This is a genomic window from Bacillus sp. BS1807G30, assembly GCF_040047675.1.
GTDB classification, from domain to species: domain Bacteria; phylum Bacillota; class Bacilli; order Bacillales; family Bacillaceae; genus Bacillus; species Bacillus altitudinis.
The window spans coordinates 2187723-2418408 of record NZ_CP157353.1; the positions used below are offsets into that span (position 1 = coordinate 2187723).

The 230686-nt window shown below is 41.1% G+C and carries 253 protein-coding genes, 1 tRNA gene, 1 other RNA gene, 1 pseudogene, 1 riboswitch and 2 other annotated features (2 of these 259 only partly in view); of the genes and pseudogenes, 53 read left to right on the forward strand and 203 right to left on the reverse strand.

The features are described from left to right. The 16 genes from ABG082_RS11205 to ABG082_RS11280 all read right to left on the reverse strand — a co-directional run. Window positions 1-211, reverse strand: partial view of an Asp23/Gls24 family envelope stress response protein gene (locus ABG082_RS11205; protein WP_017357965.1) — the 5' portion only. It extends 197 nt beyond the left edge of the window; 211 of the gene's 408 nt are visible here — the first part of the coding sequence; it begins with the start codon at window positions 209-211; its stop codon lies off the left edge, out of view. A gap of 25 nt (window positions 212-236) precedes the next feature. Next, on the reverse strand, window positions 237-1586 hold the full coding sequence (gene accC, locus ABG082_RS11210) for an acetyl-CoA carboxylase biotin carboxylase subunit (RefSeq protein ID WP_008342217.1): 1350 nt from the start codon (window positions 1584-1586) through the stop codon (window positions 237-239). An 11-nt stretch (window positions 1587-1597) separates the two neighbouring features. Then, window positions 1598-2080 (reverse strand): acetyl-CoA carboxylase biotin carboxyl carrier protein, encoded by a 483-nt coding sequence (gene accB / locus ABG082_RS11215; RefSeq protein WP_024718862.1) that lies wholly within the window; start codon window positions 2078-2080, stop codon window positions 1598-1600. A 194-nt stretch (window positions 2081-2274) separates the two neighbouring features. Beyond that, the gene (locus ABG082_RS11220) at window positions 2275-2907 is read right to left on the reverse strand and encodes a SpoIIIAH-like family protein (protein ID WP_024718861.1); all 633 of its coding nucleotides are present in this window, start codon (window positions 2905-2907) and stop codon (window positions 2275-2277) included. Continuing rightward, window positions 2907-3578, reverse strand: a complete 672-nt coding sequence (spoIIIAG, locus tag ABG082_RS11225; protein ID WP_025207609.1) for a stage III sporulation protein AG — start codon at window positions 3576-3578, stop codon at window positions 2907-2909. Before spoIIIAG ends, ABG082_RS11220 begins: the two co-directional genes overlap by 1 nt. Then, a complete protein-coding gene (spoIIIAF, locus tag ABG082_RS11230; protein WP_202734347.1) occupies window positions 3571-4203 on the reverse strand; it encodes a stage III sporulation protein AF in 633 nt (210 codons plus the stop codon). Before spoIIIAF ends, spoIIIAG begins: the two co-directional genes overlap by 8 nt. A gap of 14 nt (window positions 4204-4217) precedes the next feature. Beyond that, entirely contained in the window at window positions 4218-5366 is a 1149-nt protein-coding gene (gene spoIIIAE, locus ABG082_RS11235) for a stage III sporulation protein AE (RefSeq protein ID WP_230677075.1), read from the reverse strand. Between the two features lie 64 nt (window positions 5367-5430). Then, on the reverse strand, window positions 5431-5844 hold the full coding sequence (gene spoIIIAD / locus ABG082_RS11240) for a stage III sporulation protein AD (protein WP_087978339.1): 414 nt from the start codon (window positions 5842-5844) through the stop codon (window positions 5431-5433). Further along, on the reverse strand, window positions 5841-6047 hold the full coding sequence (gene spoIIIAC / locus ABG082_RS11245) for a stage III sporulation protein AC (RefSeq protein WP_003153142.1): 207 nt from the start codon (window positions 6045-6047) through the stop codon (window positions 5841-5843). Before spoIIIAC ends, spoIIIAD begins: the two co-directional genes overlap by 4 nt. Window positions 6048-6066: 19 nt before the next feature. Then, a complete protein-coding gene (spoIIIAB, locus tag ABG082_RS11250) occupies window positions 6067-6582 on the reverse strand; it encodes a stage III sporulation protein SpoIIIAB (protein ID WP_348936101.1) in 516 nt (171 codons plus the stop codon). Next, entirely contained in the window at window positions 6576-7499 is a 924-nt protein-coding gene (gene spoIIIAA / locus ABG082_RS11255) for a stage III sporulation protein AA (protein ID WP_041091756.1), read from the reverse strand. The genes spoIIIAB and spoIIIAA overlap by 7 nt, the downstream gene beginning before the upstream one ends. Before the next feature lie 66 nt (window positions 7500-7565). Beyond that, on the reverse strand, window positions 7566-7847 hold the full coding sequence (locus ABG082_RS11260; protein WP_017367580.1) for a YqhV family protein: 282 nt from the start codon (window positions 7845-7847) through the stop codon (window positions 7566-7568). A gap of 375 nt (window positions 7848-8222) precedes the next feature. Then, the gene (gene efp, locus ABG082_RS11265; protein ID WP_007501192.1) at window positions 8223-8780 is read right to left on the reverse strand and encodes an elongation factor P; all 558 of its coding nucleotides are present in this window, start codon (window positions 8778-8780) and stop codon (window positions 8223-8225) included. Between the two features lie 25 nt (window positions 8781-8805). After that, window positions 8806-9867, reverse strand: a complete 1062-nt coding sequence (locus ABG082_RS11270; protein ID WP_025207612.1) for a Xaa-Pro peptidase family protein — start codon at window positions 9865-9867, stop codon at window positions 8806-8808. Then, window positions 9864-10307, reverse strand: coding sequence for a type II 3-dehydroquinate dehydratase (aroQ, locus tag ABG082_RS11275; RefSeq protein WP_007501195.1), 444 nt, complete (start codon window positions 10305-10307; stop codon window positions 9864-9866). Before aroQ ends, ABG082_RS11270 begins: the two co-directional genes overlap by 4 nt. Window positions 10308-10416: 109 nt before the next feature. Further along, window positions 10417-10944: a YqhR family membrane protein gene (locus ABG082_RS11280; RefSeq protein WP_017367582.1), complete on the reverse strand. Its 528-nt coding sequence runs from the start codon at window positions 10942-10944 to the stop codon at window positions 10417-10419. 221 nt (window positions 10945-11165) lie between these two features. Here ABG082_RS11280 and ABG082_RS11285 point away from each other — a divergent pair, with 221 nt between their 5' ends. Further along, window positions 11166-12122 (forward strand): DUF1385 domain-containing protein, encoded by a 957-nt coding sequence (locus tag ABG082_RS11285; RefSeq protein WP_007501199.1) that lies wholly within the window; start codon window positions 11166-11168, stop codon window positions 12120-12122. A gap of 38 nt (window positions 12123-12160) precedes the next feature. Continuing rightward, window positions 12161-12556 (forward strand): SA1362 family protein, encoded by a 396-nt coding sequence (locus ABG082_RS11290; RefSeq protein WP_008342206.1) that lies wholly within the window; start codon window positions 12161-12163, stop codon window positions 12554-12556. On the opposite strand, the gene ABG082_RS11295 is transcribed toward ABG082_RS11290, so the two are convergent. The 3 genes from ABG082_RS11295 to ABG082_RS11305 all read right to left on the reverse strand — a co-directional run bounded on the left by ABG082_RS11295 (window position 12553) and on the right by ABG082_RS11305 (window position 14887). Beyond that, window positions 12553-13428: a patatin-like phospholipase family protein gene (locus tag ABG082_RS11295; protein ID WP_041091753.1), complete on the reverse strand. Its 876-nt coding sequence runs from the start codon at window positions 13426-13428 to the stop codon at window positions 12553-12555. The genes ABG082_RS11290 and ABG082_RS11295 overlap by 4 nt on opposite strands. Window positions 13429-13530: 102 nt before the next feature. Beyond that, window positions 13531-13965, reverse strand: a complete 435-nt coding sequence (gene mntR, locus ABG082_RS11300) for a transcriptional regulator MntR (RefSeq protein ID WP_003215946.1) — start codon at window positions 13963-13965, stop codon at window positions 13531-13533. 85 nt (window positions 13966-14050) lie between these two features. Next, window positions 14051-14887, reverse strand: a complete 837-nt coding sequence (locus ABG082_RS11305) for a biotin/lipoate A/B protein ligase family protein (protein ID WP_017357972.1) — start codon at window positions 14885-14887, stop codon at window positions 14051-14053. Window positions 14888-15106: 219 nt separating this feature from the next. Between ABG082_RS11305 and ABG082_RS11310 the strand changes: the two genes are divergently transcribed. Continuing rightward, window positions 15107-15487 (forward strand): rhodanese-like domain-containing protein, encoded by a 381-nt coding sequence (locus tag ABG082_RS11310; protein ID WP_024718853.1) that lies wholly within the window; start codon window positions 15107-15109, stop codon window positions 15485-15487. Window positions 15488-15526: 39 nt separating this feature from the next. On the opposite strand, the gene gcvPB is transcribed toward ABG082_RS11310, so the two are convergent. From gcvPB to gcvT, 3 genes are read right to left on the reverse strand one after another with little or no spacing between them, the layout of a single operon-like run. Continuing rightward, window positions 15527-16987, reverse strand: a complete 1461-nt coding sequence (gene gcvPB, locus ABG082_RS11315; protein ID WP_348936102.1) for an aminomethyl-transferring glycine dehydrogenase subunit GcvPB — start codon at window positions 16985-16987, stop codon at window positions 15527-15529. After that, the gene (gene gcvPA / locus ABG082_RS11320; RefSeq protein WP_341003464.1) at window positions 16980-18326 is read right to left on the reverse strand and encodes an aminomethyl-transferring glycine dehydrogenase subunit GcvPA; all 1347 of its coding nucleotides are present in this window, start codon (window positions 18324-18326) and stop codon (window positions 16980-16982) included. Before gcvPA ends, gcvPB begins: the two co-directional genes overlap by 8 nt. A 16-nt stretch (window positions 18327-18342) precedes the next feature. Next, window positions 18343-19440: a glycine cleavage system aminomethyltransferase GcvT gene (gene gcvT / locus ABG082_RS11325; protein WP_019743009.1), complete on the reverse strand. Its 1098-nt coding sequence runs from the start codon at window positions 19438-19440 to the stop codon at window positions 18343-18345. Between the two features lie 203 nt (window positions 19441-19643). After that, window positions 19644-19751, reverse strand: a riboswitch (glycine riboswitch). Between the two features lie 250 nt (window positions 19752-20001). On the opposite strand from gcvT, the gene ABG082_RS11330 reads away from it, so the two are divergent. The 4 genes from ABG082_RS11330 (at window position 20002) to ABG082_RS11345 (ending at window position 23202) form a co-directional block, all read left to right on the forward strand. Continuing rightward, on the forward strand, window positions 20002-21672 hold the full coding sequence (locus ABG082_RS11330; protein WP_348936103.1) for an SNF2-related protein: 1671 nt from the start codon (window positions 20002-20004) through the stop codon (window positions 21670-21672). Between the two features lie 14 nt (window positions 21673-21686). Further along, on the forward strand, window positions 21687-22484 hold the full coding sequence (locus ABG082_RS11335) for a YqhG family protein (protein WP_035390802.1): 798 nt from the start codon (window positions 21687-21689) through the stop codon (window positions 22482-22484). 184 nt (window positions 22485-22668) lie between these two features. Further along, the gene (locus tag ABG082_RS11340; RefSeq protein ID WP_008342197.1) at window positions 22669-22833 is read left to right on the forward strand and encodes an anti-repressor SinI family protein; all 165 of its coding nucleotides are present in this window, start codon (window positions 22669-22671) and stop codon (window positions 22831-22833) included. Window positions 22834-22866: 33 nt separating this feature from the next. Then, complete coding sequence (locus ABG082_RS11345; protein WP_017357978.1) at window positions 22867-23202, forward strand: helix-turn-helix domain-containing protein; 336 nt, start codon at window positions 22867-22869, stop codon at window positions 23200-23202. A 67-nt stretch (window positions 23203-23269) separates the two neighbouring features. On the opposite strand, the gene ABG082_RS11350 is transcribed toward ABG082_RS11345, so the two are convergent. Genes ABG082_RS11350 through tapA form a run of 3 tightly spaced genes read right to left on the reverse strand, consistent with a single transcriptional unit; the run spans window position 23270 to window position 25278 of the window. Next, on the reverse strand, window positions 23270-24070 hold the full coding sequence (locus ABG082_RS11350) for a TasA family protein (RefSeq protein WP_035390805.1): 801 nt from the start codon (window positions 24068-24070) through the stop codon (window positions 23270-23272). Between the two features lie 58 nt (window positions 24071-24128). Further along, window positions 24129-24701 carry a signal peptidase I gene (locus ABG082_RS11355; protein WP_041091749.1) on the reverse strand — a complete coding sequence of 191 codons (573 nt, stop codon included), beginning with the start codon at window positions 24699-24701 and terminating at the stop codon, window positions 24129-24131. Between the two features lie 49 nt (window positions 24702-24750). Continuing rightward, a complete protein-coding gene (gene tapA / locus ABG082_RS11360; protein WP_348936104.1) occupies window positions 24751-25278 on the reverse strand; it encodes an amyloid fiber anchoring/assembly protein TapA in 528 nt (175 codons plus the stop codon). 252 nt (window positions 25279-25530) lie between these two features. On the opposite strand from tapA, the gene ABG082_RS11365 reads away from it, so the two are divergent. Next, complete coding sequence (locus tag ABG082_RS11365) at window positions 25531-25857, forward strand: DUF3889 domain-containing protein (RefSeq protein ID WP_348936105.1); 327 nt, start codon at window positions 25531-25533, stop codon at window positions 25855-25857. 34 nt (window positions 25858-25891) lie between these two features. Here ABG082_RS11365 and ABG082_RS11370 read toward each other — a convergent pair whose 3' ends face one another. The 9 genes from ABG082_RS11370 to ABG082_RS11410 all read right to left on the reverse strand — a co-directional run bounded on the left by ABG082_RS11370 (window position 25892) and on the right by ABG082_RS11410 (window position 31432). Continuing rightward, window positions 25892-26086 carry a YqzE family protein gene (locus ABG082_RS11370; protein WP_008342191.1) on the reverse strand — a complete coding sequence of 65 codons (195 nt, stop codon included), beginning with the start codon at window positions 26084-26086 and terminating at the stop codon, window positions 25892-25894. A gap of 60 nt (window positions 26087-26146) precedes the next feature. After that, complete coding sequence (gene comGG, locus ABG082_RS11375; protein ID WP_272511702.1) at window positions 26147-26530, reverse strand: competence type IV pilus minor pilin ComGG; 384 nt, start codon at window positions 26528-26530, stop codon at window positions 26147-26149. Beyond that, window positions 26527-27024: a competence type IV pilus minor pilin ComGF gene (gene comGF, locus ABG082_RS11380; RefSeq protein ID WP_065460694.1), complete on the reverse strand. Its 498-nt coding sequence runs from the start codon at window positions 27022-27024 to the stop codon at window positions 26527-26529. The genes comGG and comGF overlap by 4 nt, the downstream gene beginning before the upstream one ends. Then, window positions 26966-27280 (reverse strand): competence type IV pilus minor pilin ComGE, encoded by a 315-nt coding sequence (gene comGE / locus ABG082_RS11385; RefSeq protein WP_065460696.1) that lies wholly within the window; start codon window positions 27278-27280, stop codon window positions 26966-26968. The genes comGF and comGE overlap by 59 nt, the downstream gene beginning before the upstream one ends. Beyond that, complete coding sequence (comGD, locus tag ABG082_RS11390; protein ID WP_073413947.1) at window positions 27264-27710, reverse strand: competence type IV pilus minor pilin ComGD; 447 nt, start codon at window positions 27708-27710, stop codon at window positions 27264-27266. The genes comGE and comGD overlap by 17 nt, the downstream gene beginning before the upstream one ends. Then, window positions 27703-27996: a competence type IV pilus major pilin ComGC gene (comGC, locus tag ABG082_RS11395; RefSeq protein WP_008342186.1), complete on the reverse strand. Its 294-nt coding sequence runs from the start codon at window positions 27994-27996 to the stop codon at window positions 27703-27705. Before comGC ends, comGD begins: the two co-directional genes overlap by 8 nt. Before the next feature lie 16 nt (window positions 27997-28012). Then, a complete protein-coding gene (gene comGB / locus ABG082_RS11400; RefSeq protein ID WP_272511703.1) occupies window positions 28013-29053 on the reverse strand; it encodes a competence type IV pilus assembly protein ComGB in 1041 nt (346 codons plus the stop codon). After that, window positions 29034-30104, reverse strand: a complete 1071-nt coding sequence (comGA, locus tag ABG082_RS11405; RefSeq protein WP_017357987.1) for a competence type IV pilus ATPase ComGA — start codon at window positions 30102-30104, stop codon at window positions 29034-29036. Before comGA ends, comGB begins: the two co-directional genes overlap by 20 nt. Window positions 30105-30559: 455 nt before the next feature. Continuing rightward, on the reverse strand, window positions 30560-31432 hold the full coding sequence (locus tag ABG082_RS11410) for an STAS domain-containing protein (protein WP_348936106.1): 873 nt from the start codon (window positions 31430-31432) through the stop codon (window positions 30560-30562). Between the two features lie 99 nt (window positions 31433-31531). On the opposite strand from ABG082_RS11410, the gene ABG082_RS11415 reads away from it, so the two are divergent. After that, window positions 31532-31602, forward strand: a tRNA-Gln gene (locus ABG082_RS11415). Window positions 31603-31657: 55 nt separating this feature from the next. Here the strand turns inward: ABG082_RS11415 and ABG082_RS11420 are convergent. Next, window positions 31658-32038, reverse strand: coding sequence for a Spx/MgsR family RNA polymerase-binding regulatory protein (locus ABG082_RS11420; protein WP_007501232.1), 381 nt, complete (start codon window positions 32036-32038; stop codon window positions 31658-31660). Window positions 32039-32250: 212 nt separating this feature from the next. On the opposite strand from ABG082_RS11420, the gene ABG082_RS11425 reads away from it, so the two are divergent. Then, on the forward strand, window positions 32251-32493 hold the full coding sequence (locus ABG082_RS11425; RefSeq protein WP_003217440.1) for a DUF2626 domain-containing protein: 243 nt from the start codon (window positions 32251-32253) through the stop codon (window positions 32491-32493). Window positions 32494-32541: 48 nt separating this feature from the next. Here the strand turns inward: ABG082_RS11425 and ABG082_RS11430 are convergent, their stop codons facing one another. Next, the gene (locus ABG082_RS11430) at window positions 32542-33180 is read right to left on the reverse strand and encodes an MBL fold metallo-hydrolase (protein ID WP_017357989.1); all 639 of its coding nucleotides are present in this window, start codon (window positions 33178-33180) and stop codon (window positions 32542-32544) included. A gap of 160 nt (window positions 33181-33340) precedes the next feature. Here ABG082_RS11430 and ABG082_RS11435 point away from each other — a divergent pair, with 160 nt between their 5' ends. Next, window positions 33341-33514: a DUF2759 domain-containing protein gene (locus ABG082_RS11435; protein ID WP_003217333.1), complete on the forward strand. Its 174-nt coding sequence runs from the start codon at window positions 33341-33343 to the stop codon at window positions 33512-33514. A gap of 24 nt (window positions 33515-33538) precedes the next feature. On the opposite strand, the gene ABG082_RS11440 is transcribed toward ABG082_RS11435, so the two are convergent. The 11 genes from ABG082_RS11440 to rpmG form a co-directional block, all read right to left on the reverse strand. Further along, the gene (locus tag ABG082_RS11440) at window positions 33539-33853 is read right to left on the reverse strand and encodes an MTH1187 family thiamine-binding protein (protein ID WP_017367597.1); all 315 of its coding nucleotides are present in this window, start codon (window positions 33851-33853) and stop codon (window positions 33539-33541) included. Between the two features lie 77 nt (window positions 33854-33930). Further along, window positions 33931-35184 (reverse strand): MFS transporter, encoded by a 1254-nt coding sequence (locus ABG082_RS11445; RefSeq protein ID WP_268414584.1) that lies wholly within the window; start codon window positions 35182-35184, stop codon window positions 33931-33933. A gap of 350 nt (window positions 35185-35534) precedes the next feature. After that, on the reverse strand, window positions 35535-36659 hold the full coding sequence (locus ABG082_RS11450) for a M14 family metallocarboxypeptidase (RefSeq protein ID WP_317327618.1): 1125 nt from the start codon (window positions 36657-36659) through the stop codon (window positions 35535-35537). Window positions 36660-36743: 84 nt separating this feature from the next. Next, window positions 36744-38663, reverse strand: a complete 1920-nt coding sequence (locus tag ABG082_RS11455) for an LTA synthase family protein (RefSeq protein ID WP_007501242.1) — start codon at window positions 38661-38663, stop codon at window positions 36744-36746. Window positions 38664-38875: 212 nt separating this feature from the next. Further along, entirely contained in the window at window positions 38876-39829 is a 954-nt protein-coding gene (locus ABG082_RS11460) for an ROK family glucokinase (RefSeq protein WP_007501244.1), read from the reverse strand. A 13-nt stretch (window positions 39830-39842) separates the two neighbouring features. Further along, window positions 39843-40046 (reverse strand): YqgQ family protein, encoded by a 204-nt coding sequence (locus tag ABG082_RS11465; RefSeq protein ID WP_008342322.1) that lies wholly within the window; start codon window positions 40044-40046, stop codon window positions 39843-39845. 70 nt (window positions 40047-40116) lie between these two features. Beyond that, on the reverse strand, window positions 40117-41655 hold the full coding sequence (locus ABG082_RS11470; protein ID WP_348936107.1) for a rhomboid family intramembrane serine protease: 1539 nt from the start codon (window positions 41653-41655) through the stop codon (window positions 40117-40119). 86 nt (window positions 41656-41741) lie between these two features. Continuing rightward, window positions 41742-41915 carry a hypothetical protein gene (locus ABG082_RS11475; protein ID WP_017367602.1) on the reverse strand — a complete coding sequence of 58 codons (174 nt, stop codon included), beginning with the start codon at window positions 41913-41915 and terminating at the stop codon, window positions 41742-41744. Window positions 41916-42015: 100 nt separating this feature from the next. Beyond that, window positions 42016-42480 (reverse strand): hypothetical protein, encoded by a 465-nt coding sequence (locus tag ABG082_RS11480; protein ID WP_282833856.1) that lies wholly within the window; start codon window positions 42478-42480, stop codon window positions 42016-42018. A gap of 85 nt (window positions 42481-42565) precedes the next feature. Then, the gene (locus ABG082_RS11485) at window positions 42566-43126 is read right to left on the reverse strand and encodes a 5-formyltetrahydrofolate cyclo-ligase (RefSeq protein WP_348936108.1); all 561 of its coding nucleotides are present in this window, start codon (window positions 43124-43126) and stop codon (window positions 42566-42568) included. Window positions 43127-43175: 49 nt separating this feature from the next. After that, window positions 43176-43325 carry a 50S ribosomal protein L33 gene (rpmG, locus tag ABG082_RS11490; protein WP_008360061.1) on the reverse strand — a complete coding sequence of 50 codons (150 nt, stop codon included), beginning with the start codon at window positions 43323-43325 and terminating at the stop codon, window positions 43176-43178. A gap of 451 nt (window positions 43326-43776) precedes the next feature. Here rpmG and ABG082_RS11495 point away from each other — a divergent pair, with 451 nt between their 5' ends. Beyond that, window positions 43777-44124: a hypothetical protein gene (locus ABG082_RS11495; protein ID WP_003217285.1), complete on the forward strand. Its 348-nt coding sequence runs from the start codon at window positions 43777-43779 to the stop codon at window positions 44122-44124. Continuing rightward, a complete protein-coding gene (locus tag ABG082_RS11500; protein ID WP_008342335.1) occupies window positions 44121-44621 on the forward strand; it encodes an endolytic transglycosylase MltG in 501 nt (166 codons plus the stop codon). Before ABG082_RS11495 ends, ABG082_RS11500 begins: the two co-directional genes overlap by 4 nt. A 44-nt stretch (window positions 44622-44665) precedes the next feature. Here the strand turns inward: ABG082_RS11500 and pstB (ABG082_RS11505) are convergent, their stop codons facing one another. From pstB (ABG082_RS11505) to ABG082_RS11545, 9 genes are all read right to left on the reverse strand, one after another. Then, window positions 44666-45448, reverse strand: coding sequence for a phosphate ABC transporter ATP-binding protein PstB (pstB, locus tag ABG082_RS11505; RefSeq protein WP_017367606.1), 783 nt, complete (start codon window positions 45446-45448; stop codon window positions 44666-44668). 15 nt (window positions 45449-45463) lie between these two features. Further along, window positions 45464-46267, reverse strand: a complete 804-nt coding sequence (pstB, locus tag ABG082_RS11510; protein ID WP_197077750.1) for a phosphate ABC transporter ATP-binding protein PstB — start codon at window positions 46265-46267, stop codon at window positions 45464-45466. A 32-nt stretch (window positions 46268-46299) separates the two neighbouring features. Continuing rightward, on the reverse strand, window positions 46300-47184 hold the full coding sequence (gene pstA / locus ABG082_RS11515) for a phosphate ABC transporter permease PstA (RefSeq protein ID WP_007501259.1): 885 nt from the start codon (window positions 47182-47184) through the stop codon (window positions 46300-46302). Further along, window positions 47184-48110, reverse strand: coding sequence for a phosphate ABC transporter permease subunit PstC (gene pstC / locus ABG082_RS11520; protein WP_017357999.1), 927 nt, complete (start codon window positions 48108-48110; stop codon window positions 47184-47186). The genes pstA and pstC overlap by 1 nt, the downstream gene beginning before the upstream one ends. A 79-nt stretch (window positions 48111-48189) precedes the next feature. After that, window positions 48190-49107: a phosphate ABC transporter substrate-binding protein gene (locus ABG082_RS11525; protein WP_017367609.1), complete on the reverse strand. Its 918-nt coding sequence runs from the start codon at window positions 49105-49107 to the stop codon at window positions 48190-48192. Window positions 49108-49321: 214 nt separating this feature from the next. Beyond that, the gene (locus tag ABG082_RS11530; protein WP_017358000.1) at window positions 49322-51457 is read right to left on the reverse strand and encodes a penicillin-binding protein 2; all 2136 of its coding nucleotides are present in this window, start codon (window positions 51455-51457) and stop codon (window positions 49322-49324) included. Window positions 51458-51579: 122 nt separating this feature from the next. Further along, window positions 51580-52866 carry an MFS transporter gene (locus ABG082_RS11535; RefSeq protein WP_348936109.1) on the reverse strand — a complete coding sequence of 429 codons (1287 nt, stop codon included), beginning with the start codon at window positions 52864-52866 and terminating at the stop codon, window positions 51580-51582. A 123-nt stretch (window positions 52867-52989) separates the two neighbouring features. Beyond that, complete coding sequence (gene sodA / locus ABG082_RS11540; RefSeq protein ID WP_007501264.1) at window positions 52990-53598, reverse strand: superoxide dismutase SodA; 609 nt, start codon at window positions 53596-53598, stop codon at window positions 52990-52992. Window positions 53599-53781: 183 nt separating this feature from the next. Beyond that, window positions 53782-54267: a DUF456 domain-containing protein gene (locus ABG082_RS11545; RefSeq protein WP_348936110.1), complete on the reverse strand. Its 486-nt coding sequence runs from the start codon at window positions 54265-54267 to the stop codon at window positions 53782-53784. Window positions 54268-54410: 143 nt separating this feature from the next. On the opposite strand from ABG082_RS11545, the gene ABG082_RS11550 reads away from it, so the two are divergent. Then, window positions 54411-55163: a DUF1189 domain-containing protein gene (locus tag ABG082_RS11550; RefSeq protein ID WP_217815940.1), complete on the forward strand. Its 753-nt coding sequence runs from the start codon at window positions 54411-54413 to the stop codon at window positions 55161-55163. Between the two features lie 236 nt (window positions 55164-55399). Here ABG082_RS11550 and ABG082_RS11555 read toward each other — a convergent pair whose 3' ends face one another. Then, on the reverse strand, window positions 55400-55945 hold the full coding sequence (locus tag ABG082_RS11555) for a GNAT family protein (RefSeq protein ID WP_050827411.1): 546 nt from the start codon (window positions 55943-55945) through the stop codon (window positions 55400-55402). Window positions 55946-56129: 184 nt separating this feature from the next. Between ABG082_RS11555 and ABG082_RS11560 the strand changes: the two genes are divergently transcribed. Then, a complete protein-coding gene (locus tag ABG082_RS11560) occupies window positions 56130-56432 on the forward strand; it encodes a hypothetical protein (protein WP_348936111.1) in 303 nt (100 codons plus the stop codon). 106 nt (window positions 56433-56538) lie between these two features. After that, window positions 56539-57654, forward strand: coding sequence for a flavodoxin-dependent (E)-4-hydroxy-3-methylbut-2-enyl-diphosphate synthase (gene ispG / locus ABG082_RS11565; protein ID WP_008342357.1), 1116 nt, complete (start codon window positions 56539-56541; stop codon window positions 57652-57654). Window positions 57655-57702: 48 nt separating this feature from the next. On the opposite strand, the gene ABG082_RS11570 is transcribed toward ispG, so the two are convergent. After that, window positions 57703-58065 (reverse strand): DUF308 domain-containing protein, encoded by a 363-nt coding sequence (locus ABG082_RS11570; RefSeq protein ID WP_008342359.1) that lies wholly within the window; start codon window positions 58063-58065, stop codon window positions 57703-57705. A 139-nt stretch (window positions 58066-58204) separates the two neighbouring features. Here ABG082_RS11570 and ABG082_RS11575 point away from each other — a divergent pair, with 139 nt between their 5' ends. After that, window positions 58205-58783 (forward strand): hypothetical protein, encoded by a 579-nt coding sequence (locus tag ABG082_RS11575; protein ID WP_348936112.1) that lies wholly within the window; start codon window positions 58205-58207, stop codon window positions 58781-58783. Window positions 58784-59016: 233 nt separating this feature from the next. On the opposite strand, the gene ABG082_RS11580 is transcribed toward ABG082_RS11575, so the two are convergent. The 5 genes from ABG082_RS11580 to ABG082_RS11600 all read right to left on the reverse strand — a co-directional run bounded on the left by ABG082_RS11580 (window position 59017) and on the right by ABG082_RS11600 (window position 63136). Beyond that, a complete protein-coding gene (locus ABG082_RS11580; RefSeq protein ID WP_348936113.1) occupies window positions 59017-59934 on the reverse strand; it encodes an ROK family protein in 918 nt (305 codons plus the stop codon). A 141-nt stretch (window positions 59935-60075) separates the two neighbouring features. Further along, window positions 60076-60504, reverse strand: a complete 429-nt coding sequence (locus ABG082_RS11585) for a Fur family transcriptional regulator (RefSeq protein ID WP_003217433.1) — start codon at window positions 60502-60504, stop codon at window positions 60076-60078. Further along, window positions 60482-61342, reverse strand: coding sequence for a metal ABC transporter permease (locus ABG082_RS11590; protein ID WP_348936114.1), 861 nt, complete (start codon window positions 61340-61342; stop codon window positions 60482-60484). Before ABG082_RS11590 ends, ABG082_RS11585 begins: the two co-directional genes overlap by 23 nt. After that, window positions 61342-62118, reverse strand: coding sequence for an ABC transporter ATP-binding protein (locus tag ABG082_RS11595; protein ID WP_008342368.1), 777 nt, complete (start codon window positions 62116-62118; stop codon window positions 61342-61344). Before ABG082_RS11595 ends, ABG082_RS11590 begins: the two co-directional genes overlap by 1 nt. A 136-nt stretch (window positions 62119-62254) precedes the next feature. Further along, window positions 62255-63136, reverse strand: a complete 882-nt coding sequence (locus ABG082_RS11600) for a YitT family protein (RefSeq protein ID WP_007501276.1) — start codon at window positions 63134-63136, stop codon at window positions 62255-62257. A 140-nt stretch (window positions 63137-63276) separates the two neighbouring features. Between ABG082_RS11600 and ABG082_RS11605 the strand changes: the two genes are divergently transcribed. Continuing rightward, entirely contained in the window at window positions 63277-63531 is a 255-nt protein-coding gene (locus ABG082_RS11605) for a DUF2624 domain-containing protein (protein WP_008342377.1), read from the forward strand. A 49-nt stretch (window positions 63532-63580) separates the two neighbouring features. On the opposite strand, the gene ABG082_RS11610 is transcribed toward ABG082_RS11605, so the two are convergent. Further along, the gene (locus tag ABG082_RS11610; protein ID WP_017358005.1) at window positions 63581-64474 is read right to left on the reverse strand and encodes a deoxyribonuclease IV; all 894 of its coding nucleotides are present in this window, start codon (window positions 64472-64474) and stop codon (window positions 63581-63583) included. A gap of 9 nt (window positions 64475-64483) precedes the next feature. Continuing rightward, on the reverse strand, window positions 64484-65803 hold the full coding sequence (locus ABG082_RS11615; protein WP_024718822.1) for a DEAD/DEAH box helicase: 1320 nt from the start codon (window positions 65801-65803) through the stop codon (window positions 64484-64486). Window positions 65804-65958: 155 nt separating this feature from the next. Here ABG082_RS11615 and vrrA point away from each other — a divergent pair, with 155 nt between their 5' ends. Both vrrA and ABG082_RS11625 read left to right on the forward strand, forming a co-directional pair. Continuing rightward, entirely contained in the window at window positions 65959-66672 is a 714-nt protein-coding gene (vrrA, locus tag ABG082_RS11620; RefSeq protein ID WP_348936115.1) for a VrrA/YqfQ family protein, read from the forward strand. Between the two features lie 156 nt (window positions 66673-66828). After that, window positions 66829-67773, forward strand: a complete 945-nt coding sequence (locus tag ABG082_RS11625) for a 4-hydroxy-3-methylbut-2-enyl diphosphate reductase (RefSeq protein WP_348936116.1) — start codon at window positions 66829-66831, stop codon at window positions 67771-67773. Between the two features lie 37 nt (window positions 67774-67810). Here ABG082_RS11625 and ABG082_RS11630 read toward each other — a convergent pair whose 3' ends face one another. The 25 genes from ABG082_RS11630 to rpsU all read right to left on the reverse strand — a co-directional run bounded on the left by ABG082_RS11630 (window position 67811) and on the right by rpsU (window position 91142). Continuing rightward, window positions 67811-68932: a Nif3-like dinuclear metal center hexameric protein gene (locus tag ABG082_RS11630; protein ID WP_125590945.1), complete on the reverse strand. Its 1122-nt coding sequence runs from the start codon at window positions 68930-68932 to the stop codon at window positions 67811-67813. Continuing rightward, window positions 68925-69641 carry a tRNA (adenine(22)-N(1))-methyltransferase TrmK gene (locus tag ABG082_RS11635; protein ID WP_348936117.1) on the reverse strand — a complete coding sequence of 239 codons (717 nt, stop codon included), beginning with the start codon at window positions 69639-69641 and terminating at the stop codon, window positions 68925-68927. The genes ABG082_RS11630 and ABG082_RS11635 overlap by 8 nt, the downstream gene beginning before the upstream one ends. 120 nt (window positions 69642-69761) lie before the next feature. Next, a complete protein-coding gene (cccA, locus tag ABG082_RS11640; protein WP_249668925.1) occupies window positions 69762-70121 on the reverse strand; it encodes a cytochrome c550 in 360 nt (119 codons plus the stop codon). A gap of 301 nt (window positions 70122-70422) precedes the next feature. Then, window positions 70423-71544 (reverse strand): RNA polymerase sigma factor RpoD, encoded by a 1122-nt coding sequence (gene rpoD / locus ABG082_RS11645; protein ID WP_008342392.1) that lies wholly within the window; start codon window positions 71542-71544, stop codon window positions 70423-70425. A gap of 203 nt (window positions 71545-71747) precedes the next feature. Next, window positions 71748-73577 carry a DNA primase gene (gene dnaG, locus ABG082_RS11650; protein ID WP_008342393.1) on the reverse strand — a complete coding sequence of 610 codons (1830 nt, stop codon included), beginning with the start codon at window positions 73575-73577 and terminating at the stop codon, window positions 71748-71750. Window positions 73578-73610: 33 nt separating this feature from the next. Then, window positions 73611-74111, reverse strand: coding sequence for a YaiI/YqxD family protein (locus tag ABG082_RS11655; protein ID WP_008342395.1), 501 nt, complete (start codon window positions 74109-74111; stop codon window positions 73611-73613). Window positions 74112-74372: 261 nt separating this feature from the next. Beyond that, entirely contained in the window at window positions 74373-75194 is an 822-nt protein-coding gene (locus tag ABG082_RS11660; protein WP_008342399.1) for a pyruvate, water dikinase regulatory protein, read from the reverse strand. Window positions 75195-75219: 25 nt separating this feature from the next. Then, a complete protein-coding gene (locus ABG082_RS11665; protein WP_024423017.1) occupies window positions 75220-75858 on the reverse strand; it encodes a helix-turn-helix transcriptional regulator in 639 nt (212 codons plus the stop codon). A 166-nt stretch (window positions 75859-76024) separates the two neighbouring features. Further along, the gene (gene glyS / locus ABG082_RS11670) at window positions 76025-78070 is read right to left on the reverse strand and encodes a glycine--tRNA ligase subunit beta (protein ID WP_046527146.1); all 2046 of its coding nucleotides are present in this window, start codon (window positions 78068-78070) and stop codon (window positions 76025-76027) included. Beyond that, window positions 78063-78950 carry a glycine--tRNA ligase subunit alpha gene (gene glyQ / locus ABG082_RS11675; RefSeq protein ID WP_003217487.1) on the reverse strand — a complete coding sequence of 296 codons (888 nt, stop codon included), beginning with the start codon at window positions 78948-78950 and terminating at the stop codon, window positions 78063-78065. Before glyQ ends, glyS begins: the two co-directional genes overlap by 8 nt. A 329-nt stretch (window positions 78951-79279) precedes the next feature. Next, a complete protein-coding gene (recO, locus tag ABG082_RS11680) occupies window positions 79280-80050 on the reverse strand; it encodes a DNA repair protein RecO (protein WP_255233981.1) in 771 nt (256 codons plus the stop codon). Window positions 80051-80085: 35 nt separating this feature from the next. Continuing rightward, window positions 80086-80229: a YqzL family protein gene (locus ABG082_RS11685; RefSeq protein WP_008342408.1), complete on the reverse strand. Its 144-nt coding sequence runs from the start codon at window positions 80227-80229 to the stop codon at window positions 80086-80088. Between the two features lie 147 nt (window positions 80230-80376). Beyond that, entirely contained in the window at window positions 80377-81282 is a 906-nt protein-coding gene (gene era, locus ABG082_RS11690; protein ID WP_007501305.1) for a GTPase Era, read from the reverse strand. Continuing rightward, on the reverse strand, window positions 81275-81673 hold the full coding sequence (locus ABG082_RS11695; RefSeq protein ID WP_008342410.1) for a cytidine deaminase: 399 nt from the start codon (window positions 81671-81673) through the stop codon (window positions 81275-81277). The genes era and ABG082_RS11695 overlap by 8 nt, the downstream gene beginning before the upstream one ends. 112 nt (window positions 81674-81785) lie before the next feature. Further along, window positions 81786-82172: a diacylglycerol kinase family protein gene (locus tag ABG082_RS11700; RefSeq protein ID WP_024718818.1), complete on the reverse strand. Its 387-nt coding sequence runs from the start codon at window positions 82170-82172 to the stop codon at window positions 81786-81788. Continuing rightward, window positions 82150-82629 (reverse strand): rRNA maturation RNase YbeY, encoded by a 480-nt coding sequence (ybeY, locus tag ABG082_RS11705; RefSeq protein WP_017358013.1) that lies wholly within the window; start codon window positions 82627-82629, stop codon window positions 82150-82152. The genes ABG082_RS11700 and ybeY overlap by 23 nt, the downstream gene beginning before the upstream one ends. Beyond that, entirely contained in the window at window positions 82630-84720 is a 2091-nt protein-coding gene (locus tag ABG082_RS11710; RefSeq protein ID WP_173408463.1) for an HD family phosphohydrolase, read from the reverse strand. A 138-nt stretch (window positions 84721-84858) separates the two neighbouring features. Further along, the gene (locus ABG082_RS11715; RefSeq protein WP_008342419.1) at window positions 84859-85818 is read right to left on the reverse strand and encodes a PhoH family protein; all 960 of its coding nucleotides are present in this window, start codon (window positions 85816-85818) and stop codon (window positions 84859-84861) included. Window positions 85819-85821: 3 nt separating this feature from the next. Continuing rightward, on the reverse strand, window positions 85822-87012 hold the full coding sequence (gene yqfD, locus ABG082_RS11720) for a sporulation protein YqfD (RefSeq protein ID WP_041090989.1): 1191 nt from the start codon (window positions 87010-87012) through the stop codon (window positions 85822-85824). A gap of 18 nt (window positions 87013-87030) precedes the next feature. Further along, window positions 87031-87312: a sporulation protein YqfC gene (gene yqfC, locus ABG082_RS11725; RefSeq protein ID WP_012010618.1), complete on the reverse strand. Its 282-nt coding sequence runs from the start codon at window positions 87310-87312 to the stop codon at window positions 87031-87033. 206 nt (window positions 87313-87518) lie between these two features. Next, window positions 87519-87998 carry a hypothetical protein gene (locus ABG082_RS11730; protein ID WP_017358016.1) on the reverse strand — a complete coding sequence of 160 codons (480 nt, stop codon included), beginning with the start codon at window positions 87996-87998 and terminating at the stop codon, window positions 87519-87521. 31 nt (window positions 87999-88029) lie between these two features. Then, window positions 88030-89022 (reverse strand): flotillin-like protein FloA, encoded by a 993-nt coding sequence (gene floA, locus ABG082_RS11735; protein ID WP_007501317.1) that lies wholly within the window; start codon window positions 89020-89022, stop codon window positions 88030-88032. Window positions 89023-89049: 27 nt separating this feature from the next. After that, entirely contained in the window at window positions 89050-90363 is a 1314-nt protein-coding gene (locus ABG082_RS11740) for a nodulation protein NfeD (RefSeq protein ID WP_007501318.1), read from the reverse strand. Window positions 90364-90504: 141 nt separating this feature from the next. Then, window positions 90505-90954: a GatB/YqeY domain-containing protein gene (locus ABG082_RS11745; protein WP_007501319.1), complete on the reverse strand. Its 450-nt coding sequence runs from the start codon at window positions 90952-90954 to the stop codon at window positions 90505-90507. A gap of 14 nt (window positions 90955-90968) precedes the next feature. Then, window positions 90969-91142 carry a 30S ribosomal protein S21 gene (gene rpsU / locus ABG082_RS11750; protein ID WP_003152957.1) on the reverse strand — a complete coding sequence of 58 codons (174 nt, stop codon included), beginning with the start codon at window positions 91140-91142 and terminating at the stop codon, window positions 90969-90971. 182 nt (window positions 91143-91324) lie between these two features. Between rpsU and ABG082_RS11755 the strand changes: the two genes are divergently transcribed. Further along, window positions 91325-92254 carry a Na/Pi symporter gene (locus tag ABG082_RS11755; RefSeq protein WP_041091325.1) on the forward strand — a complete coding sequence of 310 codons (930 nt, stop codon included), beginning with the start codon at window positions 91325-91327 and terminating at the stop codon, window positions 92252-92254. 40 nt (window positions 92255-92294) lie between these two features. Here the strand turns inward: ABG082_RS11755 and mtaB are convergent, their stop codons facing one another. The 12 genes from mtaB to gpr all read right to left on the reverse strand — a co-directional run bounded on the left by mtaB (window position 92295) and on the right by gpr (window position 106295). Further along, window positions 92295-93653: a tRNA (N(6)-L-threonylcarbamoyladenosine(37)-C(2))-methylthiotransferase MtaB gene (gene mtaB / locus ABG082_RS11760; RefSeq protein ID WP_348936823.1), complete on the reverse strand. Its 1359-nt coding sequence runs from the start codon at window positions 93651-93653 to the stop codon at window positions 92295-92297. Beyond that, window positions 93653-94423, reverse strand: a complete 771-nt coding sequence (locus tag ABG082_RS11765; protein ID WP_348936118.1) for a 16S rRNA (uracil(1498)-N(3))-methyltransferase — start codon at window positions 94421-94423, stop codon at window positions 93653-93655. The genes mtaB and ABG082_RS11765 overlap by 1 nt, the downstream gene beginning before the upstream one ends. 23 nt (window positions 94424-94446) lie before the next feature. After that, a complete protein-coding gene (prmA, locus tag ABG082_RS11770) occupies window positions 94447-95382 on the reverse strand; it encodes a 50S ribosomal protein L11 methyltransferase (protein ID WP_348936119.1) in 936 nt (311 codons plus the stop codon). A gap of 22 nt (window positions 95383-95404) precedes the next feature. Beyond that, window positions 95405-96538: a molecular chaperone DnaJ gene (dnaJ, locus tag ABG082_RS11775; protein ID WP_008342467.1), complete on the reverse strand. Its 1134-nt coding sequence runs from the start codon at window positions 96536-96538 to the stop codon at window positions 95405-95407. A gap of 165 nt (window positions 96539-96703) precedes the next feature. After that, window positions 96704-98542 carry a molecular chaperone DnaK gene (gene dnaK / locus ABG082_RS11780; protein WP_076822238.1) on the reverse strand — a complete coding sequence of 613 codons (1839 nt, stop codon included), beginning with the start codon at window positions 98540-98542 and terminating at the stop codon, window positions 96704-96706. A gap of 24 nt (window positions 98543-98566) precedes the next feature. Then, on the reverse strand, window positions 98567-99124 hold the full coding sequence (gene grpE / locus ABG082_RS11785; protein WP_008342471.1) for a nucleotide exchange factor GrpE: 558 nt from the start codon (window positions 99122-99124) through the stop codon (window positions 98567-98569). A gap of 63 nt (window positions 99125-99187) precedes the next feature. Continuing rightward, window positions 99188-100219, reverse strand: a complete 1032-nt coding sequence (gene hrcA / locus ABG082_RS11790; protein WP_008342473.1) for a heat-inducible transcriptional repressor HrcA — start codon at window positions 100217-100219, stop codon at window positions 99188-99190. A gap of 81 nt (window positions 100220-100300) precedes the next feature. Next, complete coding sequence (gene hemW / locus ABG082_RS11795; protein ID WP_035390855.1) at window positions 100301-101440, reverse strand: radical SAM family heme chaperone HemW; 1140 nt, start codon at window positions 101438-101440, stop codon at window positions 100301-100303. Between the two features lie 114 nt (window positions 101441-101554). Beyond that, the gene (gene lepA / locus ABG082_RS11800) at window positions 101555-103393 is read right to left on the reverse strand and encodes a translation elongation factor 4 (protein ID WP_008342476.1); all 1839 of its coding nucleotides are present in this window, start codon (window positions 103391-103393) and stop codon (window positions 101555-101557) included. 165 nt (window positions 103394-103558) lie between these two features. After that, entirely contained in the window at window positions 103559-103891 is a 333-nt protein-coding gene (locus ABG082_RS11805; RefSeq protein WP_017358024.1) for a YqxA family protein, read from the reverse strand. A gap of 13 nt (window positions 103892-103904) precedes the next feature. Further along, the gene (locus tag ABG082_RS11810) at window positions 103905-105113 is read right to left on the reverse strand and encodes a stage II sporulation protein P (RefSeq protein ID WP_007501337.1); all 1209 of its coding nucleotides are present in this window, start codon (window positions 105111-105113) and stop codon (window positions 103905-103907) included. Window positions 105114-105179: 66 nt separating this feature from the next. Next, window positions 105180-106295, reverse strand: a complete 1116-nt coding sequence (gpr, locus tag ABG082_RS11815; RefSeq protein WP_008342483.1) for a GPR endopeptidase — start codon at window positions 106293-106295, stop codon at window positions 105180-105182. A gap of 198 nt (window positions 106296-106493) precedes the next feature. On the opposite strand from gpr, the gene rpsT reads away from it, so the two are divergent. Continuing rightward, window positions 106494-106760, forward strand: a complete 267-nt coding sequence (rpsT, locus tag ABG082_RS11820) for a 30S ribosomal protein S20 (protein ID WP_008342485.1) — start codon at window positions 106494-106496, stop codon at window positions 106758-106760. A gap of 134 nt (window positions 106761-106894) precedes the next feature. Here rpsT and holA read toward each other — a convergent pair whose 3' ends face one another. Continuing rightward, entirely contained in the window at window positions 106895-107914 is a 1020-nt protein-coding gene (holA, locus tag ABG082_RS11825) for a DNA polymerase III subunit delta (protein WP_017358025.1), read from the reverse strand. A 238-nt stretch (window positions 107915-108152) separates the two neighbouring features. Here holA and ABG082_RS11830 point away from each other — a divergent pair, with 238 nt between their 5' ends. Beyond that, window positions 108153-108287, forward strand: coding sequence for a YqzM family protein (locus ABG082_RS11830; RefSeq protein WP_008342491.1), 135 nt, complete (start codon window positions 108153-108155; stop codon window positions 108285-108287). Window positions 108288-108326: 39 nt separating this feature from the next. Here ABG082_RS11830 and ABG082_RS11835 read toward each other — a convergent pair whose 3' ends face one another. The 3 genes from ABG082_RS11835 to ABG082_RS11845 form a co-directional block, all read right to left on the reverse strand. After that, window positions 108327-110654, reverse strand: a complete 2328-nt coding sequence (locus ABG082_RS11835) for a DNA internalization-related competence protein ComEC/Rec2 (protein WP_348936824.1) — start codon at window positions 110652-110654, stop codon at window positions 108327-108329. Then, a complete protein-coding gene (locus tag ABG082_RS11840; RefSeq protein ID WP_008342495.1) occupies window positions 110647-111216 on the reverse strand; it encodes a ComE operon protein 2 in 570 nt (189 codons plus the stop codon). The genes ABG082_RS11835 and ABG082_RS11840 overlap by 8 nt, the downstream gene beginning before the upstream one ends. A gap of 65 nt (window positions 111217-111281) precedes the next feature. After that, window positions 111282-111911: a helix-hairpin-helix domain-containing protein gene (locus tag ABG082_RS11845; RefSeq protein ID WP_348936120.1), complete on the reverse strand. Its 630-nt coding sequence runs from the start codon at window positions 111909-111911 to the stop codon at window positions 111282-111284. A gap of 90 nt (window positions 111912-112001) precedes the next feature. Here ABG082_RS11845 and comER point away from each other — a divergent pair, with 90 nt between their 5' ends. After that, on the forward strand, window positions 112002-112850 hold the full coding sequence (comER, locus tag ABG082_RS11850; RefSeq protein ID WP_017367635.1) for a late competence protein ComER: 849 nt from the start codon (window positions 112002-112004) through the stop codon (window positions 112848-112850). A 47-nt stretch (window positions 112851-112897) separates the two neighbouring features. Here the strand turns inward: comER and ABG082_RS11855 are convergent, their stop codons facing one another. From ABG082_RS11855 to ABG082_RS11890, 8 genes are read right to left on the reverse strand one after another with little or no spacing between them, the layout of a single operon-like run. Beyond that, window positions 112898-113641, reverse strand: a complete 744-nt coding sequence (locus ABG082_RS11855; protein ID WP_017367636.1) for a class I SAM-dependent methyltransferase — start codon at window positions 113639-113641, stop codon at window positions 112898-112900. Beyond that, on the reverse strand, window positions 113638-113994 hold the full coding sequence (rsfS, locus tag ABG082_RS11860; RefSeq protein ID WP_008342502.1) for a ribosome silencing factor: 357 nt from the start codon (window positions 113992-113994) through the stop codon (window positions 113638-113640). The genes ABG082_RS11855 and rsfS overlap by 4 nt, the downstream gene beginning before the upstream one ends. Before the next feature lie 12 nt (window positions 113995-114006). Beyond that, on the reverse strand, window positions 114007-114570 hold the full coding sequence (gene yqeK, locus ABG082_RS11865; RefSeq protein WP_348936121.1) for a bis(5'-nucleosyl)-tetraphosphatase (symmetrical) YqeK: 564 nt from the start codon (window positions 114568-114570) through the stop codon (window positions 114007-114009). Next, window positions 114560-115129, reverse strand: coding sequence for a nicotinate-nucleotide adenylyltransferase (locus ABG082_RS11870; RefSeq protein ID WP_045034392.1), 570 nt, complete (start codon window positions 115127-115129; stop codon window positions 114560-114562). The genes yqeK and ABG082_RS11870 overlap by 11 nt, the downstream gene beginning before the upstream one ends. Before the next feature lie 13 nt (window positions 115130-115142). Next, complete coding sequence (gene yhbY, locus ABG082_RS11875) at window positions 115143-115433, reverse strand: ribosome assembly RNA-binding protein YhbY (RefSeq protein ID WP_008342507.1); 291 nt, start codon at window positions 115431-115433, stop codon at window positions 115143-115145. Continuing rightward, window positions 115427-116269 carry a shikimate dehydrogenase gene (gene aroE / locus ABG082_RS11880; protein ID WP_025207652.1) on the reverse strand — a complete coding sequence of 281 codons (843 nt, stop codon included), beginning with the start codon at window positions 116267-116269 and terminating at the stop codon, window positions 115427-115429. Before aroE ends, yhbY begins: the two co-directional genes overlap by 7 nt. A gap of 21 nt (window positions 116270-116290) precedes the next feature. Then, window positions 116291-117391, reverse strand: a complete 1101-nt coding sequence (gene yqeH, locus ABG082_RS11885; RefSeq protein WP_348936122.1) for a ribosome biogenesis GTPase YqeH — start codon at window positions 117389-117391, stop codon at window positions 116291-116293. A 2-nt stretch (window positions 117392-117393) separates the two neighbouring features. Next, entirely contained in the window at window positions 117394-117915 is a 522-nt protein-coding gene (locus tag ABG082_RS11890) for a YqeG family HAD IIIA-type phosphatase (RefSeq protein ID WP_008356191.1), read from the reverse strand. Window positions 117916-118277: 362 nt separating this feature from the next. Here ABG082_RS11890 and ABG082_RS11895 point away from each other — a divergent pair, with 362 nt between their 5' ends. Continuing rightward, complete coding sequence (locus tag ABG082_RS11895; RefSeq protein ID WP_003217327.1) at window positions 118278-118418, forward strand: sporulation histidine kinase inhibitor Sda; 141 nt, start codon at window positions 118278-118280, stop codon at window positions 118416-118418. Between the two features lie 136 nt (window positions 118419-118554). Here ABG082_RS11895 and ABG082_RS11900 read toward each other — a convergent pair whose 3' ends face one another. From ABG082_RS11900 to ABG082_RS11915, 4 genes are all read right to left on the reverse strand, one after another. Then, the gene (locus tag ABG082_RS11900; RefSeq protein ID WP_003217499.1) at window positions 118555-118704 is read right to left on the reverse strand and encodes a hypothetical protein; all 150 of its coding nucleotides are present in this window, start codon (window positions 118702-118704) and stop codon (window positions 118555-118557) included. Window positions 118705-118782: 78 nt separating this feature from the next. After that, window positions 118783-119511 carry a GDSL-type esterase/lipase family protein gene (locus ABG082_RS11905; RefSeq protein ID WP_272511720.1) on the reverse strand — a complete coding sequence of 243 codons (729 nt, stop codon included), beginning with the start codon at window positions 119509-119511 and terminating at the stop codon, window positions 118783-118785. Window positions 119512-119582: 71 nt separating this feature from the next. After that, window positions 119583-120323, reverse strand: coding sequence for a polysaccharide deacetylase family protein (locus tag ABG082_RS11910; RefSeq protein ID WP_272511721.1), 741 nt, complete (start codon window positions 120321-120323; stop codon window positions 119583-119585). Between the two features lie 166 nt (window positions 120324-120489). After that, on the reverse strand, window positions 120490-121611 hold the full coding sequence (locus ABG082_RS11915; protein WP_060781208.1) for a tetratricopeptide repeat protein: 1122 nt from the start codon (window positions 121609-121611) through the stop codon (window positions 120490-120492). Between the two features lie 231 nt (window positions 121612-121842). Between ABG082_RS11915 and sigK the strand changes: the two genes are divergently transcribed. From sigK to ABG082_RS11930, 3 genes are all read left to right on the forward strand, one after another. After that, entirely contained in the window at window positions 121843-122571 is a 729-nt protein-coding gene (gene sigK / locus ABG082_RS11920; protein ID WP_058014952.1) for an RNA polymerase sporulation sigma factor SigK, read from the forward strand. Window positions 122572-122892: 321 nt separating this feature from the next. Beyond that, a complete protein-coding gene (locus ABG082_RS11925; protein ID WP_272511722.1) occupies window positions 122893-123378 on the forward strand; it encodes a hypothetical protein in 486 nt (161 codons plus the stop codon). A gap of 232 nt (window positions 123379-123610) precedes the next feature. Next, a complete protein-coding gene (locus ABG082_RS11930) occupies window positions 123611-124291 on the forward strand; it encodes a hypothetical protein (RefSeq protein WP_058214206.1) in 681 nt (226 codons plus the stop codon). Between the two features lie 288 nt (window positions 124292-124579). Here the strand turns inward: ABG082_RS11930 and ABG082_RS11935 are convergent, their stop codons facing one another. From ABG082_RS11935 to ABG082_RS11965, 7 genes are all read right to left on the reverse strand, one after another. Continuing rightward, a complete protein-coding gene (locus tag ABG082_RS11935; protein WP_058214205.1) occupies window positions 124580-124861 on the reverse strand; it encodes a DUF3986 family protein in 282 nt (93 codons plus the stop codon). A 30-nt stretch (window positions 124862-124891) separates the two neighbouring features. Then, complete coding sequence (locus ABG082_RS11940) at window positions 124892-125302, reverse strand: Imm1 family immunity protein (protein WP_272511723.1); 411 nt, start codon at window positions 125300-125302, stop codon at window positions 124892-124894. Between the two features lie 20 nt (window positions 125303-125322). Further along, entirely contained in the window at window positions 125323-125751 is a 429-nt protein-coding gene (locus ABG082_RS11945; RefSeq protein ID WP_272511724.1) for an NUDIX hydrolase, read from the reverse strand. Between the two features lie 225 nt (window positions 125752-125976). Further along, entirely contained in the window at window positions 125977-126204 is a 228-nt protein-coding gene (locus ABG082_RS11950; RefSeq protein ID WP_272511725.1) for a hypothetical protein, read from the reverse strand. Between the two features lie 102 nt (window positions 126205-126306). After that, window positions 126307-127719, reverse strand: coding sequence for a polysaccharide deacetylase family protein (locus ABG082_RS11955; protein WP_272511726.1), 1413 nt, complete (start codon window positions 127717-127719; stop codon window positions 126307-126309). A 154-nt stretch (window positions 127720-127873) separates the two neighbouring features. Then, the gene (locus ABG082_RS11960) at window positions 127874-128428 is read right to left on the reverse strand and encodes a hypothetical protein (RefSeq protein ID WP_017358048.1); all 555 of its coding nucleotides are present in this window, start codon (window positions 128426-128428) and stop codon (window positions 127874-127876) included. Continuing rightward, window positions 128382-128900 (reverse strand): GNAT family N-acetyltransferase, encoded by a 519-nt coding sequence (locus tag ABG082_RS11965; RefSeq protein ID WP_348936123.1) that lies wholly within the window; start codon window positions 128898-128900, stop codon window positions 128382-128384. Before ABG082_RS11965 ends, ABG082_RS11960 begins: the two co-directional genes overlap by 47 nt. 372 nt (window positions 128901-129272) lie before the next feature. Here ABG082_RS11965 and ABG082_RS11970 point away from each other — a divergent pair, with 372 nt between their 5' ends. The 5 genes from ABG082_RS11970 to ABG082_RS11990 all read left to right on the forward strand — a co-directional run bounded on the left by ABG082_RS11970 (window position 129273) and on the right by ABG082_RS11990 (window position 133167). Then, complete coding sequence (locus ABG082_RS11970) at window positions 129273-129599, forward strand: uberolysin/carnocyclin family circular bacteriocin (RefSeq protein WP_017358050.1); 327 nt, start codon at window positions 129273-129275, stop codon at window positions 129597-129599. Window positions 129600-129898: 299 nt separating this feature from the next. After that, on the forward strand, window positions 129899-131437 hold the full coding sequence (locus ABG082_RS11975; RefSeq protein WP_348936124.1) for a hypothetical protein: 1539 nt from the start codon (window positions 129899-129901) through the stop codon (window positions 131435-131437). Window position 131438: 1 nt separating this feature from the next. Further along, on the forward strand, window positions 131439-131939 hold the full coding sequence (locus ABG082_RS11980) for a stage II sporulation protein M (RefSeq protein ID WP_019743196.1): 501 nt from the start codon (window positions 131439-131441) through the stop codon (window positions 131937-131939). A 21-nt stretch (window positions 131940-131960) separates the two neighbouring features. After that, complete coding sequence (locus ABG082_RS11985) at window positions 131961-132506, forward strand: hypothetical protein (RefSeq protein ID WP_035390894.1); 546 nt, start codon at window positions 131961-131963, stop codon at window positions 132504-132506. Next, window positions 132499-133167, forward strand: a complete 669-nt coding sequence (locus ABG082_RS11990) for an ABC transporter ATP-binding protein (protein WP_348936125.1) — start codon at window positions 132499-132501, stop codon at window positions 133165-133167. Before ABG082_RS11985 ends, ABG082_RS11990 begins: the two co-directional genes overlap by 8 nt. A 52-nt stretch (window positions 133168-133219) precedes the next feature. Here the strand turns inward: ABG082_RS11990 and ABG082_RS11995 are convergent, their stop codons facing one another. Continuing rightward, window positions 133220-133513 carry a CotD family spore coat protein gene (locus ABG082_RS11995; protein WP_008342559.1) on the reverse strand — a complete coding sequence of 98 codons (294 nt, stop codon included), beginning with the start codon at window positions 133511-133513 and terminating at the stop codon, window positions 133220-133222. 183 nt (window positions 133514-133696) lie between these two features. Between ABG082_RS11995 and ABG082_RS12000 the strand changes: the two genes are divergently transcribed. Both ABG082_RS12000 and ABG082_RS12005 read left to right on the forward strand, forming a co-directional pair. After that, window positions 133697-134014: a hypothetical protein gene (locus ABG082_RS12000; RefSeq protein WP_035391001.1), complete on the forward strand. Its 318-nt coding sequence runs from the start codon at window positions 133697-133699 to the stop codon at window positions 134012-134014. Window positions 134015-134041: 27 nt separating this feature from the next. Continuing rightward, window positions 134042-134263 (forward strand): hypothetical protein, encoded by a 222-nt coding sequence (locus tag ABG082_RS12005; protein ID WP_224558471.1) that lies wholly within the window; start codon window positions 134042-134044, stop codon window positions 134261-134263. A 241-nt stretch (window positions 134264-134504) separates the two neighbouring features. On the opposite strand, the gene ABG082_RS12010 is transcribed toward ABG082_RS12005, so the two are convergent. From ABG082_RS12010 to ABG082_RS12025, 4 genes are all read right to left on the reverse strand, one after another. Continuing rightward, on the reverse strand, window positions 134505-135845 hold the full coding sequence (locus ABG082_RS12010) for a sugar porter family MFS transporter (protein WP_007501378.1): 1341 nt from the start codon (window positions 135843-135845) through the stop codon (window positions 134505-134507). 84 nt (window positions 135846-135929) lie between these two features. Continuing rightward, complete coding sequence (gene araA, locus ABG082_RS12015) at window positions 135930-137351, reverse strand: L-arabinose isomerase (protein ID WP_019743625.1); 1422 nt, start codon at window positions 137349-137351, stop codon at window positions 135930-135932. A gap of 17 nt (window positions 137352-137368) precedes the next feature. Further along, entirely contained in the window at window positions 137369-138073 is a 705-nt protein-coding gene (locus ABG082_RS12020; RefSeq protein WP_007501382.1) for an L-ribulose-5-phosphate 4-epimerase, read from the reverse strand. Further along, window positions 138067-139692: an FGGY-family carbohydrate kinase gene (locus ABG082_RS12025; RefSeq protein ID WP_348936126.1), complete on the reverse strand. Its 1626-nt coding sequence runs from the start codon at window positions 139690-139692 to the stop codon at window positions 138067-138069. The genes ABG082_RS12020 and ABG082_RS12025 overlap by 7 nt, the downstream gene beginning before the upstream one ends. Window positions 139693-139964: 272 nt before the next feature. Between ABG082_RS12025 and ABG082_RS12030 the strand changes: the two genes are divergently transcribed. Then, complete coding sequence (locus tag ABG082_RS12030) at window positions 139965-141077, forward strand: GntR family transcriptional regulator (protein ID WP_348936127.1); 1113 nt, start codon at window positions 139965-139967, stop codon at window positions 141075-141077. Window positions 141078-141082: 5 nt separating this feature from the next. On the opposite strand, the gene ABG082_RS12035 is transcribed toward ABG082_RS12030, so the two are convergent. From ABG082_RS12035 to ABG082_RS12090, 12 genes are all read right to left on the reverse strand, one after another. Continuing rightward, a complete protein-coding gene (locus tag ABG082_RS12035) occupies window positions 141083-142099 on the reverse strand; it encodes a serine hydrolase (RefSeq protein WP_348936825.1) in 1017 nt (338 codons plus the stop codon). Window positions 142100-142109: 10 nt separating this feature from the next. Next, the gene (locus ABG082_RS12040; protein ID WP_202394234.1) at window positions 142110-142565 is read right to left on the reverse strand and encodes a MarR family transcriptional regulator; all 456 of its coding nucleotides are present in this window, start codon (window positions 142563-142565) and stop codon (window positions 142110-142112) included. A 94-nt stretch (window positions 142566-142659) separates the two neighbouring features. Then, entirely contained in the window at window positions 142660-143385 is a 726-nt protein-coding gene (locus ABG082_RS12045) for a DsbA family oxidoreductase (RefSeq protein WP_348936128.1), read from the reverse strand. A gap of 148 nt (window positions 143386-143533) precedes the next feature. Beyond that, window positions 143534-144091 carry a 6-phospho-3-hexuloisomerase gene (hxlB, locus tag ABG082_RS12050; protein ID WP_348936129.1) on the reverse strand — a complete coding sequence of 186 codons (558 nt, stop codon included), beginning with the start codon at window positions 144089-144091 and terminating at the stop codon, window positions 143534-143536. Then, window positions 144088-144720: a 3-hexulose-6-phosphate synthase gene (gene hxlA, locus ABG082_RS12055; protein WP_003216301.1), complete on the reverse strand. Its 633-nt coding sequence runs from the start codon at window positions 144718-144720 to the stop codon at window positions 144088-144090. Before hxlA ends, hxlB begins: the two co-directional genes overlap by 4 nt. Window positions 144721-145058: 338 nt before the next feature. Next, complete coding sequence (locus ABG082_RS12060; protein ID WP_029708013.1) at window positions 145059-145415, reverse strand: winged helix-turn-helix transcriptional regulator; 357 nt, start codon at window positions 145413-145415, stop codon at window positions 145059-145061. A 71-nt stretch (window positions 145416-145486) separates the two neighbouring features. After that, window positions 145487-146356 carry an alpha/beta hydrolase gene (locus tag ABG082_RS12065; RefSeq protein ID WP_348936130.1) on the reverse strand — a complete coding sequence of 290 codons (870 nt, stop codon included), beginning with the start codon at window positions 146354-146356 and terminating at the stop codon, window positions 145487-145489. A 53-nt stretch (window positions 146357-146409) separates the two neighbouring features. Beyond that, entirely contained in the window at window positions 146410-146673 is a 264-nt protein-coding gene (locus tag ABG082_RS12070; protein ID WP_348936131.1) for a hypothetical protein, read from the reverse strand. A gap of 258 nt (window positions 146674-146931) precedes the next feature. Further along, entirely contained in the window at window positions 146932-147390 is a 459-nt protein-coding gene (locus tag ABG082_RS12075; RefSeq protein WP_272511731.1) for a hypothetical protein, read from the reverse strand. A 5-nt stretch (window positions 147391-147395) separates the two neighbouring features. Beyond that, window positions 147396-154388, reverse strand: a complete 6993-nt coding sequence (locus ABG082_RS12080) for a DNRLRE domain-containing protein (protein ID WP_272511732.1) — start codon at window positions 154386-154388, stop codon at window positions 147396-147398. Window positions 154389-154557: 169 nt separating this feature from the next. After that, on the reverse strand, window positions 154558-155364 hold the full coding sequence (blaBPU, locus tag ABG082_RS12085; RefSeq protein ID WP_348936826.1) for a BPU family class D beta-lactamase: 807 nt from the start codon (window positions 155362-155364) through the stop codon (window positions 154558-154560). A gap of 98 nt (window positions 155365-155462) precedes the next feature. Next, window positions 155463-156632, reverse strand: coding sequence for an acyl-CoA dehydrogenase family protein (locus ABG082_RS12090; protein ID WP_348936132.1), 1170 nt, complete (start codon window positions 156630-156632; stop codon window positions 155463-155465). A 120-nt stretch (window positions 156633-156752) separates the two neighbouring features. Here ABG082_RS12090 and ABG082_RS12095 point away from each other — a divergent pair, with 120 nt between their 5' ends. The 4 genes from ABG082_RS12095 to ABG082_RS12110 are packed head-to-tail and all read left to right on the forward strand — an operon-like array spanning window position 156753 to window position 159819. Beyond that, window positions 156753-157541 (forward strand): amino acid ABC transporter ATP-binding protein, encoded by a 789-nt coding sequence (locus ABG082_RS12095; protein ID WP_007501396.1) that lies wholly within the window; start codon window positions 156753-156755, stop codon window positions 157539-157541. Continuing rightward, the gene (locus ABG082_RS12100; protein ID WP_348936133.1) at window positions 157538-158398 is read left to right on the forward strand and encodes an amino acid ABC transporter substrate-binding protein; all 861 of its coding nucleotides are present in this window, start codon (window positions 157538-157540) and stop codon (window positions 158396-158398) included. The genes ABG082_RS12095 and ABG082_RS12100 overlap by 4 nt, the downstream gene beginning before the upstream one ends. Continuing rightward, a complete protein-coding gene (locus ABG082_RS12105; protein WP_008342617.1) occupies window positions 158395-159093 on the forward strand; it encodes an amino acid ABC transporter permease in 699 nt (232 codons plus the stop codon). The genes ABG082_RS12100 and ABG082_RS12105 overlap by 4 nt, the downstream gene beginning before the upstream one ends. A gap of 12 nt (window positions 159094-159105) precedes the next feature. Further along, a complete protein-coding gene (locus ABG082_RS12110; RefSeq protein WP_008342619.1) occupies window positions 159106-159819 on the forward strand; it encodes an amino acid ABC transporter permease in 714 nt (237 codons plus the stop codon). 40 nt (window positions 159820-159859) lie between these two features. Here ABG082_RS12110 and ABG082_RS12115 read toward each other — a convergent pair whose 3' ends face one another. From ABG082_RS12115 to ABG082_RS12135, 5 genes are all read right to left on the reverse strand, one after another. After that, window positions 159860-160900 carry a 2,3-butanediol dehydrogenase gene (locus ABG082_RS12115; protein WP_008342621.1) on the reverse strand — a complete coding sequence of 347 codons (1041 nt, stop codon included), beginning with the start codon at window positions 160898-160900 and terminating at the stop codon, window positions 159860-159862. Window positions 160901-160970: 70 nt separating this feature from the next. Continuing rightward, window positions 160971-162191: an MFS transporter gene (locus ABG082_RS12120; RefSeq protein WP_348936134.1), complete on the reverse strand. Its 1221-nt coding sequence runs from the start codon at window positions 162189-162191 to the stop codon at window positions 160971-160973. A 375-nt stretch (window positions 162192-162566) separates the two neighbouring features. Further along, window positions 162567-163316: a glucose 1-dehydrogenase gene (locus ABG082_RS12125; RefSeq protein ID WP_017367675.1), complete on the reverse strand. Its 750-nt coding sequence runs from the start codon at window positions 163314-163316 to the stop codon at window positions 162567-162569. A 236-nt stretch (window positions 163317-163552) separates the two neighbouring features. After that, on the reverse strand, window positions 163553-164710 hold the full coding sequence (locus ABG082_RS12130; RefSeq protein WP_348936135.1) for an iron-containing alcohol dehydrogenase: 1158 nt from the start codon (window positions 164708-164710) through the stop codon (window positions 163553-163555). Next, window positions 164707-166149 (reverse strand): alanine/glycine:cation symporter family protein, encoded by a 1443-nt coding sequence (locus ABG082_RS12135; RefSeq protein WP_348936136.1) that lies wholly within the window; start codon window positions 166147-166149, stop codon window positions 164707-164709. The genes ABG082_RS12130 and ABG082_RS12135 overlap by 4 nt, the downstream gene beginning before the upstream one ends. A gap of 130 nt (window positions 166150-166279) precedes the next feature. On the opposite strand from ABG082_RS12135, the gene ABG082_RS12140 reads away from it, so the two are divergent. Continuing rightward, window positions 166280-167173: a LysR family transcriptional regulator gene (locus ABG082_RS12140; protein WP_251185204.1), complete on the forward strand. Its 894-nt coding sequence runs from the start codon at window positions 166280-166282 to the stop codon at window positions 167171-167173. A gap of 96 nt (window positions 167174-167269) precedes the next feature. On the opposite strand, the gene fdhA is transcribed toward ABG082_RS12140, so the two are convergent. After that, window positions 167270-168484 carry a formaldehyde dehydrogenase, glutathione-independent gene (gene fdhA, locus ABG082_RS12145; RefSeq protein WP_017358089.1) on the reverse strand — a complete coding sequence of 405 codons (1215 nt, stop codon included), beginning with the start codon at window positions 168482-168484 and terminating at the stop codon, window positions 167270-167272. A 427-nt stretch (window positions 168485-168911) separates the two neighbouring features. Further along, window positions 168912-169514, reverse strand: coding sequence for a class I SAM-dependent methyltransferase (locus tag ABG082_RS12150; RefSeq protein ID WP_336619533.1), 603 nt, complete (start codon window positions 169512-169514; stop codon window positions 168912-168914). A gap of 318 nt (window positions 169515-169832) precedes the next feature. Between ABG082_RS12150 and ABG082_RS12155 the strand changes: the two are divergent. Beyond that, a pseudogene (locus ABG082_RS12155) lies at window positions 169833-169907 on the forward strand (YjcZ family sporulation protein); the annotation flags it as partial. Window positions 169908-169950: 43 nt separating this feature from the next. On the opposite strand, the gene ABG082_RS12160 reads toward ABG082_RS12155, so the two are convergent. The 7 genes from ABG082_RS12160 to ABG082_RS12190 all read right to left on the reverse strand — a co-directional run bounded on the left by ABG082_RS12160 (window position 169951) and on the right by ABG082_RS12190 (window position 174627). Further along, entirely contained in the window at window positions 169951-170106 is a 156-nt protein-coding gene (locus tag ABG082_RS12160; protein ID WP_223255651.1) for a hypothetical protein, read from the reverse strand. 165 nt (window positions 170107-170271) lie between these two features. Then, window positions 170272-170406, reverse strand: a complete 135-nt coding sequence (locus ABG082_RS12165; RefSeq protein ID WP_008342648.1) for a YrzI family small protein — start codon at window positions 170404-170406, stop codon at window positions 170272-170274. Window positions 170407-170851: 445 nt separating this feature from the next. Continuing rightward, window positions 170852-171082: a YrhC family protein gene (locus ABG082_RS12170; protein WP_035391005.1), complete on the reverse strand. Its 231-nt coding sequence runs from the start codon at window positions 171080-171082 to the stop codon at window positions 170852-170854. Between the two features lie 72 nt (window positions 171083-171154). Further along, on the reverse strand, window positions 171155-172303 hold the full coding sequence (locus ABG082_RS12175) for a bifunctional cystathionine gamma-lyase/homocysteine desulfhydrase (protein ID WP_008342652.1): 1149 nt from the start codon (window positions 172301-172303) through the stop codon (window positions 171155-171157). A 1-nt stretch (window position 172304) separates the two neighbouring features. After that, window positions 172305-173228, reverse strand: a complete 924-nt coding sequence (locus ABG082_RS12180; protein ID WP_348936137.1) for a cysteine synthase family protein — start codon at window positions 173226-173228, stop codon at window positions 172305-172307. A gap of 46 nt (window positions 173229-173274) precedes the next feature. After that, a complete protein-coding gene (gene mtnN / locus ABG082_RS12185) occupies window positions 173275-173970 on the reverse strand; it encodes a 5'-methylthioadenosine/S-adenosylhomocysteine nucleosidase (protein WP_113767034.1) in 696 nt (231 codons plus the stop codon). Window positions 173971-173985: 15 nt separating this feature from the next. Further along, window positions 173986-174627 carry a class I SAM-dependent methyltransferase gene (locus tag ABG082_RS12190; RefSeq protein ID WP_113767035.1) on the reverse strand — a complete coding sequence of 214 codons (642 nt, stop codon included), beginning with the start codon at window positions 174625-174627 and terminating at the stop codon, window positions 173986-173988. Between the two features lie 187 nt (window positions 174628-174814). Between ABG082_RS12190 and ABG082_RS12195 the strand changes: the two genes are divergently transcribed. Continuing rightward, window positions 174815-175018 (forward strand): YrzA family protein, encoded by a 204-nt coding sequence (locus ABG082_RS12195; RefSeq protein ID WP_052320851.1) that lies wholly within the window; start codon window positions 174815-174817, stop codon window positions 175016-175018. 150 nt (window positions 175019-175168) lie between these two features. Here ABG082_RS12195 and ABG082_RS12200 read toward each other — a convergent pair whose 3' ends face one another. The 16 genes from ABG082_RS12200 to ABG082_RS12275 form a co-directional block, all read right to left on the reverse strand. Then, window positions 175169-175831, reverse strand: a complete 663-nt coding sequence (locus ABG082_RS12200) for a YrrS family protein (protein WP_048001797.1) — start codon at window positions 175829-175831, stop codon at window positions 175169-175171. A 67-nt stretch (window positions 175832-175898) separates the two neighbouring features. After that, window positions 175899-177641: a penicillin-binding protein 2 gene (locus tag ABG082_RS12205; RefSeq protein ID WP_348936138.1), complete on the reverse strand. Its 1743-nt coding sequence runs from the start codon at window positions 177639-177641 to the stop codon at window positions 175899-175901. A 50-nt stretch (window positions 177642-177691) separates the two neighbouring features. Next, window positions 177692-178165, reverse strand: a complete 474-nt coding sequence (gene greA / locus ABG082_RS12210) for a transcription elongation factor GreA (protein ID WP_007501433.1) — start codon at window positions 178163-178165, stop codon at window positions 177692-177694. Between the two features lie 648 nt (window positions 178166-178813). Further along, a complete protein-coding gene (gene udk / locus ABG082_RS12215; RefSeq protein WP_007501435.1) occupies window positions 178814-179446 on the reverse strand; it encodes a uridine kinase in 633 nt (210 codons plus the stop codon). A gap of 7 nt (window positions 179447-179453) precedes the next feature. Then, a complete protein-coding gene (locus tag ABG082_RS12220; protein ID WP_159144954.1) occupies window positions 179454-180722 on the reverse strand; it encodes a U32 family peptidase in 1269 nt (422 codons plus the stop codon). Between the two features lie 20 nt (window positions 180723-180742). After that, window positions 180743-181672 carry a peptidase U32 family protein gene (locus ABG082_RS12225; protein ID WP_017367690.1) on the reverse strand — a complete coding sequence of 310 codons (930 nt, stop codon included), beginning with the start codon at window positions 181670-181672 and terminating at the stop codon, window positions 180743-180745. Beyond that, window positions 181669-182334, reverse strand: coding sequence for an O-methyltransferase (locus ABG082_RS12230; protein WP_008342672.1), 666 nt, complete (start codon window positions 182332-182334; stop codon window positions 181669-181671). Before ABG082_RS12230 ends, ABG082_RS12225 begins: the two co-directional genes overlap by 4 nt. Window positions 182335-182546: 212 nt before the next feature. Continuing rightward, the gene (gene mltG, locus ABG082_RS12235; protein WP_035701691.1) at window positions 182547-183629 is read right to left on the reverse strand and encodes an endolytic transglycosylase MltG; all 1083 of its coding nucleotides are present in this window, start codon (window positions 183627-183629) and stop codon (window positions 182547-182549) included. 73 nt (window positions 183630-183702) lie between these two features. Further along, a complete protein-coding gene (locus ABG082_RS12240) occupies window positions 183703-184791 on the reverse strand; it encodes an acetyl-CoA C-acyltransferase (RefSeq protein WP_019743021.1) in 1089 nt (362 codons plus the stop codon). Next, window positions 184779-186236: an acyl-CoA synthetase gene (locus tag ABG082_RS12245; RefSeq protein WP_348936139.1), complete on the reverse strand. Its 1458-nt coding sequence runs from the start codon at window positions 186234-186236 to the stop codon at window positions 184779-184781. Before ABG082_RS12245 ends, ABG082_RS12240 begins: the two co-directional genes overlap by 13 nt. Then, window positions 186236-186802 carry a biotin transporter BioY gene (locus tag ABG082_RS12250; protein ID WP_250026169.1) on the reverse strand — a complete coding sequence of 189 codons (567 nt, stop codon included), beginning with the start codon at window positions 186800-186802 and terminating at the stop codon, window positions 186236-186238. The genes ABG082_RS12245 and ABG082_RS12250 overlap by 1 nt, the downstream gene beginning before the upstream one ends. A gap of 156 nt (window positions 186803-186958) precedes the next feature. Then, window positions 186959-187243, reverse strand: a complete 285-nt coding sequence (locus tag ABG082_RS12255) for a DUF1292 domain-containing protein (RefSeq protein ID WP_017358102.1) — start codon at window positions 187241-187243, stop codon at window positions 186959-186961. 15 nt (window positions 187244-187258) lie between these two features. Further along, window positions 187259-187675, reverse strand: coding sequence for a Holliday junction resolvase RuvX (ruvX, locus tag ABG082_RS12260; RefSeq protein WP_017367695.1), 417 nt, complete (start codon window positions 187673-187675; stop codon window positions 187259-187261). Window positions 187676-187678: 3 nt separating this feature from the next. Continuing rightward, window positions 187679-187945: an IreB family regulatory phosphoprotein gene (locus tag ABG082_RS12265; protein WP_024718370.1), complete on the reverse strand. Its 267-nt coding sequence runs from the start codon at window positions 187943-187945 to the stop codon at window positions 187679-187681. Window positions 187946-188034: 89 nt separating this feature from the next. Continuing rightward, entirely contained in the window at window positions 188035-190671 is a 2637-nt protein-coding gene (gene alaS / locus ABG082_RS12270) for an alanine--tRNA ligase (protein WP_017358103.1), read from the reverse strand. A 79-nt stretch (window positions 190672-190750) separates the two neighbouring features. Then, window positions 190751-190958: a binding site (T-box leader), on the reverse strand. 43 nt (window positions 190959-191001) lie between these two features. Beyond that, window positions 191002-192066, reverse strand: a complete 1065-nt coding sequence (locus ABG082_RS12275) for an AI-2E family transporter (protein WP_017358104.1) — start codon at window positions 192064-192066, stop codon at window positions 191002-191004. A 225-nt stretch (window positions 192067-192291) separates the two neighbouring features. On the opposite strand from ABG082_RS12275, the gene ABG082_RS12280 reads away from it, so the two are divergent. The 4 genes from ABG082_RS12280 (at window position 192292) to ABG082_RS12295 (ending at window position 195244) form a co-directional block, all read left to right on the forward strand. Further along, window positions 192292-193020: an amino acid ABC transporter ATP-binding protein gene (locus tag ABG082_RS12280; RefSeq protein WP_007501456.1), complete on the forward strand. Its 729-nt coding sequence runs from the start codon at window positions 192292-192294 to the stop codon at window positions 193018-193020. 14 nt (window positions 193021-193034) lie between these two features. Further along, window positions 193035-193844 (forward strand): transporter substrate-binding domain-containing protein, encoded by an 810-nt coding sequence (locus tag ABG082_RS12285; RefSeq protein ID WP_348936140.1) that lies wholly within the window; start codon window positions 193035-193037, stop codon window positions 193842-193844. Between the two features lie 80 nt (window positions 193845-193924). Further along, window positions 193925-194578 (forward strand): amino acid ABC transporter permease, encoded by a 654-nt coding sequence (locus ABG082_RS12290; RefSeq protein WP_007501460.1) that lies wholly within the window; start codon window positions 193925-193927, stop codon window positions 194576-194578. Window positions 194579-194593: 15 nt separating this feature from the next. Beyond that, the gene (locus ABG082_RS12295; protein WP_017367699.1) at window positions 194594-195244 is read left to right on the forward strand and encodes an amino acid ABC transporter permease; all 651 of its coding nucleotides are present in this window, start codon (window positions 194594-194596) and stop codon (window positions 195242-195244) included. A 38-nt stretch (window positions 195245-195282) separates the two neighbouring features. On the opposite strand, the gene ABG082_RS12300 is transcribed toward ABG082_RS12295, so the two are convergent. The 8 genes from ABG082_RS12300 to ABG082_RS12335 form a co-directional block, all read right to left on the reverse strand. Continuing rightward, on the reverse strand, window positions 195283-195414 hold the full coding sequence (locus ABG082_RS12300) for a YrzQ family protein (RefSeq protein WP_008362324.1): 132 nt from the start codon (window positions 195412-195414) through the stop codon (window positions 195283-195285). Between the two features lie 20 nt (window positions 195415-195434). Next, window positions 195435-195626, reverse strand: a complete 192-nt coding sequence (locus ABG082_RS12305) for a hypothetical protein (protein WP_003216308.1) — start codon at window positions 195624-195626, stop codon at window positions 195435-195437. Window positions 195627-195639: 13 nt separating this feature from the next. After that, window positions 195640-196098 carry a PRC-barrel domain-containing protein gene (locus tag ABG082_RS12310; RefSeq protein WP_224558497.1) on the reverse strand — a complete coding sequence of 153 codons (459 nt, stop codon included), beginning with the start codon at window positions 196096-196098 and terminating at the stop codon, window positions 195640-195642. Window positions 196099-196384: 286 nt separating this feature from the next. Beyond that, window positions 196385-198769, reverse strand: a complete 2385-nt coding sequence (locus ABG082_RS12315; protein WP_317327691.1) for an ATP-dependent RecD-like DNA helicase — start codon at window positions 198767-198769, stop codon at window positions 196385-196387. 19 nt (window positions 198770-198788) lie between these two features. Beyond that, window positions 198789-199442, reverse strand: coding sequence for a tetratricopeptide repeat protein (locus ABG082_RS12320; RefSeq protein WP_017367702.1), 654 nt, complete (start codon window positions 199440-199442; stop codon window positions 198789-198791). Between the two features lie 61 nt (window positions 199443-199503). After that, window positions 199504-200622, reverse strand: a complete 1119-nt coding sequence (gene mnmA, locus ABG082_RS12325) for a tRNA 2-thiouridine(34) synthase MnmA (protein ID WP_008342709.1) — start codon at window positions 200620-200622, stop codon at window positions 199504-199506. A 94-nt stretch (window positions 200623-200716) separates the two neighbouring features. After that, window positions 200717-201859: a cysteine desulfurase family protein gene (locus ABG082_RS12330; protein WP_348936141.1), complete on the reverse strand. Its 1143-nt coding sequence runs from the start codon at window positions 201857-201859 to the stop codon at window positions 200717-200719. Between the two features lie 18 nt (window positions 201860-201877). After that, window positions 201878-202297, reverse strand: a complete 420-nt coding sequence (locus tag ABG082_RS12335; RefSeq protein ID WP_008342713.1) for an Rrf2 family transcriptional regulator — start codon at window positions 202295-202297, stop codon at window positions 201878-201880. 206 nt (window positions 202298-202503) lie between these two features. Here ABG082_RS12335 and ABG082_RS12340 point away from each other — a divergent pair, with 206 nt between their 5' ends. Further along, window positions 202504-203769: a replication-associated recombination protein A gene (locus ABG082_RS12340; RefSeq protein ID WP_008342715.1), complete on the forward strand. Its 1266-nt coding sequence runs from the start codon at window positions 202504-202506 to the stop codon at window positions 203767-203769. Window positions 203770-203801: 32 nt separating this feature from the next. Here the strand turns inward: ABG082_RS12340 and ABG082_RS12345 are convergent, their stop codons facing one another. From ABG082_RS12345 to ABG082_RS12365, 5 genes are all read right to left on the reverse strand, one after another. Beyond that, window positions 203802-204566 carry a tRNA threonylcarbamoyladenosine dehydratase gene (locus ABG082_RS12345; RefSeq protein WP_348936142.1) on the reverse strand — a complete coding sequence of 255 codons (765 nt, stop codon included), beginning with the start codon at window positions 204564-204566 and terminating at the stop codon, window positions 203802-203804. A 92-nt stretch (window positions 204567-204658) separates the two neighbouring features. After that, window positions 204659-204839, reverse strand: a non-coding RNA gene (gene ssrS, locus ABG082_RS12350) — 6S RNA. A gap of 77 nt (window positions 204840-204916) precedes the next feature. Continuing rightward, window positions 204917-206695, reverse strand: coding sequence for an aspartate--tRNA ligase (gene aspS, locus ABG082_RS12355; RefSeq protein WP_026050119.1), 1779 nt, complete (start codon window positions 206693-206695; stop codon window positions 204917-204919). 18 nt (window positions 206696-206713) lie between these two features. Further along, window positions 206714-207988 carry a histidine--tRNA ligase gene (hisS, locus tag ABG082_RS12360; RefSeq protein WP_348936143.1) on the reverse strand — a complete coding sequence of 425 codons (1275 nt, stop codon included), beginning with the start codon at window positions 207986-207988 and terminating at the stop codon, window positions 206714-206716. Window positions 207989-208061: 73 nt separating this feature from the next. Then, window positions 208062-208301: a binding site (T-box leader), on the reverse strand. Between the two features lie 58 nt (window positions 208302-208359). Then, a complete protein-coding gene (locus tag ABG082_RS12365; RefSeq protein ID WP_003216250.1) occupies window positions 208360-208530 on the reverse strand; it encodes a YrzK family protein in 171 nt (56 codons plus the stop codon). Between the two features lie 137 nt (window positions 208531-208667). On the opposite strand from ABG082_RS12365, the gene ABG082_RS12370 reads away from it, so the two are divergent. Continuing rightward, window positions 208668-210248 carry an SH3 domain-containing protein gene (locus tag ABG082_RS12370; protein ID WP_348936144.1) on the forward strand — a complete coding sequence of 527 codons (1581 nt, stop codon included), beginning with the start codon at window positions 208668-208670 and terminating at the stop codon, window positions 210246-210248. A gap of 93 nt (window positions 210249-210341) precedes the next feature. Here ABG082_RS12370 and dtd read toward each other — a convergent pair whose 3' ends face one another. The 8 genes from dtd to ABG082_RS12410 form a co-directional block, all read right to left on the reverse strand. Continuing rightward, entirely contained in the window at window positions 210342-210785 is a 444-nt protein-coding gene (gene dtd, locus ABG082_RS12375; RefSeq protein WP_008342725.1) for a D-aminoacyl-tRNA deacylase, read from the reverse strand. 18 nt (window positions 210786-210803) lie between these two features. Then, the gene (locus ABG082_RS12380) at window positions 210804-213014 is read right to left on the reverse strand and encodes a bifunctional (p)ppGpp synthetase/guanosine-3',5'-bis(diphosphate) 3'-pyrophosphohydrolase (protein WP_007501480.1); all 2211 of its coding nucleotides are present in this window, start codon (window positions 213012-213014) and stop codon (window positions 210804-210806) included. A gap of 142 nt (window positions 213015-213156) precedes the next feature. After that, entirely contained in the window at window positions 213157-213669 is a 513-nt protein-coding gene (locus ABG082_RS12385) for an adenine phosphoribosyltransferase (protein WP_008342729.1), read from the reverse strand. Window positions 213670-213692: 23 nt separating this feature from the next. Next, window positions 213693-216026, reverse strand: a complete 2334-nt coding sequence (recJ, locus tag ABG082_RS12390; protein ID WP_099496644.1) for a single-stranded-DNA-specific exonuclease RecJ — start codon at window positions 216024-216026, stop codon at window positions 213693-213695. 81 nt (window positions 216027-216107) lie between these two features. After that, a complete protein-coding gene (locus ABG082_RS12395; RefSeq protein ID WP_348936145.1) occupies window positions 216108-216464 on the reverse strand; it encodes a lipopolysaccharide assembly LapA domain-containing protein in 357 nt (118 codons plus the stop codon). 99 nt (window positions 216465-216563) lie between these two features. Continuing rightward, on the reverse strand, window positions 216564-217052 hold the full coding sequence (locus tag ABG082_RS12400; protein ID WP_008342734.1) for a cation:proton antiporter regulatory subunit: 489 nt from the start codon (window positions 217050-217052) through the stop codon (window positions 216564-216566). Window positions 217053-217252: 200 nt separating this feature from the next. Next, window positions 217253-219481 (reverse strand): protein translocase subunit SecDF, encoded by a 2229-nt coding sequence (secDF, locus tag ABG082_RS12405; RefSeq protein ID WP_342461853.1) that lies wholly within the window; start codon window positions 219479-219481, stop codon window positions 217253-217255. A 41-nt stretch (window positions 219482-219522) separates the two neighbouring features. Next, the gene (locus tag ABG082_RS12410; protein WP_003216788.1) at window positions 219523-219819 is read right to left on the reverse strand and encodes a post-transcriptional regulator; all 297 of its coding nucleotides are present in this window, start codon (window positions 219817-219819) and stop codon (window positions 219523-219525) included. A 116-nt stretch (window positions 219820-219935) separates the two neighbouring features. Here ABG082_RS12410 and spoVB point away from each other — a divergent pair, with 116 nt between their 5' ends. Further along, complete coding sequence (gene spoVB / locus ABG082_RS12415; RefSeq protein WP_019743030.1) at window positions 219936-221486, forward strand: stage V sporulation protein B; 1551 nt, start codon at window positions 219936-219938, stop codon at window positions 221484-221486. A gap of 1 nt (window position 221487) precedes the next feature. Here spoVB and ABG082_RS12420 read toward each other — a convergent pair whose 3' ends face one another. After that, window positions 221488-222150, reverse strand: coding sequence for a DUF421 domain-containing protein (locus ABG082_RS12420; RefSeq protein ID WP_019743031.1), 663 nt, complete (start codon window positions 222148-222150; stop codon window positions 221488-221490). Window positions 222151-222314: 164 nt separating this feature from the next. On the opposite strand from ABG082_RS12420, the gene ABG082_RS12425 reads away from it, so the two are divergent. Next, window positions 222315-222692, forward strand: a complete 378-nt coding sequence (locus ABG082_RS12425; RefSeq protein ID WP_007501492.1) for a TIGR04086 family membrane protein — start codon at window positions 222315-222317, stop codon at window positions 222690-222692. A 49-nt stretch (window positions 222693-222741) separates the two neighbouring features. Here ABG082_RS12425 and yajC read toward each other — a convergent pair whose 3' ends face one another. From yajC to ABG082_RS12460, 7 genes are all read right to left on the reverse strand, one after another. Continuing rightward, a complete protein-coding gene (gene yajC, locus ABG082_RS12430; protein ID WP_003216659.1) occupies window positions 222742-223008 on the reverse strand; it encodes a preprotein translocase subunit YajC in 267 nt (88 codons plus the stop codon). Window positions 223009-223055: 47 nt separating this feature from the next. Then, on the reverse strand, window positions 223056-224201 hold the full coding sequence (tgt, locus tag ABG082_RS12435) for a tRNA guanosine(34) transglycosylase Tgt (RefSeq protein WP_348936146.1): 1146 nt from the start codon (window positions 224199-224201) through the stop codon (window positions 223056-223058). Window positions 224202-224232: 31 nt separating this feature from the next. Beyond that, window positions 224233-225261: a tRNA preQ1(34) S-adenosylmethionine ribosyltransferase-isomerase QueA gene (gene queA / locus ABG082_RS12440; RefSeq protein WP_007501498.1), complete on the reverse strand. Its 1029-nt coding sequence runs from the start codon at window positions 225259-225261 to the stop codon at window positions 224233-224235. 34 nt (window positions 225262-225295) lie between these two features. Further along, window positions 225296-225496 (reverse strand): DUF2905 domain-containing protein, encoded by a 201-nt coding sequence (locus tag ABG082_RS12445; RefSeq protein WP_008342752.1) that lies wholly within the window; start codon window positions 225494-225496, stop codon window positions 225296-225298. Beyond that, window positions 225489-226493: a Holliday junction branch migration DNA helicase RuvB gene (ruvB, locus tag ABG082_RS12450; RefSeq protein WP_007501501.1), complete on the reverse strand. Its 1005-nt coding sequence runs from the start codon at window positions 226491-226493 to the stop codon at window positions 225489-225491. The genes ABG082_RS12445 and ruvB overlap by 8 nt, the downstream gene beginning before the upstream one ends. A gap of 11 nt (window positions 226494-226504) precedes the next feature. Next, the gene (gene ruvA, locus ABG082_RS12455; protein WP_017358123.1) at window positions 226505-227110 is read right to left on the reverse strand and encodes a Holliday junction branch migration protein RuvA; all 606 of its coding nucleotides are present in this window, start codon (window positions 227108-227110) and stop codon (window positions 226505-226507) included. Between the two features lie 147 nt (window positions 227111-227257). Then, window positions 227258-227770 carry an intercompartmental signaling factor BofC gene (locus ABG082_RS12460; RefSeq protein WP_348936147.1) on the reverse strand — a complete coding sequence of 171 codons (513 nt, stop codon included), beginning with the start codon at window positions 227768-227770 and terminating at the stop codon, window positions 227258-227260. Window positions 227771-227996: 226 nt separating this feature from the next. On the opposite strand from ABG082_RS12460, the gene ABG082_RS12465 reads away from it, so the two are divergent. Then, entirely contained in the window at window positions 227997-228641 is a 645-nt protein-coding gene (locus tag ABG082_RS12465) for a serine/threonine protein kinase (RefSeq protein ID WP_017367714.1), read from the forward strand. 232 nt (window positions 228642-228873) lie between these two features. On the opposite strand, the gene ABG082_RS12470 is transcribed toward ABG082_RS12465, so the two are convergent. Further along, window positions 228874-229056 (reverse strand): hypothetical protein, encoded by a 183-nt coding sequence (locus ABG082_RS12470; protein WP_008342761.1) that lies wholly within the window; start codon window positions 229054-229056, stop codon window positions 228874-228876. Window positions 229057-229248: 192 nt separating this feature from the next. Between ABG082_RS12470 and ABG082_RS12475 the strand changes: the two genes are divergently transcribed. Continuing rightward, a complete protein-coding gene (locus ABG082_RS12475) occupies window positions 229249-229398 on the forward strand; it encodes a hypothetical protein (RefSeq protein ID WP_008342763.1) in 150 nt (49 codons plus the stop codon). A gap of 32 nt (window positions 229399-229430) precedes the next feature. Here ABG082_RS12475 and thiC read toward each other — a convergent pair whose 3' ends face one another. Further along, a protein-coding gene (gene thiC, locus ABG082_RS12480; RefSeq protein WP_348936148.1) for a phosphomethylpyrimidine synthase ThiC crosses the window boundary here: on the reverse strand, window positions 229431-230686 show its 3' portion. The gene runs 505 nt beyond the window's last position; only the last 1256 of its 1761 coding nucleotides appear in the window; the start codon falls outside the window, past its right edge; its stop codon occupies window positions 229431-229433.

Sequence of the window (230686 nt, forward strand, 5' to 3'; positions counted from 1 at the left end):
CATCAGAGACATCTACTTTCACACCTTTACGGTGATTTTTCTTCCCAAAGCGTTCTGCCACATCAGCAGCGAAGTTGCCGCGCATTTCCGCAATTCCTTCGACCTCTGATGCAGCGATCCCAGCAATGACTTCAATCACTTCTGGCGCAATTTGCACTTTTCCCAATTGATCTTCATCAAGGTTCATTTCAAGCAAATTGTTTTCTGACACGATCATTCACCTCCGAAAGCTGTTATTATTTCATAATTTGATACGTTTCTAAAAACTTCGTATTAAAATTACCGCTCACAAATGTTTCGTGCTCTAGTAATCTGAGGTGGAATGGAATCGTTGTGTAGACTCCTTCAATGACGAATTCTTGCAGCGCACGTTTCATTCTTGCAATTGCTTCTTCTCTCGTTTTACCATATGTGATCACTTTCGCAATCATACTATCGTAATATGGCGGAATCACATAACCAGGGTAAGCGGCAGAATCAATACGTACTCCTAAACCGCCTGGCGGAAGGTACATTTTAATTTCACCAGCAGAAGGCATGAAATTTTTCTCAGGGTTCTCTGCGTTAATACGACATTCGATCGCCCAGCCTTCGTATACGACATCCTCTTGCGTAAGGGAAAGCTTTTCACCTGAAGCTACTTTGATCTGTTCTTTGATCAAATCAACACCAGTAACCATTTCCGTTACAGGATGCTCTACTTGGATACGTGTATTCATTTCCATGAAGTAAAACTTCTCTTCATTATAATCGTAAATGAATTCAACCGTTCCGGCACCTGTGTATTCAACAGCTTCGGCTGCTTTTACGGCTGCTTCACCCATTTGCTCACGAATATCTGCATTTAGTGCAGGTGATGGCGTTTCTTCCAGAAGCTTTTGCATTCTTCTTTGGATAGAACAATCACGTTCACCTAAGTGAATGGTATTCCCATGCTGATCAGCAAGGACTTGAATTTCAACGTGTCTAAAGTCTTCAATGAATTTCTCCAAATAGACACCTGGGTTCCCGAAGTTTTGTGCTGCTTCCTGCTGCGTAATGGTGACACCGTTAATGAGCTCTTCTTCTGTGCGAGCCACACGGATACCTTTACCACCGCCGCCTGCAGTTGCTTTAATAATGACAGGATACCCAATACCAGCTGCTGTTGAAACAGCATCATCAAGATCTTTTACAATTCCTTGAGAACCAGGGACAATTGGAACTCCAGCTTGCTTCATTGTTTCTCTTGCCACATCTTTCGTTCCCATTTTGGAAATTGCTGACGCAGTTGGTCCAACAAAGATGACATTACATTCCTCGCAAAGCTCTGCAAAGTCTGCATTTTCAGCAAGGAAACCATATCCTGGATGGATGGCATCTGTACCTGTTAGTTTTGCGACACTGACAATATTTGTCACATTTAAATAACTATCTTTTGAAGCAGTCGGTCCGATGCAATATGCTTCATCAGCCATTTGAACATGCAGCGCATCACGATCCGCTTCAGAAAATACCGCAACTGTTTCAATTCCAAGCTCTTTACAAGCACGGATGATTCTAACTGCGATTTCTCCTCTGTTTGCAATTAATAGCTTTTTAATCATGATCGTACTCCTTACTCTGCTTTCACTAGAAAGAGGGGTTGTCCGAATTCTACAAGCTGACCGTTTTCAGCTAATACTTCGACGATTTCGCCTTTTACTTCTGCTTCGATTTCATTAAACAGTTTCATCGCTTCAACGATACATACAACTGAGTTTTCCTTCACTTTAGAACCTGTTGTCACATACGGATCTGCTTCTGGTGAAGAAGAAGCGTAAAATGTGCCAACCATTGGGGATGTGATTTTATGCAGGTTTTCAGACGCGGCTCCCTCTTGTGCAGGGGCTTCGGTCTGAGCTGGAGCTTGTGCTTTAGGAGCTTGTTGAGCTGGAGCTGCTTGGACAGGAGCCACTGGTGCTTGTGCCGCAACTTGCTGAACGACTTCTTTATTTTTCTTTAACTTGATTTTTGCGCCTTCATTTTCGTACGTAAATTCATCAATTGTTGATTCGTCAATTAATTTAATTAGTTCATGAATCTCTTCAATTTTTAACATGGATTTGCACCCCTATGTATGGATTTATCTTTTTTTATAGGCTAGTACTAAAAGTACATACTATAACCATCTTACAGGAGGATTTCGTTGAATTCAACTATTAATGTGATGAGACACCTCGCGCAAGCACCTGAAAAAGGGCGTCAACCCGCATGAAAAAACGCCCTTTTCAGAAAAGGGCGCTTGTGCATTTTTTATTGATTCGATGGCTCAAAAGTGACGGCTACGTTATCAAGCCCTCTCATTTCTTTTGTGACCAAATCAATAATATCTGCTGCTTGGGACTTTGATTTTTTATCAGAACGAACCGTGATGTTCACTTTATCTCCTTCTGCACTGACGAGCGCATCTTTATATCCTTTTGTTTTGATTAATGTCTCCAGCTGACGCTCTGTTCCTTCTGCCTCACTAAGCGCTGTCATTTGATCATAAGCTTCACTTTTTTCTTGCGCTGTTGCATCATCGCTAGACACGATTTCGTTATACTCTTCACGCTGCTTGCTGCGCTTATCTTCCAGTTCAAGTCTGTAGGTTGTGAAAAGTTCATCGTCGGTCTGCTCTGAAACAGCCTTTCCTTCTTCTCCACTTGTTTCAACATCTTCTTGTTTCGCATTGGTTTCTTTGTCAGTTGATTTCTCTTCTGCATTCTTTTCGGTTCCTTTATCAGTCCCTTTTTCTGGCTCAGCCTTTTTCTCTTCCATTCCTTTTGATTTTGTATCTTCTACTGTCACAGCATTCTCACCTTGTGGGGACATGATATAGTACACACTTAATACGACAACTAAACTTAGCATCGTTAATAGCCAAACCGTTTGTTTTTTTAACATCATTCCGAATCCTCCTTGATTTTTTTAGGGGCAACAGCCACTCTATGGCTTGGTACATCAAGCACTCGTGTAACCGCTTCAATGATGGTTTTCTTTATTTGAACGTTGTCTACTCCTTGAGCAACAACGAGGACACCTCGAATGGCTGGCTTTTTCGTTTGGACAACAACAGGTGTTTCTTCATTTCCATTTTTAATAATGACAATCTCTTCTTCTTTTGTTTGATCCGTGACACTTCGCACGCCGCCTTCTTTGTCTGTTTCCTCGGTCGTAGTGCTTTTATTGGATTTGTTTTTTTCAAACACTTTTAAAGAAGTTGCGTCTACATTTACCACAATGGAAACATCCTCAACACCAATGATCGTTTCTAAAATCTCTTTCAGCTGATTTTCGTATTCTTGTTCAACATCCTCTATCGAGTTGTTTGACTTACCTGAAGAGGATGGTTTGAACACCGCCTGCTCTTCTGAGGATGTTTTTTTAGACGCAGGAACAGCAGCCTCTTGTTTGCTTGATGGCGGTGACAGAATCTGACTGACTAACATGAATGACACGCCGATGATGAAGACAAGCAGTAAGTAATGGTGCTTCGTTAATTTTGGTTTCCCTTCACCTTTTTCAGGTGCTTGGAACATTGATTTCAGTTTTTGTCTCCAGTCTTTGTTATTCATGATCTGCTGCGTCACCTCCCTCAATGTTCAGCGCAATGTGTTCAGGCCGTGTATTCCATACATCTGCAAGCGTCTCTTTCACCCTCGCCATCTCTTTTGCTGACGCCCCGGCGCTTTCCTCCTTTTGCCTGGAGAGATCAATGTCGACCTTTGCCACCGTTTCTACAGCATCACCTGTGAGCGGGACAAGGACTGCTTTGATGCGAAATTGATCTGCCTCCATATTCTGATCAAGGTGCTCCTCATCTGCCAACACTTCTACGTGTTTCATTTCATAGCTCTCCTTCTCCAGTGGCTCCTTTGCGCTTTTTTCTAGTTGGACAGCCATTTGCTTTAAAATATATGCACGCTGTGAAGCTTGTATTTCTTTTTTTTCTAAATTCATCTGATTTTTTATTTCTTCTGATTGCGCTTGGTCCTTCCCTTTCATGATTTCTGAGAAAATTTGGTCAGGATTTGCCCGGAATAACGCAAAGATCGGATTGAGCATCACCACAATTAACAGTAAGCTGACGACCATTTTTGCATACTTCTGCATGCTTGAATTGGGAAGCAAAAGATCAATCACAATCGCAAATAAAATAAATAGAATAATACTTGTGATCCATTCTGTGAGAAAACTCAAATGGTGTCCCCTCCTTACTTCATCATCATGGTGAGGTTGCCAGCTGTGATGATAACGGTAATGCTTAAAAAGAACATAAGCGATACAACAGCTAATGCAGCAAATATATAAAGAACACTTTTTGAAATGACATCAAGGCAGCTAATAATCGGCCCGCCCCCTAATGGCTGAAGAATCGCAGCGGCCAGTTTATAAATCAGAGCGAGCGACAGCACTTTAATCGCTGGGAAAGCCGCAATTGAAATCAAAATGGCGACGCCTACAAGGCCAACCGTATTTTTCAACAGCACAGAGGCGCTGATAACGGTATCTGTCGCATCAGTAAACATTCTGCCGAGGACAGGGATGAAATTTCCGGTAATAAATTTAGCTGTGCGAAGAGCGATGCCATCAGTGATAGCAGCAGATGCCCCCTGTACAGAAATGACGCCGAGGAATACGGTTAAAAAAACAGCGAGCCCGCCAATGGCGACATTTCTTAACAGCTGGGCAAGCTGGGTAACCTTGTATTGTTCAGTCAGCGTACTGACAATGCTCAATATCGCTGATAAAAAAATAAGCGGAAGAACGACATATTGAATAAAAACACCGCTCGTGTTCATTAAAAACAAAATCACAGGATGAAAGAATCCGGCTGAGACAAGCCCGCCTGATGAGGCAATAAGTGCTAATAAAAGAGGAATAAGAGCAAGAATAAAACTAGTCATCGTTTGAATGGCTTCTGTTGCATAAGAGATCGCAACATGAAAACTGTTTAATGCAATAATGATAAGCACCATATAAACAAGAGCGTATGCAACTTTACTAACAGTGCTTTGCTCAAACGCATTTTGCAAAAGCTGCAAAAGCGAACAAAAGATGGTGAGTAATATAAGTGTGCCTAAGAGCTTTCCATTGGCAATCAGCTCATGAAACAGATAATGAACAAAAGCCTTCAGCCACGTTTGGGGAGATAGCTCTTTATCGCCATCGATCATTTCCTTCACTGTACCTTTTTGGCTTTCAGGCAGAAAGCCGCCATACTCGTCCAATATCGTTTCCCAAAAGTCACTGATAGAATGAAGCTCTAAGGCATCAGCCTGTCCACCCGCAACTTCTTCTGCGACCGGTTCTTCACTTGATAAAGGCACACTTTCTTCTGCACCTGCATACGGAACGATCATCCAAAAGAACATCATAAACCCCAGCACAGCTGTCGCCCGTTTCATCATCATCACCTCTTTTCCATCAAGTCATGGACGGGATCATACCTAGGATCGTCTCAATGATGACCGTTAAAATCGGTACCGCCATGACCAAAATAAGAATCTTGCCGCCAAGCTCTATTTTTGAAGCGATGGCTCCTTGTCCAGCATCCTTTGTGAGCTGGGCACCAAATTCTGCAATATAGGCAATACCAATGATTTTCAAAATGGTTTCCACGTATTTCATATTGACGCCTGCGCTTGCTGCAATTTTTTCAATCATGGAGATAATGGCATAGATTTGATCGATTAGATAAAGGAAAATGACACACCCAGTAAACACAACAAGCATAAAGGCGAAGGTTGGCTTTTGTTCTTTGACGATTAATGCTAGAAAAGTAGCGATTAAACCAAGTCCAACAATTTGAATGATTTCGATTTGTAAGCCCTCCCCTATCCTTGAAATAGAAATACGGCTTTAATCTTCTTAAACAAATCATCCACAATGGTAGCAACCATAAATAAAATGTAGATAAATCCAAGCAGTGTCACCCACTGTGCGTACTCTTTTTTCCCCATTTGATCTAAAATCGTATGGAGAAAAGCCACGACGATACCCACTCCCGCAATTTGGAATATGACGTTTACATCAACGCCCATGCTCTCGACTCCCTTCCTCTCACATCAATAACAGAATCAGTAGTAACCCACTTAGAAAACCAAGACTTCTCACCATTTTTTCATTTTTTGCTTGGGCGACTTCAGCTTCTTTCTCCTCTGATTCCAAATGGCCTAAAGCTAGCTTGATATATTTTTGTTGAGCCGTCACATCATGCTGACCAAGGGTTTCTCCAAAGTGCTTCAGCGCCTCATATTCGCCTTTTTTTAATACGGTTTTTTTCCATACATCCTCTAGACTTTCATTCCATGCATGCCTCGCAGAAAAAGTTCCGACGTTGAGTTTTTCTGCAAATTGGTCAAATAGCCGATTCACAGGCGGTCCTACTTGGGACGCAATTTGGTCAGCGGCTCTAGCTAAAGGAGTTTGACCATACATAATTTCAGCTTCAAGAGATTGGAGTGCAAATCGGAGCTGGCGGATTTGCTTTGGCCGATCACTGTACCGCTTCGCAAACTCGAATCCTCCCCATGTCGTAGCCGCAACAATGAAAATAGCACCAATAAGCTTTAACATACGTCCACTCCCCGCCTCCGCTTCAGCTCTTGTCCATCTTGGTCAAATATCCGTCCGATCGTGCCAGGCCCTTTTTCTCTATTTAATTCCACATATCGCTCAAACACACGAAGCTGCCATAACGGTTCAAATGATGGCCGTTTAGATAAGTCTTCAAGTGAATACCCATGAGCTGAGACGATAATGGTGACTCCAGCATGGATTGCTTCTAACAGTGCCTGTACATCTTCACTTTTTCCGATTTCATCGACAATGATGACTTCTGGGCTCATGGACCTGATCATCATCATTAACCCTTCAGCCTTTGGGCACGCATCAAGTACATCAATCCGGTGCCCAAAAGAATGCTGCGGCACTCCTCTTATACAACCTGCGATTTCAGATCGTTCATCTACAATCCCTGTTTTTCTAGGAGAAATGGCTGTTGTTCCTGTACTGACAAGACGTGCTAGATCACGCAGCAATGTCGTTTTCCCGGTTTGCGGCGGACCTATAATCAGTGTGTTACACCAATGTTTTTCATATAAATAAGGGAGAAACGGCAGAGCAATTCCGATCTTCTCTTTTGCGATGCGAATATTAAATGAAGAAATATCTCTTAAGCCTTTGACGAATCCATTTTCGACGATGACCTTTCCAGCAAGCCCAACCCGATGTCCGCCAGATATGGTGATATAGCCCTGTTTTAACTCTTCCTCAAGTGTGTACATGCTGTAATTACTGAGCCTGCCTAATAGCTGAGCCGCATCTTCACCTGTTGTATGATAGGAAAGAAAGCGTGGTTTTCCACCTTGCATCAGCTCAATTGGGCGATCGGTGCGAATGCGGATTTCTTCTATTTGCGCCCACTCTGCTTCTTTTAACATGCTGAGTTCTTGTCCAATTGAGTGCGGGAGAATATCCAACAAACTCCGCAACGAATTCCCCTCCTTTTTTTCTTCTCTAAAATGTATGATGTATGCCGTTAATTATGCCAAGCCATTTCACTTATAAATTCCAACAAGAATAAATACGACACCAATGAAAATAAACACAAGCTTCGCATAGGATAACTGCCCTGCAATTTGGTAGATTCCAATCGTCATCGTGATAATAAAAATGAGCGGCCCGATGATCGCTAATATACTATTGATGACAACCGCTTTACGCACATCATTTGTCACTAAAATGAGGATGGCTGCCGTCAGTTCAATCGCGGCAGATAAAAACCTCATCCCAGCCATGGCAGCGACTGATGGGTGTATGCCCGGGAGAAATTGTTTCATATAGAACCTCCAGCTTTTTTTACACTATATGCTTCACTAGCTAGAAGTAGTCTTGTTTTTCAAAAGGAAGAGAGATGGATGAGAGAATAGAGTAAGGGGTGTCATAACGAGGCGTCCTATTTTTCAAATAAAAAAAGACTGTAAACACGAGGTTTACAGTCTCAGATAGTTGACAAAGGGCTAAAATGAACTTGATTTTAGCCCTTTGTCTTCTTTTCAGCGTGATAGAAAACCTTTGCAGTCTAGGAAGAACGAGCACTGGAGCGGAGCGAATTTCACATTCGTGAGCACCAGCGCGCAGGACTGACAACGAATGCGAGGGTTTGCCTACACGCTGAGACTGTAAACACGAGGTTTACAGTCTCTCTCCGTTCATTACGCTCTTGAAACGTATGAACCGTCAGATGTATTGATCACTAGTTTATCACCTTGGTTCACAAAGAAAGGAACGTTCACGATTAAACCAGTTTCTGTTTTTGCAGGTTTTGATCCACCTGATGTCGTATCACCTTTAATACCAGGCTCTGTTTCTACTACTTCTAGTTCTACAGTGTTTGGAAGTTCCACTCCAAGTGTTTCATCACCGTACATGACGATTTGAACCGACATATTTTCAAGCAAATATTTCAACTCATCTTTGATTTGCGCTTCGCTTAGTTCAAGCTGTTCGTATGAACTTGTATCCATGAATACATGCTGATCGCCATTTGCATATAAATATTGCATTGTTTTTGTTTCAATTTGAGCTTTCGCTACTTTTTCACCTGCACGGAATGTTTTTTCTTGAATCGCACCTGTACGCAGGTTACGCAGTTTCGAACGGACAAACGCTGCGCCTTTTCCTGGTTTTACGTGTTGGAAATCCACTACACGCCAAATACCGCCGTCCACTTCAATTGTCAGGCCTGTACGAAAATCGTTTACTGAAATCATTTTGTCATCCTCCTACATTTCACCATCATAATATGATAAGTTCTTTCGGTGAGTGGGTCAATCGTTTATTGCCGTCAGCTGTCAGGACAATATCATCCTCAATTCTCACGCCGCCGACATCCGGCAAGTAAATGCCTGGTTCAACTGTCACAACCATTCCCTCTTCTAACACGACATCTGAGCGTGAGGAAAGGCCAGGTGCTTCATGTACTTCCATACCAAGCCCATGTCCAGTCGAGTGCCCGAAGTATTGACCGTAGCCATACTTTTCAATGATGTCTCGTGTGATGCGATCAGCTTCTTTTCCTGTTAAGCCTGGCTTGATTTTATCCACACCAGCGTTTTCTGCTTCTAATACGATATGATAAATTTCCTTTAATTTGTCGCTTGGTGTTCCTACAGCAATGGTTCTTGTCATGTCTGAACAATAGCCTTTATAATAGGCACCGAAATCCAGTGTCACCAAGTCACCAGATTCAATCACCTTTTCGCTCGCTCTCCCGTGTGGCAGGCTTGAACGAACGCCAGAGGCAACAATCATATCGAATGAAGATCCTTCTGCCCCTTCTTTTCTCATGAAAAATTCAAGCTCGTTCATGACCGCAATTTCTGTCAGGCCCGGCTTGATGTACGTGAGAATATGATCAAAGGCATGATCTGCAATCTTCGCAGCTTCCTCTAATATCTTAATCTCTTCATTAGACTTAATCAAGCGCAACTTTTCAACTGATTCCGAGACTGGAACAAGCTCGATACCGCTTGCTTTCCCCGAGTACTGCTGGTATGTCGCAAATGTCATATGGTTTTGTTCAAAACCAAGACGTTTCACCCCAAATTCCTTTGCCGTTTGGACAGCAGTTTCCACAATGTTTCCTTTATGTTCAATGATGTCATAGCCCTTTACTTGATCCTTGGCTTGCTCTGTGTAACGAAAATCCGTAATAAAGGCGGCTCGATCCTTTGAAACGATGGCAAGACCCGCTGATCCAGTAAAACTCGTCATATAATGTAAATTAAAGCTGCTCGTAATCACTAAACCATCTATGTCTAATTCGGCTAAAAGTTTTCTTAGTTTTTCAAGTTTCATGATACTGCTCCCCCTTCACTGACTAAATAACGAATCGCCAATTTATATCCTTCTAAACCAAGTCCAACGATTTGACCTTGGCATACTGGAGCAAGAACCGAATGATGGCGGAATTCCTCTCTCTTATGAACATTTGTGATATGTACTTCGATGACAGGTAACGTAATACTTGCAATGGCATCTCTCAGTGCATAGCTATAGTGGGTAAAAGCACCCGGGTTAAACACGACGCCATCGTACTGATCTTCTGCTTCATGGAGCGCATCGACCAAATCTCCCTCGTGATTCGATTGAAAGAACGTCAATTGAATATTTGCTCTTTCTGCAAACTGAAACAAATCTGTTTCTAAATCTGTTAATGTTTTACTTCCATAAACTCCTGGCTCTCTCTTGCCGAGCCTATTTAAGTTGGGCCCATTCAGCACTAGAAAATGAGGCATATGACCACTCCTTCACCCTAATTCACTCTATATCGATGTCTGTTTCTTTTTCCTTAGAAACCTTTCGTTTCCAAAAATAATTTTATCATATGAAAGGTGGATTTACACTTTATTCTGTCTTTTTCCCGAGTGCCCTTGCAAGCTTCTGACTCGTTAATTCATTGTATTCAAATGAAATACTGTATCCGACAAACATGCCATATAAAATATATAGGCAAAATGTCGTCACAATGGTGCTTTGCTGCAAATCTTGCACTTGCTTCACATCGGGGAATATAGGATTAAATACATAAAAAACAAGCAGCCACAAAATCCCTCCATAAATCAGTCCCATCCAAAAACCTTTGATCCGTTTGAGCAGTCCATAATAAATAAAGGCTGCCCCAATAGATAAAATCCCTAAAAGAACAATACTCATAAATGTACCAAGTCCGCCTTTTTTCCATTCACCAAGCACAAATGGCTGCAACAGCATATTTGGACTCACCTCTGAAAAATGAAACATATGGGTCAGAAATCCGATAAAGCCCCAAAAAACTCCGCCGACAAAACCTGTGGCTGCTGCCCTTGCCACCATTGAAGACGTTTGTACTGATTGATTTTTTTCTTCTTGGTTTTTCTTTTCATCACGTTTCATATGAACACCTCCAGCAAGTAGTATGTCCAAAATGTCATGAAAAAAAAGGATTTCCGTGCGAGAGTGTAAAATTTTTATAACAGGGTATACTGGCTAAAAAGAGGTAGATAGAATTCTAGTAGATAATCGACCTGTGAGCTAGTGATTTCCCCTCTTTTCCTGTACAATAAAGGTATAAGGAAATGCATGTAAATTACAGGAAACAGGCAGGTTGATGAAATATGTCCAATCAAACAAAACCTCCAGCATATGGAGGGCAGGCAGTTGTGGAAGGTGTCATGTTCGGAGGTAAAAAGAACTATGTGACAGCGATCCGGCGTAAGGATCAGTCCATTGAGTTTTTAAAGCTTCCCCGGACCTCCAATAAACGAACCGCCTTTCTTAAGAAAATCCCTTTTGTCAGGGGTGTTGCTGCACTTGTTGAAGCAAGCGCAAACGGCAGTAAGCACTTAAACTTCTCCAGCGAGCGCTATGACTTAGATCCTTCTGAAGATCATTCTCTTGAAAAAGAACAAAAAAGCTCGAAATTATCAATGATCTTCGGCATTGCTGTGATCGGAGTTCTCTCTCTTCTTTTTAGTAAATTTGTCTTTACTTTAGTGCCTGTCTTTTTAGCCGAACTTGTGCGTCCGGTGTTTTCTGGAAACTTCGCACAAATTGCAGTGGAAACATTCTTTAAATTGATCCTGTTATTAGGCTATATTTACTTTATTTCCATGACCCCTTTAATTAAAAGGGTATTTCAATATCATGGGGCAGAACATAAAGTCATAAACTGCTATGAACAGAATCTTGACATCACAGTGGAAAATGTCCAAAGCCAATCTCGCCTGCATTATCGATGCGGAAGCAGCTTTATTTTATTCACTGTCATTGTCGGCATGTTCGTCTATTTACTCGTACCGACAGATCCTTTATGGGTGAGAGTTCTGAATCGTCTGGCGCTTATTCCGGTTGTTTTGGGCATTTCATTTGAAGTGCTTCAGCTCACAAACAAACTCCGTGACGTGCCAGTGCTTAAAGTGCTTGGCTATCCTGGCCTTTGGCTGCAATTGCTCACAACAAAAGAACCCTCTGATGATCAAGTCGAGGTAGCCATTGCAAGTTTTAATGAACTTCTTCGTTTAGAGGAAGCATCTGCGAAACAAGCATCAGATTCTGCTCATCAAGTGATCTAGTTTATAAATCCGGTAAATTCTTTCGGAGGTGGACAGTTATGAATCGCCGAGTACATCCTGCTTTTACCATTATTTTCGCTTTAGGTGTTTTGGGATTTGTGTATTTACTCACAACGAATCCAAGCAGACTCTTTACAATGCTGCTATCAGTTGTGATCATTGGAGCGGTTATGTTCTTCCTATTTAGATGGCTGATGAATCGAAGAACTGGAACAGAAGGAAATCTTTATCGTAAAGCAGTCAAACAATCAAAACGTCGCTACCAGCAGCCTAAACCAAAAACGAAAAGCCAGATGAAAAACCGGGTCACTCATTTGCGAAGCGTGCCGACTGACCACAAGTCGAAGCCCGTCCTTCTCAAAAAGAAAAGCCAAACACATTTGACAGTGATTGAAGGCAAGAAAAACAAAAAGAAAAATCGCGCCTTATTTTAAAATGTCCAGCTCTTTAAAAATTGCTCGGCCTTCTGTCTGCCTAGATCGACGAGCGCCTTTTTCTTTTCTGTCATGAGATGAAAATCAGTGGCAATGACGTGTTCTACAGGAATAAAAATAATATGACGTTCGTGTTTTGTGGCAATATGTCTTTCGTCATGAGCACCACGCATCGTTTCAAATAGAGCGCCAAACAGTTCAAACGCATTGCGGATGGAATGTTGAGGGCGTTCTTTTTCGTTTGGGGTTAATGTGACACCGACAAACGGTCTTTTTTTCTCTTCAGCAAATAGCCAAATCGGAAAGTTGCTGAGCACTCCGCCATCCACTATGGTACAAATTCCCTTTGAAGACCTCAGTTTGACAGGTTCGAAAAAATACGGCAGACTGCAGCTCATCCGAATGGCTCTGGCAACAGAAAACCGTTCTGGATTTAACCCATAGGAAGGAAGGTCATCTGGAAGGACGAGGATTTTGCCATTTGTTAAATCAGAAGCGACGATTTTGAGCGTATCTTTTTTCAGATCCCCAAATACGGTGACGCCTTTTCGTTTTAACACGTCTGTCAGCCATTTTTCTAGACGGTCACCTTTGTAAAGACCAAGACGCCAATAAATAGACACCCACCTGAGCATTTTAAACGGGATGAATTGACACCTTCGGTCAAGCAATTGATGCTCATCCATTTCGTCTAACAGCTCCCGAATCTCCTGACTCGTAAAACCCGCTGCGATGAGTGAAGCAATGATCGCTCCCGCACTTGTTCCAGCGAGACGGACAAATTGAAATCCTCTTGCTTCAAGCGCTTCATAGGCGCCTGCAAGTGCTGCACCCTTAATGCCTCCACCTGAGAACACACCATCTATCTTCATCAAGGAGCCCCCTTTTCTGTCACACTATTAATAGTGTAGGAGCAATTGCCTTTCATTAGAACTATATTCAAAAAGGACACCCTTCGACAGGTGTCCTTTTTCTTAAGATTCTTGATTTGTTTGTTCATTTTTCTTTTGAATCGCTTTCAGCTGAACGGATCGCTCATCGTTTTCTTCAAAGAATTGGACGAGGTCGCCGATGCGGTCAATGCTGTTCCAGCTGAGATGATGCTCAATACCTTCTACATCATCATAAATTTTCTCTTCATCTACACCAATGATTCTTAAAAATTGCTCTAGCAGTTCATGTCTGTATACGAGACGTTTTCCAATTTTTTTGCCTTTCGGGGTTAAAATTAGACCACGATATTTCTCATAAATGAGGTATTCATCTTTATCTAGCTTCTGAACCATTTTTGTTACAGAGGAGGGATGGACAGCGAGGGCTTCTGCAATATCAGATACTCTTGCATATCCTTTTTCTTCTATCAGCATATAAATTTGTTCAATATAATCTTCCATACTAGGTGTAGTCATAAAACCCCTCCAAAATGCACCTTTACTTAATAATCATAACAATTCTACACCATCGCCCATTAAAAAACAAGAAGAGTCCTTCGTCTTAACGCTTGTAATTCCAATCATCTGTGGCGTATTTCGTTTTGGCGAGGTGATGAACAAATGCCAACTCTTCATCTGTCAGCTCATAAGGCACAAGCTCGATATTTAATCCTTTTTCAAATCCTCGTTTAAATGCAACACGCGCATCGTCTATCGTACATGTTCGATCTGAAATTTCATTGATCGCCACCGCTTTGTTTTTAAAACTGCGCTGCATCCGCTCTCTCACCCGATCGTTTGGATAAAGAAATAAATCAAACAATTTATCCTCATCAAGATCAATTAAAATCGAGCCATGCTGGAGGATCACACCTTTTTGTCTTGTTTGCGCACTGCCTGCTACTTTTCTGCCTTCTACAACAAGCTCGTACCATGAAGGCGCATCAAAACAGACAGACGATCTTGGATTTTTTAAGCTTTCTTTTTCTTTTTCTGTACGAGGAATGGCAAAATACGCATCGAGTCCCAGTTCTTTAAAGCCCTCTAAAATCCCTTCTGAAATGACGCGGTATGCCTCTGTCACCGTCGCCGGCATCTCTGGGTGCTCTTCTGACACGATGACACTGTAGGTCAATTCCTGATCATGAAGAACGCCGCGGCCTCCTGTAGGCCTGCGAACAAATCCAAGACCATAGCGCTCAACCGCTTCCATGTTGATTTCTTTTTCAACATGTTGAAAATATCCAACAGATAATGTCGCTGGATTCCAACCATAAAAACGGATCACAGGCGGGATCAGCTTCTCGCTATGCCAATAAAGCAAGGCTTCGTCCATTGCCATGTTAAAGGCAGGGTCTTGGTTTCCTGTATCAATGAAACACCATTTCTCTTTTTGCATATAAAATCCCTTCTCTTTTACGTAGTCAATGTTAGATAATGGTGGTGACCACCGATTTTCTCTCTTCATCAGTCTATCAAATAGGGAAGGAATTGAAAATAATTCTTACCATTTATGATGACAAGTTTCTTTTGCTTTACTATAATAGTATTTGTCTAAAACGTACCATCAGACAGGTGACTGTGCTGATGCTCAAGAAGGAGTCGAGTCGTATTGCCAATATTCAACTATATCGTCCTCTCACTTTGTGGACTTTTCGTTCTTTATTCCATCGGCAGTTACATTTATCAGCAGCGCATTATGAAAACGCTGACGGAAGCAGAATTTATCAAAGGTTACCGCAAAGCCCAACTCATTGATGTGAGAGAACCAAATGAGTTTGAAGGTGGACATATTTTAGGCGCAAGAAACATTCCCCTTTCACAATTAAAGCAGCGCAAAAATGAAATACGCCCTGACAAGCCTGTTTATCTCTATTGCCAAAATAATTTGAGAAGCGGAAAGGCTGCTCAAACGTTACGTAAAAATGGCTGTCGTGAGATTTATAATTTAAAAGGTGGCTTTAAAAAATGGGGCGGCCGCATTAAAACAAAGAACTAACAAAAAAGACTCTGGGAGCTATTGCCCCCATGAGTCTTTTTATTTTCTTTCAAAAACTAGCACTGGATTCCGTGCTGCCTTTGTTTCATCCATTCGTTTCACAACGGTTGTATGTGGTGCTTCCTGTACGACTTCTGGGTTCTCTTCTGCTTCTTTTGCGATTTGAATCATCGCTTCAATAAATGCATCAAGGGTTTCTTTTGATTCTGTTTCAGTTGGTTCAATCATGATACATTCCTCTACATTTAGCGGGAAGTAAATTGTTGGCGGATGATAGCCAAAATCAAGTAATCGTTTGGCAATATCAAGTGTCCGCACACCTAGTTTCTTTTGACGTTTACCTGAAAGGACAAATTCATGCTTACAGTGGCGATCAAATGGCAAATCATAATGAGCACATAAGCGGCGCATCATATAGTTTGCATTCAACACCGCATGATCAGTTACAGCCTTTAAGCCGTCTGGTCCCATAGAGCGGATATACGCATACGCTCTGACATTGATACCAAAGTTCCCATAGAACGGTTTCACACGGCCGATGGATTCTGGACGATCGTAATCAAAGAAATAACGATCATCTTTCTTCACAAGCACTGGCTTTGGCAAATATGGAATCAAATCCTTTTTCACGCCAACTGGACCTGAACCAGGGCCTCCTCCTCCGTGTGGACCTGTAAAGGTTTTATGAAGATTTAAGTGAACCACATCAAATCCCATATCCCCCGGTCTTGCTCTGCTTAATACGGCATTTAAGTTCGCTCCATCATAATAAAGCTTCCCGCCTGCTCCGTGGACGATTTCAGCCATTTCTAAAATATTTTCTTCAAAAAGGCCGAGTGTATTGGGATTTGTGAGCATGAGAGCCGCCGTTTCTTCATTGACAACACGGCGCAGGTCGTCTAAATCGACAAGCCCATGTTCATTAGATGCCACCGTAATCGTTTCAAATCCAGCTACGGTTGCAGATGCGGGATTTGTCCCATGAGCAGAATCAGGCACGATGACTTTTGTTCGTTTATGATCTCCTCTTGCTTCATGGTATGCACGAATCATCATGAGCCCCGTCCATTCGCCATGTGCTCCTGCCGCAGGCTGTAATGTCACAGCGTCCATTCCTGTAATTTCTTCTAAATGGTCACCTAAATCATAAAGTAACTCTAATGCACCTTGCACAGTGTCTGCCTCTTGAAGTGGATGCACATGCGAGAAGCCTGCAAGACGTGCCACCTTTTCGTTAATCTTTGGATTATATTTCATCGTACAAGAGCCTAGAGGATAAAAGCCAGAATCGACCCCGTGATTACGTCTAGATAATGCTGTGTAGTGACGCATAATATCCAGTTCAGAAACCTCTGGCAGCTCCGCATCTTCATGGCGGATATACGTTTCATCAAATAAATCTGGGAGCTTCTCCTCAGGTACGTCTAAATCAGGCAGGCTGTAACCAATTCTTCCTTCTTTGGATAATTCAAAAATAAGCGGCTGATCTTGTTTATTCATGACGATCCCCCAATTCCTTGATGAACGTATCAATTTCTTCTTTTGTTCTTAGTTCTGTCACAGCGACAAGCATATGCTGCTGAAGCTCTGGATAATCCCGTCCCAAGTCATATCCGCCGATGATTCCTTTTTCAAGTAATCGTTTATTGGCTTCTTTCACAGGTTCATTCAGTTTCAACACAAATTCATTAAAATGAGCGCCCTCTATTTCAGCCTGTAACCCGTGTTTTTCTGCCTGCGTCTTGGCATAATGGGCTTTTTGTACGTTTTGATAGGCAATGTCTTTGATACCTGTTTTCCCAAGCGCCGTCATTGCAACAGAAGCGGCTAACGCATTTAATGCTTGGTTTGAACAAATATTTGAAGTCGCTTTGTCTCTTCGGATATGCTGCTCGCGCGCTTGAAGGGTCAGCACAAATCCTCGCACACCGTTCTCGTCTTCTGTTTGTCCGACTAAACGCCCCGGCACTTTCCGCATTAATTTTTTCGTCACAGCGAAATATCCACAATGAGGTCCGCCAAATGCAGCTGGAATGCCAAATGGCTGCGCATCACCAACGACAATATCTGCTCCAAGCTTTCCTGGAGGTGTCAGTAAACCAAGTGCAAGCGGGTTACTTGAGACGATGAACAGACTTTTCCCTTTATGTGCAATCGGTTCAATGTCTTTTAACGGTTCGACAACACCGAAGAAGTTTGGGTATTGTACAAGGACCGCTGCTGTTTCCTCGCAGACAGCTTCTTCTAATGCAGCTAGATCGGTCTGACCTTTTCGCGCAGGTACCTCGACGACTTCAATATGTTGTCCTTTCGCATATGTTTTCAGCACCGCTCTTGATTCAGGATGAACCGTTTCAGAGACCACAACCTTTTTCTTCTTTGTATGTCCTGCAGCCAGCATCGCCGCTTCAGCTAATGCCGTTCCGCCATCATACATCGAGGAGTTGGCAAGATCCATACCGGTCAGCTCAGCAATCATTGTTTGAAATTCAAAGATTGCTTGCAATTCACCTTGAGAAATTTCAGGCTGATAAGGTGTGTACGCTGTATAAAATTCAGAACGTGAAATCACATGGTCGACAATCACAGGCTGGTAATGATCATACACACCAGCACCTAAAAACGAGGCATAGGCCACTGTATCTTTATTTTTTGCAGCAAGACGAGACAATTCCCGCACTAGCTCTGTTTCAGATGCGGCTTCTTTGATGTTGTATGCACCTTTGAATCTGACTTTCTCTGGGATATCTGAGAAAAGCTCATCAATCGACTGAACACCGATGACATCCAGCATTTCTTTTTGATCTTGCTCTGTTTGCGGCAAATACCTGTGCTTCATCCTCTATTCCTCCTCGTTATTTGGCTCTTTTATAAAATGGTGTGGCGACGATTTTGGCTTTTAGACGTTTTTTACGAACTTGCACTTCCACTTCTGTCCCAAGCTGCGCCTCTGATGTTTCAATCAAGGCAAGCCCAATATTTTTCTTTAATGTTGGAGATTGTGTACCGGTTGTGACTACACCAATCTGCTTATCTCCTGAGAAGACTGGATAGTCTGTCCGCGGAATCCCCTTATCTATCATTTCAATCCCGACAAGCTTTCGCTTCGGACCTTCTTCTTTTTGTTTTTTAAGTGCATCTTTTCCGATGAAATCTGCTTCTTTATCCGTTTTAACAGCAAAACCAATGCCGCCTTCTAAAGGAGAAATATCCTTTGTGAGCTCTTGGCCATAAAGCGGGAGTCTTGCTTCAAATCTTAAGGTGTCACGTGCACCGAGTCCACATGGGATCAGTCCTTTCGGCTGTCCGGCTTCTAATAAAGCGGTCCAAAGGTGAACAGCATCTTCTGACTGGCAGTAGATTTCAAAGCCATCTTCTCCTGTGTAGCCGGTTCTTGATACAAGCACCTCTTTTTGCGCAATGATTGCTTTTGATAAAAACGTAAATGGCTTCAATGACGTTACCTCTTCATCCGCAACATCTTTGATGATGTCAGCAGCAAGAGGTCCTTGAAGGGCTAACAAGGCGGTTTGATCAGAGACATTTTTAATCGAAACGTCTTCCTCACCTTGATGTTTAAGCAGCCAATCCACATCTTTTTCAATATTTGAAGCATTGATCACAAGTAAATAGTTGTTCTTTTCTTTTTGGTAGACGAGCAGATCATCCACCGTTCCGCCATCTTCATAACACATGGCTGTATATAGTGCCTTACCGTCTGTCAGCTTTGACAGATCATTGGTTAATAACCTTTGTAAAAAAGGAAGGGCTCCCTGACCTGTGACTTCCACCTCACCCATGTGAGACACGTCAAACAGTCCTGCTTTTGTTCGAACAGCTTCATGTTCTTCTTTAATGGAAGAAAATTGGACAGGTAATTCCCAGCCCCCGAAGTCAATGGTTTTTGCGCCAAACGTTTCATACGCATGAAAAAGCGGTGTTCGTTTCAACATCAATCGTTTCCCCCTTTTTTCTTACAGTGCACATCACAAGCTGAATTTTCAGAAAAAAATCACAGCAAAAAAGGACAGAGCGCTCCCTTTTATCAAAAAGAAGTCTCTGTCCTTGCACCTGAAAGTTTACAGCACAACATCATTGTGCGTTTTCCCCTTTGGTGGTTTGCTAAAAATCGCTGCGCAAACACTCTCCAGAGTTGCGTCCGGTAAGAGTACTTTTGCCTGAGAGATTCACTGAACCAATTCAGCTTGCTCCTTCGGCGCCTGTCAGTGCAAAATAACCGCTAGGTCTCTCCCCATACCATCATCCGCTCATATTCTTCACCTTTATTGGACATACTATCAAAATGGGTGACTTATTCTCTAGATCACTTACCAACATCCTACCATTAGAAATGGATGAAGAGCAACAGAAAAATCATTAACATTTTTAAAATAATCATTCATTATCGTTCGCTTTTATTGATATATAACATCTTTTAAATCGCTATCAAAAAATGAAGCGTTTAAAAACAGAACGATTTTATCATCACTCTACCAGAAAGGCAGGCGGTCACATTGAATATTCAAACGATATTTGATCAAAAATGGGCAAGTGAATTTCAAAAGCGGCTTACAGCAGACGGTCCCTGGGCGAATTGGGATATGTACCGTTTAGCAGCACAGGTACAAAAAGTGACAGCCATTGATTCATTTGAAGGACTGCAAGCACCTGCGCACCTGCCTGCATTTACTCCTTTAAAACACCAGCTCGAAGTCGCTAGAAGAGTCGTAGAAGAGATGAATGGGAAAGCCATTTTAGCAGATGAAGTGGGTCTTGGAAAAACCGTTGAAGCAGGACTGATTATCAAAGAATACATGATTCGCGGACTTGCCAAAAAGATTCTCATTCTCGTACCCGCCTCCCTTGTGTCCCAATGGGTACAAGAACTGCGGACGAAATTTTACATAGATGCTGTCGAGCAAAAGAAGAGCTATGTGTGGGAGCAGTGCGATGTTGTGGTTTCCTCAATTGATACAGCCAAAAGACAGCCGCATCGAGACACGATCTTATCCATCTCCTACGATATGGTCATTATTGATGAAGCACACAAACTGAAAAACAATAAAACGAAAAACTATGAGTTTGTGAGAAATTTGAATAAAAAGTTCTGCCTACTGCTCACAGCCACACCTATCCAAAATCGGATAGGAGAAATTTTTAATCTCGTCTCTCTGTTGAAGCCAGGCCATTTAGGTAATGAAACACAATTTAAAGACCTCTTTGCCAAAAAAGATCTTCAACTTGAAGACCATGACCGGCTAAAACAGTTAGTCAATAAAGTCATGATTCGGAACCGGAGACAAGACACTGGCATCGAGTGGTCAAAGCGTCATGTGAAGACAATTTCTATTGATTTCTCCCCAACAGAACAAGCATTATATGATGAAATTTGTAAGTTAAAAGAAAACCCTTCCTATACGAAGCACATGTTTTCAATTATGACCTTAGAACGAGAATGCTGTTCGAGCCGTGAGGCCGTCTATATGACCATCAAAAAAATGCAAGAAGAGGAAAAACACATTCTAGGCGCTTCTGCGATGATGCAAATCATGGAGAAAATCAACCAGGTAGAACAAAATTCTAAAGCACTTGAAGTCGTTAAACTCATTCAGCAATTAAATGAAAAAGTCATTATTTTCACTGAATACCGTGCGACACAAATTTATTTACAATGGTTTCTCCAGCAAAACGGCATCAGTTCGGTCCCTTTTCGAGGCGGGTTTAAACGGAGTAAAAAAGACTGGATGAAAGATTTATTTAGAGAGCGGGCGCAAGTGCTCATCGCGACAGAAGCAGGCGGCGAGGGGATCAACCTTCAGTTTTGCAACCAAATCATCAACTACGACCTTCCGTGGAACCCAATGCGCTTGGAACAAAGAATTGGACGTATTCACCGGCTCGGTCAAGAGCGGGATGTCCACATTTACAATATGGCAACTAGCGGGACAGTCGAAGAACATATTTTAAAACTTTTATATGAAAAAATTCAGCTGTTTGAAAACGTCATTGGCGATCTAGATGATATTTTAACCCGAATTGATATCCAAGATGCTGAAACAGAATTGCATCAAATTCTCTTCCAGCACGAGTCTGACGTAGACATGAAAAAGAAATTAACCCAATTTGCTTCCTATTTAACAGAAGCACAAACACTGCTTTTAGAAGAAAGACAGCAAGGTTCATAAAGGAGAGTTGACCAATGGAGCAGCGCGAGATTCACACATTTCTTCTCCGTTTCTTTCAGGCAAATCAATGCGACATACTTGAAGAAAGTGCAGGGCACCTGACCGTACAACTGACAATCGAAATGGATAAATTGATCATGAACCGCCCTTTTTATTGGCATTGGCTCGAAAAAACGGGAGGCGTACCTGAGCCGCGGCAATTGACTTTGATCACCGATCAAAAAAAAGCTGATGACTCGGTCGAAGGAGAATTTGTCCACTTCGGCTCCCCTCGTTTATTCCAAATATTCGAGGCTGTGAAACAACAAGGCCGTTTTATTCGGCTGTATGAAAAAGTCAGACCGCTCACAAACAGCCAGATCGCACTGGAGCCGTGGCTTGGTCTCAATGTCAAAATATCCTATCTGGCAGACCGTAAAAAAGATAAACTGCTGTCTCTTGGACTTCATCTAATACGCGGAGAAGTCATCGAACAATTTCAAGAGAAGCTGGAAGCGCGTGAGCTATCGTCTCAAATTCCTGATTATTGCTTCACAATGAGTACGATGATTAAGCCAGAGAGCGGCGTCAAACGGCTTTACAGCCTGATGGAACGTTATGCCAATGAAGAGCCGGATGATTGGGCGGTAAGAGCTGTTCAAAAGTGGAAAGAAGACTCGAAACTTTTAAACCAATTTTATGAAGGGACTTCAGACACATCTGTAGAATATGAAATAGAAAGACAAGCACTTAAAACTTTATACGAACCAAAAATCAGTCTTACGATTGAAAATGGCGGACTTTTTTACTTACAGCAAAAAAGAGGAGGCTGACTTAGCGAGTCTCCCTCCCTTTCATGTGATATCAAATTTTCGATCAATCAAAAGCAACGTTTGTCTGTTTGTATTGGGCGGAAACATGACGCAAGCAATCTATGAGGTCTTATCACCTGTGTTTTTCCATTTCATGCGTTAAGTGCCTGAAATACACGATTCAGTATTTTAGGAGGGTATTTGTATGGAAAAGAAAACGAAGTTATTAGACAGTGAATGGGTTCAATTATTACGCGAAGCGCGCAAAGCAGGACTAACAGTTGAAGAAGTCCGTCATTTTCTCAAATCACGCGAAAAGTCCTCTGAGTCTCCCCCTATGGCAAGAAGTCATTCTATCAAACCTTTCTGAATGTGCTATAATATCGAAAGGAAGGTGATGACATTGATTGGCCAGCGTATTAAACAATACCGCAATGAAAAAGGCTACTCACTATCAGAACTGGCCGAAAAGGCTGGGGTAGCGAAGTCTTATTTAAGTTCAATAGAAAGAAACTTGCAAACAAACCCCTCCATTCAATTTCTTGAAAAAGTCTCCGCTGTTCTGGACGTCTCGGTTCATACACTGTTAAACGAAAATGATGAAACCGAATACGATGGTCAATTAGATAGTGAATGGGAAAAACTAGTTCGAGATGCAATGACATCAGGGGTTTCGAAAAAGCAATTTCGTGAATTTTTAGATTATCAAATCTGGAAAAAAAAGCAAGAAGAGGAGTAATGCGCATGTTTTAGCGCATACTCCTCCAATTGCTATGCAGATCTTGTTATCAGTCTAAAGACTGACTTTATTTTTTATCTTCGCTGTGTGCTTTTTCGTTTTCTTTCACGTAGCCTTTTTCATCCGTATGCTTTTTTGGATTGATCGTTAAACCATTCCACTGAGTCGCTTCGAAGGAAAGATCAATTTGAATCGCATCGCCTTGGTATTTATTTTGGATATAGTGACCCGCTTTATCCTTCGTCTGGTCATTGACAAATTCAATGATCATTTCCATTTTATCGTAATCAAACGGATTCTTTGGAATGCCGTCATACTCTGGAGCTGTTGACCCATCAACGGTGGCAACATTAATTTTACCACTTTCATGTAAAAACTTCTCATCGACGGCATGACGAAGCTTTTCAAATGCGGTCTGATCCTGCTTTGACGTTAATAGATGCAGGTCAAGCAGGTTTGCATGGTCTAAAATAATATTTTTCGGGTATCCATTCCCACCTTCGGCTCCAACCGTTAGAACACTCACCTGAAATTGGCTGAGGAATTCTTCAGCTGTATTCTTCCCGCCATTTTTCGCTGATGTTCCATCTTGAAATTGGCTGTAATCAAGACTCATCAGGACTTGATTAATTGCAAGAGACCCTTTATTTTCAAAATTAAATTCCTTCTTTATACGGTCACCGGGTTTTATGTTCGCAAGGTTGATGGCGCCGGAATTCTCTTTTGCAGATAGATTCAGCTCTCCTGTAGAGTAGACCGCGTTTGCCGTCTCAACATCATTAAATGCAGCCCACGTTCCCCCTCCAATTAAAGCAAGACCTAATGCTCCCGATAAAACACCTAAACGAATTGATTTTTTCATTGCCATGATTGAACCCCCTAATAAATTGTTTTATTGAAACCTGATTTAGGTTACAAACGAAAATTTATGCTTGTTCCTCTGACATATGTAACTCAGCCGTATGTCTTCGATGTTTGGCAGCACCAACAAAATGAATGGTTGAATAAACAAGCAGCATCACCCCTGGAATGATGAGCAAAAGAGCGGTCCCAGCAGAAGTTCCTGCATACGAAAGAAGCTTTCCTGCATAAGGAATGTTCACTCCCGTATACTGCGCAGTCACTTGATTCGCTTTGACGAGCGTGCCGTCTTGATACATATTGTGGTCTCCTTTTGTCTCAAAGGCTTTATTTACTCCTTTTCCTTTCACCCCAACAATGCGGTGAGTCACAAAGGATTGGTCTTGCTTCGTTTGAAACGTAATAATATCCCCTTTTTTGAGTGCTTCAGGTGAGGTGACATGTTTCACGACAATCAATGAACCAGTCGAAAATTCCGGTTCCATTGATCCAGATAATACTTGCTTGAACTCATAACCAAAAATCTGAGGATCTCCTCCTGTTGTTCTTGATGACAACACGACAATAATACACACAATCATCATCGTGAAGACCAGCGCGTAAAGAATACTCCCAGACATTTTCATCCACTTTTTCATACCTTTCTCCCCTTTACATATCATGTTTCATTCAGCAGGCAAACCCTATTTAGGACGCCTTTTCTTGACAGTTCGAAAGCTGCATATGTTGAGACGTAAAGAATGGCTTTTCAGAACCACCAAACCCTTTAGGATAATAGATTTTAAACAAATAGATTCCATTTGTTTTTGCTTTAACTGCCGTGACAGTCGTCGTTTCTTCTGATGAGAGGGACTGTATAGCACCTTTTTCAATAACATGGCCATCTTGTAATGGCATCTGAGCACTCTCTACTTTATACAGTTCCCACTTCCATTCAGAGTGCGCGATGGGTTGTCCAATATTTTTTAGTGACATGCTCAACTTTTGAGGCGCACAGACTGTCCCCTCAATGATCGTTTGATCGATCAGTTTCAAATGGCTTTTATCCCATTTCTTCGGCTGGCAATGCTGATCTGTCTCTTCGAAATTTTCACATGTTTTCATGACAAAATTCGAATGCTCAACATCGTTAAAAGAAGCATTAGTAGACGTAATAAAAAAAGAAGTGAAAATCAAACAAATAGCACAAAATAGTACAAAGAGCGGCTGTTTCATTGAATCTTTCAACTCCTTGAACAATTGTTCTTTAAAAAGAACGATTACACTCAGTATAAGGAATTACCTATAAAATCCAAAACGTCAAATTAGTCCATTTTGTTCTTAAACAAGAACATTACCGAGAAAATTCTTCCATTTTCTCATTCTTTCGCCATATTCAATATTTTTTTCTGTGACATTTGTACTTCTTAAAAATTTACATAAAAGTGCAGGATTTGGTCAGGATAATAATTGGTGAGGTGATGTTAGTTGAATTATGGAAGAATCATGATCATGCTCAGTTTACTGTTAAGCCCTTTGATCCAAAGCGCTCATCTAGCGGAGGCAAAAGGAATCACTGTTGCCGCAGATCAATGGGAAACAAGGGCAGTCAAAGAAGCAAAAAAACGGTATCCGTTAGCACATGTTTTATTCAAACAAAAAGTGTGGGATCGGCACCGGGAGAAAGAATCCGTGAAGCAATATCATATTACGTTGAAAGATCAGGCCAAAGAATTTGGGGTATATGTCACCATTTCCTATAACCCTTACTCGAACAAGGTCAATAAAGTCATTGTTGTGGAAGAATACAGCTAAAATGGCATTAAAAAAACCGCCTGCTGGCGGCTTTTTACTTTTGTCGATGACGTTGACGTTTTTTTAGCATCATTGAGAAGCCAAAAGGCAGAACACCGAATAAACGCTGAGAAAATGGTGGTTTTGTCTCCATTTTTTCCTGTTTATGTTCTTTCCGCTCATCACGTGGTGTATTCATATATTTAATGATTTCCTGCGTCATATATTTTACATAATCATTTGTCTTCATCGAACACTCACCTCTTCTTCCTTAAAGTGTTACCAAGAAGAGTATCGTTTTATACACTCGCTAATAAGTGCTGATCCATTGATTGATTTCTCCTGTCTCCTTATTCATCTCTAGTTCCCGCTCATCAGTTACACCACCATTTGTTTCGATGTTAACCAAGAGGCGGACTATCTTTTTTCTGTGATCGCACCCAATTCGCTTCAATGTCACTCGGCCTTCTTCTGTGACAATTGGGCTCAATGGCTGATCACAAATCCGATTTAATTTATTTGCGGCTTCATTTAGACCCATTCGAAATAACTGCTGTTTTTGATAAAAAGAAATCGTGAGCTCTGCACTTTTCAACTCTTTTTGAAACCCAATGGTCATCGAGCCTAGAATCAATAAAAATAAAAGATTGACAGCAAGTACGTGTGGATAAATAAACCCATCTTCTCTTTTCACGTTTTAGGAATCACTCCTTTGTAAGTGAAAAAAACAGCTTCATGTACTTGACCAAATACATCTGTGACTTGGAGAGTGGTGGTTTGCTGTTTTGTTCTTACATGGAATTGTTTCACCTTTTGTAATAAAGGGAGATGACCTGCCTGATCCGTTCGTTTACGAAGCATCTCTTGATATGGCTCAATCGTCACCACCCGCCCTTGATTTGACATGTACTCCAGTGCTGTTCCTTCTTTCACCGCTCTTACAGCGACAGCACAATTTAGATCCTCCTCTAATTGCAGGACAGTTTGTTTCCACTCCAATTGTGAAAACTTATTGATTTCTGCAAACGGATGAGCTTTTTCAGTAATTGATAAAAGCAGCATGCAGCCAAAAGAAAGCAGCAAAAATAGCTGCAATTGCCATATTGCTTGTGCGAGTGTAAAGCCTTGTTCATCGCTCCAAATGCCAAAAGCAAATCGTCTGCTTTTTTTGTACTTTGTATGAAACACATCCCTTCTCCTGACCCCAAATGAATTCATATGTGATCTCGCCTCGTTTCTTTGTACTTGTTTTCTTTTGACCTTCTATAAAAGCTTTATTCATATACTCATGTAAAATTTGATAAGCTTCCAGTTTGGCTCTTAATTCTTCTTTCCCTATTGTCAGTTTTTCAAAGGATGGCACGAGCACAAGAGCAGCAAATAGAAAGAGATGGCAAGAAAAGAGCATCTCAAACGTACTAAATCCTTTATTGTTTCTGAACATGAATTCGCCCGCTCCCTAAGTAAATCGTGAGTTTATATATTTGACTGCCAAATTGAACAATGAGAGAACCGCCGCTATTGGGATGTCCGTTTTTATTAAAGTGAAGGCCTTGTTGGAATGTAGAGTGCTTAATGGTACCTTTTTTGTGTGCATGAGAAGCAATGATCTGCTTACTATTCTGCTCGATGACTTGATAAGATACATTGGTCGGGTGAAACTCAACAGTTACTCGTGTTTTTTTAATAAATGCAGTATAAGATGCCAATTGAAGATCTTGTTTTAGCAAGTTCACTTGCTTTTTTGCTTCAGCACTTTCTAATATATTGGGAACTTTTCCACCTATTATCGATAATAAGATAGAGAAAATCATGACGATCAAGAGCTGCTCAATGAGTGTAAATCCTTTCTCCTGGAAAAGCGATTTATTCATTTTTCACATCCCCATTTTGAATGAAAATTGCCTTTCCATTCGGACAAGTTAATCCCTTTTTGACATAGCCTTCTTTTTCTAATTCAGCTAAAGATGGCGTCTTGCCATCATGCTCTAATTCATATGCCATTACCTGTGTACTCACCATTGATTTCAGCCCTTCACAGCCCTTTGCTTGAATGCTTTGATGATGCCGAGTGATATTTGGAATGGTAATCAATAAAAGAATGGAGATCACAAGCATGACAATTAACATTTCTAACAGTGTAAATCCTTTATCATTCATGCCTTAGTCCTCCTTTTCACACTTGTTCCATTAGTTGATACATTGGTAAGAGAATAGATAAATACACAATGAGTATAAGAAATGCTGTTAAGCCATAGATGACAGGCTGCAGCCATGAAACCCATTTTTCAATTTTCAATTCTGCATTCTCTAAAAGAAATTGACTATATGTGTACATTTCTCTTGCTAGCATCCCGCTTGCTTCCCCATGATTGATGACAGCTGCAAAATGCCTTTCGAAAAAAGGGGACCGGCTTATTTGATCTTCCATACTCTCACCCTTTCTTAACTCTCCTATCATTTGTTCAGACATTTCTTGAAGGAAGGGTAAATAGGTCTGCTGTTTAAAAGCTTGCAAACTTTCGTAAATTGATAACCCAGCATGGAGAAGTCCACTTAGCTGAAGAGAAAAAAGATACGTATGCATCAGCTGTACCCCTTTAAATAACACTGGCAGCCTGCTGATGACTTTCAATTTCTCAAGGGTCGATTTTTTCTTAAAAAAGAGCTCATAATATCCAAAAAGACAGATACATATACAACCGATCATGAGCAGCAAAGCGTGTAGGAATTGGAAGAGGCCAAACATCCCTTGAATGAGCCATGACATGTTTGTATTCATAGATGAATATAATAAAGAAAATTGAGGGACGATCATTTGCTGAACAATGATGAGCACAACAAAAACCGTAAACATAAGAAAAATTGGATATCGTAACATACGCTTGAATGTGTCTACCTGCATGATTTTTTTCTCTAGAAAACGGGCGCTTTGTTCAAGAGCTCGCGCTAGGCTGCCATGTTTCTCTGAAAAACAAAGAATAGCGACGGCTTCCCGCTGAAAATGAAGTCGCTCAAGTACAACGTAAAAAGGCTCCCCTTCAAGCAGCCACTGAATGCCTGGCGTTAATCGCTGCTGCTGTTTTTTTGATAACTGAATATTCACCATCGTTAGTGCATCAACCAATGTATATCCGGCTTGAATCAATTGAGCCATTTTCGATAAGAATTCAGCTTGTTCTTTTTTAGACCAGGCTTTAGAGGCTCGCTTCTTCATAAACCCATCGATGATATGTGCTTTTTGATAAATAGCCGAGTGCCACTCCTTTCCGAATTAATCTTTGGAGTGTTTCGTATGACGAATGAGCGTATTCTCCTTTTGCCTCTTTGATACACTCACCAAGCTCCTTTCCGTAAAGCAATTCAAATACATTTGTTCGTCTGACTGGTCGATTTAGTTTGCAATAAAGCTCACACGTTTCGCCGCAAAATGGACATGCGAGTTCGATTAACCGCTGAGCAGCAATGGCAACCATTGTTTGTTCGAGTTCATTCATCGTCACTCCAAATTCCAGCATTCGATAAAGAGCTCCTTTTGCATTTTTTGCATGCAGTGTGCTCATGACTAAATGACCTGTCAAAGCTGCTCTAATAGCTGTTCTTGCTGTTTCCGCATCTCTTATTTCTCCAAGCACAATCATATCTGGATCATGTCTTAAAATAGCGCGTAAACCTGCCGCATACGTGATACCAGCTTTTTCATTTACTTGAACCTGCAGCACTTCTTCATTTCTTGTTTCCACAGGATCTTCAAGGGTAATAATATTTCGATTAAAATGTTTTTTGGCAAACTGAATCAATGAATAAAGTGTTGTCGTTTTCCCTGAATTTGTTGGTCCAGTAAATAAAATGAGCCCATGCGAATGATTCAGAAACGATAATAATCTCGCTGAAGCCTTCGGGAACAGTGACAAATACTTTGTTTTCGGCACATGATCCTGCGGTAAAATCCGAATCACTAGACTTTCATCATTTACAGTCGGTAGTGTAGAGAGCCGAACAAACACTTGACCGCGTCTTAGCATCACAGCCAATGACCCATTTTGTGGTCTCCTTCTTTCACCAATATCCATAGAAGATAAAAATTTGAAATGAGCAATGAGCCGCTCTCCGCTCTTTTTGTCAATGATCCGCTGCTGAATGAGGTCAGCGTCTACACGAAAAGAGACTGAAGCTTCCTTTTCTCTCGGAACAATATGCACATCAGATGCTCTCATGCGGCATGCCTCTTCTAGCAGCTCTTGTCCCAAATATTCAATACCATACAAGTGGTTCACTCCTTTCAGTGACCCCATTGTATGATGGCAGAACGTACCTGACAAAAGCGTATTTTATGATTTTCATGACTGAAAAGATGTGAAAATGTTCAATTTGAGGTGTATTTCATCTATAAATAACAGAAGCGCACATCAAAAAACTTGACTTTCACAACAACGGGTTCCGTTCAGAGGAGAAAATAAAAAAGAAGTGCTATTGGCACCTCTTTTTGATGATTATTTCATTTGGTTCTTTCATTATGGATGATCTGTTACAAGGAGGTGTCTCCAAATTTAATCCTCCTTAATAGGTTACTGATTTGAAGATAAAGAATATCCTTTCGTGTCTGATTTATGGATAAAAAAAAGAGACCAAATCTGTATGCGAATTGGTCATCTCATTCATATGCTCATTATATTGTTTCTCCTCGTCAACGGACCCGTTACTTTTATTAACATTTTTTGGTTCACGTTGCTCCTTGCTGCTGCTCTTCAAAGATACGAAATCCTCTTTTTTCTAAAGCTTTTGCAAGGCTGTGTTCAGTATTTACTTTTGAGAAATCAATGCCCAGTTTCACTACAGTTTGAGCGATTTCTGGGCGAATGCCTGATATAATCGTCTCAATTCCTAGCAACTTCGCACTATCGACCACTTTAAACAACTGATAAGCAACCATCGTATCAACAACGGGAACGCCAGATATATCAATAAATAAATGGGTTAGACGCAGTCTAGATGCCTGTTCTAGTACTGATTCCAAAATGATTTTCGCCCTGTACGTATCAATTTCACCAATCAGCGGCAAAATACCGATCTCTTTTGAAACTGGAATAACAGGCGCACTAAGCTCTTGAATCATTTCTCTTTGTGCATTAAGCTGATTGATTGTCACGCGGTCATACTCTTCTGATAAACGTGCAATCATGTCATCAAATGTGGCGTGAAAATGCTGATTCCAATCGCACACATCTTTGAGTGTCACTTCAAGCTCCGTATGTTGTGTAAAGGTCTCAATTCTGGAACAAAAAATGTGGCGGAACACCTTAAATTGTCCGATGATTTCATATAAAGGTACTTCATGAACAGCTCGATCGCGGGCAATATCAACTGACCACTTTTTTAGATGGTCTTCTACTTTATCTGATAGCGTGACTAACGTTGCTGCAATCGTTTGGATAAATGCTGTGTTTTGTTCTTTCAGCTTCTTTTCTGTCTCCTCTGAAGCATGTTTGGAATATAATGAGCCTTCTTCTGTTCTTGTTTTCAGCCATTCTTCGGTCATGACAGGGGCTTCTTTAAGAATAAATTCATATAATTGCTCAGATTTTTTATTTTTCATTTCTGTCGTTCGCTCCTTTTTCACTTACAACTAGTGACAACCAACTTTTTATGTATAAATGACCGCAGATGGTGAACAATAGCATTACACGTTTCATATTGGGCTATAGCCAAGTGGTAAGGCAATGGACTTTGACTCCGTGATCGTTGGTTCGAACCCAGCTAGCCCAGTTCAGCACAAAAACGAAGACGGCTGAAACACCATTCAGCTGATCTTCGTTTTTGATTAGGAAACCGATTGATGAATCGCTTTCTTTTTTGAAATTTTCATGAGTTCCCCTGGATTATAGCCGACCACTAATTTATTTCCATCAATGATGATGGGTCTCCGGAGCAGCTTTGGTTTTTCAATGAGAAGCTGAAGTACCTCATTCACTTTTAGATCATTAATATTTAAATTTAAGCTTTTAAAAGCTTGGCTTCGAGTAGCTAAAATTTCATCCATTCCTTCTGTTGTTAAGGAAAGGATTTTTTTCAATTCGTCTAGAGTTGGCGTTTCTCTGAAAAGGTGACGCTCTTTAAAATCAATTTGATTGGCCTTTAACCAATGTTTTGTTTTGCGGCAAGACGTGCAGCTTGGGTATGAATAAAAAGTAATGTCACTCATTAGTCTTCCTCCTTAGGTCGTTAACCTTTTCTCTTATGGACTAAGTACCCTCATAAATTTAGGCATAAACACTTTTTCATCACTTTTTCAAAAAAATTTTTTCTAACGAAAGAATGAATGTTCACACGTTGTCAAAAATGTAAATGTTTACATAACAAGTGATCATCAGCTATAATATGAATCAAAGGGGTTTTTTAAGGGGAGGGAAAGAAATGAATCGCATGTTCCGCGTTCTTGGCTTTTGGACGGGTATTTTTGCTGTCATGTTCTATTTAGGACATATGAAAGATGCATCCTTGCTGTTCTTCGGTCAAACCGTTCTTTTTGTATTTTTATCCTACTTGAATTTATCCGAAAGAATGTATATTTACATTTTCGGAGCGTACTTGACGATTTTCTTTGCCGGATTTACATATTATTCGATTTTCATCATGGTTCCCGGTACCGGACATTAATAGAAAAAAGCATCTCTTTTGAAAGAGATGCTTTTTTCGTGCGTGCTATTATAAAGAAAACCCATTGATAAACGGATTTTGCTCCTGTTCTGTAAGCACAGTTGTTTCCTCGCCATGTCCACTTAACACAAGAGTTGATTCTGGCAATGACAACAATTTGTCATGTATCGATTGAAGTAGCACGTCTTGATTACCGCCCGTTAAATCAGTTCTCCCGATACCGCCTTGGAATAAAGTATCACCAGAAATCACAAATCCCTCTTCCGCTGAATAGTAAGACACACTGCCAGGTGAATGACCTGGTGTGTGGAACATTTCTAATGTAAACGATCCAATTTGAAGAGGTCCTTCTGACGTAATCAATTGTTCCGCTTCTTTGACCGTAATTCCGTTACCAATTAGTCGAGCTGAACCGTTTAGCTGAGCATTTGTCAGCCATTCTTTTTCCTTTTCATGGACATAAAGCGGAATTCCCCATTCTTGACGCACCTCATCTGCTGCACCAATATGATCAAAATGGGCATGTGTCAGTAAGACTGCAAGTGGTTTCAGCTGTTTTTCTTTCACATAAGAAATTAGCTTTTGCGCTTCGCCGCCTGGATCAAAAATTAAACATTCTCCCTGTTCATTTTTCCAAATATATGCGTTCGCTTGCACATAGCCTAGCGGCATTCTTCTCCAATTCATTTTCATCACCTACTACTTTTTTCATTCTTTTTTATTATGAAGGCTATTCAATAAAAATTCAAACAATCGTCAACTTGAATGTACTCGACAAGCTTTATGAAAACGGTTAAAATGAAAAGAAAGGAAATCAAGGGGATTGATGACAAAGGGGGACTTTCATATGATGCTCGTCATTATTTTTGGTCTAGTCACGATTTTAGCCGCTCTCGGCATCTATCGCTCACTCAAAAAAGTGAACGTACTGGCCATTGCTTTCGCTGGCGCCACATTTTTGGTTTTTGGATGGTTTACCGTCATGACCATCATCTATAGCGGTTATCCAACTGCACATTAAAAGCCTGCAATAAGCAGGCTTTTTCTATTGATTCAAATGTTTATTCACGCTTTCTAATTTGCTTGAAAGGGTGGTCGTTTGATCTCTTCTGTCATCTATGCGGATATTGGTTGCTACTCGGTGTAAACCCTTTTCAAATGGAGCCTCATGAATACGCTGAATGACCTCAAATAAAACGGATAGCTCCCCTTCAATTAATGTATTCATTGGTGTGAGCTGATATTTGATTTTCCCTTCTTGTTGAAAGCCCTCTAACAGTCTTTGTACGTCTGCTACATATGCACTCACGCTTGGTGTCTCAGTGCCTATTGGAATGATGGTGACATCTGCTATCGCCATGGTTCTTGCTCCTTTCAATGACATCCTATTTCTTTCTCGTTCTCATTGTAACCCATCGTGATTCAAAAATGCCATGATCATGTGGCGTTTAAGCTTCGTTTGTCCCGTTCTATCGTCAAATCTGCTCTCTCTACCTTCCCAATCTTTGTAAAAAGGAGCAGGCATATACCTGAAATGGCTTCGATCAGTCCACCAGCTGCAATGACATATCCTGAACCGAATAACGTCGCCATATAGCCACCAATGAGAGCGCCTAACGGTATCATTAAATACGAGATCATGTTAATAATCGCATACACTTGCGGCTGATCCTCCGCTTTTACTGACAATTGAATCATCGTATGTTCAGGTACATTGACTGCACTGATGGCTGCACCTAAGGCAAATGCAGATATAAACACAAGTGGTAATAAGGCATTCATCCCTGTAATGAAAAATGCAATTCCATCAACGATCCCTGCCCCGATAAACAACAGACCGTATCGATTCACTTTCACCTTTGTTAAAACGAATCCCATCAAAAATGCACCTAATGCCGTGGTCACTTTGATGAATGAATATACTACTGGTCCACTATGTAAATCTTCTGTTAAATAAATAACCGACAATGCCTCCCACGGTGCCGCAGCAAAATTGGAGCAGACACAAAAAATGGCTAATGGAAACAAAATATGATGACTTTTCACAAGTGAAAATCCCCTTATTAATCGTTTTCCGTATGATAATCCTTTTTTTCCTTTATCCATGATCGCTTCCGTTTTATATGTAATCAGCAAAACCAGCAAAGCGGACATGAGGTAAAGAGGAATAATCACAAGCATTGTATATCCTACCCCTACAAATGCAATCATGACACCACAAATCGTCACAGTCACAAGCCTGACCACATGACTGGCTGATTGAATGGTTGCATTCGCCTTTTGTATCACATCTTCATGCACAAGCTTTGGAATAATAGACACCGAAGCTGGTTCATAGGAACCACCAGTCGCTGAATGCAGCAACATACCGCCAATGATGAGTGCTAAAGGAGAAAAATCATAAAAATAACTCACCACAATCACAAGTATAATCGCCGCCCGTGTTAAATCAGCAAAGCACATCCAAAATTTCAATTGATGCGGCTTCATCATTGGGGTAATAAACGGCCCAATAATGGCTTGAGGGACAAAACTAACGGCAATAAAAAATGCTGTTCCAATTGCTCCTTTTCCCCCTAGCACTAAAAGCCACAAAATGGTGTTAAAAGATAAACTATCAGCAGTAATTTTACACATTTTAGAAACAAATAGATAAGTAAAATTCCGTTTCCACAGGCTTTGAGCATTCAATCATCGACATCTCCCTAATTCATATCCTTTTTTTTACATCCACTCTTTCACAATAGCTTACAGGGATGCTCTCGTCAATCACATCAGCACGGTTTTTATTGACCATAAGAAATTGATTGGTTTGAACGAATTAAAAGCACCGATTAGATGCTTTCAGATTGTTGACAAAGGGCTAAAATGAACTTTATTTTAGCCCTTTGTCTTCTTTTCAGCGTGATAGAAAACCTTTGTAGCCCTAGGAAGGACGAGTACTGGTGCGGAGCGAATTTCACATTCGTGAGCACCGGCACGCAGGACTGACAAAGAATGCGAGGGTTTGTCTACACGCTGAAAGCACCAATTAGGTGCTTTTAATACTTACATGCTTCCCACAATAACCGCTTTGTTTTTTCATAGATCGAATCAAATTGACTCATAGAAAGCGGGTTCTTACCTCGCCCAAGTTCCACCGTATAGCCCTCACTTTTACATTGATAAATAAACCAATCTCGATAACCTGCATAGCTATCAAGATATTGAATCGCTTTGTAACCGCTCACCCGTTCTAACCGTTCGACCGTCTCTTTTGAAATGGCCGGTTCGTGGCCAAGAAACCCCCAGTATATCTCTTCTCCTTGTGTATGAAGGGCAATCAGTCGATCAAAGCGTTTTCTTAAAGCGAGATGTGCCATTGCTTTCGCTTCTGGTTCTGTTAACGGCTGATGCCCTGGGAAATCCCTATAAGACGGTGCCTTCGGCTTATTACGATAATATTCGATTTCCCAATAAGCAGGAAATTGATTGTTTAAATCAATTCCTCGAATATTTGCCTTCCATTCTCGATAATCGGAAAATCCTCCATTTAGCGGCGCGAACTCCTCACGGCACAGCCCTAAAGATTCTGGACCATTGCGAACCAAATCAACACCGTCTGGATTTACCATGGGTACAATAGATAAAGCAGTGGTCTGCAATATACGAACCGCTTCATGATGTCTTGCTTGCACTGGGTCAGAGGCCGCTAAACAAAGTGATTTAAGCCATTTTAATAAAACGGAGGTCGTGATCCATTCATTTGCATGAAAAGAGGCATTAAAATGTATGGAATGTAAATGTTGTACAGGCTCCGTACGGATTTCATAAATGGGCGTATCAAGCACTGATTGACCAATCACACTCATCTGAAGAAAAGGAAAAACAGCTTTCAAATATTGAAGCTCTCCTTCTAAGTGAGTGCTATCATATTCAAATGTTCCGCTGATCCAATCATCTGATTGCTGGAGCCGGTAAGGCGCAATGAAGCTTTGCACATCACCTACCGATTGAAATGAATGGGTCCCTTCTGGAAGTCTATACCCCGGTAAAAGGAGGTGCTCAGTATTTGACTGATTGGACAAATAGAAAGCTTCTTTCCCTATACCAAGCTGCTTTGCCACATCCTCCTTCCTTGCTTCACCCAGATGCCATTCAATTGTGCCAAACGACGTTATGTTCATTTACATCCCTCCTCTCACACTATATGAACCAGTAAGTAAAAAAAGAAAACCTCTGCATGTAAATAGCAGAGGTTTTCTTTTAAATTAAGACGCCTTTTTTAGCTCAGTGTCATCTTCTTTTTTAGATGGTGAATGGTCCGAGTTGTTTCGGTCATAAAATCTAAGGAGATCTCCATAGATAATTTGATCAGAGAATTGAAGCTCTTGTTTTGCCTTTTCTTCATAAGACTGACAACCAGACTCATCTTCTCTCGGCTCACCCGTTTCTTTGTTGTAGCAAACACCGGCTGTGAAAACACTGTCCTTCGTAATAAAACTTCCATCTCGAAGCACTGTGAAGTCATTTGTATCTTTTGATAATAGGTCATGACCAAATTGAATTTGCTTGCTTGTATCGATTCCTAGAAGGTTCATGACTGTTGGACGGATATCCACTTGGCCGCCAACTGTATCAATCTCTTTTGGATGTTTATCCGTGATACCAGGAATGTGTACAACAAATGGTACTTTTTGAAGCTGAACTTCTTCAAAAGGTGTAATGTCTTTGTTTAAGAATTGTCCCATTGCTTCGTTATGGTTTTCAGAAATTCCGTAGTGATCACCATATAACACAAAAATGGAGTTATCGTATAACCCTGCTTCCTTCATTTTTTTAAAGAAAAGCTTGAGTGCCTCATCTTGATAACGCACTGTAGGGAAGTATTTGTTCAACGTTTTGCTCTTTGAGTCATATTCATCAATGAGCTTATCTTCTTCATCTAAGTCAAATGGAAAATGGTTCGTTAATGTAATCAATCTCGTATAGAACGGCTGCGGGATCGTTTTCATTAAATCTACTGACTGCTCAAAAAACGGACCATCTTTTAGTCCCCAGCCAACTGAATTTTCTTCATTTACATCGAATGATTTAATATCAAAAAATTTGTCGTAGCCAAAGCTGTCATAGATCAGGTCACGGTTCCAGAAACTTTTGTTATTCGCATGAATAACAGAAGAATGATAGCCTTCCTCTTTTAACAACTCAGGTGCGGCTTTGAACTCGTTGCTTGGATTTGTGAAAAATACAGCTCCTCTTCCAAGCGGATAGAGTGAATTATCAACAATAAACTCGGAGTCGGATGTTTTCCCTTGACCCGTTTGATGATAGAAATTACTGAAATTGTAGCTTTTCTTGATCAATTTGTTTAAGAACGGGGTGATCTCTTTCCCATTCAATTTTTCATTGATTACAAAGCTCTGAGTAGACTCAAGCGATACTAGAATGACATTTCGTCCTTTTGCTTGACCAAACGTCTTTTCATTACGGTCTGTTTGATTTGCGCTTACATAGTTTTCAATTTCAGTTAAGCTATTGCTGTCGGCAAGTGCTCGCTGAGCGGATTGCTTCGATTGCAGAACCCCATCATAAATATGGAAGTTATATAAGCTGATGTTTTTCACTAGCATCTCACGGTCAAATGAACGAGTTAACAGCTCTGGTCTTTCTGTTTCAGCCAGACCAAGGTTAAAGAAGAAAGTGGCTGCCACAAATAAATAATAAGCTGCACGTCCCTTACGTGAAATCGTTACATCTGTTCTAAAGGAAGGCTGTTTTTTATAGAGCCAAATTAAAATGATGATATCAACAAACATCAGAAAATCAACTGGTTCAATTAAAGAGGTAATACTTGACCCGAGGTCACCCATATTGTTTGTTTGAAATAGGACGGGGATGGTTAGAAAATCACTGTAGAATCGATAAAATACAATGTTAGCTAACAAAATAAATGTCAGAACAAAACTCGTCACGATGATATATCGATTGCGATTTTTTTCTTTAAAGAATAAACCGATACCGAAGATAAACAAGAGAAAGCTAAGCGGATTAATAAACAGGATAAATTCCTGCATGAAATTTTCAATTTTGATATTAAAGCTAGATTTATAGATAACATAGGTTTTCACCCACATTAACAAAGTCGCAATCAGTAAAAATGACATCGCCTTTAATCTTTTCTTTCGCATTGTAACCTCCTTATGCTAAAAACGCACTCAGGTTAGGGACATCCCCAATTATTGGTGCTTCTTCAAAAATAACTAAAGTATATCTTATCCTGTCTATGCTGGAAAATCAATGTCTTTTTCCCCATGACAAACTTATGAATATGCTAATCATTCAATTTCATGCCTATCTATCGCTGATTTTAATAAAAATGACATCATTATGACATTTTTGTTCAAGACAGCCACTTGTTTTTTGCCATCCATGCACCGCCGATCACGCCTGCATCGTTTCCTAGTGAGGCAATTACCACTTCAACATCCTCAGCACATGGGGGGAAGGCATGATGTTTGACGACACGCTCTACTTTACTGCGAAGAAGCTCGCCCGCTTTAGATACACCCCCGCCAATGACGATTTTTGTTGGGTTTAAGGCACTAGCCAGATTCGCAAGGACAAGACCAAGATGGGTTGTCACTTCATCTACGACACGCATCCCCAGTTCGTCTCCGTTTTCTGCTGCCTCAAATACATCCTTTGCAGACAGCGAAGTAAGTGAGCCAAGTGATGATGTATGGCTCTTTGTTTGTAATGTATCCTTTGCGATTCGGACGATACCTGTGGCAGACGCAATGGTTTCAATACAACCTGTTCTCCCGCAGTTACATGGTGCTCCTTGAAATGGAACGGCACAAATATGACCAATTTCTCCACCAGCACCTGTTTCGCCTTGAACCACTTCTCCATTGACAATAATACCGCCGCCAACCCCTGTGCCCAGTGTAACCATCAGGATGTTTTTGGCGCCATCACCTGCACCCTTCCACATTTCACCGAGTGCAGCAATATTCGCATCATTTTCGATGACAGATGGAAGTCCTGTCTCTGCCTCTAAATGGTCTTTCAAGGGATAGTTTGTCCAGCCCAGATTCGTTGTTTTATAGACAATTCCGGATACTTTATCCACTGGTCCAGGTGCCCCCATACCGATCCCAATTAGTGCTGATTTCGGCATGCTGATCTCAACTAGTTTATGGTCAATTGACTTGGCAATGTCGACTGTAATTGTCTGCCCAGATTTATCCGTAGGAATCTCCCACTTATGCTGAATTTCACCATAAAGATTAATAAACGCAAGCTTAATTGTCGTACCGCCAAGATCAACTCCTACAAACCAATCCCCTGTCATATGTCCTCCACCTTCACATTGTTTTTCGATTTAATTTGGCTAGTTCCATTTGAAGGATGGTCATTGCGTTTGACCATTCAGTTCGATCGATGATGCCCGATGTGTACATTTCCTTCAATTCATCTGCCATAAATTCTAATTCCACTTCACGATCTCCGAAATATACGTAATTTCCAAATCTCATGAGCAGCTGCTGTACATCATATAACGTTTTCATTATTTTCACCATTTCTCTAAATCAACAGATAGGATAAGCGTATTCATAAATACGCTTTCAGTCAAGTCATTCAACGTGTTTGAGTGTTTTCAATATATTGTTTCAACTTTAAAAATTGGTCATTTTGCGGATCTTGTTTTAATGCTTTTTCGATGAAGTCGTCTGCTTCCGCTGTCTCGCCTTTTTCTACATATAACAACGATAAGTGATACAATTTATTCGGCTCATTTGGATCTTTTTCAAGCGACTTTTGCAAATACTCAATGGCCTTGTCAAGATGTCCAAGCTGCGCTTCGGAAAGCGCATATATATGAAGTGCTTCAGCTGAGGCATCCTTTTGCTTTACATATTCCTCTAGACGCTGACTTGCTTCGCTATAGTTCTTTTCATCAAATAAACTCGCTGCCTCGCTAGTTGCCGCCGCTTCTTTTTGATCGTCTGAATGAAACCCTGTATACAATCCAAAGCCGCTAATAAGGAGGAGAAGAAGACTAGCAAGAAGCATTTTGACAGGCTGAAACTGTTTAGGAAGACGGACCGCTAAAGCGGCTAAAAATCCGCCAGCAAGCCCCCCAAGATGCCCTGCATTATCAATCCCTGATACAGTGAAACCTATCCCTAAGTTGATGAGGATAATCACGATAATATTTGTCCCCATCGTACGAAAGAAGAGCTTCCGGTTAGAGATCGCTAAATATAACAATGCGCCTAAACAGCCAAAGATCGCACCTGATGCTCCTGCTGCGATGGCTGTATTAAACACAAAGCTCGCTATGGAGCCAAAGATGCCGGAAATTAAATAAATGAGCAAAAATCTTCCTGAACCATAAATTCTCTCAACAGCCGCTCCAACGGACCAAAGAGCAAATGTATTAAAGAGTAAATGCGTCAAACCAATGTGTAAAAACATAGGTGTCACAAAACGCCACCATTCACCCTCTAAAATCAGCACATTATTTTTCGCACCGAATGCTGTTAAAGTGGCTGTATTGGTACTTCCACCAGATAATTCAAGTAAAAGAAACATCACCACTTGAACTGCAATTAACAAATAGGTAAAAATCGGTCTGCCATTTTGAAAAACGGCCCGTTCTCGTTCACGCTGCTTTTCCTGATCTTGAAATGCCTGAAGCACGTTCATTTTAAGCTGCATCACATCTTCGGCTGTATCTGCTTTCGCCTCTTCTACATCAATCGAGAGTGATGTATTCAACCATTTTTGCAGCTCGTGTCCATCGTTTTGAAGGGTTTCTTCATTCAGTAAAACAGGTGTCACCGTTACCTTTTGCTGTTTTTGCGGTTGACCGTTTATGTCTTCCCAATCATCTACTGGATGATCAGCTGTAAATTGTAGCTGCAGGAGATGAAGAGAACGTTTACGCATGGCTTCTCTCAACTGATTCATCCGAAAGGCCTGCTCTTCCATATCTCGAACGATCTCCTGTCTAAAATTCACATCTCTTCTATATAGACGGATGAGATCATATCCTGAGTTTCGTGGTGCTTCAAAAAAGATTTCATCTTCTGGGTACGGACTTTGAATCATCTCGTATCCTTTTTGTCTGAGTTCATCAATCACTCGCCAAAATAGACTATCTATGACATTCATTCATTCGCGCTCCATTTTTTACATTATTATAGCAAGAATTACTCTTATACGCATTTCTCAACAAAAAAATCCCGGCTTTTGCGGGATTAGAATGCTTGGCGAATAAATTTCGTCCGAAAATATGGGATTTTCATCAGCCATTTAATAAAAAAGTGACGCACTTGGTTTTGACCTAAGATCAAATTCATGAGCCGATAACGATTTTGCACAAGAACGAATGCAAACAGTGTGAACACAATGCTCCAAATCATTTTATTCATCATATTCCCTCCTATGTTCGTATCGTGGCTTAAATAGGATTTGTTTATGCATGAACCATCATTTTTATCGCTGCCAATGGCGTCTTTTATTAGTCAGTTTTCACAGCCTAATCCCTTGTTCTTTTGATTGAATATAAAACTCTTCTCCATACTCTGTTTGAAGATAAGCTACATCAAATTGTTGAAGATCAATCAAATCCTTGAACGTATGAGGCAGTTTACCATTCCACTCTAACTCTTCGATCTTGTGCGGGAAGTTGTGATCGTTTGGATTTGGTGTATGGATATATACTGCGTCTAATGCAGGATCTTGTTCGTAAATACAAATCCATGTTTGATATGGCTTTTCAAAACCTTCAAGCAGCTTGAGTGTTCTATTGTACAAGGCGACATGAGCTTTAATATGCTCTCTTCTTATTTTCAAGCTATTTTTCCCAACACCCCAAAAATCAAGATGGGTATGAAAAAAATCGAACCAATAATCATGATCAAGTTGTAAGTCAAAAGTATTCACTTCCTCCCACAAATTAAGGAAGTATCTTTTCTTTCCTCGAAATTTTTTCAAAACATGCCTCCTACTAGCTAAAATGCCATGAACTAATGAAACGATCTCAACACAAAAAGCCCGTTTTTGGACAATGAGCGGGCTTTCACTTTTGATATAACGTACCTTTTTCACTGACAATCATAGACACCGGGATGTCGTGCGTTTCAGCCGGAATATGCCTTGTCTGCTGTAAAGACAAACAAAGGGCAATGGTTACCCCGTGGTAGTCCGCTAAGTAGCGATCATAATAGCCGCCACCAAACCCAATCCGGTAACCACGTTGATCGAAGCACACCCCAGGAACAATGATCAAATCAATGGCTTCTTTATGTACAGCTGTAGACTCAAGAGGGTCTGGCTCCAACAGCCCAAAGTAGCTGGATGTCATCTTTGTTTCAGGTGTATATTCATAAAACACCATCTCTTTTGTTTTCGGAAAACAGGTGGGAATACAAACTGTTTTTCCTTCTTCCCACGCTTTTTCAATCAGAGGCATTGTCGGTATTTCTTTTCCCCTAGACATAGTCAAAGCAATCGTTTTCACCTGTTTCCATGCTGGCAGCTGCAACACGTGTTCATGAAGTAGAGCGGCGTGGCGATTGAACTCTTCAGCGCTTATCTGATCAAGCATGGCCAATGTTTGAAGGCGGAGCTCCTTTTTCATACAGGTTCATCTCCCATCATAAAAAAACAGCAGGAAAATTCCCTGCTGCTTACTTTGTTTCACGATGTAAAGTTTGTTTTTTATCACGTGAGCAATACTTTTTGAATTCAACGCGATCTGGATTGTTTCGCTTATTCTTTTTAGTAATATAGTTACGCTCACCGCATTCAGTGCAAGCTAGAGTAATATTTACGCGCATGTTTTTCCCTCCAAACTAAAATCAATTCACATTCAGACCTAACTATAATACCACTTCTAGCTAAGGAATGCTAGAATGTTTTTTCACCAATTTCATTTTTCAATGCATTCCACCCGCATCCTGATCCATATTGTCTGGTCATGTGATGAAAAATCGCCTTCTCCCCTATAAAAACACGTTCTTTGTCGTACTGTATACATGAGAACCCCCTCTTTGTTCCACAGCTTTTTTTCATCTGATCCGTCTTCTTTTATTTTAACAGCGGGCAAGGTTTTCATACTCGGTTTCCCTATAAAAAGAAAAATGATGAAAAAAAGGTGATTTTTTCAGCAATTCCTTTTGAAACTAGCTTTTTTATGGTATAAAAAAGAAGGGTCGAAAACTGTCTGAAACAAACATGAGAGCCTTTTTTGGCTTTCAGCATTAAAATATGAATAAAAGGTGATGAAACATGGAAATTGCAATTATCGGATTGCTTGTTGTCAGTATTGTACTGATCGCATTCTCATATTTTCAAAGAGAGCCGATTAAAGAAGTCGAACAAGAACTTGAAACACTTCAACTATCTGCAATGCAAGAAATCTATAAACTGAAAAAGAAAATGAAGGTTCTTGAAGAAGAATTGCTTGAAACAAACATCGTTGTCCGCAAGCATTCAGAAATTGATCCATCTATTGCAAGACAAATCATTTCAAAGCACCAAAATGGCATGTCTCCTGAGGCCATTGCGCGCGCTGAGCATGTATCTGTAGAAGATGTGAACATGATCATTAAAGACAACGAGAGGGTGCTTGTATGACGAAAAAAAGCATCCAAACGTTTGCAGCAGGTATGATTCTTGCAACTGGTGTTCTGGCGATCGTCTTTTTCCTTACTGGAAAAGATGAAGCGGCAGCTGATTCTACAACAAAAGAAACCCTCGCAGCGAAAGTGACAGACACTGACGTGAAAAATTACTTAGACTCTAAAAAAGAAGTCTCCGTCAGCCGTGAAACATATCAACAACTTCTTGATTATAAAGAAAAAGCGCTGAAAGCAAATGAAGACGGCGATTCTCAGAACGATAAACAAACAACGGACAAGCCAAAAGGCAAAACGGTTAAATTCGTGATTAAAAACGGTATGAGCACAAGTGATGTTTCAGACATGCTTGAAAAGGACGGAATCATCAACTCGTCTAAAGATTTTAATGATTACGTGATAGACGCAGGCTACCATAAAGAAATTCGTGCCGGCAAATTCAATTTAAAAACAGGTATGACATTCAAACAAATTGTCAAAGCCTTAACAAAATAACATCAAAAACCCCCTGGCGGCATTGACCTCCAGGGGGTTTTTGATTATCCAAATCGTCCTGATATATAATCATTTGTTCTTTGATCATTTGGCTCTGAGAACATCACATTCGTATCATTGACCTCAACAAGCTCGCCCATCAAGAAGAACGCTGTTCGGTCGGATACCCTTGCCGCTTGCTGCATATTATGCGTCACAATGGCAATCGTATATTTCTCTTTCAGTTTCATGATTAATTCTTCAATCTTTAATGTTGAAACAGGATCAAGCGCAGATGTTGGTTCATCCATTAATAGAATATCTGGGCTTGTGGCAATGGCTCTTGCGATACAAAGACGCTGCTGCTGACCGCCGGAAAGACCTAATGCAGGCGCACTTAATCGATCTTTCACTTCATCCCAAAGGGCAACATCACGAAGCGCTTTTTCAGCGATTTCTTTCAATTGCTGCTTGCTCTTCACCCCGTGAATTCTTGGTCCATAGACGACATTATCAAAAATAGATTGAGGGAATGGGTTTCCTTTTTGAAAGACCATCCCGACGTTTTTACGCAGTTCCACTAGATCGACACGGCCTTTTAAAATATTGTCACCATTATACATCATATCCCCGGTGATTTTCACACCTGGCACTGTTTTGACCATGAGATTTAAGGTCTTTATAAATGTTGACTTTCCGCAGCCGGACGGACCGATAATCGCTGTGACCTCATGCTCTTTAATGTCTAAATCAATATGCTTCAGTGCGTGATGCTGACCGTACCAAAGGTTCATATCATTCACACGAAACACTTCTTTTTTGGCTGTTTCAGTTGCTACTGCATTCATCAAAATCCACCCGCCTTATCCGAATCGACCATTAATATAGTCTTCTGTTTTTTGCTGCTCAGGACGTGTAAAGATACGTTCAGTCGCATCGTATTCCACTAGATCACCGTTCAGGAAAAAGGCTGTATGATCAGATACACGTAACGCTTGCTGCATATTGTGTGTGACAATGACAATCGAATAATCATGTTTCAATTCCGATAATAGCTCTTCAATTTTTGCATTTGAGATCGGGTCTAAGGCAGAAGCCGGTTCATCTAATAAAAGCACGCTAGGTTTCATCGCAAGGGTACGTGCAATACAGAGACGCTGCTGCTGGCCACCTGATAATGATAAGGCAGAGCGGTGCAAACGATCTTTGACCTCATCCCATAGCGCTGCCTTTGTTAAGCTTTCTTCTACCGCATCATCAAGCACTGATTTTCTTTTTTCACCCGCATATTTTAGCGCATGCGTAATGTTGTTGTAGATAGATTTAGGAAATGGATTTGGCTTTTGGAAGACCATCCCGATTTCTCTTCTTAAATTCACCACATTAATACGGTCATCCAAAATATTTAACCCTTCGTACATGATCGCCCCTTCACTTCGTGCACCTGGAATCAGGTCGTTCATGCGGTTAATACTGCGTAAAAAAGTCGATTTTCCGCACCCTGATGGGCCGATTAGTGCAGTGATTGCATTTTTTTCAATTTCAAATGAAATTTGATTGACCGCTCTTTTTTCACCATAATAAATACTTAAATCCTGCACCTGTAGAATCTGTTCCGCTTGAAGTGGAGCCTTTTTTGCTGCAATCTCTTTTTTTTCTGCTAGCATTTGAACCATATCCCCTTCACACCTCTCACTATTTATTTTGACGTAAGCTTCTTATGAATAAATGAACCAAGCCATCTAGCTGCTAAGTTGAATACTAATACAGAGAGCACAAGTACGGCTGATGCACCATTTGCAATGGCCTCTGCATCTGGAATAATCCCCTGTGTATTGACGTTCCATATATGAACGGCTAATGTTTCTGCCGGTCTAAAAATATTCAGTGGTGACGTATCGGAGAAAGGACTCCAGTTTGTAAAATCAAGACGCGGTGTTGAAAGACCTGCTGTGAAAAGAAGAGCAGCCGCCTCACCGAAAACTCTTCCCGATGCTAAAATCGCTCCTGTAATAATGGATGGAATCGCACCTGGGATCAGAACCGTCTTCACTGTATGCCACTTTGTCACACCGAGCGCAAGCGATGCTTCCTTTTGATCCTTCGGTACAGATCGAAGTGCATCTTCTGTCACCCTGACCATCACTGGCAGATTAAAGACAGTCAGCGCAAGGGCTCCTCCGATGATCGTATAGCCCCATCCTGTTAAATTAACAAACATCAGCAAACCAAACATACCGATGACGATCGATGGCAGAGACGATAACACTTCAATACATGTACGAATAAAATCAGTCACTTTGTTTTGAGGTGCATATTCTGCCATGTACACCCCACCGCCCACGCCAAGAGGCACAGTAAACAGCATCGTAATAAATAGAATGTAAAACGAGTTAAACAGCTGATCCCTGATACCGCCGCCAGAGCCAATCGCACTTGAGCGGGTAGTCAAAAAGTCAAAATTTAATTCTTTGGCACCGTTGAAGATGATATAAGAAAACAAGCCAACAAGTATCGCCGTAATAATGGCGGCACATAATCCAAAAACAATTGTGGCAAAACGATCGGTCATTTTGCTATTCATTAAATCTTCCTCCTAGATGACAAGTATCTGATAATGAGTATGAACATAAATGATACAACTAGAAGGACAAGTCCCATTGACCAAAGTGTATTGTTTTCAACACTTCCATACGTTGTATGTCCCATGTTTAACGTAATAATGGTTGTTAATGTACCAGCTGTGTCCATAATACTTTCTGGTAGATTACGCGTGTTTCCAATGACCATCTGAACGGCAAGGGCTTCTCCAAATGCTCTTGCCATTCCAAGCACGACCGCTGTCATTAATGTCGGCAGCGCTGCCGGTACAAGAACACGTCTGATCGTTTGCCATCTTGTTGCGCCTAGTGCATACGATCCCTCACGTAAACTTTTTGGAAGTGAAGCCATTGCATCAGTTGCAATGGATGTAACAGTCGGCAAAATCATAATAGACAGGACAATCGTTCCTGCTAAAACACTGTGCCCTGAACCGCTTGACTTGAAGTGTCCAATAAACGGCACCAATACTGTAAGACCTATGAATCCGTAAACAACGGATGGAATCCCTACAAGCAGTTCAATCACTGGCTGGAGAATTTTTCGTCCCCATGCAGGTGCAATTTCTGTCATAAAGATCGCTCCTGCGATGCCTAGCGGTGCTGCTATGAGTGCTGATAGAAGCGTGACAGCGATTGATCCAAAGATAAATGGAAATGCGCCGTATTGCGGATTTTCTGCTGTAGGGTTCCAATTGATACTGGTTAAGAACTCAATTGGGCTTACACCATTTACGATGAAAGATTGTAAACCCTTAATGCCAAGGAAGATTGTGATGGCAATTGATACAGCAATCATTAAGAATGCGCAAAATTTCACCAAAATACTTCCTCTTACTTCATCCATTTGCCTATTTTTTTTCGAGCTGATCAGTCGATCGCTCGCTTCTGTATGTTCTATCTGTTTCATCTTTTTCTACACTCCTATGAATGTCATAAAAGGAAAAGTGAAAAGCTCCACTTTTCCTTCATCATCAATTCAAGACCTTTTACTTATCTGTTTGTTTGCCTGTTGCGTCTCTTTCTACTTTCATATTAGAGACTGAGATGTAGCCTTGGTCTTTAACGATTTCTTTTTGTACTTCGTCACTCATCAAGTAATCTAAAAATTGTTTTGCTAAACCTTCTGGCTCACCTTTTGTATAAGAGTGCTCGTATGCCCAAATTGTATATTTACCGCTTTCTACATTGCTTTCTTCTGGTTTCACACCATCAATGCTAAGCGGTGTAATTTTGTCATCTGTTAAATAAGAGAATGCTAGGTACCCAATCGCACCTGGTGTTTCTGCAATCAACTTTTTCACTGTGTTTGAAGAATCCTCTGTGATTCCTTCTGCAGGTGTCGCACCGTCAAGTGCATATTTCACAAATGTTGCACGAGTTCCTGATGAGTCAGGTCTGTTCACAAGTGTGATTTTTTGGTCTTTCCCGCCAAGCTCTTTCCAGTTTTTGATTTTACCAGTGAAGATTTTTTTCAATTCGTCCTTTGTGATGTCTTTGACACCAACTTCAGGGTTAACAGCTGCAGCCATTCCAACAACTGCTACTTTGTGGTCTTTTAAAGCTTTTGCGTCGATTCCGTCTTTCTCTTCTGCGAATACATCTGAGTTACCAATTTGTACAGATCCTTCTGATACTTGAGAAAGTCCTGTTCCTGAACCGCCGGCTTGTACTTGAATATCGGCTTTTGGATGTTTATCCATGAATTTTTCTGCTGCCGCAAGAACTAAAGGCTGCATCGCAGATGATCCTGAGATGGTAATGGAACCTGATGCCTCATCTTTGTTTGAAGCATTTCCTTTACTGTCTTTTGAATCTCCGCTTGAGCTGCTGTTTCCGCATGCTGTGACGAATGCTAACAATGCGATAGTAAGGAAAGTAAGCAGCCATAATTTGTTCTTTTTCATTTCAAGAATACCCCCTGAATAATTTGTCCTACGAGTAATACATTAAAGGTTCTTTATTAATTTCGTTTAAATGGAATGTTAAGGTTTTGTAAATGTCGAAGATTTGTAGAGAAATTGCGGGGTTTTTTATGATTTTTGTCAATTTATATCGAAAAGTTTGAAGAAAATATAAAAAAACGCCCACAAAAAGTGAGCGTTTTTACCTAGAATAGGTCTAGTTATTTGTTTCTGCTTCATTTTCAATTTTGTTTTTGTTCTTCGCTTGCGTGTCGTTGCTTTCCTGTTTCGATTTCAGTTCAAAGTACTTGTCTAATACTTGTTCACCAATATCATTTGTAATCGGATAGCGCTGGTTGTAATCTTGATACACCCAAGGCACGACAACTGAAATCGCTACTTCTGGATTATCAGCAGGCGCATACGCAACAAGTGTTGTGTTATACGTCGGTGTGCCTCGTTTGCTTTTAATCGGGCCGTCATAGAATGATTGAGCGGTCCCTGTTTTGCCAGCTGGATTGTATTTTTTGTTGCCAAAGTTCGAATATGCTGTCCCTCTTGGGTTCTGCATCACAAGCTTGAATCCTTGCTGTACGCGTTTGATCTCATCACTTGTCATATCGAGCTTATTCAGTACATCCGGCTTGACGGACTCCGTTACAGCCCCAATGCCTCTTTGCGGATCTGGCTCTCTCACTTCTTTTACGAGCTGAGGACGTAAACGATAGCCACCATTGGCAATCGTTGAAACGTATTGCGCCATTTGTAGCGGTGTAAACGTGTCATATTGTCCAATCGCATAGTCAAGTAAAAGACCGGATTGTGTAGACGTTCCACGATAGCCAGTTGCTTCGTTTGGCAGGTCAATACCTGTCTCAACTCCAAGACCAAATTTACTAAAATTGTAACGGAACGTATCAAACGCCTTTGTATCAATTGGGAGCGGCTGATTCTTACGATATTCCCCTTTCCCGATTGCAATCGCTGTTTTAAACATATACACGTTTGATGAACGTTCTAGTGCGGTTAAATCATTAATGAGTCCCATATTTTGATAGGATTTTTTCGGCGGTGACTGAGCGATATAGAGCGGTTCATCGTATTGGGTGCTTCCAATGTGAAGGACGCCTGTTTTATAACCTGTCAGCACAGTTGCCCCTTTTACTGCTGATCCCATCGCATATGATGATGTCATCGTTCCTAGTGCATAGTCATCAAATTTGTATGTCCCATTCTTATTGGTAATCTGTTTACCCGCAATCGAGAGCACTTCCCCATTTCTCGGGTCCATCATGACAACAAACGCACGATCAAGAAGTTCTGTGCCGCCTCTTTGCTTCGCACTTTTCAAGTTCTTTTCGATGATTTTTTCCACCGCTTTTTGCAGCTGAATATCAATCGTCAGCACAAGGTCTTTCCCGCTCTTTCCTTCTGTTAACACTTTAGAGCTTGTGACATTGCCTTCTTTATCCGTTGTACTTTGTTCTTTTTCTTTTTGACCTTGTAGCACATCTTCATATTGATATTCAAGATAGCTTTTTCCTACACGATCATTTCGGCTGTAGCCGAGTGATAGATAATGTTCAAGCAGAGACGACGGAAGACCTTCATCACTTGAAGACACACTGCCGAGCATACTGCGGAGCAGTCCTTTATAAGGATAGCTGCGTGACCAGTCTGTTGTGACATCTACACCTGGCAGCTCGTCCAAATGCTCAGAGACGTAAGCAATTTCACTTGGTTTTACATCTTCATTTTTAATGAATTGAGGCGTAAGTGCATACCCTGCATCCATTTGTCTTTTAATCGCAAGCACTTGCAAATCTTTTTTCGTCAGTTGATTTAATTCCTTGTCTGTGATGCGTTTCAGCTGGAGCTCGTATAGTTTATCATCAGAGACCTTATCGTCACCCTTTAAATCGGCTTCTTTTTGAACAAGCTTCTTCGCTTCATTCGGATGGGTTAAGATCCAGAAATCTTTTTTATCACGATCTGTGATTTTCTTCGTACTTACGTGAATCATATCCGCTAATTTTGTTGCCACTTTGAGCCGCTCTTCTTGTGAAGTCGTCGAGGTTCTCGTATATGTAATGGCATTTAGCGCTTTATTGCTGACAATCGTGTTATAGTTTCGATCATAAATTTTTCCGCGCGGAGCAGATGAGCTGACATTCACGTCTTCTTGTTTTTCTGCCTGCTTTTTATAATCTTCTCCATTCACAATCTGCACAAAACCGAGTCTGACCACAACACCGGTAAAAATAATGAACGCAGCTAAAAATAATAAATTCAGCCGGATCGGAAGTGTTTTGCGCCCTTCCTTCGCGTCTTTTTTGTTTTTCTTGTTTCTCATCACATCACCTTTTCTATCAAGAAAGAAATGGCACCCCTTTTTGTGTATAAAAGGTGCCATCATCATTTTAGCGGTTTTTCTATCATTTATCTAGAAATTTGATGTTCCATTGGTAAGAAATTTTACCTTTCTCCCTTCATAAGGTTCGTTTGAGAAACAGGCTTTTGACCGTCAGCCTCTTCTATATCAGCTGTTTTCTCTTTTAAATGAATGTCCTTTACAAAATAATAAATAAGGGTGTGCCCCGCTCCGAGTACGACAAGTGAAGCAGGAATCCCAAGCCGATCGCCCAGTAAGGTGACAGATAAAAGAAAAAAGACAATCGAACAAATACGCCCTGCATTTAAAAATAGTTCTCTGACGACAATATATTCAATTCGGGCTTTTCTTGCATATCTGGCATGACCGATGACATCGTAAGTTAAAGAGACATACGGAACAAGCAGAAGCGGGTAGCCGATCGCAATGGCTACTGCGTACATAAGCAGTGATACATAGGACAAGTGAAAGACGATTAAAAATAAAGCGCCGTATAAAATAAGCCCGCCAAGCATAATCGCTTTTTTGCGCCATTTTTTCTTAATCAAACGGGTAGCAAAAAAATAGGCAAAAAAGGCAACACCTGAATTGACTAGACCAAATGTGCCTAAAGCAAGCTCACTGTTTGTTGCAATAAACACAAAGACACTGATTAAAAAGACAAACACGCCTTCACGGAGCCCCTGAAAAAAGTGAGCAGTTGTGATCTTACGCCAATTCTCGTCCGCATGGCGCTCTTTCCAAATTTGCTTAATGATAAATTTTCCTTTTGATTGTCTCCTCTTGAGGAAAAAACTCATCACAACCGCTAGTGAAAACAAAAAAAGCGATAAAGTGAAAATCACTGTATAGCCTGTATCATCCGTTAATTGAGAAATCACAATTCCTGCAATGAGCGGCCCGATCATACCGGCTGTAGAGGTAAGCACTCCTAAAAATCCATTAAAGAAATCCCTTGTTTCAGGTTCAGTAATCTCAAAAGTGAGCACGTTAAAGGCAAGCCAGTAAAAACCATAGCCGATTCCAAGCACACTGCCTAATAACACGAGCCGAGCTGCCGCTTGCTCTCCTGCTATGAGAACAATTAAGTAAAAAGCGGCTAAGAAGATGACACCGAAACGAAGGACAAATGCACGATCTATTTTTTTAGCGAGCCGTCCAGCAAATAAAAAGGTAATGGGCTGAAGGACAACAATTGCCAAGTTATAAATCGCAAGGTCTGTAAATCGCCCAGACTGTTTCCATAAATACACGTTCACAAACGTATTCGAAAGCGCAATCGCAAGTGCGTATAATCCGCCAATCGTGAGGAGGAGCAATAAATCTCTTGTGACATCCATGTCCCCGAACATTTTCTTTAATCTGCTCATATCATTCATTCTCCTTTTCTACACAATAGTCTGTCTCATCAAAAGGCAGATATGTAAAAAAAGGAGGGAAAATATAAAAAGACCCGCTCTCAGAGAGAAGCAGGTCTTTTCAAATCAAATCATTTATTTAGCTTCGCTGTAAAGGCGAGCCACTTCATCCCAGTTCACAACATTCCAGAATGCTGAAATGTAATCAGGACGACGGTTTTGGTAGTTTAGGTAGTAAGCATGCTCCCAAACGTCTAGTCCTAGGATTGGTGTTTTTCCTTCAGTTAAAGGAGAATCTTGGTTTGGTGTGCTTGTGATTTCAAGTTTGCCATTGTTCACAACAAGCCATGCCCAACCAGAACCAAAGCGTCCTGCAGCTGCTGCAGCGAAATCAGATTTGAATTTTTCAAATCCGCCTAATTCTTTTTCGATCGCATCTGCAAGTTCACCAGTTGGTGCGCCGCCACCGTTTGGTGAAAGAAGCGTCCAGAATAATGAGTGGTTCGCATGTCCTCCGCCATTGTTACGTACAGCTGTACGAATGTTTTCAGGCACAGAGTTCAAGTTAGCCACTAGCTCTTCAATTGATTGATCTTCAAGAGCTGATACACCTTCAATTGCTTTGTTTAAGTTTGTTACATAAGTGTTATGGTGTTTTGTGTGGTGAATCGTCATTGTTTCCTTGTCGATATGTGGTTCTAATGCATCGTAAGCATATGGTAATTCTGGAAGTTTAAAAGCCATGGTTAAATTCCTCCTTAGAAATGTATGTACTGAAATGCTTCCTTAGTAAGCAAGCAATTCACCCTAATCAAAGAGTATCAAAAGAAACGGCTTGTTTCAACGTTATTGCTCATGATCTGAAACATTTCAGTGTTTATTTTGTATTTAACCCTTCTGAAAGAGTGTTAAACACCGATTTTCCATTTAGCGAAGCACATAAAACAAAAAGATTCCCAGCATCAGTGCTTGAATCAACCCTTTTGCAAATACGCCTGACACAAAACCAATTAATGAGCCAAGCCCAACTTTCACACTTGTCTTCAGATCTTTTTGATGAACGAGCAGCTCTGCGATGACACTGCCGATAAATGGACCAATGATAATTCCAGCAATCGGAATCACAAAAGGACCGGCTAAAAGCCCAATGGTACTTCCCCAAATGGCCACCCGGCTGCCGCCAAAGCGTTTCACCCCAATCAAATTGGAGACATAATCCGCGGCAAATAACACAGCTGTAAACATGGCTTGAATGAGCCAAAAGGTGAGCGTCAATTTCTCAAAGCTAAAAAAGAGCCCATATAAAATAAACCCAAGAACCATGAAAACCACACTAGGAATGATTGGATAGACAAGTCCCACAAACGCAATGATAAATGCACAGCCGATCAAAACCCAATATAGCACGTCCAATCCGCAGCCGCCTCCTTTTTATATGCTGTATACATTATGCCTCATTCCTTCTATCTTAACCAGCAATGAAGGCCGTACTTGTACTGGATGGATAGACATTGATACAATGTGAGAAATAGAAAAGAATGTAGGAAGTGAATCGGTTGAACGTATTTAGTTTATTGTTAAAAGGAATTTATTCACCAAAAGATATTGCCAGAGCACGTTTTACTGGGATTGGAAAGGCCATTTTATTCATCTTTATCCTTTCGATCATCGCAGCTGTCCCCCAGGGCTATCATATGAGCAAAGAGATTTCAAATGCGATGTCAGGATTTCAGCATGTGATAAAAAAAGATTTACCCGACTTTTCCATTGAAAAAGGAACGCTTCAAGCGGATCAAAGCACGCCGATAGAAAAAGAAGAAAACGGCATCACGATTATCTTTGATCCCGCTGAAAAAATAAAATCAAGTGAGCTTGAATCAAAACAAACAGCCATTGCGTTATTGAAAGAAAAAGCAGTGATCGCCATTGACGGACAAATGACAGATATTCCATACCAGCTGCTTGGCGGAACACTCACAAAAGATGAACTTGCCAGCGTCACAAACCAGAATCAAGCGATCATTATCCCTGTCATTTGTGTCCTGCTGTACCTATCTACTGCTGCTCTCATGTTCATCAGCGCAACATTCCTAGCCATGCTTGGTACATTTATTAAACGAATGCAGCAAAAAGAGATGTCCTTTCAAATGCTTTGGAAGCTCTCTGCCTATTCACTCACATTAACAACCGTCTTTTTCGCCATCATGAGTGCGTTAAACACGCCGGTTGCGAACTCATTTTTATTAAATTGGGTGATTAACTTTATTTTCTTATATCTTGTCGTTAAAGAAATACCTGCAAAAAAATAAGCTCTCTCATTTTGAGGAGCTTTCAGATTGTTGACAAAGGGCTAAAATGTTGTTGATTTTAGCCCTTTGTCTTCTTTTCAGCGTGATAGAAAACCTTTGCAGTCTAGGAAGGACGAGCACTGGCACGGAGCGAATTTGTCATTCGTGAGTACCAGCGCGCAGGACTGACAAAGAATGCGAGGGTTTGTCTACACGCTGTAAGCTCCCTCATTTTGGGGAGCTTTTTTGTTTTGACCCTATGACTCATCTGGATGGATGATCGCAAACAAATAGTGATCCTCCCACTTATCATTGATCTTTACTTTTTTACGATGAAGTCCCTCATTTTCAAACCCTGTCTTCTCAAGCACACGAATGGAACCAATGTTAGATGGTTTTACGCCAGCCTCAATACGGTGAAGGTACAGTTCATAAAAGGCATAATCGATAATCAAACGAATCGCCTCTGTCATATACCCCTTCCCGCCTTGCCTTTCATCCAGCACATATCCAAGCAAAGCCCCTTGAATCGGTCCTCTTTCAACAGAATGGAGTGAGATCGTTCCAATTAATGCATCTGTTTCATTTAAGAAAATACCGTGCATGTAGGCTTCATCTTTTGCACGCCTTTGCATACTGCGGTTAATCCGTTCCTTTTGACGAGGTACAGTAAAAAAATCATCCTGAACCAAAGGTGTAAATTGCTGAAAATAGGTGCGATTCTCTCGTTCAAGTGTTAATAGAGCTTCTGCATCACTTTCTGTTAGTGTTCTTACATATATATTCTGACTGATTTTCTTCATATACTCTCCCCCTTTTTTTATTTTATCATAATAAAGAAAGCGCTTCGGCTTATCAAAGATTTTTCCGATTACAAGTCATACTAGAACTCACTAGAACCACCCTTCCTAGCTTTTTCACTCTTTTTGTTCTATCAACTCAGGGACATGCATAATCTGAAGTAAACTCTTAAAAGCGGTGAGTAAAATGCGGCGAATTATTTTTTTACTAGTCAGTTTGTTTGTCCTCTTTATTATCTTTTTTGATTTGAAAAATGGAACGATCCCCGTTCAGGAAGGCCCTTCTGTTCCCGCCAGCGCCTTTCAAACAGCTGATAAACAGGCATATAAAACTGTCACTGTTAAACAAGGTCAAACCGTCGTCTCTATCGTACATACAAGTAAGCCATTAGATGAAGTGATCGAAGACTTTGAAGCACTGAATAAAGGCGTCAAAGCGAACGAAATTCGGGCAGGCAGCACATACAAGTTTCCGGTCTATAAGAGATAAAACGTTAATTCCTTGTCATTCATACGAAGAGACTGTTACAATATGAGATGTAAAACACGTCGTACACTGCAAACGAATTGCATGTACACTAAGGAGCGATTGACAAGTGAGTGAAGTCACACATCGTACAAAAACGCGTCCCGTCAAAGTGGGACCTTTAACTATAGGTGGAAACAATGAAGTCGTCATTCAAAGTATGGCGACAACCAAAACACATGATGTCGAAGCGACAGTAGCTGAAATTAAACGTTTAGAAGAAGCTGGCTGTCAAATCGTGCGTGTCGCATGCCCAGATGAGCGTGCAGCAAATGCGATTGCGGACATTAAAAAACAAATCAACATTCCCCTTGTTGTCGACATTCATTTTGACTACAAGCTTGCACTGAAAGCGATTGAAGCAGGTGCAGACAAAATTCGTATCAACCCAGGAAACATCGGAAGACGAGAAAAAGTCGAAGCTGTTGTGAAAGCTGCAAAAGAAAAAGGCATTCCAATTCGTATTGGGGTAAACGCCGGTTCGCTCGAGAAAAAGATTCTTGATAAATACGGCTATCCAACAGCAGATGGTATGGTTGAAAGTGCACTGCATCACATTAAAATTTTAGAAGACCTAGACTTTCATGACATCATTGTCAGTATGAAAGCATCTGATGTAAACCTTGCGATTGAGGCATACGAAAAAGCAGCAAAAGCCTTTGATTATCCTCTTCATCTTGGGATTACAGAATCAGGTACGTTATTTGCAGGTACGGTCAAAAGTGCAGCTGGTCTTGGCGCAATCTTGAATATGGGGATTGGTAACACACTCCGTATTTCATTAAGTGCTGACCCGGTCGAAGAGGTCAAAGTGGCACGTGAATTATTAAAATCATTTGGTCTTGCATCAAATGCAGCAACACTCATCTCTTGTCCAACTTGTGGACGAATTGAAATTGACCTCATTAGCATTGCAAATGAAGTCGAAGAATATATTTCTAAAATTAAAGCACCAATTAAAGTAGCTGTTCTCGGATGTGCTGTAAACGGTCCGGGTGAAGCGCGTGAAGCTGATATCGGCATCGCTGGTGCTAGAGGTGAAGGCCTCTTATTCCGCAAAGGTGAAATTGTTCGGAAAGTACCAGAAGAAACAATGGTCGAAGAACTGAAAAAAGAAATCGATAAAATCGCTGAAGAACATTATGCGAAAATGGAAGCTGAAAAAGCAAAACAAGCGAACGCATAACAAAGAACGCCTGACATCACTGTCAGGCGTTTTTCTGTTCCTGTCCTGTTAAAAGAACGGGGTGATAAAGATGCCGAGGATGACGGAAACGATTCCGATCCCGATTGACCATGCGCCAAGCGCATGTGCTCCTTTTCTTCTTGCAATATAACCAACGACGATTGCCGCTACGCCTAATAGCACCGGCAAGACAAATAGTGAGATAATCGCAATCGCGAGTGCTGTATAGCCTATCCCCTTACTGCCTGAATCGTCACCTACATGGTCACGTTCTCTTCTGTCTTCACGATCTCTTGATGCTTGATATGGCTCTGCAATTTCAGCAGCTGTTTCCTCTAAATAGCCATCATCATTACTAAAGTGTGTGTCGATTTCACGATCATTTCTTCTGAAATCTTCGTCTCTTTCCATGATCAATTCCCCCTTTTGGTTAATAGAAAGGAGCTTTTTTAGTATGAGCAAAAATGTCTGTTTCATGTTTGCTAAAACTTGCTGGAAATGTGAATTGATTATGTTACACTTTAAGAGGATAAATATGAGGAGTGTGGGCATGTTACGTTTAGGAATTGATATCGATGGCACAGTCACGGCGCAGGACACCTTTGTCCCCTACTTAAATAAGTCGTTTCAATGTGACATCACACTAGATGATATGACGGAATATGATTTGACGAAGCTTTTAAAGATTTCAAATGAAGAATTTTGGGGCTGGATGAATGAGTATGAGCCTCTTATTTATAAACAGGCAAAGCCTGCCGAGGGTGCAAAAGAAATCCTCAATCAAATGAAACATCATCATCAATTGATTTATATCACAGCCAGAAGGCAGCATCACTCAGACATCACCTACAAATGGTTTGAGGAGAATCATGTCCATTATGACGACATCGAGCTTGTTGGCGGACATCATAAGGTGGCAGCTGTTCAAAAACATAAGATCGATGTGTTTTTTGAAGATCACCATGGCAATGCCACAATGATTGCAAAAGAAGCTGACATTCCAGTTATTCTGTTTAACTCACCGTATAATCAAATGCCAATTGATGAACGGATCATCCGTGTTAATAACTGGCAAGAAGCATCCCAATGGATCAAACAGTATGAAAAGCGTCTGCAAACTGCTTACTAAAACAGATCAAAAGCCGATACGTTTTTAATGTATCGGCTTCAGATTGTTGACAAAGGGCTAAAATGAACTTTATTTTAGCCCTTTGTCTTCGTTTCAGCGTGATAGAAAACCTTTGCCTTTGCAGCCCTAGGAAGGACGAGTACTGGAGCGGAGCGAATTTGACATTCGTGAGCACCGGAACGCAGGACTGACAAAGAATGCGAGGGTTTGTCTACACGCTGAAGCCGATACGTTTAATGTATCGGCTTTTGGATTGTACGATAATGTCCTTCTTTTATTAAAAAATGGTAGAGTGCACCCATCATGCCTGCCTGATTGAAGTAGTAGCACGTTTCCAGTGTCACCTGTATGTTTTTCCATGCATGCAAAGTATGTAAATGTTTCTCAATGTTTGGAATCAAATCGGGCCTTGCACTCACGCCCCCGCCAATGAGGATTTTCTCTGGATTGAGAACTGTTGCCACATTGTAAATGCCAATTGCGATTCGCTTGTACCACTGATCGATCATCTTCTCAATGGCCGGATCTTGCTTGGCTTTTTCAAAGATTTCTTGACCGTCGATTTGCTGACTTTGTGGAATTCCCTGCTGCTCTTTGTAGCTTCGTATCAATCCAGCTGTGGAAGCACTGCTGTTGAGTGTCGTAAACTGACCGTTTTCTGTTTCTGTCAGCATCATGCCAAATTCACCGCCGCGAAAAGAGGCACCGCGAACAAGCTCTCCGCCAGCAAAAATACCGCCGCCGACACCAGTCCCAAGCGTCATACATATAAAGCTGTCACACTCTTTCGCATGACCACTAAATTTTTCAGCCAGAGCTGCACAGTTCGCATCATTTTCTACTTCTACACGAAGTGATGTTTTTTCTTCCAATAGCGTTTTGACATTTTGGCCATTTAAAGCAATAATCGCTCCTGCAAATTCCGTATAACCCGTTTGACTGTCAACAAACCCCGGAAGACTCATCGCAATCCCTTTGATATCCCAAGTCTTTTGATACTCTTTCACCACGTTCTCCATGTCCTCTAAAAACGGCTCAAGCTGCCGGCAGTTTGTTTCGTAGTCGCCGCTCGTGATCAGCTCACCATTTCGATCCATGACCCCATGCTTTGTTTTTGTCCCGCCTACATCGAATACGATATAATACGCCACTTTTGACCCCTCCCCCTATTTCTAAAGACTCAAATCTGCTTCTATAGATGATCTGTTGTTCTCATTTTAATGAAACAGCTATCCTTTGTAAAACGTTTTCAACATGACAAAACAAAAAGCCAGCCCATCGGCTGGCTTCTTTCATGAATGAACTTCCTTCGGTTCGCAAGAAGGACACGTTCCGTAAATTTCAAATTTATGTCCGCTAATGTGATAATCCTCTAGATCAGCATCAAGCTTGTCCATAGGGCAGGCGTCGATTTCCTTTGTTTTACCGCATGTCAAACAAATAAAGTGGTGATGATGATGGGAAAACGAACATTTAAAACGGAACAGTTTCTCCCCTGATAATTCCGTTGTCTCTAATATCCCAAGATCTTCATATAAAGACAGGTTTCGATAAATCGTATCAAAGCTAAGCCCTGGGTAGTCTTCACTTAATGCTGTTAATACATTTTTAGCGGTCAAGTATTTATCAGAATCAGAAAACAATTGAAGCATATCTTCACGTTTGCTTGTATATTTATAGCCTTTTTCCTTTAATAAATCAAGCGCTTCTTGTACGTTCATGATGATTCCCCCTTCTGAATTTCCCAATACTAATACACCCGATTAAAATCAAAATAGACAGCATCACAATGGTTCCACCCGGCGCTAAATCGAGATAATAACTTAAAATCAAGCCGACCATGACAGACAATTCCCCAAATAAGATGGAAAGGAAAATCGCCTGTTTAAACCCTTTGGCAATCCGAATACTTGACGCAACTGGCAGTGTCATGAGTGCGGACACTAGGAGTGTACCAACAATACGCATCGATGCTGCGATGACAAGTGCAACGACTAAAATAAAAATAAAATGAATCCACTTAGCTGAAATACCAGAAGCCTTCGCATGTTCTTCATCAAAAGAAAGCAAAAACAATTCTTTATACAAGAGCACAACCACTAATACAACGACAAGTGAGATCCCAACAATGATCCAAAGATCGAGCCTTGAAACCGCACTGACACTTCCGAACAAATAGCTGAACAAATCTGTATTAAAACCATTTGCAAGTGAAATGAAAATAACAGAGATCCCAATACCACCTGATAAAATAATGGGAATCGCCAGCTCCTGATAATGTTTATACACAGAGCGCAGACGTTCAATAAACAACGAGCCAGCCACAGAAAAAGCCATTCCTAAGTAAAGCGGGCTAACCCCTGTCAAAAGTCCAAATTTTTTATCAAGGAATAAACTTGCCGCTATCCCAGCAAGTGACACGTGACTAAGCGCATCTGCGATGAGAGAGAGCCTTCTCACGACAATAAATACACCAAGTAAGGGCGCAATAAAGCCGATCAGCATCCCTGCGATAAACGCATTTTGTAAAAATTCATAATGAAAAAATGGAAATAGCATTATTCATGTCCCCCATGATGGTGATGATCGTGATGAATCACTTGAATGTCATGCCCGTAAAACTGAGAAAGCGCCTGATCATCCATCGAATCAAACGTTTCCGCATCTCCATGAAAATGAAGTGTCTGATTTAAACAAGCCACATGCGTGACTTTGTCAGAAACGGTTCCTACATCATGTGTAACGAGAATTAAAGACATTCCTTTTTCTTTGTTCAATGTTTCTAACAGCTGATAAAAGCCTTCTACTGTTCTTTGGTCTACACCCACAGTCGGCTCATCTAAAATAAGCAGCTTCGGCTGACTGACGAGTGCACGGGCAATAAATGTACGCTGCTGCTGCCCGCCTGAAAGCTCACCAATGTTTTGGTGTTTTAAGTCCTGTATGCCAACTGAGCGGATGGCCTCATCTACTTGAAGCTTATCCTGCTTACTCATGCGTTTGAATAAACCAATCTTCGCCGTTAAACCACTTGCCACGACCTCGTATACAGAAGCAGGAAAACCTGTATTAAAGCTATTCGCCTTTTGAGAAACAAATCCAATTTGATCCCAGTCTTTAAATTTTTGAGCAGGTGTGCCAAAGAGCTTCAATTCTCCCTGCTGTGGTTTAATCAAGCCAAGCAGGCATTTTAATAAGGTTGTTTTACCAGATCCATTCGGTCCAACAAGTGCTAGAAAGTTTCCTTCCTCTACCGTTAAATGAATGTGATCGATGACATTTCGCTGTCCATATGAATACGAAATGTCCTTCATTTCAATAATTGGCTTTGCCATAAATCTTTCCACCTTTAATCCAATATAAAAAGAATGATTACGATTTATACAACAAAAAGAAAATGGCAAAAGCCATTTTCTTTGTCCATACATACATTTCATTATATAAAAGAAAGATAAAAAAGTAAAATAAAAGCTAATGAATGGCTGTTTTGAATTTACCGCCTTTTGTTTCATGCGTATCCATAATCGTAATAAAGGCTTGACCATCAATTTCAAACACAATAGATTTCAGCTTCGTAATTTCAAGTCTTGTCACGACGGCGTAAATGACATCTTTTTCTTCATCGGTATAACCGCCTTTTCCTCTAAGCTTGGTCGTTCCCCTGCCGAGACGATGAAGAATCGCATCTGAAATTTCATCATAATAATCCGAAACGATAATGACAGCTTTTGTTTCATCTAGTCCTTGAATGACAGCATCAATTGTTTTCATTGCCAAATAATATGTCATGACAGAATACATAGCTTGCTCCGGTCCGAAGACAAAGCCCGCCCAAATAAAAATGAACACATTGACGATCATGACAAACTCACCGACGGAGAAAGGAATTTTTTTCGTCAGCAGAATTCCTAAAATTTCCGTTCCGTCCATTGAGCCTCCATTCCGTATCACAAGCCCAACGCCAAACCCGAGTAACAGCCCTCCAAATACAGTAGCTAAAATCGGCTGCGTCGTAAATGCTTCTACATGATGGAGTGAAGATTCAATCACGGCCAAGCTGACAATCCCAATCACAGTGGAAATCAAGAAGGTTTTCCCAATATGTTTGTATCCTGATATCATAAATGGAATATTTAAAATGACAACAATCGTCGCAAAATTAATGAATGGGTTATCCGTAAAAAGATAATCCAAAATAAGCGAAATACCGATGATGCCTCCATCAATAATATTGTTTGGCACTAAAAATAATTCAATGCTGACTGCTGCACATGCAGCTCCTACTAGAATCAGAAAAATTCTCAAAATAAAATGAGGCACTGATTCCTTTTTATGCTGTTTACTATTTGCCATACGTTCTCCCTTCTACACATGTTTAGTTTTCAATGAACATTTTATTCACTTTACTATTTTATCATTTCACAGAGTAAAATAAAATTTTTTGCACATTTTCCGTTTTCGCCCATACATTGATACAGAGGGGAGGAATGGAATTGATTTTAATTCAAAAAATTGTGTTACAGCGTCTGAATCAGATCACAGCAAATGACTTGTTAAGGTATGCGAAACAGTACGGGGTCAGTTTAACATCCAATCAGGCTGCTGAGGTCGCCAAACTCATGAATGGGAAAAACGTCAATATTTTTAATGATGCAGAGCGCAACCGGCTGCTTAAGCAAGTGGAAGCGATTACGTCTAAACAGACAGCACAGACCGTCAATGATCTGTTTAATCAATTCACAAATTAGGCAAAAAAGGGCCGCATTTAGCGGCACCTCATCACATTGCATGCACTTTTTATTGACCCGTAATCTTATCTAGTAAACCTTCATCAAATTGCTTTTCTTTCAGCATCGCAATTTCGAATTTGTAAGGTGGTTTCTTGTTCTTTTTATCTTCACCTACATAAGGCGTTTCTAGAATCTTCGGCACATCTTGAAGCTGTGGATGATGAACGATATAGCTCAGGGCATCAAAACCAATTTCTCCAAAACCGATATTTTCATGTCGGTCTTTTCTTGCGCCTTGTACATTTTTACTATCATTAATATGAAGAACTTTGATTCGGTCGATCCCGACAATTCGATCAAATTCTTCTAATACTCCATCAAAATCACTCACAATGGGATAACCTGCATCGTGCGTGTGACACGTATCAAAGCAAACAGAAAGTGCTTCGTTATGTGTCACACCGTCAATAATTTGGGCAAGCTCTTCAAAGCTTCTTCCGCACTCTGATCCTTTTCCCGCCATTGTTTCCAGCGCAATTTGAACCTCCTGCCCCTTCACAATGACTTCATTGAGACCTTCAATGATTTTTTGAATTCCAGCATCTGCACCTGCTCCGACATGCGCACCTGGATGAAGAACAATTTGTCTTGCACCTAGCGCTTCTGTACGCTCTATCTCAGAGCGAAGGAAGTCCACTCCAAGCTCAAATGTCGCTGGATTCACTGTGTTCCCAATATTGATAATATACGGTGCATGAACGACGATATCTGTCATACCATGCTCTTTCATATGCGCTTGTCCAGCTTCAATATTGAGATCTTCAATTTTTTTACGGCGCGTATTTTGCGGTGCACCTGTATAAATCATAAAAGTATTTGAACCATAAGAGGCAGCTTCCTCACTCGCTGCAAGAAGCATATGTTTTCCGCTCATGGATACATGTGATCCAATCTTCAACAATGTGTCCCCCTACTTTCCGTTACGCTTTGACTTTCTACGTTCTTGTCTTTTGATCTTATCCATCTCACGTGTCATTTTCTTTTTATATCCAGGTTTGACGGCTTTCGGTTTTCTGACAAGGCGTTTTGCTTTTTCTTCAATTTCATTTGGTGCTTTTTTACGTCTTTGACGCTTCAAACGATCATCTGCATCTCGCCATTCGCCATGAACAATTGTTTTGTTTTCAAACACAACACCCATTTTTTCAATTTGAACGAGTGCATCCTCATCAGCGAGATCATAAATGGTCATTGCAATGCCAGATGAACCAGCGCGAGCCGTTCTTCCCACACGGTGAACATAAAAATCAAGATCGGATGGGAGCTCATAGTTAATCACGTGGCTGACGCCCTTAATATCAATCCCGCGGGCAGCAAGATCAGATGCCACAATATATGTGAACTCCAAATCTTCAATTTGTTTCATCACTTTTTTACGTTCACGAGGCGTTAAACCGCCATGAAGCACCCCAATTTTCATTCCTTTTTCCTGTAGGAATGAGGCAATTTCATCAACAGTTGATTTTGTATTGGCAAAGATGATCCCTAAATAAGGCTGTACATTCGTCACCATTTCATGAAGTAATTTTAATTTATCTCGTTGTTTAGATGGAACTAAAATATGCTGAATGTTTTCAGCCGTAATGCGTTTCGGTTCAACATGTGCATATTTCGGATTATCCATATATTTTTTGAGGAAAGGTTTTAATTTTTCTGGAATAGTTGCTGAGAACACGAGCATTTGCAACTGTTCTGGCATTTGTGAGCCAATACGATCCACATCTTCTAAAAAGCCCATATCTAGCATAAGGTCTGCTTCATCAATGACAAGAGATGTTGCTTTGTACACATTCAGCGCTTGCTCATGAATAAGATCAGCAATACGTCCAGGAGTGCCGACCACTAAGTGCGGCTGATTCTTTAGCTTTTGAATGGATTTCTGCTTGTCTGTTCCGCCAATGTAAAGCTTTGCCTTGATTTCTTCTTCTGGAGGCGTATTTTTTAAGATCGTTTGTGCTTCTTTAAAAATTTGATTCGCTAATTCTCGTGTTGGTGCAGTAATGACCACTTGTACTTGCTCTTTGCTTGGATCAATTGAATGAATAAGCGGCAATAAATACGCATGGGTTTTTCCTGTTCCTGTTTGAGACTGCCCAATCACACTTTCACCTTTTAAAACAGCAGGTATGATTCTTTTTTGAATATCAGTCGGCTCATAAAAGCCCAGTTCATGAATAGCATCTATAATAAAAGACTTTAATTCATATGTCGTAAATTTCGTTTCTTTCATGTTTTCACTCCTTAAGGCAATGCCTTTTTGCTCATCTCCTCATTATAGCTGATTTTCAGCAAAAAAACCATGTCCGCTTTTCTCACAGGAAACCAAATGATACTTCCTTGCATAACCTATGAAGAGAAAGAGAATGCAGTAAGGGAGGTACAAGTATGTTAGGGCAAAGGCCTATGGGCGATTTTCAGCCGCATCGCCCCTCACGCCGGCACCTTGGAAATGGCGGACAGCCCGGGATTTTTCAGCGGAGACAGCAGGCTCCGATCGAACAGCCTTTTCAAGGGCAAGGCAACCAATTTCAACAAATGATGCCTCGCTCTCCGTCTGTACAAGGCGGCGGTCTACGCGGGATGGGTGGCATTCCTGGAGGCGAAAGCCGTGCACTAGGCGGCGGAGCCGGAATTAAGGGCATGCTGGCAAAATTTCTTCCTGGAGCTGGAGGAGCAGGGATCTCTGGAGCTGGAGGTGGTGCGGGATTACAAGGAATCCAGAACTTCGCAAACCCTGCGAACCTTTCAAGCATGTTAGGAAATGTTCAAAAAGTACTCGGAATGGCGCAGCAATTCACGCCTATGATTCAGCAATACGGTCCTTTAGTCAGAAATTTGCCTGCCATGATTAAACTCTATAGCCAGCTTGGCAGTGCGGATGATGATGAAACAAATACGAATGATGCAGACGAAGAACCAAAAGAAATCACTGCAGAAACAGACGTTCCTCACGAACCAGTTGATGATGAAATAGAAGAAGGAAAAGAAGAAGAACCAGAGGACATCCTTGTCAAAAAAACCACTGTACACACATCAGCTGCTCCTGAAGCAAAACCGACAAAAAGATCGGGCAGTTCCATTCCGAAACTATATGTCTAGTGATCTTTTAAAGGCGAAGTGTTTCCCATGTATAACAATCTTTGATATATGCGCTTACTTTGGCTATAATGAAGGAAGAGAATGATCAAAAGCCGTTTTTCACGGCTTTTTATATTGTTCTTCTCTAGCAGCACTTCCCTACAGGAGGACGAATAAATGAATGTAATTAAAATTTCGCCGCGTGGCTATTGCTATGGCGTTGTAGATGCAATGGTCATTGCTAAAAATGCCGCACTTGATAAAAACTTGCCACGCCCAATTTATATATTAGGTATGATTGTGCACAACAAACATGTCACAGATGCCTTCGAAGAAGATGGAATTTACACACTGGACGGACCAAACCGTCTAGATATTTTAAAACAGGTTGAAAGTGGCACAGTGATTTTCACCGCTCACGGCGTATCTCCTGAAGTCCGTCAAATTGCAGAAGAAAAAGGCCTTGTCGCCATTGATGCAACCTGTCCAGATGTCACGAAAACACATGAACTCATTTCAGAAAAAACAGCTGATGGATATGACATTATTTATATCGGGAAAAAGGGTCACCCTGAGCCAGAAGGAGCCGTCGGTGTTGCACCTGACAAAGTGCACCTTGTCGAATCAGAAGCTGATATTAAAGCGCTCGATTTAACGTCAGATAAACTGCTCATCACCAATCAGACAACAATGTCTCAGTGGGATGTTCATGATCTGATGGAGCTCATTAAAGAAAAATATCCTCACGTCGAGTACCATCAAGAAATCTGCCTTGCGACACAGGTACGTCAGGAAGCTGTGTCACAGCAAGCAGGCCAAGCCGATCTGACCATTGTGGTCGGCGATCCAAAAAGCAATAACTCAAATCGTCTGGCGCAAGTGTCAATGGAGATTGCAGGAACGCAGGCTTACCGAATTGGTGATCTCAGTGAGCTAAAGCTTGAATGGCTCCAAGGGGTAAAAACAGTTGCCGTTACTGCAGGTGCTTCCACACCAACACCTATTACAAAAGAAGTCATTCGTTTCTTAGAAAACTACGAACCTGATGATGAATCAACATGGAAAATTGAACGGACGGTTCCTCTTTCTAAGATATTACCTCGCGTGAAAACAAAGAAATAACAAAAACGTCAGAGCTGCTATGCTCTGACGTTTTTGTTTACACAAATTGAAACGGGTTTGTGTTTGATTCTGATACAAAGAATTGCACATCATATTTTTTATCTGTACATAGCGATTCTAGCTTTGTCTTCACGCCCTCTTTCATGATCTTTTCTGCGTAATGACCCGGGTCCACTACATTCAGTCCGAGCATCATGGCATCGTGAGCGACATGGAAATAAAGGTCGCCAGTCACGTACACATCTGCACCCATTCTTTTCGCTTGATGGATATATTTATTTCCGTCTCCTCCAAGCACAGCTACTTTTTTCACGATCGCTTCCTGATCTCCTACAAAACGCGCTCCATTCACATCTAACTTCGTTTTCACAAATTGAGTGAAGTCTTTAAGTGTCATAGGTTCTTTTAATTCTCCAATACGGCCAAGGCCTTTTTGAATAGGAGGAAGATCTGTCGTATGAACACTGTAAGCCACTTCTTCATAAGGATGTGCTTTGATCATTTCACGAATCACTTGTTTTTCAATACTTGCTGGGAAAATGGTTTCGATTCGTACTTCTTTCACAAATTCCAATTTACCCGTCTCACCAATAAATGGCACAGCTTCTTCTGATGGCAGAAAACTGCCTGTCCCTTCATTTGAAAAAGCGCAATGACTATAGTTGCCAATATGGCCAGCTCCCGCATTTCCTAAAGCCGTCCTGATGGCCTCTTCAAATTCCACTGGAACATACAAGGCTAGCTGCTTAATTGGATCTTCGTATGTTGGAACTAGCACTTTTGTTTCCCCGAGCTCTAAAGCCTCTGCAAGCAAGTCATTAACTCCCCCATCAGCCACATCCAGGTTTGTATGTGCTACATACACCGCAATATCATGTTTGATGCATTTCTCAATGATCCGTCCTGCCGGCTGATCTGTCGCCACATGTTTTAATGGACGGAAAATTGGCGGATGGTGGGCAATAATGAGATCCACCTTCCGCTCAATTGCCTCATCTACCACATTTTCTAATACATCTAAGGTGATCATGACATTGGTCACTTTTTTATTCAGCGTTCCAATCTGGAGCCCGATTTTATCACCTTCCACCGCATATGCCTTTGGTGAAAATTGCTCAAATAATTGGATGATTTCATGCCCGTTCACTGTTTTAGCCAACAGTCAAAACCTCCTTTAGCATTTTTATTTTCGCATTCAGTTCTTTCAGACGTTCTTTGTTCTCTTCCGTCGGCGCTGCTTGTTGAATCTGGCCTTCTATATGCTCCATGTGCTGGAGCTCATTCATCCATTTGCGCCGGAAGACATCATTATGTTCTTTGGCAAGAAACGGACCAACGAGTATGCCTGTTTCAATCGACATGCCTTCATAAGCTTTATCTTTGTCGCCAGTTTCGGCAATGATGATTTCGTATATCTTGCCATCCTCTTCTAAAATCACTTCATCCATCAGTTCATACCCCTCTTGATAGAGCCATAAACGAATATGGTGAGCATGAATATTAGGCTGAAGAATAAGCCGCTCCTGCCCTGTGAGCTTGTGTTTACCTTCATTTAGAATGCTTGCAATGAGTGCTCCGCCCATTCCTGCAATCGTGACAGCATTCACCTCGCCTTTTTCAATCACTTCAAGGCCATTTCCTTTTCTGACTGAAATCTGCTCATCTAATTCAAGCCTATGTACTTGCTGCTTCGCAGATTGAAGCGGTCCATCAGTAATTTCACCAGCAATGGCTTTCAATGCTTTATGATGTAATATCGCATAACATGGCAAATAGGCATGATCTGAGCCAATATCAGCAAAGACCGCCTCTTTTGGTAAAAAGTCTGCGACTCTTTTTAATCGTTTTGACAAATTCATTTCATTCATCCATATCACTACTTTTCTTTAATGTTCATACTTGTCTATCTTATATAAATTATGGACTTTTTAAAAGTCGTTTTCAAATGAAAAAAGCTCTTCTGATGAAAAAGAGCTTTTTGCGCTTTATTATTTAATTTTGGATACCCATTCTGACATTTCATCGAGCTTTTCATTCGGAATTAGCCCGCCCGGCATCCCATTTCCGCCTTCTTGAATTTTTTTCTTGATGTCTGCTACTTCAAGCTTCTCGCCAACACCTTTTAATGCAGGACCAGCGCCACCTTCGTAGTTTTCCCCATGACAGCTAATACAGTTCTGCTTATACAATTCTTCCGGCGTCGCATTTGCGGTCTCTTCTTGCTTTTGCTCTTTGCCCCCAGAGGCAATTTTGTCTTCATCTTTCAGCCCCTTCATTGATAAGAAAAAAGTGAGTCCAATACCTAAAATGGCAATCAATAAGAATGGTATAAGTGGATTCCGTTTCATTTCTTTCATCCTCCCCTTTGTGAAAAACCCCTTTGAGACTATGCAAACAATTCTAATTCTACTTTAATTTTACAAAAAGTAAACGAATTATGATACAAAACTTTGGTCAAGTTCACAGATTAGACAAAAATGATTCAAAATGAGAAATGAAGCCTTCAGCACATTTAGATGTATTTTTTATACATCTTTTCTCTAAGAACGTTGCAAATTCATTTGTTATTCAGTAAAATATAATCAGGTCAAAAAAGCGTTTTCATTTTGATGAAGAAAGAACGGATCTCTCTCAAGATCCGTCCGGTTTCTATTCTAAGAAGTCTTTTAATCGTTTACTTCTGCTTGGGTGTCTTAATTTACGAAGAGCTTTCGCTTCAATTTGGCGAATACGCTCTCTTGTTACGCCAAACACCTTTCCTACCTCTTCTAATGTGCGTGTTCTTCCGTCATCTAGTCCGAAACGCAGTCTCAGCACATTTTCTTCACGGTCCGTTAGCGTATCTAATACATCTTCAAGCTGCTCTTTTAAGAGCTCATAGGCAGCATGGTCTGATGGAGAAGTCGCCTCTTGGTCTTCGATAAAATCACCAAGATGCGAGTCATCTTCCTCACCAATAGGTGTTTCTAAAGATACTGGCTCTTGCGCAATTTTAAGAATTTCTCTTACTTTCTCTGGTGTTAAATCCATGTCTTCCGCAATTTCTTCTGGCGTTGGTTCTCTACCTAGATCTTGTAGAAGCTGTCTTTGAACACGGATTAATTTATTAATGGTTTCCACCATATGAACCGGGATCCGGATTGTTCTCGCCTGATCGGCAATCGCACGTGTGATCGCCTGTCTAATCCACCATGTCGCATATGTTGAGAATTTGTATCCTTTGCGGTAATCAAACTTCTCAACCGCCTTCATGAGCCCCATGTTTCCTTCTTGAATCAAGTCAAGGAACAGCATACCACGACCAACATAACGTTTCGCAATGCTGACAACGAGACGAAGGTTCGCTTCCGCTAATCTTCTTTTTGATTCCTCATCGCCTTCTTCAATCTTTTGAGCATACGTAATCTCTTCTTTAGCAGATAGCAAATTGACGCGCCCGATCTCTTTTAAATACATACGAACAGGATCATTAATTTTGACGCCTGGTGGTACGCTTAAATCATTCAGGTCAAATTCCTCTTCTGCCTTAGCCAGCTGCTGAACATTTGGGTCTTCAGTCTCTTCATTTTCACTGATGAGTTCTACACCCTGTTCGCCTAAGTATTCATAGTATTCATCCATCTGGTCTGATTCAATTTCAAAGCTAGACATACGCTCTGCAATTTCTTCGTATGTTAAAACGCCCCGTTTTTTACCCGTTTCAGTGAGCTTATCTCTCACCTGTTCAAAGGTTAATTCAGTTTCAGTTTCGTGGGCTTGTTTATCAGCCATTATGGATCCCTCCTTCCAAAGCTTGCAACGAATTCTAAAGTAACTTGCGATTTGCTTCTGCTCTGCCTTTCTCTCTCTATCAAACAGAATGAGCAAATAGGAATAAAATAAATAATGATGAAGGCAAGATGCTTGCGGTCTTATGCTCCTCCCATTAAAGGATTCATTGCCAGCCGTAAGTCTTGTCATAAATAGTAGACGTATTACTTCAGCGAACGGTTCAACTGAATAATTTCTTTTGCAAGTGTTGCCGCTTTGAAGAAATCTTTTTGCCTCTCCGCCTCTGCACGTTCTAGTTCTTTTTCCTTTATCATTGACAAATTCCGATGATTCAACACTTTTTTTACATAATCACTTAATTCAGCTTCACTTAGTTCGTCTCCAACTTGAATCATGAATATATCCGTCAGGAGCTGATTGATCACATCATCTTCTATACGGTTCATCAGATGCTGCGGGGTCGGCTCCTTGCCTTCTTCATACAATGCATAAATGTATGTTGCCAGCGCTCTGTGCGAATCTATATTAAATTCAAACCCTATCCTATCAAGCACTTTTCGGATCACGTCATCATTTTTCAACATATGTGCAAGGAGCATTCGCTCTGCGTTTTCATATGCCGGCCTTAGACGTTTTCGTCTTACCTGTGTTGACAGATGTGCACGCCGCTTTTCAAGCCCATTTTCTTCTTGCGAGCTCTTGGCCTCTTGTCGCTGCTGCTTTTCAAAAAGCTCCAATTGCTCCTTTAATGAGTCAAGTGAAATGGAGAACTCCCCGGCCAGCTGCTTCATGTAAATCTCTTGTTCCAAGGAACCGTTTAATCGGCTGATTTCTCGGAGAACCTGCTTCATGTAAGTCAGGCGGTCTCCTTCGTCAGACAAATTCTTTCCTCTTCGGAAAAAATTCATCTTAAATGTCATTAATGTCACGCTTGCATCTATGATGTCATTCCTAAATTTCTCGCCGCCATATTTACGAATGTAATCATCTGGATCAAGTCCATCTGGTATCATGGCAACGCGAACTTTACATCCTCTTTTTCCAAGCAAATCTGATGCTTTCATGGTCGCTTCATATCCGGCCGTGTCAGAGTCATAACATAAAATGATCTCTTCTACGTTCCGCCTAAGAAGCTTTACGTGCTCTTCTGTTAAAGACGTACCCATTGTTGCAACACTTTCGCCAACACCACTTGTGACAGCCGAGATGACGTCAGCAAATCCTTCGAAAAGGACTGCACGTTCGCGTTTTCTAATATGCATACGCGCGTCATGAAAGTGATAAAGCAGCTTACTTTTATGAAAAAGTGGCGTTTCAGGACTATTCATATACTTTGGCTGCTGATCACCAAGTGATCTTCCAGAAAAAGCGACGACCGTCCCGTGATGATCATGAATTGGAAACATGACACGATCTCTAAAGCGGTCAAAAAAACCTGTGCCGTTTTCTCGTTGAATCAAAAGACCAGCCTTCTCCATCATCGCAGGATCAAACCCTCGTTTTTCTAAAAACTTGGTCACGAAATCCCACGAGTCGAGAGCATACCCGATCTCAAACTTGGCAATTGTTTCATCCGTAAAGCCCCTGGACCTTAAATAATCGAGTGCGTTTTGACCTTCCTTTGTATTTACCAGCAAATGGTGGTAAAATTTCTTAAGAAGCTCATGCGCCTCAATCATTTTATGATCTGCTGTATCCTCTTGCTGTGAGGAACTGATCTGCGCATTCGCTACATGATCCGGCAAATCAATATGGTACTTATCAGCAACATGTGAAACGGCTTCAATAAATGAGTAGCCTTCCATTTGTCTGAGGAACGAAAATACATTACCTCCTGCACCACAGCCAAAACAATGGAAGATTTGCTTATCTGCTGAAACAGAGAATGAAGGAGTATTTTCACCATGGAATGGACAAAGACCGAAGTAATTCCGACCTTGTTTTCTAAGCTGTACGTATTCTCCAATCACTTCGACAATGTCTGCGTTTTTTTGGATTTGCTCCAAAAGTTCATCTGGTATACGTTTGCTCATCCTAATAACACTCCGTCGTACATTATTCGCCTTTTAATTCAAAAATCCTTCATGATTCGACAGGATTTTTTGTAGTTGGGCAATAAATCGCTTTTTATCCTCTTCTAAAAGCTTTTTGGGACCTTTTCCGTATACACCTTTTCTTCGCTGTTTACTGGAAACATGCCTGCGTTCCAAATCAAAATCAATTGTTTCGTTTGTGTACATTCGTCCTCTTTCAGACAGAACAATGACTTGTCTTGGAAGCAGTAAGGAGGCCAGACCAATATCCTGGGTGACGACAATATCGTGCTTGACAGCTAAGTTCGCAATGACTAAATCTGCTGCTTCCTTATGTGTATCAACAAACCGCCAATCTTCAAGTGGTGATCGTTTGGTTTGAAAATGCTCATATGAAGCAATGAAAGTCACAGGTACTTGAAATTGAGATGCGACAGAAAGGATTTCGTCTTTTACAGGACAAGCATCTGCATCGACATAAATCGTCCTTTCTTTTTTACGTTCATTCAGGTGACTAATTCTCCATCCCTCCACCTTATTCCTGCTTTAGAGAAGCAAAAAGACCATACTTTTCCCCCATAAAGCAATTAACAGTAAAACTCATTTTGTCGAAAAGTTATGTTCAGAATCACTTGACTTCTGCCAATATTAGTTTATTCGTTCTTGACTTAACTTAAACCTAAAATCAATCATTTTATCACAATTTTTTATTATAATACAAATGCAGCAAATATGCTATTGTTTTTGTTTACCCGTTTCCCACCATAGGAAAAACCCAGGAGGAGCATCCTGAGTTTATTCGGAACCTCTTTTGGTCAGCATTTGATGAATGACATTTGCTGTCTCCTCAACTGCTTTATTCGATACATCAACAACTTGACAGTTAATTCGGTCAACCACTTTTTCAAAATATTCTAGTTCCTCTTTAATCCGCTCGATATTCGCATAAATGGCACGGTCATTTAAACCGAGTGATTTTAAACGTTCTTTACGGATATGATTTAGTTTGTCTGGACTAATTTTCAGGCCGATGCATTTTTTTGGATCAACTGAGAATAACTCCTCTGGCGGATCAACTTCAGGAACAATCGGAACGTTTGCTACCTTCAAGCGTTTATGTGCTAAGTATTGAGAAAGTGGTGTCTTAGACGTACGTGATACACCAATCAGCACAATATCAGCCTTTAGAATACCTCTTGGGTCCCGGCCATCATCATATTTCACAGCGAACTCAATGGCTTCTACCTTTTTAAAATAGTCCTCATCTAATTGACGTACACGACCTGGCTCATGTTTCGCTTCATTTCCATATGCCGTCTCCATTTTATCAATAAGTGGACCGATAATGTCATAGTACACGACGCCATTGGCTTCTGCTTCTTCTATTAAGAATTGGCGCATTTCTGGTACAACAAGAGTAAAGCAGACGATCCCATTATCTGCTTTCGCCAGTGAAATGACTTCTTTAATCGTACCAACATCCTCTACATATGGGATTCTTCTAATATTTGAATGGTCGGATGAGCCGCCATCAAATTGGCTAAGTGCCGCTTTGACCACGAGCTCTGCCGTTTCTCCTACTGAATCTGATACAACAAAAATTACGCGATTACTCATAACATCCCCTCGCAGTCTTCTGTAATTAGATAATTTCGTTCTCTGATAAGCTAACAAGTATTTTCGTCATGTTTGTTTTCGTAATTCTGCCGACAACTTCAAAGCCTTTATCCGTATCTTTTATAACAGGAAGTGCATCTATTTGCTTTTCAATCAAGTGCTTGGCCACATCCATAATAAAATCTTCTTTGCGGCAAACGGTAATGTTCGGCATTCTTGTCATAATAATATGGACAGGTATAGATGGAAGCTCTTGTTTCCCAATACTTGCTCGAAGGAGGTCTTTTCTTGATAACACGCCTGTTAAAATAGAGTGATCGTCCACAACGAATAATGTGCCCACATCCTCTAAAAACATCGTACAAATCGCATCATAAACCGAAACATTCTCGTGTATCACGACCGGAATGGACTGAAAATCTTTCACTTGAAGTTTTTTCAGCTTATCTGCCAGAAGCTGCGTGCCTGTTTTGCCTGTAAAAAAGTAGCCGACCCTTGGTCTTGCTTCTAAAAAGCCAGACATCGTTAAAATGGCTAAATCCGGTCTGAGGGTAGCCCTTGTTAAGTTCAGCCGATCGGCGATATGCTCTCCAGTGATCGGACCATTCTCTTTGACAATCTGTAAAATCTGCTCTTGCCGTTTATTTAACTCGATTGTACTCACCACCTTTAAATAGAGAGAGCGAATCCTTACTTTATGTATATCAATTTCATAACTCATCATATTATAGCGCATCTTCGTCCGAATGAAACAAAAATCCACTCAAAAACCGTGAATTAAATGAGTAAAAAACGATTGCCCTTCGAAAAAGGCAACCGTTCTTAGGTATTTATTTTACAATTAAATTGTTCATATTCGCAAATGATTGAATGACTTTTGCAAGTTTGACCATTTGTGCCAAACGATTTTGTTTCAGTTTTTCATCATCGGCATGAACCATGGTATGGTCGAAATAATGAACAATTGGTGCCTTTAACGTATCTAACGCTTCAAGTGCTGAATGGTACTGTCCACTTGCCATATGCTCGTTGACGGCTTTTTCCGCTTGCTGATACGCTTCAAATAGCTTTTGTTCGTGTTCATTTTCAAACAGTTCAGGCTGAATCTGTGCGTCTTCCCCTTTTTTACTGATTGAAATGACGCGGCCTAGTGCCTCAGCCGTTTCTTTGAAACTTTCCTGTTTCACGCTCTCTTCAAGAACAGCCGCTTTTTTCACAACCGCATATGGTTCAATATTTTCAACATCAAGGACTGCTTCCACCACGTCATGACGGATATGTTCTGCTTGGAGAACATATTTCAAACGGTGTGTTAAAAATTCAATGAGAGCCGCTTCATGTTTTGTCTCTACTTGAGCTAGTGCTAAAAGCTCTTTAAATGAAAGATTCCATTGGCGGTCTAGCAGGATTTGAACGATACCGCTCGCTTGTCTTCTTAATCCATAAGGATCTTGAGAGCCTGTTGGAATGACATCAATTGAGAAGAATGAACAAATAGAATCTAGCTTATCCGCCACTGCAACAATCGCCCCAATAAGTGTTGACGGCGCATCGTCACCGGCAAAGCGCGGCATATAGTGCTCGTTGATACTCTTTGCCACTTCTTCATGCTCGCCAAGTGCTCTAGCATATTTTTCACCCATGATTCCTTGCAGTTCTGGGAATTCATAGACCATCTGAGTCACAAGATCAAATTTAGAAATACTGGCTGCTCTTGCAGCGCGTTTAGACGTTTCTTCATCTGCACCCACATGATCTGCTAGGCGGACGGCAATGTCTGTTACTCTTTTCAGCTTGTCGCCAATCGTACCAAGTTTCTCATGGAATACGACTTTATCAAGCTTTTGAATATTGTCTTCAATGACGAGTTTTTCGTCTTCTTTATAGAAAAATGCCGCATCTGATAAACGTGCACGAAGAACCTTTTCGTTCCCTCTTGCCACATTTTCAAGTGCCTCACTGTTTCCATTTCTGACCGTAATAAAGTGCGGCAGTAATTCCCCTTGTTCATTTTTCACAGGGAAATAACGCTGATGCTCTTTCATTGTCGTGACAAGCACTTCTTCCGGCAGCGCAAGAAATTCTTCTTCAAAAGAACCAAATAGAACGGTTGGATATTCAACGAGATCGTTCACTTCTTCTAGAAGCTCAGGATCAACTGGAATGACCCAGCCTTTTTCGGAAGAAAGGGCATGTAATTGCTCAGTAATTAATTGTTTTCTTTTATCTGAATCTACAATGACAAATTGATCTCTTAATGTTTGCTCATAAGAAGCTGGTGTGTCAATGCTGGCTGTCGTCCCTAGGAAACGATGTCCTCTAGTCTCCCGTCCGCTTTTCACTCCTGCAATTTCGACAGGAATGATCTCTTGACCAAATAAACAAACAATCCATTTAATTGGACGGATATAGCGTAAATCCTCGCTTCCCCATCTCATGTTCTTTGGAAAACTCAATGAAGCGGCAATGTCACCCAATGCTGGAAGAAGGTCTTTGACTTGCTTTCCTTCTTGAAACTTTTGGACATGGACATAATCCACACCTTTAATGTCTTTGAAATAAAGATCATCTGTTGAAGCGCCTTGTCCGCGGGCAAAACCTTCGGCAGCTTTTGTCCAATTGCCTTCAGCATCTTGAGCAATCTTTTTAGCCGGTCCTTTTGCTTCTTCTTTGATGTCCTCTTGTTTTTCTGCAACACCTTTGACGAGTACAGCTAGACGTCTTGGTGAATTAAATAAAGCAACGTCTTCGAATGAAATATTTTGCGCTACGAACCAAGCTTTTACTTTGTCACCTAGCTGCTTTGTGCTTTCTGGCATGAAACGAGCCGGCATCTCTTCTAAGCCGATTTCAAGTAATACATCTTGTTTATTCATGAGAAGCCGCCTCCTCTTTTAGCATAGGGAATCCTAGTTTTTCTCGTTCTTCGTAATATGTTTTGGCTACTTTTCTCGCTAACTGACGTACTCTTCCGATATAACCTGTTCGCTCAGTCACAGAAATCGCGCCTTTGGCATCAAGCAGGTTAAAGGTGTGAGAACATTTGAGTACATAATCATATGCCGGGTGAACAAGCCCTTTGTCCATTTGGCTATGTGCTTCTTTTTCATATGTTGTAAATAAATCGAACAGCATATCCGTATTAGATGTTTCAAACGTATACACAGAATGCTCGTATTCAGCCATTAAGAATAAATCTCTTACAGTAAAGCCATCTGTCCATTCAAGGTCAAACACATTTTCTTTGTCCTGAATGTAAGAAGCAAGGCGCTCAATTCCGTATGTGATTTCAACAGAAACTGGCTTACATTCTAAACCGCCAACTTGCTGGAAATACGTAAATTGCGTAATTTCCATTCCATCAAGCCAAACTTCCCAGCCAAGTCCTGCACAGCCAAGAGATGGGTTTTCCCAGTTGTCTTCAACAAAACGGATATCATGTTTCAGCGGGTCAATGCCAAGCGCCTTCAATGATTCTAGATACAGTTCTTGAATATTGTCAGGTGATGGCTTAATGATCACTTGAAATTGATGATGCTGATACAATCTGTTTGGGTTTTCTCCATATCTGCCATCAGCCGGGCGTCTTGAAGGTTCTACATAGGCTACCTTCCATGGCTCTGGTCCAATGCTTCTGAGGAACGTGTATGGACTCATCGTTCCAGCACCTTTTTCTGTGTCATATGCCTGCATTAATACGCAGCCTTCATTTGACCAATGCTTTTGCAGTGTCAAAATCATGTCTTGAATATTCAATGATCGCACCTCCATCTTTTTTACACCATCCGCTATGTATGGCGGTGGGGCCTAGAACCTTTTTGCAAAACACAAAAACTCCCGTCTCTATGCTCACAAGGTTCCTTGCAAACATAGGGACGAGAGTTTTTCCCGCGGTTCCACCCTATTTGCTGGTGTCGTAGCACCCAGCCGCTTTGTTTTACGTTGCTCAAGAATGCCTTTCGTTACGTGTCCATCCTTAGCTCACACCGTCCTAAGGTCGCTTTTATGGCTGATACGTAAGTACTTCTTTCTGTCAATGCAACATATTTGATCTTAGATGATCTTACAAAAAGTCATGGAAGATGTCAACTTTTGTTTTCACCGTCCATTAGCTTTTTCATGGATTCCATTTGATTCATGAATTTTTTTGATTTTAAATAAAGACCTGAATACTCTTCATAATAATGATCGAGCACTTGACGAATTTCTTGTTTCGTTTGTGGTTTCACGTCAACCTGACCAAGCCTTGATAAATCAAAATAATGAAACAAACGGAGCAGTCTTGCTGCTGCTGGGGATAAGGGCAGTTTATATGGATCTTTAGAAAAGCATTGCCTACAGATGAATCCGTTATCTCTAATTGAGAAATGGAACTGCCCTTCTTTTTGACCGCAGTGTACACATTTGTCCAGTTCAGGCTTCAACCCCATCACTGACAGCATTTTAACCTCTACGATAAATAAAATAATATCAGCATCTGTGCCTTCATTGAGATGGCGTAAAGATTGAAGAAGAAGTTCAAACAAGTAAGGGTTTGGCTTCTTTTCTTCTGTTCCTTTATCAAGTAATTCTGTCATATATGCGGCATATGCGGTCAGAAATAAATCTTCCCGAATGGTCCGCATGCTTTCCATCATTTCACCTTGCTGGAGCGTTCCAAGTCCTGTTGATGATTGGATCAGGAAGGTTCCGTATAAAAACGGCTGGCTTATGGCTGACAGGCGGCTGTTTGATTTCTTAGCGCCTCTTGCCATCACACCAATTTTCCCATGTTCTCTAGTGAGCAGCGTGACAATTTTGTTTGTTTCGCCATAATCTGTTGTTCTAAGGACGATTCCTTCACTTTTAATGAGCATTTGTCTACACTCCGAGCATTGGAGGGGGTCAAGAATTATAAGATTGGAAAATCAAGTCGTGCTATTTCTTCTTCAAGTACATCGGGTCTTTCCAGGTTCTCCTTTTCTAACTCTTTGAAAAGCAGATACGTGTCAACGCTTCCTGTTTGTGAAAATACGTTCCATGTAAAATTCAACATAAAAACCCCACCTTTCTTTATTAGAAGCAGCAACGCTACATCCAACATATTAATTTTATCTTGACCAGGCTACCTCCATTTCATGATAAACAATTTTTACTAATCGAACCGCACCATTGTCAGATCTACTAACAACTGTATAGGTTTTTAATATTCGTCTTCTCTAAATCCGAAATCACGAAGATGTGTGGATTTATTACGCCAGTCCTTCTGCACTTTTACCCAAAGCTCTAAATACACCTTTGAGCCTAAAAGTGCTTCAATGTCTCTGCGCGCTTTTTGTCCCACTTCTTTTAATAAGCTGCCGCGCTTACCAATCACAATCCCTTTTTGTGAATCACGTTCTACGACGATGGTCGCTGCAACATGAATCTTGCCGTTTTCATCTGGCTTGATCGATTCAATTGCAACCGCAATACTGTGAGGGATCTCTTCTCTCGTTAAATGCAGCACTTTTTCACGAATTAATTCAGAAATAATAAATCGCTCTGGGTGATCTGTTACTTGATCTGCCGGATAAAATTGAGGGCCTTCTGGAAGATAACCTTCAATTTGCTGAAGAAGCGTATCAATGTTGTTGCCTTCAAGTGCTGAAATTGGCACAATTTCCTTAAATGGGTAACGTGTGCGGTATTCATCAATTAAAAGGAACAGTTCATCCGGATGAATTTGGTCAATTTTATTGACGACAAGGAACACCGGTGTCGATGTTTGCTTTAGTCGTTCAATGATGAATTCATCACCTTTGCCATAGCCTTCCTGTGCGTTGATCATAAACAAGATCAGGTCGACTTCCTTGAGTGTATTTTGAGCCACCCTCATCATAAAATCGCCAAGTTTGTGCTTAGGTTTATGAATTCCTGGTGTATCGATAAAAATCGTTTGTGACGTGTTCGTTGTCAGAACACCTTGCACTTTGTTTCGAGTCGTTTGGGGCTTATCACTCATAATCGCAATCTTTTGTCCAATCACACGATTAAGAAAGGTCGATTTCCCTACATTTGGTCTTCCAATAATTGATACAAATCCTGATTTGAAGCTTTCGTTAGTCATTTAAATCCTCCGGTGAAAATGCGCCTGGCAATAGTTCGTTTACTGTCGTTTCGTATATATGTCCTTTTAAGTTCGTTAGAATCACTGGCATATCAGGTGCACATAGCTCTGAAATGACCTGTCTGCATGCGCCGCATGGTGAAACAGGTCGATCTGTATCAGCCACTACTGCAAGCATTTGAAAAGATGTGATGCCCTCTGAGTAAGCTTTAAAAAGTGCTGTTCTTTCCGCACAATTACACATACCATATGCTGCATTTTCAATATTGCAGCCGCCATACACTTTTCCGTCATGCGATAATAATGCTGCACCGACTTTGAATTTAGAATAGGGTACATATGCAAAATCTCTTGCTTTGACTGCTTCTGAAATCAACTCTTGTTTGTTCATTCTAGTTCCCACTTTCAGAAGAAATGGTACCACTGTCACATTTATATTTTACATAATTCACGTGACATTTTCACGCCCATTTCTAAAAATGTTAATAAATAGTAATATTGTTCTATTGCATGATCTTCGGTAAGAAGATCATCAACCCAATCATAACCGAAATGGCGGCGTAAACGCAAACAGCGCCTGCTGCCGCGTCCTTCGCTCTCTCAGCAAGAGGATGCTTCTCTTCTGTGAAAAGATCTACTGTATGTTCAATCGCTGTATTCACAAGTTCTAACGCAAACATCCCGCCGCATAAAAGCAGAATGATCATCCATTCAACCGGATGAATGTGAAACCAAAAGCCGCAAATCACCACGATGATGGCTGCGACTGTGTGAAACCGAAAATTCCGTTCATTCAAGAAAGTTCGCCATATTCCTCTAAATGCATAATAAAAACTCCGAAAAAAACGGACAAGCGGCGTTCGCTTCTTACGATGATCTCGAAAGGCCATAATCATCCAAGATTTTTGTCTGTTTGGCGAACATTTCTTTTTCATCTTCTTCTGTCATATGATCATAACCAAGCAAATGAAGAAAACCATGAATCGTTAAAAATCCTAGCTCTCTCATGAAGGAATGTCCATATTCCTCTGCTTGCTCTTTCGTACGATCAACACTAATGATAATGTCACCAAGTACAGGCGGAATGTCATCAGCTCCAATGATTTCAATTTCCCCTTCGCCTTCTTCCTCAAGGGCAAATGAAATTACATCTGTTGGTGCATCTTTTCCTCGGTATTCTTTATTAATTTGATGAATTTCCTCATTCGAAACGATCGACACTGATACTTCCGCTTGATCTTTTACCTCAAGGGCATCCGCAGCAAATTGAAGAAGCTTTTCCACTTCTTCAAGCTGCTCTTTCGTTACTTGTCCTGTTTCATCTATTAAATCGATTAACAATGTCATTTACTTCACCTTCTGCTTCGGGGCATCTGGATATTCAATCCGAGAATGGAAAATCCCCTTTAATGTTGTACAAATTGTTTGGCTAATAATATTTAATTCTTTAAATGTCAGATCACATTCACTAAATTGCCCATCCTGCATCTTATCTGAAATAATGCCTTTGACAAGCTTTTCAATCCGCTCAGGGTTTGGATTATGCATCGAACGAACCGCCGCTTCCACGCTGTCAGCTACAGAAATAATGGCCGCTTCTTTCGATTGCGGTTTTGGACCAGGATAACGAAATTCTTCTTCTGTCACCTGATCATCCCGTTCTTTTGCCTTATAGTAAAAGAACTTCAGCAGAGACTTTCCGTGATGCTGTTCTGCAATGTCCACAAGTTCCTCTGGAAACTTCTTTTCTCTCAGCATTTCAGCACCATCTGTCGTATGGGCAATAATAATATTTTTGCTCAGCTGAGGAGAAAGCTTGTCGTGCGGATTATCAATGTTCATTTGGTTTTCAATAAAGTATTGTGGTCTTTTCGTTTTTCCAATGTCATGATAATAAGCCCCGACCCTTGCCAACAATCCATTTGCACCGACTGCTTCACATGCAGCATCCGCTAAATTCGCCACCATGACACTATGATGATATGTACCTGGTGTCTCTGTTAAGATCTTTTTCAGCAGCGGATGATTCGGGTTCGATAATTCAATAAGCTTCATGGTCGAAAGAATGCCAAACATGCTCTCAAAGACTGGCATTAACCCAATAACCAAAATAGCCGATGCAAACCCTGACACAATCGCCATGATGAGGTTCACACCTATTTCAAGCCCTGATGGAGAAGAATTTTGAATCAGCGTAATGGACAGCACAACAAGTACATTCACCAAAGCTACCCAAAGCCCCGCCTGCAAAATTTTCGATCTCGCATTATGTTTTCTCAAAAATAAAATTCCCGCCATCCCGCTTATTAGATAATAAGCACAGATGACATAGTTAAAGACGCCTGTTACTCCTTGATTAAACATCATACTGCCGCAAAGGGCAAATACAAGGCCGGAGAAGATTGCCAGCCGCTCATTGATCAGCAGCTTAATCAGCATCGTGCCAAGTGCCACAGGCACGACATAGCCTATGGTCGTATACTTCGTTTCCTGGAAGAGACTGAATACTTCCATGATGATTAAAATAATGGTGAAAATGAGCGAGTACAGCAGTAACGATTTATTCTTATGGACGAGCGACTTTTTCCTCGATTCAAGTGAGTGGACAATCGCCGCTAAGAAAAGACCGATTAAGATGATAAGACCGCTTACAGGCTTAAACAAATTGGAACTGTTTAAAAGACCGGTCAGTTCTAATTTACGATACACTTCACGGTCAATGAGCTCGCCTTCTTCCACTAAAATTTGCCCTTGCTTGATTTGAACTGGCTGAATATTATCAGCTGCTTCTTGTCTTTTCTTCTCTGTTGCCACCGGGTCAAATACATAGTTTGGAATAATCGCAAATTCACCAATTTCTTTCGCTGCATTTAAATATTTTGACGGAATCGAATTGTTTTCAAGCTCTGCTTTCACTTGTTTCTTTTCATCTTGCAGCTTAGAAGCTGTGATTTCTTTACCCATGAGCGAATTGACCACTGTGATGATGGAGTCCTTTGTAAAAGAAAGGTTTTCGTCACTTGCTTGGAGCAGTGCTTTAATCGATTGATCCGAAACAGCTTCCTGCATATCGGTTGTGAGTTTCTCTTTTACACGCTTCACCATCTCTTGATCTGTTGGCGGGTTCTCTTTGTCATCAGCTGCTGCTTTCTTCTCTTCTTTAATGGCTTCAAAGAGGGATGAAATGAGGTCAACACGATTATCAGAATACGCTTTTTTGAGTGTATATTGGTCTTCTACTTGATCCGTTGCTTCTTGTTTCTTTTCTTCTGTTGCTTCTTGGTCATCAACGGTAGACGGAGAATAGATGGTCTGTTCGCTCACTGAAAACAAATCTAGGTCGAGCGATTCAGGCTTTACATGGAAGAAGAGCACCACAAACAGGATGGCCGCTAAACCAGCGTATAGCAGTACGTTTAAATAGCGTGAGCGCTCCATTTTCTGAGGTTCTTTTTTAGACAGCAGCCTTTTGCGCTTACTGCCTTTCTGATTCTTTCTCAAGGAAAGTACCTCCTTTTTTACTTTAAACCACGATCGAAACAAAATGACCCGATTAAGGCGATCGGGTCACTCAGTTCATTTTTGCTTTTCGTATGCTCCAATGATCTTCGCCACAAGCGGGTGTCTGACCACATCTGTCTGGTCTAATTCAATGAATGAGATACCCTTGATCTCTGCAAGCATGTCCTTTGCAGCCGCAAGACCTGACTGCATACCTTTAGGCAGATCAATTTGTGTAATATCTCCTGTAATGACCATTTTAGAACCAAAGCCTAGTCTCGTCAAAAACATTTTCATTTGAGCTGGCGTTGTATTCTGCGCTTCATCTAAAATCACAAATGCATCATCAAGCGTCCGCCCTCTCATATAGGCAAGAGGGGCAATTTCAATCACTCCGCGCTCAATTAAACGTTCCGTATGATCACTGCCAAGCACATCGTGCAGAGCATCATATAGCGGTCTTAAATAAGGATCGACTTTTTCCTTTAAATCTCCTGGCAAAAAGCCAAGACTTTCTCCTGCTTCAACAGCTGGCCTTGTCAGGATAATCCGTTTGACATGTCCATTTTTCAGGGCATGTACTGCGTTGACCACTGCCAAATACGTTTTACCTGTACCAGCAGGTCCAATCCCAAAGACCAGATCATCTTTTTTCATTGCCGCAGCATATTCACGCTGGCCGATCGTTTTGACTCTGATCGACTTTCCTTTGGCATTTTTCGTAATTTCATCTTCATACATATTTTCAAAATAATTGAGCTTGTCTTTTTGCGCCATTTTAATGGCATAGACGACATCCCGTTCAGAAATCTCAATTCCTTTACGAATGAGATGTAAGAGAGATGTAATCAAACGGCTCACAGTATCTCTTGATGCTTCCTGACCAGAAACATACACTTTCTCTCCACGTGTAATGATGGAGACATTCAGCTCGTTTTCCATCAGTTTCAGATAAGCATCTTGATTGCCAAATAAAGCAATGGCTTCGTTTGGGCTATCCAATTTTTGTTGAATCTCAAGTAAATGTTCTGTCATTCTCTAGTCTCCCTGAACAATAGGTGTTGGTTGAACAATATCTTCTATTACTTGGTAAAGGATGATTAACTTAACTTTACCATTCCCTGTTGTCTCGTGCAAAACTTTTTCACTTTTCACCTCACCTGTTTGACCTAGCTTTTCTTCTAATTCTTTTTTACCCATTTTAATCCCTGCTTGAACCGCTTCTTTATTTGTGTATTCTCGATTTATTTTTTCACTTTCTCGTGTGATTTCCTTTTCATAGGAGAACGGCAATTGCATATTCAAAAAATGAAGCGGGTGAACTTCTGTTTCTGTTTTCGGCTGCTGAAAATCATCTTTTTTAAAGGAAAATCCCCAAAATGGGATGGAGCCTCCAAATAAGGAGAGCTTGTGCTTTGTCTTCATTTTACCCGTAAAGACATCAAAAGATGTTCGGAGAGGGACAGAAACTTCAGATCGGTACCATGTTTCACCATAGATTTTCGCTTTGGCTCCGACCGTTTTTTTCTGATCTTCACTCCCAATTAAACCTGAGACGAGCATCTGCCCTTTTTTCACATGCTCATCGACCTGGGCAAGCGGTTCCCCCTTTTCTACATACATTCTCGTGATGACCGCCTTTTTCTTGGCAACGATGTGCTGAGGACTCGTATATTTCTCCTTTTCAGGCTCATTTTTTTCGACCACTTTCATTTGAAACGTCGTTCCGTTCAATTCAACCCCGACCCATGTAATGCTCTGAATATTGGTCGTCAATGACTTTTGTATTTTTTCAGGTGTCCCCATAAGAAACTGAAAACGCCCTTTTTGTACCCCAATTTCATCTAAATGCTTTCTCATTTGATGTTCTGTTTCTGGATTCGCACCTTTAATCTCAATTTTCCACACCATATTTGAAAGAGCCAATATCGTCACTAGGAAAAAAGCCATCCCGAGGGTGAAGCCAATATTTCTTCTCGACCATAGAAGAAGAAACGGGAACCCTTTCTTTTGATGAAACGAACATTTCACCTCATGATGTCTGCGCACTTTTCTAAAGGCATGTACATCTGAGAGGCGAATAAATAAGCGCACGCTGTCTTGACGGCGGCTCACTTGAAAAATTGTGATCCCCTGTCTCGTGCACTCATTGATCAGCCGCTCAATACCGCTTCCTCTTATCTCCACTTCCACTCTGCCAATAAAATAGGCAAACCATTTGTTCTTCACGTTTCTCCCCTCCGTCAGTTAAGAATCAATATAACGGACCTCATCGATTTTCCCCTCTAATAAGATCTCTTCTGGCAAAATCGTTTTAATCACAAAGTCTTTTCCTGAAATAATGCACTGTCCTTGCTTGAGCATCAGCCTTACCTCTTGATCACTGAAAAGTAAAAGCCCTTTATGGTTCTCTATGTAAATATGGAGTCTGCCAACCATCGTAATACGGGGAAGATCCATCATCACGTCCGGAGGGATTTCAAGTGTTCTTGTCAGCCATGCTTTAAGTCGATTTTTTCTTTTTCCCATTCAATAAGAACCCCTTCCCACCTCATGTGTATGAGATCAAACTGAAAGATGGTGAGACTGATGAGAAAGCCTCTATATCATCCTATTCCTCAGCGGTTCATATCATGCTAATGAATCCCGTAAAACAGCCGTTTCATCATTTTGACTAAGAAAAATCTCCATTACGCAACAAAAAAGCCCCCTTAAGAATAAGGGGACTTTCTTCTTTATCTTTTATATGGTCGTTTCATCGTTCGATGCGGCTTTTTCGCACGAGGCTCTCCAAATACTTCACCAAGGATCATCCCTTGAACGACCGTATCTTGGTTGAGCTTCTCAATGATTTTCGGCTTCATTTCAGCAGATGCTGCCTTTGGCCTAGTAAGCTGTCTTTCAAGCGATTGAAACTCTTTATTCAGCTCGCTTTTTCTTTCTTCCATTTCGGCAAGTGTAGCGGTATAACGATCCTGTAAGGACTGTGAACCTTGTTTCTTCATCCCGCCATGATCATGTACATCGCCAAAATCGTCCAACTGGTCTGTTTTGACCGGGGCTGGTCGTGTTTGTTCTGCCTTCTTTTGAGGAGCCGGCTTTTGCTGCCGGTTATTTTGTTCCTTCTCCTCTTGTTTGCCGATTTTCCCAAAGACCGCAGAGATAATACCGATGATAATCGCTATTAGTAACGGATTTTCAAATAGAATGTCCAATGGGCTCCCTCCTTAAAGCGTGAGAGGATGCTTATTTGTTTTCATTATCAGATGGACCTTTTGTCATTTTGCCAAATGAATCTCTCATATCCGTATCAGCATCGATATTCTTAATGTTCATGTAGTCCATAACTCCAATATTACCTTCACGTAGTGCTTCGGCCATTGCAAGTGGTACTTCAGCCTCTGCTTCTACTACTTTCGCGCGCATTTCTTCAACTCTCGCACGCATTTCTTGTTCTTGTGCAACAGCCATCGCGCGGCGTTCTTCTGCTTTCGCCTGTGCAATGTTTTTGTCGGCTTCTGCTTGGTCTGTCTGCAGGATTGCCCCGATGTTCTTACCGATATCAACATCTGCGATATCAATCGAGAGAATTTCAAATGCTGTACCTGAATCTAATCCTTTACCAAGAACCGTTTGAGAAATCATATCAGGATTTTCAAGAACCTTTTTATGATTATCTGATGAACCGATTGTAGAGACAATCCCTTCACCTACACGAGCAATGATCGTTTCTTCCCCTGCACCACCGACAAGTCTGTCAATGTTTGCACGAACTGTAATACGTGCTTTTGCTTTTACTTCAATCCCGTCCATCGCAACACCTGAGATAAATGGTGTTTCAATGACTTTAGGGTTTACACTCATTTGGACAGCTTCAAGTACGTCACGTCCTGCTAGATCGATTGCCGCACAGCGAGCAAAATTCAATTCGATATTCGCACGCTGAGCTGCGATCAGTGCGTTGACAACGCGGTCTACGTTACCACCTGCAAGATAGTGGCTTTCTAATTGGTTAATCGTCGCATCAAGACCTGCTTTATGCGCTTTGATGAGCGGGTTGACCACTCGGTTTGGAATCACTCGGCGAAGTCTCATTCCTACAAGTGTAAAAATGCTCACTCTTACGCCAGCCGCTAAGGCAGAAATCCACAGCATCACCGGTACAAAGGTGAAGAAGATCGATAGAACGATCAAACCTGCTGCGATAATCACAAATAATAGTAAAGTAGATGGATCCATTTTATTCCTCCTATAAAATCAGTATATCTATACTTTCCTCACGACAATGCGTGAGCCTTCCGCTTTCACAATTTTTACTTGTTCATCCTTATCGATAAAAGCACCTTCTGACACAACATCAATGCGCTCGTCTCCGAATACAATCGTACCAGATGGACGAAGTGCTGTTGCTGTCACTGCGATTTGTCCTACAAGATCATCTCTTGTTTCATTTGAGACATAACCACTTTCTTTATTGGTTGAATCGGTTAAAATGAACTTTTTAAAAAATTTCATACGTTTCCCCAACACCTTTGTCAATAAAATAACTGCTATGATTGAAACAGCAGTGGCAATCAAGATGGAAATCGCCATTTCTGTAAAGCTTCCAGCTGCTAAAAATAAGCTGACAACGACACAGATTAGTCCAATGACACCCACGATTCCCCCTGGCAAAAATAATTCCAGAATGATCAACACAATCCCTGCCAAAAACAGGAACAATGTCTCATATCCTGCAAAACCTGCCACGAGATGACCATAAAAGAATAGAAGAAGCGCTGTGACTCCCATGGTACCTGGGACCCCAAAGCCGGGAGAATATAATTCAACAATTAACCCTAAGCTCGCGATGGATAAAAGGATAGGAATGACGATCGGATGCGTGAGAAAACGCGCAACCTTTTCAGCAAAGCTCACTTCATCGTATTGAACAGAAGCATCTGCTAAGTTCAGCTTCTGAAGCAAGTCATCCATATTTTTCGCTTCTCCTTCTGCATAACCGAACTGAAGCGCCCGATCTGTGTTAAAGGTCAGCAATTCTCCTTTTGGTGCACCAGCTTCTTTTGCGTCTATATCTACATCTGCCATCGCAAGAGCATATTTTGGATCACGCCCCTGCTTTTCAGCAGCGTCACTCATTTCAGCAAGCCATAGAGATTCAGATTTTTGATCGGCAGCGTTGCCTTCACCGTCAATGATCGCAGCAGCCCCCATCTTTCCGTTTGGGGTCATATAAATTTGATCGGCATTTAGGGCAATGAATGCCCCGGCTGAAAGCGCTCTATGATTCACAAACGCTGTCACTGGGATGTCGGATGCACGAATGGTATCGGCTATTTCAAGCGCCGCATCGACTGCACCACCTGGTGTATTGATGTCGAGAATGATGTGCTTCGCCCGTTCCGACTTTGCCTGCTCAAATGATCGTTCAATGAATTTAGAAAGTCCTTTTTCTACTGTATCTTCAATTGGGATAACATGAACTTTCTGATCTGCTGATTTCGCGGTCAATTGAACCCCTAATAACAAGCATATTATAAAACAACTGAAGAGAGCAATAGAAATTTTCATTTTTTTCATCTATTTGGTGATCCCCCCTCTCTTTCTTTCATTTTACCGTTCCTTTACATACGTTACAAATGTATCATAGGTTTCATTTTTATATGACAGGTTTATGGAGGCATAAAAAAAGTACCCTTCTAACATGAGAAGGATACTTTTTTATTGAGACAGTTGCTCGCTGACAAGTCTGTTAATCACAGCACCATCAGCTTTACCTTTTACTTTTGGCATAATAGCGCTCATCACTTTACCCATATCAGCTTTCGATGAAGCACCGGTTTCGGCGATTGTTTCTTTCACAACCGCCTGCAGTTCTTCTTCAGAAAGCTGTTCAGGTAAATAAACGTCTAAAATGTCAATCTCTTTTTGAACTTTATCTACTAAATCTAAGCGATTAGCTTTCGAAAATTCATGGAGGGAGTCTTTACGTTGCTTAATCTCGCGGGAAAGGACGGTTAGTTCCTCATCTCCGGTCAAACTGTCTTTCTTAAGCTTTATTGCTTCATTTTGCAGTGAAGCCTTTACCATACGAATGACAATAAGCTTGTCTTTCTCTCGGTTTTTCATAAAAAGCTTCATATCAGAATTTAATTGCTCAAGAAGACTCATAAAATCCACCCTCTTTAGAATTTACGTTTTCTAGCAGCTTCAGACTTTTTCTTACGCTTTACGCTAGGCTTTTCATAAAATTCACGCTTTCTTGCTTCTTGCAATGTTCCAGTTTTGGATACACTGCGTTTAAAGCGACGAAGAGCATCTTCAAGCGATTCGTTTTTTCTAACGACCGTTTTTGACATTCTCTTTCCCTCCCTCCGAATACACCAATCGACTGCATTAAAAAAAGATATACATGCAAAACATGTACCTAGACATTATAATATAAGCCTAGGTTGAGGTCAACTAAGTGATTTGGAAATATATTTTCGTCATGAGCAGGTAGACAAGTCCATATATTCATTGGTAAGAGGAGGACTTTTCTATGATGGCGATCATTTATTTTTGTGCACTTATTTTCATTTTTTTATGGGCAATGGGTTTGCTTAGGAAAGGATTAATGGCGCTCACGTCGTCTCGTATTGAGAAATCTCTTCTTCTCTTTACAGATCATCCAGTCAAAGCATTCTTGGTCAGTATTGTGTTTACAGGGATTCTTCAAAGCAGTTCGGCGTTTATGGTCATCGTTATCGGCTTTGTGAGTACAGGCATTCTCACGTTTAAAAAATCCATACCCATGATTCTTGGAACGAATATCGGCTCAACATTTACGACAGAATTTATTGCCATTAAGATGGACGTGTTTATGTGGGTTCTGATTGCAGCTGGTCTTTTATGTATCATTTTGGGCAGGAAGTCTTTTCGATATGCAGGAAAAAGTTTATTTGGGCTTGGCATGATCTTTTTTTGCATTCAAGGTTTTTCAAAAATTGCAGGTATGATGACCAGTCAGCCAGAGACACTGCATTTCCTTGAAATGATGCAGCACTCCGATTGGACAGCTCTTCTCTCTGGTACAGTGCTCACGGCGATTGTTCATTCAAGCTCCGTATGTATCGGTATTTTGATGGGATTTATGAATGAAGGGACTGTCGCTCTAAAAGAAGGCATCAGCTTTGTTTTAGGGTCCAATATCGGGACATGTATTACTGCCGTGATGGCTGCTATCTCTGGCGGTTATGCAGCACGCCAAACCGCGTATGCACACGTCGTATTTAATGTTCTAGGTGTTCTTTTATGTCTTCCTTTTCTCGCCTTTATCACAGAGTTTGTTGCGCTTCTCGCAAGCTCTCCTGCCCAGCAGATTGCTCACTTTAGTCTGCTGTTTAATGTTGCAAGTTCTCTCCTCTTTTTCCCGTTCATCCGCCCTTTTCACGCCTTGATTTTGTTCCTTCTTCCGAATCGGTCAACATAAAAGAAACCGGCTTGCCTAATGGCTGCCGGTTTTTCATCTATTATGAAGTCATTCTCACTTGATCCGTCTGCACGTCATCACTTATACGGACGAATTGTCCTTCGTTATATGGATAACCTGCTTTCGTAATCTTCACTTTTACCAAACGGCCGATCATGTCTTCTGTTCCTTCAAATACAACCTTCATGTAGTTATCAGTATATCCTACATACAGATTGTGCGTTCCGTCTTGTTCTTTGAAGAATTCTTCTGGAATAATCTCTAAGACATCGCCTTCATATGCCGATGCATATTCTTTTGCAAGCTGATCAGAAAGAGCAATGAGGCGGTGAACTCGTTCATTTTTCACATTCTCATCTACTTGATCTTCCATTCTTGCAGCAGGCGTACCTGTCCGTTTGCTGTAAGGGAACACATGGAGCTCAGAGAATTGATGGTCTTTGACAAAATTGTATGTTTCCATAAATTCTTCTTCTGTTTCTCCTGGGAATCCAACGATCACATCTGAAGTGACAGCAAGACCTGGCAATGCTTTTTTGAGCTTCGTTAAACGCTCTGCAAAGAATTCCATTGTGTATTTACGGCGCATTCTTTTCAGTACAGTATTAGAGCCAGATTGAAGCGGAATGTGCAAGTGTCTCACAATTTTATCTGACTGATCGAGCACTTCAATCACTTCGTCTGTAATTTGACTTGCTTCAATGGATGAAATGCGGATTCGTTTTAATCCCGCCACACGTTCATCTAATTCTTTCAGAAGCTTAGCAAAGTTATAATCCTTTAAATCTTCACCGTATCCACCTGTATGAATACCTGTTAATACAATTTCTTTGTAGCCGGCATCGACAAGCTGCTGCGCTTGATTGATGACTTCTTCTGGATCGCGAGAACGCAGTAATCCACGAGCCCAAGGGATAATGCAGAATGTACAGAAATTGTTACAGCCTTCTTGGATTTTTAATGAAGCACGTGTTCTGTCAGTAAACGCAGGAACATCTAGTTCTTCAAAGACCCGTGCTTTCATGATATTGCCAACTCCGTTGATCGGCTGTCTTTCTTTTCTGTATTCTTCAATATAACCAAGCAGTTTATGCCTGTCTTGTGTGCCAACCACAATATCAACGCCAGGAATCGCCATGATTTCTGCCGGAGATGTTTGTGCGTAACAGCCTGTTACACAAATGACACCATCCGGATTATGACGAATGGCTCTTCTAATGACTTGGCGGCTTTTTTTATCGCCTGTATTGGTGACGGTACATGTATTAATGACATATACGTCTGCTTTTGATTCATAATCTTTTCTTTCATAGCCTGCTTCTTTAAACAGCTGCCAGATGGCTTCTGTTTCGTAGTGATTGACCTTACAGCCAAGTGTATGGAACGCTACTGTTCCCATCATGATTCACCTCTTAATAACTCTGTTTGATAAGATATAGCAGAAAGCGCGTAAAGAGGAGCTGTTTCTGTTCTTAAAATGCGTGGTCCAAGCCCGCAAATGACTGCACCATGCGCTTCAAGTTCTTCAATTTCCTTTTCAGCTAAACCGCCTTCTGGACCAAAAACCACTAATAAGGTTTGTCCGCCCTTCATCTGTTGGAGCACCGTTTGAAACCGGCTTTGCTCGCCTTCTTTCGATGATTCTTCGTATGCAACGACACATTTATCGAATTCACCGGCCAGTTGAATCAGCTCTTTAAAGGTTGATACTGGATGAACGAACGGAATGATATTCCGGTAAGACTGCTCGGCAGCTTCTTTCGCAATTTTTTCCCAGCGATCTCGTTTTTTCAATGACTTTTTTTGGTCAAGTTTTGTAATCGAACGAGCCGCTTGAAACGGAATAAAAGCACTTGCGCCAAGCTCGGTGCCTTTTTGAATAATCCATTCAAGCTTATCCCCTTTTGGCAGACCGCATGCAATCGTCACCTTGATCGGAAGTTCTCGATTCTGATTCGTCCAGCCTTCCAAGTGACAAATCACTTCTTCTTTTGTTATTGTATCAATTTTACTGAGCGCTTCAAAGCCGTCTGTCGTTAAGCAAAGAATGTCCTCTCCTGCTTTCATCCGCATGACGTTTGCAAGGTGATGAACATCTTCACCCTTTATGACGATGTTTCCCTTTTCCGTCACTTCTTCTTTTGTGAGGTCGATAAAATATCGTTGCATACGTGTCCTGACACCTACTCGCTTTATTTTTTCGCTATCATGCTGACCCAATCTTCCATTGACAGCACTTCAACAATCTCAAAACCGGCTTCTTCTAAAGCAGTTTTGACTTGTAATTTCTTTTGTCCGATAATGCCTGATGTAATAAAATAACCGTCTTTCTTCAATAGATCATACGCTTGATCTGTAAAGCGCAAGATGACCTCTGCAAGGATGTTGGCCACAATCACATCGCGTTCACCTGAAATCCCATCAAGTAAATTGTTTTGTTTTACCGTTACTTGCTCGCTCACACCATTTAATTCGATGTTCTGCTTTGCACTTTCCACTGCAACGGTGTCGAGATCAAATGCATGAATGTCTTTTGCACCGAGCATTGCAGCGGCAACACTTAAAATGCCAGATCCTGTTCCAACGTCAATCACCGTGTCATTTTCCTTCACATAGCGCTCAAGCGCCTGAATGCAAAGAACCGTTGTTGGATGTGTACCGGTTCCAAATGCCATTCCAGGGTCCATTTCGATGATTAATTCATCAGAATGAACGGGTGTGTACTCTTCCCATGTTGGGACGATGGTAAATTTCTCAGAGATTTTCACAGGATGATAGTATTTCTTCCATGCAGTCGCCCATTCTTCTTCGTTTACTTCACAAATTGACAGTGTATTTCGTCCAAGGTCAATATCATATAGAAGAAGATTGTTGATGGCTTGTTTGATCTCATCTACCGTTTCCATCAAAAAGCTATTCATCGGAAGGTAGGCTTTGACGATAACCCCTTCCTCAGGATAATCATTCGGATCGAGCTGGTAGATCTCACCGTATACATTTTCACGTTCCTTGACTAAATCAAGCGGGTCCTCAATCACGACACCACTTGCACCTGCTTCATGCAAAATATTGGTGATCGGTTCCACCGCTTCATTTGTTGTATGGACGCTAATTTCTGACCACTTCAATACTACCAACTCCTTATCCGTCTTACTCGCCTTTAAATGCGCGTTTCACCTTATCGAAAAAGCTCATTTCTTGTTCGTCCGGTTTATTTCCGCTCACTTCAGCAAATTTTCTAATGATATCTTTTTGATTTTCAGTTAAATTCGTCGGTGTTACGACGCGTACAACGATATGCTGATCGCCTTGACCATAACCGCGTACATTTTTTACACCTTTTCCTTTGAGTCTAAACTTCGTACCCGTTTGTGTGCCCGCAGGAACTTTTAATTTGACTTTCCCATGTAATGTCGGCACTTCAATTTCATCACCTAGTGCAGCCTGCGCAAAGGTAAGCGGCATTTCGCAGTAGATGTCATCTCCATCTCGTTCGAAGAATTCATGCGCCCTCACATGGAAAACAACAAATAGATCGCCTGGAGGTCCTCCATTTACACCTGGTTCACCTTGACCAGATACTCTAAGCTGCTGACCATCGTCCACACCTGCTGGGATCGTCACATTGATTTTCTTGCGCTTACGCACTTTACCAGATCCACCACATGTTGAACACTTATGTTCAATTTGTTTACCAGTTCCGCTACAGTAGTTACATACTCTGCGGTTGACTACTTTACCAAATGGTGTGGATTGCTCGACATTTAGTTGACCTGATCCGCCGCAATGTGAGCATGTCTTCGCCTGTGTTCCAGGTTTTGCACCTGATCCATGACACGTTTCACATGATTCCTCGCGGGGAATCTCGATCGTTGCTTCTTTCCCAAATGCTGCTTCTTCAAATGAAAGGGTCATTGTATATTGAAGGTCCGCTCCTTGACGCGGTGCATTTGGATCTCTTCTTCTGGCTCCGCCGCCAAAAATACTAGAGAAGATGTCATCAAAGCCGCCGAAGCCGCCAAAGTCTCCTCCACCGCCAAATCCGCCGCCACCAAATCCTTGGTTTGGATCGGTGTGACCGAACTGGTCATAATGTGAACGTTTTTGATCGTCAGAAAGGGTTTCATAGGCTTCTTTTACTTCTTTGAATTTATCATCTGAGCCAGCTTCTTTATTAATATCAGGGTGATACTTTTTTGAAAGCTTGCGGTATGCCTTTTTGATTTCGTCCTTTGAGGCGCTCTTACTCACGCCAAGCACTTCATAGTAATCACGCTTACTCATCTCTTCACACTCCCGATTTTCTCACATAAATACGATTGTATCATTTTAAATTGATCTTTTTCAATTCCTTTTCATCGTTGAAAAGAAAAAAGTCAAAGCCAAGAGATCCTGACTTTGACTTTCTGACGAGTACGTTTCAGCAGTCTTTTTCAAAAGTAAAGGTGATTATTTTTTCTCTTGATCGTCGTTTACTTCTTCGTATTCTGCATCCACTACATTGTCATCTGCTTTTTGAGCACCTTCAGCGCCTTCTTGCTGAGCTTGTGCTTGTTTTGCAGCTTCTTCATAGAGCTTTGTCGTTAATTCTTGAACGATTGTTTGTAGCTCATCTTTTTTCGCTTTGATGTCTTCAAGCTCGCCTTTTTCGATCGCAGCTTTTAGCGCATCTTTTGCATCATTCGCTTTTTTCACTTGCTCTTCATCGATTTTGCCTTCAAGATCTTTTAATGTTTTTTCTGTTGTAAACACTAATTGATCAGCTTCATTGCGCACTTCGATTTCTTCTTTTTTCTTTGCATCTGCTTCAGCATTTTCTTCTGCTTCTTTGACCATTTTTTCGATCTCATCATCAGAAAGACCTGAAGAAGATTTGATTGTGATATTTTGCTCTTTGCCTGTACCCATATCTTTCGCACGTACGTTGACAATACCGTTTTTATCGATATCAAAAGATACTTCGATTTGTGGTACGCCGCGTGGTGCTGGCGGGATATCAGTCAATTGGAAACGACCTAATGTTTTGTTGTCTGCTGCCATTGGACGCTCACCTTGTAAGACGTGAATGTCTACAGCAGTTTGGTTGTCAGCAGCCGTTGAGAATACTTGAGATTTACTTGTTGGAATGGTTGTATTACGTTCAATCAGCTTTGTGAATACGCCGCCCATTGTTTCAATTCCTAAAGAAAGTGGTGTGACGTCAAGAAGAACAACGTCTTTGACATCTCCTGTGATAACTCCACCTTGAATTGCCGCACCAAGTGCAACCACTTCATCAGGGTTTACGCCTTTATGAGGCTCTTTACCTGTTTCTTTTTTGATTGCTTCTTGTACTGCAGGAATACGAGTTGATCCACCAACAAGGATGACTTTATCAATCTCGCTAGCAGATAGACCAGCATCTTTCAGTGATTGACGTACAGGTGTCATTGTACGCTCTACAAGCTCAGAAGAAAGCTCTTCAAATTTAGCACGAGTTAAAGTTAACTCTAGGTGAAGAGGTCCTGCTTCTCCAGCTGTAATAAATGGCAGTGAAATTTGCGTAGATGATACACCAGAAAGATCTTTTTTCGCTTTTTCAGCAGCATCTTTTAAACGCTGAAGCGCCATTTTATCTTTAGAAAGATCAATGCCGTTTTCTTTTTTGAACTCAGCCACTAGATGATCGATGATGACTTGGTCAAAATCGTCTCCACCTAGACGGTTGTCCCCAGCAGTTGAGCGTACTTCAAAGACGCCGTCTCCAAGCTCAAGGACTGATACGTCAAATGTACCGCCACCAAGGTCATATACAAGGATCGTTTGATCTTCATCTGTTTTATCTAAACCATAAGCAAGTGCAGCTGCTGTTGGTTCGTTGATGATACGTTCTACTTCAAGACCAGCAATTTTACCAGCATCTTTTGTTGCTTGGCGCTCTGCATCGTTGAAGTAAGCAGGAACTGTAATAACCGCTTTTGTTACTTCTTCGCCAAGATAAGCTTCAGCGTAAGATTTAAGGTGTTGAAGAATAATTGCAGAGATTTCCTGCGGCGTGTAGTTCTTGCCTTCAACTTCTACTTTATAATCTGTACCCATATGTCTTTTAACAGACATGATGGTGTTCGGGTTTGTAATTGATTGACGTTTCGCTACTTCACCTACTTGGCGCTCTCCATTTTTAAAAGCGACAACAGATGGTGTTGTACGTGCTCCTTCAGCGTTTGCAATAACTTTTGGCTCGCCGCCTTCGAGTACTGCAACACATGAGTTTGTTGTTCCTAAGTCAATACCAATGATTTTACTCATATTCGATGACCTCCCATTATGTAGTTATTGATTTACTTTTACCATTGATGGACGAATAACTCGGTCTTTGAGTTTATAGCCCTTTTGCAATTCTTCTACAACGATGTTTGAATCGTAGTTTTCATCTTCAACTTGCATGACGGCTTGATGAAGGTTTGGATCGAACTCTTTGCCGACAGCTTCAATTGGTTCAACGCCTTCATTTTTCAACGCTTCTACCAGCTGGCGGTAAACCATTTGCATACCTTCTAACAAACTTTTCGTCTGCTCATTGTCTGGATCGATTCCAAGCGCTCTTTCAAAGTTGTCGAGAGCTGGGAGAAGGTCGCTGACAACATGTTGAGAACGATATTTTTGCACGGTCTCCACTTCAGTTCGAGCACGGCGTTTATAGTTTTCAAAATCTGCTTGAACACGCAGAATTTTGTTTTCTTTTTCATCTAGAAGCTGCTGCAATTCATCAATCTTCTCTTGGAAGGCAGACTGTTCATCGTGCTTTACTTCCTCAGTTTCTGCTTGAACTGCTTCTTCTTGTGCTTCAACCTCTGCTGCTTGCTCAGGTGTCTGTTTTTCTTCTGACATTGTGTTCACCTCCCTCAAAAGATTCAATTATACGAAGGGGCTGTGCCCCCACCTTTTATCACCCTACTCATCATACAAATTGGAAAGTGCGTTTGACAAGTCTTTTGATACATGATGCAAAAGACTAACGACTCTGCCGTAATCCATACGGGTTGGACCAATGACAGCGATGGAGCCGAGTGATTTTTGATCAATCGCATAAGTTGCTGTGATTAAACTGCAGTTCTCCATTGCTTCCAAATTGTTTTCTGAACCGATTTTAATGGTGATTCCTTGCTGATTTGGATGAAACAGCTGCATGACATCATTCTTTTGTTCAATCAGCATCATGAGTGAACGAATGCGGTCAATGTCATGAAACTCTGGCTGGTTCAACATATTAATCTTCCCGCCAAAGAAAAGTTTTGATTCATTTTGTGTTGAAGTGAATGTGTTACCAAGCGCATCTAAAATATGATCATAGTCTTTTAAATGCGTGCGAAGGAGCATCACTACTTCTTTATACATCCTGTCCTTCAGCTGATCCATCGGGACTCCGGCTAAGCGGCTGTTTAAAATATTCATCAGCTTCTCAATATCGGAGACATCAAGATGCTCAGAGAAGGTAATGGTTTTGTTTTCAACATGCCCGCTGTCTGTAATCATAATCGCTACTGCTTTATTAGGCTGGACGGGGACAAGCTGAATTTGCTTCAATCGATTTTCACTTAGCTTTGGACCAAGGACAATCGATGTGTAGTTTGTGAGATCTGATAAAATTTCCGCCGATTTTTGAACTGTTTTTTCCAGCTCAAAAATTTTCTCCTGAAATACTGACTGGATGAGCACAAGCTCTTTAGATGACAGTTTTCGCGGAGAGAGCAAATGATCTACATAATAACGATATCCTTTTTCGGAAGGAATTCTTCCTGATGAAGAATGGGTCTTTTCAATAAAACCGAGTTCCTCCAAATCAGCCATTTCGTTTCTAATCGTCGCAGAGCTGAATGTAATGTCTTCTTTTTTGGAAAGAGTCCTTGATCCAACTGGCTGCGCCGAACGAATAAAGTCATTAATAATGACTTGTAGAATCAAAAGCTGACGATTTGTTAACATCATCATCACCCCTGTTAGCACTCTCTTTCAACGAGTGCTAATTGTATAAACAAAATTACCAAACTCAAATTAAAATGTCAATTATAACTCACCGAGAAACGCTTGAAATACTTCATTCCCTAACAATTTTCCTTTTCTTGTTAAACGAATGCCAATCTCATCCTGTTCAATGAGACCTTTTTCTGCTAATTCTTCAAGAATGGCGGGAAAGAGTGCTTCTGGTGATGCTCCAAATTTCGCTTGAAAGTGAGCACTTTTCACGCCTTCAATTTTCCGCAAACCTAAGAACATTTCTTCTTCAATCTGTTCTGCTTTTGTCACCTGATGCGTTTCCTTATATGGAAACCCTGTTTGTTCAATGAGCTCTAAGTAATGCTTCACTGGTCCAGCGTTCACATTACGGACGCCATCTACATACCCGTGCGCTCCTGCGCCAAAACCAAAGTAATCTTCGTTGCTCCAATAGGTGAGGTTATGCTGGCTTTCAAAACCTGGTTTGGCGTAATTGCTAATCTCATATTGTTTGAGTCCATGCCGCTCCATTTCATCCATGACGAGCTCATACATTTCAGCCTCACGTTCTTGCGGTGGTAAATGCAGTTTCCCTTTTTGCATCAAATTGTAAAAGACCGTCTTTGGCTCGACAATCAGCGAATAAACCGAATAATGTTCTGCACCTAATGAAAAAGCGGTCTCTAGTGAATGCATGACATGATGCTTCTCTTGATGAGGCAAACCAAACATCAGATCAAGACTAATGTTGTCAAACCCAACTGCTCTTGCTCGCTCGAAAGATGTGAGAACATCTTTCTTTTGATGAACCCGTCCGATTTTTTTGAGCAGGTCATCTTCAAATGTTTGAACACCAAAGCTCAGCCGATTAACACCTGCTGATTTTAAGACATTCAATTTCTCAAGCGATAGTTCGTCTGGGTTTGCTTCTACTGCAAACTCGATTAAGTTTTTGGTTGGTTTTAATACGCGGTGAATACTGTCCATAAGCTGATCTAACTGGCTGGTTGTGAGTGATGTCGGGGTTCCCCCGCCAATAAAGATCGTCTTTAGTTCTTGCTCCCCTTTTTGATCGATCGTGTGCTGCATTTCTTTTTCAAGAGCGGCTAAGTATTCATCGACCGGCTGGGTTTTAATGAAAAATTTATTAAAATCACAATAGTGACAAATGTGCTCACAAAATGGAATGTGAATGTATGCTGCTTTCAATTATTGACACCTTCTTTACAGGTAAAGAGCCGCAGTTTATCGCTGCGGCCTCTTCGTTTGTTTTCGACTATAAACGTCAAGGCGAGCATTGTAAAGCAGGTTGCCTTGAGGATGTTATTTTTTCGGTGTGCTGTCGTCCATTTTCAGCACGGCCATAAATGCTTCTTGTGGGACTTCTACAGAACCCACTTGCTTCATGCGCTTTTTCCCTTCTTTTTGCTTCTCAAGAAGCTTTCTTTTCCGGGAAATATCTCCACCATAACACTTCGCTAGTACGTTCTTGCGCATTGCTTTAATGGTAGACCGAGCCACAATTTTTTGACCGATCGCTGCCTGAACTGGTACTTCAAAGTGCTGGCGCGGAATCAGTTCTTTCAGCTTTTCTACAATGATCTTTCCACGTTCATACGCATAGTCACGGTGAACAATAAAGGAAAGTGCATCGATTTTTTCGCCATTGAGCATGATATCCATTTTCACTAGAGTGGATGGGCGGTAGCCGATCAGCTCGTAATCAAAGGATGCATACCCTTTTGTATTGGACTTTAATTGATCAAAGAATTCGTATACGATCTCTGCCAGAGGAATTTCGTACACAATGCTCACGCGGTTTGCATCAAGATATTGCATATCAATGAAATTGCCGCGCTTTCCTTGGCAAAGCTCCATCACAGAACCAACATAATCATTTGGCACCATCATTGTTGCCTTCACGTATGGCTCTTCAATTCGCTCAATCTTTTGCGGATCAGGCAAATTGGATGGGTTATCTACAACGATTTTTTCTCCGTCTGTCATATACACATCGTAAATAACACTTGGCGCTGTCGTAATGAGGTCGATTTTAAATTCACGTTCAATCCGTTCTTGGATGATTTCCATATGAAGCATGCCAAGGAAGCCGCAGCGGAAGCCGAAGCCAAGTGCTTGGGATGTCTCTGCCTCATATTGAAGTGAAGAATCATTTAATTCAAGCTTTTCTAACGCTTCACGCAAGTCGTTATATTTCGCTGTGTCAATTGGATAAAGGCCGCAGTACACCATTGGGTTCAGCTTTCTATATCCAGGCAGAGCTTCTTTCGCAGGGTTTACCGCACTTGTGATCGTATCCCCTACACGTGTATCGCCAACATTTTTAATAGCAGCTGTTAAATAACCAACATCTCCAACAGTGAGTTCGTCTGTTGGCATTGCTTTCGGTGTAAATACGCCGACTTCAAGCACTTCAAATTCTTTGCCTGTCGCCATCATCTTGATTTTTTGACCCGGTTTGACGGTTCCTTCGACAATTCGTATGTAAGCAATGACGCCACGATACGCATCGTAGAGAGAATCAAAAATGAGGGCTTGAAGTGGTGCTTCTGGATCTCCAGCTGGTGCCGGCACCTTTTCGACGATTTGTTCTAAAATATCCTCGATCCCGATGCCCGCCTTAGCAGAGGTGAGAACAGCTTCAGATGCATCCAACCCGATAACATCTTCAATTTCTTGTCTTACACGTTCAGGTTCTGCGCTCGGCAGATCAATTTTGTTAATGATCGGCAGGATTTCTAAGTTGTTATCAAGAGCTAAATAAACGTTCGCTAGTGTCTGTGCTTCAATGCCTTGTGCTGCATCCACCACAAGAATTGCACCTTCACAGGCAGCTAGGCTTCGAGATACCTCATAGGTGAAGTCGACATGCCCTGGTGTATCAATCAGGTGCATAATATATTCTTCTCCATCCTTCGCCTGATATTTCAGCTGGACAGAGTTTAATTTGATCGTAATGCCGCGTTCACGCTCTAAGTCCATGGAATCAAGTAATTGTTCTTTCATTTCTCGTTGCGTAATCGCCGCTGTTTTTTCCAAAATACGGTCAGCCAATGTGGATTTCCCATGGTCAATATGGGCGATAATGGAGAAATTTCGAATTCTTGATTGCCGTTCTAATCGTTTTTCTTTATCTGTCACAATCTATCACTCCTACTATAAAACGCGGGTTGCGCTAGGTTAGATTATATCAATAGGGCTGTAAAGATTCAATCGAAATCAAGAAAAGCCGCTCATCGGTTAGCGGCTTTCATGAAAAGGTGTGATATCTTATGAAATAACATCCAACATGATGCTTACTACAGTTTATTTACCATTCACCCAATCATAAAGTGTACGGGCTGCATGTGTCATACCATCTGATAATGCTTTTCCGGCCTTAGAGAAGGCATTAAAGCTCTCCATTTCTTCTAGCTGCTTTTGCTTTTCTGCTAAGTCTTTTTGTGTGACAGCTGTTCCGAGGATAGAAGCTTCTTTTTCTTGATCATCATTCGTTTGGACAGTGAAGGCCCCTTTTAATTGCGGATCATGATACCCTTTCATTTGCAGCATGCCATTATTGGCTTGCTGCATTCCTAAAAAGACACCGAATAGCAATACGAGCGATAAAATAATGGTTTTTCCGATAAATGAGCCCATGTCCTCCACCACCTTAAGACCGTTTTTTCTCATCCTTTGCTTTGCCGTCTACCTTTTCTGCGTCCCAGAAAATTTCACTGAACACATCAGCTGCTGCATTGGATGCGTTTTTCAGTTCTTCCATATTATTATCCACACCGCCAAATTCTAATAGGAGGGCTTTGTCAGATAAATCTTGATTATAGATTCCATTATCACCAATTTCTCCTTTGGCAAACACACCGACACTAAGTCCTTTATATTTTTTCTCCATCAAATGGTGGAACTCTGTCGCCAGCTTTAAGTTTTTCTCATAGCTTTGATTTTTCTTCCCTACAACAAAAGCGATTCTCGCATATTTCTTGCCTTTGATTTCTACTGTCGTATCTTTCTTTCTTCTTGAATCCCGATGAATATCGATTAAGTAATCTAGGTCATCATTTTTAGCGAGAGCTTCTTTTACAACCAATCTGGATTCATTATATGATTGAGGATACTTCAATCCTTTTTTCAGCAGTCTTTTTTCAATTTCTGTTTTATCCACTGTGTTGCCGATTCCTTGCTGATCGAGCGCTTTACCAAACATCTCCCCGACAAGGGTGACGTTCACTTTTGAGTGGCGCGCATTGTTTGGGTTTGTTTCTCCTTTTAAAAATGGTAAATATGATTCCGTATTATGTGTGTGATAAATGTATACAGCTTTTCGTTTTCCTGTCGACTGGTCCGGCTCTTTTGCAGGCGTTTTCGGTTCATCTTCATCAAGCTTGTCCAGCTCAGCTAGATTTGCTTCTTTTTCATCTTTGATGACTTCACTTGGAGGCGGCGATTCCATTGGCATATTCGTATAGTCTGTACCTTCACCTGCTAGGATGATTTTTGTATCAAAATGTTCAAAGCCTGGCAGCTCTCTTCCTAGAAAACTGCGGGGGTCTTCTAAATTGATACTTGTGGCAAGTTTGAGTGACAGCCCGGAGAAATGAAATCCTTTTTGATCTTCAGGGACTGCTGAAGCAAAATATTGATTTTCCATCCCCATTAGAGTTGCAAAGAATGCCCCTGACAGCTCATCTGCCACACCATATAATGATGCTTGAGGCCTAAGCTCAGGTTTTAAAGACGTCAAAGCCCCTGACATGACAAACACAACCACCAGAGAGACAATAAACAAAAAAATACTCTTCACTACTTTTGTTCCATTAATCGCAACGACCAACTGTCGAGGACGGCGAGGTCTTTTTTTCATGATTTACTCCCTCCAGCACGCTTTCTAGTAATTACACTATGAGCGAGCTAGAGAAAGTAGAACTGTTTAATGATTATAAGAACCCATGTTGTCTTGAGAGATTTTTTGATGAAGTGCTGTATTTAACCCATTGGCGAGTACGTTCGCCATGTCATCAATGAATGTATCCACTTCTTTCGGTGTGACCATTAGATTTTGTCCAAGCGGTGCAAGCACTTCATGGATCAACTGTCTTTTTTCTTCTTCAGGAAGCGTTCCGACGATTCCTAAAAAGGATTGACGCGTTTCATCATCTGGCAAATCCTCTTCATTCAGCACTTTTTTCTTCCCAAATGTCAGACCCGCTGGTACTAAAGATCGGGAAGGTCTATCATCTTTCAGTTCTCTACCAAAATGCTTTAACACGTAATCAATCGTGTCACTTGCGATCGTGACTGCATCGACCACTGTTGGTACACCAATGGCAATGACTGGAATCCCCAAGGTCTCTTTGCTTAATTCTTTTCGTTTATTTCCGACACCCGATCCTGGATGTATACCTGTATCAGAAATTTGAATCGTCGTATTCACCCGTTCTACTGCACGTGCAGCCAGTGCATCGATGGCGATCACAAAATCTGGTTTAGATCGTTCAATGACACCTTGTATAATGTCACTTGTTTCTATACCAGTCAGCCCCATGACTCCAGGCGATAATGAAGACACCGGGCGATAGCCTTCCTGCACATTCTCAGGCTGTAATTCAAATAAGTGGCGTGTCACCAGCAAATTTTCAACTGTGAGCGGCCCTAAAGCATCAGGCGTGACATTCCAGTTTCCGAGTCCTACGACAAGACAGCTTGCATCTGCCTGAATGCCGTGATCTTTTAAAAACTGAGCAAAATGATGGGCAAAAACTTCGACCACTTTTTCTTGCATCTCAGAGTCTTTCTCCCGAATTCCTTGCGCCTCAAGCGTCAAGTATGTCCCTGCCTTTTTTCCGGTCAGCTCTTCTCCTTCTGTCGTAATCTCCACAGTGCGGATGCGGATGCCGTGCTCTTCCTTCTCCTTCTCAACAATTCCTTGAATACCGTCCTTTTTGACCACATTCGGATCGTTCTCTTGTTCTAGTATCTCTTTTGTTTCAACGGCCAAATCGGTCCGGATTTGATAAGCGCTTAAATCGAGTTTCTGTTTCTTCATGAAAAGGCTCCTTCCATCAAGTAATTAACAGTAGTCTTTCCATCTCGTTCAAGAAACATTCGAGCGCTTCATCAATGAAAAATACTTTACATTTATATTGCATTCTAAAGGTGTGTTTGATAGAATACAATTTGTTCTATTGTGAAGATTTAACCTTAAGACAATTGTGTTTAGGTTGTATCTTAGGAGGTGAAACACATGCCAAATATTAAATCAGCGATCAAACGTACAAAAACGAATAACGAACGCCGTGCACACAACGCAACAATCAAGTCTGCGATGCGTACTGCGATTAAACAAGTTGAAGTTTCTGTAGCTAACAACGATGCTGAGCAAGCAAAAGCTGCTCTTTCTTCTGCTGCAAAACGCATTGACAAAGCCGTTAAAACTGGTCTTGTACACAAAAACGCAGCTGCGCGTTACAAATCAAGACTTGCGAAACAAGTAAACGGACTTTCTGCATAATGTTTGCAACGCCTCAGTGATGAGGCACCTGTTTAACTGTACGTCCGTCCTGAACGGCTCAGCCATAAGGACAGACTGGCAATTATACATCTAAACAAAAACGACCCTCTTTTGAGAAGGTCGTTTTTTTATGTTCAAGCCCCTAATAACCGAAGCAGGAACAATTCTAATAATAGCTGCTTGTCCTTTTTACCCGTTTTCATTTCATAATCAATCGTAGAGAGCTCTTTGACGATGTACTTGAGCTCTTCTTCTGAAAACAGTCTTGCCTGATCCATCGCGAGTTTGACCCGAAATGGGTGGACTTTCAGGTTTGACGCAATTTGTTTTTGCCCGTATCCCTGTTGAGCAAAGTACTTTGTCTGCAATATCAACCGAAATTGATTTGAAATGAGTGCCAATATTTTAATGGGTTCCTCATTTTGCTTTAGGAGATCATAAAACATTTGCATCGCTTCAGACCGGCGCCTGTTCACGATTTGGTTAATCAGTTCGAAAATATTCTGCTCCAAACTTCGTGCAACGAGCTGATTGACATCCGCCAGCTCAATTTCCTCTCGCTGCCCAATATATGTACTTAGCTTTCGAACCTCTTGAAAAAGTGAGGACAGGCTCCCGCCACATAACATGACAAGCTGTTCTGCAGCTTCAGCAGAAATTGTTTTTCCTTCTGTTTTCACTAATGTGATGGTGAAATCCGTTGTTTCTTTCGGATTTAACTCTTTCGCCTCAACCACAGCCGCTTTCTTTTTTAACAATTTGGTGATTTTCTTACGTTCGTCCAGTTTTTCATATGGCGCTAATAACACGAGAATCGTATAGGGTGCTGGCTTTTCTAAATAAGCTTCTAACACAGAAAGCTGATGCTCAATCTTTTCTTTTTTCTTTTCTGCAGTGAGGAAATAAGGGTTCTTGATCACAACGAGACGCCGCTCTCCCATAAACGGAAATGTTTCTGCGTCCGTCACAGCCTGCTCAAGCGGCACCTCTTCCATATCGAAGACAGAGTAATTAAAATCCTTTGTTTCTTCGTCGACGACAGCTTGTCTCAATTTTGCAGCTGTCTCTTGAAGTAAATACGTTTCTTTTCCATATAAGCAATAAACGGGATGGATATCCCCTTTTTTTAAATTGTTCCATACCTCAAAGACCATTCGCTTAAATCCCTCTCTTTCACTTCCTCCTCTATCCTAAAGTGTGTAGAGACATTAGTAAAGAGGAAGCTGAAAGTGCCGCCTCCTCATTTATAGTAAACGTCTCACGTAAGCTCCCGGGTCAGCTTACAGTCAGACGATATTCACAAAATGATCATGAAAATGGAAAACGGTTACTTTACCTTCTAGCAATTCCAAATGAGTTCAAGTATACTAAAAATAGCCAGGAGGGATGAAAATGAATGAATTTGAAAAGAATGTTCAAAGCAAGCGGAATGATGTGACCGACTCAGCTGTTGGTTTTATCGTCACATTCGGATTTTTCGCCTCAATGTTTATTTTGGCAACAGTGATACACCTCGTTGGATCTTAACTACATGAATGCAAGATGACTGCCGTTTTGGCAGTTTTTTTATTGATTTTGTAAGATATCATATGGAGGATGAGCGTAAAATGTTCCATCCTCTTCAAGAAATTCATAGGTCACACTTCCATCGATATCTGTACGATACACCTTTGTTTGATGCTCATTTAATTTTTTCAAAACTTCTTGATGAGGATGGTGATACCGATTTCGTTCACCTACTGAAATCAGTGCATATGACGGGTTCAAATGCTGAAGCCATTCTTCACTTGTTGATCCTTTACTCCCGTGATGCCCAACCTTCAAGACATCCGCTCGTAGCTCAGGGTAAGCTTGAATGATGTCTCGTTCCCCTTCTTGTTCAAGATCCCCAGTCAGCATAAAACGCTTGCCGCCAAGCGTAAAGGTGAGGACCAGTGAATCATTATTTTTACTCGTCACCTGGTCACTTGAGGGATGCAGAACGTCAAATTTTTGTCCTCCAATTCTCAGCTGATCCCCTCTTTCTAACTCATCTATCGGAATCCTTTGATCAGCCGCTTCCTTTAAAAGCTGCGCATCCTCTGGATTTCGAGCAAAGCCTTTTGGGATTGCAAGACGTTTGACTTTATTTCGCTTTATTAACCGCATCGCTTCTCCCATATGATCTTGATCTGCATGGGTAAGGATGAGGACATCAAGTTTTGCTATGCCTTTAGAATGCAGAAATGGAATAAGCGTTTGATCCCCAATTGTAGATACTTTACGTCTTTTTTTCCATGGCTCTTCTTCAAAAGAAAGTCTGCCTCCTGTATCGACTAATATATGCCCGGTTCGATAAGGTAGCTGAATAAACAAACTATCCCCTTGTCCTATATCTAACATCGTGACCTCTCCTTTTTGAAGAAAATTCGGCGTGAAATAGTGTACAGCCAGCACACAAATGAGAATCAAAATCGGCACAAAATAAGATTTGATAGAAGTTTTACATTCCATCACAATGAATAGAAAAACAATGGAGGAAACCTCTAGGAGAACATGCCACCATGTCGATTTCATAAAAATCAGAGTAAGACCATCGTAAGCAGCCATATGTGCTGACAATTGATGACTAAACTGGATCACCCAATCAAGCAGCTGAAACAGTGTTTGTCCAAGCGGAAGATAAATGATAGATAAAAGAAAAAAGAATAAGGACAGAGGCATGACAACCATTGTATAAAAAGGAACAAACATCATATTTAAAGGAACACTCAGCAAGGAAAATTGCTGAAAATAATATAAAAGAACAGGAAGCGAAGCAAGCTGTGCAATCAAGGAAATGAGGAATAACTGCATCACCGAACTTTTTGCTTTTGATAAAATACTAGTGGATAGCAAAATAAATAATGTCACTACAAATGACAGCTGAAAACCGACATCAAATATATAAAGTGGTTGAATAGCTAATAAAACCAAGAACGCTGCACTTAACACGACCGCAGAAGGCTGTTTCATTTCTTTTGGCAGGCTTGTGATGACTAAATAAATTCCAGCCATGAGACAGGCTCTTAACACAGACGGTGCAGCACCTGTTAAACAAGCATAAACCGGCAAAAAGGATATTAAAAGAATACGTGCTGTCTCTCTTGTCACGCCAGCGCGGAGTAGACACCAAAATAGACAAGCGAGCAATGTTTGAACATGAAGTCCTGAAATGGCTAATAAATGAATGATGCCAAGCATTTGATAATCTCTTAATGTATCAGGGTCTATTAAATCACGATCGCCAAAAATAAGTGCCTGCACAATCCCAACAGAACTCTTCGGGACATGATCTTCTAGAAATTTCAGCCCCTTCTGCCTAATAGATGAAAGGTCATGTGAAGGACTGTCATGTTTCGTGCAGCTTTTCATAGACTGCGTTAAGAAAATAGCATCAATACCTTTTGTTTTTAGAAATTGATCATATTGAAACCCGTTCGGTATGGTAGCATGTTTAGGTAACCGAACCTCACCTGTCATATGACAGCTCATACCTGGCTCAACATCTTTTAACGCTTCTTTTTCACGCTCCGTTTGAATCGTATAAAATGCCGCTAGTCGACGATTCTCTGATGAAACAGTCGCTGAAAAGCGATTGCCATCTATTTTCGGAATCGTTTCAATCACAACCGAATGAGAAAATACTTTTTCTTGTATGGGATGATCCGTTTCAAAAAACTGATGCACCATAAAAATGAGCATATAGATCGTTCCACACAAACTGACCATTAAAAAGAGCTGGGGTGTTTTTTTCAGCAGACTGAAAAGAAGAAATACAAGAAGAAAAAGGAGAAAATACAAATGAAGATGATATGCGGCCAGAGCAATTCCAGCAGCTGCTGAAATCGCCCCGAACGGCAAATACTTAAACATAGGAAGTAAATAATTGATTCGCCTTTTCATGCATTTGACGAATTTCTGTTTCGCTACGTCCTGATTCACTTAGTTTGCCTATTAAATCCGCAACAAAGGCTAATTTTTCTTGGTTTTTTAAGTCAATAATCATCTCATCTAGTTCAACCTGTTCAGTTTGAACTCCGGCTTGTTCGAATAAATCAACAGCATATGGATGATTTTTATAATCCTTCGCATAATACACTGTTCGAATACCTGCTTGAATAATCGCTTTACAGCACTGCAAACAAGGAAAATGCGTCACATATATTTCAGCATCAGCCGTTGGTGCACCAAATTTGGCACATTGTAAAATAGCGTTCATCTCCGCATGGATTGTACGAACGCAGTGATGATCTATCACATAGCATCCTACATCTGCACAATGCACGTCGCCGGCAATGGATCCATTATATCCACCTGCGATGATGCGCTTGTCTCTTACGATCGTTGCCCCAACAGCTAGCCGCTCACAGGTGCTTCGCAAGGCAAGCAAATGGCTTTGAGCCATAAAATATTGATTCCATGAAATTCTCTCCACGAGCTGATCCCTCCAGAATGATGGTTGGTATTAAGTGTACATGCCTTTCTTCTATACCGTCAATTCTACTTGACCGTCAGTTGATTTTTCAGCCGTTCAATGGTCTTCTCTCCAAAACCCGAAATATTCCGCAAATCTTCAATTTGCTGAAATTCTCCATGTTCTTCTCTATACGTAATGATGGCTTCCGCTTTGGCTGGGCCTATGCCGTTAATGGTCTGCAATTCCGCTGCATCAGCTTGATTGACATTCACCCCTTGACTCTGTTCATTTCCCGGCGGCGTATCAGCCGCTGCTGTTTGTCCCTGCTTGTCAGCCTCCCCCTTCTTTCGTACATAAATCATCATACTATCCTCTAATTTTGCTGCTTGATTGATGTCAACTGTATCTGCCTTGCTCGTAAAACCACCTGCTCTTTTAATGGCTTCTTCAACTCTGTCCTCAGCCATAAATGCATAAACGCCCGGCTTCCGTACAGCTCCTTTGACCTCTACTACGATGGATGTTGGCTCTTTTTCTGCACTCTCTTGTTTTTCTTCTAATGTGACTTGCGTTTCATGTTGTTCTTTCAATACACCTGGCTCGGCGCTGCCTTTCTCTTTTCCTGCTAAAAAGAAGAAACAGATGATGACGAGGATAATGATTCCCGCTATCAGATAAAGACTGTATTTTTTCAACGAAATGAGCTGCTTCACTTGTTCACGCTTCTTTCAATCATATTTTCACGCTGCTTCACATACTGTTTAGAAGATAACAGATCCTATGCGTCTAAGGAGGGAGAACGTTTGAATATAGGGTTAATCGGTACAGGAAACATGGGTACCATACTTACTGAGGCATTTATTGAATCAAAAGCAGTCAATCCCTCATCCATCACCATTACAAATCGGACCATCGAAAAAGCGTTCAATATAAAAAAGAATCACCCAGAGGTCGAAGTGACGAAACAGCTTTCAGGAGCTGTAACAGATAAAGATTTCATCTTTGTTTGTGTCAAACCACTTGATATTTATCCGCTTTTAAAAGGACTGAGCCCACTTTTAAAAGAACAGCAAACCATTGTCATCATTACAAGTCCGGTTCATCCTGAACAGCTTCAAGACATTGTTCCTTGTCAAACAGCCAGACTGATCCCAAGCATCACCAACCGCGCGTTATCAGGCGCATCACTTTTAACATTTGGTTCATCATGCAATGTCACGACAAAAGCAGCGCTCAGACAACTCGCTTGCCGCATTTCAACACCAATCGAAATTCATCATTCAATCACACGGGCAGCCTCAGATATTGTCAGCTGCGGTCCTGCCTTTATTAGCTTTCTTGTTCAGAAAATGATTGAAGCCGCTGTTGAAGAAACGGATATTTCAAAAGAAGAAGCCACCACCTTATCAGAAGATATGCTTGTAGGACTTGGCCGTTTGATTGAAAAAAGGGTGTATACCCTGCCTACACTGCAAGAGAAGGTGTGTGTAAAAGGCGGCGTCACCGGCGAGGGTATTAAAGCACTTGAAGCAGGTGTTCAAGATATGTTCCATCAGCTTTTCCAGAACACTCATGACAAGTTCGATGAGGATGTAGAAGCGGTTGCGCATCAATACCCGCCGAGTGTGTTTACTGATGATCTCAGAAATTAAACATGTTCGCAACAAGCGAAAAAAGGGTTTTAAAAAACCATCGTCCATTAAACGATGGTTTTTGGTTTCTTCGCTGAAATAAAATACCTTTCGGCCAATTCCTGAGGTGCTTCATTTGTAAAATCAGCGGTCACTTCAATCTGTTCAAAACCAGCGGACTCAAGGAACGCTGCATATGTCTCAAAAGGAAATGTACGCTGTTCGTGCGTTTCATCATAACGCTCATACACGTCTCCGTCTTTTACAAAAAAGCTTAAATCATGAATGACCGAATATGGATGATCTCCTTGATCACTCTGCCAAATATAGCTGATCTCTTCATCTTGATCGGCATAAGTAGAGCCAGGAAATACCTCTTCCATTTTATAAGGGGTATGAACATCAAACAATAAAACCCCACCTGCCTCTAAAAGCTGAAACATGTTTTTAAAGGTTTTTTTGACGTCATTTTCGTTTTTTAGATAATTCAAAGAATCACAGCAAATAACCGCTGCTTGAAAAGTTTGTTCAAACCCCTCAAGCTCTCTCATATCTTGATGTAAAAATTGAATAGACTGCTTATGAGCCTGTGCTTTTTGCTGCGCAAATGCCAGCATCTCTTCACTTAGGTCAATTCCTGTGACCATGTGGCCTTTTGCAGCTAACCGAAGAGAGATCTCTCCAGTTCCACAACCTACATCGATAATCGCACTATTTGGCTTGATATACCGCTGTATCCACTGAACCCATTCATCATAAGGGGCATGTGTCATGAGCTCATCATACACACCTGCAAACCCTTGATAAATCATGAGTTAATGCCAAGCGAAAGCGTTTCTCTCGGCGCATCTCCCCAAAGCTTCTCTAAGTTATAGTATCCTCTTTCCTCTTTGTGGAACACATGAGCAATGACATCTCCTAAATCAATCAAGACCCATCTTGCTTCGTCAAAGCCCTCCATCTTTTTAACTTCGATGCCGCCTTCTTCTGCAAGGTGTTTCACTTCTCTTGCAATGGCCTGTACTTGTTTGTCAGAATTCCCGTGACAAATGAGAAAATAATCTGCAACAAGTGAGATCCCTTGCATATTCAGGGCAATAATGTCCTCTGCCCGTTTATCATCGCACGCTCCTGCTGCGATGTTTAAAATTGATGATGCATCCATCAAAATTCCTCCTTAGTTGTTCTTTTGCACAAGTGAGTTATAAGTAGCAAGTGTATCCGGGAAAACTGGCTGATTCTTTTTCATTAAAAAGCTGACGGTGTTTTTTAAAGATTGAATCAAGGCAAGATCCAAATCCTGCTCTGCTAACTCTCTTACTTCCTCTACACCAGGAAAATGGCGCCCTGGCTCTATATAGTCGGCGACATAAATAACTTTTTCAAGCAATGTCATGTCCGGTCTGCCGGATGTATGGAATTCAATGGCTGTTAAAATATCCCGGTCGTCAATTCCAACTTCTTTTTTGACCAAATAGGCACCAACTGGGGCATGCCAAAGCTCAGGTGAATATTTAAGCAATAGAGGGTTCATCTGTTCTTGCTGGATGATGCCCTCCATTTCTTCTTTCGGTCTAAATTTAGCATAATCGTGGAAAATAGCCGCAACCTCTGCTTTTTTCACATCTGCACCAAAACGTTCAGCTAATGAAATGGCCGTCTCCATGACCCCAATTGTATGTGTATATCTATGCTCTGTTAACTGCTGTTTGACACAGTTTAACGCTTCTTCACGATTCATATAAATGATGCTCCTTTATATAACACTCAACAGCTTTCGGAATCAAATAATCAACAGGTTTCCCCTGCTTCATTCGCTGCCTAATCAATGTCGATGATACATCAAAAGCCGGAACATCTGCAAACAAAAGAGGATACGCCGTACTTCCTTCATAACCTGGTCTTTTCATCCCAATAAAGGTGATCATCTGAAGCAAATCATCGATTCTGTGCCATTTCGGCAAATACTCGACCATGTCCGCTCCAATCATAAAAAAGAACTCATCTTCAGGATGGCGCTTCTTCAACAGCTCAACTGTATCTACTGTATAAGATGGGCCCTCCCGCTCCATTTCAATAAGCTCAACTCGAAAATGAGGATTTGACTGAATCGCTTTTTCCACCATTTTTACGCGGTGATGACTCTCTGCTCGTTTTCGGCCCGTTTTATGAGGGGGCTTGTGATTTGGGATAAACCAAATTTCATCAAGCCCTACTTGGAAACGCACCTCACTTGCCATCAGCAAATGCCCATTATGCGGGGGATCAAACGTACCGCCGAACAATCCTATTTTTTTCATATCATATCCACCTTTACGGCAGCTTAATTTGTTTATTTTCCTTTGATTCCTTATAAAGGACAATCACATTTCCGATCGTTTGAACGAGTTCAGCTTTTGCACCTTTTACAAGTGCTTTTGCAACCTCTGTTTTGTCCTCGTCGCAGTTTTGCAATACGCTGACTTTCAAAAGTTCTCTTGCTTCAAGCGCCTCGGAAATTTGCTTGACCATATTGTCATTTACCCCGCCTTTTCCAACTTGAAAAATAGGTGATAAATGATGTGCTTGCGCACGTAAAAAACGTTTTTGCTTACCTTTTAACATGGTGTTCCTCCTAATTTCTCTATGACAATTGACTTCATTTTTCGGGCGTCAGGTGTAATGCCCGTCCACAGTTCAAAGGCTCTTACCGCCTGACCAACAAACATGCCGACGCCATCGACTGTTTTCAAACCTAACCCGGCTGCTTCGCTTAGCAGCTTTGTTTCTATTGGATTATACACAATATCACAAACGACCGCTGTTTTTTTTGCGTTCGCTAAAGAAATTGGGGTTTCTTCAACATTCGGATACATACCAATCGAGGTCGTATGGATGATGACATCATATTCCCCAAGCCGCTCTTCTGCTGTATTTAATGCAATGGCACGAGATGTGATTTTCCCATCGGCACTTTCAATTAAAGCTTCAGCTTTTTCAATGGTGCGGTTGGCGATATCAAAGTGTTTCGGTGCATACTCAGCAATTGTCGTGTAAATCGCTCTTGCTGCTCCACCAGCACCAAGCAGGAGAAATGACAGCTCTGATAACGGCTGATCCAACGCTTCAAGCAATGAATGAAGAAAGCCTTCTCCATCTGTATTGTACCCAACGAGCTGATCTCCTTCGAGCCGCACCGTATTGACGGCACCAAGGCGTTCAGCTGTCACATCAATTTTGTCGAGGTACTTCATGATTTCTACCTTGTGCGGAACAGTGACGTTAATGCCGCTGATTCCTAACGCTTTCATGCCGCTAATCGCATCTTTCAGGTCATCATTTTCTACTTGAAAGCCATGATAATGTCCATCAATTCCAGCATCCTTTAATGCTGCATTATGAATATCCGGAGACATTGAGTGGCCAACAGGGTTACCGATTACTCCGTATAAAGGTTTCAAGGTCTCTCCCCCTCTGAACATTTAAATTAACGAACGTCTCATAAACACGTACACGCCTTTTGGCGCATACACTTTGATTTGTTTTCCAGCATCATTCGCAGTCACCCAGCCCAATCCTGAAAAGACAATGTCCATTTTTGGCTGATCTATGGTGAAAGTGTGCGGAACGAGCGGCGGGAAATCTTCCATCCCCTCTTTTGATGGCGGTGAAAGCAGCTCACCTGCATGCTTTTCATATAAGTCATCTGCATTCTCCATCTTCGTTCTGTGAATGTTGAGTTCATTTGGCATGTAGCAGACAAAGGATGTTCTGCCGCCTTTTACATAATCAAATCGTGCCAGTCCGCCAAAGTAAAGCGTTTGAGCTTCATTTAACTGGAACGTTCTCGGTTTCAATTCTTTTTTCGGCGTTAAAATCTTTAAGTCATTTTTGCCGACATAGTGCGCCATTTGATGGCGGTTGATGATACCCGGTGTATCGAATAAAGCAGACCCGTCATCAAGCGGGATTTCAATCGCATCAAGTGTTGTCCCTGGGTATTGTGATGTGGTAATCACATTCTCTTCTCCAGACACCTCTTTGATAATGCGGTTAATAAATGTTGATTTCCCAACATTTGTACAGCCGACAACATAGACATTTCTGCCCTCACGGTAATGATCAATTACCTCCATAACCTCAGGCACACCTTGTCCTCTGCTCGCACTGATTAAAAACACATCAATCGGATTGAGCCCATTTTCTTTTGCTTCCCGCTTCATCCATTGAACAAGACGGTCTTTTTTCACGGATTTCGGTAAAATATCTACCTTGTTGCCGACAAGTAAAATGGGATTACCACCAACAATACGGCTCAGTCCATTAATCCAGCTTCCGTTAAAGTCAAAAATATCAACGACCTTGACGATCAGAGAATCAGTCTCGCCAATGCTGTGTAAAATATTTAAAAAGTCGTCTTCTGTTAAAGACACATCCTGAATTTCATTGTAGTTCTTTAACCTAAAACAGCGCTGACAGATCACATCTTCTTTCAATAGAGATGCTGCCGGCGCATATCCTAATTGATCTTTATCTTCCGTCTGAATGGCTACACCGCAGCCAATACAAACAACCTTTTCCATTATTACTCTTCCTCCCACTGAATGTGGCCCTTACGCTTTAAGGCTCCTAAAATTCTGCGTTCAATCTGCCTGTTAAACTTCGTGAAAAATCCGTCCGATGCCGCAACAGGTACAACCAAAATGGTATGGAAGCCATGCCTGTTTCCGCCAAGCACATCTGTCATAAGCTGATCGCCAATGACAACCACATCTTCTTTCTTCAATTGCATATCAGCGACGGCCTTATTAAAGGCTCTTCCCATCGGTTTTCTCGCTTTATAAATAAACGGGATATGAACCGGCTCAGAAAAAAGCTTGACCCTTTTTTCATTATTGTTCGATACAATCGTCACCTGTATCCCGTGATCTTTCATCTCTTGAAACCATTCAATTAAACGCGGGGTCGCACTTGGACGATCCCATTCTACTAGTGTGTTATCTAAATCCGTAATAATTCCTTTTACATTTCGTTCTTTTAGTTTTTGCGGCGAAATGTGGAAAATACTTTTCACAAATTCATCCGGTAAGAAATACTTCTTTAGCACAATTTGCACCCTTTCTTCCATTGGTTTTTCAGCGATTGTGTCGAATCAAATCACAATTTGTCTGTCTATCGAATACAACGAAAAAGTTTTCGACATATGATGAGGACCTTCAACAGGTGTGGATAATTTTACACACATTATCCACCTATATTTCATCACGCTTTCATTCAATTATAAACACTCTACCCACAAGTTATCCACTTAACCATGTGGATAACAGAACGATTGTTCTTGTTTCCCATTCATGGTAGATTAAAGGTACTTCAAAGACATTCGATCAACCTATGATGATATGTCTTTTCCTCAAGTTTTATGCCAACTTTTTCAGGGGAGGTGTTTTTCCCATCATATGGGTTTCTAGTATGAAAAAGCTGTCAGATGATTTACTTATAGAATCGTATTATAAAGCAAATGAAATGAACTTAAATCGCGACTTTATTGAATTAATTGAGACAGAAATGAAAAGACGTTCGCTCGGGCATATGCTCTCTGTTTCCTCTTAATTCCATATATCCAGGAACCATGCCTCCCGAGCACTCTCCTTTTTTAAACTCAGGTGACTGATATTATATCACTTGCGCTATAGGCTTACTACTATTTTCCGTAAAAAACACCCCTTCTGATCAAAGAAGAGGTGTCTTATTTGCAAGGCTGTTCATTCCAAAACCATAACCCTCCACCTACGACCAAAATGACGACAAGGAACACAACAAGAAAAGCGTAACCGATTCCTGCTCCTTGAGCTGGATAAGGTGAACACGCAGGGTAAGGATAAGGACATCCCCACATATCAGTTACCTCCTTCTAAGAAGATATACTGTTAGACTATGCTGGATGGATCGTCTTGTTTAGGCTGATGGCCTGCATTTAAAAATGTTTAATGACATCACGCTCTTTGATTTCGTTATAAATGATTCTTGCCCCTTTTGGTGTCATATGATTGCCAGAAGGGTCAATGAGGCCAGACTGAATCAAGGCGTTGTCACTATCTTCACCCGCTTCTCGGATGAACGCTTTCCAATTGTCGACAAGCGGCACTTGCTGTTTTTCAGCTACTTGTCTTGTGATGTCATTGTATGAGTTTTGCCAAGCTCTCGCCCCGCCTCTCTCAGCAAAATAAGATGACTTATATCTAGAGTAATAATACAAGCCCTTTTTGCCTCCTTCCACCACAGGCACGCACGTCATGAGGATCGGGGTAATTCCCTCTTTCCTACTTGCAGAAATGAAGTAGGATAAGTTTTCTTTAAATCGTTTTTTGGTCACACGGGGATGTTTGCCGTCTAGAATCGCCGCATCATTTGTACCGAACATGATGAGGACGTAAGTTGGTTTTTGTTTTAAAATATCCTGCTCAAAGCGAAGCTTCGCATCTTCCGTTGTCTGCCCGCCAATTCCGGCATTCTGTACCTTGATTTGGCCGCGCTCGACATTTTTCATGAGATTCACCCATTTTTCAGATGTTGGATAATCTCGAAAATCCCAGTTCGATCCTCTTGTGTTACTGTCACCAAATGCAATCACACTTTCCTGCGCTGGTTTTGAGCACCCAGCAGCAACACATAACAGGATGAAAAGGAAAACAAATTTCTTCACAACATTCACCTCCAAAAGCCCTCTTCATATAGTAAACGACAAGACTTTTGGTTTCAATGAATGACTGTTTCTTATTGTAATTGAACCGGCAGATAATCTCTGTCATGGTGCAGCAGTTCGCTCACTTTCACAAACTCATAGCCCCTTTTCTTTAGTTCAGGTATGACTTGTTTCAGCGCTTCTACTGTCTGCTTACGATTTCCTCCGCCATCATGTAAAAGGATGATATCACCGCCCTGAATATTCTCAATAATACGGCTGGCAATTTTGTGTGCACCTGGCCTAGACCAGTCCTTCGGATCTTGCGTAAAGGACCACATCACGACATCGTATCCTTGCTTTGAAAGAATGCGGAATGACTTCATCGTCAAGCGCCCGCCTGGGGGACGAAATAATAAGGGTCCGCCAGGCTGGAGAGAAGCGATATGAGCCGCTGATTCTTTTAATTCTCGCTTGATTTCTTTCGATGACAAAAGGTCAAAATACGTATGGTTCATCGTGTGATTGCCAAGCTCATTTCCTTCGCTCACAATCCGCTCTGCGAGCAGGGGATATGCATGAATACGGCTCCCGATGACAAAAAAACTGGCATTCACTTCATGCTCTCTCAGTACATCTAGTATTTGATTTGTGTATACCGGATGAGGCCCATCATCAAAGGTTAACGCAATCTTTTTCCGTTCCTCTCTCATGTCCCAAAAGGCTCGTCCCGTTTTTTCTAGGTCGATTCTTTTTAATGTACGCGCCTCTATGTTATCAGGAACAAAAGCGCATAATACCAATATACATAACAAGATATGCAACCCTTTCATCAGACCGCCTCCACAGAACATCATTACACATTAAATTGCCCGCTTTCTGATGAATTCATTCAAGTTTCGTGATCGTCTACGCTTCTTTTTCACATAAAAAAAGCCGGCCCATTAGGCCCGCTTTTTGTCTCACGTTTGGTTTCTCTCTTCAACTGTCGAACGTTGCTTAGAATTCATACAGACACTCTCCTTCTTGGATTTGATTTTGAGCCCATAACAATTTTTGATAATACTGGTTGGACTTCTGGTATTGTTGAGAGGCTTCTAAGGCTGTCGCAATTTCTAGTGAGATATCCTCTATATAAGAGTATAGGCTAAGTTTTTCCAAATAATCAATGGTTTTTTGCAGTTGTTCTTCATTGATTTCCTGAACATATAAAGCATCCAGATACTCAAACATATGACAGAACAGCTGGTCTTCATGCTTCTTTGCGGCCAATTTCCCATCCTCTAATATGCGCCTTGCTTCAGTCTGCTCATTTTGTCTAAAAAGCAGCTTTGCCAGTGTATAAAGTGTATGAGGCAGCGTGGGAAGCAGCTCTTTTTTGGCGAGGTCAGCCGATTCGGTTAAATATCGTTCTGCTTCTTCTCGATAACCTAACTCCCCATAACATTTCCCTAAATTATAGAGCGCTGAGCTATAAATGCGCGGGTGATCAATTTCGGATGCGAGTTGTTTCGCCTTTTTCAAGTGAGGCAGTGCTCGATCTTTACGTTTTAAATCTTGATAATTTCCCGAGATGACAAAGAGGCACTGAATAATGCGAATGGAATATGCATCATGCTGATCGTATATTTCAAGCGCTTTTAAAATATGGTGCATGGAGACATGCGTTTGTTTCATTATATAGTAGGCTTCTGCTACTTTAAAATGAAACTCGGCCTGCTCAATATCATCAAATACCATAGACAGCTGTTTTTCTGCCATTCGATAATATTTGACGGCCTCCAAATATTCTTTTTGACTAAACTCATGCATGCCACGAAAAAATGCATGGTAATAATGCAGCATATCAGATAACTCATGATTGGAATTTTCGATTTTATCGACAAGGTTAGATACTGAGAAAGGTTGATATTTTGAAGGGTGTATATAGTCGAGCATAATTTGGTGCCGAAAACACATGAGCTGATAATAAATCAGTAAATGCTGGTCCTCTTCCATACGTTCAATTTCCGCTTCTACTTCTGCTTTCAAGATTTCCGCATCTGGAACACTGAACTGCCGTATCATTCGATACCATTCATTAATTTTCATACCGACATGTGAAGAAAGAACCTTCCCCATGTTCCGAAAAAACCCCTTCCTTTTCGGTCTAATATTACATATTTTAGCACGCTTCTAGACCGCCAAGCACCGCAAAGAAACCGCAAACATATGAGAGGGGCAGCAAAAACATACCCACAGAAGCACGTTTCTTTCAAATAAGATGATTTTTTCATCGTACAGACACAGACAATCCTTCCTTCACATACATTTGAGGATATAGGCAGCGGCCTAAACATGGTGGAGGTGAAAATCGTGGCAGGAGTATTTACAGCGATGGGATTGATGGTCAAAGAATTGGTGTTTTTAGTGTCCTATGTCAAAAACAATGCCTTTCCACAACCCCTTTCGGGAGATGATGAGAAAAAATACTTAGCCCTCATGGCAGAGGGCGATGAACACGCAAGAAACATGCTGATTGAACATAACCTTCGGCTCGTCGCCCATATTGTCAAGAAATTTGAAAATACCGGGGAAGACGCTGAAGACCTCATCTCCATCGGGACGATCGGACTCATTAAAGCCATCGAAAGCTATTCCTCTGGAAAAGGAACAAAGCTGGCAACATATGCTGCGCGGTGTATTGAGAACGAAATCCTCATGCATTTACGCGCACTCAAAAAAACAAAAAAGGACGTCTCTCTGCATGACCCCATCGGTCAGGATAAAGAAGGAAATGAAATTTCATTAATTGACGTCTTAAAATCAGAAAATGAAGACGTGATTGATACCATTCAGCTCAACATGGAGCTTGAAAAAGTAAAAGAATATATCGACATTCTCGACGGCCGAGAAAAAGAAGTGATCGTCGGCCGATTCGGTTTGGACTTAAAGAAAGAGAAAACGCAGCGGGAAATAGCCAAAGAACTTGGCATATCGCGGAGTTATGTGTCTCGGATAGAGAAACGCGCGCTGATGAAGATGTTTCATGAGTTTTACCGGGCAGAGAAGGAGAAACGGAAGCGGGAGAAGGGGAAGTGATTTGAATTTTGTAAAAGAATCCTTCATGTTAGTGGATAAAAAACAGACCATATGAGGTCTGTTTTTTATTTTATCTCTAAGCTAATGTCTTTCTGTATTACTTATTAAAAATAGTTGTATGTCCATTTGGATTGATGGATATTCCTGCATACCTTTTATCTCTTCTTGTTTAAGTCCTTCCTTTTTAAGTGCATCTTCAAATTATTAATAAACATATCCCCATGTCCCGACAGCTCCTTATAGAAGTTTTGATGTTTCGGTACCTTTTCCAATAAAGTCCTCACCTAGACTAGTTCCTCATAGTGTTTGACCCTTGTATTCATGGCACTGTTTAGTGATTTAGCAGGATCTTCCTTAGAAGAAATCACTTCTTCTGGCGCTACCGGAGACACCGGGCCAGTTTCAACATTATCAAAACCTATTTTCTTTAGAGGAACCAATACCGGATTTACAAGATTAGCAGGTTCACTAGGTCAAACATCGGAAGTTCTTCCTTATGTGGTTTCTGGTATTACAGGGAATTTAGTAGCTTTATCAGGAAGTATAAACGCAAATAATTTAACAGCTGGCACATCATATACCTATGAAATGGTTATTAACGTTCCAAACAATACCGGTACCCCGTCCCCTGCTAATGTCCTTGCTACAGTGTCACTTGTTTTGACCGCAACGATAACTGGTACTATTAAATTTTCAAGTAAACCAACAGATGTAGGCGCCCAAAGTGTCCTTGGCTCAATTAACTTTATATCTCCTACACCGGCTACAAGCGCTGTTTATACTGTTTTTGTAAGAACTGATGTTTAACATTAGATACGATAGAAAAAGCCAAGGGTTATAGGATCCTTGGCTTCTTTTGAAATAATATCTCTTTTCAATACCACATATACATTTACAAATAGAAAATACATGACTTTAAACCCATGCTCTAAGTCATAAGATATTTTGTCTAATTTTGTCGAAAATCAACAATCTAACTTTTTTTCCTTTATAATATTGTCTATGTTTCTAAATTTTGTATGCAGGAAGGGTTAAACTAATGAAAAAAACTAAACTAGTCTTATTTTTATGCTTCATGGTACTTCTAACAGCTTGTGGCAACACTACAAGTTCAAATGGGTCAGCAAACGCAAACAAAGAAGAATCCAGTAAAAAAGATACGAGTCAAGAAACCTCAAAAGAAACTTCAAAAAAAGAAAACAAACCAACATCAGGACTTCTAACCGAAATTGGCCAATGGAAGAAAGACGAAAATGGTTCAACACTCACTTTAAAAAAGATAAATAACAAAGAAACAGAAATAGATTTAAAACCTATTAAGATGAAAATTAAAGATGTTAAAGTATTTGAGTACACTGATTTAGAGGCTCAGGATGAATTATTGCTTTCAGATAATAATTATAAAAAAGATAAATATCATAGAATACAAATCACTTATACAACTGAAAACACTTCTGATAAAAATATTTTTTTTACTGGTGTTGATGTTATTACCACTAATACAAAAAAACAAATTGAAGTCAGTAACTCTAATTTGACTTCGGAATCAGGTGTTGGTTCTTTTTATGGTAAAGTTGAAAATGAAGGTATGGTTTTAGTTCCTCTATTTGTGGATGATGTTTCAGATTTAAGTTCAATTACACTTCACTTAAGTGAAGTATATCTTGATGACGAACTTGAATTATTACATGATGGATCAAAAGTTAAATTCGATTTTTAAATTAAGACTTCTTTTTTAACATGAATCCCTCATGAATTGATGTGTACTAAAAAAACAAACGTCTCTCTGCATGACCCCATCGGTCAGGATAAACAAGGAAACGAAATTTCGTTAATTGATGTCTTAAAATCAGAAAATGAAGACGTGATTAATACGATTCAGCCCAACATTTAGCTAAAAAACAGACCATATGAGGTCTGTTTTTTATTTTGATCATTCTTTGATTCTTATATCAATAAATCAAATCCTTATAAGATTAAAAAATACCCATGGCTAGGCGATGTCTGTTCACTCCATTGACTTCAATAACCGGTTTTCTTTTAGAAACTGCTCAAACAGCTGATTCCCTTCCTCTTCAATTTTGTCATCTTCAATGGAATACTCTCCAATCAACAGACCTAAATCAGCATATTGTTCATACTGCTTTAAAAGCGTGATCCCATACCATGTATGATCAAAAAATAATTGCCACTTTCCTGTTTCTAAACTCTTAAAAAACACCCCTTCAAAATCAAGACCATGTTCGTAATAGCCAACATGTACATGCATGGTATCATCTAAACGACACATTTTATTCTCCTTCTCGTTCCTCGTAAAACTTTACAGACCTTGCTGAAAATCAATCGCCCTCAACTCCACCCATTCAACACTATCAGGTATCGATTTTGTTTTCAGAAAATGTTGAACGATTTCATAAGCTTGATGTCGATCGACGTAGCTGCATGAAGGTACATACAATGGTGCGCCTGCAACGACATGCTTGATTGTTTCTATCTTCTCTACTTTTTTAAAAGGAACCAAAAAATCTGGATATCTCATAAGAAAAAAGCCATAAGGTTCATGATAAAAGAAAACAAGACTTTCCGTTTCCCAATCTTCATCCACTTCAATAGAAGATTCTCCATTCCCTTGTTTCCAATAGTCTTCATCCTTATGGAAGAAGATTTCTTTCATCCATTCTTCTCCCGGATTTTCCACTGGAGCACCGGTTGGTCCATAATACAAAAACATTCCATTCTCTCCTTCGACAACTATTGATTTCTCGTTCTCTTTCCTTCAAATGTGTAAAATGGACGCGTCTGTTTATTTAATTTTAGCATGCTGAATAACTGCGGATTTAGTTTTTCAGCATCTTGAGTGCTTACCCATTTTACTTCTTCAATATCATGATCAGGATCTAAAATATTCATCTCTCCCCCGATGATTTCCCCAAAAAACGTAAAAATAAGTGCGTGATGCATGTTATCTTGAAAGAGTATTTCCCGAACAGAATGAAGTTCATTTATTTTGATCACATACCCTGTTTCTTCTCTCACCTCACGGATCACAGCTTGCTGCAGATGTTCTCCTTCTTCCACTGCACCACCGGGAAACTCCCAATAACCTTTGACATTCTTCACCATTAAAATATTTTCATCCATGTCATAAATCAAAGCTGATACCACGTCAACTCGCTTCAATTGAATCCTCCTTCACCCATTGTCGAATATATAAAATGAAATGTTTATATCAATCTTTTCTCATTATACTGTATCCTTGTTACGAAAGATTGGAGGGCTTAGCGCGTGGATCATCATGCTCTTACTGATTGTGCTAATAGAATTTGACGAACATCGTCTCTCTTTTGAGACAATTAAGGAATCAAACGAGAAAATCATCGAAAACAGAAAAGTAAAAAACCTCCTTCATTTAACGGGAGGTTTGTTTATTTGATTCTCTTTCAATTGTTTCTCATCACATAACATATATCTGATCCGCTGTAGATAATGGAGCGCAATATGACCGAGACAGAACATAAGCCCGATCATCGCGAGAATATAGATAGGCAGCATCAAACCAGGTACATTGTTTATGACAAAAGCCAAACCAACTACTGTCAGCATAATGAGGCTAATAAACCTTATCAATACCAATTGAAGTCCCCCTTCATATTCACCTTAACAGATTTTCCCTTTATTTTCATGACCTGCTTAAAAAAAGATGCGAATCCACTAAGATTCACACCAAAAGGGGTATTACCTATTCAGCTCATTTCTCTTCTCACGCGCTTCCTTCCACTGCTCAAGCTCAGATACCGTCAATAATTGATATCCCTGTTTTGTGAGTTCTTTAATAATCGTGACGGCTGCGTTTGCTGAGGTGTCATAGATGTCGTGCATTAAGACCGTTTCACCGCTAGATGCATGGGCTAGAATGTAGTCCGCGACGTATTGGCTGTCTCGATACTTCCAGTCTTCAGGATCCACATCCCAAAGGGTCACTTTCATGTGAAGAGCTTCGTTGATTTGCCCGTTTGTCCCGCCATATGGCGGTCTAAAATGAGTCGGTGTGAACCCGCTCGCTTTTTCAATGATTTGCTGCGTGTCTTCTACTTGTTTTACCGCTTGTTTTAAAGGAAGTCTTGTGAGCAAAGGGTGGTTATAGGAATGGTTTCCAATTTCATTTCCACCCTTTCTGATTTCACTTAACATATCGGGATAATACTGAACCCTGCTGCCTAATACAAAAAATGTAGCATGTCCTTTGTTCTCTTTTAATGCTGTTAGAATTTTTGAGGTCGTTGATGGATTGGGCCCATCATCAAATGTGAGTGCAATGGCTTTTTGATTTGGATTAAATGTGGATGGTTTTGGCAATTTCACAATCTTTCTTGTTGGAATCGGTTCTTTTTTCTCGTTTTTGTTCAATTCTTTCTTAATATATTCAGGTTTTAATATTCCTTTCAGCAGTGTTTTCTTAATCGCTAACACTTGAGGGCCTTGATGATTTGGAGCGATTTGTCCTCTTGGAAAGTAGAATTCGATATAGCGATCCTTGATGGCAAAATACTGATAATTCTTCGTTACAGGAGACGTTCCCTGTTTGAGCAGCGACTGATTTTCAGCTAGCGTTCGATCTTTTTTTAATTCCTCAAAAGTCATATGAGATAATTTTTGAAGATTGTCCTTCTTTGATAGAAAGATATCGTTGATTGATAAAAATGTCTGTTTCTTGAAATCAAAGTTCATCACCTTCGTTTGATTGACGCCTTGCTTTCCGCCCTTCACCTCATATGTATTGAATTTGATTGCGACGGTTTGCTTGGCATAATGAATGATCTCATAATCGATATTTAATTCGTATCGTGTTTCTTCATTGACATCACTCGCTTGACTAAACGATGTTTTAAACCTTTCTAACGCTGTCTCTGCAAATTTTTTGATCTCCTGATCTAGTTTTTCTTGATGAAACAGCGGATAGTTGACAGCATATCTCATGAATTTCCCGTCATTCACAAGTGTGACAATTTCAACTTGTTTGTAGCTCGCATCTTGTTCTACTTTTTTTCTCTCTGTCCCGCTTGCCTGCTGGTTATGATAAAACGCAGCGATACCGATGACGATCGCAAGTACACACAGGACGAGACTGATCTTCCCTTTCATTGACACAATGATTCTCCTCTCGTGATGCCGTCATGTCTAAATGGCGTGTGTTTGTAGGATAGACTTTTCGCAGCCCCTTTTTAGTTTGCAAAAAACACATTTGTCACATTTTCGACATATTTTACGAGAGACATATAAAAAGGGCTTGATCGCTCAGCCCTTATTTTTGCATATACAACTGAAATAACTTTGTTTCTTCATCAATAGAGCGTGCCTGGTCAAAAGCTGCTCTGACTGTCTTTGAGTTGTTCACCAGCTCATACAGCATGGTGAGAACAAAAATAAATGACGCATTTCCATCAATGTAGTCATCGGGCGCTGTATAGGATATCGCCCCTGTTTCTAAAAAAGCTTCTGCCACCTTTTTTTCGCCTAGTGTACAGCCTGTACATATAATGTGGACTCCATTTAACGAAGCATACCGCTTTATGTCATCCGCACCAAAAGCAGCACCTCTCGGCTCACCCTCTTCGTATACATCTTCTCCTAACTCCGGCATGAGAAACGCTCCTTCTTCTCCGTGAAAGGATAAAAGAATGAAATCCGTCTCGCCTCTATTCCTCCCGGATAAAACATTAATCAGGTCATTCGGTCTGCCTATCCAATGCATATCGACTTTTGCGCCAAAGTTTTCAAGTGCTGCACGAAGCGCAAAGGATTCCAGCTCACTATTTGGTCCGGCTGCCAATGTGATGCGCATGACTGGCTGGCTCATTTATATCCCCTCCAAACGATGATAAACATAGCACCATTTTTTCCTCATCTACATAAGCACCATTTATTTTTAGTGCTTTTTCTTCTACCGCATACGACTTAAATCCAACAGACCTGTAAAGATGTTTGGCTGGGTCGTTTGTTGTGACCACTGTTAAATATATTTGTTCGATGTCTTTTTTTTCGCGTGCAAAAGAAAGTACTTTTGTCAGAAGTGCCTTCCCCATTCCTTTTCCGCGTCCATCGGTCGTTACATACATCGCTACCACATTGGCACGGTGCTTTAATTTCTGCAAGGTTTCTTGTATGAGTGTAACCGAGCCGACCAGCTGACCTTGATGAAAGGCACCGAATGTCCACATAGATTGTGTAGAGGCAAAACGAGCCTTATATTTATTCTTCGTATCTAGCTTCTCTTCCTCGTAACTCATAGCAAAACTCTCTGGATTTAATCGGAGTGCTTCTAATCTCAAGTTCGCATATTCTTGAGCATCTTCTGGTGTTAACAATCGAATATTCAGAAAATCGCCTCCATCAGAATGAATTGATACTTCCAATTTTATCTTGAAAGGCGCTTTTGATCAAAGAATATTGGTTCATTTACATATAGCACATTTCTTATAGACTTTTAGGCTCTCTTTCGTTTTTGTGAAAACAAGATCATTTTGATCATGTTCACTCGATATTTCCTATCCAAAACGATTCTTTTCTCACTTATCTTTTCACTTATTTTATATTAACCTATAACTAATTCATGAAAAAAAAGAAAAAAAAGGATTGATATGAACAAAAACATATCATAAGATAGAATAGTAATAAAAAGACAAAAAAGGGAGGAATTTGATATGACAGAAACAAGAAATGAAATCAAACTACATGTTCTTTTTGGTGCTTTAGCAGTAGGATTCCTTATGCTAGCTCTTTTTTCCTTCTCGCTACAAGTACTGCCAGTTGCTGATCTAGCAAAAGAATTTGGTATTCCAGGCAGTGTTGCCGCTGTGGTTCTTAATGTGGTTGAAGCGGGTGGAGCTGTCACTACAATTGTCTCCATTTTAACTGCTGTAGGTTCAGGCGGTCTTTCTCTTATTGCTGCGGCTGGTAAAGAGACAATTCGTCAATACCTTAAAAACGAAATTAAGAAAAAAGGCCGTAAAGCCGTTATCGCTTGGTAATTTATTTAACGACTCAATAGAAGGAGACTCTGTTCTCCTTCTATTTAAATTTTTGTGCAGGTGAGAAGATGTTATATCCTTTATTATCACTACTTCTATCCATTAGACTGGAGCAGCAGTATTCTAATATCGCTCAGTACGTTATACGAAAAATTCCATTTCTCAAGTCGTTTTCTTCAAAACAGTACATATTTTTTTCTTGTATTCTTGATATCATATTCGGATGCATGATTGTATTCGTTATATCTTCATTTCTTTACTCCCCCGTCTATCAAATAGAATGGGAAAGTGCTTTTGTGATGTTTTTATTTTTATTTTCTATCGTCAAAGGAATTGAATCTTATAGAAGAACTCATCTTCTTCCTTTTAAAGAATTGATACAGCTAGCACCTGTTTCCTCTAGACAACTTTTTCAAACGCTTCTGTTTTCAGAATTGATTTGGCTTGTGTTTACGAGTTTGAGCACTTATTTGATCTATTTTTTGTTTCAATATGATATTGTTCAAACACACGATCTGGCATTCTGGTTAAAACATGTCAATGTGATGCTGACAAGTATCTTCCTATTTATCATCAGCAATAAGATATTCGGTGCTTATATTTATAACATCGTCGTAAAAAAAATCGGGGCCATTCGTGTCCTCTTTTTTGCAAGCATCGCTTTGCTTTTTTTCTTATTCGGAAGGGTTCTCATATTAAACATCATTTTCCCTTTTTATCACACCTTCCAGCAACTATTTCAATCGATCTCATCGCTTGCAGAGGATTCGTTTTGGATCACTCTTTCAAACAAGCTGATCTCTTTATATCAACATGATCTTCAGCAAATGCATCATGCTTTATTTTCAGATGGCTCTGTTTTTCTACAATTTCAAGCCCTTTTTAATTCACCTATTACATTGATTGTTGTGATACTAGGTAGTGCGCTTGTCATGAGAAGTCCTGTTCGATGGATTCCAACGGAAAAAGATCAAGACCAAAGCTCAAAGCATTTTCGGGATTTATTTTATTGGTACTTTCAAGTACTGCATAAAATTCAGGGTTTGTTGTTTAGACAAAATGTGTTGATTCAAAAAGACATCAAGCTGTTGAAAGAAAAAAGGTGGCTTCTATCTAAAGAATTGTTTAATTATATGTTCATGTCATATGAAGCCTTCTTTTATATTGGTGTTTTTACCGGATTGATCTCGATCATCGATCATCAAGCCTTGCAAATTCAGCTGCTATTCACACTCAATATTATGATACTAGCGAATCAATCTTATGAGATGAGAATGCTGACACCTTCTATTTTTGCTTTAAGTGCTGAAAAAAAGAACATTTGGCTTTACGAGCTTTCTCAAATATCTCTATTGCAGTTTTTCTTATCAAAAATCCAGTTATTTTATTGTTTATTTTCCATACCAGCACTCTGTTTACTATTCATTAATCTATCTATTATGACTGTGTATCAACTGTTTCATGTTCAGATGCTCATTCAACTGGTGGCATTAGGGATTGGCTTTTTCATTTTTCCTTTAATCCAACTGTACTTGTTTCCATTCACAACGAAATTCAATTTTATTCATGAGCATGAAATAGGGACAACAAATGAGGAATTAGAGATCATCGATAAAGGTCAGGCATTTGCCAGAAACTTTCTTGTACTGCCTTTTATGTACTATTTGATTTTGACCTCTTTTCTCCCTATATTGCAGCAGTCCTCAGGGCTCGTAAACGTGCTGTTCGCTATATATTTTGCGATCGTTTCAGTGATTTGCTGGATATTATGCCGCAAGACCATTTATAAAGGAATTGAGTATGTTGAAAAAAATAAGATATTTTCTATCGGAGAATAGATTGATTCTACGTCTCGGCTATTTTTACGCCGGTGTATTTATTGCAGCTTTGCTCATTGGATGCCTCCTTCCTTATGATCAGATTCCTTATTTAAAAAAGGATGAAGACATGTTTTTTCTCTCTATTTTTTCAAATAATTTACAGGTTGGACTTGCCATTCTAGGTATCGGGGCTTTTACTGGCGGCATTATGTCTGCTGGCATTCTTTTTTATAATGGCTATATCATCGGAAAACTCATTCAGTTTCTGATAGCCCATCATGAAGTGCCGCAGTTATTCACTGGCCTCATGCCGCATGCTTTTGTTGAGATTCTTGGTTTGATCCTCTTTTCAATCGTCAGTGCTTTTCCATTCATTTATCTTTACCGGTTTATGAAAGGTAAGGCCATTGATGTAAGAAAGCTGACTCGGACTGTGGTTCAGTTAATCTTTTCCGCTGTAGTGCTCTTGTTGATTGCCTCTCTTTTAGAGGAATATGTCAGCCATGTACATCTATCTTAGAAGAAAGGAGAATGTGGTTCTATGGAGCTACTTCTACGCCCTAAACAATTTTTCAATCAACATCAATCGATCAAAACCATTGTAGGTCTTGTCTTACTATCTTTATTTGTTTCAACTGTTTTTTTAACATTTTTTATCATTGATTTGTTAGTAGAGGAGCCTTTATCTGCTGGAAAACAATTAGCCAGCATTGTGTTTATCTTTTTACTGACAATCCCGCTTTATTTCATATTAAATTTTCTCGGTACTGTCGTGACTTCGATTTATATGTACTTTTTTCATAAAACGTTTATTTTGCGCAAAATGTATTTTGTCATCTTGCTTTATAATGCGTTGCTTCTATTAGTGAATAGCGCAGCAATCTATTGTGTGATGGTACTCGATTTAGATCATTATTTTATCTTCATCCAAGCGGTTTCTTTTTTGATCAACTTGTACCTTTTACGCATCCTATATGATGGGATCATTTATTATGCTGAAGGATCAAAAAAAGCCGCCCTTGCGACCGTCATCTTGTATATGCTGGTGACCACTGTTTTTGTTATTGGAGGATTTATCAATGGCTAGTTTGCAAGTGTCTCAGCTATCTTTTCGTTATGAAACAACTGAAGAAAGCTCTCCCCTCCTTGATCAAGTATCCTTTCATCTGAAAGAAGGTGATCGTGCTTGTATTATCGGGAAAAACGGCAGCGGTAAATCGACACTTTTAAAGATCATCGCAGGTCTGCTTCCTTCAGTATCCGAAACGGTTTTACTCAACGAACATCATCATCCTGGGTCAGCTCTTTATAAAGGGTTGGTCGCGTACATCCCAGATAAGCCTTTGGTTTATGATGCGCTGACTGGTATCGAGCATATGACTCTTATACAGTCGCTATGGAAAATGAATCAGTCAGAAAAAGAGGTATACAAAAAGACCTTTCTCTCGCTTTGTGATGTATTTGATTTAACTCATGCACTTAAGATGCCTGTCAAACAATATTCACTAGGTATGAGATATAAGCTTTTCTTTAATTGTATGGCGGCCAGATCACCAGAGCTAATCATTCTTGATGAACCTTTTACATCTCTTGATGAGGCATCTCAAATGCAGTCTATTTCTTTATTAAAAGAAGAATTCTCTGATCAATGTGTTTTATTTACAAGCCATCAGCGCTACCTTTATTCAGAATTAGGAAATCGTTTTTTCGAGCTTGATCACGGACAACTAAATGAAATAGAGCGTTGAACATACAAAAGGCATCCCATTACAGGATGCCTCACTTCTATATACCATTATCTTACCATTTACAGCGTTTGACCGGGCGGCAGCAAGGATTCTTGATATCACTGCCACAGTCATATTCTTCCACAATATACTCATTTCGAGTAGATTGCGTCACAGGGTAGTAGTTTTCAATTCTTTTGATGTTTTTATTGACGTTTGTGATATGAGTAGGATGAATCTTTCTGATCGTTTGTTCATTTGTTGTCGTGTTGACAATTTGACGTGTAGGGGATACAACCGTTTCAACTTCTCCATGATTCCCCCTGCGAGGTCCAAAGAAAAAATTGTCTAATCGATTCCGGCTCATCTCAACACCCCTTCAAGTTGTCTTTCACTTACACTCTATCGTATGTCAGAGGTACGATTAGTGATTAGATGCTTGTCTATTTTTGATAAAATCCGCTGGTTATCTAGTAGTCTCTTTCTTTACAATAGGACAATTTTAACATATTATACAAATGATCTCTTGTGAAGGAAAGGACATTCATTGATGAAAACAAGACATAAGCTTTTTTCATTTTTCATCCTGCTCGTCGTGATCATCACCCTTCCCTTGCTGTCGCCTATGGTTTTTACAAATGCGACTGAAAGAGGAGCGATACGGCATGCCATTTATCAAGAAGGCTACCCTTACCAAAGCTATTTTGCTATTTTGCAAAAAAAGGACGGTGTAGACCCTCAATATGGTCAGCTGTATGATGTGTATTGGCAGGCTTGGAAAAGTGAGACGGGAATGACGCCTTCCGTCTGTTATTCAAAAAAGATAGAAGACCATGAATTTAAGGTCAGCTGCGGAACTGCACCGTAACATTTTTCAATAACTTTAAAATAAGAGGTGAACGATTTGATCAACACAACACAAACCATCGAACGAAACAAACTGGACATTGCACTTGAACTGACGCAATTGCACTTGAATCGATATGAAGCAAATCATCCTGATCAGCTGAGTGAAATTTATGCGAAATATTATGCGCTTCTTGAAGTGCTGGACGTATCCTCATCTGATCAATTAATGGATTTACTGCCAGATGAACTGAAACAAATACTTGATTAAAAAAACCCTCTATCCACACAGGATAGAGGGTTCAGGTTGTTGACAAAGGGCTAAAATGAACTTGATTTTAGCCCTTTGTCTTCTTTTCAGCGTGATAGAAAACCTTTGAATTCTAGGAAGGACGAGTACCGGCGCGGAGCAAATTTGACATTCGTGAGCACTGGCACGAAGGACTGACACCGAATGCGAGGGTTTGTCTACACGCTGAAACCATCTATCCACACAGGATAGATGGTTTCCTTTAGACACGTGCAGCCATATCGGTTTCGATTTGTTCTAAGCTTCTTCCTTTTGTTTCGACTAATACAAAGCGCGTGAACAACAGGCCAATTAAGCAGATGACCCCAAATGAGGAGAAAATCACGCCAAAGCTGAATTGGTCAGCCAAGATAGGGAAAACAAGGCCAACTGCTAATGATCCCGTCCAGTTAAAGGCAGAGGAAATGCCCGCCCCAATGCCTCTTACAGAAAGTGGGAAAATTTCACCAATAATAATCCATGTGATCGGTGCCCATGAGAAGGCATAGCACAAAATAAAGCAGCAAAGTGAAATCAATGTGACCCAGTTTAATATGCCTTCACTCACTCCAAGTGCACCTAATGCCGCTGGTGCAAAGAAAGACAGGGCCATCCCCGTTCCCCCAACTGTGAGAATCGTTCGGCGGTCGAACCGGTCGACGAATTGTAAAAAGATCACGGTCGTCACAACAAATATGACTCCAACAATGACGGTAAAACCTGCGGCAACTTGCGGAGCAAGACCTACATTTCTTGCGATACTCGTTGCATAATACACAATGGAGTTCGCACCCTGTATTTGCTGGAGTGTCGCCATTCCGACCCCAATAAAGAGAGCCATACGGAATTTCTTTTGAAATAATTCACGAATGCCTGAGCGTTCTTCTTTTGCCACTTCTAAAATTTCTTGCATTTCTGCTTCAATCTCTTCACGTGATGAACGAAGTGATCCTAATACTTCACGTGCCTTATGAGCCATTCCGTGTTTAATTAAATATCTAGGAGATTCAGGAAGTTTCAGCATGCCAATATAAAGCACGATCGCAAATAAAGCAGCACTTCCCAGCATCCAGCGCCAGCTGTCTGGAATTGGTTCAAACACAAATGCGACGATATAGCTAAGCAATAATCCACTCACAATCATCAGCTGATTCAGGCCGGACAATTTCCCGCGAATTTTGGCCGGAGCGATTTCAGACATGTAAGCAGGCACGAGCGATGAGGCTGTCCCTACAGCTGTTCCTAAGAAAATCCGGGCAATGGTTAATGAGATTTCTTCTGGTGCAATGGCTGAGCCAAGCGCACCGACAAAAAAGATAATCGATGACACCAAAATGAGCTTTCTGCGGCCAAACTTATCCCCCATCAGACCGCTTAAAATGGAACCAATGATCGCCCCGCCCATTAATGAAGAAACGACGATGCCTAGCCATAACGGGCTGAGCTGAAATTCTTCCTGAATGTGCCCTTCCGCTCCTGCGATAATGCCAATATCATATCCAAATAAGATACCTGCAAAGGACCCGAAAAAGAAGATAAATTTACTTGATACTTTTTTCTCCAAGTGGATGACCCCCCTCACTTAATAAACCGCTTTCATTTCTCCCTGCCATTCTACCGTTCACAGTAGAATGCATTTCACCCTTCTTTATAAAACCACATATTCTGCATTCACAAGCTTTGCAAAATGAACAATTTGATCAACCGTTAAATTGAGAGATACGACTGTATGATGACCTCCGCCGTGCTTAATCCATGCTTTGACGCCATCTTGAAAGTTCGGTTTGATTTTCCAGAGGACTCGTGCCACCGGTAAATGTGGTGCTGCTTCCTGCGGCTCAAAGGCTTCCACTTCTTGAATCAGCCATTTGAAATGTGTTCCAAAATCAGCAATGGAGACAACAACGCCCTCGCCTGCTTTTCCATCAAACACAAGACGTGCTGGGTCTTCCCGGTTTCCAATGCCTAGCGGAGACACGACAATGACAGGTTTTGTATGTGCAAGCGCTGGATCTACTTCTAACATATGAGATTGCAGCACTGCTTCCTGACCAGAGGTCATTTCATATGTGTAATCTTCCATAAAACCTGTGGATTGATGATGGCTCATCACCTTTAATAAACGATCCAGTGCGGCGGTTTTCCAATCCCCTTCACCCGCAAAGCCATATCCCTTTGCCATCAGCCGCTGAACGGCTAAACCCGGAAGCTGCTTCATGCCATGTAGATCTTCAAAGTTTGTCGTAAAGGCATTGTAGCCGCCTTCATCTAAGAAACGTTTGATGGCAATTTCATATCGTGCTTGCACTTTTACACTTTGTTCCCATTCTTCTGCCGAATAACTCCCATAATCCACGTCATATAACGTTAAGTACTCAGCAAACAGAGCATCAACTTCTGCTTCTTCCACAGCATTTACATAGTTCACAAGATCGCCAATTCCAAAGTAATCAACGGTCCAGCCCAGCTGGATCTGCGCTTCAATTTTATCTCCTTCTGTCACCGCAACGTGGCGCATATTGTCACCAAACCGTGCCACTTTGATGTGGAAGCTCTCATGATAGGCAGCCGCAACGTCCATCCAATCAGCGATTTGTTGCTTCACCTCCTGCTTCGACCAATGACCTGCAACGATTTGGTTTTGCTTATTTAAACGTGCATTGATATAGCCGTACTCTCTGTCTCCATGTGCCGATTGATGGAGATTCATATAGTCCATATCAATCGTGTCCCACGGAATGTTTTCATAGTATTGCGTGACGAGATGCAAAAGAGGCTTTTGCAAAAGAGACGTACCACGTATCCACATTTTTGCTGGAGAAAACGTATGCATCCAAGTCATCACACCGATGACCTCATCACGATAGTTGACCTCTTTCATCAGCTGTGTGATTTGATCCGCACTAACCGCCAGTTCCTGCAGAATAATTGGATAAGGCAGCAAACCGCTCTCATTTAAGGCATCTGTTATCTTTTGCGCATCTGCCTTCACTTGCTTCAGTGCTTCATCCCCATATAAGTGCTGTGAACCGACGACAAACCAACATTCTTTCTTCTGACTTGTTAACATAGAAATCCCTCTTTTCTTTATCTTGAAGGTTTTTGTCCGTAATACGCATGTGTTCCATGTTTTCTTAAATAATGTTTATCTAAAATCACCTGCGGAAGAGGCTCCGCATATTCGTTCAATTGCTTTGCAAACAGGTTCATTTTCGCTACTTCATCTAAAATGACACTGTTCGTTACCGCACTTTTTGCATCTTTTCCCCACGTAAAGGGACCATGACCTTGTAGCAAAATACCAGGAACCGCCATGACATCTATCTGTCTTTTCTCAAACGTTTCAATGATCAGGTGTCCTGTTTCCACCTCATACCCGCGATTCACCTCTTCTTCTGTGAGAAATCGAGCGCACGGAACAGGTCCGTAAAATGTATCTGCATGTGTTGTGCCCATTGCTGGTAAATCAAGTCCAGCTTGCGCCCATACCGTTGCCCACATTGAATGGCTATGTGAAATGCCGCCAATTTCCTCAAAGTGTTTGTAAAGAACAGCATGTGTGGCAGTATCGGAAGAAGGATTGAATTCCCCCTCGACCACTTGACCGTCAAAATCGACCACGACCATGTCTTTTGCTGATAATTTGTCATACGCTATGCCGCTTGGCTTAATGACAAACAGTCCACTGTCACGATCGCACGCACTGACATTGCCCCATGTAAATTTCACAAGTCCGTACTTTGGCAGATCTAGATTCGCTTGAAACACTTCTTCTTTTAACCGCTCTAACATACAGGTGCCGCTCCTTTCTGTGGCGTGAGATGTTCTACTGCCGTCTTTTCTATCGGGAGTCCTTCTTGATAGCGCTTTATAAATTCCTCAAAACCTTTAACATCCAGTGGATCAGGATCAATAAGCTCTTCTAATGTATGGGCAAACACTTGATGCTTGAGAAAATGGCTCAGTGTTTGCTGCTGGTGATTGAGCATATATGAAGCAAGGACCGCCATCCCAAACGCACCGCCTTCTCCCGCAGTTGATACGACGGATACAGGTGTCCCGAGTGCAGCAGCGACCATTTTTTGCCCAACTATCGGTGTTTTAAATAAACCGCCATGTCCTAGTAAGCGATCAATCTTGACTTGTTCATGTGCTTTTAAACGATCCATCCCAATTTTCATTGCGCCAAATGCAGAGAAGAGATGCGTCCGAATGAAATTAGCAAGGGTAAACCGGCTTTGAGGAGATCTAACAAAAAGAGGTCTTCCTTCTTTTAGTCTCGTAATATTTTCACCAGAATAATAGCCATAGCTTAAAAGCCCGCCCCCATCATGATCTGCTTCTAAAGCTTGATTTAATAGAGTTTCGTACAATCTTTCTGTTTCAACTGGCTGACCCATTGCTTCAAACGCTTCTCTGAATAGATTCATCCAAGCGTTGAGGTCACTTGTACAATTGTTGGCATGAACCATCGCGACTGGCAGGCCATCTGGTGTCGTGACAAGATCCACTTCTGGGTACACACCTTTTAGATGATGCTCTAACACAATCATGGCAAATACAGATGTCCCAACTGAAATATTCCCAGTTCTCTTTTCCACACTGTTTGTTGCGACCATCCCTGTTCCTGCATCACCCTCTGGCGGGCAAAAAGGGATACCTGGCTGCAACTGTTTACCTTGGTCTAAAATCGCTGCTCCAGCTGCTGTTAACACACCAGCTTCTTCGCCTGCTAAATAGACGCGCGGCAAAAGATGACGAAGCTTCCACGGATAGCCTTTTTCTGCAATCAATGCTTCAAATTGATGAAGCATCACTTCGTTGTAATCCTTCGTTTTTTCATCAATGGGGAACATTCCCGACGCATCGCCAATTCCGATGGCCTGCTTCCCTGTTAACAGCCAGTGAATGTAGCCTGACAAAGTGGTCACATACTCTAACCGGGACAGATGTTTTTCCTCTCCTAATATCGCTTGATATAAGTGAGCGATACTCCATCTTTCTGGAATATGAAATTGGAATACATCCGTTAGCTTTTGACTCGCCTCGGTCGTTGTTCCATTCTGCCACGTTCGAAATGGGACGAGGACTTCTCCTGTATGATGACAGGCGACATAGCCATGCATCATCGCAGATATCCCGATGGAGCCAATGGTTTGAATCGTCACCCCATACAATTGTGCAGCCTGTTCTTTCATCTGACGGTACGCCACTTGAAGACCTGTAATGATTTCAATTAAATTGTACGTCCATATTCCTTCTTGAAGAGAACTTTCCCATTCAAATGCACCTTGCGCAATTGGCTGAAACTCTTCATCTATTAAAATTGCTTTAATTCGTGTCGAACCAAATTCAATGCCCAAAGATGTCCGTCCTTCTCTAATGGCTTTGGCCGTCTTTTCACGATTCATTTTGTTCACCTCCAAGATGATAGCGGTTTCAAATATCTTTTTCGTTTGATTCATCTTTACCTGTGCACAAAAACAATATAATATTTGTACGTACATATGTCAATAATAAATATAGTTGTGCATACATAATTAGACAAAAACTTTCATATTCTCTAAGGAACAGACGATAGACACTGTAAGCGCCTGTTTTTGATTAAGCAACCATGTTAGAATATGTCCATACAAGTTCTTCTCAACCCGAGTAGAGGATCAACTGTGAAAGAAGTGAAACGATGAAAAAGAAGTACCAGATCATTATAGATGATATAAAAAGCAAAATACTGACAGGAGATTACCGGATCGGGGAGCGTATTCCAACCGAATCAAGCTTACAAGAGATGTATCAAGTAAGCCGGCATACGGTGCGAAAAGCCATCTTGGAATTATCGAGTGAAGGTTTTTTACGAAGCGAAAAAGGCTCAGGCACATTTGTCACCAATCAATATCAAACAAAACCTGCTGGACATGCTCATATGAAAACGATTGGCGTCATCACCACATACATATCCGATTACATTTTCCCGTCGATCATTCGGGGCATCGAAAGCCGATTAAATGAAGAGAACTATTCTTTGTTACTGGCGAGTACGAATAACGATGTGGAGCAGGAGAAAAAAGCACTTGAAATGATGCTGTCCTTTGGTGTGGACGGATTAATTGTCGAACCGACAAAAAGCAACTTATATAATCCAAACATTTCGTACTACCTATCCTTTAAAGAACAGGATGTCCCGCTTATTATGATCAATGCCTACTATGAGCAGTTAGAGGTCCCCTTCCTTTGTTTGGATGATGTAAAGTCCAGCTATTTAGCGACAAAGGAGCTGATCACCTCTGGGCATCAGCACATTGGACTGATTTCAAAAACAGATGATTTACAAGGAAAATATCGAATGAAAGGCTATATTCAGGCACTCGGTGAAGCGAAGCTCAATTTCCTACCAGAGCATGTTCTTTTTTTCGATACAGAATCGAAGCAGTATTTAGGGGATCATATAAAAACCTTTTTACAAGCGCACCAGCATGAGCTGACAGCCCTTGTTTGCTATAACGATGAGGTAGGATTAGAAGTAGCAAATGTATGTAGTGAAATGGGTTTATCTATTCCAGATGATCTTTCCATTATTGGACAGGATAACTCGTATATTGCCCAAAAAAATGCCCATGTGAAACTGACAACGCTGACACATCCTCAAGAGCAAATGGGACGAGATGCGGCAGACTGGATGATTAAAAAAGTACAAGGGAAAAAGAATCTCCCTGATCAAACATTTTATGAGCCTGAACTCGTTCCTGGTGAAACGATTAAAGAGCTGAACGCAAGAAAAAATGAGCCCTCTTCATAGGAGGCTCATTTGGCTTTAGGCTCTTGTTCAAGCATATTCATCACATCATAGGCAATTCGGTCGGGAGAGTCTTGCGTGATACGATTGCGATAGTTAGACAAGACGACCACTCCTGTTTTTGAATGCGGGCGGAAGCCCATGAAGCTGGAGAAACCAGAAGTTGCACCATTATGGCAAATCAATCCCGTATCATCTATGACCCACCCGAGTCCCATTGACATGTTTTTCCCTATCTTTACCTTTGGCTCGTGGGTCATTTTCCATGGAGAAGCGGCGTCTGCACTCATATGTGCAGAGAGAAATGAAAGCAAATCCGTGATCGTCGAACGAATCGCACCAGCCCCTTGATAGTCATGCATCTGAAGCGGAGGAACCTCTTTTCCATTCTCTTGATGACCGAGGATCATCTTCTCTTTGACGTCCTCCTTGATCGTAATAAAGGTGTTCGATAGTTTCAGCTCATCCACGATATATTCAGTCAGCAGCTCTTCATATGTTTTGTGAAGAGACCATCCCATGATCAACCCGAGGAGTCCCATCCCTACATTGGAGTAACGAGATGGGTATTCTTTTCGCTCATTCCATTTTTTCGAGTGTAACAGTTTCATTAATTCATCAAGGGAGTATTGACAGTACATATCTCTTCTCACTTTTGGAAGGAACCTTAATTGTAAATCTCTGAGAAAACGATATGAAGGAAGTCCAGACGTATGGATTGCCAGCTGTTCTATTTGAATGGGGTGATTCTTTCTTATTTCAGGACAATACAGTGAAATGGAGTCGTCTAGCTTCATCTGCCCTTTTTGAATCATGCTTGCCAATATACTTGTCGTAAAGACTTTTGAAATAGAGCCGATTTCAAAAATGACCTCCTCAGGCTGGAAGCGCTGCCGTATGGGGTGATCTCCGAAATGAAAAACATGTCTTTCTCCTTGATGAATCAGTCCGATCACAAGCAGTGCCTGTTTCTTTTTCTCCGTATAAGAAGAGGCAATTCGCTGTACTTCTTGTTTGAGCATCATCAATGGATCATCATCCTTCCCCTTCATTTTGATCTACAATCAATTGATCTAGCTTTGTATAAATGGATGTCAATGTGTTGATCTCTTCGAGGCTTAATTTTGAATAGTATTTTTCAATGATCGCAAGTTCTATCTTTCTCATATTCTCCAAGTACGTCTTTGCCTTTTCAGAAAGTTCAACGTGCAATTCCCGACGATTTTGCGGGTTGATGCTGCGGCGAACCCATTCTTTTTTTTCAAGCGTGTTTAACAACTGGCTCACAGCACTTTGGGTGATGCCTAGTTGCTGAGCAATTTGAATAGGTGAGCTTCCCCCTTTTCGCTCTACGAAATCAAGGACAATGTGCTGCTTATCAGTTAACTCATCTACAAATAACTCTTCAAACTCTAATCGGAGCTTTTGATGGATGCGCGCTTCGATTTGGTTTAATTCTTGAATCATCGTTGTTTTGGATGTCACTGTCATCACCTTCATAATTAAGATAACTTAAGTATAAAGGTGTATTAATTATTAATCAACAAAAATCCCTATCTTTTATCAAAGATAGGGAAAATGCCGATTATAATTCTTCTTTTGGCGAGGGCACTGCACATACGCCATCTGCACATGCTTCTTCAAATGAAGCATCAGCCGCTTTCTCCGTTTGCGCTGCCTCTTCTGTCCAAGCCGTTTCAAGTGCACGAAGGAACATATCTGCTGGCTGTGCACCAGCAACCGAATATTGATCATTGATCAAGAAAAAAGGCACAGCAGAAATCCCGAGCTGTCTTGCTTCTTTTTCGTCTTCTCGCACATCGTCTGCAAATTCTTGCCCGTCTAGAACTTTTTGTACTTCGTTCTGATCAAGGCCTGCTTTTTCTGCGATATCTAAAAGGGTTTGACGATCACCAACATGCTTTCCATCTGTAAAATACGCTTGAAACAGCTCTCCCATGACGAGATCGCCTTTTCCCATTTTTCCAGCATATTGAGCGAGCTGGTGGGCATCAAAGGTGTTTGTCAAAACGAGTGGATCGAATTGAAAATCGATTCCTTTCTCCTTGCCCGCCTGTTTCACCTGTTCATTCATCGCGATGGCCCGGCTGCGGCTCATGCCATATTTTTTGACAAGCATATCATGCACATCATAATCCACTGCAACAGGTGCATGCGGATCAAGCTCAAAGCTTTTAAACTCTACTTCTACCTGTTCTTTATGAGGGAATTGCTCAAGCGCTGTTTCCAACTGTTTTTTTCCTATATAACAAAAAGGACAGGCGATATCTGACCAAATTTGCACTTTCATCTTCATCTTCCTTCCACTGCTTACGTTTTTTCTTTCAAGATGTAACTATTATAGTTACATCCATTCCTTTATGTCAAGTGATCCTTCTTTTTAAGTTTCATGTATTAAAAAAACCTTTCCTTCAAAAAAGGAAAGGTTTTCATCACGGCTATTCTAAGTTCGCATGGTGACCGTACATTTTATGGGTGTCGAGCTCTTTCAATTCCATCAATCTCAAGATGACCGCATCGTACATAAGAAGCAAAGTTTGCTCAAATAATGAGCCCATCGGCTGAATCGTATGATGGTTTCCTTCATGTTGATCCTTTGGCGCACCTGACAGTAAGATGACTTCATCCGATAGATCAGCTATAGGTGACTCAGCTGAAAGCGTGAACGACGCCACGCTTCCGCCAATCCCCCTTGCCTTTTTCGCGAGCACAAGTAGCGTCTCTGTTCGGCCAGAACCGCTCCCTACAATCAATAAATCCTCAGATGTAAAAGCAGGCGTATTCGTTTCACCAATCACATAAGCTTCGACACCGATATGCGTGAGTCTCATTGCAAACGATTTCCCCATCAAACCAGACCTGCCAGCCCCTGCGACGAAGACCTTTCGAGCCGTTAAAATGCTTTTGACAAGCTGCTCTGCTTGTTCGTCTTGAATAGCGGGCGAGTGCTCAGAAAGCTCGCTTAGAATTGCTCTCACATAGTCACTTGTTTTCATGATTGTGCAATCAACTGCTTCATTTGCGCAGCCACTTCTGCTTTATTGTCTTGGCTCGCAATACCGCCGCCGACAATAATCAAATCTGGATTTAATTTGACGACTTCAGGTAACGTATCAAGCTTAATACCGCCTGCAATCGCTGTTTTTGCCTGTTTGACCACTTGTTTAATGGTCATGAGGTCCGCAAATGAGTTTTGACCAACCGCTTGCAGGTCATAGCCTGTGTGCACGCAAATATAATCTACCCCAAGCTCATCCAGCTCTTTCGCACGGCCGGCGATATCTTTGATACCAATCATATCGACTAAAATTTGTTTCCCTCTTGCTTTTGCTTCTTTTACCGCTCCTTGAATGGACATATCTTCTGCCGCCGCAAGAATGGTGACGATATCTGCTCCAGCTTCAGATGCCTGCTGCACTTCATAACCGGCCGCATCCATAATTTTCAGATCGGCGAGTACACGTAAGTTTGGAAATGCCTGTTTGACTTCTTTGACGGCACGCAAGCCTTCGTTGATCACAACAGGTGTTCCAATTTCGACTACATCGATCGATCCTTCTACTTCTTTGATCAGCTCAATCGCTTCTGGTATATTCACTAAATCTAATGCTAATTGTAATTTCATGAACGTTCACTCCCGTTTTTTCATCTCATCTTCAAGAGCTCCGTGAATAGGGCTTCTTGAACGATGAAATGAGTATAACAACAGGATGGAAGCAATCCAAGTACGCACTTTTTTTTTACATACTATACTTTTTCGCATATGGTTACAAAAAAGACACTGTCTTTTCGACCAGTATCTAAACGTACTGACAAATCCTCGCATTCGGTGTCAAGTCTGTGTTGTGATGCCGCTCCAGTACTCGTCCTTCCTAGACTGCAAAGGTTTTCAAGTCACGCTGAAAAGAAAACAAAGAGCTAAAATAAAATGATTTTAGCTCTTTGTCTACATCTATCGTCTTTCTATTTATCATCCTTTAAAAAATTGCTATCGAGATATTGTTTTCCCCAATCATACATCGCCTCTAAAATCGGCATTAAGCTTTCTCCGAGTTCTGTGAGAGAATACTCAACCTTTGGCGGAACGACAGGATAAACCTCCCGATGCACAATGTGATCTTCCTCTAATTCTCTTAGCTGATTGACAAGCATTCTTTGCGTAATCCCAGGCATTAACGACTTTAACTCACCAAACCGTTTTGTCCCTTCTCTGCCAAGGTGCCATAAGATCAGCATTTTCCACTTCCCGCCGATAATATTCAGCGTCAGCTCTTTTTCGCAATTGAACACTTTATTTTCCATACGTGATGACAACAACATACACTCCTTTAATCTCAAACCACTTTATCATATACTGAGGCAAAATGGATTGCCCTAGCATACAGTCTTTGTTATTGATTTTGTTTTTTGACGAAAGCCATCACAGCCTTTGTCATCTCTTGCGCTTCTTTTGGCGCTCTGTCAGATCCAAACCATTTATTTAAATCACTGTGGCTCAGCGAATGAACCCGAAACACAAAATTAGAGCCTTTCTCATGATTGAGTTTTTCTGCAAATCGGTACACTTCAGGATTTTCCCAGCCTGTGACCAAATAAACAGGCGGTACATTCGTTTGATTCATATAAGTGACCGGTGATGCCTTTGTCCAGTTTTCCTCTTGTTTGCCAAAGACTTTTTTGTACGATGGAATGGCTTGTATAAATTGATTGATGTTTAACGGTCCATCTAAAATCACGATAGAATTGATCGTTTTTGGCGACAGCCCCACACGTTTTAAGTAAGTCGAATCTGTAGCAACCAATGCCGTCAAATGACCGCCCGCTGAGTGACCCATGACATTGATTTTTGACGAATCGATTTGATATTCATCTGCATGATCCTTCACCCATTTAATAGCGTTTGCCGTATCATCTGCCATCTGCTCGTAGTTGGCATCAGGGTGAAGCCTGTAATTCATTGAAACAAACACATACCCTTGACCCGTAAAATAATCCGCCTTTGAAGCGACTCTATTCTTATCGCCGCCTGTCCAGCCTCCGCCATGGAGATAGATCATGACTGGATGCTTCTTCTTTTTGTCTTCATCTTTTCCCTTTGGCATATACATATCGAGTGTTTGCTGTTTGTTTTGTGTGTCTGCATAATGGATGTTTGTCGTCGGCTTAGGCTGGTTGAAACGGAACACAAAGAATGCGCATACCAATAAGCCAGCGATGACCGCCGCAAATAAAAGCCACTTCATCATTCGATTCAATGTCATTGCACCTTTCTGTGTTAGGATGGGGAAGCATGATTCGCACATATGTAGAGCGACTAGCCCGATTCATTTGATACGACTTGTATGACTTGAATCGTTTCACAATAAAAAGAAAAATACTGTTCTTCATAATCTTCGACAAAGTAATTCAAATATTCCCAGCCTCTATCCAAAAGTTGAATGTTCAAAAAAAGAGAGGAATCGTTTGTTAACTCCAAATCTTTGATTTGAACAGAAGAGACGTTGGTAAATTTCAGATGAATGTCTGCTTTATGGGTTGCAGATTCGTATGGGATGTGTAGATGAATACAGTTGATCAAGTCGTAATGTTCATTATACTCTTTAAAGTAGTGAAATTCATTGATTTGCTTTAGATGGTTGATATTGAAATCAGGGATTTGTTTCTGGATTTTTTCATCTAAAAATCATGTCATCGTTTGTCCTCCAAAGTGTAAAGGCTCAGAACCTTTTTATAAAAGTCATTTCATTATTTTCTTAAATTATTAAAATCCCTTTCTATAGGAAAGGGATTTTAATAGATGTTATTCATTCATTAAAAAGTTTGAATCTTAGACTCTTCAATTTTCTTGAAATTGAAGAATTTCTCTTGCTTCTTTATACAATTGATCAATTAATTGTATAATAATTCTTTGTAAGTCTACTTCATTTTCAAATTCTATTAAATATCCTTTTTTACTCATGGGATTATTCGATACACAATCCCAAATATCGAGATGGTCTATACAATAACCTTCATCACCTTCATCACCATCATGAAACTCTTCGCCATTTAAATAATCTACTGAAAAATATATTGATGAATTATAACCTGCTGTAAAACAATCTGATATTTGGATTTCTCTCCCGCTAAATTTTTTGCCATTTCCAAATCTTCCAAATTCAGCATTGATTTTTAAGCCTAAATCGTTAAATTTTTTTTGTTTTTCTTCCACTATATTCAGAGCAATATTTGTAATTTTTTTTTCGATATCAGCTATAAATTCTTTAGTAATAGTGTTTAATTTAACTTTCTTCAAGTTCTTCACCTACTTCTGGCCTTTATTTTTTTCCCATATAATTTCCACCTTTTAGTTCCCTTACTACTCCTTCTCCAACTACTTGTTTTTTTATTATGGCTCCACTTATTTAACTGCCAATGATATCCATGGTCATTATGTGGAGTATGAAACTCAAATGATCTATGCGTATAGCCCGAACCTTTTCTTGTTTTCCATCTAACACCATAATACCCCTTAATTTTACCTACTTTTGTTATTCTACCACCTTTTTTAGACCATTTAGCTAATTTATATCCGGCCTTTAGTACTTTTCCAGCACCACCTAGAGCGGCTCCAGTAACAGCACCTCGTAGCGCTGCTTTTCCAGCACCTTTCCATGAATAACCCTTTTTTCTATTCTTCCACATATAATCGGCAACATCCCAAGCTGCTCCACCAACCGCACCTGCTGCAATCCAGACCCAATGTCCATCCGGATCAATAAATTTCACCGGGTTGTTGTTTCCATAGGTATATCCGTTTTGATCTAGTGCATCTCCATCGCTTCCTGGGTCTGGGTCAAGTGATAGGAATACGCCATTTTTTGGTTCATAGTAGCGGGCGATTAGATAGTAAAGTCCTGTTTCTTCGTCGAAGCGGTAGCCAGCATAGCGATATGGGTTTCCTTTTACTTCTTCATCTTCTTTTACTTTAGTTGGAACGCCCCATGTATCGTATTCGTACTCAGCAACGATTTTTCCTGCACTATTTGTGATGGCAATGACATCACCGTGTGCATTGTAGTGATAGAAATATTTGTTTCCATTTTGTGTGAATGCAAGGAGTTGTCCACTCTCACCGTATGTGTATGCTTTTGTGACTTCGTTGTCTCCATCTGTTTCGTATAAAACATTCAGGCTATCGCCGTCATAAAAGTAATTGGTGACTTTTCCATTCACTGTTTTTTGAATTCTGTATCCACGCTCATCATATTTGTAAGTGACAAATGGCTTGTCTTCGCCTTTTTTCGTGATGGCCGTTATGTTATCTTCTGCATCCCATTCATACAGGAATTGCCCGTCAGACGTTCGGTTGCCATTTTTGTCATAAGTTAAAGTCTCATCATTTACCTTTGTCAGTTGGTTCATGATGTTGAATGATGCGTTGATTGTTTTTTTAGTGCCATTTTTTTCAGTCGTGACGGTTTTTCTGTTTCCAAACCCATCATATGTGTAACCAATGACCGTGCCATCTGGATAAGTTTCTTTGATCAATTGATCTAATTTTCCATATTCATAACGAATCTTCCCGTTGCTTCCTTGATCAACCGTTATTCTGTTTCCACTTTGATCATATTCGTAAGCTTCGTTTAGGATCGTTGCCCCTTGGCTTGTTCCAATGTGCAAATCATTAATTAAATTGCGCTCATCATAAGCAAAACTAGCACCACTGCCGTTACCTGTAATAAAGGACTGAACATTTCCATTTTCATCATAATCAAACGAATACGTAGAACTCGAATCCTTCATCTGCGTCATTTGATCAAGCTTATTGTAACTGAATTGGTTCGTTCCTTTTTGATTTCCGTGTGTCCACTCAAAGGATTTCAGTTTATCTGAATTGGCTGGATACGTCCAAGTTTGGCTGCTGCCACGCTCTGTTAACTTTGTGATGCGGTTTTGTTGGTCGAACGTTCTGTTTTTGGTTGTGTTTTGTTCTTTGTTAACAACCGTTGTTTCGTTTCCGTTTTTATCATAGCTAAAGTGATATTTTTCTGTCCCATTGTATGATTTTGATTTCACTCGGTCTGTTCCATCATACGTGAGAGACACTTCATGTCCATTAGCAGAAATGGTTTTGATTAAGTTGCTATTCGCATCATATTCACTTTTTAACACATTTCCTAAAGGATCAATGGTTTTCGTCAATTTGCCCATCAGGTCATATTCAAATTGATACGTCTGATCTGAATCAGCACGAATGGTTTTCGACCGTTCATTGCCCTCTTTATCGTAGGTTCTCACAATGGATGTCCCGTTAGATAAAGTGATTTTCTTCAGCTGGTCTGCCTGGTCGTATTCGAATGTTGTTTTTTCGCCTTTCGCATCTGTTTCTGAAAGCTTTTTGCCCGTTTCGTCGTAGGCAGATTGAGATGAGTAACCAAGCTCATCCTCTTCTTTAACAGCATAGTTCCCTTTCTCGTCGTAAGTAGTTTTCGTTAACAGACTACCTTCTACTAGACGGATATCATCAAACCAAACCGTTCCAATCGCGCTTTTTTGGAAAACAATCTGAACGTCGACTTTTTTCAATGGTTTTGTTTTTGGTATGACAACCGCCGCTCGGTTCCATTCTTGTGTACCGGTTGGGAATTTTGCATTAAACGTTCCTGTTGTGCCGTCTGTATACGTGACGGACGCTTGAAGTGAGTAATCATTTTCATTTGAGGCTTTGACATCTTCAGACTTAGACATCCCAGTCAAGGTGACATACACAGATTGATCATTCGCACTTTGTTCAATCGGGACAGATTGTTTATAGATGACATTCGCTTGAGATGAAGATGTTCTGGTCATTTTTAACGAAACGTCATCGTTAAAGCCTTCTTCATTATCTAATGAACCACCTGACCCACTCCAGCTTGTTGTTTTATCCGTAAAGGAATTATTTTTGACTGGATTATAACTTGATGAAACTTCGCCTTTTTCCAGCTGAATCTCATCGAACCAGGCTTTTCCTTTTCCAGCCTTATCTCGATGATCCACTTCCATATAGATCACAGCTTTACCTGCATGAGATGGCGTCGTAAACGTGACTTGGCGTTTTGTCCAATCGTTTTTGCCTGATAATGTGCTGTAACCGTTGCTGATCCATTGAATTCGTTTGTTGTTTGTATCTCTTAAATCGATGTTAAAAAATGCTCTTGCTTTTGTTAGCTCTGTCTTTATTTTCCCACTAAGTGTATACGTCGTATTTGGCTCTAGTGTCACTTCTTGAGTAGCAGAAGAATAGCCAAGTTCAGTTCCTTCAGTGGTCGACTGTGAACTGACCTCTAATACTCTGCCGCCAGATAACGGACCACTTTTCCCAGCTGTTTGCGCTAATTTCCCTTCATCCTTAGATGCTGTAAGCTTCCAGCCAGTTAGCGTATCTTCAAAACTGCCATTTTTCAATATACTCGCACCTGCAGCAAGTTCTTTACTCGTTTGTACCAAATTCCCGTACGAGTCATAAATGCTGGCTGAAGACATATTTCCACTTTGATCCGTTTCAGATACAGCATCTAATCCATCGTAGGCGATATCTGTAATATCTCCTTCTGTATCTTTCACTTTAGTAACATCATTGTTTTTGTTATACTCGTAGGTTTCTGTCCCGTAAGCATCTTTCGCCAGAATGACGTTGCCATTTTTGTCATACGAATAGCTTTCTGTAGCTTTTCCTTTTTCTACATCATTCGGATCCGCTTCTTCAACGATTTGATTTCCTTCATATTTGGTTTTGGTCGTAATCTTCAAACCTTCCGCATCATCTACAACTTGAATTGGATTGGCTGCTTCGTTATACGTATACTGTATTTTTCGACCATTTGGCTGCGTCAGCATGAGTGTCTTTTTAGACATATCATATGCATACTCAAAGGTTTCTTTTTTTGCATTGATCGCTTTGACTAAACGGTGATTTTCATATTGGTATTCTGTAAAAACAGGCTGATCTTCTGTGCTGTTTTGAGAGAATTGTTTAATCAATTTTCCTTCTTTGTCGTATTCATATGAGATACTCGTTCCATCTGAATCAATGACTTTTACTAGTAAGCCTGCATCATACTCAAATGAAAGTTTTTTCCCTTTTGGTCCTTGAACCGAGGTGATATGACCATCTTCATCATATTCCATCGTTATTTTTCGGCCAGATGCATCTTCCATTGATATGAGCTGATTGTTTTCGTTATATTTGTATGTCGTTGTATTTTTATGTCCATCTACAATCTTGGTGATTTTCCCACCGTTTTTACTAAAGTGCGCAAAGGTTTGATCCTTCGTTTTTAACATGTATTCATCTTTTGATTCCGTTAATTCAAGGAAAATACCTGTTGGTGGTTGATACGTACCATCTGCTTTTTTTGTAAAAATATGAGTTGTAGCATCCTCATCAAGATAGATGGCACCTTCTTTTGTTGGCGTGATACTAGTTTCTACATCTGCGTACCACCCTTGTCCAAACAGGTGGTCAGCAGCATCTAAACTGTTGTAAGTTCGACCAATTCCAAGTCCTGGTCCTCTTCCATCAATCGACATTTCTTCTTCACTGACAATCACATTACCAGTTGCACCATTCAGCTGGCCGTCTGGTATATCAATAATCGACCAGTAATCCTCTGTCCCAAGGAATTCTGCACCTTCATGGAATGTCGGGTTAAAGGCAGGTGTCGGAATGGTTTCTCCATTTGCATCGTAGGCGGAAAGAGTAAAGGAGTAGTTCTTGCGTCCTTTATAATTTCCATTCGCATTTTCATATACTGGTGAAGGGTCTAGCGCTAATTCCCCGCCCTTACCATCTGTATGAAGCACATATTTCCCACTTGTAACTTCAGTAGGAGTCGGCCAAATATTCTTATTTTGTGTTGTCCAATGATCGACATCACCAACATCAAATGATTGATATGCCTTACCATTATAGATGTTAATTTTATATCCTTTTGCATTTTTTACTTTGTCCCAATGTAAATTGATATAACCTGTTTGGCTCTCTTTCGTATTCGTATAAGCATATCCAGATAAAGCTTTTGGTCTAGATAGATCAGGTAAAGTTGGTCCAGATGGCGGTGAAGCAATAGCTTCTCCATCTTTATTGTAGGCAATCACTCTGAAGGAATAATGTTTTTGAGCCGCATCTCCTCCAGCATTTTTATAAGTCGCACCAGGATGAATTGGAAGCTCAGCCCCTTTTCCATCTTGGAGGTGCAATGCAAATTTACCTGCTTTAATTTCAGCAGCTGTTGGCCATACTTTTTTTCCTTTTGTTGACCATGATGTTTGATTACCGAGATCCAATGTCTCATAGCTTTTCCCATTAAACATTTGTATTTTATAACCGGTCGCACCGGAAACTGAAGTCCAAGAAAGATCAAAGTAACCTGTTGCGTTATTATTATTAAATCCTTTTGTACTAGGTGCTTTCGCTCTAGCCACATTCGGCACGACAGGTTTTACTTTTGCTGACATTGCGCCTTCACCTTGGTCAAAAATCGCACTTACAGCTACCCAATAATTTTTGCTTGTCGCATAATTACCACCTGAGTTTTTGTAAACCGGGGAAGGATCAACTGCTAATTCTGTCCCCCCTTTTCCATCTAAATGAAGTTTATATTTCTTAGCTGCAATCTCACTTGCTGTCGGCCAAATATTCTTTCCTTTTGTACTCCATGATGCTACATTTCCAACTGAAATGGCTTCATATTCTTTTCCGTTGTATAGCCACACTTTGTAACCTTTTGCACCAGACACCTTTTTCCAACTTAAGTTTAAGTAACCTGTCCCATTTCCATTACTAAAACCTTTTACAGTTGGTGCATTTGCTTGTGGAATCGTATACGTGACTTCAATGACTGGTTTATTGGTAGAGTTTGTTGATGAGATTATTTTTTTCCAATGGTCTTGTCCATTTCCATTAGCATGTAATTTAAAGCCATAGTTAGCTGTTCCGCTATTCCAAGCTTTGATGGTCGATGTCACATCATAACTCGCCCATTGTCCTTTATATACGTTGGCCTTACCGATGTTTTTAGAACTTGGTTTATTGTTCCATGTTAGCTTTGTATGATCATAGTTGGCATTCACTGTATCAAGCCAAAGACCAGTTGCTTTCGTCCCGTAATATGAATGAGCAACATACGTTTTGAGCGTCGCTTTTGTTACATTCATATTTTGAATCGGTTTGAATGAATTAAACTTCATGAACGCGTAGTTTGTACCAGTTGTTTTATCATAATAACCGGTTTTCAGGACATAACTTTTCAGATTAGCATCCCATTTTTGCGTAGATGTTGAATAGTTTGTTGTTGGGTATGCACTCATAATGAATGTGTCTGATGAAACAGATAAAGAAGTCGATGGATCGATAGACACAGGATAAACTCGTTCAGGATCCTTAAGCCATTTCTCATCAGCAGTTACACGAAGTAAATAGCCATCATCTTCTTTTTGCAATTCAAAGCTCACATCTTCTGATCGAGCCACTTCGCCTGACTTTTCATCTAGATTTGAATCGGTCATAAACGGTTTTGGAACTTGAAAAATGGTCTGTTTTTTCTGATCAAAGAATCTAATAGAACCATCTTCCTCAATTTCTCCAGTTAGATCTGTCTTTATTTTAAATGTAAAAGAATTGTAGCCATCATATCGTTTGAGTACAATATCTTCTTTGATATTTTCATTAAAAGTAAATGATCGTAAATCAATATGTGGAAATACCTCTTCGTATGTAAGTTCGTTGGTGTTTTCTTTAAATTGTGCAGAGGTATCTTTGGAACGAATTTCTGATTTGTTTGTTCCTGAAGCTTTTAAAATTGAAAATTCAATTTGATGCTTCTTGTGTTCGAATGTAGCATAAAGCCCTTGCTTCATTTGTTTTTGAAAGGTTGAATCTAACCTTGCATTTTCCGTTTCTATTTCTTTTTTCGAAGTTGCTTTTAACTCTGGAGAGATGTCCTCCCACTCAGCATCTGGTGACTCTTTTATATGAATGGGGTCAGGATATACTTCTTGCGTAAATACTCCCTCTCCTTCATAGAAAAGTTTGCTATTGGCTGTTCTTTCCGAAAGAACTTCTCCGTCTTTACCAATTTCAGCTTCATCAATCCCTGCTATTTCAAGGGTTTTTGAATCGTCTGTTTCTGGCATGCTGTTATGACTTGATTTTGTATTTTCTACATGTTCTTCTGCAAAAATGTCAGAAGGTAACATTGATATAAGCATCACAAAGGCCAGAAGCGCTGCAATATTTCTTCTCCAATTTACTTTTCTTTTTAGATTCATATTAATCTCCTTATCATATATTTGTAACATTTGTAACAATACGTCATATATCATAATATATTTGAGATAACGTTTCAATATTTTTCTAAAAATATATCATCCTTTCAAACTAACCCAAGTATCATCTTTTTATCAATATATCCCCAAATTCACTCATAAAAAAAGCACCCTAAACGGATGCTTCTACCAAATGATATTTTTTCAAAATACGATAGGTGATTTCTTTTGCTTCTAGTCCGGTGCCTTCTATATTTGTGGCGAAGATGTAGGTTTTGTTTTCATGTTTGATGAAGCCTGCGTACCAGCCGATTCCTGATCCGGAGCCTGTTTTTCCGTATAGCGTGGTGTGTTTCTCTTCTTCTTGTATCATCATTCGTTTGACGGTTCTCATAACCGATAGGTCAAATGGGAGACTTTCTTCATATAGCTGTTTAAGGAAATGAACTTGTTCTACTGGAGAAATGCGCAACGTACTGCTTAGCCAAAATTGATCGATTCCGCCAGATATGTCTTGATTCCCATAATGAATGGCTTTTATCCAATGGCTCATGCGTTCTTCCCCGATATCACGCGCCATGGCTTGATAATACCAGACGACTGAATCTCTCATGCCAGAGCCCAGTGTATGGTCCTTATTCCAGTTATCAATCTCTCTTTTTACTCCGTCCCAATATTTGATGTCGTATTCATCTTTAACTGCGCCAGTTTGAAGTCCGATTAAGGCATTTGCTATTTTAAACGTTGATTGTGGTGCAAAGCGCTTGTTCGCTCTTCTTTTGTTATACACCCATGGTGATTTTTCTTTTACTTCTTGAATCACAAATGTGCCTTCCCGATCTTTCATGAATTCATCGACGGACCATTCTGGAGATGTTCCTTCGCTTGATGAAGGTTGGCCGATAAAAAGTGCCATCAGCATAATAGTGGAAAATAGCCATTTTATATGCTTCTTCAAAAAAACCGCTCCTTTTCCCATGATTTGTATCGATTTTAGCATGTTGAGCGATAAGACATAAGGTACGCTTGTCCTCTTTTCTGCCAAATAAAAAAAGCCGGTTTTATCCGGCTTTCTGTTTATTCTACGTTCAATTTTTTCTCTTCAATCGCTTGCTTTGCAATTTTCGAAATTGTCATATCGTCCATTGGTGGGTTATGAAGGCCAGCACGAATGTCTCGATAGTAACGTTGAAGCGGGCAGCTAAGGCTTAAGCTTTTTGCACCGACTAAACGCATGGCTTTATCGACCACTTGCAGACTATGATTGACGACTGTATGCTTCACAGCACCGAATTCATTGATTAACAGCTCTCTTTTCTCTGGCTGCTCATACAATGTTGTCGTTGAATAGATGACATGGCGTGCTTGCTTTAGTAGTAAATCAATTTCGCCAATCAGTGTTTGGACATTTGGCAGTTCGCTAATCGTTCCGCTAATACTGTTCGGTGAATGGGTGATGGCATACTGAACAGCATAGTCTCTTGCCGCTTGCGCAATCCCTAAATAACAGGAAGGGATATGTGCGATCCAAGGATTCAGCATACCGCCCCGAGGTCCTTTTTGCACTTCAACCAACATGTCATCTGGGACTTCCACTTGATCTAGAATTAAATCATGGCTCTCTGTTCCTCTCATGCCAACAACATCCCACGTTTCTTCTATAGAAACACCTTTTGTATCACGGTGAATTAAGAAGAAGCCCATCGCTTCTTTTTCTTCGATCCATACACCGACGAGAAAGTATGTGAGTGCTGGTGACATCGTTGTGAATGTTTTCCGGCCATTGATCACCCAATGATCTCCTGATTTCGTTGCAGTTGTTCCAGGTTTGCCTCCTCTTGTTGGACTCCCTGTCTGCGCCTCACTGACGGCCCGGTTCACAAGAGCCCCATTTTTGATTTCTTCAGCAAAAAATTGCAGCTGCTTCTCATTCCATAGTTTCTTTTCATAAATTTCACCAACAACTCCTTGGTGCCAGCCGATCGATAAGGCAGTTGCTCCATCCATACTTCCTAGCGTTTCTTGAAAAAGGACCATATCCTTTACAGATTGACCCCCGCCCCCGTACTCAACAGGCAGAGACAACGTTGTATAGCCCAGTTCTACTAATGATTCGATATTCTGTTTAGGAAAATAGGCACCCTCATCATGTTCTTTTGCAGAATGTTCGATCGTTTCACGAAGGGATTCTAGTTGATTTAGCCAATTTTGTTGAAAATCTGTATCGACAAATAATGCTTTAGACAAAACGTATCCAACTCCTCTGTTTCTCGCAATCTATCATATCCGATTTATCCAATAGGTATTATTAAAACACACTTTACTTATAGGATTTAATGTGTTAAATTTTATCAATATTAAGTACATATGTCAAAGGAACGTGATGCTTTTATGATTTCTGCTACTAATCTACATAAATCCTATGGGTCAACTCATGTGTTAAAAGGAATTGATTTCACCGTACAAGAAGGTGAAGTGGTCGCCATTATTGGACCGAGCGGATCAGGAAAAACAACACTTCTCCGCAGTTTAAACAGCCTTGATATCCCAGACAAAGGAACGCTGACAGTTGGAGAAGCCACGATTCAATTTGAACAATATCGAAAAAAAGATCTTCTAAAACTCAGACAGCAATCGTCTATGGTGTTTCAGCATTATCACTTGTTTCAAAATAAACGAGCACTTGAAAACATCACAGAAGGATTGATTGTGTCTCAAAACATGTCTAAAAAAGAGGCAGAAAAAATCGGAGAGCAATTGTTAACACGAATTGGACTGCTTCATAAAAAAGAAGCATTTCCAAGCGAATTATCCGGCGGTCAACAGCAGCGAATCGGAATTGCCCGTGCGCTTGCCATGAATCCTGCGGTGCTTTTATTTGATGAGCCGACGTCCGCACTGGACCCAGAGATGGTCGGAGAAATCCTTGAAATGATGAAAGATATTGCGAGCCAAGGAATGACGATGGTCATTGTGACGCATGAAATTTCGTTTGCAAAGGATGTAGCGGATACAGTGATCTTTATGGCAGATGGGGAAATCGTTGAAAAAGGCTCACCAGAAGACGTCCTGATGAAGCCTCAGCATGAACGGACGAAACAATTTTTATCAAGAATTCATCGCGGGATGTGGCAAGGATTGGAGGAAGACAGATGAAGCGCAAGACTTTATTCACTGCCGCTGGTATCCTTCTGTTTCTCCTCTCTCTTATTGGCTGCAGCAGTGTGAAAACAACAACAGATGATGGCAAACAAATTGTCAAAGTCGCACTAAGCGCAGAAGTCAATCCGCCTTTTTTAGCCACAAATGACCGCAACGAGCCGATTGGCTATAACATCGATTATTTAAATGAAGTCGAGAAACGTTTGCCACATATTCATTTTGATTATATCTTTGGCGAGGAAGAATCCAATTTAATTGGGATCGGCGCTGGGAAATTTGAAATGGCGGCTAATTGGTTTTTCAGTAATCCTGAACGTGAAAAACGCTTTCTTTATCCTAAGGTGCCATACGGCTATTCGATGACAGGTTTAATTGTGAATGAATCAGAGCAAGATATTCAATCTCTAGACGATATGACATCAAAAAAGCTCGCTCCCGTCAGTCCTAGCGGTGGCCTTCGTTCCATATTAAATCAATATAATGAAGAACATGATCGAAAAATTCCGCTCACGACCATTGAAAGCCCTTCAAACGAACTCAATTTAAAACGAGTCGAAAGTGGACAGTCCGATGCGGCTTTTATGAATATTTCGACCTTTGATACGATTCAAAAACATCTTCACCTGAAAGTGAAAGTGGGCGGCATTGTCTCAAAGGAACCTATTTATCTTGTCTTACAGCCTAGTCAAAAGAAACTAGCATCAGAATTGGACCGAGTGACACAAGAGATGATAGAAGACGGAACATTACCTGACCTTGCGAAGAAATGGTTTGGCGTTGATTTCTTTCAAGATATTGACTATATATCAGAGCAAGGCTATCAATATGAAGAAAGGAAGGAAGCGCCATGACGTTTACAGCTGGAGATTGGCTAAGAATCTTTTTACAAGTGGTTGATCGTCTGCCGCTCACATTTCTTATGATTGTGGTGTCATTGTTTTTTGCCATCATCATCGGATTGCTGTTTGCTTGCATTCGAATCAAACAAATTCCAGTGCTGAAACAATTGGCGGTCATTTATTTGTCATTTACACGAAGTACACCGCTCATTGTTCAGTTATTTCTGATTTATTTTGGCCTGCCTCAGCTTTTACTCATGGCCGGAATTCAAATCAATCATTGGGATCGTGTGTTATTTGTGATGATCACATTCTCGTTACATACGGGCGCTTATTTATCTGAAGTCTTTCGCAGTGCATATTCTTCTGTTGGGAAAGATCAGCTTGAAGCAGCTTACATTGTTGGGATGACAGATACGCAGGCATTAATGAGGATCATTATTCCGCAAGCCTTTCTCATTGCACTTCCGAACCTCGGAAATTACACCATTGATCTCGTGAAAGATACCGCCATTGCATTTACAATCGGACTCATTGATATGATGGGACAGGTCAAAATCATCCTAGGCAATAACTACGGGATAGGGATGTTTGAAGTGTACGTCATCATTGCAATTGTGTATTGGCTGATTTGCATCAGTATTGAACTGATCACGATGCTACTGGAAAGAAAATTTGTGAAAGGCCGCACCAGCCTGTCACGCTAAGGAGGCGATTTGATGCAAACCATTGATATATCATTTGCGATTGACCAAATACCACATATTCTAAAAGGCGTTCCCTTTACCTTATTGATTGCACTTGTTTCTATGGCTGTGAGCCTTTTGATTGGATCTGTTTTTGCTTTCATTCGCCTCTTTCGTATCCCTGTGCTCCGCCAGCTGGTCACGCTCTATGTCTCATTTTTTAGAGGAACACCTCTCATTGTTCAGTTGTTTGCTTTCTTTTATGGCATTCCATTTGTTCTGACCAAAATGAATAGCACTTTTGGGTTGACCTTTCACCCGGATATGGTCTCCCCGCTTACCGTTGCCCTTATCACCTTCAGCCTGCATTCAGCCGCACATTTAACAGAAGTGGTCCGCAGCGCACTTCTTGCAGTAGACAGAGGGCAGCTTGAAGCGGCGAAAATCGTTGGCATGACCACCAGACAGGCGATGATTCGCATTATTTTACCGCAAGCGTTTGTGGTTGCCCTGCCAAACCTAGGGAATCAGCTCATTCAGCTGTTAAAAGCCACATCCCTTTCGTTTACAATTGGTGTACTGGAAATCATGGGAATCTCGCGCATCATTGCAAATGATGGCTACAAGTTTTTAGAAACGTATCTTGTCTCTGCTTTGATCTATTGGATGCTTAGTATTTTCTTTGAACTCGCTTTTGCTTTGTTAGAGAAACGAGTCAGCGTGTACGGAAAATCTCTTGGACGTTAAAAAAAGAGAATGGCAGATGCCATTCTCTTTTTCGTCCTACTTATTCAGCACTGACTAAAATTTTCACTTGATCTTTTTCATTGATTAATGCATGGAAGCCATCTTCGATCACATCGTCCAACTTGATTTTCTTCGTGACGAGTGTGTCTGCAGAGAAATAGCCTTTTCTCATTAAGTTTAATACAGATGGGAAAACATCTCTGTAGCCGATGATTCCTTTGACTGTACGTTCTTTAATGACAATGTCATTCGGCATAATTTCTGCGCCCTTTTCCCAAATGCTTACAATGACTGTTTCACCTGAAATTCTAGTTGATTGGATTGCTTGCTTCAATACAACAGGTACACCTGTCACTTCAAAAGAAACATCGACTCCACCATTTGTGCGGCGTGCGATTTCTTGAACAACATCTTCATACTGAGAAGGATCTACAATGATCGCTCCAAGTTCTTTTGCTTTTTCTTGGCGCTCTTTTGATAATTCCACTGCATAAATGTCAGTAGCACCAGCTGCTTTTAATGCTTCAATGACAAGTAAACCGATTGGTCCACAGCCAAACACAGCTGCTGTATCCCCAGCTTGTACTTTACTAGAACGAACGGCATATAAAGCAACTGCAGAAGGTTCAACAAGTGCACCTTGCTCATATGAAATTTCGTCTGGTAACAAGTGAAGTAATTCTTCATCGACAGATACATATTCAGAGAATCCTCCACCGCCACCAGCAAGTCCTAAGAAGCCCATATTTTCATCTAAGTTGTAAGCACCTTGGTGCCCGTGAGTTGCAAAAATAGGTTCAACAACCACTCGATCGCCTACTTTGTAATTACTCACACCTTCTCCAACTTCTACAATTTCACCAGAGAACTCGTGTCCCAGTGTAATGGGTGCTTTTTCTTTTGTAAGTGGATGAGGTTCATTCACAGGAATGAAGATCGGTCCGCCTAAATATTCATGTAAATCACTACCACAAATGCCGCACCATTTTACTTTCAGTTTCACTTTTCCTGGAGCAACTGTTGGTTCGTCAATTTCCTCTAGTCGAATGTCCTTTTGATCGTGCCAGCGTAGTGCTTTCATTTGTAAGACTCCTTTTCTCATCAATTTAATTAACTTACTTAAATAATGATAACATAATTTTTTTAATTTTCTAAGTAAGATGCACTATTTTTTTGACAGTCAATGGACGAAAAATGACAAAACATAGCAACAGACAAATAAGAAGCATACATAGGCAGCCAATTATGACAGATGTACGTATCGATAACACATGCGCCAATACGCCGCATATTCCTGTCATCATCATCGTCAGAACTGCTTCACATAACGCATAAAAACTTGCCACTCTCCCCATGACCTCTACCGGGATATTCGTTTGATAAAAAGTCATAAAACCGGTGTTTGCAAATGCTAAAAAGAAAGCGAGAACAAAAAAGCCAGCTGCTGCGACAGTCAATGTGCTTGAAAAAGCATAGATCAAGTATCCAAAAGCCACAAACAAACTCCCCGCACCAAGCATCACTGAAACAGGCAGCCTTTCGACAATGACCGTATTGAGACATGCCCCTGCGATAATCCCTGCTCCAGCTACACTGACAAGAAACCCATATTCGGTATTGGTCAACATCAGCACTTCCTTTGCAAAAGCTGCTTCAAGTGAGTCAATCGCAGTCGGCAGCACCGTGATGGCAGCACTAAATAATAAATACACGGCCATCACTTGACGGGATGTGAGACTGAAATGAAAGACAAGTTTTGCATCTTCCTTTAATACCGAGAGAGAAAAGCCCTTTTGTGCCCCGTCTGCTTTTGACAAAATCGGTAAACACATCGTCAAAACAGCAGATATCAAAAGGCAGATTGCATTTACATAAATTGAAAGGACTGGTGTACCAATGAGAAAAAGCAGCCCTGCTACGGCGGGTCCGAGTAAAAATCCACCAGACTGAAGCAAAGATCGAATGGCATTAAACCGTTTTCGTTTATCCGCCGGGATTAGTGCTGTCATATACACCATCGAAGCTGGATGAAACATGGCTTGTGCCATATGAATGAGAAATAGCATCACATATACGATCAATAAGTGGCCTGAAAATAAGGCAAAGGGTAAACAAGCAATCAGAACGGCCCGGCATAGATCTAGACTGATCATGACATTCCGCTGATTCAGTCTATCTACTAAACTACCAGACCAGCTATTTGTTAAAAGAGCCGAGACAGGTCTTAACATATAGACGGCTGTTACAGCAAGAACGGAGCCCGTTTCCTGAAAAATCAGCAGGTGGAGAGCAATCATATAAATCCATTCTCCTATGTTCGCAATACCAATCGCTCCAAGTAACATGCTCATATCCCGCCAATGTTTTTTCATCGTAGTGCCCTCCTTTTTGTCATCAAAAAAAATCCCGCCCCCAAGACATTTCTGTCTTGAGGACGGGATTGACTCCGCGTTGCCACCTCAGTTCATTCACCTGTTACCAGATGAACCTTAGCAGGTTATCGCTAACCCTTCTCTATAACGGGAGAATGCCGCTGCACCACCATCACAATGAATCCGGTACAGAGCTAAGAGGCTTGGTTCTGTAACGCTTCCCAGCTCCTTCTCAGCTTCACGGAGTTCTCTGTGTGAGGCAGCCATTACATACTCTTCTCTATTTGCGCTTTATCTTTTTTTCATCACGATCTTCAGCTGAATTGTTACATATTGTACTGCGCCTCCGTCAAGGCGTCAATGTTTTTTTTCATGTTAATCCGCATAAATCATTTTTCTAGTCATGCCGCCATCAACAACCAAATCTGTTCCTGTCACAAATTGATTGTCTTCATCTGTTAAATAAAAACAAGCTTTGACAATATCCTTTGGCGTTCCTACTCGATTGGAAAGATGCTGCTGATGGTCAATTTCTCGCAAATTTTTCTCATCCTTCGTTTCAATCCATCCAGGGGAAATGCTGTTTACTGTTATATGATCCTGACTAAAGGAAACAGCCAGCGCATGAGTAAGTGCTGATATCCCGCCTTTTGATGCAGCATACGCTTCTGTATCTGGTTCTGACATGGTCGCGCGAGTGGATGAGATATTAACGATAGAACCGCCTGATTGATTCTCTTTTATATAACGTGCCGCTTCCCTTGCACATAAAAAAGCACCTCGTAGGTTTGTATGCAGCACATGATCAAACTCATCAACCGTTAGCTCATAAGGCGATTTTGTACACATAACCCCTGCATTATTGATGAGAATATCGATCGTTTGATAACGAGCCACGGCAGCCGACATGATGTCTTGAATATCCTTCTCTTGTTTCACATCCGTTTTTTTAAAAAAAGCCTCAAAGGACTCCTTTTTCAGCTGATCTTCCAAGCGCTTGCCCTTCTCTTCGTCAATATCCGCAAGCACGACACGCGCCCCTTCTTTCGCATAGCCATACGCGATCGATTCACCAATTCCATTGGCTGCGCCAGTGATAACGACTGTTTTATTGTGAAAATTCATCGTTTATCCTATCCTTTCTCTCATGAGATGTTGTCGTCTATCATACCACTCATGTATACATGATACCTAGTCAAATGGGACATAGAAAAACCACCACCTAAATCATACATTAGGAGGGTGGTAGATTTGTAATTCTCCATATTGACGACATAGTCGTTTGCTTCTTGTGTAAAGTCTGGGAAGGTTTGTGTTTATCATTCAGTCATTCTATTCGGCTCTTTTTCTGTATGATTATATTAAAAAGCAGCCTTTAGTATATCTAAGTAGTCCGCTTTCGTAACGGCACGAACATTGCTGTTTGTAGAGTTGTTTTGTTCTGCTAGTTCAGCCATTTTTTCAAAATCTTCTACTTTTACATAAGATAATTCTTTTAGTGATGGAATACCTAAATTCTTTGTGAATGTATATATACCATCCATTAATTTTTGAATCGCCACATCATCTGCATCCGTTTTATCTGCAAAGCCCATGATGTTTGCAAGCTCTATGTGCAATGATTTGTTTTCAGCTGCATTAAATTGTATGACATAAGGTAAAAATACAGCATTTGCGATACCATGAGGCGTATCATAAAGACTGCCGAGCGCTTCGGCTAAACAATGCACGGCTGCTACATCAGCGGAACCGAAGCATAAGCCAGCGAGTAAACTGCCTTCCTGCATTTTGTATCTTGCTTCTAAATCAGATCCGTCTTCATACGCCTTCGGTAAATAGGTCACAATGGTTTTCATTGCGCTTGCCCCCATCGCCTTAGAAATAGGGTTTGTTTCTTTACATGTATAGCCTTCAATCGCATGGACCAGTGCATCAACACCTGTTGCCGCTGTTATACTTTTTGGCACCGTAGAAGTAAGAGCAGGATCCAAAATCGCAATAGTTGGTCGAAGCAAGGCATGTTTTAAGGTGATTTTTTTATGTGAAGCAGCTAACGTAATCACAGATGAACGTGTCACCTCAGAGCCAGTTCCAGCCGTGGTTGGAATACAAATTAAGGGTGATACATTTGTGTACGCTTTCTTGCCTGCTATATACTCTTCAGGATTACCGCCATTTGGACCTAATAAAGCAATGGCTTTTGCCGTATCCATTGGGCTTCCTCCACCAATCGCAATAACCGCTGATGCTTGTACTTTTCTAAAGAGCTCTGCACCCGTTAGACATTCATGATCTCTAGGGTTTGGAGATACTTGATCAAAGACGACAACGGAATAACCAGCTTCTTGCAAATATGCTTCAATAGGCGTCACCAATCCTGCGCTTTTTACACCAGGGTCAGTTACAATCATAATTGTAGCACTAGGCAATACAATGTCCTCTACAATAGAGGCAATATCTTTAGATTTCCCCGCCCCCATGATCATTTTCGTATGACAATCATATTCAAAATTTATCATTGATTTTCTACCCCTTCATTTGTTGATTTAATCGCTTGTTTTTCTGCTCCCCACCATTCTATTCCTTTTAAACCTGGAATGGTAGAAGCGTAAAAAACAGGGTTCTTTCCTACCTTTCTTTGTCCCATGTAATCATTTAGAGCCGCAAAAGCAAATTTGCCTAAAATCGCAATGGCAACCAAGTTAACAATGGCCATAATCGCCATCGACAAGTCCGCTAACGTCCAAACGATTTGTAAGTTGGCGAGAGCACCAAACATAATCATCATTAAAACAGTGATTCGATACACGAATAGCGCGGTTACACTGTTATGAATAAAACTGATATTGGCTTCACCGTAATAGTAGCCACCTACAATGGAGCTAAATGCAAAAGTAAAGATCGCAAATGCTAAGAAAATACTCGCCCAAGAACCGAAATGCTGCGCCATTGCAGCTTGAGTAATTTCAATACCTGACAAATCACCTGCTGTTTCTACTGTTGATAGCATAATAATAAATGCTGTACAACTACAAACAACTAATGTATCAAAAAATACGCCTAATAATTGAACAAACCCTTGTTTTACTGGGTGTGAAACATGAGCAGCAGCAGCTGCATTTGGCGCACTTCCCATTCCTGCTTCATTGGAAAATAAACCGCGTTTGACACCGTTCATTATTGCAGCGCCGATTCCGCCTCCAACCATTTGCTCTAATCCAAACGCACTTTTCATAATACTTGCTAATGCTGCGGGTACATCTGCGATATTTGTCACAATCACATAAAGTGCTAAGATAATATAAAACGAGGACATGATTGGCACAATGATTTGGGTAAAGCGGGCAATTCTCTTTACACCACCAAAAATGATGAAAGCCGTAAGAATGGTTACGAATACTCCCATGCCAATTGGACTGATACCAAATGAATATCGAAAGGCATTTGTGATGGTGTTCGTTTGTACTGCATTAAAAATTAAGCCAAAACTAAGAATAACAGAAAAGGCAAAGATCCTACTTGGCCATTTCAGTCCAAATTGCTTTTGTATATAATAGCCTGGCCCCCCTTTAAAACCATCACTTGTTCTCACTTTATATATTTGAGCGAGTGTGCTTTCGACAAATGCAGAAGCTCCCCCTAAAACCGCTGCAAACCACATCCAGAAAATAGCTCCAGGACCACCAACTGTGATGGCAATAGCAACACCTGCCATATTTCCAGTTCCAATCCTCGTCGCTGCTCCGATAAAGAAAGCTTGCATTGAAGAAATGTCTTGACTCCCTTTTATTTTTGGGGCTTTTTCAAAAATAGAACGGAAGATCTCTTTTAGTAAGACAATTTGCATAAACTTCATTCTCACCGTAAAGTAGATTCCAATCCCTATTAACATAACGACTAAAATATATGTCCATAAAAAGTCATTTATTGAATTGACAATCGTTTCAAACAAAGCCATCCCCCCTATAAAATCTGAACATTCTAAATAATGAAAGCGCCTACTTTTATCATAGTAAAAATGTTATGATCTATCTATAGAAGTTTTCTGATTGCATCAATCGGCTCATCCGATTTAGGAGGGATTGACGTTGGAAATAAAGCAACTGATGATGTTCCAAACAGCATCAAAAGTATTAAACTTTACAAAAACAGCACAAATACTTGGCTATGCTCAATCTAGTATCACGGCAAATATCGCTGCATTAGAAGAAGAGCTAGGAACCCCTCTATTTGAAAGGCTTGGAAAAAGGGTCATTTTAACAGAAGCTGGCATGAAGTTTCAAGATTATACGGATAAGATTTTAGGTTTAACAGGAGAAGCATTAGAGGCTGTTGGTGGGATGAGTGAGCCAAGCGGCATTTTGAGAATATGTGCATCTGAAACACAATGTACCTATCGACTTCCTCATATTTTAACGGACTTTCAAACAACGTATCCTAAAGTAGAACTGATTTTTCGTCCCGGAATAGCTGAAAAGGATGTTTTAAATCTATTACTGGAAGGACAAATTGATGTCGCCCTATTATCGATGAATCCTGTCGTATCCTCACATTTAATTGTAAAAGAATTAAAAGATGAACCGATGGCGATTGTATGCTGTCCAACAAATCCATTGAGCAAAAAACAAAAAGTATATCCTATCGATTTAGACGAGCAAAGATTGTTGTTAACCGAAGACTGCGATTATCGTTATGCCTTCGAACACTCTTTGACACAGGCAGGAGCAAAACCGAGAAGTAAACTAGAACTAGCAGATGTAGAAGCCATAAAAAAATGTGTAATGGCTGGTTTAGGAATTGCTGTACTTCCCGAAATTTCTATAAAAAGAGAAATAACAGAAGGCCATATGATTAAAATCAATTGGATGGGACCCTGTCTCACAACGAAAATCCAACTATTCTGGCATAAAAATAAATGGATGTCTCCTGCTTTGAAGGCGTTTGTTGATTTAACAGAGGAATATATACTCAGGCACGGCTAACAATTGACATGGAATGTAGCAGAACAGCTTCATCTTTTTATATGTAACAAACAAAAAACTTACAGGAAAAATCCTGTAAGTTTTTTCGATGGATCATTATTTAGAAATCATGCCATGCGGGTCAATCACAAATTTCTTCGCCACACCCGAATCAAAATCGCTATATCCTTTAGGGGCTTGATCAAGGGAAATCACGGTGGCATTAACGGCTTTGGCGATTTGTGCTCTTCCGCTTAAAATAGATTTCATCAAGCTGCGATGATATTGCATGACAGGGGTTTGGCCTGTCACAAAGGTATGGGCTTTGGCCCAGCCAAGTCCAATTCGCACTTTCAGAGATCCAACTTTTGCATCTTCATCCACAGCACCTGGATCTTCTGTGACGTAAAGTCCTGGAATTCCAAGTTTACCGCCAACTTTGGTAATATCCATAATTGTATTTAAAACGGTGGCTGGTGCTTCTCCTTGATCTCCATGACCTGAAGCTTCAAAGCCGACACAATCGACCGCACAGTCGACTTCTGGCTCTCCAAGGATATTTGTCATTTGTTCACCGATTCGATCATGTTTTCGTAAGTTAATTGTTTCGCAGCCAAAGCTTCTCGCCTGCTCCAGCCTTTGTTCATTGAGATCGCCGACGATGACAGCAGAAGCGCCAAGGAGCTGAGCGGAATGCGCTGCTGCTAGACCTACTGGCCCTGCACCAGCAATATAGACGGTAGAGCCCGGTTTTACGCCAGCCGTATAAGCACCATGAAAACCTGTCGGGAATATATCAGAAAGCATCGTCAAATCAAGTATTTTTTCCATCGCCTGATCTTTGTCCGGAAATTTGAGTAGCTGGAAATCAGCATATGGCACCATGACGTACTCCGATTGGCCGCCAACCCATCCGCCCATATCTACATATCCATAAGCTGAGCCAGGTCGATCGGGGTTTACATTTAAACACACATGGGTTTTTTGTTCCTTACACATGACGCAGCGACCACAGGCAATATTAAATGGAACTGATACGAGATCACCCTTTTGGATAAACTCTACATCTCGTCCAACTTCAACGACTTCACCAGTAATCTCATGACCAAGGACAAGTCCTTCAGGCGCAGTTGTGCGCCCTCTTACCATGTGCTGGTCGCTCCCGCAAATGTTTGTTGTCACCACTTTTAAAATGACGCCATGCTCACACTTACGTCCAACATTGGCTTTAGGTACACCAGGGCCATCCCTTAAAACCAAATCAGGGTATCCAATATCTTCAACTGCTACATTTCCTGCTCCTTTATAAACGACACCTTTGTTTCCCGACATGTTTTCATTCCTCCCTTTTTGTTTAAAAATGAAGTCTCTCCAAAGTTCTCTCTTTCTCGGGCTTTTTCCTTCTTTCAACCACACATTGACTCAAATAGTAAATGAAAAATGTCTATCCAGGAGAGAAAAATGTATTTTCCAGTCAAATAAAAAAGAAAATATTGAAAAAAAAGCTAAACATTTGAAGAACATTGTCGATATAAGGAATAAGCCAGACAGGTATCCTTAATCGACAAACAAATTCCTTATATATACTATCATTCCTTACACACCTGGCTGGCCCCTACATATGAAATGAATGCAAAAGACTCTTCTTGTGAAGTGTCTTTTTTATTGATGAATGATCAATTCCCACATGCAAAAAAGGCCCTTCTGACGAAGAGCCTTTTTTAATTGCTTGTTCATTACCTGGGAAATATTTTCATCATCATTTTAAGGCTTTGATACAGATGTATGTATCATAATGGTAAACAGAGACGTCTCTAAAGTGATACGCTGAAAAAAGACAGCTGATGTCTTCTTCACTGTACGTTGAAAGAGACTGTGAGCGTTTTTGTTCCTTCATTAGTTCCTGCTTTTGAAAAGATAAGAATACTTCTCCATCCACTTGAAGAACACGATATACCTCTTTCATGACTTGTTCGATATCTGGCAAGTAATAGATGGTCTGCACTGTGAACAATTTATTGAATGATCTGTCTTCAAAAGGTAATTGCTCAGCTTTTCCAAGTGTAATAACGGCTTTTTCCTGCTCGACAAGCCTCTTATGTTTTCTTTTCGCGTATTTTACCATATGACGCGAAGCATCGATTCCATATACTTTCCCTCGATCAAGTTTTTCCGCTACTTTAGATAATGTCATACCTCTTCCAGTACCAATTTCTAAAATCCGGTCGTTTTCTTGTATATTTAAGAGTTGAATCGTCCATTGATTGATATCATGATGATTTTTTTCCATATAGCGGGCTACCCATTTTGAGAACAAGCCCTTTGGTTCCCTCATTTGTTTTCCAATCCAGCTTTGAATCAATGTCAACACCTGCTTTGCACCAGTAAATAAAACTATTTACGAATTTTCTTACTTTTCATATCGGCTCTCGCCTAACAAAAGTTAAGACCTAGTCCTAATTCCTTTGTCTTTTATTAGACGGCACCTTTTCTGAAAATGTTTCGCACGTAATGAAAAATATTTAAACAAATAGGCATTTTCATTAATTGTGTTCAGATTGATTTCGTTTTCCGCATGAGCTGCATATTTTATGAATGTATCTTGATTAGATAAAGGTGGTGCTAGATTATGGGCTTTGGCGGTTATTCTGGAGGCTACTGCGGTGGCTACGGTGGCGGTTTTGCAGGCGGATTCGCATTGCTTGTTGTACTGTTCATTTTGTTAATCATCATCGGTGCAAGCTGGATTTGCTAATGTAAAAGGAGCAGGAAACGATAACGTTTCCTGCTCCTTTTCTTTAATACCAATAGGTTGGATAATTGTACATATAGCGTCTGAGCATTTCTTCTTGCTCTCTTTGCATTCTGTATGGATTGCCGTATCCGTGCTTTAAAGAATGCGGAATAGACGCATACCCGTGCCCCACTGACGGAAACCTCATATATGGTGACATCGACATTCATTGATCACCTCACAATCTCCTTTTACGGTTATCATATGTGCAGGTGATCAATGTGGAGCGTGTCTAAACCTGGTCCTTCTCCCTTGTATAACAATCAAGCATTGCAAGCATCATAAACATGTCAATCTCCTCCTTTTCATGTTTTTATTGTCCTTTTTAGTTCATGTACTTTAGTTGTTTCTGCTTCATTTCTTCATAAAACGTTTCGACTTGTTGTTCATAAAGAACGGTTTCAATGTCCTTGTATTTACGTTGGATCGTCAAAGTAATAAAAAATAAATGGATTGTCATATACGCTCACCTCCCTTCAGTTCGCAGCACGCGAAATAGCCCGCAGATCTTCTTTATCAGTTGACCTGCGGGCACACAAAAATGCAGATCAAAAGACAGTGTCTTCTAACCTGCGATGGATGATACGTGAAATCCTCGTTTACTTAAACAGTTTTGTAGCGTGAACCGTAAAAGGTAAAGGAAGGACACGAGCTCTTCCACAGGCTGATGACATGATGAAATTGGTTGTTGAATTGATCACAAGTAGATACGAATAACATATTCTTCAGCCTCCTTTACGTTTTTAATTACTTTGTAAGTATATCCAGCAAGCACCATTTTGTAAACCTGTTTTTAGTAAATTAGATGATTTTTGTGTGTTTGACTAAATTTCTACAGTAATTCTTGTCCGATTATCCAGTGCAATTTAAAAAAGTCTCCTCATCACATGAGGAGACTTTTCGACTTAATCTTCATCTAGTTCTTGTAGCTTTTTTTGAAAAAAGATCGCACGTTTCACGCAAAGAAAAGCAGCCAATAGGAAAACACAATCAACTGCCATCATCAGCATTTTTGGTGATGCTTCTAGGTGCTGATTCGGTAAAATCGTACCAATATATAAAAAGGTGCTGACAGCAAGCAAAATAAAAGCGTATTGCTTGTAATCTGTCACTAAACCATCCCACTTTTTCTTCACTTGTTTCACCTTCCCGCTATCAATGTCTATTGATAGCTTACCATAGTGAGAGAAAGCGAGGGGCATGTAAATCTATCCATTCGTTACTGCGTCGAGCCCTTGTTCAATATCATGTAATAAGTCATCAATATCTTCAATACCGACAGAAATACGGATTAAACCATCTGTGATGCCAAGCTCTTCTCTGCGCTCTTTTGGAATAGATGCATGGGTCATGCGAGCAGGAACAGAGATTAAACTTTCAACCGCCCCTAGGCTTTCTGCGATCGTAAACAATTTCAATTGGCTTAAAAACACGTCGACATTTTCTTCTTTTCCAATATCAAAAGAAATCATACCGCCAAAGCCTGTTGCTTGTGTTTTCGCAAGCTCATGACCTGGGTGAGCGCTTAATCCTGGGTAATAGACACGTGTAATCGCAGGATGTTGTTCTAAAAACTCAGCGATTTTCTGCGCGTTTTGTTGATGTGCTTCCATTCTTAGTCCGAGCGTTTTCATCCCTCGCATTAGAAGCCACGCATCTTGCGGTCCAAGAATACCGCCTGTAGAGTTTTGAACAAAGTGCAGTTCTTCACCAAGCTCTTCAGTAGCTGTCACGACAAGTCCGCCCACCACATCACTATGACCGCCTAAATATTTTGTGGCACTGTGCAAGACAATGTCAGCCCCATATGAAATCGGCTTTTGAAAATATGGGGTAAAAAACGTATTATCGACAATCATCAAGATGCCAGCTTCTTTTGTGATCCGGCTTATGGCTTGTAGATCGGTCATTTTCAGCAATGGATTGGTTGGTGATTCAATATAGACGGCTTTTGTTTCTGGTAAAATGGCTTTTTTCACCGCTTCAGGATCACTTGTGTCTACAAATGTGGCTTTAATGCCAATCCGGTTGAGCACCTTTGTCATCACACGATACGTTCCGCCGTACACGTCGTCAGTCAGTACGATATGATCTCCGCTGTTAAACAGCATCATCACAGCTGTAATTGCAGCCATCCCTGAACCGAATGCATAGCCGTTTGCCCCTCCTTCAAGATCACGAATGACTGTTTCCAGTGCTGTTCTTGTTGGATTCGCAGTTCTGGAATATTCATATCCAGTGTGCTCGCCTGCTTTAGGCTGCTTATAGGTGCTGACTTGGTAAATAGGAACAGACACGGCTCCTGTTTTTTCATCACCAGTGATTCCACTATGAATCATCATTGTTTTTGGCTTCATTTTATTTTCCTCCCTCATAAATACCTTTACTTAGATAACGCTCACTGCTATCAGGAAAAATGGTCACGATCACTGTCCCAGGTGATGCCTTTTTCGCTTCCTCTAAAGCGGCAAATAGAGCGGCTCCAGACGAGCTTCCGATCAGAACACCTTCCTTTTCAGCTGCTTCTTTCACCATTCGGAAAGCATTATCGTCACTGACGGTATAAATCTCGTCAAATAAAGTCGATTCCATATAATCTGGAATAAATTCAAGGCCAATTCCTTCCGTTCTATGCGGTCCCGGCTTTCCGCCATTTAAAATAGATCCTTCTGGTTCCACGATCACTGTTTTTAGCGCTTCTTTTTGCTCTTTTAAATAGGCAGCACAGCCTTGAAACGTTCCACCAGAGCCCGCTCCTGCTACAAACACGTCTATGTTCCCCTGGAGGTCAGACCATATTTCTGGCCCGAGCGTTTTATAGTAAGTCAATGGATTTACTTGGTTTTTAAATTGTAAGACGCAATAAGCATTGTCAAGGCTTGCCTCTAGTTCAAGGGCTCGATCAATCGCACCCTTCATCCCATCTTTTCTTGGTGTATGAATAATCTCTGCACCAAGCGCCTTCATGAGCTGTTGTTTCTCTTGACTAAAATGTTCTGGTACACAGAAGATCGGATGCAATTGATGTTTTCTTGCACTTAGCGCAAGCCCGATGCCTGTGTTTCCTGCAGTTGCTTCAATAATGGTTCCGCCTGGGCGCAGTTTGCCCGATGCTAGCGCTTCTTTAATCAGCATATCACCTAAGCGATCCTTAATACTTCCGCCTGGGTTCATCATTTCAAGTTTTGCATAAACATCAACACCTGCCGGCACACCCATCCCTGACAGTTTTAAAAGCGGTGTGTGGCCAATTAATTCCGTAATATCATGTATGACAGCCATATAAATCCCTTCCTTTGTATGGAAAAGAAGGGGGAAACCCCTTCTTTTATTGTGTTTGCTTTATCATACGCAGGACAAGGTCTGTTGAGTGAATCGCTGCTTGCTCTAGAAATTGATCAAAAGAGATATTGGATTCTTTCCCAGCAATATCTGACAACGCTCGAACGACCACAAATGGCGTTTCAAATAGATGGCAAACTTGCGCAACTGCAGCTGCCTCCATTTCCACTGCATACAGCTCTGGAAATTTCTCTCTCACAAACGCGACACGACCAGGATCATCCATAAATGAATCTCCTGTTGCAATCGTTCCTTTTGCCACTTGAATATGATCGATTTCTGAAGCAGATTCCTCTGCCAGCTTCACAAGCTGATCATCTGCGATGAAAGCAGCTGGTAATCCTGGCACTTGTCCATATTCGTAATTAAAGATCGTCACGTCCACATCATGATGTCTAATATCAGTAGAGATGACAATATCACCTACATTTAATGAGTGATGGAAACCGCCAGCTGATCCTGTATTGATCACATAATCTGGCTGAAAGCGGTCAAGCAGAAGTGTTGTGCTGACCGCTGCATTCACTTTTCCAATCCCTGATTTTAATAAAATCACTTCTTTATCTTCATAAACACCTGTTGTAAATTCACACCCAGCGATGTTTTCTTGTGTGGCATTCTTTAGTTGGTCTCTTAAAATCGTCACTTCTTCTTCCATTGCACCTATCACTGCGATTTTCAAATCAAAAACATCCTTTCATTCCCTTTTCTTCGCTTCTACGATCCACACAAAATCATTCATTTGATGAAAAGATGTGCTAAAACCTTCTTCTTCAAAGATTTGCTTTAACACACCTATGGATGGATAATATTCCGTTTCTAAATCCTCTGCAAGCTGATCGAATCCAGCGGCTTTCGCTTTGTTCGTTTCAGCTTGATGTGCTGCTTGATTTTGAAACATTGTATCAGCAAAGACTATTTTACCACCTGAGGGAAGGATGTTGCCATAGGTGTGGATGGCTTGTTTTTTTTCGTCGTCCGTTAAATGATGGAAAGCATATGAACTGACGATCGTATCTGGCTCAAAAGGTGGAGCTGGAAACGATAAAAAATCCCCGTCATGAAATACATTTGGTATTCCTTTTTGAAGAGCCGCTTTCTTCATGGCCTCTGAAGGTTCAACGCCAAACACTTTCTTATCTGCTTGAAGCAGTGCCGCTGTTAGGTTTCCTGTGCCGCTTCCAAACTCAATGACATGTTGACCTGCACGGCGAGTAATCTCTTTTAGAATGACCGGATACCGGTGAAACACTTCTTTATACTGCTCGTCATGACCACTTACAGTGTCATCATAAGATTCAGCCCAATGATCAAATAAAGAAAGAAACTCACGTCCCATTTTTCTTTCCCTCCACTTTATCTATTTATTCCTATCCGTATAGTATGTTTTATTCCGTCGAACAGTTCTTATCCTACCACATCTTCTGATTCTTTCCTACTAAAAAATACTGGGTGGGGTAGAAAAATATTTGCCCTTTTGAATGTGAGAGATTATGATGAATCTAGAGCATGGAGGGATGAATGAAATGGATTTTCAACTGGATTTTTTAAAGGACAAAATTGAATTTTTTGAAGCAACGTCTTTAAAAGAACTTGAACAAAAGATCCAAAAACAAATTGAACATAATCAGGCGATCTTGCTGACTGTTCATTCTGTAAGTCATCAAACAACTGTCATTGATGATAAGATTTTGTATACAGCGGTTGTTCATTTTAAAGCGAATATCTAATGTCTAATAAAAAAGATCAGCGTGTAGTCAGTCAGGTCTGTGCGCCGGTGCTAGTCCTTCCTAGACTGCAAAGGTTTTCTATCACGCTGAAAAGAAGAAAAAGGCTAAAATGAAGTTCATTTTAGCCTTTTTGCATGCATCTTTTTTATTTTATTTTAATTTTTCAACCTTCACAGGTTTCCAGCCTTTTTCGTCCACCCACGTAATTTCTACACGGTAGCGTTCACCTGTTGATTTATCACGGATGGTTCCTTTTGCATCTTGAGGTCCTCCGTTATTTCCTAACCAAATAACAGTCATTTGATCTTCTGAGATTCCTGTCGCATAGGACATGGCTTTGATCATTTCTTTCCAGTCTTTTGAGTTAGCATCATAGGTTGCTGTATGTGATCCCGATTGCTCTGTTCCTACAGGCTCCCAGTTATCGTTTTCATATGTTTTGTCTACGTCACTTGTTTTACCGCCATCTGTTTCTGTGGCGTCTTTTAACGCATCTTTGTTTGGCTTTTCTTCATCATCTGTTTTCTTTGTATCGTCTTTTTTGTCAGATGAATCGTCTTTTTTCGCATCCGCATCATCTGATGTGTCTTTCTTTTGATCTTTCACATCTTCTTCTGAGTTTTGTTTATTTTCACTCGATGCAGGTGCTGTTTTTGATGGTTCGTTGGCTACATCTTTCGGTGGTCTATTAAAAATTAACAAACTCGATGCGACAACCAAAATAAGCACCACAACGATACCAATTAATATGTTAAGCACCATATTCGCCTTTCTGCGCTTATCACGATGTTCAAATCGAGAATTTCTACTCAAAATCTCTGCACTCCTTTGCCTCTGTTCCCTAAGTCGTTACTATTCTAACATGACATGAAGGGATGTTCTATGTCTGTTTCTTTTCAATTTCATTGACCTTTTTTACAATATCATAAAACGCTTCATTTGTCTTAGCCCGGCCACTTGCCTCATCAAGGTGAACAACGACCAGAGCGTATTTTGGTTTTTCTGCCGGAAAGTATCCGGCAAACCACTTGTGATAAAGTGGATTCCCCTGTTTATCTTTGCTGCCAGTTTGGGCAGTGCCTGATTTCCCTGCTATATGGAACGGCAGGTCTTGAAATCTTCTTCCTGTTCCTTTGTCAGACGTCACCACCTGCCTTAAGTACTTTTGCAAGGTTTGAGCTGTATAGCGGTCAATACTGTCACCATCAGGTCGTTTGTTTTGAAAGGATAGCATCGTTGTTCCGTTTTGATACAGCACTTCATCTGCAATTCTCACTTCTTTTCGTTCTCCGCCCCTTGCAATCGTTGCCATCATATTGGCGATTTGCAAGGGAGTTGTTTTGACATTTTTTTGACCAATCGCCGTTTGTGCAATGGCTTTTTTGACATGCTTGTCTCTTTTATCTCCCCACACACTGCCTGTTTCTTCACGATCAAACTGTTTGAATTGCTGCTTATGGTATACATCCCCTTCCCAGCCTGCTCGATCCACAAGCCCAAGCTTTGAAGCTGTCTTTTCAATGATTTGATCATCTGTTTGGATGAGCTGCTCAGCGAGTGTCGCAAATGTATAATTACAGCTTTGCGCAAAGCTTTCAGACAAATTCAGTACTTCCTGCTTTCCTTCTGGCTCTCCATATAAATTCTTTCGACAATCATACATCGTTTGTGGCTGGTTCAAATTTTTTTCAATCGCTGCGGCAAGTACGACCGTTTTAAATACAGAACCGGGAGCCATTGCGGTCAGCATGTAATTTCTTGCCTCATGCCGGTTTTTGCTGGTCACATTTGGAACACTCGCCATCGCCAGCACACTGCTATTTTGAATGTCGAGCAGAACCGCTCCGCCTTTTTCAACCCCTTGCGCTTTGAGAACATTCTCCATTTCCCTCTGCATGTCTTCGTCCATGGTTGTCTGCACTTGCAGCGGATAAAACGAATGAGCTTCTGCTGTATATTTGACGTCCATCCCAAACAAAGGGTTTCCCCTTCCGTCCACATGATATAACAATTTTGTGTCTTGCTCTGGTAATAGAAATTCGTCAAATGTACTTTCCAAACCGAATGTACCGATCTCAGTGCGGATTGAAAGTTCTTTTTTGTCCGGATAACGCTTTCTCAAGAGTTCTGGATTCTCGCTTGTGAAACCTAATGTGTGGAGGGCAAGTCTTTTTTTGTCCTTCTCTTTCATATATACGCCGTAAACACCTGAATATTTCATATCATTGATGTCTTTCAGCTTTTTTTTCGTCATATCATCTTTTAAAATGAGTGGTTTCTTCGTTTCTGTCAGCTGGCTTTTCAGTTCATCTTCTTTCATCTCAAGTATAGAAGCGGTTTGCTTTAAGTGAGGGAGGTCATATTGCAGGAATGGAAATATGATGACCGCTGGCTCTTCCTTTGTGAGAAGTGCCTCGCCGTTTCGATCTAAAAATTCGCCGCGTCCGTCTGAAATGACTACTTCTTCTGTCCGCTGCCTGACACTTTCTTGGATCAAATTAATATCAAGCTTTGAAAAAGATTCTGTGAAAAACAACTGAATTTCCGCTAATCTAAATAGGAGACCGAGCAATAATATAAAAATAATGGCACCTGTCCATTGGATTCTTCTTGTTTTCAGCATAAAAACACCTCGTCCCTATTGTGGACGAGGTGTTCATCGTATAAACGTAATTATGAAATTTTTACAATTTGGACGAACATTTCTCCGCCAGGTGTTTGAACAGTGACTTTGTCGTCTACTTGTTTGCCTAAAAGACTTTTTGCAATTGGTGAATCGTTTGAAATTTTGCCTTCAAACGGATCAGCTTCTGCACTTCCTACAATCGTATAAGACTCTTCTTCACCGTCCGGTAATTCAACGAATGTCACCGTTTTACCGAGTGAAACAATATTTGAGTTACCTTCATCTTCAATAATTTTGGCATTACGAATCATATTATCAAGCGTTGTAATACGACCTTCTACAAACGCTTGCTCTTCTTTAGCAGAATCATATTCCGAGTTTTCAGAGAGGTCTCCAAAACTTCTAGCGATTTTAATACGCTCTACAACCTCTTTACGTTTAACCGTTTTCAAATATTCAAGCTCTTCTTCTAATTTGCGCTTTCCTTCTTCTGTCATTGGAAATACTTTCTCTTGTGCCATGAATCATTCACTCCTTCTATTAATCCTCATCATACAAGCTTTCTGCATGTGAGTGACGACTGAAATATACAAGAATGAGGACATATTCCGGCCCTCATTCCTTCTGTCCCATATTCGTAAAAGTCCATCTTACATGGCGTCCCTTTTAGATGCAACTATTATGCCTTTTTATTAGGCAGGAACAGCAGCGGTCTCATGATGATGTATTATCTTCATCGCACAAACTGTGGAAAGGCACAGGAAGCTCCTGTACCTCGTTCGGCCATTTCGATCATATGTAGAAGAATAGCTTATCCATTCTCCATCTTCCAATACATAATATGGTCAGTGTACGATATGTCTATGCTATATTATTACAAAATTGCATTTTGATCAAGAATTGTTTGAAAATTTGTGATGATTTGTTTGTCATTTTTTTAATATACTTTTACAAAGCAGGAATAACTGAAACTTTCAGCATCCCATCGTGATTTTCCTGTCTCCATTTCGCAGCATTGTTTTCCTATCATATCAAATCTTTTATTCAGGGGGCTGCTTCTTACAATGCTCATCGATGATTTCAGACTAGCCATTACTAAAGTATTGACTACAAGAGCATGATGTTGAAAAGACCTTTACAACGTAAAGGTCTTTGTTCTTCTCCACCATTTACTCTCCGCGGTTTTGAAGAATCGTTTGAATTTTTGTCACCATGAGGTCAATGGCCACATGGTTTTGTCCACCTTCTGGAATGATGATATCCGCGTATCGTTTTGACGGTTCAATGAATTGATTGTGCATCGGTCTGACGACAGATACATATTGTTCAATCACGGAATCAATCGATCTGCCTCTTTCTTTCGTATCACGTAAAATACGGCGAATGATCCGAAGATCTGCATCTGTATCCACATACAGTTTAATATCCATTAAGTTTCTTAGACGTTCATTTTCAAGGGCAAAGATTCCTTCAACGATGATGACATCCTTTGGTTCAACATGTACCGTCTCTTCTGAACGTGTGTTTAGTTTAAAATCATAAATTGGTTTTTCAATGGACTCGTACTTTAGCAGCGCTTCTACATGCTCAATCATCAGGTCATTGTCAAATGCAAGCGGATGATCATAATTGGTCAGCAGGCGCTCTTCAAATGGCATATGACTTTGATTTTTATAATATAAATCTTGCTGAAGCATGAGGATTGAATGTCCTTTAAATTTTTCGTAAATGGAATTGGTGACACTCGTTTTACCTGAACCCGAGCCGCCAGCGATTCCAATCACCACTGGTTTTTTCCCCATGTGCCGGTTATTTCCCCTTTCTCATCATGTTGCTAGGGTATACTTTTTGATCAAGCTTAAATTTCACAATTTGCAGTGGATGACGAGCGGCATCGAGTTCGTTCCCTTTTTCGTCCCAAATCGTCTCAATCTTGCATGTGAAATTTTCGATTTCTGGACCGAAAAATTCAACTTCGTCGCCAGCTTTAAAGAAATTACGCTGCTGTAATGTGACAATTTGTTCTTGTTCATCATAATGAAGCACAAGTCCGACGAAATCAAAGGTCGTTTTCTTTCCGTGAATGCCAAACATTTGTTCATCCGTTCCTGGTACACCTTCAAAAAAGGCAGGAGCCGTGTCACGGTTGGCACATTTGTCTAATTCATCGAGCCATTCTTGTTGAATAACGAAATTGTCTGGATCAGCACAGTAAGCATCAATGACTTTACGATAGACACTGACAACTGTTGCTACATAATGAATGGACTTCATTCGTCCTTCAATCTTTAAGCTGTCAATTCCCATTTCGATCATTTGCGGTATGGATTCGATGAGTTTTAAATCTTTTGGACTCATCGCAAATGGTGCATCTTCTTCACCGAATAAAGGCGCTTCCTCAGAGCCTTCTAGTTTATAAAGGTCATAATCCCAGCGGCAAGATTGGCAGCAGCCTCCGCGGTTTGAATCTCTCGCTGTCATATGGTTACTGAGCACGCAGCGGCCAGAATAAGCAATACACATCGCCCCGTGAATGAACGTTTCGATTTCAATATCCACTTTTTCTTTCATTTCTTTAATCTCTAGAGCGCTTGTTTCACGTGCAAGGACCACACGCTCAAGCCCTTCTTCCTTCCAAAACTGCACAGCTTTCCAATTTGAAAGAGATTGCTGTGTGCTCAAGTGAACTTCAAGTTTTGGAGCTACTCGTTTGCATGTTTCGATGATGAGTGGATCAGCCACAATAATTCCCGCTACACCCGCTCCTTCAATCCCTTGAAGATATTCTTCCAGCCCGTCCATGTTTTCGTTGTGGGCGAAAATATTCGTTGTCACATAAATGCGAGCACCGTATTTGTTCGCAAATGCGACACCTTCTGCCATTTCTTCGATTGAAAAGTTATCTGCATTTGAACGAAGTCCAAATTCTTTCCCACCAATAAAAACAGCGTCTGCTCCATAATGCACAGCAATTTTTAGTTTTTCTAAGTTACCTGCTGGCGCTAGCAGTTCTGGTTTTTTTGTAATGACACGTTTTCCATCGATCATTTCAGAAATTCCATCTTTTAAAAGTGCCATTTCCTCTGCCTCCTTTTATCTTAATAAACCGTTTCTTTAAAGAAGAATCCTGTATCGATTGAGCGGTTGACAGGCTGGATCTCTTCAATACGCTCCACCCATTCATCTTTTTGATCTTCATAGGCTTCCTTATCAGTCACTAGTAAATCAATGGCTTTTCGATAGAGGGATGTCACCTCTGTCATATAAGAAAGTGACTTTAAAATTCCGTCAATTTTAAATGAGTCAATGCCTGCGTCGACAAATTCTTCTAATTCATCAATCATACATACATCATTTGGACTCATAATGTGTGTGCCATTTTCATCCTCAAAAATAGGATATTTGTTTTGACGCTCCTCGTCGTGAAGGAATAGACCTTCTTCCATATTTCTGCCTTCCACGTCCATTTGTTTGCCTTGATATTCAAAATAGTTGCCAACAAGTGTCCGTTTGGATTGGAACATACAGGTCATGCCGTGGACTTGAATTTCAATCTCCACTTCGGCGTTTTCTTTGATATCAATCACACTGTCCATATTGAGTTCTTTGGCAAGAACAGCACGTGTTGCGCCTTTTCTGCCCCAGTAGTTACAAGTGTAATAATTTGTCCCAGTTGTTTCTGTACTCCAGTGCAAATTCAAGTTGACACCTGTTTCTTTTGCGGCCATGATCACTGCCGGATCTCCAAAAACGACACCATCCACGTTTAACCCATCGAGAAAGGTTAAATAATCTCCAAGCAGTGCCACACGGTCATTATGAAAAATCGCATTCATGGCGACATATACTTTTTTGTGATGTGCATGCGCGATTTGAACCGTTTGTTTCACATCTTCTCTTGAAAACTCACCTGCAAGACGGATTCCATATGTTTGTTCACCTATTAAAAATGCGTCAGCACCCGCTTCAATGAGCGGCAGTACATCCGACACCTTACTTGGCGTCACAAGCAATTCTGGTTTTTTCATGATTGGTCACCTCTTTTTGTACTAATAGCGATCCCATCTCCAACCGGAATGATACACGTTTGGTAGTCAGGATTTGACATCAGCCATTGATTGTATCGATCAATTTTGCCTATTAATTGTTTTTTTCGTTTATCTTCAATTTCTTCTTCATAATTTGTCGCAACTAAGCCTTTAAATAATACGTTGTCTGTAATAATCATTCCATCATCGGACAGCATCGGTTCAAACAGCTCAAAAAAGCGTTGATACTGGCCTTTTGCCGCATCAATGAAGATCACATCATAGGGCGCCATCGTCTGAACCGTTTTAGCTGATTCGATCGCATCGCCAAAAAACACGTGAATTCTATCTTTGAAATGTAATTCTTCAATATTTCGTGTCGCTTCCTCATAACGTTTCGCATTTCGCTCAATCGTATAGATTTCAGCATCTGGCAGAGCTTCTGCCATTCGAATCGCTGAATAACCAATCGCTGTCCCAACCTCAAGAATCTTCTTCGGTTTTTTCAAAGAAAGTAGCTGCAATAACAGTTCAATGCTCACCTTTTCCATGATTGGCACATGATGCTCTTTCGCATACTCCTCTAATTGAGCGATGGCATCAGGACTCGGCTCAATTAAATCTTCAATATAATCATTTATTTGATCATCTTCGATTGTCATTATATGTCTAGCTCCTTCATGACCTGAAAAAGAAGAGTCCTGCCTGCTGCAGCTCTCTTTCTCGTCAATCTTTCGTTCATCTAAGTAAAAACAACCCGATATATTTTACCACAAAGATGTGGTAATTGCGAACCTATAAAATGGATATAACAACGAAAAAAACTGCAGGCAATTTCACCATTGTCTACAGTCTTTTTCCTCTCACATGGGCGTTAGTTGCTGCCTGTGATGTATTTCGCTTTTGCTTTGTTGTGCTCATTTAACGTTTTCGTAAAGACGACTTCGCCATTTTTCTTTGCTAGGAAGTAAACAAAATCTGTTTTCTCTGGATGGAGTGCTGCTTTCCAAGAAGATTCTCCAGCATTGGCAATAGGTCCAGGCGGAAGCCCTTTGTTTGTATACGTATTATAAGGTGATTTCACTTTTAAATCTTTGTAATAAACACGGGACTTATGCTCGCCAAGCGCATAAAGAACGGTTGGATCTGTTTGAAGCGGCATGTCCTTTTTCAACCGGTTATAAAACACACTTGAGATTTTTGCCCGGTCTGTTTTTTCGGTTGCTTCCATTTCTATTAGGGATGCCATCGTTAGGACATCATGGATGGACATCTTTCTCTTTTTCATGTCCTTTTCGTACGTTTTCACATATTGATCTGTTTGTTTAATCATCGTGTCAATGATGGTTTCAAGTGATTCATCCTCACGATAAAACGGATACGTCGCCGGGAATAAATATCCCTCTAACGGATGCTTGACTTGTTTCCCGTTCACTTGTGATGTCACCGTTTTCGGGTATTTTTTCATCAATTTTTTAATAAAGGCTGGATCATCCAGCTTCGCTTCAACTTCTTTCGCTGAAAAATTCGTCTGGTTTGCAATAATGGCTGCAATATCAGACAACTGTTTCCCTTCAGGTATCACAAGCTGAAATGCGTAGTCTGTCCCGCCAGATGTCAGCTTTTGAATCAGCTGATCCGCATCCATTGTTTGTTTGAGATGAAAATAGCCCGCTTTAAAGCCTGACGCTTTTTTGTACTTTGCATAGTAAGTGAAAATCGTGTCATTTGAAATCAGTTCATTTTCTTTTAAAATGCTCGCAATTCCACTGACAGAAGTCCCATTTGGAATATGAATATTAATGGTTTGTTTGCTTTTTTGATCGACCGGCCCGAGTGCTGATTTTACATATAAAAAACCTGATAATGCTGCAATGATGATCACAGCAAGTACAGATAACAGGACGATCCCCATTTTTCGTTTAAAAAATGGTCGTTTCTTTTGTTCTGAAAACATGCATGGCCCTCCTCACATCTAGCTTTTATAGTACATGATTCGACGGAGTTCGGCAATTACTTGCTCATGCATGTCATGACAGAACTTGCCATAGTGTGGCTAAACCGACACCGCCCCCACTTCCAATTGCAGCCATGACATAGCTTCCATTCGGTAAGGCACGGGCTTCGTAAAACAGTCTCACCATCATAGCAGCTCCCGAGGCGCTATATGGATGCCCAAGACAAAGCGCACCGCCTCTTTTATTGATACGGTCATAAGGAATACCTAGTGTCCGGGCAATGAGCACTACTTTGAGCGCAAACGCTTCATTGATTTCAAAAAGTGCAACATCTTCTATCTTCACTTGTTCTTTATGTAAAAGTTTCTTGATTGCATCAATGGGTGAAGCAGCAGGATAATGCGGGTCCATAGCGGTCACGGCACTCCCGATATACCGCAGCATAGGGCTGAAGCCTTTTGCCTCCGCTTCCGCTCTTTCCATCACAACGACGGCAGCTGCACCATCTGCTTCTTTACAGCTATTGGTCACAGTCACAGTACCTTTGCCTGGTAAAAAGACAGGTTTTGCCCGCTTTATCAAGCTTGCAATCGGTCTTATTTTAGCTGCCGCTTCATCTGTGCTCATCCCGCTAATCGGAACAATTTCTTCTGAATACGTTCCTTGCTTGAATGCGGTTATACTTCGTTCCCAGCTTAAAAGTGCATAGTCATCTTGCTCTTGTCTCGCAACTGAAAATCTCGACGCCGTCAGCTCTGCCGCTTCCCCCATATGAGGGTCCCCTATCCACTCTGGAGAAAAGCGGGCCCTTTCTTTCATTGGTGACCGAGAAATGCTTTCCGTTCCACCAGCGATATACATTGATCCCTCCCCCGACTGAATCATGATGCACGCCGTTCTAATGGCTTCAAGACCGGAAGCACACTGCCTATCAATGGTCATACCCGGAATATGTAATGAAAGCCCTGCTTCTAACGAGGACAGACGGGCAATGTTGCCACCACCCCCGACGACATTGCCTAAAATGATGTCATCTGGCTTGGTCACGTTTGAAAAATGCTGGATCAAGGGCGCAGCTAGATGCTCTGGCCGGTAATCCTTCAACATTCCATTTTTCTCACCGAAGGGCGTCCGCTTCGCTTGTACGATCACGGCTTGCATGATAATTGTTCCTCCGCCCACTTTTTCATACTGGCACGAGCGATTTTCCCTCCTGATGTTTCGATCATTTTGTCCGTGACGAGCCATTTTTTTGGTACTTTGTATGCCGCTAATGTTTCTTTTACAGCTTGCCGAATGGTTTTTGTTTGCTGTACATTCTCAATAATGGCAACAGGGATTTCGCCCCAATATGGATCAGGAAGTCCAATCACGATTGACCGATTCACCTCTGGCTGTTCATTCAGCACACGCTCAATTTCCTCTGGAAAAATATTCAGTCCCCCATAGACAATCATGCCATTCTCGCGACCGCTCATATACAAGTAACCATCTTCGTCAAGCCACCCCATATCATAAACGGTCAACCACTCTGCGGGCGGCTTTTCATCTTGTAAATAGCCTGAAAAAGACATTGGGCTTTTCACATAAATTCTCCCTATTTCATTTGGCTTGCAAACGGTTTGATCTGCCCGCCTGACTTCAACCTGAATAGAAGGAAAAGGCTTTCCGACGGAAGTAGGTTTTTGCAGAAAGTCATCTGAAGATAAATAGGAAACAAAGCTCAATTCTGATGTTCCATAAAAATCAAAAAATGTGATGCGGGGATAGCGGTTGACGAGCTGTTTTTTTGAAGAGTTTCCCCAATCTGCACCAGACGATAGGACAAGAAGCGGATTTTTTCCGAAAGCATCCATTTGCAGTAACGATTCTGTCATGGTCGGAACCGTATAAATAGCCGTGATATCTCCTCTTTCTAAGGTCTTCTTTGCTTTCTCTGGCACAAATTTTTCTAACAATGTCACGGTGCCCCCGAAATAAAGTGTGCTGATCGCACCGTATAAAAAATGAGAGGATAAAAGTGTGCCCAGAATCAGTACATGATCTTTATGTGTGATCCCAAAGACGGAGGTTGTCATTTGAAAGCTCTCGATCCATGACTGCTGGCGTCTTATAAAGGCTTTGGGCGATCCCGTTGATCCTGAAGTAAATCCCATATAAAAAGCAGGATCTTCCTCCGGTTCACCTTTGTTCGATTGAACGTTTATGCTGAGGCTGATTCTTTCTTTCCATTCAGATAAAGAGAGCACTGGCATATCCAGCTTGTACTTTTCAATCCTTTTGATATATCGATCTTCCACAATGACAAGGTCCGCGTCGCTTAATAAGAGCTTTTCCGCGCATTCCTTGTCACTCCACCGCGGATCAAGAGGCACCGCTGTCCATCCTGCAGAAGCTGCGCCAGCAAATAGTTGGAGAAACGGAACACCATTTGATACTAAAAAAGCGACTCTTTTTTGCTGATGAGGCGTTTCTTTTAACCATTGTGCAGATGACTGCACACGCTCATGCCATTCTTCATAAGTGATCTTCTCTTTTTCATCTATGATCGCCATCTGACCTGGGTTCACTTTTGCATGAGCTGCATAGCTTTCCGTTATTCTCATCAAACTGCTCGCCTCCCTCTATGTGAGTCCCTTTTTCGATATGACATCGCTTGAATGATTTTCACCGTGAAGACAGCACATATCCCTGCTTTGATCAGATCACCCGGTAAATAAATGACGCTGAACAGAGCTGCTTGCGTGATCTTTATATGCATCATCATGGCTTGAAAGGGTATTCCGCCTATATATAATATCCCGATACTGCATACCGCATAGATCAAAAATAGTCGTAAGGCCGTCACTTTCTTCAGCCGGTTCAGCCACAGGCTGATCATAAAGGCAGCCACTGGATAAGCAAGTAAAAAACCACCGCTTGGCCCAAAAAAGACCCCTATTCCGCCTCTCCCTCCAGATAAAAGAGGTGCGCCTGCTGCCACTATTAGAAGAAATAGAAGTAAACTAATCAGCGCTTGCTTTGGTTTTAACAGCCCTCCAGCAAGCAAAAGACCTGCGGTTTGCATTGTGATTGGTACAGGTGTAAACGCAAGAAAAATAGGCGGAATCAATCCTAACATCCCAATAACTGCTGTCATTAATGCCATTTGCATCATATCGTGAATTTTCAATTTTCATACCCCTCACTCGATGTTTTTGATAAAAATAGCGTAAAAGGTCGAGTGATATATGTCAACTAAATTCAAATAATAGTTTACATATAGAATGTAAAAAAAGACCTGTGAAGAAAGATCACAGAGATCATGTTCACAGGCCTTTTATTCGTTCTATTCTTCTTCGTCTTCTTGATCTAAGAACGTATTTAACGTTTCTTCAATCATGTCCCACTCTTCATCCGTTTCAATTGGCTCTAATTCGCCATCTTCACCGTCTTCATTTGGTGTGAAGCTTGATGCATGAATTTCAATTTCTTCGTTATCTTGTTCAGAAATTGGGTAGTAAAGAACATATGATTTGTTAAAATGGTCGCTTTCAAAAGTAAATAGTACTTCGCAAAGTTGCTCATTTCCATTATCATCAACGATTGTAATTTGCTTTTCTCCGTGTTCCATTTGATTCACCTCATTTTAATTTAAGCTGTCTAAATACCCTTGAAGGATCATAACAGCCGCCATTTTATCAATGACTTTTTTACGCTTTTGTCTGCTCACATCTGCAGAGATGAGCATTTTTTCTGCTGCCATCGTTGACAGACGCTCGTCCCAAAGCACAACAGGAACATTGTACGTGTTTTCTAACACTTTCGCAAATGATTGGCTGGCCTCGCCTCTTGGACCGACCGTACCGTTCATATTTTTTGGAAAACCAAGGACAATTTTATCCGTTCCATATTGCAAGACGATCTCAGACAGGCGGCTGAGACCAAAGTCTCCGCCTGCTTCATCAATTTTAATGGTTTCAATCCCTTGAGCTGTCCATCCCATTTCATCACTGATTGCCACACCAAGGGTTTTCGTGCCTAAATCTAAGCCTAAAATTCTCATGTTTTACGCCTCTTTATGTGTCTCTAAGTACGATTTAACCAATTCCTCAATTAATTCGTCTCGTTCTAGTTTACGAATTAGGTTGCGTGCATCCTGATGTCTTGGAATATAAGCAGGGTCGCCTGACAGCAAGTATCCGACAATTTGATTGATCGGGTTGTATCCTTTTTCTTGGAGTGCGTCATAAACTGTTATGAGCACTTCATTCACATTGGTTTCAGCTGAATCATCAGAGAAGTTAAACTTCATTGTCTTATCAAATGAACTCACTGCTTCTTGCACCTCTCTTCCAACATTCTACTAGCAAGCTTTTTTCTAACCGCTCATCTAATACCATTATTCTACACTACATTGACTGATTATAAAACGGATTTGACAGATTCTTCGACAGTTGCCAGTGCTTCTTCAAGCTTTTCTGGCTGTTTCCCGCCTGCTTGTGCCATATCTGGGCGTCCGCCTCCGCCTCCGCCGCAAATTTCAGCTGCCTGCTTCACAAGTTTTCCTGCATGAAGACCTTTTTCAATGACATCTTTTGTCACACCGGCTGAAATGTTGACTTTTCCATTTTGAACGGCACCAAGTACGATGACAGCTGAACCTAATTTCGCTTTTAAGTCATCAACCATCGTTCTTAAATGGTTCATGTCTTTGGCGTTTACTTTTTCAGTTAACACGTTCACTCCGCCAACTTCGATAACTTTTTCCAAAATAGAGCCAGCTTCTGCTTGACTTAATTTCGCAAGAAGTGATTCGTTTTCTCTTTGAACTTCTTTTAAATCAGCCTGCAAGGAAGCGATGCGTTTTGGTACATCTTTTGTATTTGATTTCAGTTCATTAGCTGCCTTTTCTAAAATCGCAAGCTGATCATTTAATTCTTCATAAGCACCTTTACCTGTTACAGCCTCAATACGGCGTGTTCCAGCACCAATACCCGATTCAGATGCAATTTTAAACAATCCGATCTCCGCAGTGTTTTGAACGTGACAGCCTCCGCATAACTCGATGCTGTAATCACCCACTTGCACAACACGGACAATATCGCCATACTTCTCGCCAAACAGCGCCATTGCGCCCATTTCTTTTGCTTCAGCAATTGGTTTCAGGTCAATGGCAACCGAAATGCCTTCCCAAATCTTTTCGTTGACGATTTTTTCAATTTGTGACAATTCTTCTTTTGTTACTTGTCCAAAGTGAGAAAAGTCAAAGCGAAGTCTGTTTTCATTCACAAGTGAACCCGCTTGGTTAACGTGGCTGCCCAATACATCTTTTAGCGCTTGGTGCAAAAGATGTGTCGCTGTGTGATTTTTCACAATGCCTTTTCGAAGCGCTGATTCGACTTCTGCAGTGACTTCAATGCCTTTTTGAACCGTACCACTTACGACGACTCCTTCGTGGACATGCTGGCCGTTTGGCGCCTTTTTCACATCTTTGATATCAATGATCGCTTCGGCACTTTTTAACGTTCCTTTATCCGCCACTTGTCCGCCGCTTTCCGCATAGAAAGGTGTTTCATCTAATAAAATTTGCACCGTTTCCCCTTCGTGTGCTTCTGTGACAATTTCACCGTTTTGAAGCAATTCGATAATACGAGCATCTGCAGTTAAATTTTCGTAGCCAACAAACGTACTTTCTGCTTTTATATCGCCTAAAGCCCCGCCTTGAACCTGCATACTGCCCACATCTTGTCTGGCATTTCTTGCACGTTCACGCTGCTTCTCCATTTCTAGCTGGAAGCCTTCACGATCGACTGTCATGTTCTCATCTTCAGCATATTCTTCTGTGAGTTCGACCGGGAATCCATATGTGTCATAAAGCTTAAACACATCTTTACCGGAAATTTGTGAGCTGCCATTGTCTCGTTCTTTTTTGATCACTTCTGATAAAATGGCTAACCCTTCATTCAGTGTCTCATGGAAACGCTCTTCTTCATTTTTGATCACTTTTGCAATAAATTCTTCTTTTGCTTGAACATCTGGATAGAAATCCTTCATGATCTCCGCAACAACTGGAACTAGATCATACATGAATGGACGGTGGATATGGATCGTTTTTGCATAACGCACAGCACGGCGCAGCAAACGTCTTAACACATAACCTCGGCCTTCATTAGAAGGAAGTGCTCCGTCACTGACGGCAAAGGCAACAGTACGAATATGGTCAGCAATGACTTTAAATGCTGTGTCTTTTTCTTTTGACTCCCCATAGCTTTCTCCAGAAATCGTTTCTACTGCACGAATAATCGGCATGAACAGGTCTGTATCAAAGTTCGTCGGTACGTTTTGAATCACAGAGACCATACGCTCAAGACCCATTCCTGTATCAATGTTTTTCTTCGGAAGCGGTGTATATGTACCATCTGGATTATGGTTAAATTCAGAAAAAACAAGATTCCATACTTCTAGATAACGTTCATTTTCTCCGCCTGGATATAATTCAGGGTCGTTCATGTCGTTGCCATATGCTTCGCCGCGATCATAGAAAATTTCTGTATTCGGACCACTTGGCCCCTCGCCAATATCCCAGAAGTTGCCCTCTAGACGAATAATTCGTTCCTCAGGGACACCCATTTTATCTCTCCAAAGAACATATGCTTCTTCATCCTCTGGATGTACCGTTACAGATAACAGATTCGGATCAAAGCCAATCCACTCGTCACTTGTGAGGAATTCCCAAGCCCATTCGATTGCCTCTTCTTTGAAATAGTCTCCAATAGAGAAGTTGCCCAGCATTTCAAAAAACGTATGATGGCGTGCTGTTTTCCCTACATTTTCAATGTCATTTGTACGAATTGATTTTTGTGCGTTGCAAATACGTGGATTCTCAGGCACGACGCGGCCATCGAAGTATTTCTTTAATGTTGCCACCCCGCTGTTAATCCATAAAAGTGTTGGATCGTCATGCGGTACGAGGGACGCACTCGGTTCGACAGCATGTCCTTTTTCTTTAAAAAAATCTAAAAACATTTGACGTACTTGAGCTGAAGTTAAAGTTTTCATCATAAATCCTCCCTTTTTTATTCTCAATCTTCACACAAACGAAAAAACATCCCGCCCTATGCAAGCAAAAAACTACTTACACAGGGACGAGATGCTCTCGCGGTACCACCCTGATTATAGACATATGCGTCTATCACCTTCACATCCGATAACGCCGGAAGAGAGCGGCAGTGTTTATCTGCACTCGGGACTAGCTTCCGTTAAAGGTCTGATAAGGCTTTTCTCAGCAAACAAAGCCTCTCTCTGCAACAGCTTTTTAACGTACTCGGGTCCGTCATTGAATTCAATATGTATGAATCGAAATTATTATAGACAACTCGGCTCGTCTTGTCAATGAACGCTTCGTCTCATGTGAATATATTGCACAATAATGACCCTCATAATGGCTGCGGAAGGTACGGCTAAAATCATTCCAATCAAGCCAAACAGCTCACCTCCAGCGAGTAACACCAGCATGATCACGACAGGATGCATATGCAGGCTTCTTCCGACAATGATCGGACTCAGTACATTGCTTTCTAAAAATTGAAGCACGGCTACTGTAATTAGCACAATGATCACTGACTTCACTGAGATGGTAAAAGCGATAAAGACAGCTGGGATCGCTCCAATAATCGGGCCAAAATACGGAATGACATTCGTTGCACCGATTAACATACCTAGTACAAGCGGATATGGAATATGAAACAGCCAAAGAACAATGGCAGCAGCTCCCCCAATTAAAGAACAGACAAGCAATTGCCCTCTAATATAATCCCCAAGTGAGTCATCCACTGCTTTCACAAAGGCATGTCCCCTTTTTCGAAAGCTTGGCGGGGTTAAATACCATGCTGCCCGCTTCATCGTGTTCATATCTTTCACCATATAAAAGACAAGAAAAGGAATAAGTGCAGCAACTAAGGCGTAATCAAGCAGTACTTTACAGCTAAGAATCATCCGCTCTGCCCCATTTGCGGCATACGTTTCAGATTGGACAATAAAACGATCCAGCCGTTCATGCAGTCCATCAGGCCAGTGGCTTGTATGACGATGAACATGTGATAAAGCACCATTATACGTTTCGGCAAGCATGGGAATTTGCTCCGACAATTCATTTAACTGAGCGATTAAAACCGGTGCCCCTTTATACACAGCCAAACCAATGCCGCCAAAAAACAGCACATATATCAATAAGAGACTGACCGTCCTTGGCAAACCTCGCTTATGTAGTCTTTCAACAATTGGATAAAGAAGATAAGAAATAAAAATAGCGATAAGAAGCGGGATCAAAACCGCTTTGAGCAATAAAAAAATAGGCATCCATAACTCGTCGAGCTGAACCAAAATGAGTAAAGACGCAAGGACAAGCAGTACACCTGCAGCATATATTAGAAACTCGATCGGACGTTTCTTCACCTTTTTCACCTCTCTTCTTATTGTTTAACCAACTTCTGCAATTATCCATGTAAATAAAATTTGTCCTAACTTTGTTAAAAATGAATACACATGAAACATACGGCTCCATCCAAAGTCACTGTTTGCTGTAAAAATCTCGTTAGAAAATATTCCATTATTTTCTTATTTTCGCCTCATTTATGCTAGAATCCACTTTAGCTCAATCATTAGAAGAGGAGGTTCTTCATGATCACATTCGAAGAAGTCAACAAGCATTACGGCCAGTTCCATGTACTTAAGGACATTAACCTACATATTCAAAAAGGTGAGGTTGTTGTGATCATCGGTCCTTCAGGATCTGGAAAAAGCACGATGCTCAGGTGTATCAATCGTCTTGAAAGCATTGATGAAGGAAAAGTCCTTGTCAATCAAGTGTCTGTTCAGCATCCGAAAACCAACATCAATCTCATCAGGCAAAATATCGGGATGGTGTTTCAGCACTTCCATCTTTATCCGCATAAGACGGTGCTTGAAAACATTATGCTTGCGCCGATGAAGGTTAAAAAAGTGAGCAAAGAAGAAGCAAAGGAAACAGCTGAATTTTATTTAAATAAAGTTGGCATTCCTGAAAAAGCAGACACCTACCCTTCTAGACTCTCAGGAGGACAGCAGCAGCGTGTGGCAATCGCAAGGGGACTTGCAATGAAACCTGAGGTCATGCTTTTCGATGAACCAACATCAGCTCTTGATCCAGAGATGATCGGTGAGGTGCTAGATGTGATGAAACAGCTGGCAAGGGAAGGAATGACAATGGTCGTTGTCACACACGAGATGGGGTTTGCCCGTGAAGTCGCAGACCGTATTGTGTTTATTGATGAAGGAAGAATTCTTGAAGAATCTACACCAGCTGCCTTTTATGAAAAACCGCGCGAGAAACGCGCTCAGCTCTTTTTAAGCCGTATTTTAAATCACTAGGGGGAATGAATTTGATGAAAAAAATGAAACGCTTTGGCCTATTACTGTTGATGACTTGCTGTATGATCGCTCTCGCTGCCTGCGGCTCTGCCGAGAAAGGCTCAACCGATGCAAAACAAAGCAGCTCATTAGAAGCCATTAAGAAAGACAAAAAAATCGTTTTCGGTGTAAAAAACGATACTCGTTTATTCGGTCTAAAAAATCCTAGTAGCGGGGATATTGAAGGGTTTGATATCGATATCGCAAAAGCGATCACTAAAGAAATGCTCGGTGATGAAGGAAAAGCAGAATTTAAAGAAGTGACATCTAAAACAAGAATTCCTTTACTGCAAAAAGAAGATATTCATGCCATTGTTGCCACAATGACGATCACAGAAGAGCGTAAAAAAGAGGTCAATTTCTCAGATGTTTACTTTGAAGCAGGACAATCACTGCTTGTGAAAAAAGGCAGCGACATTCAATCGATTGATGATCTAAAAAAAGGTACGAAGGTGCTTGCAGTGAAAGGGTCCACTTCTTCTCAAAACATTCGCGAAAAAGCACCAGAAGCATCCGTTTTAGAATTTGAAAATTACCAAGAAGCCTTTACAGCCTTAAAATCAAATCAAGGGCAAGTTCTGACAACTGATAATGCAATTTTATTTGGCATGGCAGACGAAGATTCAAATTATGAAGTCGTTGGTGGAACATTTACCGATGAGCCTTATGGCATCGCTGTGAAAAAAGGCGATGAAGAATTGACAGAAGCCATTAATAAAGCGTTAAAGGCATTAAAAGACAATGGAGAGTATGACAAGATTCATAAAAAATGGATCAAAGAATAATCAATTGACTCGATCAACCTCAACACCCTCAGGAGAGCCGCTTGCCGGCTCCTCTGTTGATTAGGAAGGAAGTGAACTGATTGCTGCGGTTTTCCATTTTAACTGAGAACTTCCATCTTTATTTAGAAGGGTTTAAATATACGATTGGTGCAAGTGTCATTGCGTTGATTGGAAGCTTTTTCATCGGTACACTCATTGCCATTATGAGAATTGCGCCACTAAGGCCGCTCAACTGGTTAGGGACGGCTTATGTGGAATTTATTCGGAATATTCCGTTATTATTGATCACCTTTGTGTTCTTCTTTGGTTTACCGGTACTTGGCATTGTGGCAGATGGCTTTACAGCAGGAACCATTGCCCTCTCCATTTATACGTCTGCTTTTATCGCTGAAGCCATTCGTGCAGGTATACAAGCTGTACCGCTTGGACAAATGGAAGCAGCTAGAGCTTCTGGCCTGTCATATGGCGGAACGATGCGATATATTATTCTGCCGCAGGCAATCAAAATTGTCATTCCCCCACTTGGGAATCAATTTATAAATCTTGTGAAAAACTCGTCTATTTTAGGTGTCATTGCAGGGTTTGATCTGATGTACCAAGGAGACCTTATCGCTTCGAGAACGTTTGTGACATTTGATGTATACATCTTTGTTGCCATGTTCTATCTTCTATTGACCATTCCGCTTAGTCTAGGCGTTGGTTATTTAGAAAAAAGATTAGCCCGAAGCCACTAGAAAGGAGGAAACACAATGGATTTTATAGGTGCCTACCAGCCCGATCATCTCGCCTTTTTACTTGAAGGATTTGCTGTCACCTTAAAAGTGGCTTTTATCTCCATCATTTTAAGCTTTATCATCGGATTAGTCGTTGGCACATTGAGGTTCGCACAAATCCCTATTTTATCAAAGGTGCTTGCGGTCATTGTTGAAACCGTCCGGAACCTGCCGCTTTTGCTGATCATCTTTTTTACGTATTTCGCCCTGCCTGAAATCGGTATTAAGCTGAGCATCACCGCCTCTGCCATTGCGGCTTTAACCGTGTTTGAATCCGCCATGCTGTCAGAAATCATTCGCAGTGGGTTAAAATCAATTGATAAAGGACAAATCGAAGCTGCCAGGTCCTCTGGCTTAACGTATATTCAAACGTTAAAAATGATTATCATGCCACAGGCGTTACGCCGAATGGTACCGCCGATTGTCAGCCAATTTATTTCTCTTTTAAAAGATACATCGCTTGCCGTTGTGATTGCCCTTCCAGAATTATTGCATCACGCACAGATTTTAAATGGTCAAAGCCAATCTTATTTACTTCCTATTTTCCTCTTGGCTGCCATGATGTATTTTGTTGTTAACTTCAGCTTGTCCTTACTTGCACGGAGATTAGAATACAGGCAGGCATAAAAAAAGGACATCCGCTCATGGTGGATGTCCCTTTTTGTTTAAAACATTCGCATAACTCGTTTTCTCATCTTTTTCATATCCCGCTTAGATGGCATATCATATCGACTTGCAAAGTGATATGCGAGTGCACCTGCACCAAGCGTTAATAGTGAAGAAGTCATTTTGCCCATTCGAAATTCCCCCTTAACACTTATAGTTGAATTGAACGTTCATCATCACTAAACAGGTCGTCTAAACTGCTTAGTGTACCGTCTTCCTCCACTTGGTGAGTAGATATTTTGCCTTTTGACAGCGTCAATTCAATAAAACAGCCCCAACAATAATATTGATTGACCCCAATTTTTCCGATGTCTTTACATTTGCAATTTGGGCAAATGAGCATATTCAGCACCTCTTTACGTTCGGTTTAGAACAAGTGCTTCCTTTTGAACGTCCATCAAGGTTCCGGCAGCATGCAGCTGCTTTCGAATCCCTGATAGCTCTGTAAAGAAGCCGTCCGAGAGTTCATATGCTACGATTGTGCCCGAATTCATGCAAAAGTATACATCTTCCAAAACACCTAATGTTTCACCATCTGGCGTATGGATCATTTTCTTTTTTAATTTCGAAAAGAAGAAGGATGGGGCGGAGGCATCTATTTCGACTCCCTTCTGGCAGCTCACATATAGACCTTCGTCTGTCAGTTTGTCGCCAGCTGAGAATGGAATGAAAGCACAGTCTTTCTTTTTCCCATCTAATACATATCCTCCGCAGCTGCCGCCGGCTAAAAAGCAAATATCTTTGATCGCCCCAAGTGAATGAGACAGCTCGTCTGTATAGATCGTCAGTCCTTCAAGCTCTCGACATGTTCTCAAAATGTGATCAACCACCTTTTCGGAACAGTCTTATCGTGTGCGTTTCCTCTATGACTCATACGAAGAAATGGCTTCCATGAAGGAAGCCATCAGCGTGTAGACAAACCCTCGCATTCTTTGTCAGTCCTGCGTGCTGGTGCTCACGAATGTCAAATTCGCTCCGCGCCAGTACTCGTCCTTCTTAGGGCTGCAAAGGTTTTCTTTCACGCTGAAAAAAAACAAAGGGCTAAAATCAAGTTCATTTTAGCCCTTTGTTTAACAATATGATGGCTTCCATGGAAGCCATTTACTCTTGCATAAAATCAAACGGAGTGATTCCCTCCATGCCAATATTGGCATCGTGTACGCTGAAAGGAAGTTCTTTTTGGAGGGCTGCTAGCTCAGCATCCATGACTTCTTCCGTTTCAGTAAGACGCATAGTTAAAGACGTTTGTCTGAGGGAGTCTTCATTATTTTTTACGCCCCACTCTAATGCTGATTCCTCACCGCACAAAATTAAAAACTTTTTACTTCGTGTAATGGCAGTGTAAAGCAAATTTCTTCGAAGCATTCGATAATAACTTCTCACGACTGGCAGCACCACGATTGGGAATTCACTGCCCTGGGATTTATGAATCGAGCAACAATAAGCGTGTGTAAATTGATGAAAATCTTTTTTCGTAAACGTGATTTCGTTTCCATCAAAGGAGATGACCGCCATATCTTCTTTTTCCGTGTTTTCTTTCGCATAAAAGATCGAGACAATTTCTCCAATATCTCCATTAAAAATGTTATTCTCGGGCTGATTGACAAGCTGAAGTACCTTATCACCTGTCCGGTAGACGACATCACCAAATGGAATTTCTCTTCCTTTTGGCTTTTTAGGATTCAAAATTTGCTGGAGCATTTTATTCAGTTCATTAATGCCTGCTTTTCCTTTATACATCGGGGCAAGCACTTGAATGTCCTTTGCTGAATAACCCTTTTGAGCAGCATTGCTGACCACTTTCTCGATGACTTCTTTCATTTGGTCACTAGAGCATTGAATAAAGGATCGATCCTTCGAGCGTGCAGTAATATCCTTTGGCAAAACACCATTTTTCATATCATGCGCAAGCTCAACAATTGTTGAACCGTCTGCCTGCCGGTAAATATCAGTTAGTGTAACTGCCGGTATAGCTTGTGACGCAAGCAGGTCTCTTAACACTTGACCAGGTCCGACAGATGGAAGTTGATGTTCGTCTCCAACCATAATGACTTGAATATGATCTGGGATCGCCTTAAACAAATGGTTCGCCAGCCAAATATCCAGCATACTCGATTCATCAATGATGACAAGCTTTCCTTCAATCGGCTGGTCTTCATCATGTGAGAAGCCTTCTGATCCATTCCAGCCTAGCAGCCGGTGAATGGTCACAGCAGGAAGTCCAGTGGATTCTGTCATTCGTTTCGCAGCACGTCCAGTTGGTGCGGCAAGTACGAACGGAAATGCTTCATCTTTTTTATAATCACCCGGGTCAAGAGATACGCCGTGAAGATCGCTGTAAAGCTCGACAATCCCTTTAATGACCGTCGTTTTCCCTGTACCCGGCCCGCCTGTTAAGAGCAGCATCGGGGACATGAGTGCCTTTTGAATGGCTTCTTTTTGGGTCGGTGCATACTGGACACCCAGCCGCTCCTCCAATTCACCAAGTGCGAGAAGAAATTCTGATTCAGGAAATTGATCTGCATATTCTGTTTGAGAGACAATTTTTTGAATGCGTTTTGCAACACTTTGTTCCGCATAAAAGAGCGAAGGATGATAACAGCGATCATCTTCAATGATCATGTCTTTCCCTTCACCAAGTGCAATGATCTGATTGGCAACGTCCATTTCAGTCACTTTGTAGTCATTGCCTGTTTGATTCAGCAATTTACGGGTTTCAATGATCAGATCTTTCGTTTGTATGTACGTATGACCGTCTTGCAGGCTTGCTGTCTCAACGGTATACAAAAGGGCTGCACGAATGCGGTCTGGATCATTTCCAGATATCCCTGTTCTAGCGCCGAGTTCATCTGCTTTAATAAATCCAATCCCCTCTACGTCTTTGACGAGCTGATAAGGGTTTTCTTCAATTTTCTGCAACGTTTCACTCTCGTACACTTGGTAAATCTTCATGCTAAGCTGAGGACCAAAGCCATATTGATTCAGGCTGATCATGATTTGCTCAAGCCCCTGATGCTCCTGAAGTGCGGCAGCCAGCTTATCTGCCTTCTTTTTTGACAGGCGCGGGACGTCATACAAAACAGACGGATCACGCATAATTTGATGAAGCGTCTGATTGCCTAACTTGCCGACGATTTCTTCCGCCGTCTTTTTCCCAATCCCTTCAAACAAGTCACTAGAGAGATAATGAATAATGCCTTGTTTTGTTGTAGGGACTTCCTTTTGAAAATGAGTGGCTTGAAACTGCTCACCAAACTTCGGATGACTTGTGACCTTGCCATAGAAGGTGTAGGTTTCCTCCTCATGAAGCGCTGGGAAGTACCCTGTGACAGATGCTGTTTTTTCCTCTAAATTCTCTGATGTTTCAATGACTTTTACTTTTAACACCGAGTATAAATTACTTTCGTTATGGAAAATAACGGCTTGAACCGTCCCTTTTAAAAACGGTTCGTCTTCAAGCTTCATTTGATCTGGATGTTCCTGCACAGGTCTTCCCTCCTTCCGGTTATTCTGCCTCTTGAATCAGCTTTTGCGCATGCAATGCAAGCATATGATCAGGCTGCACGTCAATGGCTTTTCCTAGCATTTCAAGCGCTTCATCTTTTTTTTCTAAATACGCATACGCAACGCCTGCATTATAAAAGGCGTCTGCATGCTGCGGATCTCGCGCAATCACTTCAGTAAAGACTGTGACCGCTTCCTCCAGTAGATGTTCATTCGCTAAGCACATGCCAAATTGAAATCTTGCTTCGTTATCTTCTTCGTTTAGCTCAACTGCACGCTGAAGATAAGGCATCGCAAGCTTCGGCTGCTCTAATTTCATCAGTGTCTGCCCTAACATATAAAACAAATCACTGTTTTCCATTCCAGCTTTTAGCGCTTGCTCAAAATAGTCTTTCGCTTTCATAAAGTCTTCTTTCATCGTGTAGACATTTCCTGCCCCGTAATAGGCTGCAGCTGCTGTATGATCAAGTTCAATGGCTTTTTGAAAGAAGTTCAAAGCACGTTCAAATTCATGAACGCTTGAAAGTAAATTCGCAAAGTTAATATATGGAACCGGGTCCTTTGGGCTTTCTTCAATGGCTTTCGTAAAAGCTTCAGCTGCCTGTTCGATGTTCCCTTGATTTAAAGCTTCAATACCGATTTCGTTATGATTCATTCGCTCTCTTCATCCTTTCATTAAAAAACCTCAACAGCGACGTTGAGGTTTTTAACACATGTTACACATACGACAGCTTTTGGCCATCTTTAAAGACATCGTCAATGGTCCCGCCGCCAAGACATTCTTCGCCATCATAAAAAACAACAGCTTGTCCTGGAGTGACAGCACGAACGGGTTCATCAAAGATCACCATTGCTTCCTGCTCACCTGTCATTTTGACTTTTACATGATGATCTTCTTGACGGTATCGGAATTTCGCTGTGCATGTGAGTTCACCGTTTTCGCCGACAATATGAGGACGAGTCCAGCTGATGTTAACAGCTGAAATACTTTCAGAGTATAAAAGCGGATTGTGGAAGCCTTGTTCAACAAATAAGATATTTTTCTCTAAGTCCTTCCCAACAACGAACCACGGATCACCGCTTCCGCCAATGCCAAGTCCTTGGCGTTGACCGATCGTGTAATACATGAGTCCATCATGTTCACCTTTTACTTCTCCGTCCATTGTCTGCATCACACCGGGCTGTGCAGGCAAATATTGGCTGAGGAATGTTTTAAAGTTTCTTTCCCCAATAAAGCAGATGCCCGTAGAATCTTTTTTCGTTGCTGTTGCGAGCTCTGCTTCTTTCGCTAATTCACGCACTCTTTTTTTCTCTAAATCGCCGATTGGGAACAACACTTTATCAAGCTGTTCTTGAGTCAGCTGATTCAAGAAATAAGTTTGGTCTTTGTTTGTATCAAGACCTCTTAGCATTTTCACTTCATCGCCGGTTCTGTCGACACGGGCATAGTGGCCTGTTGCCAAATAATCCGCTCCAAGCGACAATGCATGCTCAAGAAATGCTTTGAACTTAATTTCTTTGTTACACATGACATCTGGGTTCGGCGTTCTGCCTGCTTTATATTCATCAAGAAAATATTGAAACACTTTGTCCCAATACTGTTTCTCGAAATTCACTGCATAATATGGGATTCCAATCTGGTTACAAACACGAATGACATCCTCATAGTCCTCCGTTGCTGTACATACACCATTTTCATCTGTGTCATCCCAGTTTTTCATAAATATGCCGATCACATCATAGCCTTGCTCCTTTAACATGAGCGCAGCAACTGATGAATCGACGCCTCCGGACATACCGACCACAACTCTTGTGTCTTCAGGTCTTTTTGTCATCTTCATCAACTCCAATTTCAATGAAACAACGTGCGCGTTTCGTTCTTCAGGTGCCTAGCTGTTTCATTTTTCACACACGAACAAAAGGGAGCATTTATTTGGCTAGGCGTTTCACGACAGTCGCTATCTTACGCGCCGCCTGCTTCACATGTTCCTCTTCATTTCCAAGACCGAAGCTTATTCTGACTGAGGATGTCAGCTCTTTTGCTTCTTCACCATACATGGCGCTTAATACGTGCGAAGGAAGGACAGATCCAGCCGTACATGCTGACCCGCTCGAAACAGCAATCCCTTCCATATCTAAGTTCACAAGTAACGATTCAATAGAAACGCCCGGGAAGTGGACATTTAAAATATGCGGCAATGTCTCTTTCGGATGTCCATTGATAGAGAAATTGAGTGATTCCTCTTCGAATACTTGCAGCATCGCTTCTTTGAGCTTACCATAATGCACTGCTTTTTCTCTTCTATTTTGCTTTGTTAATTGAACTGCTTCTGCAAGTCCAATGATTCCCGCCACATTTTCAGTGCCAGCACGGCGTTTTCTTTCTTGTTCTCCTCCGAATAGCTGCGGAGAAAGTTTTACACGCTCATTCACGTATAAAAAGCCTGTTCCCATCGGGCCATTTAGTTTATGACCGGACGCAGATAAGAGGTCGATATGAAGTTCTGTGACATCAATTGATATTGTCCCAAATGCCTGTACAGCGTCTGTATGAAAATGAGCAGCGTGATCATGCAAAAGTTGACCAATTTCTTTAATTGGCTGAATCACACCTGTTTCGTTATTGCCATACATGATGGTCACAAGAATTGTATCGTCTCTTAGTGCTTGTTTTAATTGATCAAGATGAATCAATCCAGTGTGATCCACATCTAAATACGTCACATCAAAACCAAGCTTCTCTAAGCGTTCGCATGTATGCAGCACTGCATGATGCTCAGTTTTTGTTGTGATGATATGTTTTCCTTCATGCTGCCTTGCCATTGCCACACCTGTAATGGCCAAGTTGTCTGCCTCTGTTCCCCCGCTTGTGAGGATGATCTCCTGCTGCTTACAGTGTAATTCTCCTGCAATGACTTCCCTTGCTTCATCGAGCCACTTTCTTGCCTCGCGTCCATATGAATGAATACTAGAGGGATTGCCAAATATCTCTGTAAAGTAAGGCATCATCTTGTCCACAATTCGCTGATCCATCGGCGTTGTGGCTGCATGATCTAAATAGATACGTTCCATTTCCGGTACACCTCTGATCTAAATATAGAACATATACGCCTCTTGATCCTCGTCATCTTTATAGCTTGCCAAGTCTTCAAGAGTTGTATTGTCTAGTACGTCTTTTACTGCATCACGAATACGAATCCAAAGTGCACGCTTTGCTGGCTCTTCGTTTTCGATCACTTCAACAGGACTAATAGGTCCTTCTAATACTCGAATAATATCACCGGCTGTAATCTCGTTTGGCTCATGGGCAAGCACATAGCCACCATACGCTCCGCGGATACTTTTCACAAGACGAGCATTGCGAAGTGGTGATACAAGCTGCTCTAAATAATGCTCAGACAAATCATTGTTTTGAGCGATTGATTTTAATGATGTAGGGCCTTCGCCATGTTTTTTGGCTAATTCGATCATGATCGTCAGACCATATCTGCCTTTAGTAGAAATTTTCAAGTTAAACACCTCTGCGTTTTCTATTTCTATGTCATCAATTTTTTTCTGATTTCATATACGCTTATATAGACCAAAAGCAATTATATCATACTTTTAGCCAACTTTCATTTGCGGGTTCTGAGCTCAAAACGAGGACGCATCCCTTTTCTATTTGAAGAAATTTCGGTACTCTATACAAACAAGACATTGCTTTAGGAGAGATAATCATGAAACCTTTAGCGTATCGGATGCGCCCAAGTCATATTGGAGACATTATTGGGCAGGAGCATCTCGTTGGAGAAGGTCAAATTATTAGACGAATGGTCGAGGCGAAACATTTGTCCTCGATGATTTTATACGGGCCGCCGGGAATCGGCAAAACATCCATTGCAACTGCAATCGCTGGCAGTACAAGCATTGCCTTCCGTACATTGAATGCGGTGATTCATAACAAAAAAGATATGGAAGCTGTCGCCGCTGAAGCGAAAATGAGTGGTCAGGTCATCTTGATTTTAGACGAAGTCCACAGACTCGATAAAGGGAAGCAGGATTTCCTTCTTCCGTATTTAGAAAATGGCATGATCATTTTAATTGGCGCGACAACAGCTAATCCGTATCATGCGATCAACCCAGCCATCCGTAGCCGGACACAAATATTTGAGCTGAAGCCGCTGGAAACAGAGCAAATCAAAGCTGCATTATCTCGAGCTTTACAGGATGAACATCGCGGGCTTGGCGGTTATTCGGTCAAAGTTGATGAGGAGGCAATGAATCATTTTGCAAATGGATGCGGAGGAGATGTGCGTTCCGCTTTAAATGCGCTTGAACTAGCCGTCTTATCGACAAAAGCGGATGAATCTGGACAGATCACGATCACTCTAGCTGCAGCAGAAGAATGTTTACAAAAAAAGAGCTTCTCGCATGATAAAAACGGTGATGCCCATTATGATGTCCTCTCGGCTTTTCAAAAATCCATCAGAGGATCTGACGCAGATGCTGCGCTACATTACCTTGCAAGACTCATTGAAGCGGGAGACCTTGAAAGCATTTCGAGACGATTACTTGTGATGGCTTATGAAGATATTGGCTTAGCCAGCCCGCAGGCAGGGCCACGTGTGTTAAGCGCTGTTCAAACAGCTGAGAGAGTTGGTTTCCCAGAAGCACGAATCCCACTCGCTAATGCCGTGATTGAACTGTGTCTTTCTCCAAAGTCAAACTCCGCTTACCAAGCGATTGATGCGGCACTGCATGATATTCGCACGGGGAAAATTGGTGAAGTTCCCGTTCATTTAAAAGATGCCCACTATAAAGGGGCAGCAGCACTTGGAAGGGGCGCCGATTACTTATATCCGCACGATTATGAAAATGGCTGGGTGAAGCAGCAATATTTACCTGACCCGCTGAAAAACAAGCAATATTATGAACCAAAGCAAACTGGAAAATTTGAAGGTGCACTAAAGCAAGTGTATGAAAATTTAAGACGGCAAAAATAAAAAAAGCCCCCTGCTCTAAGCAGGCGGGCTGTTTATTTATCATTCACACGTGTAATCGGAATATCTTTTAACAGTTTCATAATGACATGACCACCCATGATCAGTCCAGCCACAGATGGAACAAAAGCATTGGATGACGGCGGCATTTGTGCCTTACGAATTTTCGCTTCATCATTTCCAACTTCTTTTCTCACATCTTCACGAATGACAATCGGACTTTCATCAGAGAAAATAACTTCAATTCCCTTACGAATGCCTTCCTTCCGCAGGCGTGTTCTGACGACTTTCGCAATTGGGTCTGTATGTGTTTTCGAGATGTCATCAATTTTAAAACGTGTCGGATCTGTTTTATTTGCAGCACCCATACTCGAAATAATGTTCACATCGCGTTTCAGGCACTCTTTCATTAAATGAATTTTATAATGAATTGTATCTGATGCATCAATGACATAATCAAGTGGATACTCAAAGAATTGTTCATATGTTTCTTCTGTATAGAACATTTTGAGCGCAACAACTTCACATTCTGGGTTAATGTCAGCAATTCTTGCCTGCATTAAGTCAACTTTAGGCTGACCAACCGTTGATAGCAAAGCTGGCAGCTGCCTATTTACATTTGTAATATCAATATCATCTTTATCAACAAGAACAATACGGCCAACACCTGAACGAGCAAGGGCTTCTACTGCAAAAGAACCTACGCCGCCTACTCCAAGCACTGCAACTGTACTGTTTTTTAATATATTTAAGCCTTCCTTGCCAATGGCAAGCTCGTTTCTTGAAAACTGATGTAACAAGTGCCTCACTCCACCTTTATTTAAAATGAATCGAAAGAATCATATCATATTCAGCATTCTCCGTCATCCTTCTCAAATAGAAAAAAACACAAAAAAGTCCCGATCACGCCGCCAGCTTTTCCTTCGTTTTGAACCCCGCACCATGCAGGTGGGTGCTTTCTTCCTCACTTTATAAGTCCTCAGAAGAGGCATTTATGCAGAAAGGAAAGGCAAGCTCCCGTAGAAAAAAATGTTCGGTCAAAACTAGGTAACCACCGTACGTATCAGGACTTTATTTATTGGTTGATGAAAGCATATCATAGGCATGTCCCTTTTTCAAGCGTTTACATGCCTATAAACATGCGCCTATTTTACTGTTTTACTTTTGTTTTAATAGCCAAACTCAGTTCATCTAGCTGCGCTGCGCTTACAGTGCCAGGAGCATCTGTGAGAACACAGCTTGCACTTGCCGTTTTCGGGAACGCAATGGTATCTCTTAGGTTAGATCGGCCGGCAAGCAGCATCACTAAGCGGTCAAGTCCAAGCGCAATTCCGCCGTGCGGAGGCACACCATGCTCAAATGCATCAAGAAGGAAGCCGAACTGATCGTACGCTTCTTCTTTAGAAAAGCCAAGTAAACCAAACATTTTCTCTTGAATGTCCTTTTCAAAAATACGAATAGAACCTCCGCCAAGCTCATAGCCGTTCAGCACAAGATCATACGCTTGAGCTTTCATATCTTCTGGACTTGTTTCAATTAATTCAAGATCATCCCGAACTGGCATTGTGAAAGGATGGTGGGCAGCATAGAAGCGGCCTTCTTCTTCATCCTTTTCAAGCAGCGGCCAATCGACTACCCATAAGAAATTGAAGACAGATTCATCGATGAGTTTAAGCTCTTTGCCAAGTTTTAAGCGAAGTGCGCCAAGCGCATCATGGACAACAGACGTCTTATCTGCAACAAAGAGTAAAAGGTCGCCTTCTTCAACTTGAAGCTGTTCTTTTAATTCTGCTTGTTTTGACTCATCAAAGAATTTAGCGATTGGTCCTTTTAACTCTGTCCCTTCAGCTTTTAGCCAAGCAAGACCTTTTGCACCATAGTTCGCTGCAAATGCACCAAGTGCATCGATGTCTTTTCTTGAGTAGTTTGCTGCAGCCCCTTTTACATTAATGGCTTTGACAGCTCCACCATTGTTTACAGCACCGCTGAAGACTTTGAAATCTGAGTCTTTTACCGTGTCTGAAATGTTGACAAGCTTCATGTCAAATCGGGTATCTGGCTTGTCAGAACCATAGGAATTCATCGCTTCATCATACGTCATACGAGGTAATGGCAATGTCAGGTCAACACCTTTGACATCTTTCATCACCTTTGCCATCATCTCTTCAGCAAGCGTCATGATGTCTTCTTGACTCATAAAGGACATTTCAATATCGACTTGTGTAAATTCCGGCTGACGGTCAGCACGTAAGTCTTCATCTCTAAAGCAGCGAGCGATTTGATAGTAGCGGTCCATCCCAGACACCATGAGCAATTGCTTAAATAATTGCGGAGACTGCGGCAGCGCATAGAATTCTCCTTCATGTACACGGCTTGGCACAAGATAGTCACGTGCACCTTCTGGCGTACTTTTTGTTAAAATTGGCGTTTCAATGTCTAGAAAGCCGTGATCATCTAAGAAATGGCGGAATGCTTTTGTGACTTCATGTCGCATTTTCATCGTTTCAAACATCGCAGGACGGCGAAGATCTAGGTAGCGGTATTTTAAGCGCACATCTTCTGATACCTCATCTGCTTGATCAGAAATCACAAATGGAGGCGTCTTGGCTTCATTTAAAACAGTGACCGTGTCGACTTGAATTTCAATTTTGCCTGTTTTTAAATTTGGGTTGATCGTGGCTTCTTCTCTTGCGACCACTGTCCCTTTAATATCAAGGACATATTCATTACGAATCGATTCTGCTGTCTCAAGAGCCTCTTTTGATTGGTCTGGATGAAAGACAACTTGCACAATGCCTGTACGATCACGCAGGTCAATAAAGATTAATCCACCAAGGTCACGACGTTTTTGTACCCATCCTTTTAATACAACTGTTTGACCGATTTGGTCTTCTGTTACTTCTCCACAATAAAAAGTTCTACCAAACACAAACATTCCACTCCTTCTTTACGCTTTCTGGTGGGCTTTCATCATTTGAATCAGCTCATCAAGCTTCACTTCAATTTGTTCACCCGTTGTCGTATCTTTTACATTTACAATTTGCTGCGCCAGCTCATCTTCACCAAGAACTGCAATAAACTTGGCTTTCGAGCGGTCTGCGGCTTTAAATTGTGCTTTTAGCTTTTTCCCTGTATAGTCCATTTCACTTGAAATGCCTTCTTTTCTTAGGCGATTCAATAAGCCAACAGCATAATCTTTTGCTTGATCTCCTAATGCCGCAATATATAAATCAATGCCGTCTTGAACAGGAAGCTCAATCTTCTCTGCATCAATCGCTGATAGGAAACGTTCAATACTCATCGCAAAGCCGATACCTGGTGATTCAGGACCGCCAATTCCTTCAACAAGTCCATCATAACGGCCGCCGCCGGCTAATGTTGTGATTGCCCCAAAGCCTTCTGCATTACTCATAATCTCAAAGGCTGTGTGATTGTAATAATCAAGACCGCGCACTAAGTTCGAATCGACGACATATTCAATGCCTAGATCGGTTAAGTATTGTTTTACTTTTTCAAAATAAGTCCGTGATTCTTCATTTAAGTAATCTTGAATGGATGGTGCCGTTGCCATCAGTTCGTGGTCGCGGTCCTTTTTACAATCAAGAATACGTAATGGATTTTGATGTAAACGAATTTGGCAGTCGTGACAGAATTCATCAATTCTTGGTTCAAAATGCTCGACAAGTGCTTGGCGGTAATCAGCACGGCTTTCTTTGTCACCAAGGCTGTTAATGACGAGTTTTAAGTTGGAAAGACCCGCTTTCTCATACACACTCATCGCTAATGAAATGACCTCTGCATCAATGGCAGGATCTTTTGAACCGATCGCTTCAATTCCGAATTGATAAAATTGACGATATCTTCCCGTTTGCGGACGCTCATAGCGGAACATTGGTCCAATGTAGTACAGCTTTGTAGGCTGTGCAGGCTGTGCAAACAGTTTATTTTCAACATAAGAACGGACAGTTGAAGCTGTTCCTTCTGGGCGAAGTGTGATGCTACGTCCTTTTTTGTCTTCAAATGTGTACATCTCTTTTTGAACGATATCTGTTGACTCACCTACTCCTCGTGCAAACAGTTCCGTATGCTCAAAAATCGGTGTGCGGATTTCTTTGTATTGAAAGGCTGCACATGTATCTCTCGCAATTTGTTCAACATACTGCCAGCGTTCTGATTCTCCCGGTAAAATATCCTGTGTGCCTCTTGGAATATTAAAACTCATTTTTCGTCCTCCTACGACCATCATTCATTTTTTATGTGGACATATAAAAAACCCCCGCCTCTACTATGTGTATAGTAGGGACGAGAGTTATACCCGTGGTGCCACCCTAGTTGGAACATGATCTAGCCATGTTCCCGCTCAAATCCTTAACGCAGATTCACGTTCTCCGCCTAATGACTCATTTTTTGAGTGTTCAGCAGGAAACCTACAGAGTGTTCTTTCGTGATAAATGCCATGCGGATTCGCTTTCAGCCTAAGGCGATTCCTCTCTGCTCACGCAATTTACCCTACTATTCTCTATCATCAGTTCCACATTTTAAATTTTCAAGTGTGTTGATTTATATTATAATAAGGTCGGTGCTGCCACTCTGTCAACCCTTGCCGTGCCTCTTTTTCTTTTCCAGCTCTTCTTTTGACGTGCATCCGTATTCAGATGCCGTTTCTTCAAGGAAGCCTGGTTGATCCATTTCGTCGTGCTGCCAGCGATCGATATCACGATGTCCATTATATTGCACTCGTCCTAATTTTCTGCTTAATCTCATGTTTGTACATCCTTTTATCACATTTTTATCTAGTATAAACAGATTGATTCATTTTTATTAGGGAAACTGCAAGGAATTCATCCATTACATAACGAATTAACATTCATCGGTTTTACAAGGGAGGGGAAAACACCGTTTTGAATCTGAAAACACACCATCACATGATATTGCTGCTCACCTGTTTTGTCCTCATTGCCAGCACTTGGCCAGTGACACATGCGACGGCTCAAACAGATCAAGCTGTCGTTGCAACAGATGAAATCAATGTGCGAACCGGACCTGGTTTAAGCTACGGGATCGCAGCAGTTGTGAAACGAGGAGAAAGCTATCCCATTCTCACTGAACAAGGAGAATGGGTGCAGATCGGGCTATCGAACGGACAAAAAGGCTGGGTCGTCTCATGGCTGATTACCAAGTCATCTGATGCACAAAAGCCTGTTAAGCAAAAGACGCAAGGTCAAAGTACGCAAGGTAGCAGTTCGATTACGTCAACAGCCTCTGACCTTCGCATTCGGACAGGCCCAGGGACTTCCTATCAAGTCATTGGCACTTTCCCGCAAGGCGCTTCCGCTAAAAAGCTGGACACAAGCGGCGAATGGACAAAAATATCGTACAAACAAGCGGAAGGCTGGGTCCACTCTGATTATATTTCCGGCGGACAAAACGCTTCTTCATCCAGTTCAGCTGAGCCCGCTCGTTCTAAACAGTCCGGCACAGTTGGCGTATCAAGCTTGAATGTTCGAAAATCGGCGGCACCAAATGCACAAGTAGCCGCTTCACTTTCCCGCAACACTCAAGTCACCATTTTACGGGAGCAAAATGGCTGGTATGAAATCGAAGCAAAAGGCGTTAAAGGCTGGGTTGCAAGTTATTATATTGTTTCAAGCCAAGGAACAAGTTCAGCACCTGAAAAGAATTCATCCTCTTCGTCATCTCATCAGAAAGCGTACATCGTTTATGATGGAACGAATATTAGAAAAAGCGCTTCTACCTCTGCTGGTATTGCAGAAAGAGGAACAAAAGGAGCTGCTTATCAAATTGTTCGTACGCAAGGTGACTGGTACGAGGTGACATTATCAAACGGCGGAACAGGCTACGTGGCGAGCTGGGTCGTTCAAACAAAGAAAAATAGCAGCGAAGCACCAAGACCTCAGCAGGATTCATCGTCTAGCACTGGATCTTTAAAAGGCAAAACAATTGTTCTTGATCCTGGTCATGGCGGAAAAGACAGCGGCACGATCGGCGCAGACGGTGCATTTGAAAAGAATATCACGATCAAAACCGCTCATTTGCTGGCGGGTAAGTTAAGAGCTTCTGGAGCAAATGTCTATTTAACAAGAAGTGATGATACATTCATCAGCCTTCAATCGAGGGTTGCCACTTCACATTACCGAAATGCAGATGCATTTATTAGTCTTCATTATGATAGCTTTATGGACCCAAGTATCAGAGGGAGCACCGCATATTATTATCAGGCATCCAAAGATCAACGTCTGGCGACAAGCGTTCATACTGAAGTCGCAAAACGATCACAGATCCCTGATAAAGGAGTCAAATTTGGAGATTATTTTGTTTTAAGAGAAAACAAACGCCCTTCCCTTTTATATGAACTCGGCTATTTAAGCAATCCTCAAGAAGAAGCGATCATTTATAGCGCCTCTTACCAAGAACGAGTGACAGAAGGAATGACAGAAGGATTAAAACAATATTTCCGATAGAAAAAAGAGGCCGCTGCGCCTCTTTTTTGATACCAAAAGAAAAAGACTCTAAACAAACTCTCAGCAAGAGTTTATCTACAGTCTAATGTCTTTCTATTCTTTGCTGTCCATCAACATGGTGACAGGCCCCGAATTGGTCAATGAGACGTCCATCATCGCCCCAAAACGTCCAGTTTCAACATGGATGCCTTTTTCTCTAAGCGTTTCATTGAAGCATTCGTAAAGTGAATTCGCCACATCCGGTTTGGCAGCTTTCATAAAGTTCGGCCGTCTGCCTTTTCTCGTATCACCATAAAGGGTAAATTGAGACACAGACAGTACACTTCCTTTTACATCTAACAAAGAATGATTCATTTTCCCGTTTTCATCTTCAAAAATACGCAAGTGTGCGAGCTTTTCAGCTAAGTAATGCACATCTTCTTCTGTGTCTTCATGTGTAACCCCAACGAGCACCATATAGCCTTCATTGATGGCACCTGTGATCTCTTCTTCTACTTTCACAGATGCACTCGTCACACGCTGAACAACAAGCCTCATAGACGATATACTTCCTTTCTAATTCATAAATCGGCGAACTGAGTAAATGTCTTTGATTTGTTTAATACGTTCCACTACTTTATGCAAATGATTAATATTTTGGATAAAAATAGCCATATGAATCGTCGCTACTTTGTTCCGATCCGACTTCCCAGAAACAGAGGAAATGTTTGTTTTCGTTTCATTCACCGCTTGAAGCACCTCATTAAGTAAGCCGCGTCGATCGTATCCTAATATCTCAATTTCCACATTGTATTCTTTACGGTTTCGAGCAGGCTGTTCGTGCTCCCACTCAACCGGAATTAACCGCTCCTGCGCTTCTCCTGTCTTCACGTTTGGGCAGTCCTCACGGTGAACAGATACGCCACGGCCTTTTGTAATAAAGCCAACAATGCTATCACCAGGAACAGGATTACAACACTTAGATAAACGGACAAGCAAGTTATCAATTCCTTTCACTCGTACGCCAGCTTCGCGTTTTTTCCCGTGATATGGTTTTGACTCTACAGACACTTCTTGAACGGTTTTCTCTTGTTCTTCCTGATCTCTTTGTTTTCTTTCTTTTTCCGTTAAACGATTCGCCACTTGGAGTGCCGTAATTCCGTTATAACCGACAGCTGCATACATGTCCTCTTCATTTGAGAAATTAAATTTATCGGCCACTTTTTGCAGATTTTCAGCTGTCAAAATGTCTTTGACATCGAACTCAAGGTTTTTGATTTCTTTCTCCACAAGTTCTCGGCCTTTTTCGACATTTTCTTCACGGCGCTGTTTCTTGAAAAACTGTCTGATCTTGTGCTTCGCTTGGGAGGTTTGGGCAAGTTTTACCCAATCCTGGCTTGGTCCATAGCTATGCTTAGATGTCAGAATTTCAATAATGTCACCTGTTTTTAGCTTATGATCAAGTGTGACCATTTTACCGTTGACCTTGGCTCCGATTGTTTTATTCCCAATTTCCGAATGAATCCGGTATGAGAAATCAATTGGAACAGAACCAGACGGCAGCTCTATGACGTCTCCTTTTGGTGTAAATACAAACACCATATCAGAGAAAAGATCAATTTTTAACGATTCCATAAATTCTTCCGCATCTGTGGATTCATTTTGGAATTCAAGGATTTCTCTAAACCAAGACAGCTTCTTCTGGAAAACGGCTTCTTCCGTCGATTCTGCTGACTCTTTGCCTTCTTTATACGCCCAGTGTGCGGCAATTCCGTATTCCGCAATTTCGTGCATTTCCACTGTACGAATCTGAACTTCAAGCGGGTCCCCTTTTGGACCAATCACCGTTGTATGAAGAGACTGATACATGTTCGGCTTTGGCATCGCAATATAATCCTTAAATCTGCCTGGCATCGGCTTCCAGCACGTATGAATAATACCAAGTACCGCATAGCAGTCTTTAATGCTGTCAACCAAAATACGTACAGCCAGCAAATCATATATTTCATTAAACTGCTTATTTTGCATGACCATTTTGCGATAAATACTATAAATATGTTTCGGTCTGCCGGAGAATTCAGCCTTAATGTTCACCTCAGACACGCGGTCTTTCACTTCATTGACAACCTCGTCCAAGTATTCTTCACGTTCCGCTCGTTTGCGCTTCATGAGATTCACAATCCGGTAGTATTGCTGCGGATTTAAATAGCGGAGGGCTGTATCTTCAAGCTCCCACTTAATCTTTGAAATCCCTAATCTGTGCGCAAGCGGTGCAAAGATCTCAAGGGTTTCATTTGAAATTCTTCGCTGCTTTTCCTGCGGAAGATGTTTGAGTGTTCTCATATTGTGAAGACGGTCTGCCAGCTTAATTAAGATGACGCGAATATCCTGCGCCATTGCAACAAACATTTTACGATGGTTTTCAGCCTGTTGTTCTTCTTGTGATTTATATTTAATCTTTCCGAGCTTTGTCACACCATCAACAAGCATGGCCACTTCTTCGTTAAAATGCTCTTTTAAATCTTCTAATGTCACATCCGTGTCTTCGACAACATCATGCAAGAAGCCGCCTGCAATGGTCGAAGGGTCCATTTCAAGATCAACAAGAATTCCCGCCACTTGAATAGGATGGATAATATAGGGCTCACCGGATTTCCGGTATTGTTCCTTGTGAGCATTTTCAGCATATTCGTATGCACGCTCTATAAATTGAATATGTTCAGCGGACAGGTATTCTCTTGCCTTATCAATGACCTGCTGCGCCGTTAAAACTTGTTCGTTCGCCATGGAATCACCTTTTTAAATGAAAACTGTATTGTAGTTTATTATCAAGAAAAATTCGATAGATGTAAAGAGAAGAAGTCCGCTAAAAGATTTTTGATAGGAAAAAAGCACCCTTCTTACTGAGTGCTTTTTGCGTAAAACTCCATTAGTATTGCATTAACGTCAAGATGTCGTAACCGTCAAGCTTCTTTCTACCATCAAGATACGTCAGCTCAATTAAAAATGCAATCCCTGCCACAACGCCGCCTAATTCCTCAACCAGCTTGATGGACGCTTCAATCGTTCCACCTGTCGCAAGCAAATCATCTGTGATCAGTACACGCTGACCAGGACGAATTGCATCTTTATGAATCGTTAATACATCTTTACCGTATTCCAAACCGTAATCGACTTTGATGACTTCACGAGGAAGCTTTCCTTCTTTACGAACTGGGGCAAAACCTACACCAAGTGCGTATGCTACAGGGCAGCCAATAATGAATCCACGCGCTTCAGGTCCAACAATCAGATCAATGTCTCTTTCCTTCGCGTATTCAACGATTTGATCCGTTGCATAACGGTACACTTCGCCTTTATCCATTAACGTTGTAATATCTTTAAATTGTACACCTTCCTTTGGGTAGTCAGGTACAACTGTCACATATTGTTTTAAATCCATCTTTTCCTTTTCCTCCTCGTACGTCAAAGCACAGGTGAGACTTCGCTCATCATGCTATTCAGCCATTCCTTCAGCTCTTTGGCTGAGGAATATGTTAGTGTTTGATCGAGTTCCATCAATCGTTGTTTTGCTGTATAAGACGATGATGCGGTTAAATCTTTTTTAGGGGCATCACGCACTATTGACAGCACACCATTCTCTATTTTAACAAAACCGAGTTCAAAAAACACCTTTGTCATAAAAATGATTGTATCTTTTGTCCAACCTCTATGTTTGGCAAGCTCCATGCCTTGTTCTTTAATAGGAAAACTTCCCCGTTTGAACAAGAACCCATAAAACCATTTGAATTGATCACGGCTCGGGAATGAGGACATAAAGTGATCTTCTTTCCGCTGAAACACCGTATAAATTCTTGCTGGTTGTTGGTTTTCTAAAAGCAGCTTGAGCAAGTGTTCATCGGCAGGAACATCGGCAAAGATCACATACTTTTCCTGCACATCAAACGTGGATACATTTTCTGCATCAATAAGATGAATCGGAATATCCACCAGCTCCGATTGCTTTTTTGTTTCTTCGTCAAAACAGAAGACCATCGTTTTTGCTGGATCAAGTGTTGATACTTTCTTTTCCCAATCTTTTTTCCCGCGCAAATCAAACAGCTGCCATTCATCGACTCTAGCGTCTTTTAGCATGAGCTGAGGTTTCTTTCGGTTATTCCATTCATTAATCGAGACCTCGCCAACAACAGAAATTAGACTCCCCGGGACAAGTTCTTCTTTTAGTTTACCTTGGTGAAAACCGACACAGTCGAGCAGCTTGTCTTCGTCTTTTAGTGACATTTTAATGTGATTTTGATTGGCCCCGATCGTTCGGATGTCTTCAAGCTTGGCGTCTTCAATCATAATGAACGGCTTAGGATTCTGCATGCCAAACGGGGACAGCAGTCCCACTTCTTCAATGGCTTGCACCGTCATTTCGTCCACTTTACATACTGCATCGACCCGTTGAATTGGAATAAAATCTTCTTCTGTCAACGTTTCATTTGCATATTGATTCAATCTTTCCCTAAGTAAAGGAACATCATCCGCTTGAAGTGTCATTCCTGCTGCCATCGGGTGTCCACCGAAATGCGGCAGGATGTCACGGCACTTGCTCAAATGGAAAAATAAATCAAAGCCAGGAATACTTCGTGCTGACCCTTTCGCCATCTGCGTTTCTTCGTCTATTCCAAGCACAATCGCCGGACGAGAAAATGTATCCGTCAATTTTGAGGCAACAATGCCGACAACGCCTGGATTCCAGCCAGCTTTTGCTACGACGATAGCAGACTGGTCAGCGCCTGTCTCTTCAACCATTTGAATGGCTTCTTCCGTGATCGTACTCACAATTTTCTGCCGTTCTTTGTTCAATTCTTGTACAAAACGAGCGAGTTCTTCTGCTTCATCCATATCCTCAGTCATGAGAAGATGAACAGCCGGATCTGCCTGCTCAATTCGTCCAACAGCATTCAGCCTTGGCGCAATTTGAAAGCCGATCGTTTCCTCATTTGCTTCTTCAAGAGTGGCGCCTGCTTCTTTTAATAACGCTTTTAACCCAGGCCGTCTAGATTGACGAAGCTGCATCAGGCCTTTTTTTGCAAGCCATCTATTTTCATCATGCAGCGGGACAAGATCGGCAATTGTACCGATTGCAGCAAGATCTAATAATTCTACTGGGAGTTTACCAAGGAGTGCATGTGCCACTTTAAACGCAACACCGACACCCGCAAGCTCTTTAAACGGATACTCACACCCAGGCTGCTTAGGATGTACAATCGCAAGTGCCTCAGGCAGTTCCTCGCTTGGTTCATGGTGATCTGTGATGATCAGGTCTAATCCTATTTCTTTTGCAATACGTGCTTCATTTACAGCAGCGATCCCTGTATCTACGGTGATAACAAGCGATGCCCCTTGCTCTTTGATATATCGGAAAGCCTGTTCGTTTGGCCCATATCCTTCTTTAAATCGATCTGGAATGTAAAAGTCTACCTTAGCAGATCGTTCTTTTAGTGTATGTAAAAGTACAGACGTACTTGTCACACCATCTGCATCATAATCTCCGAAGATCACAATCGATTCCTGCTCTTCGATCGCTTTGTTGATGCGCTCTACTGCTTCTTTCATTCCTTTTAATAAGAATGGATCATGAAATTCGGCTTTTTGATCAAATAAAAAAGACCTCGCTTCTTCTACTTCTTCGAGCCCTCTTTGTACAAGAAGTGATGCAGTCAGCGCTGAAATATTCAGATTTTCAGAGAGTGATTTCACTTTTTCTTCGCTAGGATGTTCATATTCCCAACGCATTTTGGATAATAACATAAATTCACCCCTCAACCACACTATTATACTAGAGTGGACTGAGGGGTTTCAATTTTTATTTTATGAAATGATACTGGAAGATTATTTTTCCTTCCGGTCAAAAGACGCTGGCTGTTCTTTTAAAGGTGTGACATTCGTTTTCTTTTGAACGTCTTTGTCCTCCTTTTTATGAGAAGAAGCAGGGCTTGCTTTAGCGGCTGCATGTTCAGCTTTTAATACTTTTAATTCACGTTTTAGTTTCACAATTTGGAAAATCCCTGCAAAAGCCACAATGAGTCCGCCCATAAGAACAGAACCGATAATGACAAGAATCAGCGGCCATTCAGCCGTTCCAAATAAGTAGTCTACCTGTACAGGCCGCACGTTAATGACAGCAAATACTGAGACAATTAATACGAAAATAAATGCGAGTATGATGGTCCATTGTTGTTTATTCATCTACAATTCCCCCAAGCTTTTTCTTTTATTCTTCCCTCTTTCTTGTCCTTTTTAAACACAGAAAGAAAATTGCGGAAGGTTTTCTATCAGCATGGGCGCTTAGCTGCTGAGTTTTTCTTTAATGAGGCTCTTTAATTCTTTTCTTTCTCCAGAGATGACAAGGGTGTCTCCTTCTTCAATCACCGTATCTGGTCCTGGGTTTAAAATTTTCTCATGTGATTTTCTCACAATGGCGATGACTGTCACTTGATAGTTTTGGCGAACACTCAGGTCTCCGATCGTCTGGTTAACAGCCGGTGCGTTCTTTTCAATCTTAAACCATTCAATGATGAGTTCATCAATGGCCACCTCCACTGTCTCAAGCGCTTTTGGTTTATAGACCATGCCGCCTAAAATAGCCGAGATTTGTCTTGCTTCTTCATCGCTAAGCAAGATACCAGAAATACATTCTTCGTGGTCATCTTCTTGAAAATGATACATCTCTCTTCTGCCGTCATCATGTGTGATAATGGCAAGCTTCTCATTATTTCTTGTGATCATTTCGGCTTTGTGACCGATACCTGGCAGTTCAGTTTCCCGAACCTTCATAACAGCCCCTCCAATGAATAAAAGCCAAATGCCCCAAACGGACACTTGCTTTCTATACTGATCTAAACGTATGTCATTATAGCAAAAGACCATTTCAAGATCAATGAAACCCGAAATGTTTTTACATATCATCTTATTGTTGTGACGATGACAAGTATGATGCATGAAAAAAAGACTGCCAAGCTGGCAGTCTTTCTTGTTTAAATATCTTGTTCTGTATCTATTTTAGCCGGCTTTTTCAGCTCACGGCCTTTCCATATCAGCCAAATTTGTGCCGCAATGTAAAGGGATGAATACACCCCTGTTAATAGGCCGACAAGTAAGGCGATGGAGAAGTTTGTAATAGATGCTGAACCGAAAATGAGAAGTGCAATCACCACTACAAGTACAGTGAGTACAGTGTTCACAGAACGCGTAAAGGTTTGCTGTAAACTTAAATTCACAATGTACGATAAATCTTCGATCGTTTTCGGTTTGCGTTTCTTCATTTGCTCACGCACCCTGTCGAAGGTGACAATCGTGTCATTGATCGAATACCCAATGACCGTGAGTATCGCTGCTATGAAGGTGACATCCACCTCTAAGCGCGTAATGCTAAAGAAGGCAACGATAAAGAATGCATCGTAAAGCAGAGAGACAATCGCTGCAATCGCCATTTTATACTCAAATCGGACGGATACATATAAGATAATCCCGATAGAAGCAATGATGATAGCGTATAATGCGTTACGCGCAAGCTCTTTTCCAACTGTCGGAGACACTGTACTTACGTTAGGCTCCGTTCCGTATTTATCTTTGAAGTAATCTTTCACTTCAGCGATTTTTTCTTTATTTGGAACACCGACAAATCGAGCTGCTGCTTGATTTTCTTTTTGACCCGATAACACAACACTGTCTGTCTCAAGGTCTAGCTTTTTAAAATCTTGCTCCACCTGTTCTGTTGACAGCTTATGGTCACTTTGAATATCAACTCTAGTACCACTTGCAAAGTCAATACCTGCATTGAGCTTGAAGATTGAAAGCACAATGATTCCAGCAATGGTAATGGCTGCTGAGAAAATCATAAAGCCTTTACGTTTGCTGACGAAATCCCATTTATCAAATGGTGTTTTCGGTTCAGTATTTTCAGTTGTTTCATGAATATCAATAATGTCTTTCTGACGAACCCCAAACCAGCCTTTTCTGCGGTCGAGATAGCGGCTTTCTACAAGTAATCCAAGAAGGAATCTTGATAGGAAGACAGCCGTGATAAAGCTTGTCAAAATCGATAGGATAAGCATGGTTGCAAATCCTTTGACAGAGCTTGTTCCAAAGAAGAACAGAACCCCTCCGGCAATGATACTTGTTAAGTTTGCATCAAAGATCGTGGCAAACGATCTGCGGTTACCCGATCTGAAAGCAGAACGGACAGATTTACCGAGCTTGAGCTCTTCTTTAATCCGTTCATACGTAATAATATTGGCATCAACAGCCATCCCTACCCCAAGAATCAATGCAGCGATTCCAGGCAGTGTCATGACCGCACCCATCCAGTCAAAGACTTGAAGTGTGATATAGATATAAGCTGACAGTGTAATGACAGCAACAAGACCTGGTAATCGGTAATAAAACAGCATGAATAAGAAGATAAATGCTATTCCTACAATTCCTGCGAAGACTGTTTCGTTTAGTGCTTGCTCACCAAACTGTGCACTCACAGATGTTGAATATTTTTCGGTTAATTTTACTGGCAATGCGCCGGCATTTAAAATGCTCGCAAGGTCTTTTGCCTCTTGAACCGTAAAGTTTCCTTCAATTTGTACGTCACTGCTGTTAATTTCTTGGTTTACATTCGGCGCAGATACATACTTGTGATTTGATTTAGAGACTTCTTTTTTGAAGGAATCTCCTTTATGATAATCAAGCCAAATAACAAGCTGATTATTTGGTGCCATCGCCGCTACTTTTTTTGTCACGTCACCAAACTTTTTCGCATCCTTTAGTTTGACCGTCACGATCGGCTCATTCGTTTGATTGAATGTTTGTTTTGCACCATTTTCAACAAGATCAGATCCGTTTAGAAGCTCTTTGTCATTCGTATCTCTGAAGGAAAGCTGTGCTTCAGTCGATAGAATCTCCCGTGCTCTGTTTTGATCTTTTACGCCCGCAAGCTGTACGCGGATACGGTTGTTTCCTTCGATCGAAATGTTCGGCTCACTGACCCCAAGCACGTTGGCTCTTCGGTTTAAAGCCTCTACTGTACTGACGAGAACACCATTTGTGATCTTGTCTTCTTTTTTCACTGGGTGTACATCATACAGAACTTCAAATCCACCCTGTAAGTCCAGCCCTAGCGTCATATCTTTCGCAACGGGCTTCGTTAATAAGCCCACACCAGTTCCGATTAACAGAACCACTAAGAAAAACGCAAGTATGCGCCCTTTTTTCATTATGTATTTCCTCCTTAAACACCTGAATCCATTTAGATGGCTTATTTCAACAGTTCGTCCAGCATATTCTTGCCATCTTCACTGTCCAAAAAAGCAGACGTTTTAAACGACTGAACGGTTGCATAGTTCATAAATTCGCCAATTTTCACAGATAAAATATCTGCAACCATTTCATGAATCGGATACTCTTGTTTTTTCTTCCACTTCTTATTCTCTAAGTATGACCATAATTCCTCTAAATCTACATCTTTATAGCCCAAAACGATGAATTCTTCAAGCTTACTGAACAGAAAAGGCTTTAAATGGTCTTTGTATATAGCAGCCGGATGTTGTGTCAATGTGAGGCTCCCCCTTTTCAGTTTTTTATCGAGAGACTTGTCATGCTTGGACGATATACACGCATATCTTATTGTATATGATTCTATGTCGTTTGAGAAGGCAGGTGATCTGTGATTTGACGAAGCAAACGTTTTTAAAAGGGACCATTATTTTAATTTTAGCAGGTTTTATTACAAGAATATTGGGTTTTGTCAATCGAATTGTGATTGCAAGGTTCATTGGTGAAGAAGGCGTAGGGCTTTATATGATGGCAGCGCCTACCTTTTTTCTCGCCGTGACGCTAACTCAATTCGGACTTCCTGTTGCGATTAGTAAGCTAGTCGCAGAAGCAGAAGCCCGTGGTGACAAACAGAAAACAAAACGCATTCTAGTGATGTCCCTTGCGATAACAGGAACACTCAGCCTGATTTTCACGCCGCTCTTTTTATGGTTTGCCCCTATTATGGCGGAAAATATGCTGACAGATCCTAGAACGGTCTATCCTCTGCTTGCCATTACACCAGTCGTACCCGTTATTGCGATCTCTAGTGTGTTAAGGGGCTATTTCCAAGGAAGACAGCAAATGAGCCCGCTTGCGATGTCACAAGTACTAGAACAGGTCGCAAGAATTTCACTCGTGGCAGTATGTACAACAGCGTTCCTGCCTTATGGAATTGAATATGCAGCAGCAGGCGCCATGATTTCATCTGTCATCGGGGAAATGATTTCACTTGCTTACTTACTGATTGCCTTTCGTTATAAAAAGACCATCCGTATCCGAAAACGTTTTTTCAAGGCAATTCATGATGGGAAGGATACGTTTAAACAGCTCATGAGTATTGCCCTGCCAACGACAGGCAGCCGTTTCATCGGCAATATCTCGTGGTTTTTAGAACCGATTGTCGTCGCGCAAAGCCTTGCGATTGCCGGTTATGCAGCTGTGGAAGCAACAAGGCAGTACGGAGAATTGACAGGACTTGCGCTCACCCTTTTGACACTTCCTAGTTTTATCACGTATTCTCTCTCCACCGCACTAGTTCCAGCGATTAGTGAGGGGATGGAACAGAACAAACGCAAAACGGTCGAATACCGGCTCAAGCAGGCGATGCGCCTTTGTTTATTAAGCGGGGGCATTTCATGTATTATCCTTTTCGTGTATGCAGAAAATTTAACCCTCTTCATGTATGGTTCATCTCATGCCGCTGTCTATGTAAAATTCATGGCCCCCTTCTTTTTGCTCTATTACTTTCAAGGGCCGTTGCAGGCTGTCCTTCAAGCATTAAATTTAGCTGGGGCAGCGATGACCAACAGCTTGATAGGAGCTGTTGTGAAAACAGGCATGATCTTTGTTCTTGCTTCACAGCCAAGCTTTGGCATTATGGGCGCAGCGCTTGCGATACTCATCGGCATCGTCCTTGTCACATTACTCCATGCGGCAACTGTCGGTAAAGTGCTGCCTATTCATTTACCATTAAAAGAATATGGACTTTGCGTCCTTGTGATCATCGGTACTGGGGCAGTCAGTTTATGGATGAAACATCAAGCGAGCGGACTCTTTTCCGCCCCTTTGGAGCTTGTCATGATGATCTTTTTGACGTGCGTGCTGTATGTCATTCTATTAATCTGTCTTGGGCTAGTGAAACGAGAAGAGCTACGCCGCATCCCGTTTATTGGGAAGCTGCTTTAGCTCATTCTTTCTTGATCACTTCATCTTTCAAATCAATATAAAAATCCTTCTGATTAAAGCTACAGTAGGAGATCTGCTCGATGTCATCATAGCCTCTTTTGGCAAGCTCCTTTATCAGCCACTGTTCATCATGGTTGATCTGCTTGAGATGATCATGCTGAACCACACCGTCTGCAATAAGAGGGAGCTCAAGCGCTGCATGTTTGCGCTTGTTTTCTTTTTCAACAACGGCGAGCTTCCCTGAAGGCTCTAAGATGGCATATGAGACATCCTGGATACTATCGATGTTATTTTCTCTTAATTGAATCAGCAAATCATCAAAATTGTATCGCTGTTTTCTCATCGCACCCTCATCTATTTTTCCGTTGATGATGAGCAGGGCTGGCTTACCGTCGAGAAAACGCCGGACACCTTGAAATTTTAATGACAAATAGGCAAGGGTGATTTGAATGAAGGTTAACAGCAGGATCGGCCATACTGTATGTAACATGTGATCCTCTACTTCTTCTATGGCGAGCACCGCAATTTCAGCGATCATCATAAAAATAACAAGATCTAAAATACTCAGTTCCCCAATCTCCCTTTTGCCCATTAAACGAAAGATAAACCAAATGAGAAAATATAAAATGATCGTTCTCATGGAGATAATTAAGATGTCCTGCATATGATGTAAACCCTCCTTCTCCACCATAGCTTGTGTCAAAACACTTTATTTATGTAGAAAAGAAAGCCTCGGTTTTTATCACGAGAACATGTCTATTTTTTCTCCTCCGTGAATACATTTTAGTAAAAGACAAGCTTCGGTCAATTGGAGAGGAGACGAATCACATGCAGGAAACGAAACAAATAGGAAAAGGCATTTTATCTGGCTTAATTGCTATTTTTGTCGTGATGATTGTGACAAGCTTACTTGTATCACTGATGCTTACCTTCACAAGTATGCAGGAATCATCGTTTAAATGGATGATCATGATCTTGTCCTTTGCGGCACTTTTTCTAGGAGGAATGATTTCTGGAGGGAAAGCAAAGGAACGAGGCTGGCTCATTGGCGCCATGACCTCTTTTATCTTTTCACTCACTGTCTTTTTATTTCAATATTTAGGGTTTGGAGAAACCTTTTCACCAGAACAATTCATCTATCATGCAGCCTTTTTGGGAATTTGTATGCTAGGGGGAATGATTGGCGTCAATCTTCGGGGCAAATAAAAAAAGAGCGAATGATATCGCTCTTTTTTTATCGCTATGTATTGGAGGATTAGCCTTTGTCAGCTAATTCTCTAATAGCACGTCGGTCGAAAGTTAAACGGTTGTTTTCGCTTGTTTTGATGACCACTTTTGATTCATCAATGTAGTCGATTTCACCGTGTAAACCACCGATTGTGACGATTTTATCGCCTTTTGATAAAGATTGCTGCATCTGACGCACAGCTTTTTGTTGCTTTTGCTGTGGACGGATTAACAAGAAGTAAAGCACAGCAAACATGACAACAATCATAATGATTGAACCCATACCACCATCCATTCTATCTCACCCCTTTCTAAAGCATTGTAAAGCCTTTCGTTTATGCGTTAAAAGTTTTTCGCATTCGGTTTGTTAAAACCATAACGCTCAAAAAACTCTTCTCTAAAATCACCTAAACGATCCTCACGGATAGCTTCTCTCACTTGCTCCATTAATTTTAACAGAAAATGAAGATTATGATAAGTTGTTAATCGAATTCCGAACGTCTCATTTGTACGGATTAAATGTCTAATATAAGCGCGTGTGTAGTTTTTGCATGTGTAGCAGTCACAGTTTTCATCGATTGGTCTGAAATCTCGCTCATATTTAGCATTTTTCACAACAAGGCGTCCTTCACTTGTCATCAGCGTACCGTTTCTTGCAATTCGCGTAGGCAGTACACAGTCAAACATATCGACACCGCGAATCGCACCGTCAATTAATGAATCTGGCGAGCCGACACCCATTAAGTACCTTGGCTTGTCTGCCGGTAAATATGGCGTTGTAAACTCCAGCACACGGTTCATCACATCTTTTGGTTCACCAACAGATAAACCTCCAATGGCGTAGCCTGGGAAATCAAGTGAAACAAGATCTTTTGCACTTTGTTTACGAAGCTCTTCGTATTCTCCGCCCTGCACAATGCCAAACAGCCCTTGATCCTCTGGACGCTGGTGCGCTGTTAAGCAGCGCTCTGCCCATCTGCTTGTCCGCTCTACAGAACGTTTCATATAATCGTACTCTGCTGGATACGGAGGGCATTCGTCAAATGCCATCATAATATCTGAGCCGAGCGCATTTTGAATCTCCATCGCTTTTTCAGGAGAAAGGAACAACTTATCTCCATTTAAGTGATTACGGAAGTGAACGCCTTCTTCTTCAATTTTTCTAAATTCACTCAAAGAAAACACTTGGAAACCGCCTGAATCTGTTAGAATCGCTCGATCCCAGTTCATAAATTTGTGCAGGCCGCCTGCTTCTTTGACAATGTCATGCCCCGGGCGCAGCCATAAATGATACGTATTGCTTAAAATGATGCCTGCTTCCATTGCTTTTAACTCTTCAGGCGCCATTGTTTTCACTGTAGCCAGTGTACCAACTGGCATAAATACAGGTGTTTCAAAGGAGCCGTGCGGTGTATGAATGCGTCCAAGACGTGCACCTGTTTGTTTGCATGATTTAATGAACTCATAACGTATCGGTAATTGCGACAAAAATGAGCCCTCCTGTCTTTGTTGTATAATGTTATTGAATCAGCATGGCATCGCCAAAACTGAAGAATCGGTATTCCTCTTTTACAGCCTCATTGTACGCTTTTAGGACGTGTTCTCGTCCAGCTAATGCACTGACAAGCATAATTAAAGACGATTTTGGCAGGTGGAAATTCGTGATCATGCCATCAATTGCCTTAAATGTATAGCCTGGATAAATAAAAATCGACGTCCAGCCGCTTGACGCTTTGAATTCACCATCATAAGCACTTGCAATGGTTTCAAGCGTTCTTGTCGAAGTTGTTCCGACTGAAATAATTCGCCCGCCTTCTTTGCGCACGCGATTAAGCTCTTCTGCCGTTTCTTCATTCATTTCGTAAAACTCTGCGTGCATTTCATGTTCTTCAATGCGTTCAGCACTGACCGGTCGAAATGTGCCAAGCCCAACATGGAGCGTAATAAACGCAATATGCACTCCTTTTGCTTTAAGAGCATCTAGCAGTTCATTTGTAAAGTGAAGACCGGCAGTAGGCGCAGCAGCAGAACCAACTTCTTTGGAATAGACGGTTTGATAACGCTCACGATCGTCAAGCTGCTCTTTAATGTACGGAGGCAGCGGCATTTCACCTAAGGATTCAAGTACTTCATAAAAAATGCCTGTATACTGAAACTCAACTTTTCTTCCGCCATGTTCCAGTTCTTCTGTACATACCGCTTTTAATCGTCCATCACCAAATGTAATGACTGTTCCGTTTTTCACACGTTTTGCTGGTTTCACGAGCGTTTCCCATTTGTCTCCTTCTTCTTGTTTCAAAAGAAGCAGCTCCACTTTAGCACCCGTATCCTCTTTCGTTCCAAACAGACGTGCAGGCAATACACGAGTATTGTTTAAAACGAGACAATCACCCTTTTGAAAGTAATCTGTGATTTGCGAGAATGTATCATGTGTGATGTCACCTGTTTGTTTATTTAAGACCATCAGTCTTGATGCATCTCGTTTTTCAAGCGGCACTTGTGCAATCAATCTTTCTGGTAGATCAAAATCAAATAGTTCTAACTTCATTTCCTTCACCTATTCTGTAGTTAACTAGTTAACGTTATTTCATCCGTCCGAAGACATTGAGTAAAATGGTTAGGACGATGCTAATGACAATGCATGTAATCACAGGAAAAAAGAACGTTACGTTCCCTTTTTTCACGAAAATATCGCCTGGAAGTTTCCCAACCAATTGAAACACTAAACCTGCGGCAAAAAGGACACCACCTAAAATCATCAACATTTTAGGGAATTCAGTCACGAATCGGAACCTCCATATGAAAATGTTCATACGCTTCTCTTGTGACGACCCGCCCTCTTGGTGTTCTTTGCAGAAAACCAATTTGCAGTAAATACGGTTCGTACACATCTTCAATCGTATGTGATTCTTCTCCAATTGTCGCTGAGATCGTATCAAGTCCAACAGGACCGCCTCTAAATTTTTCAATCATACTTAAAAGCAGTTTATGATCGATATGATCAAGTCCGAGTCTGTCAACTTGCAGACGCTCAAGAGCATCTTCTGCAATGTCTTGTGTGATCGCATGATTTCCAAGCACCTGCGCAAAATCTCTTACTCTTCTGAGCAGACGATTGGCGACCCTCGGTGTACCTCTAGATCTTCTTGCAATCTCTTCAGCTGAACGAATGTCGATCCCAATCTCAAACAGCTCGGCTGTTCTTGCTACAATGTGAGCCAAATCTCTTTGCTCATAGTATTCCAATCTTGCATGAACCCCAAACCTATCACGAAGCGGCGCTGTTAAAAGCCCAACACGGGTTGTAGCACCTACAAGCGTAAATGGCGGTAAATCAAGCCGCACAGAGCGTGCTGTATCTCCTTTTCCAATCACGATATCTAGACAAAAATCCTCCATCGCTGGATATAGCACTTCCTCTATTGAACGCTGCAAGCGATGAATTTCATCAATAAACAGAACATCGCCAGGTTCAAGAGATGTTAAGATCGCCGCCAAATCGCCAGGGCGTTCAATCGCTGGTCCAGACGTTGTACGCAGCTGAACATTCATTTCATTGGCAATGATCGATGCAAGCGTTGTTTTCCCAAGTCCCGGCGGTCCATATAAAAGAACGTGATCCAGCGTTTCCTGCCTCATTCGGGCAGCTTCAATAAATACGCTGAGATTATCCTTTACTTTCTGCTGGCCGATATATTGACTAAGCGTCTGTGGACGCAGACTTTGCTCAATGGCTGATTCATGGTTGTCTGCTTCAGTTGAGACGAGCCGTTCATCCATGAGACATCACCCTATTTCAACATTTTTTGTAAAGCTTTTTTCACATATTGATCGGTTGTAAGATTCTTCTCTTCTTTTAATAAAGGAAGAACCTTTTTGATTTCACGATCACCATACCCAAGGACACTTAAGGCTTCAACCGCTTCATCTAAAGCGCTTTGCTGTGTTTCAATTTGAATATGATCCTCGTGGTTAAATAAGTTTCCTATCATTTCAGGCACCACATCTGCGAGCTTCCCTTTCAGATCTAGAATGATCTGACGTGCTGTTTTTTTGCCAACACCCGGGAATTTAATGAGGAAAGCTTCATCCTCTCGTTCGATCGCTGAAATGACAGCGCCAGGGTCACCGGAAGCAAGAATCGCAAGCGCACCCTTCGGTCCAATCCCTGTGACATTTAACAGTTTTGTGAACAACGCTTTTTCTTCTCGTGTTTGAAATCCATATAACGAAAAAGCGTCTTCCTTTATGTAATGATACGTATAAATCGTTTCTTGTTTTGTTACTCGATAGATAAACGGATTTGGGGTATAGACTTGATATCCCACTCCGCCATTTTCAATGACAACATATTGCGGGCACACATAATCAATGGTCCCTTTTACAAACTCTATCACCGTTTTCACCTCTTTGACTGTTCTCCATTGTAACATAAATCGAAGAGAAAACCGTAATAAAAGTTAACATACGTTCGCTCAGCCTTTTTTCATCGTCAACTCATGAAAAAGAGCTTGCGGTCTTCACACCAGCAAGCTGTCATACGATTAAAACGATTGTTCATTTCGGTAAGGTTTCATGACTTCAAGCACATGCTCAAATTCATCTTTTGTTCGAAACGGAATGCCTTGTGCAAGCTGTTGCTCTACATGACTTTCCAAGCGGGACGTATCAATTTGAAAAAAGAGATGAATAGGCTCCGCCCACCCGTCAGGCCTTCCATGAAACGTAGAAATCACGCCGTCTTCTGATAATCCGATATATCCATTTGCTTTACTCAAAGGCGATATATCGTCAATTTGCTTTCTAAAAAGGGCAAAATCCTCTCGCTGTTCTACCAATGTCCAGCCCTTATACTGGGCCCAAAATGAGTCTTTGTCTTCTAATGATGCCCGCTGTCTTTCAATACTCACATCGCCGTCTAGATAGACCTTTTCAAGCTGAACGTTGATGGTTTTTGACTCTTTTTGCAAGTGTTCTGCTGCTTCCATATCAAGAGCGAAAAAGAGTACACTTGTCATGATAAGCCCTGTAACGAAATACTTTATTTTCACTTTCACTATTTACACCTCTTTAGAACATAAGATCGATGCATGACATATGTAGTTTGACCCATTTTGCTAAACATTAACCAAATCGATGTCTTGACACATATTGAGCGTCTTTCGTTGTATCCTTCGTGCGTAAATGTTATGTTTTATACAATCCATTGCTCTACCGAATCACATCGTTTTTTCATCATTCGTTTTTCAGCCGCATAAACTGAAACCAAAGAAGGTGAAGTCAATGTCAGATGTCAAAAGATTAGCCGAATCGATTCAGTATCAAGAAGAAAAGCGTTTTAATAAGCTCGTCTTTAAACCGGCTGAGCTTGAGCTGTGCGGCAAAGGAAGAAGTGCTTATGTATTTTCATACAAAAAAGACGGCAAAAAAATGGCGTTAAAAGTCTTTTTTCCTTCTTATCGAAACATCGCCCGCAAAGAGGCTGCAATTTATGAAAAACTTTCCGGCTCCTCATATTATCCTGAGATTTACGAGTCTGGGGATCAGTATATTTTAATGGAATATATTAAAGGTTATACTTTCTATGAATGCCTGACAAAAGGAATTCCGATCAAAAAACAAATGATTGAACAAGTAGATGATGCGCTGGAAGAAGCACGCGCGAAAGGTTTAAATCCTTCTGATATTCATCTGCGAAATTTAATTTTAACAAAGGATGGCCGCGTCAGGGTCATTGACGTCGCCCGCTTCACGCAAACGAAAACATGTCATCAATGGGATGATTTAAAAGCTGCATACGCCTATTATCAAAAACCTTTTTTCCCTAAAAAAGCGCCGCGTCTGTGGCTTGAAGTGATTGCCTATTTGTATAAGAAAAACTGGCTGTCTCGAGGTCAGCTGAACAATCGAAATGATTTTACTGCATAATGAAAGCCGCTCGAAAAGAGCGGCTTTCAGATTGTTGACAAAGGGCTAAAATGAACTTTATTTTAGCCCTTTGTCTTCTTTTCAGCGTGATAGAAAACCTTTGCAGTCTAGGAAGGACGAGTACCGGCGCGGAGCGAATTTGACATTCGTGAGCACCGGCACGCAGGACTGACACCGAATGCGAGGGTTTGTCTACACGCTGAAAGCCGCTCTCTTTGAGCGGCTTTTCGTTTTATTCTGTTTCTACATGGATACTATTCACATTTAATAGGTTAATGATTTCATTATTCAGCTTAAACCAATGATTGGCTTCCTCAATTTTTTTATACACATCATAGGTAGCTGGACGTTTCAGCTCGAAATCGAGCACTTCCCCATTGTTCATATGAAATGTTACCTTAAATACTTTCATCATAAGATCACCTTCCACTCTGTCTTGTTCACTAACCGGATCGGTCAGCTCTTTTCATTCATTCTCTATTCAATCCGTTTCCCCTGCTTCTTTCCTTCTAAACACAAGAAGTTTAAATTTTGTTTAAATTCGCACAACATATCTATCTATATACTCTTCAAAAGAAGTATATTGAATGAAAAGGAGGCTGCCTTTATGAAACAAAAGAAAAAACGAACATCTCCAGAGAGACAAACAGTCCTGTTTCATTTAACAGATGCCCTCATCCCAAGTATTGAAACGATGGCGATTGCAGTTAGAGCATTTTTGCACCTCGTGAGAAAAGCCATTTCAGCCGTTTTATAAAAACCCCGCACTAGAGGAGTGCGAGGTTTTTTTTAGGATTGGTAGATTTGACTTCCTTGACTGATAAACTCTTTTGCCTTCTTCTCCATCTCTCTTTTCACTTCTTCTGATTGGTTGCGGATGTCATGAGATATTTTCATACTGCAAAACTTTGGTCCACACATGGAACAGAAGTGAGCAGTTTTAGCACCTTCAGCAGGCAATGTTTCATCATGGAATGCCAGCGCTCGTTCTGGATCAAGTGACAGGTGAAATTGATCCCGCCATCTGAATTCAAATCTCGCTTTCGATAAGGCATCATCACGCTTTTGAGCAGCAGGATGTCCTTTTGCTACATCAGCTGCATGTGCGGCAATTTTATAAGCGATGACGCCTTCTCTTACATCTTCTTTGTTCGGCAGACCTAAATGCTCTTTTGGTGTCACATAGCACAGCATGGCTGTTCCGTACCAGCCGATCATCGCCGCACCGATCGCGGATGTAATATGATCATATCCCGGTGCAATATCTGTTGTTAGAGGGCCTAACGTATAAAAAGGTGCCTCTTTGCATATCTCCATCTGCTTATCGACATTCTCTTTGATTTTATCCATTGGAACATGACCAGGTCCTTCAATCATGACCTGTACATCATGTTTCCAAGCGATCTCTGTCAATTCCCCTAACGTTTCCAGCTCTGCAAACTGCGCTTCGTCATTTGCGTCCGCAATGGATCCAGGTCTGAGCCCGTCCCCAAGCGAAAAGGCAATGTCATATGTTTTCATGATTTCACAAATTTCTTCAAAATGGGTATACAGAAAGTTCTCTTGATGATGAGCGAGACACCATCTTGCCATAATGGCTCCGCCTCTTGAAACAATTCCAGTGACCCGGTCGACTGTGAGCGGAATATACCTTAACAGGACGCCCGCATGAATGGTGAAGTAGTCAACCCCTTGCTCTGCCTGTTCAATTAATGTGTCTCGGTATACTTCCCACGTCAAATTTTCTGCGATTCCATTCACTTTTTCAAGTGCTTGATAAATCGGGACAGTTCCTACTGGGACTGGGCAATTGCGGATAATCCATTCTCTCGTTGTATGAATGTCCTTTCCTGTAGACAGGTCCATCATCGTATCTGCCCCCCATCTAATTGCCCATGTCATCTTCTCCACCTCTTCTTCAATGGACGATGTCACAGCTGAATTGCCAATATTCGCATTAATTTTCACGTGAAAATTCTTTCCGATGATCATCGGCTCACTTTCAGGATGGTTGATATTCGCTGGAATGACCGCTCTCCCACTAG

Bases quoted from the DNA above. Each gene is read 5' to 3' on its own strand.
- accC (WP_008342217.1), bottom strand. From the start codon at position 1,586: ATGATTAAAAAGCTATTAATTGCAAACAGAGGAGAAATCGCAGTTAGA.
- accB (WP_024718862.1), bottom strand. From the start codon at position 2,080: ATGTTAAAAATTGAAGAGATTCATGAACTAATTAAATTAATTGACGAA.
- ABG082_RS11220 (WP_024718861.1), bottom strand. From the start codon at position 2,907: ATGTTAAAAAAACAAACGGTTTGGCTATTAACGATGCTAAGTTTAGTT.
- spoIIIAG (WP_025207609.1), bottom strand. From the start codon at position 3,578: ATGAATAACAAAGACTGGAGACAAAAACTGAAATCAATGTTCCAAGCA.
- spoIIIAE (WP_230677075.1), bottom strand. From the start codon at position 5,366: ATGATCGTTCCGTATGCAGGTGCAGAAGAAAGTGTGCCTTTATCAAGT.
- spoIIIAC (WP_003153142.1), bottom strand. From the start codon at position 6,047: ATGGGCGTTGATGTAAACGTCATATTCCAAATTGCGGGAGTGGGTATC.
- spoIIIAB (WP_348936101.1), bottom strand. From the start codon at position 6,582: ATGTTAAAGCTTATTGGTGCTATTTTCATTGTTGCGGCTACGACATGG.
- ABG082_RS11260 (WP_017367580.1), bottom strand. From the start codon at position 7,847: ATGAAACAATTTCTCCCGGGCATACACCCATCAGTCGCTGCCATGGCT.
- efp (WP_007501192.1), bottom strand. From the start codon at position 8,780: ATGATTTCAGTAAACGATTTTCGTACAGGCCTGACAATTGAAGTGGAC.
- ABG082_RS11270 (WP_025207612.1), bottom strand. From the start codon at position 9,867: ATGAAACTTGAAAAACTAAGAAAACTTTTAGCCGAATTAGACATAGAT.
- aroQ (WP_007501195.1), bottom strand. From the start codon at position 10,307: ATGCCTCATTTTCTAGTGCTGAATGGGCCCAACTTAAATAGGCTCGGC.
- ABG082_RS11280 (WP_017367582.1), bottom strand. From the start codon at position 10,944: ATGAAACGTGATGAAAAGAAAAACCAAGAAGAAAAAAATCAATCAGTA.
- ABG082_RS11285 (WP_007501199.1), top strand. From the start codon at position 11,166: ATGTCCAATCAAACAAAACCTCCAGCATATGGAGGGCAGGCAGTTGTG.
- ABG082_RS11290 (WP_008342206.1), top strand. From the start codon at position 12,161: ATGAATCGCCGAGTACATCCTGCTTTTACCATTATTTTCGCTTTAGGT.
- ABG082_RS11295 (WP_041091753.1), bottom strand. From the start codon at position 13,428: ATGAAGATAGATGGTGTGTTCTCAGGTGGAGGCATTAAGGGTGCAGCA.
- mntR (WP_003215946.1), bottom strand. From the start codon at position 13,965: ATGACTACACCTAGTATGGAAGATTATATTGAACAAATTTATATGCTG.
- ABG082_RS11305 (WP_017357972.1), bottom strand. From the start codon at position 14,887: ATGCAAAAAGAGAAATGGTGTTTCATTGATACAGGAAACCAAGACCCT.
- gcvPB (WP_348936102.1), bottom strand. From the start codon at position 16,987: ATGAATAAACAAGATCAGCCGCTTATTTTTGAATTATCCAAAGAAGGA.
- gcvPA (WP_341003464.1), bottom strand. From the start codon at position 18,326: ATGAAGCACAGGTATTTGCCGCAAACAGAGCAAGATCAAAAAGAAATG.
- gcvT (WP_019743009.1), bottom strand. From the start codon at position 19,440: ATGTTGAAACGAACACCGCTTTTTCATGCGTATGAAACGTTTGGCGCA.
- ABG082_RS11335 (WP_035390802.1), top strand. From the start codon at position 21,687: ATGGAGCAGCGCGAGATTCACACATTTCTTCTCCGTTTCTTTCAGGCA.
- ABG082_RS11340 (WP_008342197.1), top strand. From the start codon at position 22,669: ATGGAAAAGAAAACGAAGTTATTAGACAGTGAATGGGTTCAATTATTA.
- ABG082_RS11350 (WP_035390805.1), bottom strand. From the start codon at position 24,070: ATGGCAATGAAAAAATCAATTCGTTTAGGTGTTTTATCGGGAGCATTA.
- ABG082_RS11355 (WP_041091749.1), bottom strand. From the start codon at position 24,701: ATGAAAAAGTGGATGAAAATGTCTGGGAGTATTCTTTACGCGCTGGTC.
- tapA (WP_348936104.1), bottom strand. From the start codon at position 25,278: ATGAAACAGCCGCTCTTTGTACTATTTTGTGCTATTTGTTTGATTTTC.
- ABG082_RS11370 (WP_008342191.1), bottom strand. From the start codon at position 26,086: ATGAAGACAAATGATTATGTAAAATATATGACGCAGGAAATCATTAAA.
- comGE (WP_065460696.1), bottom strand. From the start codon at position 27,280: ATGTTCAGAAACAATAAAGGATTTAGTACGTTTGAGATGCTCTTTTCT.
- comGD (WP_073413947.1), bottom strand. From the start codon at position 27,710: ATGAATAAATCGCTTTTCCAGGAGAAAGGATTTACACTCATTGAGCAG.
- comGC (WP_008342186.1), bottom strand. From the start codon at position 27,996: ATGAATGATAAAGGATTTACACTGTTAGAAATGTTAATTGTCATGCTT.
- comGB (WP_272511703.1), bottom strand. From the start codon at position 29,053: ATGAAGAAGCGAGCCTCTAAAGCCTGGTCTAAAAAAGAACAAGCTGAA.
- ABG082_RS11410 (WP_348936106.1), bottom strand. From the start codon at position 31,432: ATGAAAAATAAAAAATCTGAGCAATTATATGAATTTATTCTTAAAGAA.
- ABG082_RS11420 (WP_007501232.1), bottom strand. From the start codon at position 32,038: ATGAGTGACATTACTTTTTATTCATACCCAAGCTGCACGTCTTGCCGC.
- ABG082_RS11425 (WP_003217440.1), top strand. From the start codon at position 32,251: ATGAATCGCATGTTCCGCGTTCTTGGCTTTTGGACGGGTATTTTTGCT.
- ABG082_RS11430 (WP_017357989.1), bottom strand. From the start codon at position 33,180: ATGAATTGGAGAAGAATGCCGCTAGGCTATGTGCAAGCGAACGCATAT.
- ABG082_RS11435 (WP_003217333.1), top strand. From the start codon at position 33,341: ATGATGCTCGTCATTATTTTTGGTCTAGTCACGATTTTAGCCGCTCTC.
- ABG082_RS11440 (WP_017367597.1), bottom strand. From the start codon at position 33,853: ATGGCGATAGCAGATGTCACCATCATTCCAATAGGCACTGAGACACCA.
- ABG082_RS11450 (WP_317327618.1), bottom strand. From the start codon at position 36,659: ATGAACATAACGTCGTTTGGCACAATTGAATGGCATCTGGGTGAAGCA.
- ABG082_RS11455 (WP_007501242.1), bottom strand. From the start codon at position 38,663: ATGCGAAAGAAAAGATTAAAGGCGATGTCATTTTTACTGATTGCGACT.
- ABG082_RS11460 (WP_007501244.1), bottom strand. From the start codon at position 39,829: ATGACAGGGGATTGGTTTGTAGGAGTTGATCTTGGCGGTACGACAATT.
- ABG082_RS11465 (WP_008342322.1), bottom strand. From the start codon at position 40,046: ATGAAAACGTTATATGATGTACAGCAGCTGCTCATGAGATTTGGAAAT.
- ABG082_RS11470 (WP_348936107.1), bottom strand. From the start codon at position 41,655: ATGAATGTCATAGATAGTCTATTTTGGCGAGTGATTGATGAACTCAGA.
- ABG082_RS11475 (WP_017367602.1), bottom strand. From the start codon at position 41,915: ATGAATAAAATGATTTGGAGCATTGTGTTCACACTGTTTGCATTCGTT.
- ABG082_RS11485 (WP_348936108.1), bottom strand. From the start codon at position 43,126: ATGAAAAAGGAGCTCCGCCTTCAAACATTGGCCATGCTTGATCAGATA.
- rpmG (WP_008360061.1), bottom strand. From the start codon at position 43,325: ATGCGCGTAAATATTACTCTAGCTTGCACTGAATGCGGTGAGCGTAAC.
- ABG082_RS11495 (WP_003217285.1), top strand. From the start codon at position 43,777: ATGGAAATTGCAATTATCGGATTGCTTGTTGTCAGTATTGTACTGATC.
- ABG082_RS11500 (WP_008342335.1), top strand. From the start codon at position 44,121: ATGACGAAAAAAAGCATCCAAACGTTTGCAGCAGGTATGATTCTTGCA.
- pstB (WP_017367606.1), bottom strand. From the start codon at position 45,448: ATGAATGCAGTAGCAACTGAAACAGCCAAAAAAGAAGTGTTTCGTGTG.
- pstB (WP_197077750.1), bottom strand. From the start codon at position 46,267: ATGCTAGCAGAAAAAAAAGAGATTGCAGCAAAAAAGGCTCCACTTCAA.
- pstA (WP_007501259.1), bottom strand. From the start codon at position 47,184: ATGAATAGCAAAATGACCGATCGTTTTGCCACAATTGTTTTTGGATTA.
- pstC (WP_017357999.1), bottom strand. From the start codon at position 48,110: ATGAAACAGATAGAACATACAGAAGCGAGCGATCGACTGATCAGCTCG.
- ABG082_RS11525 (WP_017367609.1), bottom strand. From the start codon at position 49,107: ATGAAAAAGAACAAATTATGGCTGCTTACTTTCCTTACTATCGCATTG.
- ABG082_RS11530 (WP_017358000.1), bottom strand. From the start codon at position 51,457: ATGAGAAACAAGAAAAACAAAAAAGACGCGAAGGAAGGGCGCAAAACA.
- ABG082_RS11535 (WP_348936109.1), bottom strand. From the start codon at position 52,866: ATGAGCAGATTAAAGAAAATGTTCGGGGACATGGATGTCACAAGAGAT.
- sodA (WP_007501264.1), bottom strand. From the start codon at position 53,598: ATGGCTTTTAAACTTCCAGAATTACCATATGCTTACGATGCATTAGAA.
- ABG082_RS11555 (WP_050827411.1), bottom strand. From the start codon at position 55,945: ATGAAGAAAATCAGTCAGAATATATATGTAAGAACACTAACAGAAAGT.
- ABG082_RS11560 (WP_348936111.1), top strand. From the start codon at position 56,130: ATGCGGCGAATTATTTTTTTACTAGTCAGTTTGTTTGTCCTCTTTATT.
- ABG082_RS11570 (WP_008342359.1), bottom strand. From the start codon at position 58,065: ATGGAAAGAGACGAAGATTTCAGAAGAAATGATCGTGAAATCGACACA.
- ABG082_RS11575 (WP_348936112.1), top strand. From the start codon at position 58,205: ATGTTACGTTTAGGAATTGATATCGATGGCACAGTCACGGCGCAGGAC.
- ABG082_RS11585 (WP_003217433.1), bottom strand. From the start codon at position 60,504: ATGAACGTACAAGAAGCGCTTGATTTATTAAAGGAAAAAGGCTATAAA.
- ABG082_RS11590 (WP_348936114.1), bottom strand. From the start codon at position 61,342: ATGCTATTTCCATTTTTTCATTATGAATTTTTACAAAATGCGTTTATC.
- ABG082_RS11595 (WP_008342368.1), bottom strand. From the start codon at position 62,118: ATGGCAAAGCCAATTATTGAAATGAAGGACATTTCGTATTCATATGGA.
- ABG082_RS11600 (WP_007501276.1), bottom strand. From the start codon at position 63,136: ATGGCAAATAGTAAACAGCATAAAAAGGAATCAGTGCCTCATTTTATT.
- ABG082_RS11615 (WP_024718822.1), bottom strand. From the start codon at position 65,803: ATGAAAGAAACGAAATTTACGACATATGAATTAAAGTCTTTTATTATA.
- vrrA (WP_348936115.1), top strand. From the start codon at position 65,959: ATGTTAGGGCAAAGGCCTATGGGCGATTTTCAGCCGCATCGCCCCTCA.
- ABG082_RS11625 (WP_348936116.1), top strand. From the start codon at position 66,829: ATGAATGTAATTAAAATTTCGCCGCGTGGCTATTGCTATGGCGTTGTA.
- ABG082_RS11635 (WP_348936117.1), bottom strand. From the start codon at position 69,641: ATGAATGAAATGAATTTGTCAAAACGATTAAAAAGAGTCGCAGACTTT.
- cccA (WP_249668925.1), bottom strand. From the start codon at position 70,121: ATGAAACGGAATCCACTTATACCATTCTTATTGATTGCCATTTTAGGT.
- rpoD (WP_008342392.1), bottom strand. From the start codon at position 71,544: ATGGCTGATAAACAAGCCCACGAAACTGAAACTGAATTAACCTTTGAA.
- dnaG (WP_008342393.1), bottom strand. From the start codon at position 73,577: ATGAGCAAACGTATACCAGATGAACTTTTGGAGCAAATCCAAAAAAAC.
- ABG082_RS11660 (WP_008342399.1), bottom strand. From the start codon at position 75,194: ATGAGTAATCGCGTAATTTTTGTTGTATCAGATTCAGTAGGAGAAACG.
- glyS (WP_046527146.1), bottom strand. From the start codon at position 78,070: ATGAATAAACAAGATGTATTACTTGAAATCGGCTTAGAAGAGATGCCG.
- recO (WP_255233981.1), bottom strand. From the start codon at position 80,050: ATGCTCATTAAAAGTGAAGGAATCGTCCTTAGAACAACAGATTATGGC.
- ABG082_RS11685 (WP_008342408.1), bottom strand. From the start codon at position 80,229: ATGTTGAATTTTACATGGAACGTATTTTCACAAACAGGAAGCGTTGAC.
- era (WP_007501305.1), bottom strand. From the start codon at position 81,282: ATGACTAACGAAAGCTTCAAATCAGGATTTGTATCAATTATTGGAAGA.
- ABG082_RS11695 (WP_008342410.1), bottom strand. From the start codon at position 81,673: ATGAACAAACAAGAGTTGATTTCAGAAGCAGTCAAAGCAAGAGATTTT.
- ABG082_RS11700 (WP_024718818.1), bottom strand. From the start codon at position 82,172: ATGGCCTTTCGAGATCATCGTAAGAAGCGAACGCCGCTTGTCCGTTTT.
- ybeY (WP_017358013.1), bottom strand. From the start codon at position 82,629: ATGACATTGTTAATCGATTTAATAGATGAAACAGGACAAGTAACGAAA.
- ABG082_RS11710 (WP_173408463.1), bottom strand. From the start codon at position 84,720: ATGGAGCGCTCACGCTATTTAAACGTACTGCTATACGCTGGTTTAGCG.
- ABG082_RS11715 (WP_008342419.1), bottom strand. From the start codon at position 85,818: ATGACAGAACATTTACTTGAGATTCAACAAAAATTGGATAGCCCAAAC.
- yqfC (WP_012010618.1), bottom strand. From the start codon at position 87,312: ATGGGAAAAAGAAAAAATCGACTTAAAGCATGGCTGACAAGAACACTT.
- floA (WP_007501317.1), bottom strand. From the start codon at position 89,022: ATGGATCCATCTACTTTACTATTATTTGTGATTATCGCAGCAGGTTTG.
- ABG082_RS11740 (WP_007501318.1), bottom strand. From the start codon at position 90,363: ATGAAAAAAATGAAAATTTCTATTGCTCTCTTCAGTTGTTTTATAATA.
- ABG082_RS11745 (WP_007501319.1), bottom strand. From the start codon at position 90,954: ATGAGTCTTCTTGAGCAATTAAATTCTGATATGAAGCTTTTTATGAAA.
- rpsU (WP_003152957.1), bottom strand. From the start codon at position 91,142: ATGTCAAAAACGGTCGTTAGAAAAAACGAATCGCTTGAAGATGCTCTT.
- ABG082_RS11755 (WP_041091325.1), top strand. From the start codon at position 91,325: ATGATGGCGATCATTTATTTTTGTGCACTTATTTTCATTTTTTTATGG.
- mtaB (WP_348936823.1), bottom strand. From the start codon at position 93,653: ATGGGAACAGTAGCGTTCCATACACTTGGCTGTAAGGTCAATCACTAC.
- ABG082_RS11765 (WP_348936118.1), bottom strand. From the start codon at position 94,423: ATGCAACGATATTTTATCGACCTCACAAAAGAAGAAGTGACGGAAAAG.
- dnaJ (WP_008342467.1), bottom strand. From the start codon at position 96,538: ATGAGTAAGCGTGATTACTATGAAGTGCTTGGCGTGAGTAAGAGCGCC.
- dnaK (WP_076822238.1), bottom strand. From the start codon at position 98,542: ATGAGTAAAATCATTGGTATTGACTTAGGAACAACAAACTCATGTGTT.
- grpE (WP_008342471.1), bottom strand. From the start codon at position 99,124: ATGTCAGAAGAAAAACAGACACCTGAGCAAGCAGCAGAGGTTGAAGCA.
- hrcA (WP_008342473.1), bottom strand. From the start codon at position 100,219: ATGTTAACAAATCGTCAGCTTTTGATTCTACAAGTCATTATTAATGAC.
- ABG082_RS11805 (WP_017358024.1), bottom strand. From the start codon at position 103,891: ATGGGCTCATTTATCGGAAAAACCATTATTTTATCGCTCGTATTGCTA.
- ABG082_RS11810 (WP_007501337.1), bottom strand. From the start codon at position 105,113: ATGAAAAAAAGACCTCGCCGTCCTCGACAGTTGGTCGTTGCGATTAAT.
- gpr (WP_008342483.1), bottom strand. From the start codon at position 106,295: ATGAAGAAACAGAAACTCGATTTAAGCGCTTATCAAATCCGGACCGAT.
- rpsT (WP_008342485.1), top strand. From the start codon at position 106,494: ATGCCAAATATTAAATCAGCGATCAAACGTACAAAAACGAATAACGAA.
- holA (WP_017358025.1), bottom strand. From the start codon at position 107,914: ATGGTCTTTGAGGTATGGAACAATTTAAAAAAAGGGGATATCCATCCC.
- ABG082_RS11830 (WP_008342491.1), top strand. From the start codon at position 108,153: ATGAATGAATTTGAAAAGAATGTTCAAAGCAAGCGGAATGATGTGACC.
- ABG082_RS11835 (WP_348936824.1), bottom strand. From the start codon at position 110,654: ATGTTTAAGTATTTGCCGTTCGGGGCGATTTCAGCAGCTGCTGGAATT.
- ABG082_RS11855 (WP_017367636.1), bottom strand. From the start codon at position 113,641: ATGATTTATCAAGGGTTTGCAGGTGTGTATGATGAGCTCATGACACAT.
- rsfS (WP_008342502.1), bottom strand. From the start codon at position 113,994: ATGGATGCATCATCAATTTTAAACATCGCAGCAGGAGCGTGCGATGAT.
- yqeK (WP_348936121.1), bottom strand. From the start codon at position 114,570: ATGAATCGTGAAGAAGCGTTAAACTGTGTCAAACAGCAGTTAACAGAG.
- ABG082_RS11870 (WP_045034392.1), bottom strand. From the start codon at position 115,129: ATGAAAAAAATAGGATTGTTCGGCGGTACGTTTGATCCCCCGCATAAT.
- yhbY (WP_008342507.1), bottom strand. From the start codon at position 115,433: ATGTTAAAAGGTAAGCAAAAACGTTTTTTACGTGCGCAAGCACATCAT.
- yqeH (WP_348936122.1), bottom strand. From the start codon at position 117,391: ATGGAAAAGGTTGTTTGTATTGGCTGCGGTGTAGCCATTCAGACGGAA.
- ABG082_RS11895 (WP_003217327.1), top strand. From the start codon at position 118,278: ATGAAAAAGCTGTCAGATGATTTACTTATAGAATCGTATTATAAAGCA.
- ABG082_RS11900 (WP_003217499.1), bottom strand. From the start codon at position 118,704: ATGTGGGGATGTCCTTATCCTTACCCTGCGTGTTCACCTTATCCAGCT.
- ABG082_RS11910 (WP_272511721.1), bottom strand. From the start codon at position 120,323: ATGAAAGGGTTGCATATCTTGTTATGTATATTGGTATTATGCGCTTTT.
- ABG082_RS11915 (WP_060781208.1), bottom strand. From the start codon at position 121,611: ATGGGGAAGGTTCTTTCTTCACATGTCGGTATGAAAATTAATGAATGG.
- ABG082_RS11925 (WP_272511722.1), top strand. From the start codon at position 122,893: ATGGCACTGTTTAGTGATTTAGCAGGATCTTCCTTAGAAGAAATCACT.
- ABG082_RS11930 (WP_058214206.1), top strand. From the start codon at position 123,611: ATGAAAAAAACTAAACTAGTCTTATTTTTATGCTTCATGGTACTTCTA.
- ABG082_RS11935 (WP_058214205.1), bottom strand. From the start codon at position 124,861: ATGTGTCGTTTAGATGATACCATGCATGTACATGTTGGCTATTACGAA.
- ABG082_RS11940 (WP_272511723.1), bottom strand. From the start codon at position 125,302: ATGTTTTTGTATTATGGACCAACCGGTGCTCCAGTGGAAAATCCGGGA.
- ABG082_RS11960 (WP_017358048.1), bottom strand. From the start codon at position 128,428: ATGAGCCAGCCAGTCATGCGCATCACATTGGCAGCCGGACCAAATAGT.
- ABG082_RS11970 (WP_017358050.1), top strand. From the start codon at position 129,273: ATGACAGAAACAAGAAATGAAATCAAACTACATGTTCTTTTTGGTGCT.
- ABG082_RS11975 (WP_348936124.1), top strand. From the start codon at position 129,899: ATGTTTTTATTTTTATTTTCTATCGTCAAAGGAATTGAATCTTATAGA.
- ABG082_RS11985 (WP_035390894.1), top strand. From the start codon at position 131,961: ATGGAGCTACTTCTACGCCCTAAACAATTTTTCAATCAACATCAATCG.
- ABG082_RS11990 (WP_348936125.1), top strand. From the start codon at position 132,499: ATGGCTAGTTTGCAAGTGTCTCAGCTATCTTTTCGTTATGAAACAACT.
- ABG082_RS11995 (WP_008342559.1), bottom strand. From the start codon at position 133,513: ATGAGCCGGAATCGATTAGACAATTTTTTCTTTGGACCTCGCAGGGGG.
- ABG082_RS12000 (WP_035391001.1), top strand. From the start codon at position 133,697: ATGAAAACAAGACATAAGCTTTTTTCATTTTTCATCCTGCTCGTCGTG.
- araA (WP_019743625.1), bottom strand. From the start codon at position 137,351: ATGTTAACAAGTCAGAAGAAAGAATGTTGGTTTGTCGTCGGTTCACAG.
- ABG082_RS12020 (WP_007501382.1), bottom strand. From the start codon at position 138,073: ATGTTAGAGCGGTTAAAAGAAGAAGTGTTTCAAGCGAATCTAGATCTG.
- ABG082_RS12025 (WP_348936126.1), bottom strand. From the start codon at position 139,692: ATGAATCGTGAAAAGACGGCCAAAGCCATTAGAGAAGGACGGACATCT.
- ABG082_RS12030 (WP_348936127.1), top strand. From the start codon at position 139,965: ATGAAAAAGAAGTACCAGATCATTATAGATGATATAAAAAGCAAAATA.
- ABG082_RS12035 (WP_348936825.1), bottom strand. From the start codon at position 142,099: ATGATGCTCAAACAAGAAGTACAGCGAATTGCCTCTTCTTATACGGAG.
- ABG082_RS12040 (WP_202394234.1), bottom strand. From the start codon at position 142,565: ATGACAGTGACATCCAAAACAACGATGATTCAAGAATTAAACCAAATC.
- ABG082_RS12045 (WP_348936128.1), bottom strand. From the start codon at position 143,385: ATGAAAGTGCAAATTTGGTCAGATATCGCCTGTCCTTTTTGTTATATA.
- hxlB (WP_348936129.1), bottom strand. From the start codon at position 144,091: ATGAAAACAAGTGACTATGTGAGAGCAATTCTAAGCGAGCTTTCTGAG.
- hxlA (WP_003216301.1), bottom strand. From the start codon at position 144,720: ATGAAATTACAATTAGCATTAGATTTAGTGAATATACCAGAAGCGATT.
- ABG082_RS12060 (WP_029708013.1), bottom strand. From the start codon at position 145,415: ATGTTGTTGTCATCACGTATGGAAAATAAAGTGTTCAATTGCGAAAAA.
- ABG082_RS12065 (WP_348936130.1), bottom strand. From the start codon at position 146,356: ATGACATTGAATCGAATGATGAAGTGGCTTTTATTTGCGGCGGTCATC.
- ABG082_RS12080 (WP_272511732.1), bottom strand. From the start codon at position 154,388: ATGAATCTAAAAAGAAAAGTAAATTGGAGAAGAAATATTGCAGCGCTT.
- blaBPU (WP_348936826.1), bottom strand. From the start codon at position 155,364: ATGGGAAAAGGAGCGGTTTTTTTGAAGAAGCATATAAAATGGCTATTT.
- ABG082_RS12095 (WP_007501396.1), top strand. From the start codon at position 156,753: ATGTCAAAGGAACGTGATGCTTTTATGATTTCTGCTACTAATCTACAT.
- ABG082_RS12100 (WP_348936133.1), top strand. From the start codon at position 157,538: ATGAAGCGCAAGACTTTATTCACTGCCGCTGGTATCCTTCTGTTTCTC.
- ABG082_RS12105 (WP_008342617.1), top strand. From the start codon at position 158,395: ATGACGTTTACAGCTGGAGATTGGCTAAGAATCTTTTTACAAGTGGTT.
- ABG082_RS12110 (WP_008342619.1), top strand. From the start codon at position 159,106: ATGCAAACCATTGATATATCATTTGCGATTGACCAAATACCACATATT.
- ABG082_RS12115 (WP_008342621.1), bottom strand. From the start codon at position 160,900: ATGAAAGCACTACGCTGGCACGATCAAAAGGACATTCGACTAGAGGAA.
- ABG082_RS12120 (WP_348936134.1), bottom strand. From the start codon at position 162,191: ATGAAAAAACATTGGCGGGATATGAGCATGTTACTTGGAGCGATTGGT.
- ABG082_RS12125 (WP_017367675.1), bottom strand. From the start codon at position 163,316: ATGAATTTTCACAATAAAACAGTCGTTATCACTGGCGCAGCCAATGGA.
- ABG082_RS12130 (WP_348936135.1), bottom strand. From the start codon at position 164,710: ATGATAAATTTTGAATATGATTGTCATACGAAAATGATCATGGGGGCG.
- ABG082_RS12135 (WP_348936136.1), bottom strand. From the start codon at position 166,149: ATGGCTTTGTTTGAAACGATTGTCAATTCAATAAATGACTTTTTATGG.
- fdhA (WP_017358089.1), bottom strand. From the start codon at position 168,484: ATGTCGGGAAACAAAGGTGTCGTTTATAAAGGAGCAGGAAATGTAGCA.
- ABG082_RS12160 (WP_223255651.1), bottom strand. From the start codon at position 170,106: ATGTCACCATATATGAGGTTTCCGTCAGTGGGGCACGGGTATGCGTCT.
- ABG082_RS12165 (WP_008342648.1), bottom strand. From the start codon at position 170,406: ATGACAATCCATTTATTTTTTATTACTTTGACGATCCAACGTAAATAC.
- ABG082_RS12175 (WP_008342652.1), bottom strand. From the start codon at position 172,303: ATGAAGCCAAAAACAATGATGATTCATAGTGGAATCACTGGTGATGAA.
- ABG082_RS12180 (WP_348936137.1), bottom strand. From the start codon at position 173,228: ATGGCTGTCATACATGATATTACGGAATTAATTGGCCACACACCGCTT.
- ABG082_RS12190 (WP_113767035.1), bottom strand. From the start codon at position 174,627: ATGGGACGTGAGTTTCTTTCTTTATTTGATCATTGGGCTGAATCTTAT.
- ABG082_RS12195 (WP_052320851.1), top strand. From the start codon at position 174,815: ATGGATTTTCAACTGGATTTTTTAAAGGACAAAATTGAATTTTTTGAA.
- ABG082_RS12205 (WP_348936138.1), bottom strand. From the start codon at position 177,641: ATGCTGAAAACAAGAAGAATCCAATGGACAGGTGCCATTATTTTTATA.
- greA (WP_007501433.1), bottom strand. From the start codon at position 178,165: ATGGCACAAGAGAAAGTATTTCCAATGACAGAAGAAGGAAAGCGCAAA.
- udk (WP_007501435.1), bottom strand. From the start codon at position 179,446: ATGGGGAAAAAACCAGTGGTGATTGGAATCGCTGGCGGCTCGGGTTCA.
- ABG082_RS12220 (WP_159144954.1), bottom strand. From the start codon at position 180,722: ATGGCACTTTTAAAAGATGGAATTTCTGAAATGATCGATGGAAAACGT.
- ABG082_RS12225 (WP_017367690.1), bottom strand. From the start codon at position 181,672: ATGAAAAAACCAGAATTGCTTGTGACGCCAAGTAAGGTGTCGGATGTA.
- ABG082_RS12230 (WP_008342672.1), bottom strand. From the start codon at position 182,334: ATGACAATCGAAGATGATCAAATAAATGATTATATTGAAGATTTAATT.
- mltG (WP_035701691.1), bottom strand. From the start codon at position 183,629: ATGTTTTCAGAACAAAAGAAACGACCATTTTTTAAACGAAAAATGGGG.
- ABG082_RS12240 (WP_019743021.1), bottom strand. From the start codon at position 184,791: ATGCAAGCCGTGATCGTACAAGCGAAGCGGACGCCCTTCGGTGAGAAA.
- ABG082_RS12245 (WP_348936139.1), bottom strand. From the start codon at position 186,236: ATGAGAATAACGGAAAGCTATGCAGCTCATGCAAAAGTGAACCCAGGT.
- ABG082_RS12255 (WP_017358102.1), bottom strand. From the start codon at position 187,243: ATGGAACACGGAGAAAAGCAAATTACAATCGTTGATGATAATGGAAAT.
- ruvX (WP_017367695.1), bottom strand. From the start codon at position 187,675: ATGAGAATTTTAGGCTTAGATTTAGGCACGAAAACCCTTGGTGTGGCA.
- alaS (WP_017358103.1), bottom strand. From the start codon at position 190,671: ATGAAAACTTTAACTTCAGCTCAAGTACGTCAAATGTTTTTAGATTTT.
- ABG082_RS12280 (WP_007501456.1), top strand. From the start codon at position 192,292: ATGATCACATTCGAAGAAGTCAACAAGCATTACGGCCAGTTCCATGTA.
- ABG082_RS12285 (WP_348936140.1), top strand. From the start codon at position 193,035: ATGAAAAAAATGAAACGCTTTGGCCTATTACTGTTGATGACTTGCTGT.
- ABG082_RS12295 (WP_017367699.1), top strand. From the start codon at position 194,594: ATGGATTTTATAGGTGCCTACCAGCCCGATCATCTCGCCTTTTTACTT.
- ABG082_RS12300 (WP_008362324.1), bottom strand. From the start codon at position 195,414: ATGGGCAAAATGACTTCTTCACTATTAACGCTTGGTGCAGGTGCACTC.
- ABG082_RS12305 (WP_003216308.1), bottom strand. From the start codon at position 195,626: ATGCTCATTTGCCCAAATTGCAAATGTAAAGACATCGGAAAAATTGGG.
- ABG082_RS12320 (WP_017367702.1), bottom strand. From the start codon at position 199,442: ATGAATCATAACGAAATCGGTATTGAAGCTTTAAATCAAGGGAACATC.
- mnmA (WP_008342709.1), bottom strand. From the start codon at position 200,622: ATGACAAAAAGACCTGAAGACACAAGAGTTGTGGTCGGTATGTCCGGA.
- ABG082_RS12330 (WP_348936141.1), bottom strand. From the start codon at position 201,859: ATGGAACGTATCTATTTAGATCATGCAGCCACAACGCCGATGGATCAG.
- ABG082_RS12340 (WP_008342715.1), top strand. From the start codon at position 202,504: ATGAAACCTTTAGCGTATCGGATGCGCCCAAGTCATATTGGAGACATT.
- hisS (WP_348936143.1), bottom strand. From the start codon at position 207,988: ATGAGTTTTAATATTCCAAGAGGCACACAGGATATTTTACCGGGAGAA.
- ABG082_RS12365 (WP_003216250.1), bottom strand. From the start codon at position 208,530: ATGAGATTAAGCAGAAAATTAGGACGAGTGCAATATAATGGACATCGT.
- dtd (WP_008342725.1), bottom strand. From the start codon at position 210,785: ATGAGGCTTGTTGTTCAGCGTGTGACGAGTGCATCTGTGAAAGTAGAA.
- ABG082_RS12380 (WP_007501480.1), bottom strand. From the start codon at position 213,014: ATGGCGAACGAACAAGTTTTAACGGCGCAGCAGGTCATTGATAAGGCA.
- ABG082_RS12385 (WP_008342729.1), bottom strand. From the start codon at position 213,669: ATGGATTTAAAACAATATGTGACAGTTGTACCTGACTACCCAAAGGAA.
- recJ (WP_099496644.1), bottom strand. From the start codon at position 216,026: ATGTTATTATCCAAAATGCGTTGGGAATATGAACATCCTAGCGAAGAA.
- ABG082_RS12395 (WP_348936145.1), bottom strand. From the start codon at position 216,464: ATGAATAAACAACAATGGACCATCATACTCGCATTTATTTTCGTATTA.
- ABG082_RS12400 (WP_008342734.1), bottom strand. From the start codon at position 217,052: ATGAAGGTTCGGGAAACTGAACTGCCAGGTATCGGTCACAAAGCCGAA.
- secDF (WP_342461853.1), bottom strand. From the start codon at position 219,481: ATGAAAAAAGGGCGCATACTTGCGTTTTTCTTAGTGGTTCTGTTAATC.
- ABG082_RS12420 (WP_019743031.1), bottom strand. From the start codon at position 222,150: ATGCAGGACATCTTAATTATCTCCATGAGAACGATCATTTTATATTTT.
- ABG082_RS12425 (WP_007501492.1), top strand. From the start codon at position 222,315: ATGCAGGAAACGAAACAAATAGGAAAAGGCATTTTATCTGGCTTAATT.
- yajC (WP_003216659.1), bottom strand. From the start codon at position 223,008: ATGGATGGTGGTATGGGTTCAATCATTATGATTGTTGTCATGTTTGCT.
- queA (WP_007501498.1), bottom strand. From the start codon at position 225,261: ATGAAGTTAGAACTATTTGATTTTGATCTACCAGAAAGATTGATTGCA.
- ruvB (WP_007501501.1), bottom strand. From the start codon at position 226,493: ATGGATGAACGGCTCGTCTCAACTGAAGCAGACAACCATGAATCAGCC.
- ABG082_RS12465 (WP_017367714.1), top strand. From the start codon at position 227,997: ATGTCAGATGTCAAAAGATTAGCCGAATCGATTCAGTATCAAGAAGAA.
- ABG082_RS12470 (WP_008342761.1), bottom strand. From the start codon at position 229,056: ATGATGAAAGTATTTAAGGTAACATTTCATATGAACAATGGGGAAGTG.
- ABG082_RS12475 (WP_008342763.1), top strand. From the start codon at position 229,249: ATGAAACAAAAGAAAAAACGAACATCTCCAGAGAGACAAACAGTCCTG.